Annotated in this window: 240 protein-coding genes, 9 tRNA genes, 1 pseudogene and 1 riboswitch (2 of these 251 only partly in view); of the genes and pseudogenes, 33 read left to right on the top strand and 217 right to left on the bottom strand. The window is 40.8% G+C overall.

All coding sequences use genetic code 11. The annotated features are described in order from the left end of the window. From Q4550_RS08160 to cydD, 3 genes are all read right to left on the bottom strand, one after another. Positions 1 to 6 carry the 5' end (the start) of a hypothetical protein gene (locus Q4550_RS08160; protein WP_303531591.1) on the bottom strand. The gene continues 297 nt to the left of window position 1, outside the view, so the window shows 6 of its 303 coding nt (coding positions 1–6); its start codon is at positions 4 to 6; the stop codon falls past the left edge of the window. A 160-nt stretch (positions 7 to 166) separates the two neighbouring features. Beyond that, positions 167 to 1,876 carry a thiol reductant ABC exporter subunit CydC gene (gene cydC / locus Q4550_RS08155; RefSeq protein WP_303531589.1) on the bottom strand — a complete coding sequence of 570 codons (1,710 nt, stop codon included), beginning with the start codon at positions 1,874 to 1,876 and terminating at the stop codon, positions 167 to 169. After that, a complete protein-coding gene (cydD, locus tag Q4550_RS08150) occupies positions 1,873 to 3,606 on the bottom strand; it encodes a thiol reductant ABC exporter subunit CydD (RefSeq protein ID WP_308809526.1) in 1,734 nt (577 codons plus the stop codon). The genes cydC and cydD overlap by 4 nt, the downstream gene beginning before the upstream one ends. A 258-nt stretch (positions 3,607 to 3,864) precedes the next feature. Here cydD and Q4550_RS08145 point away from each other — a divergent pair, with 258 nt between their 5' ends. Continuing rightward, a complete protein-coding gene (locus tag Q4550_RS08145) occupies positions 3,865 to 6,108 on the top strand; it encodes a hypothetical protein (protein ID WP_303531586.1) in 2,244 nt (747 codons plus the stop codon). A 46-nt stretch (positions 6,109 to 6,154) separates the two neighbouring features. On the opposite strand, the gene msrA is transcribed toward Q4550_RS08145, so the two are convergent. The 4 genes from msrA to Q4550_RS08125 form a co-directional block, all read right to left on the bottom strand. Beyond that, positions 6,155 to 6,808: a peptide-methionine (S)-S-oxide reductase MsrA gene (msrA, locus tag Q4550_RS08140; protein ID WP_303531583.1), complete on the bottom strand. Its 654-nt coding sequence runs from the start codon at positions 6,806 to 6,808 to the stop codon at positions 6,155 to 6,157. Between the two features lie 96 nt (positions 6,809 to 6,904). Further along, positions 6,905 to 7,018, bottom strand: a riboswitch (SAM riboswitch). 87 nt (positions 7,019 to 7,105) lie between these two features. Next, positions 7,106 to 8,509, bottom strand: coding sequence for a Na+/H+ antiporter NhaC family protein (locus Q4550_RS08135; RefSeq protein WP_303531581.1), 1,404 nt, complete (start codon positions 8,507 to 8,509; stop codon positions 7,106 to 7,108). A 195-nt stretch (positions 8,510 to 8,704) separates the two neighbouring features. Then, on the bottom strand, positions 8,705 to 9,748 hold the full coding sequence (gene fni, locus Q4550_RS08130) for a type 2 isopentenyl-diphosphate Delta-isomerase (RefSeq protein WP_226613046.1): 1,044 nt from the start codon (positions 9,746 to 9,748) through the stop codon (positions 8,705 to 8,707). Further along, entirely contained in the window at positions 9,729 to 10,247 is a 519-nt protein-coding gene (locus Q4550_RS08125; RefSeq protein ID WP_303531574.1) for a glycosyl-4,4'-diaponeurosporenoate acyltransferase CrtO family protein, read from the bottom strand. Before Q4550_RS08125 ends, fni begins: the two co-directional genes overlap by 20 nt. Before the next feature lie 178 nt (positions 10,248 to 10,425). Between Q4550_RS08125 and Q4550_RS08120 the strand changes: the two genes are divergently transcribed. The 4 genes from Q4550_RS08120 to Q4550_RS08105 are packed head-to-tail and all read left to right on the top strand — an operon-like array spanning position 10,426 to position 15,342. Then, positions 10,426 to 11,931, top strand: coding sequence for a phytoene desaturase family protein (locus tag Q4550_RS08120; protein WP_303531573.1), 1,506 nt, complete (start codon positions 10,426 to 10,428; stop codon positions 11,929 to 11,931). 17 nt (positions 11,932 to 11,948) lie between these two features. Then, entirely contained in the window at positions 11,949 to 12,761 is an 813-nt protein-coding gene (locus Q4550_RS08115) for a carotenoid biosynthesis protein (RefSeq protein ID WP_303531571.1), read from the top strand. Further along, positions 12,761 to 13,882, top strand: a complete 1,122-nt coding sequence (locus tag Q4550_RS08110; protein WP_303531569.1) for a glycosyltransferase family 2 protein — start codon at positions 12,761 to 12,763, stop codon at positions 13,880 to 13,882. The genes Q4550_RS08115 and Q4550_RS08110 overlap by 1 nt, the downstream gene beginning before the upstream one ends. After that, complete coding sequence (locus tag Q4550_RS08105; protein WP_303531568.1) at positions 13,879 to 15,342, top strand: phytoene desaturase family protein; 1,464 nt, start codon at positions 13,879 to 13,881, stop codon at positions 15,340 to 15,342. Before Q4550_RS08110 ends, Q4550_RS08105 begins: the two co-directional genes overlap by 4 nt. A 146-nt stretch (positions 15,343 to 15,488) precedes the next feature. Here Q4550_RS08105 and Q4550_RS08100 read toward each other — a convergent pair whose 3' ends face one another. The 7 genes from Q4550_RS08100 to Q4550_RS08070 all read right to left on the bottom strand — a co-directional run bounded on the left by Q4550_RS08100 (position 15,489) and on the right by Q4550_RS08070 (position 22,789). After that, a complete protein-coding gene (locus Q4550_RS08100) occupies positions 15,489 to 16,238 on the bottom strand; it encodes an AAA family ATPase (protein ID WP_303531566.1) in 750 nt (249 codons plus the stop codon). Positions 16,239 to 16,583: 345 nt separating this feature from the next. Further along, complete coding sequence (locus Q4550_RS08095; protein WP_303531563.1) at positions 16,584 to 17,516, bottom strand: alpha/beta hydrolase; 933 nt, start codon at positions 17,514 to 17,516, stop codon at positions 16,584 to 16,586. 74 nt (positions 17,517 to 17,590) lie between these two features. Then, on the bottom strand, positions 17,591 to 18,148 hold the full coding sequence (locus Q4550_RS08090; RefSeq protein ID WP_283152139.1) for a GNAT family N-acetyltransferase: 558 nt from the start codon (positions 18,146 to 18,148) through the stop codon (positions 17,591 to 17,593). A 242-nt stretch (positions 18,149 to 18,390) separates the two neighbouring features. After that, positions 18,391 to 19,227, bottom strand: coding sequence for a phytoene/squalene synthase family protein (locus tag Q4550_RS08085; RefSeq protein WP_303531560.1), 837 nt, complete (start codon positions 19,225 to 19,227; stop codon positions 18,391 to 18,393). Positions 19,228 to 19,234: 7 nt separating this feature from the next. Continuing rightward, positions 19,235 to 20,671 (bottom strand): phytoene desaturase family protein, encoded by a 1,437-nt coding sequence (locus Q4550_RS08080; RefSeq protein ID WP_303531558.1) that lies wholly within the window; start codon positions 20,669 to 20,671, stop codon positions 19,235 to 19,237. Next, positions 20,668 to 22,170, bottom strand: coding sequence for a phytoene desaturase family protein (locus Q4550_RS08075; protein ID WP_303531556.1), 1,503 nt, complete (start codon positions 22,168 to 22,170; stop codon positions 20,668 to 20,670). The genes Q4550_RS08080 and Q4550_RS08075 overlap by 4 nt, the downstream gene beginning before the upstream one ends. Positions 22,171 to 22,288: 118 nt before the next feature. Next, positions 22,289 to 22,789, bottom strand: coding sequence for a metallophosphoesterase family protein (locus tag Q4550_RS08070; protein WP_303531553.1), 501 nt, complete (start codon positions 22,787 to 22,789; stop codon positions 22,289 to 22,291). Positions 22,790 to 22,833: 44 nt separating this feature from the next. On the opposite strand from Q4550_RS08070, the gene Q4550_RS08065 reads away from it, so the two are divergent. Beyond that, entirely contained in the window at positions 22,834 to 23,328 is a 495-nt protein-coding gene (locus Q4550_RS08065; RefSeq protein ID WP_303531550.1) for a L,D-transpeptidase family protein, read from the top strand. 64 nt (positions 23,329 to 23,392) lie between these two features. Here the strand turns inward: Q4550_RS08065 and Q4550_RS08060 are convergent, their stop codons facing one another. The 7 genes from Q4550_RS08060 to Q4550_RS08030 form a co-directional block, all read right to left on the bottom strand. Continuing rightward, positions 23,393 to 24,181 carry a serine hydrolase gene (locus Q4550_RS08060; protein WP_303531547.1) on the bottom strand — a complete coding sequence of 263 codons (789 nt, stop codon included), beginning with the start codon at positions 24,179 to 24,181 and terminating at the stop codon, positions 23,393 to 23,395. Then, complete coding sequence (locus Q4550_RS08055; RefSeq protein ID WP_303531546.1) at positions 24,181 to 25,089, bottom strand: C40 family peptidase; 909 nt, start codon at positions 25,087 to 25,089, stop codon at positions 24,181 to 24,183. The genes Q4550_RS08060 and Q4550_RS08055 overlap by 1 nt, the downstream gene beginning before the upstream one ends. After that, positions 25,076 to 26,176, bottom strand: a complete 1,101-nt coding sequence (locus tag Q4550_RS08050; protein ID WP_303531544.1) for a dipeptide epimerase — start codon at positions 26,174 to 26,176, stop codon at positions 25,076 to 25,078. Before Q4550_RS08050 ends, Q4550_RS08055 begins: the two co-directional genes overlap by 14 nt. 195 nt (positions 26,177 to 26,371) lie before the next feature. Then, a complete protein-coding gene (locus Q4550_RS08045; RefSeq protein WP_303531543.1) occupies positions 26,372 to 28,003 on the bottom strand; it encodes a peptide ABC transporter substrate-binding protein in 1,632 nt (543 codons plus the stop codon). Positions 28,004 to 28,054: 51 nt separating this feature from the next. Beyond that, positions 28,055 to 28,999, bottom strand: coding sequence for an ABC transporter permease (locus Q4550_RS08040; RefSeq protein ID WP_303531542.1), 945 nt, complete (start codon positions 28,997 to 28,999; stop codon positions 28,055 to 28,057). A 1-nt stretch (position 29,000) separates the two neighbouring features. After that, positions 29,001 to 29,930 carry an ABC transporter permease gene (locus tag Q4550_RS08035; protein WP_303531541.1) on the bottom strand — a complete coding sequence of 310 codons (930 nt, stop codon included), beginning with the start codon at positions 29,928 to 29,930 and terminating at the stop codon, positions 29,001 to 29,003. Between the two features lie 15 nt (positions 29,931 to 29,945). Then, entirely contained in the window at positions 29,946 to 30,767 is an 822-nt protein-coding gene (locus tag Q4550_RS08030) for a M55 family metallopeptidase (RefSeq protein ID WP_194221594.1), read from the bottom strand. A 511-nt stretch (positions 30,768 to 31,278) separates the two neighbouring features. On the opposite strand from Q4550_RS08030, the gene arr reads away from it, so the two are divergent. Further along, on the top strand, positions 31,279 to 31,695 hold the full coding sequence (gene arr / locus Q4550_RS08025; protein WP_303531540.1) for an NAD(+)--rifampin ADP-ribosyltransferase: 417 nt from the start codon (positions 31,279 to 31,281) through the stop codon (positions 31,693 to 31,695). Positions 31,696 to 31,854: 159 nt separating this feature from the next. Here the strand turns inward: arr and Q4550_RS08020 are convergent, their stop codons facing one another. From Q4550_RS08020 to Q4550_RS08005, 4 genes are all read right to left on the bottom strand, one after another. Beyond that, the gene (locus tag Q4550_RS08020) at positions 31,855 to 32,172 is read right to left on the bottom strand and encodes a hypothetical protein (protein WP_303531539.1); all 318 of its coding nucleotides are present in this window, start codon (positions 32,170 to 32,172) and stop codon (positions 31,855 to 31,857) included. A gap of 169 nt (positions 32,173 to 32,341) precedes the next feature. Continuing rightward, entirely contained in the window at positions 32,342 to 32,551 is a 210-nt protein-coding gene (locus Q4550_RS08015; protein ID WP_303531538.1) for a hypothetical protein, read from the bottom strand. A gap of 433 nt (positions 32,552 to 32,984) precedes the next feature. Next, positions 32,985 to 34,871, bottom strand: coding sequence for an ABC-F family ATP-binding cassette domain-containing protein (locus Q4550_RS08010; RefSeq protein WP_303531536.1), 1,887 nt, complete (start codon positions 34,869 to 34,871; stop codon positions 32,985 to 32,987). A gap of 337 nt (positions 34,872 to 35,208) precedes the next feature. Next, the gene (locus Q4550_RS08005) at positions 35,209 to 35,640 is read right to left on the bottom strand and encodes a DUF2203 domain-containing protein (protein ID WP_303531535.1); all 432 of its coding nucleotides are present in this window, start codon (positions 35,638 to 35,640) and stop codon (positions 35,209 to 35,211) included. 166 nt (positions 35,641 to 35,806) lie between these two features. Here Q4550_RS08005 and Q4550_RS08000 point away from each other — a divergent pair, with 166 nt between their 5' ends. Further along, a complete protein-coding gene (locus Q4550_RS08000) occupies positions 35,807 to 36,127 on the top strand; it encodes a 2Fe-2S iron-sulfur cluster-binding protein (protein ID WP_194221583.1) in 321 nt (106 codons plus the stop codon). Between the two features lie 36 nt (positions 36,128 to 36,163). Here Q4550_RS08000 and Q4550_RS07995 read toward each other — a convergent pair whose 3' ends face one another. Beyond that, complete coding sequence (locus tag Q4550_RS07995; protein WP_303531533.1) at positions 36,164 to 36,829, bottom strand: GntR family transcriptional regulator; 666 nt, start codon at positions 36,827 to 36,829, stop codon at positions 36,164 to 36,166. A gap of 155 nt (positions 36,830 to 36,984) precedes the next feature. On the opposite strand from Q4550_RS07995, the gene Q4550_RS07990 reads away from it, so the two are divergent. Beyond that, positions 36,985 to 37,818 carry a YitT family protein gene (locus Q4550_RS07990; RefSeq protein ID WP_303531530.1) on the top strand — a complete coding sequence of 278 codons (834 nt, stop codon included), beginning with the start codon at positions 36,985 to 36,987 and terminating at the stop codon, positions 37,816 to 37,818. A gap of 40 nt (positions 37,819 to 37,858) precedes the next feature. Here Q4550_RS07990 and Q4550_RS07985 read toward each other — a convergent pair whose 3' ends face one another. After that, the gene (locus tag Q4550_RS07985; protein ID WP_303531527.1) at positions 37,859 to 38,341 is read right to left on the bottom strand and encodes a dihydrofolate reductase; all 483 of its coding nucleotides are present in this window, start codon (positions 38,339 to 38,341) and stop codon (positions 37,859 to 37,861) included. Then, positions 38,338 to 39,132 (bottom strand): thymidylate synthase, encoded by a 795-nt coding sequence (locus Q4550_RS07980; RefSeq protein ID WP_194221579.1) that lies wholly within the window; start codon positions 39,130 to 39,132, stop codon positions 38,338 to 38,340. The genes Q4550_RS07985 and Q4550_RS07980 overlap by 4 nt, the downstream gene beginning before the upstream one ends. A 150-nt stretch (positions 39,133 to 39,282) precedes the next feature. Between Q4550_RS07980 and Q4550_RS07975 the strand changes: the two genes are divergently transcribed. Next, entirely contained in the window at positions 39,283 to 39,726 is a 444-nt protein-coding gene (locus tag Q4550_RS07975) for an Hsp20/alpha crystallin family protein (protein ID WP_194221578.1), read from the top strand. Positions 39,727 to 39,760: 34 nt separating this feature from the next. Here Q4550_RS07975 and trxB read toward each other — a convergent pair whose 3' ends face one another. Further along, entirely contained in the window at positions 39,761 to 40,702 is a 942-nt protein-coding gene (gene trxB / locus Q4550_RS07970; RefSeq protein ID WP_303531523.1) for a thioredoxin-disulfide reductase, read from the bottom strand. Between the two features lie 192 nt (positions 40,703 to 40,894). Between trxB and Q4550_RS07965 the strand changes: the two genes are divergently transcribed. Beyond that, complete coding sequence (locus Q4550_RS07965) at positions 40,895 to 41,131, top strand: YuzB family protein (RefSeq protein WP_226613011.1); 237 nt, start codon at positions 40,895 to 40,897, stop codon at positions 41,129 to 41,131. A gap of 192 nt (positions 41,132 to 41,323) precedes the next feature. Here the strand turns inward: Q4550_RS07965 and Q4550_RS07960 are convergent, their stop codons facing one another. The 18 genes from Q4550_RS07960 to Q4550_RS07875 all read right to left on the bottom strand — a co-directional run bounded on the left by Q4550_RS07960 (position 41,324) and on the right by Q4550_RS07875 (position 48,641). After that, positions 41,324 to 41,551, bottom strand: coding sequence for a hypothetical protein (locus Q4550_RS07960; protein ID WP_303531522.1), 228 nt, complete (start codon positions 41,549 to 41,551; stop codon positions 41,324 to 41,326). Positions 41,552 to 41,604: 53 nt separating this feature from the next. Next, entirely contained in the window at positions 41,605 to 42,246 is a 642-nt protein-coding gene (locus Q4550_RS07955; RefSeq protein WP_303531520.1) for a YpjP family protein, read from the bottom strand. A 278-nt stretch (positions 42,247 to 42,524) separates the two neighbouring features. Beyond that, a complete protein-coding gene (locus Q4550_RS07950; protein ID WP_194221573.1) occupies positions 42,525 to 42,851 on the bottom strand; it encodes a transporter in 327 nt (108 codons plus the stop codon). 126 nt (positions 42,852 to 42,977) lie between these two features. Continuing rightward, positions 42,978 to 43,052, bottom strand: a tRNA-Glu gene (locus Q4550_RS07945). Positions 43,053 to 43,059: 7 nt separating this feature from the next. Beyond that, positions 43,060 to 43,133 (bottom strand) — tRNA-Gly (locus Q4550_RS07940). A gap of 5 nt (positions 43,134 to 43,138) precedes the next feature. Then, positions 43,139 to 43,231: transfer RNA gene (locus tag Q4550_RS07935), tRNA-Ser, on the bottom strand. A gap of 19 nt (positions 43,232 to 43,250) precedes the next feature. Continuing rightward, positions 43,251 to 43,326 (bottom strand) — tRNA-Ala (locus Q4550_RS07930). A gap of 4 nt (positions 43,327 to 43,330) precedes the next feature. Then, positions 43,331 to 43,407: transfer RNA gene (locus tag Q4550_RS07925), tRNA-Arg, on the bottom strand. Between the two features lie 8 nt (positions 43,408 to 43,415). After that, positions 43,416 to 43,500 (bottom strand) — tRNA-Leu (locus tag Q4550_RS07920). A gap of 5 nt (positions 43,501 to 43,505) precedes the next feature. Beyond that, positions 43,506 to 43,581, bottom strand: a tRNA-Thr gene (locus Q4550_RS07915). A 29-nt stretch (positions 43,582 to 43,610) separates the two neighbouring features. Next, a tRNA-Val gene (locus tag Q4550_RS07910) sits at positions 43,611 to 43,686 on the bottom strand. Between the two features lie 194 nt (positions 43,687 to 43,880). Continuing rightward, the gene (locus Q4550_RS07905; RefSeq protein WP_303531516.1) at positions 43,881 to 44,036 is read right to left on the bottom strand and encodes a hypothetical protein; all 156 of its coding nucleotides are present in this window, start codon (positions 44,034 to 44,036) and stop codon (positions 43,881 to 43,883) included. A 129-nt stretch (positions 44,037 to 44,165) separates the two neighbouring features. Then, a complete protein-coding gene (locus tag Q4550_RS07900) occupies positions 44,166 to 44,921 on the bottom strand; it encodes an NRDE family protein (protein ID WP_303531515.1) in 756 nt (251 codons plus the stop codon). 58 nt (positions 44,922 to 44,979) lie between these two features. Next, positions 44,980 to 45,882 (bottom strand): oxygen-dependent tRNA uridine(34) hydroxylase TrhO, encoded by a 903-nt coding sequence (gene trhO / locus Q4550_RS07895; RefSeq protein ID WP_303531513.1) that lies wholly within the window; start codon positions 45,880 to 45,882, stop codon positions 44,980 to 44,982. Positions 45,883 to 45,981: 99 nt separating this feature from the next. Beyond that, positions 45,982 to 46,377, bottom strand: a complete 396-nt coding sequence (kapB, locus tag Q4550_RS07890; RefSeq protein ID WP_303531512.1) for a kinase-associated lipoprotein KapB — start codon at positions 46,375 to 46,377, stop codon at positions 45,982 to 45,984. A 74-nt stretch (positions 46,378 to 46,451) separates the two neighbouring features. Then, complete coding sequence (locus Q4550_RS07885; RefSeq protein ID WP_242057385.1) at positions 46,452 to 47,066, bottom strand: cell wall hydrolase; 615 nt, start codon at positions 47,064 to 47,066, stop codon at positions 46,452 to 46,454. A gap of 141 nt (positions 47,067 to 47,207) precedes the next feature. Continuing rightward, positions 47,208 to 48,359, bottom strand: a complete 1,152-nt coding sequence (locus tag Q4550_RS07880) for an acyl-CoA dehydrogenase family protein (protein WP_303531509.1) — start codon at positions 48,357 to 48,359, stop codon at positions 47,208 to 47,210. Positions 48,360 to 48,398: 39 nt separating this feature from the next. Then, complete coding sequence (locus tag Q4550_RS07875; protein ID WP_194221566.1) at positions 48,399 to 48,641, bottom strand: glutaredoxin domain-containing protein; 243 nt, start codon at positions 48,639 to 48,641, stop codon at positions 48,399 to 48,401. Positions 48,642 to 48,856: 215 nt separating this feature from the next. On the opposite strand from Q4550_RS07875, the gene Q4550_RS07870 reads away from it, so the two are divergent. Further along, the gene (locus tag Q4550_RS07870; protein WP_303531505.1) at positions 48,857 to 49,927 is read left to right on the top strand and encodes a toxic anion resistance protein; all 1,071 of its coding nucleotides are present in this window, start codon (positions 48,857 to 48,859) and stop codon (positions 49,925 to 49,927) included. 17 nt (positions 49,928 to 49,944) lie between these two features. Continuing rightward, positions 49,945 to 50,808: a hypothetical protein gene (locus Q4550_RS07865; protein ID WP_303531502.1), complete on the top strand. Its 864-nt coding sequence runs from the start codon at positions 49,945 to 49,947 to the stop codon at positions 50,806 to 50,808. 35 nt (positions 50,809 to 50,843) lie between these two features. Here the strand turns inward: Q4550_RS07865 and trhO (Q4550_RS07860) are convergent, their stop codons facing one another. The 14 genes from trhO (Q4550_RS07860) to Q4550_RS07795 form a co-directional block, all read right to left on the bottom strand. Further along, positions 50,844 to 51,812, bottom strand: a complete 969-nt coding sequence (gene trhO, locus Q4550_RS07860) for an oxygen-dependent tRNA uridine(34) hydroxylase TrhO (RefSeq protein ID WP_303531500.1) — start codon at positions 51,810 to 51,812, stop codon at positions 50,844 to 50,846. 226 nt (positions 51,813 to 52,038) lie between these two features. Further along, a complete protein-coding gene (locus Q4550_RS07855; RefSeq protein WP_194221562.1) occupies positions 52,039 to 52,479 on the bottom strand; it encodes an OsmC family protein in 441 nt (146 codons plus the stop codon). Positions 52,480 to 52,538: 59 nt separating this feature from the next. Continuing rightward, positions 52,539 to 52,967: a BrxA/BrxB family bacilliredoxin gene (locus Q4550_RS07850; protein ID WP_194221561.1), complete on the bottom strand. Its 429-nt coding sequence runs from the start codon at positions 52,965 to 52,967 to the stop codon at positions 52,539 to 52,541. Positions 52,968 to 52,981: 14 nt separating this feature from the next. Next, positions 52,982 to 54,109 (bottom strand): conserved virulence factor C family protein, encoded by a 1,128-nt coding sequence (locus Q4550_RS07845; protein WP_303531498.1) that lies wholly within the window; start codon positions 54,107 to 54,109, stop codon positions 52,982 to 52,984. A gap of 62 nt (positions 54,110 to 54,171) precedes the next feature. Further along, positions 54,172 to 54,765 carry a lytic transglycosylase domain-containing protein gene (locus tag Q4550_RS07840; protein ID WP_303531496.1) on the bottom strand — a complete coding sequence of 198 codons (594 nt, stop codon included), beginning with the start codon at positions 54,763 to 54,765 and terminating at the stop codon, positions 54,172 to 54,174. 15 nt (positions 54,766 to 54,780) lie between these two features. Beyond that, the gene (gene ytvI / locus Q4550_RS07835) at positions 54,781 to 55,884 is read right to left on the bottom strand and encodes a sporulation integral membrane protein YtvI (RefSeq protein ID WP_303531494.1); all 1,104 of its coding nucleotides are present in this window, start codon (positions 55,882 to 55,884) and stop codon (positions 54,781 to 54,783) included. A 92-nt stretch (positions 55,885 to 55,976) separates the two neighbouring features. Continuing rightward, positions 55,977 to 57,011, bottom strand: coding sequence for an EAL domain-containing protein (locus Q4550_RS07830; RefSeq protein ID WP_303531491.1), 1,035 nt, complete (start codon positions 57,009 to 57,011; stop codon positions 55,977 to 55,979). A 177-nt stretch (positions 57,012 to 57,188) separates the two neighbouring features. After that, positions 57,189 to 58,619 carry a glycogen synthase GlgA gene (gene glgA, locus Q4550_RS07825; RefSeq protein ID WP_303531488.1) on the bottom strand — a complete coding sequence of 477 codons (1,431 nt, stop codon included), beginning with the start codon at positions 58,617 to 58,619 and terminating at the stop codon, positions 57,189 to 57,191. 15 nt (positions 58,620 to 58,634) lie between these two features. Beyond that, on the bottom strand, positions 58,635 to 59,741 hold the full coding sequence (gene glgD, locus Q4550_RS07820) for a glucose-1-phosphate adenylyltransferase subunit GlgD (RefSeq protein ID WP_283152168.1): 1,107 nt from the start codon (positions 59,739 to 59,741) through the stop codon (positions 58,635 to 58,637). Between the two features lie 17 nt (positions 59,742 to 59,758). Continuing rightward, positions 59,759 to 60,898 carry a glucose-1-phosphate adenylyltransferase gene (locus tag Q4550_RS07815; RefSeq protein ID WP_194221554.1) on the bottom strand — a complete coding sequence of 380 codons (1,140 nt, stop codon included), beginning with the start codon at positions 60,896 to 60,898 and terminating at the stop codon, positions 59,759 to 59,761. After that, positions 60,891 to 62,798 (bottom strand): 1,4-alpha-glucan branching protein GlgB, encoded by a 1,908-nt coding sequence (gene glgB / locus Q4550_RS07810; protein WP_303531485.1) that lies wholly within the window; start codon positions 62,796 to 62,798, stop codon positions 60,891 to 60,893. Before glgB ends, Q4550_RS07815 begins: the two co-directional genes overlap by 8 nt. Positions 62,799 to 63,091: 293 nt before the next feature. Further along, positions 63,092 to 64,102, bottom strand: a complete 1,011-nt coding sequence (locus tag Q4550_RS07805; RefSeq protein WP_303531483.1) for a glycoside hydrolase family 15 protein — start codon at positions 64,100 to 64,102, stop codon at positions 63,092 to 63,094. A 98-nt stretch (positions 64,103 to 64,200) separates the two neighbouring features. Beyond that, positions 64,201 to 64,458, bottom strand: a complete 258-nt coding sequence (locus Q4550_RS07800; RefSeq protein WP_303531481.1) for a YhdB family protein — start codon at positions 64,456 to 64,458, stop codon at positions 64,201 to 64,203. 77 nt (positions 64,459 to 64,535) lie between these two features. Further along, positions 64,536 to 65,396 carry a CvfB family protein gene (locus Q4550_RS07795; RefSeq protein ID WP_303531479.1) on the bottom strand — a complete coding sequence of 287 codons (861 nt, stop codon included), beginning with the start codon at positions 65,394 to 65,396 and terminating at the stop codon, positions 64,536 to 64,538. Positions 65,397 to 65,527: 131 nt separating this feature from the next. Here Q4550_RS07795 and Q4550_RS07790 point away from each other — a divergent pair, with 131 nt between their 5' ends. Next, positions 65,528 to 65,797, top strand: coding sequence for a DUF2524 family protein (locus Q4550_RS07790; protein WP_303531477.1), 270 nt, complete (start codon positions 65,528 to 65,530; stop codon positions 65,795 to 65,797). Positions 65,798 to 65,929: 132 nt separating this feature from the next. Here Q4550_RS07790 and Q4550_RS07785 read toward each other — a convergent pair whose 3' ends face one another. Together Q4550_RS07785 and Q4550_RS07780 are read right to left on the bottom strand one after the other, a co-directional pair. Then, positions 65,930 to 66,448 (bottom strand): acyl-CoA thioesterase, encoded by a 519-nt coding sequence (locus tag Q4550_RS07785; protein ID WP_194221549.1) that lies wholly within the window; start codon positions 66,446 to 66,448, stop codon positions 65,930 to 65,932. A 16-nt stretch (positions 66,449 to 66,464) separates the two neighbouring features. Next, complete coding sequence (locus Q4550_RS07780) at positions 66,465 to 68,153, bottom strand: formate--tetrahydrofolate ligase (RefSeq protein WP_303531473.1); 1,689 nt, start codon at positions 68,151 to 68,153, stop codon at positions 66,465 to 66,467. A 285-nt stretch (positions 68,154 to 68,438) separates the two neighbouring features. Here Q4550_RS07780 and cspD point away from each other — a divergent pair, with 285 nt between their 5' ends. Continuing rightward, positions 68,439 to 68,639, top strand: a complete 201-nt coding sequence (gene cspD, locus Q4550_RS07775; RefSeq protein ID WP_194221547.1) for a cold-shock protein CspD — start codon at positions 68,439 to 68,441, stop codon at positions 68,637 to 68,639. 156 nt (positions 68,640 to 68,795) lie between these two features. Next, the gene (locus tag Q4550_RS07770) at positions 68,796 to 69,044 is read left to right on the top strand and encodes a DUF2564 family protein (RefSeq protein ID WP_194221546.1); all 249 of its coding nucleotides are present in this window, start codon (positions 68,796 to 68,798) and stop codon (positions 69,042 to 69,044) included. 25 nt (positions 69,045 to 69,069) lie between these two features. Here the strand turns inward: Q4550_RS07770 and Q4550_RS07765 are convergent, their stop codons facing one another. Further along, complete coding sequence (locus tag Q4550_RS07765; RefSeq protein ID WP_303531469.1) at positions 69,070 to 69,732, bottom strand: DUF771 domain-containing protein; 663 nt, start codon at positions 69,730 to 69,732, stop codon at positions 69,070 to 69,072. A gap of 13 nt (positions 69,733 to 69,745) precedes the next feature. Then, entirely contained in the window at positions 69,746 to 69,922 is a 177-nt protein-coding gene (locus tag Q4550_RS07760; protein WP_194221544.1) for a zinc-finger domain-containing protein, read from the bottom strand. Positions 69,923 to 70,049: 127 nt separating this feature from the next. Here Q4550_RS07760 and Q4550_RS07755 point away from each other — a divergent pair, with 127 nt between their 5' ends. After that, positions 70,050 to 70,439 (top strand): reverse transcriptase-like protein, encoded by a 390-nt coding sequence (locus Q4550_RS07755; RefSeq protein WP_303531467.1) that lies wholly within the window; start codon positions 70,050 to 70,052, stop codon positions 70,437 to 70,439. A gap of 99 nt (positions 70,440 to 70,538) precedes the next feature. On the opposite strand, the gene Q4550_RS07750 is transcribed toward Q4550_RS07755, so the two are convergent. From Q4550_RS07750 to Q4550_RS07700, 11 genes are all read right to left on the bottom strand, one after another. Continuing rightward, on the bottom strand, positions 70,539 to 71,417 hold the full coding sequence (locus Q4550_RS07750; protein ID WP_303531465.1) for a 5'-3' exonuclease: 879 nt from the start codon (positions 71,415 to 71,417) through the stop codon (positions 70,539 to 70,541). Positions 71,418 to 71,531: 114 nt separating this feature from the next. Further along, positions 71,532 to 71,657, bottom strand: a complete 126-nt coding sequence (locus Q4550_RS07745) for a hypothetical protein (RefSeq protein WP_255622402.1) — start codon at positions 71,655 to 71,657, stop codon at positions 71,532 to 71,534. 59 nt (positions 71,658 to 71,716) lie between these two features. Then, positions 71,717 to 71,974, bottom strand: a complete 258-nt coding sequence (locus Q4550_RS07740; RefSeq protein WP_303531463.1) for an IDEAL domain-containing protein — start codon at positions 71,972 to 71,974, stop codon at positions 71,717 to 71,719. 136 nt (positions 71,975 to 72,110) lie between these two features. Next, complete coding sequence (locus Q4550_RS07735) at positions 72,111 to 72,398, bottom strand: YokU family protein (RefSeq protein WP_303531462.1); 288 nt, start codon at positions 72,396 to 72,398, stop codon at positions 72,111 to 72,113. Continuing rightward, positions 72,395 to 73,804: a lysine 2,3-aminomutase gene (gene kamA / locus Q4550_RS07730; RefSeq protein ID WP_303531461.1), complete on the bottom strand. Its 1,410-nt coding sequence runs from the start codon at positions 73,802 to 73,804 to the stop codon at positions 72,395 to 72,397. The genes Q4550_RS07735 and kamA overlap by 4 nt, the downstream gene beginning before the upstream one ends. Before the next feature lie 196 nt (positions 73,805 to 74,000). Continuing rightward, positions 74,001 to 75,386 carry a sigma-54 interaction domain-containing protein gene (locus Q4550_RS07725; RefSeq protein WP_303531460.1) on the bottom strand — a complete coding sequence of 462 codons (1,386 nt, stop codon included), beginning with the start codon at positions 75,384 to 75,386 and terminating at the stop codon, positions 74,001 to 74,003. 42 nt (positions 75,387 to 75,428) lie between these two features. After that, complete coding sequence (gene ablB / locus Q4550_RS07720; protein WP_303531459.1) at positions 75,429 to 76,283, bottom strand: putative beta-lysine N-acetyltransferase; 855 nt, start codon at positions 76,281 to 76,283, stop codon at positions 75,429 to 75,431. A gap of 128 nt (positions 76,284 to 76,411) precedes the next feature. Next, positions 76,412 to 77,662: a peptidase gene (locus Q4550_RS07715; protein ID WP_303531457.1), complete on the bottom strand. Its 1,251-nt coding sequence runs from the start codon at positions 77,660 to 77,662 to the stop codon at positions 76,412 to 76,414. After that, complete coding sequence (locus Q4550_RS07710) at positions 77,659 to 78,321, bottom strand: 3-oxoacid CoA-transferase subunit B (RefSeq protein WP_303531455.1); 663 nt, start codon at positions 78,319 to 78,321, stop codon at positions 77,659 to 77,661. The genes Q4550_RS07715 and Q4550_RS07710 overlap by 4 nt, the downstream gene beginning before the upstream one ends. Then, positions 78,291 to 78,983, bottom strand: a complete 693-nt coding sequence (locus tag Q4550_RS07705) for a CoA transferase subunit A (RefSeq protein WP_303531453.1) — start codon at positions 78,981 to 78,983, stop codon at positions 78,291 to 78,293. Before Q4550_RS07705 ends, Q4550_RS07710 begins: the two co-directional genes overlap by 31 nt. An 18-nt stretch (positions 78,984 to 79,001) precedes the next feature. After that, positions 79,002 to 80,375: an aspartate aminotransferase family protein gene (locus Q4550_RS07700; RefSeq protein ID WP_303531451.1), complete on the bottom strand. Its 1,374-nt coding sequence runs from the start codon at positions 80,373 to 80,375 to the stop codon at positions 79,002 to 79,004. Between the two features lie 132 nt (positions 80,376 to 80,507). Between Q4550_RS07700 and Q4550_RS07695 the strand changes: the two genes are divergently transcribed. After that, positions 80,508 to 81,959: a PucR family transcriptional regulator gene (locus Q4550_RS07695; protein ID WP_303531450.1), complete on the top strand. Its 1,452-nt coding sequence runs from the start codon at positions 80,508 to 80,510 to the stop codon at positions 81,957 to 81,959. 349 nt (positions 81,960 to 82,308) lie between these two features. Beyond that, positions 82,309 to 83,466: an aminotransferase A gene (locus tag Q4550_RS07690; protein WP_303531448.1), complete on the top strand. Its 1,158-nt coding sequence runs from the start codon at positions 82,309 to 82,311 to the stop codon at positions 83,464 to 83,466. Positions 83,467 to 83,506: 40 nt separating this feature from the next. On the opposite strand, the gene Q4550_RS07685 is transcribed toward Q4550_RS07690, so the two are convergent. The 4 genes from Q4550_RS07685 to dat all read right to left on the bottom strand — a co-directional run bounded on the left by Q4550_RS07685 (position 83,507) and on the right by dat (position 90,684). Continuing rightward, positions 83,507 to 84,322: a sulfurtransferase gene (locus Q4550_RS07685; protein WP_303531446.1), complete on the bottom strand. Its 816-nt coding sequence runs from the start codon at positions 84,320 to 84,322 to the stop codon at positions 83,507 to 83,509. A gap of 3 nt (positions 84,323 to 84,325) precedes the next feature. After that, the gene (locus tag Q4550_RS07680; RefSeq protein ID WP_303531445.1) at positions 84,326 to 87,949 is read right to left on the bottom strand and encodes a dynamin family protein; all 3,624 of its coding nucleotides are present in this window, start codon (positions 87,947 to 87,949) and stop codon (positions 84,326 to 84,328) included. 213 nt (positions 87,950 to 88,162) lie between these two features. After that, complete coding sequence (gene cshA, locus Q4550_RS07675; RefSeq protein ID WP_242057383.1) at positions 88,163 to 89,650, bottom strand: degradosome RNA helicase CshA; 1,488 nt, start codon at positions 89,648 to 89,650, stop codon at positions 88,163 to 88,165. 212 nt (positions 89,651 to 89,862) lie between these two features. Continuing rightward, entirely contained in the window at positions 89,863 to 90,684 is an 822-nt protein-coding gene (gene dat, locus Q4550_RS07670; protein ID WP_306558396.1) for a D-amino-acid transaminase, read from the bottom strand. Between the two features lie 196 nt (positions 90,685 to 90,880). Between dat and Q4550_RS07665 the strand changes: the two genes are divergently transcribed. After that, positions 90,881 to 91,432 (top strand): hypothetical protein, encoded by a 552-nt coding sequence (locus tag Q4550_RS07665; protein WP_194221529.1) that lies wholly within the window; start codon positions 90,881 to 90,883, stop codon positions 91,430 to 91,432. Between the two features lie 94 nt (positions 91,433 to 91,526). Here Q4550_RS07665 and Q4550_RS07660 read toward each other — a convergent pair whose 3' ends face one another. Continuing rightward, complete coding sequence (locus Q4550_RS07660) at positions 91,527 to 92,300, bottom strand: SDR family NAD(P)-dependent oxidoreductase (RefSeq protein WP_303531440.1); 774 nt, start codon at positions 92,298 to 92,300, stop codon at positions 91,527 to 91,529. A 190-nt stretch (positions 92,301 to 92,490) separates the two neighbouring features. On the opposite strand from Q4550_RS07660, the gene Q4550_RS07655 reads away from it, so the two are divergent. Next, on the top strand, positions 92,491 to 93,378 hold the full coding sequence (locus tag Q4550_RS07655) for a helix-turn-helix domain-containing protein (RefSeq protein WP_303531438.1): 888 nt from the start codon (positions 92,491 to 92,493) through the stop codon (positions 93,376 to 93,378). Here the strand turns inward: Q4550_RS07655 and Q4550_RS25155 are convergent, their stop codons facing one another. From Q4550_RS25155 to Q4550_RS07635, 5 genes are all read right to left on the bottom strand, one after another. Further along, positions 93,379 to 93,474, bottom strand: a complete 96-nt coding sequence (locus tag Q4550_RS25155; RefSeq protein ID WP_425589651.1) for a putative holin-like toxin — start codon at positions 93,472 to 93,474, stop codon at positions 93,379 to 93,381. Between the two features lie 93 nt (positions 93,475 to 93,567). Further along, positions 93,568 to 93,705: a hypothetical protein gene (locus Q4550_RS07650; RefSeq protein WP_303531436.1), complete on the bottom strand. Its 138-nt coding sequence runs from the start codon at positions 93,703 to 93,705 to the stop codon at positions 93,568 to 93,570. Between the two features lie 138 nt (positions 93,706 to 93,843). After that, on the bottom strand, positions 93,844 to 94,497 hold the full coding sequence (locus Q4550_RS07645) for a uracil-DNA glycosylase family protein (protein ID WP_303531435.1): 654 nt from the start codon (positions 94,495 to 94,497) through the stop codon (positions 93,844 to 93,846). Between the two features lie 16 nt (positions 94,498 to 94,513). Continuing rightward, on the bottom strand, positions 94,514 to 95,341 hold the full coding sequence (locus Q4550_RS07640; RefSeq protein ID WP_303531434.1) for an SGNH/GDSL hydrolase family protein: 828 nt from the start codon (positions 95,339 to 95,341) through the stop codon (positions 94,514 to 94,516). A gap of 68 nt (positions 95,342 to 95,409) precedes the next feature. Next, positions 95,410 to 96,336: an SGNH/GDSL hydrolase family protein gene (locus Q4550_RS07635; protein ID WP_303531431.1), complete on the bottom strand. Its 927-nt coding sequence runs from the start codon at positions 96,334 to 96,336 to the stop codon at positions 95,410 to 95,412. Between the two features lie 193 nt (positions 96,337 to 96,529). On the opposite strand from Q4550_RS07635, the gene Q4550_RS07630 reads away from it, so the two are divergent. Further along, on the top strand, positions 96,530 to 96,820 hold the full coding sequence (locus Q4550_RS07630) for a HesB/YadR/YfhF family protein (protein ID WP_303531430.1): 291 nt from the start codon (positions 96,530 to 96,532) through the stop codon (positions 96,818 to 96,820). A gap of 41 nt (positions 96,821 to 96,861) precedes the next feature. Here the strand turns inward: Q4550_RS07630 and Q4550_RS07625 are convergent, their stop codons facing one another. The 8 genes from Q4550_RS07625 to acnA form a co-directional block, all read right to left on the bottom strand. Continuing rightward, positions 96,862 to 97,170, bottom strand: a complete 309-nt coding sequence (locus Q4550_RS07625) for a hypothetical protein (protein WP_303531429.1) — start codon at positions 97,168 to 97,170, stop codon at positions 96,862 to 96,864. Beyond that, positions 97,170 to 97,610: an acyl-CoA thioesterase gene (locus Q4550_RS07620; protein WP_303531428.1), complete on the bottom strand. Its 441-nt coding sequence runs from the start codon at positions 97,608 to 97,610 to the stop codon at positions 97,170 to 97,172. Before Q4550_RS07620 ends, Q4550_RS07625 begins: the two co-directional genes overlap by 1 nt. A gap of 113 nt (positions 97,611 to 97,723) precedes the next feature. Continuing rightward, positions 97,724 to 97,933 carry a small acid-soluble spore protein Tlp gene (locus tag Q4550_RS07615; RefSeq protein ID WP_303531426.1) on the bottom strand — a complete coding sequence of 70 codons (210 nt, stop codon included), beginning with the start codon at positions 97,931 to 97,933 and terminating at the stop codon, positions 97,724 to 97,726. A gap of 72 nt (positions 97,934 to 98,005) precedes the next feature. Continuing rightward, complete coding sequence (locus Q4550_RS07610) at positions 98,006 to 98,494, bottom strand: polysaccharide deacetylase family protein (RefSeq protein ID WP_194221518.1); 489 nt, start codon at positions 98,492 to 98,494, stop codon at positions 98,006 to 98,008. Positions 98,495 to 98,546: 52 nt separating this feature from the next. After that, positions 98,547 to 99,071 carry a hypothetical protein gene (locus tag Q4550_RS07605; protein WP_303531424.1) on the bottom strand — a complete coding sequence of 175 codons (525 nt, stop codon included), beginning with the start codon at positions 99,069 to 99,071 and terminating at the stop codon, positions 98,547 to 98,549. Between the two features lie 137 nt (positions 99,072 to 99,208). Further along, on the bottom strand, positions 99,209 to 99,352 hold the full coding sequence (gene sspN / locus Q4550_RS07600; protein WP_098443515.1) for a small acid-soluble spore protein N: 144 nt from the start codon (positions 99,350 to 99,352) through the stop codon (positions 99,209 to 99,211). Positions 99,353 to 99,409: 57 nt separating this feature from the next. Then, positions 99,410 to 99,538 (bottom strand): FbpB family small basic protein, encoded by a 129-nt coding sequence (locus Q4550_RS07595; RefSeq protein WP_194221516.1) that lies wholly within the window; start codon positions 99,536 to 99,538, stop codon positions 99,410 to 99,412. Between the two features lie 216 nt (positions 99,539 to 99,754). Continuing rightward, positions 99,755 to 102,466, bottom strand: a complete 2,712-nt coding sequence (acnA, locus tag Q4550_RS07590; protein WP_303531420.1) for an aconitate hydratase AcnA — start codon at positions 102,464 to 102,466, stop codon at positions 99,755 to 99,757. Between the two features lie 190 nt (positions 102,467 to 102,656). Between acnA and sspO the strand changes: the two genes are divergently transcribed. Next, positions 102,657 to 102,806 (top strand): small acid-soluble spore protein O, encoded by a 150-nt coding sequence (gene sspO, locus Q4550_RS07585; protein WP_194221514.1) that lies wholly within the window; start codon positions 102,657 to 102,659, stop codon positions 102,804 to 102,806. A 39-nt stretch (positions 102,807 to 102,845) separates the two neighbouring features. On the opposite strand, the gene Q4550_RS07580 is transcribed toward sspO, so the two are convergent. Next, entirely contained in the window at positions 102,846 to 103,103 is a 258-nt protein-coding gene (locus Q4550_RS07580; protein ID WP_194221513.1) for a hypothetical protein, read from the bottom strand. A 115-nt stretch (positions 103,104 to 103,218) separates the two neighbouring features. On the opposite strand from Q4550_RS07580, the gene Q4550_RS07575 reads away from it, so the two are divergent. Beyond that, on the top strand, positions 103,219 to 103,356 hold the full coding sequence (locus tag Q4550_RS07575; RefSeq protein ID WP_098443510.1) for a small acid-soluble spore protein P: 138 nt from the start codon (positions 103,219 to 103,221) through the stop codon (positions 103,354 to 103,356). Between the two features lie 37 nt (positions 103,357 to 103,393). On the opposite strand, the gene selA is transcribed toward Q4550_RS07575, so the two are convergent. Both selA and Q4550_RS07565 read right to left on the bottom strand, forming a co-directional pair. Further along, the gene (selA, locus tag Q4550_RS07570) at positions 103,394 to 104,794 is read right to left on the bottom strand and encodes an L-seryl-tRNA(Sec) selenium transferase (protein WP_303531416.1); all 1,401 of its coding nucleotides are present in this window, start codon (positions 104,792 to 104,794) and stop codon (positions 103,394 to 103,396) included. Between the two features lie 39 nt (positions 104,795 to 104,833). Beyond that, positions 104,834 to 105,025, bottom strand: a pseudogene (locus tag Q4550_RS07565) (Rdx family protein); the annotation flags it as partial. Positions 105,026 to 105,172: 147 nt separating this feature from the next. Between Q4550_RS07565 and selD the strand changes: the two are divergent. After that, positions 105,173 to 106,222 (top strand): selenide, water dikinase SelD, encoded by a 1,050-nt coding sequence (selD, locus tag Q4550_RS07560; protein WP_303531413.1) that lies wholly within the window; start codon positions 105,173 to 105,175, stop codon positions 106,220 to 106,222. Between the two features lie 34 nt (positions 106,223 to 106,256). On the opposite strand, the gene phnC is transcribed toward selD, so the two are convergent. Genes phnC through selB form a run of 4 tightly spaced genes read right to left on the bottom strand, consistent with a single transcriptional unit; the run spans position 106,257 to position 110,565 of the window. After that, a complete protein-coding gene (gene phnC, locus Q4550_RS07555) occupies positions 106,257 to 107,012 on the bottom strand; it encodes a phosphonate ABC transporter ATP-binding protein (RefSeq protein ID WP_303531412.1) in 756 nt (251 codons plus the stop codon). Then, positions 107,002 to 107,700, bottom strand: coding sequence for a phosphonate ABC transporter, permease protein PhnE (gene phnE, locus Q4550_RS07550; RefSeq protein ID WP_303531409.1), 699 nt, complete (start codon positions 107,698 to 107,700; stop codon positions 107,002 to 107,004). The genes phnC and phnE overlap by 11 nt, the downstream gene beginning before the upstream one ends. 55 nt (positions 107,701 to 107,755) lie before the next feature. Continuing rightward, on the bottom strand, positions 107,756 to 108,661 hold the full coding sequence (gene phnD / locus Q4550_RS07545) for a phosphate/phosphite/phosphonate ABC transporter substrate-binding protein (protein ID WP_303531406.1): 906 nt from the start codon (positions 108,659 to 108,661) through the stop codon (positions 107,756 to 107,758). Between the two features lie 23 nt (positions 108,662 to 108,684). Further along, complete coding sequence (selB, locus tag Q4550_RS07540) at positions 108,685 to 110,565, bottom strand: selenocysteine-specific translation elongation factor (RefSeq protein WP_303531402.1); 1,881 nt, start codon at positions 110,563 to 110,565, stop codon at positions 108,685 to 108,687. Between the two features lie 505 nt (positions 110,566 to 111,070). On the opposite strand from selB, the gene Q4550_RS07535 reads away from it, so the two are divergent. Beyond that, a tRNA-Sec gene (locus tag Q4550_RS07535) sits at positions 111,071 to 111,167 on the top strand. A 4-nt stretch (positions 111,168 to 111,171) separates the two neighbouring features. Here Q4550_RS07535 and Q4550_RS07530 read toward each other — a convergent pair. Then, positions 111,172 to 111,516, bottom strand: coding sequence for a DUF4183 domain-containing protein (locus tag Q4550_RS07530; RefSeq protein WP_303531400.1), 345 nt, complete (start codon positions 111,514 to 111,516; stop codon positions 111,172 to 111,174). A 116-nt stretch (positions 111,517 to 111,632) separates the two neighbouring features. Here Q4550_RS07530 and Q4550_RS07525 point away from each other — a divergent pair, with 116 nt between their 5' ends. Together Q4550_RS07525 and Q4550_RS07520 are read left to right on the top strand one after the other, a co-directional pair. Further along, complete coding sequence (locus Q4550_RS07525; protein ID WP_303531398.1) at positions 111,633 to 112,013, top strand: DUF4183 domain-containing protein; 381 nt, start codon at positions 111,633 to 111,635, stop codon at positions 112,011 to 112,013. A 90-nt stretch (positions 112,014 to 112,103) separates the two neighbouring features. Further along, positions 112,104 to 112,529, top strand: coding sequence for a DUF2621 domain-containing protein (locus Q4550_RS07520; RefSeq protein WP_303531395.1), 426 nt, complete (start codon positions 112,104 to 112,106; stop codon positions 112,527 to 112,529). A gap of 34 nt (positions 112,530 to 112,563) precedes the next feature. Here Q4550_RS07520 and Q4550_RS07515 read toward each other — a convergent pair whose 3' ends face one another. From Q4550_RS07515 to yneA, 10 genes are all read right to left on the bottom strand, one after another. Beyond that, positions 112,564 to 113,052 carry a CcdC family protein gene (locus tag Q4550_RS07515; RefSeq protein WP_303531393.1) on the bottom strand — a complete coding sequence of 163 codons (489 nt, stop codon included), beginning with the start codon at positions 113,050 to 113,052 and terminating at the stop codon, positions 112,564 to 112,566. 110 nt (positions 113,053 to 113,162) lie between these two features. Continuing rightward, complete coding sequence (locus Q4550_RS07510; RefSeq protein ID WP_194221504.1) at positions 113,163 to 113,618, bottom strand: Na(+)/H(+) antiporter subunit B; 456 nt, start codon at positions 113,616 to 113,618, stop codon at positions 113,163 to 113,165. A 20-nt stretch (positions 113,619 to 113,638) separates the two neighbouring features. Continuing rightward, positions 113,639 to 114,349: a cytochrome c biogenesis protein CcdA gene (locus Q4550_RS07505; RefSeq protein WP_303531390.1), complete on the bottom strand. Its 711-nt coding sequence runs from the start codon at positions 114,347 to 114,349 to the stop codon at positions 113,639 to 113,641. Positions 114,350 to 114,454: 105 nt separating this feature from the next. Next, positions 114,455 to 115,339: a M15 family metallopeptidase gene (locus tag Q4550_RS07500; protein WP_303531388.1), complete on the bottom strand. Its 885-nt coding sequence runs from the start codon at positions 115,337 to 115,339 to the stop codon at positions 114,455 to 114,457. A gap of 114 nt (positions 115,340 to 115,453) precedes the next feature. Next, entirely contained in the window at positions 115,454 to 115,681 is a 228-nt protein-coding gene (locus Q4550_RS07495) for a YneF family protein (RefSeq protein WP_098443499.1), read from the bottom strand. Positions 115,682 to 115,773: 92 nt separating this feature from the next. After that, positions 115,774 to 116,217: a sporulation inhibitor of replication protein SirA gene (gene sirA, locus Q4550_RS07490; protein ID WP_303531386.1), complete on the bottom strand. Its 444-nt coding sequence runs from the start codon at positions 116,215 to 116,217 to the stop codon at positions 115,774 to 115,776. A 160-nt stretch (positions 116,218 to 116,377) separates the two neighbouring features. Then, a complete protein-coding gene (locus Q4550_RS07485) occupies positions 116,378 to 116,665 on the bottom strand; it encodes a HesB/YadR/YfhF family protein (protein ID WP_194221500.1) in 288 nt (95 codons plus the stop codon). A gap of 117 nt (positions 116,666 to 116,782) precedes the next feature. Then, complete coding sequence (locus tag Q4550_RS07480) at positions 116,783 to 117,019, bottom strand: DUF896 domain-containing protein (RefSeq protein ID WP_194221499.1); 237 nt, start codon at positions 117,017 to 117,019, stop codon at positions 116,783 to 116,785. Between the two features lie 66 nt (positions 117,020 to 117,085). Continuing rightward, on the bottom strand, positions 117,086 to 117,736 hold the full coding sequence (locus Q4550_RS07475; protein ID WP_303531383.1) for a YneB family resolvase-like protein: 651 nt from the start codon (positions 117,734 to 117,736) through the stop codon (positions 117,086 to 117,088). 3 nt (positions 117,737 to 117,739) lie between these two features. Further along, positions 117,740 to 118,060: a cell division suppressor protein YneA gene (gene yneA / locus Q4550_RS07470; protein WP_303531380.1), complete on the bottom strand. Its 321-nt coding sequence runs from the start codon at positions 118,058 to 118,060 to the stop codon at positions 117,740 to 117,742. Positions 118,061 to 118,211: 151 nt separating this feature from the next. On the opposite strand from yneA, the gene lexA reads away from it, so the two are divergent. Further along, entirely contained in the window at positions 118,212 to 118,835 is a 624-nt protein-coding gene (gene lexA, locus Q4550_RS07465; RefSeq protein ID WP_194222291.1) for a transcriptional repressor LexA, read from the top strand. Between the two features lie 250 nt (positions 118,836 to 119,085). Here the strand turns inward: lexA and Q4550_RS07460 are convergent, their stop codons facing one another. The 5 genes from Q4550_RS07460 to Q4550_RS07440 form a co-directional block, all read right to left on the bottom strand. Then, positions 119,086 to 120,375 (bottom strand): hypothetical protein, encoded by a 1,290-nt coding sequence (locus tag Q4550_RS07460; RefSeq protein WP_303531377.1) that lies wholly within the window; start codon positions 120,373 to 120,375, stop codon positions 119,086 to 119,088. A gap of 284 nt (positions 120,376 to 120,659) precedes the next feature. Further along, positions 120,660 to 121,031 carry an iron chaperone gene (locus Q4550_RS07455; RefSeq protein WP_303531375.1) on the bottom strand — a complete coding sequence of 124 codons (372 nt, stop codon included), beginning with the start codon at positions 121,029 to 121,031 and terminating at the stop codon, positions 120,660 to 120,662. Positions 121,032 to 121,094: 63 nt separating this feature from the next. Next, on the bottom strand, positions 121,095 to 121,730 hold the full coding sequence (locus tag Q4550_RS07450; RefSeq protein WP_303531374.1) for a Type 1 glutamine amidotransferase-like domain-containing protein: 636 nt from the start codon (positions 121,728 to 121,730) through the stop codon (positions 121,095 to 121,097). Between the two features lie 57 nt (positions 121,731 to 121,787). Next, entirely contained in the window at positions 121,788 to 122,342 is a 555-nt protein-coding gene (locus Q4550_RS07445) for a GNAT family N-acetyltransferase (RefSeq protein WP_303531373.1), read from the bottom strand. A 207-nt stretch (positions 122,343 to 122,549) separates the two neighbouring features. Beyond that, positions 122,550 to 123,986, bottom strand: coding sequence for a DUF11 domain-containing protein (locus Q4550_RS07440; protein ID WP_303531371.1), 1,437 nt, complete (start codon positions 123,984 to 123,986; stop codon positions 122,550 to 122,552). Positions 123,987 to 124,585: 599 nt separating this feature from the next. Here Q4550_RS07440 and Q4550_RS07435 point away from each other — a divergent pair. Next, positions 124,586 to 124,894, top strand: a complete 309-nt coding sequence (locus Q4550_RS07435) for a ferritin family protein (protein WP_303531369.1) — start codon at positions 124,586 to 124,588, stop codon at positions 124,892 to 124,894. Between the two features lie 26 nt (positions 124,895 to 124,920). On the opposite strand, the gene Q4550_RS07430 is transcribed toward Q4550_RS07435, so the two are convergent. The 10 genes from Q4550_RS07430 to Q4550_RS07385 all read right to left on the bottom strand — a co-directional run bounded on the left by Q4550_RS07430 (position 124,921) and on the right by Q4550_RS07385 (position 132,382). Beyond that, positions 124,921 to 125,439 (bottom strand): GNAT family N-acetyltransferase, encoded by a 519-nt coding sequence (locus tag Q4550_RS07430; RefSeq protein ID WP_303531368.1) that lies wholly within the window; start codon positions 125,437 to 125,439, stop codon positions 124,921 to 124,923. A 221-nt stretch (positions 125,440 to 125,660) separates the two neighbouring features. Next, the gene (locus tag Q4550_RS07425) at positions 125,661 to 125,924 is read right to left on the bottom strand and encodes a hypothetical protein (RefSeq protein WP_303531366.1); all 264 of its coding nucleotides are present in this window, start codon (positions 125,922 to 125,924) and stop codon (positions 125,661 to 125,663) included. Between the two features lie 156 nt (positions 125,925 to 126,080). Next, positions 126,081 to 126,485, bottom strand: a complete 405-nt coding sequence (locus Q4550_RS07420) for a VOC family protein (RefSeq protein ID WP_303531364.1) — start codon at positions 126,483 to 126,485, stop codon at positions 126,081 to 126,083. A gap of 238 nt (positions 126,486 to 126,723) precedes the next feature. After that, positions 126,724 to 128,535 carry a dihydroorotate dehydrogenase gene (locus tag Q4550_RS07415; protein ID WP_303531362.1) on the bottom strand — a complete coding sequence of 604 codons (1,812 nt, stop codon included), beginning with the start codon at positions 128,533 to 128,535 and terminating at the stop codon, positions 126,724 to 126,726. A 535-nt stretch (positions 128,536 to 129,070) separates the two neighbouring features. Continuing rightward, a complete protein-coding gene (locus Q4550_RS07410) occupies positions 129,071 to 129,316 on the bottom strand; it encodes a DUF4083 domain-containing protein (protein WP_303531360.1) in 246 nt (81 codons plus the stop codon). Positions 129,317 to 129,375: 59 nt separating this feature from the next. After that, positions 129,376 to 129,609 carry a hypothetical protein gene (locus tag Q4550_RS07405; RefSeq protein ID WP_303531359.1) on the bottom strand — a complete coding sequence of 78 codons (234 nt, stop codon included), beginning with the start codon at positions 129,607 to 129,609 and terminating at the stop codon, positions 129,376 to 129,378. Positions 129,610 to 129,803: 194 nt separating this feature from the next. Further along, positions 129,804 to 130,337, bottom strand: coding sequence for a dihydrofolate reductase family protein (locus Q4550_RS07400; RefSeq protein ID WP_194221482.1), 534 nt, complete (start codon positions 130,335 to 130,337; stop codon positions 129,804 to 129,806). 132 nt (positions 130,338 to 130,469) lie between these two features. Further along, positions 130,470 to 130,934, bottom strand: a complete 465-nt coding sequence (locus Q4550_RS07395) for an NUDIX hydrolase (protein ID WP_303531358.1) — start codon at positions 130,932 to 130,934, stop codon at positions 130,470 to 130,472. Between the two features lie 45 nt (positions 130,935 to 130,979). Further along, positions 130,980 to 131,417 (bottom strand): hypothetical protein, encoded by a 438-nt coding sequence (locus tag Q4550_RS07390; protein ID WP_303531357.1) that lies wholly within the window; start codon positions 131,415 to 131,417, stop codon positions 130,980 to 130,982. 206 nt (positions 131,418 to 131,623) lie between these two features. Next, positions 131,624 to 132,382: a C40 family peptidase gene (locus tag Q4550_RS07385; protein WP_303531356.1), complete on the bottom strand. Its 759-nt coding sequence runs from the start codon at positions 132,380 to 132,382 to the stop codon at positions 131,624 to 131,626. Positions 132,383 to 132,705: 323 nt separating this feature from the next. Here Q4550_RS07385 and Q4550_RS07380 point away from each other — a divergent pair, with 323 nt between their 5' ends. Further along, positions 132,706 to 134,376 carry a CoA-disulfide reductase gene (locus tag Q4550_RS07380; protein ID WP_303531355.1) on the top strand — a complete coding sequence of 557 codons (1,671 nt, stop codon included), beginning with the start codon at positions 132,706 to 132,708 and terminating at the stop codon, positions 134,374 to 134,376. A 283-nt stretch (positions 134,377 to 134,659) separates the two neighbouring features. Here the strand turns inward: Q4550_RS07380 and glnA are convergent, their stop codons facing one another. The 6 genes from glnA to Q4550_RS07350 form a co-directional block, all read right to left on the bottom strand. Beyond that, positions 134,660 to 135,997: a type I glutamate--ammonia ligase gene (gene glnA / locus Q4550_RS07375; RefSeq protein WP_194221477.1), complete on the bottom strand. Its 1,338-nt coding sequence runs from the start codon at positions 135,995 to 135,997 to the stop codon at positions 134,660 to 134,662. A gap of 280 nt (positions 135,998 to 136,277) precedes the next feature. Beyond that, positions 136,278 to 137,546 (bottom strand): methionine gamma-lyase family protein, encoded by a 1,269-nt coding sequence (locus tag Q4550_RS07370; protein ID WP_303531351.1) that lies wholly within the window; start codon positions 137,544 to 137,546, stop codon positions 136,278 to 136,280. Between the two features lie 12 nt (positions 137,547 to 137,558). Continuing rightward, positions 137,559 to 138,821, bottom strand: coding sequence for a GTPase HflX (gene hflX, locus Q4550_RS07365; protein WP_242057377.1), 1,263 nt, complete (start codon positions 138,819 to 138,821; stop codon positions 137,559 to 137,561). A 55-nt stretch (positions 138,822 to 138,876) separates the two neighbouring features. Continuing rightward, the gene (gene spoVK / locus Q4550_RS07360) at positions 138,877 to 139,803 is read right to left on the bottom strand and encodes a stage V sporulation protein K (protein ID WP_483298559.1); all 927 of its coding nucleotides are present in this window, start codon (positions 139,801 to 139,803) and stop codon (positions 138,877 to 138,879) included. Positions 139,804 to 139,893: 90 nt separating this feature from the next. Then, positions 139,894 to 140,250 carry a hypothetical protein gene (locus Q4550_RS07355; protein WP_226612892.1) on the bottom strand — a complete coding sequence of 119 codons (357 nt, stop codon included), beginning with the start codon at positions 140,248 to 140,250 and terminating at the stop codon, positions 139,894 to 139,896. Positions 140,251 to 140,265: 15 nt separating this feature from the next. Beyond that, the gene (locus Q4550_RS07350) at positions 140,266 to 140,451 is read right to left on the bottom strand and encodes a cold-shock protein (protein ID WP_048309742.1); all 186 of its coding nucleotides are present in this window, start codon (positions 140,449 to 140,451) and stop codon (positions 140,266 to 140,268) included. A gap of 128 nt (positions 140,452 to 140,579) precedes the next feature. On the opposite strand from Q4550_RS07350, the gene Q4550_RS07345 reads away from it, so the two are divergent. Beyond that, positions 140,580 to 141,560: a tyrosine-type recombinase/integrase gene (locus Q4550_RS07345; RefSeq protein ID WP_303531345.1), complete on the top strand. Its 981-nt coding sequence runs from the start codon at positions 140,580 to 140,582 to the stop codon at positions 141,558 to 141,560. Positions 141,561 to 141,647: 87 nt separating this feature from the next. Here Q4550_RS07345 and hfq read toward each other — a convergent pair whose 3' ends face one another. The 27 genes from hfq to yfmF form a co-directional block, all read right to left on the bottom strand. Then, positions 141,648 to 141,881 (bottom strand): RNA chaperone Hfq, encoded by a 234-nt coding sequence (gene hfq / locus Q4550_RS07340; RefSeq protein WP_048309744.1) that lies wholly within the window; start codon positions 141,879 to 141,881, stop codon positions 141,648 to 141,650. 46 nt (positions 141,882 to 141,927) lie between these two features. Further along, positions 141,928 to 142,863, bottom strand: coding sequence for a tRNA (adenosine(37)-N6)-dimethylallyltransferase MiaA (gene miaA, locus Q4550_RS07335; RefSeq protein WP_303531756.1), 936 nt, complete (start codon positions 142,861 to 142,863; stop codon positions 141,928 to 141,930). 42 nt (positions 142,864 to 142,905) lie between these two features. After that, positions 142,906 to 144,789, bottom strand: coding sequence for a DNA mismatch repair endonuclease MutL (gene mutL, locus Q4550_RS07330; protein WP_303531343.1), 1,884 nt, complete (start codon positions 144,787 to 144,789; stop codon positions 142,906 to 142,908). A gap of 16 nt (positions 144,790 to 144,805) precedes the next feature. Beyond that, positions 144,806 to 147,403 carry a DNA mismatch repair protein MutS gene (mutS, locus tag Q4550_RS07325; protein WP_303531342.1) on the bottom strand — a complete coding sequence of 866 codons (2,598 nt, stop codon included), beginning with the start codon at positions 147,401 to 147,403 and terminating at the stop codon, positions 144,806 to 144,808. Positions 147,404 to 147,740: 337 nt separating this feature from the next. Continuing rightward, positions 147,741 to 148,292: an outer spore coat protein CotE gene (locus tag Q4550_RS07320; protein ID WP_194221469.1), complete on the bottom strand. Its 552-nt coding sequence runs from the start codon at positions 148,290 to 148,292 to the stop codon at positions 147,741 to 147,743. 251 nt (positions 148,293 to 148,543) lie between these two features. Then, on the bottom strand, positions 148,544 to 149,293 hold the full coding sequence (locus Q4550_RS07315; protein ID WP_303531341.1) for a phosphotransferase family protein: 750 nt from the start codon (positions 149,291 to 149,293) through the stop codon (positions 148,544 to 148,546). A 4-nt stretch (positions 149,294 to 149,297) separates the two neighbouring features. Continuing rightward, a complete protein-coding gene (locus Q4550_RS07310) occupies positions 149,298 to 149,831 on the bottom strand; it encodes a DUF6886 family protein (protein WP_303531339.1) in 534 nt (177 codons plus the stop codon). A gap of 245 nt (positions 149,832 to 150,076) precedes the next feature. Further along, complete coding sequence (locus tag Q4550_RS07305) at positions 150,077 to 150,493, bottom strand: YlbF/YmcA family competence regulator (protein WP_194221466.1); 417 nt, start codon at positions 150,491 to 150,493, stop codon at positions 150,077 to 150,079. Then, on the bottom strand, positions 150,493 to 152,025 hold the full coding sequence (gene miaB, locus Q4550_RS07300) for a tRNA (N6-isopentenyl adenosine(37)-C2)-methylthiotransferase MiaB (RefSeq protein WP_303531338.1): 1,533 nt from the start codon (positions 152,023 to 152,025) through the stop codon (positions 150,493 to 150,495). The genes Q4550_RS07305 and miaB overlap by 1 nt, the downstream gene beginning before the upstream one ends. 304 nt (positions 152,026 to 152,329) lie before the next feature. Beyond that, positions 152,330 to 153,505: a glycine C-acetyltransferase gene (locus Q4550_RS07295; RefSeq protein WP_194221464.1), complete on the bottom strand. Its 1,176-nt coding sequence runs from the start codon at positions 153,503 to 153,505 to the stop codon at positions 152,330 to 152,332. A 42-nt stretch (positions 153,506 to 153,547) separates the two neighbouring features. Continuing rightward, positions 153,548 to 154,588 carry an L-threonine 3-dehydrogenase gene (tdh, locus tag Q4550_RS07290; protein ID WP_303531337.1) on the bottom strand — a complete coding sequence of 347 codons (1,041 nt, stop codon included), beginning with the start codon at positions 154,586 to 154,588 and terminating at the stop codon, positions 153,548 to 153,550. 187 nt (positions 154,589 to 154,775) lie between these two features. Next, the gene (locus Q4550_RS07285) at positions 154,776 to 155,642 is read right to left on the bottom strand and encodes a 2-oxoacid:ferredoxin oxidoreductase subunit beta (RefSeq protein ID WP_303531336.1); all 867 of its coding nucleotides are present in this window, start codon (positions 155,640 to 155,642) and stop codon (positions 154,776 to 154,778) included. Continuing rightward, entirely contained in the window at positions 155,629 to 157,380 is a 1,752-nt protein-coding gene (locus Q4550_RS07280) for a 2-oxoacid:acceptor oxidoreductase subunit alpha (RefSeq protein WP_303531334.1), read from the bottom strand. The genes Q4550_RS07285 and Q4550_RS07280 overlap by 14 nt, the downstream gene beginning before the upstream one ends. A gap of 109 nt (positions 157,381 to 157,489) precedes the next feature. Continuing rightward, positions 157,490 to 158,413 carry a dipeptidase gene (locus Q4550_RS07275; protein WP_303531331.1) on the bottom strand — a complete coding sequence of 308 codons (924 nt, stop codon included), beginning with the start codon at positions 158,411 to 158,413 and terminating at the stop codon, positions 157,490 to 157,492. A gap of 87 nt (positions 158,414 to 158,500) precedes the next feature. Continuing rightward, the gene (gene spoVS / locus Q4550_RS07270; RefSeq protein WP_044391806.1) at positions 158,501 to 158,761 is read right to left on the bottom strand and encodes a stage V sporulation protein SpoVS; all 261 of its coding nucleotides are present in this window, start codon (positions 158,759 to 158,761) and stop codon (positions 158,501 to 158,503) included. Between the two features lie 99 nt (positions 158,762 to 158,860). Beyond that, complete coding sequence (locus Q4550_RS07265) at positions 158,861 to 159,655, bottom strand: TIGR00282 family metallophosphoesterase (protein ID WP_226612874.1); 795 nt, start codon at positions 159,653 to 159,655, stop codon at positions 158,861 to 158,863. A 105-nt stretch (positions 159,656 to 159,760) separates the two neighbouring features. Beyond that, positions 159,761 to 161,323, bottom strand: a complete 1,563-nt coding sequence (gene rny, locus Q4550_RS07260) for a ribonuclease Y (RefSeq protein WP_194221458.1) — start codon at positions 161,321 to 161,323, stop codon at positions 159,761 to 159,763. Between the two features lie 380 nt (positions 161,324 to 161,703). Next, positions 161,704 to 162,750 carry a recombinase RecA gene (recA, locus tag Q4550_RS07255; RefSeq protein WP_283152221.1) on the bottom strand — a complete coding sequence of 349 codons (1,047 nt, stop codon included), beginning with the start codon at positions 162,748 to 162,750 and terminating at the stop codon, positions 161,704 to 161,706. A 192-nt stretch (positions 162,751 to 162,942) separates the two neighbouring features. Then, positions 162,943 to 164,511, bottom strand: coding sequence for a DEAD/DEAH box helicase (locus Q4550_RS07250; protein ID WP_194221456.1), 1,569 nt, complete (start codon positions 164,509 to 164,511; stop codon positions 162,943 to 162,945). An 11-nt stretch (positions 164,512 to 164,522) separates the two neighbouring features. Continuing rightward, positions 164,523 to 165,752 carry a competence/damage-inducible protein A gene (locus tag Q4550_RS07245; RefSeq protein ID WP_303531324.1) on the bottom strand — a complete coding sequence of 410 codons (1,230 nt, stop codon included), beginning with the start codon at positions 165,750 to 165,752 and terminating at the stop codon, positions 164,523 to 164,525. A gap of 201 nt (positions 165,753 to 165,953) precedes the next feature. After that, positions 165,954 to 166,532 carry a CDP-diacylglycerol--glycerol-3-phosphate 3-phosphatidyltransferase gene (gene pgsA, locus Q4550_RS07240; protein ID WP_194221455.1) on the bottom strand — a complete coding sequence of 193 codons (579 nt, stop codon included), beginning with the start codon at positions 166,530 to 166,532 and terminating at the stop codon, positions 165,954 to 165,956. 212 nt (positions 166,533 to 166,744) lie between these two features. Further along, positions 166,745 to 167,674, bottom strand: coding sequence for a helix-turn-helix domain-containing protein (locus Q4550_RS07235; protein ID WP_283152223.1), 930 nt, complete (start codon positions 167,672 to 167,674; stop codon positions 166,745 to 166,747). A 17-nt stretch (positions 167,675 to 167,691) separates the two neighbouring features. Continuing rightward, positions 167,692 to 168,474: a YmfK family protein gene (locus Q4550_RS07230; protein WP_194221453.1), complete on the bottom strand. Its 783-nt coding sequence runs from the start codon at positions 168,472 to 168,474 to the stop codon at positions 167,692 to 167,694. Between the two features lie 167 nt (positions 168,475 to 168,641). Further along, positions 168,642 to 168,893, bottom strand: coding sequence for a DUF3243 domain-containing protein (locus Q4550_RS07225; RefSeq protein ID WP_194221452.1), 252 nt, complete (start codon positions 168,891 to 168,893; stop codon positions 168,642 to 168,644). Positions 168,894 to 168,962: 69 nt separating this feature from the next. After that, positions 168,963 to 169,673: an elongation factor P 5-aminopentanone reductase gene (gene ymfI, locus Q4550_RS07220; RefSeq protein WP_303531321.1), complete on the bottom strand. Its 711-nt coding sequence runs from the start codon at positions 169,671 to 169,673 to the stop codon at positions 168,963 to 168,965. Positions 169,674 to 169,756: 83 nt separating this feature from the next. Then, positions 169,757 to 171,043 (bottom strand): EF-P 5-aminopentanol modification-associated protein YfmH, encoded by a 1,287-nt coding sequence (gene yfmH, locus Q4550_RS07215; protein ID WP_194221450.1) that lies wholly within the window; start codon positions 171,041 to 171,043, stop codon positions 169,757 to 169,759. Positions 171,044 to 171,045: 2 nt separating this feature from the next. Beyond that, complete coding sequence (gene yfmF, locus Q4550_RS07210; protein ID WP_303531319.1) at positions 171,046 to 172,323, bottom strand: EF-P 5-aminopentanol modification-associated protein YfmF; 1,278 nt, start codon at positions 172,321 to 172,323, stop codon at positions 171,046 to 171,048. A 202-nt stretch (positions 172,324 to 172,525) separates the two neighbouring features. Here yfmF and Q4550_RS07205 point away from each other — a divergent pair, with 202 nt between their 5' ends. Next, on the top strand, positions 172,526 to 172,747 hold the full coding sequence (locus Q4550_RS07205) for a hypothetical protein (RefSeq protein WP_303531317.1): 222 nt from the start codon (positions 172,526 to 172,528) through the stop codon (positions 172,745 to 172,747). A 275-nt stretch (positions 172,748 to 173,022) separates the two neighbouring features. Here Q4550_RS07205 and Q4550_RS07200 read toward each other — a convergent pair whose 3' ends face one another. The 57 genes from Q4550_RS07200 to Q4550_RS06920 form a co-directional block, all read right to left on the bottom strand. Further along, a complete protein-coding gene (locus Q4550_RS07200) occupies positions 173,023 to 173,985 on the bottom strand; it encodes an ABC transporter permease (RefSeq protein ID WP_194221448.1) in 963 nt (320 codons plus the stop codon). Beyond that, positions 173,985 to 175,043: an ABC transporter permease gene (locus Q4550_RS07195; RefSeq protein ID WP_194221447.1), complete on the bottom strand. Its 1,059-nt coding sequence runs from the start codon at positions 175,041 to 175,043 to the stop codon at positions 173,985 to 173,987. The genes Q4550_RS07200 and Q4550_RS07195 overlap by 1 nt, the downstream gene beginning before the upstream one ends. Then, positions 175,040 to 176,569 (bottom strand): ABC transporter ATP-binding protein, encoded by a 1,530-nt coding sequence (locus tag Q4550_RS07190; protein WP_303531312.1) that lies wholly within the window; start codon positions 176,567 to 176,569, stop codon positions 175,040 to 175,042. Before Q4550_RS07190 ends, Q4550_RS07195 begins: the two co-directional genes overlap by 4 nt. A 137-nt stretch (positions 176,570 to 176,706) precedes the next feature. After that, entirely contained in the window at positions 176,707 to 177,804 is a 1,098-nt protein-coding gene (locus Q4550_RS07185) for a BMP family lipoprotein (RefSeq protein WP_194221445.1), read from the bottom strand. Between the two features lie 332 nt (positions 177,805 to 178,136). Beyond that, complete coding sequence (locus Q4550_RS07180) at positions 178,137 to 180,488, bottom strand: FtsK/SpoIIIE family DNA translocase (RefSeq protein ID WP_303531311.1); 2,352 nt, start codon at positions 180,486 to 180,488, stop codon at positions 178,137 to 178,139. 111 nt (positions 180,489 to 180,599) lie between these two features. Beyond that, positions 180,600 to 180,827: a YlzJ-like family protein gene (locus tag Q4550_RS07175; RefSeq protein ID WP_303531309.1), complete on the bottom strand. Its 228-nt coding sequence runs from the start codon at positions 180,825 to 180,827 to the stop codon at positions 180,600 to 180,602. Continuing rightward, on the bottom strand, positions 180,824 to 181,573 hold the full coding sequence (locus Q4550_RS07170) for a ClpP family protease (protein WP_194221443.1): 750 nt from the start codon (positions 181,571 to 181,573) through the stop codon (positions 180,824 to 180,826). The genes Q4550_RS07175 and Q4550_RS07170 overlap by 4 nt, the downstream gene beginning before the upstream one ends. 156 nt (positions 181,574 to 181,729) lie before the next feature. After that, positions 181,730 to 182,596, bottom strand: coding sequence for a 4-hydroxy-tetrahydrodipicolinate synthase (dapA, locus tag Q4550_RS07165; RefSeq protein ID WP_303531306.1), 867 nt, complete (start codon positions 182,594 to 182,596; stop codon positions 181,730 to 181,732). A gap of 23 nt (positions 182,597 to 182,619) precedes the next feature. Beyond that, entirely contained in the window at positions 182,620 to 183,873 is a 1,254-nt protein-coding gene (dapG, locus tag Q4550_RS07160; protein WP_303531305.1) for an aspartate kinase, read from the bottom strand. Positions 183,874 to 183,892: 19 nt separating this feature from the next. Next, positions 183,893 to 184,939, bottom strand: a complete 1,047-nt coding sequence (asd, locus tag Q4550_RS07155) for an aspartate-semialdehyde dehydrogenase (protein WP_303531304.1) — start codon at positions 184,937 to 184,939, stop codon at positions 183,893 to 183,895. 132 nt (positions 184,940 to 185,071) lie between these two features. Further along, on the bottom strand, positions 185,072 to 185,665 hold the full coding sequence (locus Q4550_RS07150; protein ID WP_303531303.1) for a dipicolinate synthase subunit B: 594 nt from the start codon (positions 185,663 to 185,665) through the stop codon (positions 185,072 to 185,074). Next, positions 185,662 to 186,564: a dipicolinic acid synthetase subunit A gene (gene dpaA, locus Q4550_RS07145; protein ID WP_303531302.1), complete on the bottom strand. Its 903-nt coding sequence runs from the start codon at positions 186,562 to 186,564 to the stop codon at positions 185,662 to 185,664. Before dpaA ends, Q4550_RS07150 begins: the two co-directional genes overlap by 4 nt. A 105-nt stretch (positions 186,565 to 186,669) precedes the next feature. Beyond that, on the bottom strand, positions 186,670 to 186,912 hold the full coding sequence (locus Q4550_RS07140) for a YlmC/YmxH family sporulation protein (protein WP_303531299.1): 243 nt from the start codon (positions 186,910 to 186,912) through the stop codon (positions 186,670 to 186,672). Positions 186,913 to 187,059: 147 nt separating this feature from the next. Beyond that, on the bottom strand, positions 187,060 to 188,301 hold the full coding sequence (locus Q4550_RS07135; protein ID WP_194221436.1) for a M16 family metallopeptidase: 1,242 nt from the start codon (positions 188,299 to 188,301) through the stop codon (positions 187,060 to 187,062). A gap of 83 nt (positions 188,302 to 188,384) precedes the next feature. Further along, positions 188,385 to 189,341 carry a polysaccharide deacetylase family protein gene (locus tag Q4550_RS07130; protein WP_303531298.1) on the bottom strand — a complete coding sequence of 319 codons (957 nt, stop codon included), beginning with the start codon at positions 189,339 to 189,341 and terminating at the stop codon, positions 188,385 to 188,387. A gap of 194 nt (positions 189,342 to 189,535) precedes the next feature. Further along, entirely contained in the window at positions 189,536 to 191,653 is a 2,118-nt protein-coding gene (locus Q4550_RS07125) for a polyribonucleotide nucleotidyltransferase (protein WP_303531297.1), read from the bottom strand. A gap of 139 nt (positions 191,654 to 191,792) precedes the next feature. Next, a complete protein-coding gene (rpsO, locus tag Q4550_RS07120; RefSeq protein ID WP_048309782.1) occupies positions 191,793 to 192,062 on the bottom strand; it encodes a 30S ribosomal protein S15 in 270 nt (89 codons plus the stop codon). A gap of 131 nt (positions 192,063 to 192,193) precedes the next feature. Further along, positions 192,194 to 193,126: a bifunctional riboflavin kinase/FAD synthetase gene (gene ribF / locus Q4550_RS07115; RefSeq protein ID WP_303531295.1), complete on the bottom strand. Its 933-nt coding sequence runs from the start codon at positions 193,124 to 193,126 to the stop codon at positions 192,194 to 192,196. An 18-nt stretch (positions 193,127 to 193,144) separates the two neighbouring features. Further along, positions 193,145 to 194,041, bottom strand: a complete 897-nt coding sequence (gene truB, locus Q4550_RS07110) for a tRNA pseudouridine(55) synthase TruB (protein WP_303531294.1) — start codon at positions 194,039 to 194,041, stop codon at positions 193,145 to 193,147. 65 nt (positions 194,042 to 194,106) lie between these two features. Continuing rightward, positions 194,107 to 194,457, bottom strand: a complete 351-nt coding sequence (gene rbfA / locus Q4550_RS07105) for a 30S ribosome-binding factor RbfA (protein WP_098443391.1) — start codon at positions 194,455 to 194,457, stop codon at positions 194,107 to 194,109. A 20-nt stretch (positions 194,458 to 194,477) separates the two neighbouring features. After that, positions 194,478 to 194,753 (bottom strand): DUF503 domain-containing protein, encoded by a 276-nt coding sequence (locus tag Q4550_RS07100; RefSeq protein WP_226612841.1) that lies wholly within the window; start codon positions 194,751 to 194,753, stop codon positions 194,478 to 194,480. Further along, positions 194,750 to 196,834, bottom strand: coding sequence for a translation initiation factor IF-2 (gene infB / locus Q4550_RS07095; RefSeq protein ID WP_194221430.1), 2,085 nt, complete (start codon positions 196,832 to 196,834; stop codon positions 194,750 to 194,752). The genes Q4550_RS07100 and infB overlap by 4 nt, the downstream gene beginning before the upstream one ends. A gap of 15 nt (positions 196,835 to 196,849) precedes the next feature. Continuing rightward, positions 196,850 to 197,155: a YlxQ family RNA-binding protein gene (locus Q4550_RS07090; protein ID WP_194221429.1), complete on the bottom strand. Its 306-nt coding sequence runs from the start codon at positions 197,153 to 197,155 to the stop codon at positions 196,850 to 196,852. Further along, positions 197,156 to 197,419 (bottom strand): RNase P modulator RnpM, encoded by a 264-nt coding sequence (rnpM, locus tag Q4550_RS07085; RefSeq protein WP_276511843.1) that lies wholly within the window; start codon positions 197,417 to 197,419, stop codon positions 197,156 to 197,158. 24 nt (positions 197,420 to 197,443) lie between these two features. Beyond that, complete coding sequence (gene nusA, locus Q4550_RS07080) at positions 197,444 to 198,553, bottom strand: transcription termination factor NusA (RefSeq protein WP_194221428.1); 1,110 nt, start codon at positions 198,551 to 198,553, stop codon at positions 197,444 to 197,446. Positions 198,554 to 198,572: 19 nt separating this feature from the next. After that, complete coding sequence (rimP, locus tag Q4550_RS07075) at positions 198,573 to 199,043, bottom strand: ribosome maturation factor RimP (protein WP_194221427.1); 471 nt, start codon at positions 199,041 to 199,043, stop codon at positions 198,573 to 198,575. Positions 199,044 to 199,201: 158 nt separating this feature from the next. Continuing rightward, positions 199,202 to 203,491, bottom strand: coding sequence for a PolC-type DNA polymerase III (locus tag Q4550_RS07070; RefSeq protein WP_303531293.1), 4,290 nt, complete (start codon positions 203,489 to 203,491; stop codon positions 199,202 to 199,204). 80 nt (positions 203,492 to 203,571) lie between these two features. Beyond that, a complete protein-coding gene (locus Q4550_RS07065; protein WP_303531292.1) occupies positions 203,572 to 205,191 on the bottom strand; it encodes a proline--tRNA ligase in 1,620 nt (539 codons plus the stop codon). Positions 205,192 to 205,233: 42 nt separating this feature from the next. Further along, positions 205,234 to 206,487 carry an RIP metalloprotease RseP gene (gene rseP / locus Q4550_RS07060; RefSeq protein WP_303531290.1) on the bottom strand — a complete coding sequence of 418 codons (1,254 nt, stop codon included), beginning with the start codon at positions 206,485 to 206,487 and terminating at the stop codon, positions 205,234 to 205,236. A gap of 15 nt (positions 206,488 to 206,502) precedes the next feature. Then, positions 206,503 to 207,651, bottom strand: coding sequence for a 1-deoxy-D-xylulose-5-phosphate reductoisomerase (gene dxr, locus Q4550_RS07055; protein WP_303531288.1), 1,149 nt, complete (start codon positions 207,649 to 207,651; stop codon positions 206,503 to 206,505). A 31-nt stretch (positions 207,652 to 207,682) separates the two neighbouring features. After that, entirely contained in the window at positions 207,683 to 208,489 is an 807-nt protein-coding gene (locus Q4550_RS07050; RefSeq protein WP_194221422.1) for a phosphatidate cytidylyltransferase, read from the bottom strand. Between the two features lie 21 nt (positions 208,490 to 208,510). Further along, on the bottom strand, positions 208,511 to 209,278 hold the full coding sequence (locus Q4550_RS07045; protein ID WP_194221421.1) for an undecaprenyl pyrophosphate synthase: 768 nt from the start codon (positions 209,276 to 209,278) through the stop codon (positions 208,511 to 208,513). Positions 209,279 to 209,369: 91 nt separating this feature from the next. After that, the gene (gene frr / locus Q4550_RS07040; RefSeq protein WP_194221420.1) at positions 209,370 to 209,927 is read right to left on the bottom strand and encodes a ribosome recycling factor; all 558 of its coding nucleotides are present in this window, start codon (positions 209,925 to 209,927) and stop codon (positions 209,370 to 209,372) included. Between the two features lies 1 nt (position 209,928). Continuing rightward, complete coding sequence (pyrH, locus tag Q4550_RS07035) at positions 209,929 to 210,654, bottom strand: UMP kinase (protein WP_194221419.1); 726 nt, start codon at positions 210,652 to 210,654, stop codon at positions 209,929 to 209,931. 73 nt (positions 210,655 to 210,727) lie between these two features. Continuing rightward, positions 210,728 to 211,609, bottom strand: coding sequence for a translation elongation factor Ts (gene tsf, locus Q4550_RS07030; protein ID WP_194221418.1), 882 nt, complete (start codon positions 211,607 to 211,609; stop codon positions 210,728 to 210,730). Between the two features lie 100 nt (positions 211,610 to 211,709). Next, the gene (rpsB, locus tag Q4550_RS07025; protein ID WP_098443375.1) at positions 211,710 to 212,441 is read right to left on the bottom strand and encodes a 30S ribosomal protein S2; all 732 of its coding nucleotides are present in this window, start codon (positions 212,439 to 212,441) and stop codon (positions 211,710 to 211,712) included. A gap of 297 nt (positions 212,442 to 212,738) precedes the next feature. Further along, complete coding sequence (gene codY, locus Q4550_RS07020; protein WP_194221417.1) at positions 212,739 to 213,515, bottom strand: GTP-sensing pleiotropic transcriptional regulator CodY; 777 nt, start codon at positions 213,513 to 213,515, stop codon at positions 212,739 to 212,741. Between the two features lie 21 nt (positions 213,516 to 213,536). Beyond that, positions 213,537 to 214,931 carry an ATP-dependent protease ATPase subunit HslU gene (hslU, locus tag Q4550_RS07015; protein WP_303531286.1) on the bottom strand — a complete coding sequence of 465 codons (1,395 nt, stop codon included), beginning with the start codon at positions 214,929 to 214,931 and terminating at the stop codon, positions 213,537 to 213,539. Positions 214,932 to 214,961: 30 nt separating this feature from the next. Further along, positions 214,962 to 215,501 (bottom strand): ATP-dependent protease subunit HslV, encoded by a 540-nt coding sequence (gene hslV / locus Q4550_RS07010; protein ID WP_303531285.1) that lies wholly within the window; start codon positions 215,499 to 215,501, stop codon positions 214,962 to 214,964. Between the two features lie 17 nt (positions 215,502 to 215,518). Next, positions 215,519 to 216,427 (bottom strand): tyrosine recombinase XerC, encoded by a 909-nt coding sequence (xerC, locus tag Q4550_RS07005; RefSeq protein WP_303531283.1) that lies wholly within the window; start codon positions 216,425 to 216,427, stop codon positions 215,519 to 215,521. A gap of 61 nt (positions 216,428 to 216,488) precedes the next feature. Beyond that, positions 216,489 to 217,793: an FADH(2)-oxidizing methylenetetrahydrofolate--tRNA-(uracil(54)-C(5))-methyltransferase TrmFO gene (trmFO, locus tag Q4550_RS07000; RefSeq protein WP_303531281.1), complete on the bottom strand. Its 1,305-nt coding sequence runs from the start codon at positions 217,791 to 217,793 to the stop codon at positions 216,489 to 216,491. Positions 217,794 to 217,808: 15 nt separating this feature from the next. Then, positions 217,809 to 219,881: a type I DNA topoisomerase gene (gene topA / locus Q4550_RS06995; RefSeq protein ID WP_303531279.1), complete on the bottom strand. Its 2,073-nt coding sequence runs from the start codon at positions 219,879 to 219,881 to the stop codon at positions 217,809 to 217,811. A gap of 71 nt (positions 219,882 to 219,952) precedes the next feature. Continuing rightward, entirely contained in the window at positions 219,953 to 220,849 is an 897-nt protein-coding gene (gene dprA / locus Q4550_RS06990) for a DNA-processing protein DprA (protein WP_303531277.1), read from the bottom strand. Positions 220,850 to 220,934: 85 nt separating this feature from the next. Further along, complete coding sequence (gene sucD, locus Q4550_RS06985) at positions 220,935 to 221,843, bottom strand: succinate--CoA ligase subunit alpha (RefSeq protein ID WP_303531275.1); 909 nt, start codon at positions 221,841 to 221,843, stop codon at positions 220,935 to 220,937. A gap of 16 nt (positions 221,844 to 221,859) precedes the next feature. Then, positions 221,860 to 223,020, bottom strand: coding sequence for an ADP-forming succinate--CoA ligase subunit beta (gene sucC / locus Q4550_RS06980; RefSeq protein WP_194221409.1), 1,161 nt, complete (start codon positions 223,018 to 223,020; stop codon positions 221,860 to 221,862). Between the two features lie 290 nt (positions 223,021 to 223,310). Then, positions 223,311 to 223,487, bottom strand: a complete 177-nt coding sequence (locus Q4550_RS06975) for a hypothetical protein (RefSeq protein WP_303531272.1) — start codon at positions 223,485 to 223,487, stop codon at positions 223,311 to 223,313. A 65-nt stretch (positions 223,488 to 223,552) separates the two neighbouring features. Then, positions 223,553 to 224,332, bottom strand: a complete 780-nt coding sequence (locus Q4550_RS06970) for a ribonuclease HII (protein ID WP_303531271.1) — start codon at positions 224,330 to 224,332, stop codon at positions 223,553 to 223,555. Between the two features lie 51 nt (positions 224,333 to 224,383). Beyond that, positions 224,384 to 225,232, bottom strand: coding sequence for a ribosome biogenesis GTPase YlqF (ylqF, locus tag Q4550_RS06965; protein ID WP_303531270.1), 849 nt, complete (start codon positions 225,230 to 225,232; stop codon positions 224,384 to 224,386). A 50-nt stretch (positions 225,233 to 225,282) separates the two neighbouring features. Continuing rightward, positions 225,283 to 225,846, bottom strand: a complete 564-nt coding sequence (gene lepB / locus Q4550_RS06960) for a signal peptidase I (RefSeq protein WP_303531268.1) — start codon at positions 225,844 to 225,846, stop codon at positions 225,283 to 225,285. Positions 225,847 to 226,018: 172 nt separating this feature from the next. After that, entirely contained in the window at positions 226,019 to 226,363 is a 345-nt protein-coding gene (gene rplS / locus Q4550_RS06955; RefSeq protein ID WP_098443362.1) for a 50S ribosomal protein L19, read from the bottom strand. A 127-nt stretch (positions 226,364 to 226,490) separates the two neighbouring features. Continuing rightward, a complete protein-coding gene (gene trmD, locus Q4550_RS06950; RefSeq protein ID WP_303531754.1) occupies positions 226,491 to 227,222 on the bottom strand; it encodes a tRNA (guanosine(37)-N1)-methyltransferase TrmD in 732 nt (243 codons plus the stop codon). Position 227,223: 1 nt separating this feature from the next. After that, entirely contained in the window at positions 227,224 to 227,739 is a 516-nt protein-coding gene (rimM, locus tag Q4550_RS06945) for a ribosome maturation factor RimM (protein ID WP_194221404.1), read from the bottom strand. Further along, positions 227,736 to 228,152, bottom strand: coding sequence for a YlqD family protein (locus Q4550_RS06940; RefSeq protein WP_303531265.1), 417 nt, complete (start codon positions 228,150 to 228,152; stop codon positions 227,736 to 227,738). Before Q4550_RS06940 ends, rimM begins: the two co-directional genes overlap by 4 nt. A gap of 379 nt (positions 228,153 to 228,531) precedes the next feature. Next, positions 228,532 to 228,759 carry a KH domain-containing protein gene (locus tag Q4550_RS06935; RefSeq protein ID WP_303531264.1) on the bottom strand — a complete coding sequence of 76 codons (228 nt, stop codon included), beginning with the start codon at positions 228,757 to 228,759 and terminating at the stop codon, positions 228,532 to 228,534. Between the two features lie 82 nt (positions 228,760 to 228,841). Next, positions 228,842 to 229,114 (bottom strand): 30S ribosomal protein S16, encoded by a 273-nt coding sequence (gene rpsP, locus Q4550_RS06930; protein ID WP_098443358.1) that lies wholly within the window; start codon positions 229,112 to 229,114, stop codon positions 228,842 to 228,844. 83 nt (positions 229,115 to 229,197) lie between these two features. After that, the gene (gene ffh, locus Q4550_RS06925) at positions 229,198 to 230,547 is read right to left on the bottom strand and encodes a signal recognition particle protein (protein ID WP_194221401.1); all 1,350 of its coding nucleotides are present in this window, start codon (positions 230,545 to 230,547) and stop codon (positions 229,198 to 229,200) included. A gap of 12 nt (positions 230,548 to 230,559) precedes the next feature. Next, positions 230,560 to 230,686, bottom strand: the 3' end of a protein-coding gene (locus Q4550_RS06920) for a putative DNA-binding protein (protein WP_194221400.1). It continues 203 nt past the right edge of the window; the window shows 127 of its 330 coding nt (coding positions 204–330); its start codon lies off the right edge, out of view — the gene reads right to left on this strand; it ends in the stop codon at positions 230,560 to 230,562.

Here is a 230,686-nt window from a genome sequence, read left to right as displayed (position 1 = left end):
TTCCATATAAAGAAGACTTCTCCCTTCTTTTTGTCATAGCATTAGTTCCAAAGACGATTCTCTATTGATCCACAAATCAAAAATGTTCATTAAAAAAGTCAACAAAAAAACTTCCAATCGCTATTTTCTTTTCAGTAAGCGATTGGAAGATGAGACTCCATCAATATTAAAGAAGGACACTTTTCTCTATTTCTCTCATTTGATAGAAATAGCCCTTCATTTTCATCAATTCTTTATACGTACCACTTTCTACGATTTGACCTGAATCCATTACGATAATTTGATCCATTTGTTCAAGATTGTTTAACCGATGACTGACCAATAGAAGTGTATCCTCTTTCGCTTTTTCAAAAAGATGCTTGAGAATTGACCTTTCAGTAAGAAGGTCGACTGAGGAAGTCGGTTCATCTAATAACCAGACTCGTTTACCTTTTAAGAAGGAACGAGCGATAGCGAGGCGCTGTTGCTCGCCACCAGAAAGGTTCGATCCTTTTTCGTGCACGCTATAATCGAGAGAAAAGTGTTCTAGCTGGACAGCTTGAAGACTTTTCATTAACTTTTCATCGGATAATGACTCTCCGGCTAGGAGCAAATTATCACGAATCGTACCTGAAAAGAAATGATTTTGTTGCAGGACGACATTCGTCTCGCTCCAGATATTCTCTTCGGAAAGCGATTGAATGGAACGATCATTCATCTCTAATGTGCCACTTCCCTCAAAGAACTTTAAGAAAAGTTGTAAAAGAGTCGATTTTCCAGAACCACTTGGTCCAACAATAGCCGTTTTTCCTCCTGCTGGAATATGAACCGTTACATTAGTTAATGACTTTCGTATTTCATTTGGATAAGAAAAAGTGACATTTCTTGCCGACAGAGAATAAGCTTTCTCTTTCGGAAGATCCACCTCTTCTTTCTCTTCCACCCATGGCTTCCCTTCTACAGATGACAGTCTTTTCGAAGCTACTATGCTATCTTGCAAATAAGCAGGCATGATAGCCAATGGCACTGCGTTCTCAAAGGACGTTAAAGAGATCAGGACAAGCATGGCAAGAAACACGCCATCTAGTTCTCCCGTTGTAACAAGATATGAACCGACCCCAATAACACTCCAGGTTACAAATAAAGAAACAAATGAATTAACAGCTTGATGAAGCACTTCTTCTTTTCCTTCTTTGCTTTGAGCAATCCCATAGTCGTTGGATTTTGTTCTAAGATCGCTTTTCTTTCCTTCAACCTCACTCATGATTTTCAAATCACGATAACCAGCGAAAAACTCAGCTGAATCAGCAGCAAATTCTCCTCTACTTGAACGAACCTTTCGATCCTTTTTTCGAATACTCCACGCAAAGTAACCCGGAATCACAATCCCTGTAAAAATCACTCCAAGTAACATTAGAAGTGCAATTTCGAAAGAATAGAATAGCGTAAACCAAATCGTAACAAGGAATATGAGAATAAAAACAATAGGTGGATAAAAAACGCGAAGGTAAAAATGCTGCAGTCGATCAATATCTCCTACAATTCTACCTAGCAGATCTCCACTGCGATATCGCTGTGACAACCCTGCCGCTATTGGCTCAAGCTTTTTATAAAATGAGACGCGCATGTTGCTTAAAATGGAAAACGTCGCGCGATGAGAATATATCCTTTCAAAGTAGCGTCCAGCTGCGCGTGCAAGTCCAAAAAATTTCACAACAGCTGTTAAAATCGCTAATGCAAACACAGGTAACGATAAGGCTGCCTTCGAAATTAAATAGCCGCTAGAAGCAAACAAGACAACAGCTGTGATTCCCGCAATAAAACCAAATAATATCGAGAGGAGGATATCCCGTTTCTCTGTCAGCATCTCACGCCATACAAATGCTAGCTCTCTCATAATGTGACCTCCCCCTTCTGCGTATCAACCATATCACGATACAACTCACTTGAAGCATAAAGCGATTCATCGGTTCCTTCCGCGATCAAGTTTCCTTTATCAAGTAGTATAATATGATCGGCATTTCGTATTGTATGGATACGGTGTGCTACAGTAATCATTGTTGCGTTTTTTGATAGCTCTTTGATCGAAGTGTGAAGAACTTTCTCTGTATATAAATCAAGTCCCGTTGTTGGTTCATCAAATAAAATAACCTCTGGTTGTTTTATAAATGCTCGAGCAAGCGCAATTCTCTGCTTCTCTCCTCCGGATATCCCTCTTCCGGACTCACCAATAACCGTCTCATAACCATTTTCAAGAGAAGCAATAAACGAGGAAATACCAGCTTTCTCAGCCGCCGCTTCTATTTGTATTTTATCCGTACTTTTTGATCCAATCGCGATATTTTCAGCGATCGTTCCAGTAAACAAATACGGGTTTTGTGATATAAAGCTTATCTTTGAAAACCAGCTTTCTTCATCTAAACTTGTTAGGGGAATTTCGTCGGCGGTAATAACACCTTCTTGAGGTGGAAGCAATCCACCAAGCAAATTCAAAAGCGTCGATTTTCCAGATCCACTCCGACCAATCACGGCCGTATTGCTATAAGGTTTAATAGTTAGATCAATAGAGGATAATCCAAATCCACTCTCCTGATAGCGATAGGAAACGTTCTTAAACGCTAACAGTGGTGGCCTCTCCTTCGTTTCAAGTAATCGATCTCCCCATTTCATTTCGTCACTTTCACGATGAAGTTCTTCACTTACCTTTTTCATTGCACTCATGCTACCTCTACCAGTATGAAAAGCACTGCCTAGTTCCTTTAGGGAAAGATAGAACTCAGGAGCAAGCATGAGAAGGAAAAAGGCTGTAGCAAAAGACATGCTATTAAACACAATGAGACGAAGACCAATCTCAAGAGCGATAATCCCAATGCTTAACATTGAAATAAGCTCAAGCATAAGGGATGAGACAAACGCAACCTTAAGAACTTCGAGCGTTGCATCTCGATAATTCAAGCTACTTTCTTCCATTATCGAGCGATATTTCTTCGATTGACGAAACAAGTTTAACGTAGTCAAACCCTGAATTGTATCAAGAAAACGACCAGAAAAAACGGTCATTTGCTCTAGCTTCTCCTCGGATTTTTTCTGAGTACGAATGCCGATAATAATATAAAAGAGTGGAATGAATGGAGCCGTCACGATCATTATTAGCCCTGTTTCAATATGCTGAGTTGAAACTGCGATTAGAATAAAAAAAGGAATAACCGCCGTTTTAAACACTTGTGGAATGTATTGACTATAATAGGAATCAATCTCATCCACAGCATCTAGTAAAACGCTCACTTTCTGTCCAGATTTACCCTGGTAAGACGTTAAAAGTGCGTCTCGAGAAAATTTATTCAAAAGCGCTTCTCTTATTCTTTGTTTCACAATAGTGGCCATATTTACGCCTGCTTTTCCCATTAAATAAGATACGCAAGGGCGTAGCGCCATGACAATCAGTAAGCCAATGAGATACGGTGAAATTTCTGAATATGCTAGTCTCTCAATAAATACCCGATTCACTATTTCTACTGTAAGAAAAGCCTGTACAATAATGGATGCGCCAATAATAAGAGCACCTAAAATCATGAACAAGTGTGTGATTTTAAAACCTGAAGCATACGCTTTAAGTTCGTTCTTCACCTAATCCCCCACCTTTAGTTTCACAACAAACATACGTTTGTGAAATATTTCACATTAATTCTTAATTCCTATTGTACGACTTATACAAAGGAGAAGCAAATACTATGCAGCGATCATTTTTTACAATTAAATGAACGAAATCTGTGCTAGAGTCATCGAGCCACTACTTATTCAATTGAGGCATTCTTAGATTTAGCATTCTTCCTCATTTCCTATTTGCTATAATGAAATCAGCAGGATAAGAAATGGAGGATTAGCGTGGAACACGAACCTGAATTTGAAAAAACGCGTAAAAATACACACAAACGAAATAAATTAAAGCATTTATTGATTTCTTTTACTCAACCATTACAATCCTTCTTTAAAACCATGTGGAAAGGAGCTTCTTACGGCGCTCTTTTTATGACAATGCTGCTAATCTTTTCGATTGGGTTTGATTTTCATACTGGACTGGGTCAAATAATGGACATTATTCTTTTCCTATTAATAGCAGTTGTCAGTACACTACTCACCGTTAAGATTGGTACATGGTTCGTAGAGCATTTCAAAAGATTACCCTCTCTTCTCATTGCAAGTATTGGAATCTCGCTTGCTATAACCATTTATACATTAGATCAATTTCGTCAATTAGAGAACATCCTTCCGCTCTCCTATCTTTTAATTGCAGTCGGTATCATCCTTGGCGCCATGTTCGGATACCCTCTTTCTAAAGGGATCAAAAAGCCAATGTCTATGATCATGCTACTGTTTGGTATTTTAGCAACGTCTGCTTTTTCATACTGGTTATTCACACCTGGTTTGATGAATGATCGTCTCTCTATTAATGTAGAGCCGCTCTCACCTGTTAGTGATAACCCTTCAGAATACGGCTCATTTGATGTAACTACTTATACATATGGAAGTGGTAAGGATAAGCAACGTCCTGAATTTGGAGAGCAAGTTGATATTCAAACGATATCAGTTAACGCTTCAAGTATGATTGGAGAATGGTCCAAAGAACGTGAGTGGTTCTGGGGCTTTAAAGACACCAATGTGCCACTAAATGGACGTGTATGGGTGCCCAAAGGACAAGGGTCTTTCCCCCTTGTCCTTATTGTCCATGGAAACCATAAGATGGAGGACTTCTCAGATGAAGGCTACAATTATTTAGGAGAGTTACTCGCTAGTCGTGGCTTTTTAACAGTATCAGTAGATGAGAACTTCTTCAATTCATCATGGTCTGGAGGCCTCGCAGGAGACATTAATGGACGCGCCTGGTTACTGCTTAAACATATTGAAGAAATGGAGAAATTATCGTCTCAAAAAGATAATCCATTATTCAATAAAGTGAATATGGATCAAATTGCTTTAATAGGTCATTCTCGCGGTGGTCAAGCTGCCATTTTAGCAGCAAAATTCAATGACCTTGATCGTTATCCAAATAACGGGAACATGACTTTTGATTTCCATTATAATATTGAATCTGTTATCGCACTTGCACCGACGGATTATCAAACACTTTCAGATCGAAAAATCGAAGTGGATGATGTCAATTATTTATTGCTTCAAGGTTCTTATGATAGTGATTTATCGGAATTCGAAGGCGACCGACAGTATAATGGGATTGATTTAACTGGCAGAAAAGAAGCTATGAAAGCAGCCCTTTATATTGATCGCGCCAATCACGGACAATTTAACACAACGTGGGGAGAAAACGATACGTATTTCCCTTTCACGCTTTTATTAAATAAAGAGCCTCTTCTTAAAGGCACTGAACAACGACAAATAGCCCGCACATATGTTGCTGGATTTCTTGAAGCGACGCTTCATCAAAATGAGTCTTATCAACCGATGTTTGAGGATTATCGCTATGCTCTCGAATGGCTACCTGATACAACATACATAAGTAAATACGAAGATCCTTCGTATCATATCTATAGCACTTTTGAGGAGGACGTTGATGTCACAACAACAACTTCTCCTTATATCACCATAGAGGCTAATAGCTTGCTGCAATGGTATGAAGGAGAGCTTGAATTTCGACGCGATAAAGAAAGAGGTACTCATGGGGTCTTTTTGAAATGGGATCATTCCTATTCAAAGAACGGCACGTACAAATTAAATTTCAAGAAAGCCCTTCAGGATCCATTTGCTTATACAATGAACAGTTCATTAACATTCACAGCAGCAAACCTTTCAAATCCATCTGACCAGCAACCTGTTGATTTCACAATCACGGCTAGTTCAGATAACGGAGCGTCCGCTAGTGTTAAGCTGAGTGACGTCATGCAGTTGCAAGGTGTTCTTCCTATTCTACACACAAAAACAAAATACTTCGAAGAAGGACGTTATGGTGAACCTACTGAACCGGTTCTCCAAACCTTTAATATCCCGATGCAGCAATTCTTAGAAGCAAACGATGCCTTTAATCCGAAGAAGATGAATGCTCTTACATTTGAATTTAATGAATCAGAGAAAGGAAAAGTCTATATTGACCAAATAGGTGTCAATCAAGGTGATTAACTAAAAAAGGCCTTCCCTCATGACGATGAGGGATGGCCTTTTTCTATTATGAAATTTTGCAAGAAGACTGTCCACGCTTTGCAAGATAGCTTTGATGATATTCATCTGCTCGATAGAATGAAGTGATTGGTACAATTTGCGTCACAACTGGTTTTTTGAAGCGTCCGGATCGCTCGAGTTTTTCTTTCGCAATCAATGCTATTTCTGCCTGCTCATTTGAATGGTAAAAAATCGCTGAGCGGTAGCGTGTTCCGACATCTTCTCCTTGTTTATTTAAAGAGGTTGGATTATGATTTTCAAAGAAAACTTCTATAAGTTCTTCATAAGTAATGAGCGAAGGATCATATTCAACTTGGACAGATTCGGCATGGCCTGTTAATTCAGAATAAACATCTTCATAAGTTGGATTAATCGTCTCTCCTCCTGTAAACCCTGCTGAAGTTGAAATAACACCGTTCAATTGTTGAAATAGCGCTTCTACTCCCCAAAAGCACCCTGCTGCAAATGTTGCTTGTTCCACTGTGACCACTCCGTTTCCTTTTCTCTGTATGGTTTTATTTGATCGAGCATATATGTTTTCTAATTCATTTAGTGATAACATATAAAGTTGCTTTTCACCCTTCTTATATATCCCTTGTGAGAGAAGGGTCTTAATAAGCTGTTGTTTTCTTGCTTCGTTATCCATTAGTGTATGCAACATCAGTCTCTCCCTCTACTAAAACATATTTCCAAATGAGGGTGCATAAAAAAACCCTCATCTGCTCGAACAGAAGAGGGTTTGGATAGACCGAGCCTCTTCTCATTTTTCGACTTTCGTCGCAGGAATTAGCACGGTTCCAATTGAACACAAGTTCATAGGTCCGTTGCCGAGGTATCTAAGGGCCAGTCCCTCCACCTCTCTGAATAAGAAGATCCTTTAAACAAAGGATTATTAAGTTAGTCCCAATAATAAATGGTTTTAAAACGGATGTCAATACAAAAGTACTCATAAAAATAATTATATTACAAAAGAGATAACAAAGTAGCCAGCTGCAGCTAATCCCGCCGCTAATAAAGCTGGGCCAAGCTTAAATTTCGCATATGTCATAGGATTCAACTGCAAGATCCTCGCAACTGTATTCGTATTGTCACTTAGCGGAGAAGCAAATGCGCCAAATGTCCCACTCGCAAACACAGCTCCAATGACAACAGGGAGATCTGCTCCTGTAGAATACCCTAATGAAATACCAAGCGGCATTAAAATTCCCCATGTGCCCCATGATGAGCCAATAAAGTATGAAATAAACGCACCAACGAGAAATAAGACTGGTGGTACAAATAAAGTAGGAATCCAATCAAGGTTTGAGGTAACAATAGATGAGAAGCCAAGAGCTTCTGTTGAAGCTGCTAAGCCCCAAACAACAGTAAGCAAGACGATGACCGGCATCATCTCATTACCCCCTTCGATAAAATAAGTAACAAGGTCCTTTAAAGAAAAACGTTGAAATAAATAGAAAACGAACGTTAAAAGTACTGTAGTGAGAAGGGCAAAGACCATCGCGTCGAGCACATCTGCTTCAATAAACGCCTTGATTAAAGAAGTAAACCCCTTCTGATAACCACTCCAATATGTGAGAAGAAGTGTTAGGAGAATAACTCCTCCAAGAGGTATTAATAAATTCATCGGTTTCGTAGGAAGATCCTTCGCCACTGCTGGATGACAATCTTCCCATTGATCATCAAGCTTTTTTTCCACATTACCTGCGTCTGTAGCTGGCGTTTTTCGATGATGGAAAAAACTCAAATAAAAGCCAATCAATAAAATACTAATCGAAAAAAAGTTATAAGGGATACTTTGAAGGAAGTAACGATAGCCATCTCCTTCAATACCTTCCGCCTTAAGTGAAAGCTGCACAACAGATGACATATAGCCGACAAAAGCGGTAGCAATTGGCATTAAGACAATGACTGGTGTTGCTGTCGTTTCTATCACAAATCCAAGCTCCTGAGGAGTGATTTTCACTTTATTTAAAAGAGCTTTCATGATTGGGGCTACCGTTACAATGCGGAAACTAGGAGCACTAAATGTTCCTAGCGTTGACACCCACGTCAGAAATAACGCTCCTTTTTTTGAGTTGATTTTGGATGAGGCAACTTGAACAAATCCTTTTATCCCACCAGTATATTTCATCAATCCGATTAAGCCCGTAAACATATATAGAAAAAGGACGATTTTAACATTATTTTCATCTTTCAAACCAGTCATTATAAATTCATAGAACTGTTGTAAACCAATGATCAATCCAGGTTTGTATATAAATGATGCTGTTAGCAAACCCGCCGTTAATCCTGGGATCACTAGTTTTGTTTTCATCGCAATGATAATGACAACGATAAACGGAAAAATGGATAACCAGGCCATTAGCGTCACCCTCCTTAAGCTCTAGTTTGCTCTCTAGAGAACGACCTATACTACGGGAACCGATAATGTTGATTCCTCATTCATATGAGCAAGTGGAGTTGCTCGAATTCAATGGTGCCATATGGGTTAAATAAGACAAATTGAACATCGTTCCTTAACTTATTCATACAAAAAAGCCAGAGCTCAGTGCTCTGACTATTTCTTTTTTAATGCGCTATTGTATTTTAATCTATTGATCGATGCAGCTCCAATTCCAAACATAGCCGTTCGTAATTCGAACTCAATTCGCTTTAATTGATCTGATAGCGCTTCTTCACTATCATCTACCGCATTTTCAAGTAATGCCCTACCAAATCCAGACACATCCGCACCGAGAGCAATAGCTTTAGCTGCATCTACACCATTTTTTAGTCCGCCACTTGCAACCATCGGGACATCGGGATGCTGTTTCCTTACATCAATAATACAATCAGCTGTCGGATTACCCCAATCTTGAAAAGCTTCGGCAGCTTGTTGTCTTAATGTTTGATGGGAACGAAAACTTTCAACTTGAATCCAGGATGTTCCACCCGCTCCAGCAACATCAATAAAACTGGCACCTGCACTTATAAGACGCTGAGCACTCTTCGCATCGATTCCCATGCCAACCTCTTTAATACCGAGTGGAACAGGGATCGCTTTTGCTACTTCTCGAATTTTATCGATTAAATCTTGGAAATTTGTATCACCCTCAGGTTGGAATACTTCTTGTAATGGATTTAAATGAAGCAGAAGCGCATCAGCTTGAATGAAGTCAATCGCTCTCTTACACTCTTCTACTGTAAAGCCATAATTGAGTTGAACAGCTCCAATATTGGCTAGTATAGGAATGGTTGGTGCATGTTTTCTTACGTCAAATGAATAAGCGGATTTCGATTCTTGAATAGCTGCACGCATTGAGCCTACACCAAGCGCCCAACCATGTGCTTCAGCAGCTTTGGCAAGACGTTTATTAATCTCCCAAGATCGCTCTGTACCGCCCGTCATTGAACTGATCAGAAATGGCGTCTTCAATTTCTTATTAAGAAATTGAGTGGAAATATCGACTTCATTATAATCAATTTCTGGTAGTGGATTATGCTTAAAACGATATTTTTCTAACCCCGTCGTAAGTCCCTGTCCTTCCACGTCTTCCGTTAGACAAATATCAATATGTTCGTTCTTTCTTTTTTCGGTTTGATCAAACCCCAAGTGTTCCAATGGAATTCCCCCTGCGCTGCTCTTTTTTCAACTGTCGATGTAATAATGGTTTTAACCTGAGTCGATTGTACCTTTGTATAAGAATAAATGGAAGATTAACTATTAAAGAATACCCAACCATTACTAAACCAATACTCAAAGGATTCCATAAGAAAAACAAGAATGAAGGTGGTATGAGAAGCCAATGAGTCACCTCTGCACGTCTTGTCTCTAAGATAAATTTCCTTATATAAGAAGAAGTGAGCGTTTTGAGTTCTTTCTTCCGAAATCCTCCTTTAAACACATCTCCCCCATCAGGTAGTATTGTTTTCCACTTCTTTATCTGGATACGATCATACACTTTCAGTTCCCATTTCTTATTTTGTAACATTGATTTTTTAGATTCATAAAAGGAATCTGGCAACCGAAGGCAAATATAAGAGATAGAAACATGAATGATCAGCCAGGCAAAAATATTCACTAAGATTAACCCTACGATCGATAAGTGGATGACCTGCATACACATTCCTCGTTTCAAAATTGTTTAACATATCCAAGATTAGGTAATTATTATGTCAGGAAACCTATTATACACTGTAACAGCGTTATGATTCCTTTACAAAGGTTATACCCACACTATACAATTACAGTGTATAAATGTCGACGCTTGAAGTTAATTCGATGAAGGAGGAGATGGAATGAGCAAAAAAACAATCGTTATTGGTGCTGGACTCGGAGGTCTTTCGGCAGCTATTCGTCTGGCAGCCGATGGACATCAGGTTACCATACTGGAAAAAAATGAGCGCGCTGGCGGCAAATTAAACAAACGTTCCGGCCAGGGGTTTAAATTCGATACCGGTCCTTCCATTCTAACAATGCCGTGGGTCCTTGAGAAGCTATTCAAAAGCGCAAACCGAAATGTAAACGATTATATGACCATTAAACGTATTGAACCTCAATGGAGAACTTTCTTCGAAGATGGCGCCCAGATTGATGTAACAAGTGATATTGCTGTTATGTTATCTGAAGTACATAAGCGCTCAGAAAAAGATTATTCCAACTTCCTCGCCTATTTAGATTATTGCAAAACGATGTTCGATTTAAGCTTAAAAAGCTTTTACAAAAAAAGCTTATCAGGCATTCAAGATTTGCAAAAACTGCATTCATTTAAAGACCTTCTCACAATGAACCCTATGAAATCAATGAATCAGGCAACGGAAAAATATCTTGATGATAAACATCTTCAGCAGCTCTTTAACTTCTTTATTATGTATATTGGCTCATCACCTTATCATTCCCCTGCCATTCTTTCACAACTAGTTTATGTGCAGCTTGGCCTTGGTATTTATTATGTTGAAGGCGGTATGTATAACATAGCAGAAGGAATGCTTAAGCTACTTGATGAGCTAGGTGTGGACGTACAAGTCAATACAGAGGTCGCTGAGATTCTCACCGTAAACAAAAAAGCAGCTGGTGTAAAACTTGCGAATGGGACGATGATGGAGGCAGACTTAATCGTTAGTAATCTTGAAGGCATCCCTGCCCACGAGACGCTTCTTAAAGGAGAACCTGGGGCTGAAAAAGTGAAAGATGAATTGAAAAAATATACTCCTACCGTTTCGGGCCTTGTGTTGTTACTAGGTGTAAATAAGACGTTTGATCACCTTCAACACCACAACTTTTTCTTCTCGAAAGATCCCGAGCTAGAATTCAAACAAATATTTGATGAAGGCGTCCCTGCTGACGACCCAACTGTCTATATTGGTGTCTCATCAAAATCTGACCCAACTCAGGCACCGGCTGGAAAAGAAAATCTCTTTGTCTTAACACATGTTCCTCCTTTAGAGCCTGGTGAGAGCTTTGAGAAACATCGCGGTAGATACCGTGAAATCGTCCTAGATAAATTAGAACGAATGGGTATGACAGGTCTTCGCGAATCAATTGAATTCGAATATCAGTTCATTCCAGATGATATTAAGAGTTTATATGGTTCTAACGGTGGCTCTATCTATGGTGTAGCAACGGATCGTAAAGTGAACGGCGGTTTTAAAATACCATCTAGAAGTTCACTAATTGATAATCTGTACTTTGTAGGTGGTTCAACACATCCAGGTGGTGGCGTACCAATGGTTACACTTTCAGGTCAGTTAACTGCAGATTTAATTGCGGAAGATCAGAAATTGAAAGATGAACAAACTGGCTAAGAAAGGGACTTCGCAACATGATGAAATGGGATAATGTAATCTTTCGACTATTTATTTTTTGGTACTGCTGTGGGTTGATCCTTGTTGGCTTCGACCTACTTCCATCGTTTCTTAACTGGGCAAATGCCTTCTTTCTTATACTCTGTGGAATATTAGGCACCTTTTATTTTGTACGAACGTTTGGGGCTTTGCGGGGGCTTTCAACAGCCTCCTTTATCTTTGCTTTCAGCATGATCGCAGAGGGATTAGGCGTTCATTATGGTTTAATCTTTGGAAAATATGATTATTCCGGTGATTTTGGGTTTAAATTAGCTGACGTTCCAATAGGAATTGGTTTTGCTTGGATTATGGTGATTGCCGTTACTCATGTGCTATCGCTTCAAATGACGGAAAAACTAAATCACGGCATCATAAGATGGATCGTCTACTCCCTTTTAGGCTCCCTTATTGCCGTTTTAATTGACTTAATCATTGATCCCGTCGCCTATTTAGTGAAAGGTTATTGGGGATGGGACGGAAACGGCGTCTATTATAACGTTCCTTTCCAAAATTTCACGGGCTGGTTCTGGGTATCCCTTTTCTTCCACGCCTTACTCTATCCTCTCTATATGAGGAATAAGGTTCCAAATAGGACTTCTTTCATTAAATGGAAGCATCGAATGGCCATGTTATTTGGTATGGTCATGGGGATGTTTATTTTCCTTGCTCTGCTTGATGGACTTTGGCTTGCGGTCTTTGTAACATCGATTCCTACACTGCTTCTGCTAATTACCTATAAGAAAAAAGCGAAGCAAAATGGACGCGCTACAGCGGGAGAGGTGACCGTCTAATGTTGCTCATTTATATTAGCATTCTTACAGCGTTTGTCTTGTGGACGATCATCAATTCACTCTTCATGCCACGTCTATCAAATCGAAGTATTCAGGGGGATGAGAATGGTCGAGTATCCATTCTTATCCCTCTTCGTGATGAAGAACGAAACGTTGAAGAACTCCTTCAAAGTTTAAAAAAACTCACATATCAAAATATCGAATTTCTTCTACTTGACGACCACTCTAGTGATCAAACATTGAATTTACTGTATGAAGGAACTAAATATGATCCGAGATTTACGATTATTCGTGGTAAAGATCTACCTGAAGGTTGGACTGGGAAAGTATATGCTTGTCATCAACTAAGTGAACATGCTAAAGGACAATACCTACTGTTTAATGATGCAGATTTAAGACTGTCGCCAAATGCGGTTCAAGCTGCACTCTTATTAATGAAAAAGCGGGAGGCTTCCATGATAACAGGGTTTCCTGCTTTTCCTGTAAGCTTGTTTCTTGAAAAGCTTCTTGTACCACTTCAGCATTTTGTCGTTCATTTCCATCTTCCATTAGCACCAGCTAATTGGACGAACCTACCCTCCTTCACCGCTGCTCATGGGGCATTTATAATGGTTCATACGGAATCATACAAACAAGTTGGTGGTCATAAAGGGATTCGCGCCACACTCCTTGATGATATTGATTTAGCAAAAACATTTAAGAAAAAAGGACAAAGAGTTATTATTGCCAATATAACAAATGTGGTCACTTGTTATATGTATCAAACGAATCGCGAAGTGTGGAATGGTTTCACCAAAAACCTTTTCCCAGGTCTCGGGCGCTCTCGTTTCCTAATATGGATCCTCTTTATCTTTTATGGCATTTTCTATCTCGGTCCTCTTATTTTACTACTTGCAGGGCTTTATACAGCAATAACAGGTTCACTTATAGTCGCACTCTTTTACCCCTATGTTCTAATCGTGCTTCAAAAAGCATGGATTGATATAAGAACGAATCAAAGAGTCACGTTATCGCTCCTCATGCCACTAAGTGCTGTCGCGTTTATGACTCTGTTGATCCATTCTATGCGCACAGGTTTAAGGCAGAAAGGTTATGTTTGGAAAGGAAGAACGTACTCATGAAAACAATCGCCGTTATTGGGGCAGGACTCGGTGGGCTCTCTGCTTCAATTAAGCTAGCTAGCAAAGGATACAATGTACACGTTTATGACAAAAATGAATACGCAGGTGGGAAAATGATGCCTGTTAACCTGGGGACACATCACTTTGATTTCGGGCCAAACACGATGACAATGCCTGAAATTTTTGATTCTGTATTTGAAGAAACAAACCTTAACCCCAGGGATTATTTCACGTGGATGAAGCTCGACCATCATACAAGAAATATAGACTATGATGGTCAATCTTTTATGATGAGCACAGACGAGTCTTTCATGATAGAGCAACTACAGAAGCTTGATTCATTTGCAGCGAATCATTATCCCGCTTATCTCAAAGAAATTGAACGACTCTATCATTTATCCAAATCATCATTCTTTCCGAGGATGTTTACAAAATGGAATGATTACTTGTCTCCTACATTGTTTCGTGCAGTTATTAAAGTGAGACCGCTTGAGAAAATGAATCACTTTCATGAACGCTATTTTCAGCACCCTCTTTTATTAAAAGCTTTTAATCGCTATTCTACATATATTGGTTCCTCCCCCTTTCTCTCGCCAGCTACTTTTGCGATGATTGGATATCTTGAGATGGTGCAGGGAATTTATTATGTTAAGGGGGGAAACACCAAACTTGCTGAAAGTCTAGAATCCGCTGCAAAACAGCTAGGTGTTACTTTTCACTTAAATACTGAAGTGAATCAAATACATGTTGAAAATAAAAAAGCGAAGCAAATTGAAACGGCTTCTGATCGTTTAGACGTAGATAAAGTTATTATTAATGGAGACTTATTGAAAGCCTATCCAGCATTAGTTGATGAGAAAGAGCGGCCATCCATGCCTAACATAAAAATTGAGAGATCATCTCCTTCCATCTCTGCTTTTGTCATCATGGCTGGATTATCAACAAGACTTCCTGATCTCGTACATCATCAAGTATACTTTGCTCAAAATTACAGTCATGAGTTTGAAACGCTATTTAAGGGAGAATGGCCTGACGATCCGACGATCTATATTTCAAATTCTTCAGCAACAGATCCTTCTGTTTCTCCTGATGGAGATAATCTCTTTATTCTAGTAAATGCGCCTCCTCTGTCCGAAAATAACCAAATTTCCTTAGAGAAATATAAAGAGAAAATATATGATAAGTTGGAGAAGCATGGATTACCTATAAGAAAGCACCTTGTCACGGAGAAGGTCATCGGACCTGAAGAAATTAAAGAACGTTTCTACGCTTTCAGAGGGGCACTCTATGGCATTTCTTCGAATTCTTTAAAAAATAGTTTTCTTAGACCTTCCAATCAATCAAAGGATATCTCGAATATCTACTTTGCTGGCGGAAGCACCCATCCTGGTGGTGGTTCTCCAATGGTCGTCATTAGCGGGAAAAATGTAGCGGATCGAATCATTAGCGAAGATCACTAGTGTACAAGTACAAAATGATTCGGTAAGGAACGCCATTCATATTAGACAATCTAAACAAGTTTAAAGTGCCCTCCAAACGCAAGCTTCATTTGGAGGGCACTTTTCAATTTAATTTATCAATTATTTCGTCTAAACACCATCAACCCTTAATTCTTCAACAAATGATGCAAAAGGCGATCTTTATCTTCAAAAAATTGTTTCATCGTCACATAATGATCAGTTCCTTCTAACGTTACGTCACTCATGCTATCGGCATTTAGCTGTAGGATTCTTGCCTCAGGGTATGCCATTAAAATTGGTGAGTGTGTCGATATAATTAGTTGAGAACCTTCTTGAACAAGCTCATGTATTCTCGTTAACATCGATAGCTGCCTAATCGGTGAGAGCGCCGCTTCGGGTTCATCTAAAATGTACAACCCTCTTCCTTGAAATCGGTACATAAATGTAGCAAAAAAAGACTCTCCGTGCGATTGTTGATGAAGTGATTTCCCTCCAAAAGAATCAATAATTTTCGGACCAAATCCCTCTTGATCTAATGCTTCAATATTCGTAGCTAAATTGTAATATGTCTCGGCTCGAAAGAAAAAAGAATCATCTGGTCTATGAATTCCTCTTGTTAATTTCAAATACTGATGCAAATTTGAGTGAGAATCATAGCTAGAAAAATTGAAATTCTTCGTGCCACCTTCAGGATTCATACCTAGTGTCCCAGCTATCCCTTCTAGCAGCGTTGATTTCCCCATCCCATTCTCACCAACAACATACGTAACATTTGGGTGAAAGATAAGTTCATCCTGTAGACTTTGTACAGCGGGTAGAGAGAACGGAAATTCATTGTCTTCCGTTTTTTCTAAACGGACACTTCTAATATACTGTGTCTCTTTCGTTAATTTCACTTGCTTCCTCCCTTATGTCATATCACTTAGGAAAACCTTCCTGAACATCTAAGAAAAGGTTGGAATAATCTTCTATTGAATGGGGGTTGACCCCACTACATCGATCAAGACTATGACGGTGGTTGATCTTTATGCTTTTCAAAGCAAGTAAAGCAGTATAGCTGACCATTCCAACTAACTCCATCGAGAAAACCATTCAAGCAATAAACTAGTTTCTTACAGTTTGTACACTCACCAACTCGTTCTCTCATACGATCACCCTTCCAAAGGATTAAACTATTGTGATCAAAAGAATGCGGCCTTAAAAATAGACGAATGTAGGCTCATTATTTCTAAGGTTTTTCTCTAATCCCTTTTATTAATAAACTGCAAAGCCCGGTGAAGCCATTCATTAAACTCCTCCGGGTATTCATGATCTAGTCCTTGAATGATCTTCAGTTCATGTGCAACCTCTTGAGCTTCCAACAACTCTGATAAGGCTTTAGACCCCTCAAGACAATCATCATCTTCATCACCACAAATGATATAAGCCTTTATATTTGAATTCTTTAAAGAAGCGATAGCATCTCGCCATTCATCAATATTAGGAATCCATGGTGCCACGAAAATAAATCCATCCACACATATACGCTGCTCGAGAATCGCTCTAAGTGCTACGTGACATCCAGCTGAAAAACCTCCAATAATCAAGTTATCTCTAGAGGAAAGGGTATTCACATGGTCCTCTATTTCTTGTACCCCTAAAGCAACGTCTTCCCATTCATAAGCATCTGAAAACTGGATTTGAGATGATTGAGGAAAGGCGAGTTTATACTTTTTCGTTGCTGCTCGGTTCCAAGCTACAGCAGTCATTTCAGCATTCTCTTGATCTCCATGAATAACCATAAGAACGGGACGTTCTTGTTCATCCTCGTTATTTAAAACCGTTAACGCTGGTTTTGCTTGTTCCATCGCCTTTTCTTCTCTTTGTTTACAAAGCTGAACCAATTCTTGAAATTCATCAAACTCACGGAGGGAATCCAAGTCTTCATCCGCTTGTAAATACTCATACGCATACCAGTATCCCTGTTCCATAATGGCTTCCCTCATGATCGCAAGGGCTTCCTCTTTTAGGTCAGATGCAGCTGCAAGAGCATATTGAAAATTGAAGAGCTGCGCTTGATTGCCTTCCACATTCTTCGCATGCTCTTTCATAAATTGATAAGCTTTTAAACTACCACTTTCTTCATAGATTGTAATCGTTTCATTCAATAAACGTGTATAAGATCGGTTTTTCATAAGTTCCCCCAAATGATTAATAGTAAGCTACCTCTATCATGCCATATGTCTTTCGAAAACAAAACGCCTTACAATTAAGACCGAAGTTGCTCCCATTCACTTCGAAGCATCCCCATTTTGATGGCATCGTAGTAAACACCTTCTACTATCCTTGCATCTCTTATTCTGGCTTCTTCTTTCATTCCAATCTTACTTGCCACCTTGATCATACGTTCATTACCAGACCAGGTAGACATGCCAAGTCGATGAAGCTTTGTTGATCGAAATAGAAAATGGATCCATTCTCTATAAGCTTCAGAACCGTATCCTCCATTCCAGTAAGATGGATCATAAATAACAATTCCGGTTTCAAGCCAGTTAGTGAACTTATCAACCCAGTATGATCCCACTGTACCTATCACTTTATTATCTGCTTCAATGACTAACGTGTCTGGAACTCCGAGGCTAATTTTACGCTGTTGCTCCCACTCTTTCTTGTACTCTACTTTGGATATCTTTTTCTCAATGATGTATGGCCCGTTCCATTTTTTTGCTTCTTGATTCTCCTCTTCATATTTCCAATAGTATAAAGTACTAATATCCTCCCATGTCGCCTCTCTTAATGTTACTTTCTTCTTCTCAATATAAATCAACAGGCTTTCCTACCTTTCTTGATGGATAAGCTCCTTCTAGAATAGCTTTCTTGATTTCTTGCATCACCCTTTTTGAAATAAGTAAGAGATCATGGCCCCTAATGATGCATAAAACATTTAATACCTCCTAATCATTTCAAATTCTCTCAAATGTTACAACTACTTTTCGCTTAGATTCCTTAATCTTAAAGACACTAAGGATATAACAAAAAAGCTCTCCTCCAATTGGAAGAGAGTTTTTGTCAATTTCCGGCAATCGCCGATAAAAGCGCTTCTTTTTCTTTTTCCGATACAAATGCTCGCTGGTGGAAGACATTATACTCTTTTTTACGAATGGATTGCAAAATGGCTTTGTAAAAAACCGCTGAGCTTTTCACTGGGAGACGAGCATCTAGAGGATAATGATGCATTGCTGAGAAAGCTGTTTCGTAATGCATTTCAGCTCGAACAGCAAGCTTTTCCCAAACTTTGATAAATGCCTCATTCATTCTTCGACTTCTTAAATCTTCAACCCGATAACCTAATGATTCCATCTCAGCAATTGGCAAATAAATTCGATCTCGGTCTAGATCTTCCGAGATATCTCTTAAGATGTTCGTGATTTGCATGCCAAGACCTAACGCTATTGCACTCTCTCGAAGTTTGTCTACCTTCTTTGGAGCAAGAATTGGAAGAAGCATAAGGCCAACGGTGCTTGCCACATGATAAGAATAATGTTCAAGTTCCTCAAGCGTATAATACTTCGTTTTATATAAATCCATTTCTTGCCCGGCAATCATGTCGTGAAAAGCTTTCGTATCCATGGAGAAATTACGAAAAACATCTTCAAGAGCTAGCCACATAGGATCAGTTTTTGGTATTTCACCTTTTAGAAAAGAGGCAAATTCAGAACGAAAGACCTTTAATTCTGCTTCAGGATCTGTGCCTTCATCAATGATGTCATCAACCTGCCTGCAAAAACCATAAACCGCCCACACTGCTTTCTTCTTTGAAGAAGGCAATAAAGAAAACGCTTTGTAAAACGTTTTGGAATGATGTTTAATAATAGCTTCGCAGTGAGCATAGGCTTGTTCGAGCATCTTTCGTTCACACCCTTTCAATTTCTTTTACAAGAAGATCCGCTCCTTGCATTACGATAGGGATGCCACCTCCAGGATGGATCGAAGCTCCCACCGCATAAAGGTTTTCAAATTTAAAAGGTTTCACTTGTGGTCTAAACGCGCCTGACTGCGTAAGTGTTGGGGCGATACCGAAGCTTCCCCCTTTATATAAGCCTTCCACCTCTGCATCAGCAGGTGTGCGAATTTCTAACCACTCTATCGATTCTTTTAAACCTGGAAAACCTCTTGTTTCAAGAAGGTCGATCATTTTTGATGCAATGTTTTCCTTTTCACCCCATTCGACTGCTTCACCAGAAGGTACAGGGATCAGCACGTATAGCACGCCTTTACCAGGAGGGGCTAGTGTTTCATCAATAAGTGAAGGATGAAACGTGTAAATAGCCGGTTGGTCTGTCAATTTACCACCTTGAAAAACGTCCTTCATATGGGATGTAAAGTCATCTGTCATAAAAAATTGATGAACATCAGCATTCTCATAGACACGATCAAGCCCCATATAGAGGAGTAGACACCCTGAGGAAGCTTTGTATTTCTTCCTAGGAACTTTCTCTTTTTTTATCAGATTCTTGATCATAGGGAAATCTCCATTATACACTACTTTATCATAATAATGTTCTCCACTTGTAGTACGAATTCCTCTACACGTCTTCCCATCAATAAGTAGTTCTTCCACATTAGATTCTAAATGAATCGTTACGTTTTGAAGACGAAGATGTTTTTCTAATACAGTAATTAAGCTGGCATAACCACCTTTTAAATACCAGATGCCATGTTCATATTCGCTAAAAGGAACTAAAGAATAAAGTGCTGGGGAAGCAGATGGATTCCCTCCAATATAAAGCGTTTGTAGGGCAAAGGCGTCTTGTAAACGTTCATCTTTAAAATAATTAGAAACTTGAGATTGAACAGACTGGTAAGCTTTAAGCTCGAGTAAAAGCTTCATATTATTTGGAGTAAAGAAACCTTTTCTATCAATAAAAGACTGTTCGAGAAAAGCCGCCTTTCCTTTCTTAAATCGAACTCGCATATCTTCAAGATAAGAAAGAAAATGCTGCTCTTCTCCAGGAAACATTCTTGTGATCTCTTCCAACTGCTTCTCGATATCACTTGTTTTCGTAAACGTAGAACCGTCTGGATAAATCATGCGATATAGTGGATCACATCTTACCATCTCAACTTCCTCACGAGGAACTCCCGCTTTATCCAAAAACTCATAGATCATCTCTGGAAGAAGTACGATCGTAGGGCCCTTGTCGATCTTGAATCCATCTCGTTCAACAAAAGAAAGTCTACCGCCAAGCTTAGGCGCTTTTTCATGCAGCTCAACGTTATAACCTTTTTGTGAGAGGAGTAGCGCGGAAAGCATGCCACCTATGCCTCCACCTACTATACCGATCGTCATTTCGCACTCTCCAAAAGCGCTGCTTGTTCATGAAGCATTCTGCTCGTGATTCGTGCAGATTCCATAATTGTTGGAAGTCCACTCCCCGGGTGAGTCCCTCCACCAACAAGCCAGCAATGATTTAATTCTTTAAATTGATTAGGTGGACGGAAGTACATCATTTGAGGAAGATTATGAGCTAGATTAAATGTGGCTCCTTTATAAACATTTAAATCCATCTCCCAATCTGTTGGTGTGTACATTTCCTCAACTTCGATATGCTTTTCAATATCCTTAAATTCCGTTCTTTGTTCTAGCTGATCAAGAACTAATCTTCTAAATTCATCCTTACGTTCTTCCCAATCAACTAAACTAAAGTTATTCGGTACTGGAGCAAGGATATAAATGGAAGATTTACCTTCTGGAGCAAGAGTATCGTCAGTAACGGAAGCATTTTGTACATAAATGGAAGGGTCTTCTGATAGAATTTTCTTCTTAGTAAGCTCTTCTACGTTCTTTTTATAATCAGAGGAGAAGATAATAGAGTGATGCGGTAAGTCGTACTTTTTATCTACACCCAGGTATAGCATAAAGGCTGAGCAAGAATATTTTTTCTGTTCCATTTTTTCAGGTGTATATTTTTTTACAGAACCAGATGGAATGAGATGATTTACAGCATGTGCGAAGTCAGCATTTATAATGACTTCATCGGCATAATCCGTCGTACCATCTTCAAGTTCCACACCTTTCACTGTCTTTCCATCAAGTAAGAGTTGCTTCACGCCTTTATTCATATGAACTTCGCCGCCATCTTCCTTTATAACCCTGGCCATAGCTTCTGGAATTTGATTCAGTCCGCCAATCGGATGAAAAATGCCATAAGCATGTTCCATATAAGATAGAATCGTAAAAGCACCTGGACACTCCCACGGTGACATTCCAAGGTATTTTGCCTGGAAAGTAAAGGATAGTCTTAAACGCTCATCATCGAAATAATGGGAAAGTCGCTTGTAAACACTATCTGTTACCGTCAATTTAGGTAAAGCCTTCACAAACCGCCATCTACCATAATCTAGAAGTGAATCATGCTTATTTTGAAGAATAGGCATTAGCGCTTCAAATTTTTCTTTCTCTTCTTTCATAAAACGTCTATACCCTTCACCGTCTCCTGGAAATGTCTCTTCAATTCTTCTAACCATTTCATCTTGGTCACGCGTTGGATAAAAGGAAACATCATCGAATTTCAATTCGTACATTGGATCGATTTCAATTAAGTCGATATAGTCGTGAACATTACGTCCAGATTCCTCGAACATTTCTTCGAGAATATGCGGCATATTAAGGAAGGTTGGGCCCCTGTCAAAGCGGTAGCCACTTCGCTGAAATCCAGAAGTTCGCCCCCCCACATAGGATTGTTTCTCATAAACTGTAACCGAATGTCCTTTACTCGCTAGAAGCATAGCAGCTGTAAGCCCTCCCGGACCTGCACCGATTACGATGACTCGTTTTGTTGTTGGCATCATTTTTCCCCTTCCATCCGCATATGAAACTTCGCACATATATTATACAAACATTATACATACTAACGCTATTTTGTTCAACAATTTATGCACAAAACCATCTAATTAACGTATTGCCCTATTTTTCATTAAAGAAAACATGTTCAATGTGGAGAGGTTTATTTCGTTCAACAGTAAGTTTTCCAAAAGAATATCGAGCTTGTCTCCGCTTATCAGTTGGTGAGCCAGGGTTAAAAATCACCTTCCCATCATATTCTTTATGAAGAGGAATATGGGAGTGACCAAAGAGAATTAATTCGACATCATCATCTTGAAATTGAGCAACGGCTCTTTGTTCTGTTGTTTTTCCTTTACCGTGTCCATGCGTAACGCCGATTCGATGAGATTCTAATTCCAGTATGAGTTTTTCATTAAACTTATTAATAAAAAAAGCTTCGTCGACGTTTCCATAAACTCCTTTAATAGGTGCAAACGACTTTAATTCTTCGTAAACAGCTTGTGTTTGCCAATCACCTACATGAATAATGAGATCTGCATGGTACAGCTCGTTTTTAAGTGCTTTGGGAAGCTCTTTTGCCATCCGTGGCATATGTGTATCTGAAACGATAATGACGTTCATTAGTTTACATTCCTTTCATTTAATAGCGCTTAGGGGGGCTACTTTTGCAGCATATTGTAAAACCAGGTGAAACATTATCATCTATTAGTGGGGATTACCGTGTTCCAGTCACTGAGATCATAAGGGCAAATTCCATACAAAATCCTAACCTTATCTATCCAGGCCAGCTTATCCAAATCCCTGGATACCCTGACCCTGCAACACTTCCATATACCATTTATGTATCTCTTACACAACGAACGCTTACACTTCAAAAGAATGGATCTACTGTAAAGGTATACCCTGTTGGTGTGGGACGTATGCTCCACGATACGCCAACTGGAAATTTTATCATCATCAACAAAGCTCCAAACCCCGGCGGACCATTCGGTACGATGTGGATGAGCATTTCTAAAATACATTATGGTATACACGGGACAAACGACCCTTCCTCTATTGGGAAATATGTATCGAGAGGATGTATACGAATGTATAACCGAGATGTCGAAGAACTTGCAAATACTATTCCAATCGGAACGGCCGTTTTGATTGCTCCTTAATTTAAATTTTTGCAAAACAAAAAACGCCGTCCAAAACGGCGTTTTTGTCATTTCAATTATCGCTTCAGCCTTCTTTATAAAAGTCATAAAGTAACCGACCTGCATTCGCAATAGCATCTCTTCCGTACCGGTTTTCAAGCAATCCAGCTGTTAAAAAAGCATAGATAACCGGACCTCTTGGTGTAAATAATATACCTGCGTCATGCTCCACTCCTGCAAGTTCACCAGTTTTATGAGCAAGCATATTTTTCTTTATAGTAGAAATCTTACTTGTAAACTTATCCTTAAATTGCTGCTGAAGCAACACCTCTATCGCCCATTTCATAGATGATTTCGATAAAAGGTGTTGTTCAACTAGTTGCTTTAATAGGAAATAAGTATCTTTTCCGCTCATCATATTGTCTTTTCCAGCTTTGACGGCTTCTTTGTCCATCATTTTCCTCATTAGCTTTGAATGAAAGGCCCCCGCTCCTTTCATAGTATGATTAATATTCGCTATACCGACTAAATCAATTAACTGATTTGTAGCTGTATTATCAGAAGAGATAATCATCAGATGAATCAGATCAGTCAGCCTCCATTCAAGCTCTTTACCTAGATGGTAGATCACACCAGCGCCTTCAACTCGATTGTCATCTTCAATCTCTACTACTTGATCTAATGTGAGCGCACCTCTATCCACTTGTCTTAAAGCTTCCAGCATTATAGCAATTTTAATAATACTAGCTGATGATACAGGTTGATCTTCATGGTGAATTAATTCTCCATCAGGCGTTGATACATACACAGATTGGTTTCCTTCAAGACCCTGGAAACATGCTATAATTTTCTCCTTTACTTGTTCAAACTGCATTAATTCGTCTCCCAATAGCGGCAAACGCCACAAAGTTCTTCCTCATAGAGCGTACCTTTAAGTGGGGTAATTTCTATAAAGCGTCCAGTGCTAGGAGAATGAATCATTTTTCCTTCACCGTAATAAATGCCTACATGATGCACAGAGCCCTTTCCGTGCTCATAAGCAAAAAAGAGAAGATCACCTCTTTGCCAGTCACCTTCATCTACTAGCGTTCCACCCTTTAACTGATCATGAGCATCTCGCGGAATCGAACAGCCAATAGCTCTAGCCATATTGTAACTAAATCCAGAGCAGTCATATCCATAAGATGACATACCTCCCCATAAATAGAGGAGACCAATAAATTGTTCAGCTTCTTGAACAAGATCTAAGCCTGTTCCAAATGGGCCATTTGTTGGGCGAAGCGTAACGTCTTCTTTGTTCAAAATCATCTCTCCATGTGGAGTCCAGACAAGGTAAGTTCGTTCACGCTCTTCTAAAACAGGGAGGATCGTTTGATAACTTAATCGCATTTCACTTTTTCCATTATGAATTGTAAATTGAACACCATGCTTATTTGTAGCTACAACTTCATTATATACTCCTGGTACGTTCTCAGAAAGTTGGATCGTCGGAATCCATCCAGGATAGCCTCTTTCATCTTTTGAAGAGGGTTGTGAAGGGACGAGTACATAAGACCAATTTCCTCGCTGATCTAAAACTAAGACCTCTTCCCCGTACAAAACTTGGGATTGAACGTGGTTATTATCGCACAGTTCCAATCTATTCGAATAAGACAATGGTTCCAACCATTCTGTTAATTTCACTGGATTGGTTAGAGCATTATGATCAATTGTCCTTGCCTTCTCCGGAGTTGTCCATAACGTTGCTACGGCTACCGCAATTGTTTTTTTAGTCCATTCCAACTGTAATCCCACCCTTTTCTACATTGTGAATTCCTAAACCATCATCTTCAGTAAACGTCATCATATTTTTAGTATATTGAACCCCGCCATTCACAAGATCGTAATCAAGCATCAGTGGCGCATCGAAATCAAACCTCGTTATATTTCGTTGGCTAGCGGCAAGGTGTGCGGCGGCAGTTATACCGACTCGTGATTCTATCATACTTCCTACCATACACTCCATTCCAGCACTCTCCGCTAACGCGTTAATCTTTAATGCCTGATGGATACCGCCAGACTTCATTAATTTTATATTAATCAGGTCACTTGCTCGTGTGATAATCACTTTTAGGGCGTCTTCAGGTGAAAACACGCTTTCATCTGCCATAATTGGGGTGTAGACAGCATCAGTCACTTTTCTTAGACCTTCAATATCTTTCGCATGAACGGGCTGTTCAACTAATTCGATGTTAAGACCTTCATCTTCCATTTTTCGAATGGCATAAATCGCTTCCTTAGCTGTCCACCCTTGATTGGCATCAAGACGAATAACGGCATCGTTTTGAACGCGCTTTCTAATTTCTTTGATTCGACTTAAGTCGTTTTGAATGGTGTCTTTACCTACCTTTACTTTCAAAATTGAAAACCCATCTTTTATGTATTGAACAGCGTCATTAGCCATCTCTACCGGTTCATTTACACTAACGGTGTAGTCTGTTTCCAAGGCACTCCGATACCCTCCAAGAAATTGATAGAGTGGGAGTTGACTTCGCTTAGCCACTAGATCATAAATAGCCATATCAACTGCTGCCTTTGCGCTAGTATTTCCAATCATCGATTTCTGTAGAGTGTACATGACGGATTCATATTCCGTTAAATCCATTCCAAGCAATTTCGGCTTTACGACATGTTGAATGGCCGAATCAATACTAGCAAGACTTTCACCAGTAATGACGACTGTTGGAGGTGCTTCTCCATAACCGACGTATTCCCCAGCTGTTATTTTAACAATGATCGCTTCGGCATTTGTCACTGTACGAAGCGCCGTTTTAAAAGGTTTCTTTAACGGAACGGATACAGAAAACGTTTCAATATTAGTAATCTTCATAGATATCTCCTTTAAAATATTCATAGTTTCATCAAATGTAATGCCTAGCTGTTACGAGATAGATAGTCTGAAGTGTGTGGCGCATAGCTCAAGCTAATTCTATCAATGATGCGTGTAAAACTATAGCCCTTTTGCCAACATCGTTTAACGACAGAAAAAAAGAGCCTGGTTTTCGTATCACCAGGCTCAACTGTATTACTGCATATCTGCCCATTTCAATTCCATATAGCCAACAGGATGACGTACAATTCCCGTCACATCTTCGTTCTGAAGATAAACCTGATTGTAGAAATGAATCGGGAAGATTGGCATCTCTTCGAACAAGAGTGCTTCAGCATCATGCATGTATTCAAATCGTTTAGCTTCATCTGTTTCTTCTTTCGCCTGTGCAATTAAGGAATCGTATTCTTCATTACTCCAGCCAGTACGATTCATAGAGTGCCCAGACTGGAAACTTTCAAGGAAGTTGATTGGATCAGCATAATCTGCAAGGAACGAACTTCTTGAGAACTGTAAGTTTAATTGCTTTTGTTCATCAGAGAATACGTTCCATTCCTGGTTTGCAAGGTCCACATCAACACCAAGAACTTCTTTATACATTTGTTGAAGAGTTTCAGCAATCTTTTTGTGATCATCACTCGTGTTATACGTTAATGTTACGGCAGGAAGCTCATCATAACCTTCCTCTTCCATACCTTTTTCGAGTAGCTCTTTCGCTTGATCAGCATCAGTGGTTACAAGATCACCGCCAACCTCTCTGAAGTCGCCGCCTGCTGCATCTTCAAATCCATAAGCCACAAAGCCATTTGCTGGCTTCTCTTCATTTTTAGTAACAAATTCGACGATTTTCTGCTGATCAACGGCCATCGCAAATGCTTTTCTAATATTTTCATTTTGGAACGGCTCCATTTCAAGATTAAAGCGATAGAAGTAAGTTCCTGACTGATCTTCAACCTGAGCTTGTCCATCATTGAAAAGCTCTTCACTTAAGTCAGCCGGTACATCAGAAGTATGAAGTTCACCAGTTTTGTACATTTGATATTCTGTATTCGTGTCATCAACCATAGCCCAATCTACTTTATCGAGCTTTACATTTGCAGCATCCCAATAATTTTCATTTTTACTAAATTCGAATTTCGAATCATGTTCCCATTTCGTTAGTTTGAAAGGACCATTACTTACATACGTATCAGCTTCTGTATGCCATTCAGGATTTTCTTCTACTGTTGCTTTATGGACAGGAAAGAAAGCAGGGTTTGAAATAACGCTAGGGAAATAGGCTACTGGACTTTCAAGAGTTACCTCAAGTGTTGTTTCGTCCACAGCTTTTACCATCACATCGTCTTCTGATCCTTCTCCAGTGTTAAATGCCTCTGCGCCTTCAATAAAATAAGCAAGAAAAGCTGCTGGTGAAGCTGTATCAGGATTCGCTAGACGCTTCCAAGCATATTCAAAATCTTCCGCTTTAACAGGCTCCCCGTTAGACCACTTGGCATCTTCACGAAGGTGGAAAGTATACGTTTTGCCATCTTCTGATAGATCCCACTCTTTAGCAGCAGCAGGCTGTGGCTGATCTTCCTTATCGAGACGCGTCATACCTTCCATTAAATTGTTTAAAGCATTCCACGAAACGCTATCAAAACCAATTGGTGGATCAAACGATGTTGGTTCACTTCCATTGTTTAACTTCAGTACTTTCGCTCCATCCTCTTGCTTTGCATCATCATTTCCTGAATTTGATTCTGATGAACCATTTTCCGTAGTTGTACAACCAACGATGCTAATAAGTAGCACTAGAGAAAGCAGCATTGTAATGATCTTCTTCAAAAAAATTCCCCCTTAGTATTTATATCAGTGAAAACTCATCGAGATGAGGATTTACTTACGTAGTTTAGGATCAAGTGCATCTTGCAAACCGTCACCGAGAACATTAAAAGCAAACATCGTTAATGAAATAAAGAATGCCGGAAAGAACAGTCTCCACCAGTGCCCGGATAAAATTACCGATAATCCATCATTTGCCATTACTCCCCAACTCGCTACGGGTGCTTGTACACCTAGACCTAAGAAACTTAAGAAGGCTTCGGCAAAGATAGCTGTAGGAACGGTTAATGTCATTTGAACGATGATCGGCCCCATCGTATTAGGAAGGAGATTCTTTCGAATAACGCGACTTGCGCTTGCTCCAAACGTACGAGATGCGAGAACATGCTCTGCGTTCTTTAACTGTAGAACCTGTCCACGAACAATCCGCGCCATTCCGACCCACCCTGTAACAGTTAACGCAATAATAATCGTAAAGAGCCCAGGACCCATGACGACCATTAAAAGAATAACCATTAGGAGATATGGCAGACCGTACAAAATTTCAATGATTCTCATCATGAAATTATCCGTTTTTCCTCCTTTATATCCTGAAAACCCTCCATAAGCTACTCCAACAATAAAATCGATAATCGCTGCCATAAAACCAACAAACAATGAAATTCTTGCTCCATTCCACGTTCGTGTAAACATATCTCGACCAAGGTTATCTGTTCCAAACCAGTGCTCGGATGAAGGAGGCAAGTTCCCCTCGGTCAACACCTGATGATCATAAGAATATGGTGTTAGCAACGGACCAAATATGGCCATTAAGACAAGCAGTACTAACATGATAAGACCAGCCATGGACAACTTGTTCCCAGACAACCTCATCCATGCATCTTTCCAATAAGAAATACTTGGCTTCGCAATCATCTCAGCATTATTAGAGGAATCTTGTAACGGAAGAAAGAGGTCCTCTGATAGCTCTTGTTTGGTTTCTTTTCGCTCCGGTATCATGCTATTCCCCCCTCTTATGCAGCTTAATTCTAGGATCTAGTATCCCGTAAGCAATATCTACAATAAAGAGCATCATAATGAGGAAGGCACTATAAAAGACTGTTGTTCCCATAATGACAGGATAATCACGATCATTTATACCGTTAATAAAATATTTACCCATGCCTGGAATGGCAAAGATTTTTTCGATAACAAAACTCCCAGTTAATACTCCTGCAACAAGTGTTCCAAGAATAGTAATAACCGGCAGCAATGCATTTCTCATAGCATGCTTTATAACGATTTGGAATGTTGTCATTCCTTTTGCCCGAGCAGTCATGATGTAATCTTGATTGAGAACTTCGATCATGCTTGATCTAGTAAGGCGCGCTATGATGGCCATTGGCCCTGTTGCAAGCGCAATAGAAGGTAGGATCATATGCATTGGCGAGGCCCAAGTAGCCACGGGGAAAACTTCCCAGTTCACAGCTAGCTGTTGAATAAGTAAAGTCGCCATAATAAAGTTCGGTACTGAAATGCCGATGACCGCAAAAGTCATCGCTATGTAATCAATTGCACCATTGTGACGAAGGGCAGCCATAATGCCTAGAATAATACCTGAAATAATCGCAATCACAAGCGACGTAATTCCAAGTTCCGCCGAGACTGGAAACCCTCTACCAATCATTTCATTAACCGACGTAGATGATTGTTTAATAGACGGTCCAAAATCAAGTGTTGCCAGTGATTTAATGTAAATGGCATATTGAATAAAAACTGGTTCATCCAAATGATAGTGCGCTTCAAGGTTTTGCTGCACCGCTTCACTGGTGTTTCTTTCCTGGTTAAATGGTGACCCTGGTACCGCATGCATTAAGAAGAACGTAATGGTTACGATAATCCACAATGTAATCACCATGGCGAAGAGACGATTGATAATATATTTCGCCACAGGCATCCCTACTTTCTAGCTAAATGTTGTTCTTGATGCTAATTCAGTCATCACAAGCATAGCTTGATAGACTTCAAGCATATTTTTCGCTTGATATTTAACTGTCGTTTCTTTTTCAATCTCAACACCAGGCATAAGGCTCGCCCACTCGGCATGTCCATGATTCGCAAATTCAATGCGAAATACAGGCTCGCGAGGAGGAACTAAAGGTTCGACATGGTGTCTATTAAGCATTGCCTTTTCTGTTTGCTGACGTAACACTTGCCCTGTTTTTTGTGGCGATAACAAAAGAGCGGAAGATCGAGAAATCGTTTCTTTTACAACAGCTGTTGTTATGTTTGGAATAAGCTCTTCGGCTTCTAGTGCAGCTCTGTCATCCCCTGCAACGAACAAAATCGGAACACCAAAGTATCCCGCAACGTATGCATTCATCCCTAGCTCTCCTACAACTTGATCATTTATGTAGAAATTTCTCACATTGTGGAACATGGAATGAGACATTACGCCCGGCATACCGGCGCGTGCATGATAACCGATCATCCCCATACCTTCATATGTACTGTCTAACCCCTGAACCATGGAAAAAGGCTTCACATCTCCTGAAATGAGCCTTGCTTCGGGATGAAGCTTCTCAATAAGTAAGTTGTTCATTTTTGAGTGACTATCATTCACCGTCACAGCTGAGCATCCACTTCCAAAGGCGGCTTCGATTACGTTATTGGCTTCCTGTGTCATCATTTCCTGACCACGTTTATAATTATGTTTATTCGAATCCACAAACGTGTCATCTACGAGGCCGGTTACGCCTTCCATATCTACCGATAAATAAAACTTCACAAATGTTCTCCTTTCTCTCCAGATTCGTAACTTTCTGAATAATTATACCACTATTTACTTCATTTCTCAAAATATTCTAAGGATATCGTGAAGTTTTATTTCATTCTGCAAATGCTCCTTCAAAGTTCGTAAAGTTTGCAAAATAGTTGATCCTGTAAACACATTTACTATATATAAAAGAACAACACTAGTATATTGATAACCGGTTACGTAAGATGTAGAAAACATGAAATCGCATAGCGTTTCAAAGGACAAAACATATATGAAATCATACATAAATAGAGCTTGGAGGCAATATGCCATTCCAAGCTCTATTTATGTATGATTTCATTAAAGCTCCAACAACCATTGACGGTGATTGCTAATTACAACGCAAATTATAGTTACTTGTCGTTCAACTACATTTCCCTACTTATATTATATCGCTAATTTCCAGTTAATTATAGACTATTGTTTTTATGCTTGCTGCTCTATACTGTTTTATACAAATCAAAAAGAGAGGTGTATTAAAATGAATGACAAAAAAGATGTCTTAGATCATGGACCCTTCTTTCATGGTACGAAAGCAGAACTAAAAATTGGAGATCTATTAGTACCGCAACACTTATCTAATTACCAAAACAAAAAAGCGAACCATATTTATTTCACTGCTACATTAAATGCCGCTAAATGGGGGGCTGAATTAGCAATATCTACATCAAAAGAAAGAATATACATTGTAGAGCCGTTAGGTGAATTTGAAAATGATCCAAACGTAACTGACAAAAAGTTTCCTGGAAACCCTACACGTTCTTATAGATCGAAATCGCCCTTGAAAATAGTAGCTGAATTAAGTTCATGGGAAAGACATTCCGATGAAGAAATAAATCATATGCTTGCATCTATAAAAAGGTTATATGAACAAGGGAAATTTGTCATATATGATTAATCTTCAAAATCTCTCAAATCATAAATTGAAAGAAAAACTAGGTATCTCCATACTAGCGATGTCTGGTTTTGAATAAAAAGTTCTATCGTGGATCAACTATAACAATATCTTGCAGCTTCTCTTATTACAGATAAGATCCGAGTTTCTGGAATGCAGATATTATGAATAACTATCTTCCTTCTTGCTGTAAATTTCATAAGCAAAATATCCAAATAACATACCTATCCCAGGTCCCCAAGTAATTGCAGATAGAAAGGAAAAGTGGCTAAATATGCTAAGAAATATAGCAACAGCCAAGCCAATCATCATTCCGAATGGTATTAAGCTATCTAATATATTTTGAGCACTTCTTGATTTTTTCTTACCAAGAGTTCCTTTCCTAGACTTATGTTTCATTCTTAGAATTACAAATACTCCAATCCCACCCACTATTGCAACTGGCAGAACAATACGCACAATTTCCAAAGATAAACCCATATTATAAACCCTCCTTTCTTGCGCTATTAAGTTGATTAATTTTCAACATAAATTATTCGGTTAAACTGTCTAAATTTCTATTACTAATTATTTCAAATAAATCTGCATAACTCAGTCTTTTCTTCAAAAAACAAAAGTTCACCTTATTAAAGATAAGTTAAAGAAGACTTTAAAGAATAGCAGCAAAGAGTCTTTGATATCCAAAAGGCAAAACTATCGCTACGAAAGTCCCTATAGAAATTGATATTGCCATAATAAGCCTATATTTTCGTTTTGATATCTCATTTCTATTTAAGGCTATATTTAAAGCCTTAATTATCGAATGAACAGTTATGTATATGATAACTGCCGAAAAGAAACTCATCACAAAAACTTCCATGATTCTCCTCCTTTCTAATTATCGATCAGAAGAAAATTACCAATAACTTCCTTGCTGTTTTTATCATATTACCCTGGACACATACGTTCACAAAAAAATGTTTCAATTTAAGCTGTTATCTCGAATTCAAGTCTTCAAGAATCACTGCCCTTAAATTGAATACCTTCTTTAATCCAACTTCAATATTAACATAAATAACCAGTTAATAACCCCTTCCAATTCACTTCCAAATCCACACTCGTAACAGGTATGCTCTTTTGCTTGCAGGTTTTTCAACCTGTGAATTGAAAAGTGAATTAGACATCGAGAACATAAAAAACGTTAGCAGACCAAAAAGCCACACCTGAAATTCAGGAGTGGCTTTAGGTTTGATTACATCATTTTTTGGTGTGTGAATCTCTCAAAACTCGTTATTACATAGCGGGGTTTTCAACTATTCCATTTTCTCTGAGAGCTCAGACCAACGTTCAATTTTTTCTTCTAATTCCAACGTTAGAGCTTGTTCTTCTTTATAAAGCTCATCTACTTTTGCAAAATCGCTTCCTGATTCTGCTATTTCAACTTTAACGTCTTCAATGCGCTGTTCAATTTTCTCAATAGTGTCCTGAATTGTTTCCCATTCTTTCTTTTCTTTGTAAGAGAGTTTCACTTGCTTTGGTTTCTCGATTGCATCTTCTGTTTTTGGAGTGGATTGCTTTTTCTCCATAGCTTCAAGCTCTTTTTCTTTTTTCAATACATCAAGATAATCGGAGTAGGAACCATAATAGTGGTCAATCTTTCCGTTACCATCGAAAACGAAAAGCTGTTCTGCCATCTTATCAAGGAAATAACGATCGTGGGAAACGGTAATAACAGCTCCAGGGAATTCGGCAAGATAATCTTCTAACACAGCAAGTGTCTGAACGTCTAAATCATTCGTAGGCTCATCTAGGAAAAGAACGTTAGGCTCTTCCATTAAGATACGTAGCAAATATAACCTTCTTTTCTCTCCACCAGATAATCGGGATATGTATGTCCATTGCATATCAGGTGAAAATAGAAATCGCTCAAGCATTTGAGAAGCTGAAACAGTTCCGCCCTTACGGAGGCGAACCTCCTCTCCACCTTCACGAATGTATTCAATTACTCTAAGCGATTCATCTAACCCCTCATTTTGTTGAGTGTAGAAACCTGGTTTAACCGTTACACCAATATCAACATGACCTGAATCAGGAGCGATACGACCAGCAAGCATATTAAGTAGCGTGGTTTTGCCAGAACCATTTGGTCCAATGATGCCAATTCGGTCTTGTGGGAGAACAAGATAGTTAAACTGGTCTGTTAACGTTCGACCATTGATCACTTTTGATATCTCCGTAGCTTCAATTACTTTCTTACCTAGACGACTCGCCCCTAATGCCATATCGACATTTCCTTCTGTCGTTCGTCCTGGTTCCTCTTTCATTTTCTCGATTCTTTGCTTACGTGCTTTTTGTTTTGTAGTTCTAGCTTTCGCTCCCTTTTTTAACCACTCTAGCTCACTTTTTAGTAATTTATTGTGTTTATCTTCTTCTTTCGCCTCACGTTCTTCACGCATCGCCTTCTGTTCAAGAAATGTAGCGTAATTCCCTTCATATTCAAACAAACGTCCTTTATCCAGTTCAAAAATGCGGTTTGTTACACGATTAAGAAAATACCGGTCATGCGTAACAAGCAAAAGAGTTCCAGAATAATTGGCCAAGTATTGTTCTAACCATTCAACAGTTGCATTATCGATATGGTTAGTGGGCTCATCGAGAATCAATAAGTCTGCTGGATTTATAAATGCTTTCGCTAGCGCAACACGTTTTTGTTGACCACCTGATAATTCATTCACCATTGCGTCAAACTGAGTAAGCCCAAGCTTTGTTAAAATCGTTTTAGCTTGGGTACTAAAATCCCACGCTTGAAGACGATCCATTTCTTCCTGTGCCTGAATGAGCTTCTCTTGTGTCGCTTCTTTCTCAGGAAAGTTCATTACGTTCTGTAGCGCTTCTTCATATTTTCTTACCGTATTAAATAACGGCACATCACTATCAAATACTGTCTCCAGGATAGTTTTTTCCTCAACAAAAACCGGGTCCTGAGGCAAGTACTCTACATGGAACTGATTCGCATGGTGCAGTGCACCACTATCCATCGACTCGATGCCCGCAAGAATTTTAAGCAAAGAGGATTTCCCCGTGCCATTTACTCCAATTAAACCGATTCTCTGCTTTTCTTCGAGTGAAAAAGATATCCCATCAAATAGTGTTTTCTCTCCATATGATTTGGTGATTAATTCAGCCTGCAATAAGCTCATGATACTCATCCTTTTCTCTCTTTAGTCTGCTTCCTATTTTAACTGTTTTAGAGAAAGAAGGGAACTAATCTACTAATAAGATAAAGAAAAGAAGCTCCGCTAAGAGCTCCTTTTAATTAAGCATTCTTTTTTTGTTGCTTATTTTTCTTATGCTTTTTATTGTTATTTTGTTCAGCTGCTAGCTCGCTTGCAAATTCGGTATCATGCTTATGTGTTTGTTTTGGGTTTTTCATGAACTCACCTCCCTACTCTTTAAGGTGAGCTATTCTTAAAATTATATACTAGTACGGTAATTGAAATTTATTTTATTTTTTTTAAAAAAAAGAGCTGATCTACATCAGCCCTTTTCTTCCTCTTTCATAATGTTCTCAATCGGTTCTCGTTTATTAAACCCACCTAGATCTGAATGATAAAAGGACACTTCCTCTTCTCCGTCTTTCCAGCACAGTAACACTTCTTTTCCATTGATTATTGCAGGAAAATCAATTAATCCTTCATCTACATTCTTGATTTCTACTCCAAGAGTCATGATATTGTTAATGAACGTTTGTGCTTCTAACTCCATAAATTCCATCCGCGCCTCTTTTTTAAAAAGGATATCTTCGTCAACTTTTGTTTTATGACGATAAAGAAGCGTTTTTTTATGCTGTTCAATCTGATCGTAATGTTCGCTAAATTGAATTTTCAGGCGCTTAAGTCCGGCAAGCTCTCTCCTTAACACTGGCAACAAACGATTCGCTTCTTCTAAAGTAAAATACTTTTTTTCCATGTTTCTCCTCCTGGTTCGTCTTTACTACTTCTTCTTTACCCTTACCCACATTCTTTAACCATTATTCGACGAATTTTTACAATCGGAACAATGCTCTTCAAAGAGACTTAAAATTCGGATATGATAGAGGATGTAAGGGGAACCATTTCATAAAGGAGGAATTTCTTTGGCTAAAGTTACTGTACCAGATCACGGAACGTTTGAAGTGGAAGAAGGAACTAAGTTAGCACTTGCTCTTGAAGATAACGGGGTACATGTTCTTCACCGCTGCGGTGGGAACGCAAAATGCACAACCTGCCGTGTTGAAGTAATGGATGGAGAATTTGGAGAACTAACTGAAATTGAAGAGGAAGCGTTTAAGAAAAAAGGTGTGGAAGAAAAACTCCGCCTCTCCTGTCAGGTTCGTGTTAACGGCAACTGCGAAGTGAAGCCTGCGATGACTGTTGAAAGCTCTGGCCTTGATGCTGGACCTAGACCTGCTGAATAAGCAAAAGCAAAGACGAGCTTACCTAGCTCGTCTTTATTAAAATAGTGTTGTCAGCGACTGATAATTTAGCTTATCTTCCTGAAGCTTTGCTAAACTATTCTCAAGATGGTTTGTAATAACGTTATGAAGACTCTCCTCATCGTTCGCCTCTAGTAGTTGAATCACTTTATTATGTTCGACAATATCATTCTCATCATTACTTCTAAAAACATCATACAGCACCATATAAATGGTAATTTGATTTAAAATTTGCTCCATAAAATCAATCAAATAGCGATTTCCACTCGCTTTAGCCATCACAAGGTGAAACGCCTTATTTTGTTCATGATATAAAAGAATGTTCCCTTCTATAAACGCCTTCCCCATCTCCTCAGTCTGTTGCTTTAACCGCTCGATATCAGAAGCTTCCATTTTTGCGTAACCTTCACGAATCGCCATATCCTCTAATACTTTTCTCAATTCAAAAGCCTGAATCATTTCATCAATCGTCGGTTGAACGATAAAAGCTCCTTTATTCGGAACGACAGTCACAAGACCCTCTGCTTCCAGTTTCGTAATAGCACTTCGAATCGGCGTCCTACTAGCATTCACTTTAGCAGCAATAGCATTTTCAAACAGCTGATTTCCAGGAGCGATTTGTCTCGTTAATATCGCATTTTTTATTAGTTGATACACTTTTTGTTCAACTGTTTCTTTACGCATGTCTTAAGACCCGCCCATACTCTATTTTTCCATTATTTTAACATAAAAAAAAGGAAGTCACATTTCATTCGAACAATATTGTTGAACAATCTTGTCCAGTTTCAACCACTATGATATATTATCCTACGTATTGAGGAACAGAACGGAGTGATGACATGAACAATACTGGTAAAGAAATAACGTTAATTATTGTCGGATCGTTATTCTTTGCGCTTGGTGTGAACTGGTTTGCGATTCCAAACGAACTAGGTGAAGGCGGCGTAACTGGCATATCAATGACGCTTTATTATATTCTTGATTGGTCACCAGGGATTACAAACTTTGTTATGAACGCTGTGCTTTTAGCCATTGGATATAAGGTACTGAATAAACGAGTAACCTGGTATACGATGCTTGCGATCTTCTTTAGCTCTTTATTTATACAATTAACTGAAGGAATGGGTCAGCCGCTTGATATTATGCTCGGAACCGTCTTTGCAGGTGTTTTCATCGGGATTGGTCTCGGTCTCGTTCTCCGCTCAGGTGGTACTACTGGTGGATCTACAATTGTTGCCCGTATGCTTAACCAAAGCTTTGGGTGGAGCGTAAGCACATCGATGTTTGTTTTTGATATTCTCGTTGTACTCGGGTCTTCCGTCGTCATCGGAATCGAAAATACGATGTATACCGGAATTTCCATCTATATTAGCACAAAAATATTGGACTATTTAATTGACGGATTTGATACGCGTAAAGCCGTAACGATTATTTCTCAAAGTACTGTTGCCATTGCAGAAAAAGTAAGTGAAGAAATGGACCGAGGCGTAACGGTTATTAATGCTCGCGGGCATTATTCCAATGAATCAAAAGACATCTTATACGTTGTCATTAATAAACAGGAGCTTTTCCTTCTAAAGAAAATGATTCAAAAAGTCGATGACAAAGCTTTTGTCGTTGTGCATGACGTGAGAGATGTTTTTGGAGAAGGATTTACTTTTCCTAAAACATAAAAGCAAAAAATCCCCCGGTGAAGAACACCAGGGGATTTTTTTAGTTGCGATCGTAAACGACAAAATCGAAAGCGTGTTTGTTTCTCTCATCACTTGAATGTTTTTCGCGCGAAGTTTCTTTCCAATCATCTTGAGAGAAATCGGGAAAATAAGTATCTCCATCAAACGATTCATGAATCTCAGTAATGTACAGGCGATCAGCATGCGGAAGCAGCTGACGATAGATTTCAGCGCCACCTATAACGAACCAATCTTTTTCCTCACGCTTTGAAAGTTCCAGAAACTCCTCAACAGAATGCAGTACAGTAACCTTTTCATATTCCAGGTTTTTTCTAGTAATTAGATAATTTTCACGGCCGGGTAACGCTTTTCCAATTGATTCGAATGTTTTTCTTCCCATAACGATCGATTTTCCAGTCGTCATGCGTTTAAAATAAGCGAGATCAGCTGGCAAATGCCAAGGCAGATCATTGTCTTTCCCAATTAACTGCTTTTCATCCATTGCTAGAAGAAATGATATCATACCGACACCTCTCCTTTAATATGTGGATGAGGATTGTAATCCGTTAACTCAAAATCATCAAATGAGAAATCAAAAATTGATTTCACGTCTGGATTAATTTTCATTTTTGGAAGGTCTCTAGGTTCACGAGTGAGCTGAAGGTTGACCTGCTCAATATGATTGTTATAAATATGTGCATCACCTAGCGTATGAATAAATTCACCTGGCTCTAAATCACACACCTGCGCCATCATCATTGTGAGAAGCGCGTAGGAAGCGATATTGAAAGGCACCCCAAGGAACACGTCAGCAGAACGTTGATAAAGCTGACAAGAAAGCTTCCCATCAGCAACGTAAAACTGGAAAAGACAGTGACATGGAGGTAAAGCCATGTCATCAACTTCTGATGGGTTCCATGCTGTTACAATCATTCTTCTTGAATTCGGATTTGTTTTAATTTGCTCAACTACTTTTGCAATTTGATCAACGGTTGATCCGTCCGCGCCCGTCCACGAGCGCCATTGATGACCATAAACTGGACCAAGCTCACCATCTTCATCAGCCCATTCATTCCAGATGCGCACACCATTATCCTGAAGATACTTTACATTGGTATCTCCATTTAAAAACCAAAGAAGCTCATGAATAATTGATCTTAAGTGAAGTTTTTTGGTAGTTAAAGCTGGAAAACCCTCTTGTAAATCAAACCTCATTTGATGTCCAAAAACACTGACCGTCCCCGTTCCTGTTCGATCAGATTTCTTTGTTCCGTTATGTAAAATTTCTTCGCATAGCTGCAAGTAAGTCTTCATTGTACTCCTCCTTCAATTCTCTAATGATCATTGTAACATGAAGAAAGATGAGAAGTAACTTGCGAATTGTATGTAAAATACAGCCAAAAAGCACATTTTCCTTGGGCAAACATACTGTATATCAGAAATGTTGGAAAGGATGAAATAACCATGGCGAAAGGCGATAAATTACCTAAACTGTTTCAAGACCCTGCTATTCAAAATTGGATGAACACCTTTGATGATTTCTTTAAAGAGCCCTTTGCGAATCTGCTACCAGCTCAGTCGTTTCGGGTTGATCTTTATGAAACAGAGGATGCATTTATTGTTGAAGCAGAGTTACCCGGTATCACGAAGGAGCAAATTAAAGTGGAACCACTTGGAGATGGTCTCCGAATCTCCATTGAATCGAAAGAATTTCATGAGTCACGAAACGATAAACAAAAATATTACAAACAAGAACGATCCTATTCAAGTACTAGTCGCACCATTAAGCTTCCCTTTCACTTTTCCATGAAAAATGTGAAAGGGAAATACGAAAACGGTGTTCTTGAAATTAAGATACCTAAATCCGATCGCATACGTACCGATTCGAATTATATTAACATCGACTAAAAAAGCGCAAGGCCAAGGCCTGCGCTTTTTCTTCTTACATACTCCAGTCTATAAAGGCGTTTCCTTCGAGGAAACGCTCACAATCCATAGCCGCCATACACCCTGTACCTGCTGCTGTGATCGCTTGACGGTAAGTAAAATCCTGTACATCTCCACAAGCAAACACGCCAGGGACGTTCGTTTTTGTCGTTCCTGGTTCTACTTGAACGTAACCTTTATCATCCATATTAATTTTACCCTCGAGAAAATCAGTGTTTGGACGATGGCCAATTGCAACAAATATGCCGTCTGTCTTAACGAACTCCTCTTCTCCCGTATCACTATTCTTTACTTTAATCCCGCTTACTTTATTGTTTTCTGCCACAACCTCTAGCGGGGAAGCATTCAGCTTCCAGCTTATTTTTTCATTGGAACGAGCACGCTCTTGCATTATTTTTGATGCGCGAAGTTCTTTCCTCCTATGAAGAACAGTAACTTCTGAAGCGAATTTCGTTAAGAAAGTCGCTTCTTCCATAGCCGAGTCTCCTCCACCAATCACAACGATTTTTTTACCACGGAAGAAAAAGCCGTCACACGTTGCACATGTACTCACGCCTCGACCCATGTTCTCTGATTCTCCTGGTATACCTAGAAGCTTTGCTGAAGCACCAGTCGAAATCAAAACAGACTCCGCCATAATATCCCCGAGTGTATCTGTTTTTAATTTAAATGGACGCTCACTAAAATCAATATCCTTCACCCATCCACGCTCAATTGTAGCGCCAAACCTAAGCGCCTGCTTCTTCATATTTTCCATCAATTCTGGACCGAGAACGCCATCTGGAAAACCGGGAAAGTTCTCAACATCTGTTGTTAACGTAAGCTGACCACCAGGTTCCGGTCCCTCAATGACGAGCGGCTCCATATTAGCCCTCGCAAGATAAATGGCTGCTGTTAAACCCGCTGGTCCTGTTCCTACAATAACTGCTTTATGCATAATGACCCTCCTCTATCGACTTCATTATGTTATTTTTCCTAATTATATAGAAATAAACCCTTCTCTTACAAATTATATGGTTATCCATCAATTTGTTTCTTGATCTTATGCAAATGGTTGTTCATTTTCACACCTTCTTGATAGAATAGAAACAGTCTTGTAATAGTAAGGAAAACCCGAGGTGAATAAAAGATGAATCCAATAGTTGAATTCTGCATGAGTAATCTTTCGAGCGGTTCACATAAAGCAATGGAAAAACTAGAAAAAGATACAGATCTTGATGTGCTCGAATATTCTTGTCTTGGTCACTGCACACTTTGTAGCCAGGATATTTACTGTCTCGTTAACGGCGAGCGCGTTACTGCCGAAACGCCCGATGAGCTAGTTGATAACGTCTACCAGTTTATCGAAGAAAATCCGATGTTTTAAACGAATATGGACATACTATTAAGTGAATCCAATTAGAGGAGGAGCTTACATGAAAAATCGAAACGCGTATGATCCGAAAGCCGGTGTGCAAGGTGAAAAAGAAGGCGAAGACGCTCTTCTTATAAATAAGAAAAGAGGCCCGCAAAATGCGCGCCCTAAAAAAAAGTAAAAGCCGCTTAATGCGGCTTTTTATTATGCAATGCGAAACCGAAAAGTAAACCAGAAGTCTTCATTGAGGGAGATGCCGGTAGCAATAATATGCTGCTCTCCTTCATCATCAAGCGTAATCCAGCTATGATGCTCATCTTTATAAACTGGGTAGAAATGACCTTCCTTAAATAATTTACGATTCAATACATTCTCTGAGCCGGTTAAAGGCTCTTCTTCGAAAACATCTCTAATACATTGTACAAGTTCCATCTATGTTGTGATCCTCCCTTAATCTCCAACCAAAAACACCCCGCGCACCTCTCTTACGAGAGCCACTTAGGCGGAGTGTTTTTATCCCAATAAATCTTACCTACTTCATAATGTTCTTCAAAATCATCATTCGCTGCATGGTAATGAAAATTAAACCAATAGCCATCTTGTGGGGGGTGATCTCTTCTCACATGGAAACGCAATAAGTCTTCCCCGCTCTGTTCATTATACACATGAAGAATGCGTTCTCCGTATCCACCAGAAGGGTTGTCCGTCAAACGAAGTGACCTTAACGTATCCTCATCCAGATTTTCCACTGAGGTAGCGATCGCTTCTGTCATTTTAGGTACAATTGCATCTCGATACTCGTTACCGACTCGAGTTGAGATCGTTTCACCGAATTTTGTTAGCCCGAGTTGCTCAGATTGATTGCTTGCATAGCTTACAAAATGCGTCAGTAGTTCAGAAGAAGAAGCGTCCTGAGCTATGATGGGCCAATCATACTGATCAACAACAGGCTCTATCGCCTTATCAGGCTCGTCCCTCGACTCAATAAGAAGATGGTTTTCTTCTTGATAATTCTCTGATGCCTCTGTTTTGTCATCTGCTAGATATCCAGTAGGAATCACAGTTCCAAGCGTAACAACAGCAACAAATGCTACAAATAACTTTCTCATCCAAAGAGGGAATTTCATTATGTGCACCTGACTTTCGAAGATCAATAGTTAGTATTATTCTCGCATGATCTTCTCAAAAAAGCCAGATGTTTAGACGATTTTTCATTAATTTTCATTTGGCTAAGTTAAAGAAGCTTTTCATTTAAAAGGCCCTTTTATAAAAATTGTTGCTTTCGAAACAATTGTTGAATTAAACTCTAAACTTCCTTGATTGAAGCGAAAATTCACCTACTATAGCAACAACGTCTACGAAAAGAGCCTTTAAAAAAGAGCGCTTCATGTAAGCGCCCTATCTATTAACAAGTAAACATATCAATTCTTCTGAGACTTATGCCTGTATATACCCACCTTCTACCGGTCCAGCGAAACCCCGAAACAGAAGTACGCCCTACATATACTGGCCAAAACCAAAATGAATTGCCGCCCCTCATCCAAATATAAGTAAACCGATACATACACCTTCTAATTGATCCTGGATCTACAGCAAATGTTCCAGCTTGTGCTGACTGCGGTCTAGGAGGCGGTGATGCTGGTGGGCTCGAAGTTGGAGCTACCGGTTGCTGACGATAGGCATCTGTGTTGTCATAATGATAAGCAATATGCTCATGTTCTTCATAATACATTCGGTCCATCCCCTCTCTTATACAGTCACTGTATGCTGTATTCTGATAAGACGTACCGAATTGAAAACAACAAAAAAAGCACCTCTTTGAGTATGCTTGAGCCAATAAAATTTATGAAAATTTAGTTGGTGACCCGTACGGGAATCGAACCCGTGATACCGCCGTGAAAGGGCGGTGTCTTAACCGCTTGACCAACGGGCCAACAAAATGGAGCGGGTGATGGGGATCGAACCCACGACATCAGCTTGGAAGGCTGAGGTTTTACCACTAAACTACACCCGCAAAGATGGAGGAGGAAGAGGGATTCGAACCCCCGCGGGCGACTAAGCCCCTGTCGGTTTTCAAGACCGATCCCTTCAGCCAGACTTGGGTATTCCTCCAAAAACATGAATATATATATGGTGGAGCCTAGCGGGATCGAACCGCTGACCTCCTGCGTGCAAGGCAGGCGCTCTCCCAGCTGAGCTAAGGCCCCAAGATGGTGCGCCCGAGAGAAGTCGAATCCCTAACCTTCTGATCCGTAGTCAGACGCTCTATCCAATTGAGCTACGGGCGCATATTCTATGGTGCGGGTGAAGGGACTTGAACCCCCACGTCGTAAGACACTAGATCCTAAGTCTAGCGCGTCTGCCAATTCCGCCACACCCGCATGTGTGGTGCCGGCCAGAGGACTTGAACCCCCAACCTACTGATTACAAGTCAGTTGCTCTACCAATTGAGCTAGGCCGGCATAATTTAATGAAACTCATCAAAAATAAATGGTGGAGGATGACGGGCTCGAACCGCCGACCCTCTGCTTGTAAGGCAGATGCTCTCCCAGCTGAGCTAATCCTCCGTTAAACAGCGACTTCATTATTATACAATATCATCTTTTGTCTCGTCAACACTTTTTTTAATGTGTTTTTTCAAGGACAAGACTTATCTTATCACCGACTCGAAAAAAACACAACCCTTTTTCACAAAAAAATAATCCCCATAGTTAAGCACTCCATTTTTCACATAGAAAAAGCAGGGAGCGCTCTCCCCTGCTTATACTGGCGTTTGAATAAGTGGTTTTTTCTTTTTATTTTGGCGGAGTATTGGTCTTTTTTTAGTCACCATTTCAGAATCATATTTTCGGTACTCTTTCATGTCGCTTGATTCCCGCAAAAGCTGATCTTCAACATAGTGACGCTTTCTTTTCAAAAAAACCCCTCCTCATAAGTAATAACTCTCATTACCCTATTTTTCTGTTGTTAAACCCGAATCTTTTTTCACCATCGATCTATTGGCAAAAGTTACAGGTAACACATAATTTATTCACTTGGAGCGCAATTATGCTTCTTCAAGATTAAATTGGTAGTAATTTTCGTGATCTTCTCCTGACCTCTCAACAAAAGTAACTTCTCCATTTTGTGAAACCATAATAACAGTTTGCGCCCTCGTTCCGTAATGATCCGACTTAATAAAAACAGGTGAAAGCATCCTTTCCCATTCGATCGGCACGCCTGTCTGTGGTAATAGATAATCAGGTGCAGGCTCAGCGTGAGAAAGCATTTCAAAAAGACGATTCTGATCGAGGTTCTTTTCTGCACTTAAATAGTGTTTCAATTCTTCTTTAAGCTGCTCAACCTTTGGCCAGCTCGTATTCAGTAAGTGATTACTAACAGCGTGAACACCGTTCTCTAGTTTTGAAATTTGATCCTGCCGATTTGAATAATAATAAAGGCTCTTAAAATCTCCTATGATTAAATTAAATCCATTGTACTGATCTTTCTTTTGTCGAACCATTTCTAAGTATGATAATGGGGATTGATGATCACGTAAGTAATCGGCCGTTAGATCACCCCTTGATAGACTTTTAGGCTGCTCATTCGCTTCTCGATAGTTCGTAAGGGCTGCAATTCTTCCGTTTGTTGTAACCCCTAGCCATGTTCCCATAGCCTTTAAATCACGCCCCGCAAGTAGTTCTGGTACATCTCTCCAATAGTTCGCAGGTTTTGTTGGACGCTCGTAGAATTCATCTCGGTTGGCTACGAGTATAAATGGGTATGTAGGATGAACATTTTGAGCTACAGCAATTAAGCACATCTTAACGCGCCTCCTCTCTTGTTTCAATGTAAGAAAAAACGCAGCGTTAGCCGCTGCGTTACGATTGGATCATACGAACTTCTTCTTCACATGCAGAAGAACAATAATGGTTATACTCCTCTTTGCAAGAATCACAGACGATATGAAGCTTGTCACACTGTACATTAGCACAATTGATATAAGTATCTGCTGGATCCTCACAATGGTAGCATTTCCCTACAACTGTATCTTCATCGGTACGGTTTACATTAACAGCAAGACGATCATCAAATACAAAGCACTTGCCATCAAAATATTTCCCTTGTACCTCCGGGTCTTTACCATACGTTACAATTCCTCCATGAAGCTGTGAAACGTCGGAAAAACCTTTTTTCATTAAGTAACCAGAAAATTTCTCACAGCGAATTCCACCTGTACAATAAGTTAATACTTTCTTATCTTTTTGGTCCGAAAGATTTTGTTCAATCCAGTCCGGAAGATCTCGAAAAGCCTTTATATCAGGACGAATTGCATTGCGAAAATGACCAATATCGTACTCATAGTCATTTCGTGCATCGATAACAATTACATCATCATCTTCTAATGCTTCCATAAATTCCTTTGGCTCAAGATAATTCCCGGTTATTTCTTTCGGGTTTACATCTTCCTCAAGCTTTAGTGAAACGATTTCTTCGCGCGGACGTACGTGCATCTTTTTAAAAGCATGACCTTCTGTTTCATCAATTTTGAAAACCATATCACGAAAGCGTTCATCTGCTTTTAGTACGTCCATGTAGCGCTCAGTATCCTCAACGGTTCCTGAAACCGTGCCATTAATACCCTCTTTGCCTACAAGGACTCGACCTTTTAAATTGAGTGATTGACAATACTTAAGATGCTTTCGAGCAAAATAATCCGGATCTTCTATTTCTACATATTGATAATATAACAGCACTTGATATGCTGAAGCTTCTGATTGCAAATCAAAAACCACCCTTTACGTCTTCTTCAATCAAGCTCTAAACCAAGAGCCTAAATCAATACTATATCTTACCGGATTCGAAGTCTGATGTAAAGAAGATTACCTTGATGGGAAGTAGTCGTCTTTAAGCTTTTCGATTTCGATAAGAGATGCTTCGGCCCATCTTCCGCCTTCGTGCTTGAGCTCTGCGGATTGTGTTTCAAGTGCTTCCTTCAGTGAATCGTTATAATTAGGAACATTTCCTTCGTAATGGTTAATGGCTGACATTGGAACGAGCGCTTTCTCGAATTGGGCTAACGCTTTTCGCTGGTGAAAAAGAGGAACATCGAGCTGTTTGGGATTGTGAAGGTCTCCCTGAGTTGGATGCTTGATGACTGCAAGAACCTTAATCACAGCTTTGGGGGACTTCATATCAACGACTTCTCCAATATATCTCCCCGTTTTATAACCTGCCGTTACTATTTCTCCTGGCTGAAACGTTTTTTTCTCTGACATAGTCGCTTCACTCCTTCATCTAACTGTGTGTACACGTCGATGATATCATAAAATCCTCCTTTATCAGGAGGATTTTATCTTGTGAAGACATGTTTTCCAATCTCTTTGATTATATGTCTTGTACGAATCCAATCGTCTGTTGCAATATCAGGATTGTAATAAAACAAAGCTCCTGAGCTTGGGTCTCTACCACTAAGGGCCGCATAGACAGCCTTATATGATTCTGCTCCTGGCTTTTGATCATATTGACCGTCAGATACTGCAGTATAAGCACCACTTTCAAAAATCACTTCTTTAATGCTATTTGGAAATCTTGCAGAAAGTGTTCGATTGACTGTTACAGCAGCTACTGCTACTTTCCCTTCAAACGATTCACCTCTTGCTTCTCCATTAACCAGCTTGGCCAACATTTCAATTTCTTCTACAGAATAGTTCGATACAGTAAATTGATCCTTTGTTACTTTCTTAACATCATTCATATTTTTTACAGGAAGGTTAAGCAGTAAGGCCACCTCCTGTTTGGTTTCAGGTTCAGATAAAGTTTCATTTAACACAACTTCTTCATTGATCTCATTCTCAATCTTAGGCTTTACTTTCATCAATGATACGGCCGCTACCTGATGAGTTTGTGCAGAAAACAGAGCAAAAAAGAGGCTCATCATCATCATAGCAATGATCGTTTTGTTCATATATCTCATCCTTTCAGTAGCTTTTTGCCACGCCATAAAGGATAGAGGAAGGACAGATCCCTTTCAATAGGGAGTCACAGGGATGTCTTCCACATATGAGAACAAAAAGAAACTCCTTCCAAAAGGGAAGGAGTAAGATAATTAGTCTTGAAATTGCTTCATTGCAAGAACTTGTAGCGATAATTCATCACTCGGAGGATTGTGAAGCCCCGCTCTCACGTCTCGATAAAGTCGTTCCAGATGATTCTTCTTCATTAAGCTTCGTGCTCCTACAATACGCATTGAAAGATCAACAACTTCCAGTGCAGCATTCATTGCTTGCGTTTTGGCAGCGAAAAGCTGTCCCTGCATGTTCATCCGATCTTCTGGGTAACGATCCCACTGCTCTGCAACCGAATATAGAAAATGACGTGCTGCCATTAATGAAAGTCCAATTCTTCCAAATTTATCTTGAATGTGCGGTACATCTTTCAGTGGCACATCAAGTGTGTTCGGTTGGTAAGAAGACACAAATTGAACTGCCTCTTCCCGTGCTGCCTCTGCTATCCCCATGTATACAGCGGGAATATGGAGCAACCAGGCCGGAGGTAATGAAGCTGTTTTTCGATTTTTATCATAAGTTTCAAGGAGCGCATTAGAAGGAACAAATACGTCAGTCAATACAAGGTCATCACTACGGGTACCTCTCATGCCTAGCACATCCCAAGTCCCTTCAAGTTCTACACCTTCTTCACTCATAGACACTAAGAAATCTGTAGGGACGCCTTCGCACGTTGCTTTGACAATCACTTGATTAAGGTGAGGACTTAATGTTGTAAATGTTTTTCGACCAGTTATTTTATATCCTCCCTCGACCGCAGTCGCGATCGTTGCAGGCATACCACCTCGAGTTGGATCACCTGTCTCCTCTTCTGTTTGAGCTCGATTTATGAGCGTACCATCCACAACATGACGACAAAGCCTTTCATAGGTTGAAGCATTCCACGGCCTTCGATCGCTTAAATCTTTTAGTACTCCCAGATGCCAGCCGAGTGATAGCGCACCAGACCCTTCTCCTTTACCAAGCTCTTCCTGAACAAGAACAAGCTCATAGAGAGAAAGACCACCACCTCCAAATTCTTCTGGGATTGTAAGTGAAGTAAAGCCTGATTCTTTCATACTTGCTATAATGGAATCAGGAATATACGCTTCCTGATCAATATGTTTGGCGCTCTCTTTAAGTTCTGCTCGATGTTTATTAGCTAATTCGAGCAGCTTATAATCACGCTCATTTCGAACAAATTTATCAATCATTCTAAGACACCCTCTTTCATCAAAGTCATTAATCTATCATCAAGATGATGAAATATTCAGAAGTTCATCAATACGCTCCTGTTCAAATCCAATAATGACTTCGCCGTCGATGACAATCGTTGGGGTAGACATAGAACCATGATCATGAATCAATTCATTGCGCGCAGCAACGTTTTCTTTTATGTTTAGTAGCTCATATTTTACTTCATGCATTTGAAAATAATTTTTCACAAATTCACATGGTGGACATGCCGGTTGTGTATATAATTTGACTTTTTTCATTTTGTTCACTTCCTATCACTAATTTACAAGTAATTCCGTTTAAAACATACCACCCTACTTTGCATCTTTCAACTATTTCATTTAGGTGAGTTTGCTCGATTCACTCAAAGGGAATTGTTTTGCTGAAGGTGTTTTGAAACTTTTCACGAAATCTATTCGTATAGAATGATAGAAGAATAATTTAACGAATTCATTCAATTGAAGGAGTGACATATATGAGTAATCAACCTGAGAAAATTAACTCACAACGTGAAAAGGCTGAAGAGATCATTCAAAGCTTTTATCATGAAGACGATACAGATAAGATTCTCCAGACATTATCAGGACTTGGTGAAGATGCCCAGCGCAACGCTGGGGAATCCCTTGAAGCATTGAAGCGTCCTGTAAAGGGAATGATTGACCAACCGAATAACGACTTACCTGATAACTTACACAAACTCAGAGAGCATGTCTCAGACTTAGAGCCCTCTTATTTGCAAAAGAGTAAATTCAATAAACTTCTAAATCGAGTAATGGGGCGAAACGAAGTCGAGCAATATGCGAAGAAATACAAAACGGTCGAATCCCAAGTAGAAGTTATTGTTGAATCACTTTTAACTGGTAAAGATAAGCTACAAGAAGATAATGTCATGTTAAAAGAACTAAAGGATGTAGCAAAAGACCGCATTGTCGGACTGGAAGATCAGATGGAGCTAGGTCAGACGCTTATGACGATGCTTGACGAGGAAGCCGCTAAAGATGAATGGAAAGAGAACCCTCTTCCCCTACAAAAAGCTCAACAAAAAGTCGTTAGCCGAGTGAAAAATATGTCACAGGCTGTCATGGTCTTAAGACAATCCATGGCATCGGTTGATTTGATCATGGAAAACAACGAAAAGCTAGAAGAAGCTATTTTTAATGCAGTGACTATGACCAAAAACATCATTACCGTAACAGCATCCATCCAGCTAGCTCTCGGAAACCAACAAAAAGTGATTTCAGCTGTACAAAATGTGAATCAGGCAACCGAATCGATGCTTCTGAAAAATGCTGAGATGCTGAAACAAAATACAGAAGAAACGGTTAAAACACTTGAAAAGCCAGCAATTGCGATTGAATCCTTCCGCAAAGCTTATCAAGATGTGTTTGAAGCGATTGATTTAACAGAAAAATCAAACGTACGTATTATCGATAGTGGGAAGAAGTTTATAACCGAAATGGATCAATTAAATAAAGAAATGAAATCCAAATTAGATAGCTCAACAGAGAGGCAAAAACAGCTCTCTGAGGCAGCCGATCGACTTTGACGATAGGAGGTAATGGCATGGGGCTTTTCCATTCTTCTGAACCCCAGTGGCTTGAAAAGCTTTTACCACCGCAATTTAAAACGGTGGAAGCATCACTTCTTCAGGATGCTAGCACCACAAGCTTCCTTTCATATGCTGAACAATTGTTAGATGAATTTATAGATAAACTCGATCCTTCGGAGAATAAGCCACAAAAATGGAAGCGTACTGAGAGAGGTTTTACGATTTATTTAAAAATCAGACGAAATCTCATCCTTTTCTCCGGGTATGATAGTCAAAAAAACAGATCGTCAACACCTAAGAAGTTTTTTATCCAATGGGAACGACAAATCATTGAGAAAAAAGACGCAGGTAAATGCAAACAAGGTACGATTCTCATAAATGATCGAGGTCGAATCATCAAACGCAGTATAAAACGATCGCCATTTTTCATAGGAATTTTTCAACGAATGAAGCTTTTAGATTTAGCGTTACTAGGATCAATTGCTTCCCAATCAAAAACAGAAGCAATTGATCCCATCTTGAAGGAACAGATTAATCAGCTTGAACGAATTTCGACACATTCGTTAATCAACGGGGTAATCCATTCTAGAACAGTTAGACTCATTCAATTATTCAAGCAAATCTCACCCGAACTTGAACCGCTTGACCTTGAAGAACGTCATGTTGTGAAGAGAATGCTTTCAACTGAACTGCCAGATTTACTTACAGGATATATCGCACTTTCACAAGAAAACAAAGAATTACGCCATCGCGATTTGTTTCAAGCTCTTTGTCAGATGGAGTTAGCGCTTCATGAATACATGGAAAAAATTGAAAAGCACCGTCTTTCAAAAGTAGATCACCTTCTTAAAGTAAACAAAATAAGATATGACAAATAAAAGCTAGCTGTCAAATGGACAGCTAGCTTTTTCAATTATACTTCTTGCCCGATATGCTCCTGCATGAGTTTTTGCAAACGCTCATCGACTTCTTCTTGAGTTAATCCGTGCTCTGCTACGTAACGATTACGTGGCGATGTGCGACACTCATGTGAACAGCCTCGTAAATATTTATGCTCGTTCTCCTCAGATGTAATAATTTGCTTATTACATTCAGGCCTTGCACAATTAACATAGCGTTCACAAGGTTCACCCGTAAAGTAATCTTTACCGACAACAGTGTGGTCTTTTTGATTAATCGGAACAGTTATTCGGCCATCAAACACATAGCACTGTCCATCCCATAGTTCACCTTGCGTCTCTTCATCCTGACCGTAAGTAACAATTCCACCATCCAGCTGGTTAACATCTTCAAAACCTTGTTTAACCATCCAGCCAGTGAACTTTTCACAGCGAATCCCGCCTGTGCAGTAGGTTAGGATTTTCTTATCTTTTTGGTCTGCAAGGTTTTCTTGAACCCACTCAGGAAGATCTCGGAAATTCTTAATATCTGGTCGAATAGCACCACGGAAATGACCTACATCATACTCGTAATCATTTCGGGTATCAAGAATAATCACATCATCCTGCTGCATCGCTTCGCGCCACTCTGCTGGCTTCAAGTGCTTTCCGCCAACTTCATTCGGATTATGATCATCATCAAGTCGAAGTGTCACTAGCTCTGATCTAAAGCGAACGTGCATTTTTTTAAATGGATGTTCAGTCGCTTCATCAATTTTAAAGAACAAATCAGCAAAGCGCTCATCCGCATGCATCATATCCATATATTGCTGCGTTTCTTCTACTGTTCCAGAAAGAGTGCCATTAATGCCCTCTTCCGCGATTAGAATTCTTCCCTTCAGGTTGTGCTCCTTACAGAAGGCAAGGTGCTCTTCTACATATTCTTCCGGTTGATCAATTTGGACATATTTATAAAACAATAATACGCGATAGTCTTTATTCATACTTCTATCTCCTTTATTTCACTGTTACCTTGTGGCCAGTCACTCTTCCGTTCCAAAATATTATTATAATAAAATTCTCAAGAAATGCAAAGAGTGTGCTTTCCATTTTCACATAAGTTCCGTTAGCTCATTCAATAGATTGACCGTTTTCTCTTAAGATGAGCATGCCTAAAACAGACGACATTGTTAGCATACTACAGTAAAAAGTTTATGACAGTGAAAAACCTCACACTTTTTTAATAGCTGGTTCTACAACTACATTAACATTTCCTTTAATCGCTCTTGTAATCATACATCCCTCTTCTGCACGATGAGCAATGGAATGAATACGCTCTGTCATTTCTTCATCCGGCTCTTCCGCAAGATAGATGACTGGGTAATGGTGAATTGACTCTACGTGCAGCTTTCCGTTACCACTTACTTTTAGCTTAGAGGAAATCTTAACATCTTCGAAAGGAATGTGATTACGCTCCAAATAAAGGCCAATGGTCATGAAATAACAAGCGGCTGATGAACTTAACAGCAACTCATCAGGATTTGTTCCTTTCTCTCCGCCGCCCATCGACGTAGGGATCGATACTTCTGTCGTTAGGTTTTCAGTCTGAATCTTACCTTCGCCAGAAAGTCCCCCCTTCCAGCTTCCTTGTAGTTCAAATATGTGATCCATTCTCAATTCCCTCCCATTAAGTAGAGACAAAACTCCACTCGAGTGAGTGGAGTTTGTCATTAACAATATTGTTCAAAAGCTCCTGTCAAATTCGCAACGATTTCTTCCACTTCATGGTCTTCGATTTCTTCTCTTGGAATGAAATGAAGCACCTGGCCGTCTTTTAAGAGAGCGATAGAAGGAGATGACGGCTCATACCCTTCCAAATATTCACGCATTTTACCTGTTGCTTCACGATCTTGTCCTGCAAAAACCGTCACAAGATGCTCAGGTTTTTTGTCATGTTCAATCGCTTCGCGAGCAGCTGGTCGAGCAAGACCAGCTGCACATCCGCAAACAGAATTAATGAAAACAAGTGATGTTCCCTTTTTTTCTGTAATAAAGCTGGATACTTCTTCCTCAGTCGTTAACTCTTCAAAACCTGCTGATGTTAACTCATCTCGCATTGGCTGTGCCATCTGGCGCATATATTCTTCGTATGGATTCATATCCTATACCTCCGTTAATTCGATTTTCTTGCTTGAGTCATTTGATGCCAGACAGAGCCTTTAGCTTCTTCTCCACCTTTTATCCGTTCTAAAGCCATACCAGCCTGCATCTTCACTTCAAATTCTGGATCGTCCATTGCTTGCTCAAGTGCTGGAATCGCCGTTTCATCGCCAACTTCATATAGAAACATAGCGGCCCTCCAACGAACAAGCTTATTTCGATCTTGCAACGATTCTATCATTTCAGGAATGGCTTCAACATGACCTAAATCTGACATGCAGTCGCCGGCTGTCCGCCTAACCGTAACAGATTTATCACGCAAAGCTTTATAAAGAAGCGGAAGAACTTCCTTTGATTCAATCATACCAAGGTAAACAACCGCCAGGCGGCGTACAGAGGCTTTTTCATCGTGTAGCGCCTTCTCCAGCACCGGCAAATCAGTCATTTCTGGATCCATGCGATCAAGTGCTGCGTATCTTACTTTCCAATCTGAGTCATCTAGCATTTCTATTGTAACGATCTTTTTCTCTTGCTTTGGTAAAGAAGCATTTTGATCTGAGAATGCTGCAGTAACAAGAGCCGAAAGACGCTCTTCACTATACGTCGCCGCTATTTCTTCGGTAACTTCTTGTCCAACTTCTTCAGGTGATCCGTACCGTGGACTTTGTTCTTTCCATTCACGTTCCATCACCATGTTTTCAGAAGCTGAAGAGGCTTTCATAGCAGCTTCCATAAATCGCTCAGGCAAACCAAAACGATGCTCAGTCTCACCTTCTACAAGCTTCACCTGCATTGGAATACCGCGAAACATTTGAATAAACACATTCACTTCTCCAAAGTCTTCTATCGACGACTGATTTGTCGCGACGGATTCTTCATTAATCTCTCCGAATGCCTCACGAGCTTTTGGAAGGATCTCTTCCCATGAATATTTGGCATTCCGTTCTAGCGCGATAAAATCCATCACATGATAAAGACCTTTCACACCGGGAACGGCCATTAATTTTTGAATATAAACTGGAGCATTAGATATGTCAGTATCAGGCTTATACTGCCTTGTGTCTCCAGCTTCTAACTCTTCACTTAAGTTAATTTTCATCGAATTTGGACTTGGTGTCGGTTCGATTGAAACAATCTTCATGCAATCGCCCCCTTCTAATCGTGATTTTATCATATGTAACAGCGCTGTACCATTACATTGAATTAAGGATCTAACTTCACTACAGAAACATTTTCTCTGTATTCTTTATAAAATGAAAGCACCTCATCCACATACTCATCACTCTGATTATAAGCGAATAAGGCACTCTTCAGTCTACCCTCACTTGCACCATTAGCAGATAAGTAGCTAGCGGCAGTAAAAGCAGCATCCGTCAGATTATATGGATCTGCCTTACCGTCACCATTCCCGTCTTTCCCATACCCACCATACTTTTGAATAAGATCTAAATTTGTAATATCAACTAGATCATCCTTATCCAGTTCTCCAAGACGACTACCACCATAGCTCCACCCAATCCAGGTTAATGGCATAAACTGGTAATGTCCTATGGCACCCTTAGGACTTTCTAATGTTGACATCGTCGAGAATTTTGTTTCAACGCGATGTACCGCTGCTAAAAGCTCCCATTGAACGTCATATTCTTCAGCAGCTTCTCTGTAAAGGTCGATATATTCCTCTGGAACTTCAGATTTTTTCAGCGGTTGGGAAAAAGAATCTGGTGTTTTCTGAAGAAATATACCTATTAACACACTAATAAAGATTGTTATGATAATTAAGCTTCCTAATCGCTTCACTTCCGTTCTTCCTTCCTACCGTCTTTCCTCTGGATCTATGAATTCTTCACTAGGAAGATGGATCCATTTACTTAAATATCCGTGATCATATAACGCTTTAATGAGAATGAGCAAAATCGGTGATAATACGACTCCCGCAATTCCAAAAAGTGAAAGAGAAATAATCATAAATGAAAGAATTGTAAACGCTGATACACCTAGTGAATCTCCCGTAATTTTCGGCTCCATGATTTGTCTCACTAGCATAACCACCCCAAGTAGAATCAATAAGGATACTGCGAGAGAAGTTTGCCCAACCGCAAATAGATAGATTGCCCATGGTATGAAGATCGCCGAAACGCCAAGAAGCGGAAGAAGATCGAAAAAAGCAGATAAAAGCGCGAGTGTGAATGCATTATCCACTCTTAATATCCATAACCCGCATAGAACGAGTACAAATGTGATCGTAATAAGCTTTAGCTGCGCTTTTAAATACGCTCCGATTCCGCTTAACACGTTTTCCTTCAGGAAAAAATAAGCCGTCTTAAATGTATTTGGTGTTCGCTTCGCCGCAATTCGCTTCCACATTTCAATCTCAATACTTAAGAAATACGCGAGAACAATTCCAATAATGAAATTAATCACAAGCGTTGGAATGGACGTCACAAAAGCAAACACGCTATTTAATAAAGTCGTCAACATAATGGATGCTTTCTCAACGAGCGTTAGTGAAAAATCTTGCGCCTTCTCTAGTACATCTGGAGGTAAGGCGTTTAACTGGAGCTGCCCCCAATGCACATAGTTCATAATTTGATCCTGGAATTTCGCAACGTATCCAGGAATAAGGCTGATTAAGTTTTGCAATTGAAGAACAAAAATCGCGCCTGCTAGAAAGACTACGCTCACCACGATTAATACGAAAACAAGCGTGGAAATAGTAGTTGCAGCTGTTTTGCCTATTCCCTTCCGATTTAGAAACCGAGCGAAAGGTTCGATAACTAGAAAAATAATGTACCCTACGATAATCGGTGCCGCAATTTCAAATAAGAAACTCGAGACAAGCATAATTAAAAAAACCGTTAAAACGATAAGTCCAATATCAAAAGCTGTTCGCGCATAACGCCGATAAAAAGTTAGCATCCTGTCACCTCAATTTAGTAATCTTTCGTAAGCATATCGGTTTTGAGAAGAAATTTCCATAAGAAAAAGAAGGGAAACCCCTTCTTTTAATATTAAACTTGTATTGAATTAATTGGTCGTTCAGCAGGACGCCCAAAATAATAGCCTTGTCCAAGCGGTATTCCCATTTGCCTACAAAAATCAGCTTCTTCTTTACGTTCAATTCCTTCCGCGAGTAACGTAATCCCCTCTTCCTTTGATAGATAAATCATTTCGCTCAGTTTCTCTTGTTTTTCAGAATCTTGATCGCAATGAGAAATAACACTGCGGTCAATCTTCGCATAGTCGGGCTTCAACTGAAGGAGCATTTCTTTCGTAGCGTATCCAGTGCCTACATCATCTAGCGCCATTTTCATTCCTTCTTGCTGATATGTGCGAAAGATTTGTTTTAAATGATCTACTTCGTCAATCTTCTCAGTTTCTACTACTTCAAATACTAAATCTCTTGGATCAAGATTGTACGCTTCAACAGCTCGGAAAGTTGTTCGTAAGCAATGAGCTGGATCATAAATCGAAGAAGGGAGAAAATTAATGAAGCGTTTAACGCCTTTTGAAAGATGCGACGCACTAATTTTAATAGAAGCAATTCGTGCAGCGCTGTCAAGAAAGGCTTGAAGACCAGATTGTCTAGCCATATCAAATAATTCATTTGGATAAAAAGGATAGCGCTCATTAGTCGGCCGCATCAAGAATTCATACCCTGTAATATCATTATTATCAAGTGTGATAATGGGCTGCATATGGCTAGTAAAGAGAGAATTCCTCATAACCTCTATAAAATCTGGATGTTTGAGCCTTGAATAAAATTGAGGAAACGAAAGAACTGAGCTCCTCTTTATTTCATCCACTGTTCCCGTTCCACAAAAAAACATTTGTTTTGCCGCATCATTAAAATGAGAACTGATGCGATGACAAATTTCAAGCAGGGATTCCGAATTTTCATAGGAGACTGTAAGAGAATTTAAAGATTCACTTTGGAATATCAATTCATTTAAACTTTGTCGAAGCTGCGGCACAGCTGTAACGATTTCTAAATAACCAGAAGAAGGGATATCTGGTATCACGTTGCATTTTGAGCATGTAAACATAAGGCTCTTTCTCCTATCTAAGTCATAATCTGTCTATGTAATAGCTAGTAATAACCATCGTGAATTTACACGTTTTGCCTCGTTCAAATGACTCATCAATTAAGCCAGGTCACTTTCTGAATCAAAAATGAAGCAGAGGAATAATTCCCCTGCTTCTCTTATCGGAATATATGAGCATTACTTTAATAGATTATTGTACAAATTCATGTATTTCGCTGATGAAGCTTCCCATGAGTAATTAAGACGCATCGCTCGTACGACTAATTTTCTCCAAGTGATTTCATTATGATGATAAAGATCTAGAGCAAGATTAATTGTATCTAGCATTTCGTGAGCATTGTAGTTCGCAAAACTAAATCCATGTCCTTCACCGGTGAATTGGTTATAAGGTAGTACGGTATCTTTTAACCCGCCTGTTTCTCGAACGATCGGTAGACTACCGTATCTTAGAGCGATCAGCTGACTGATTCCGCATGGCTCAAATTGAGAAGGCATTAGGAATAAATCAGAGGCAGCATAAAGCTGTCTAGCAAACCCGTCATCGAAATAGATATTCGCGCTGAACCTGCCTGGGTAACGAGCTTCAGCCTCTCGTAGCATATGCTCGTAGTGCTCATCACCTGTTCCAAGAACGACAACCTGAACCTTTTCCTCCATAATTTGAGGAAGAACTCTAAAGAAAAGATCGATTCCTTTTTGTTCTACGAGTCTTGTGATAAGAGCCAGGACAGGTATTCCTTCTCCTACTTGTAAACCCAGCTTTTTCTGAAGATCTGTTTTGTTTTTATCTTTAAGTAAGTGTGTTGCGTGATAGGAATAACGAAGTGCTGCATCTTTAGCAGGATCATAAAGGTCTGTATCAATTCCATTAATAATCCCAACAAATTTATCTTCTCTTTTTCTCATAACGCCATCCAAGTATTCACCAAAGTAAGGTTGCTTAATTTCTTCCGCATAGGCAGGACTTACCGTTGTAATATAATCGGCATAAAGCAGTCCGCCTTTCATGAAGCTGACGTTCCCATGAAATTCCACACCTTCATTATTGAAGTGGAGTTCACTTAAGTCGAGCAAATCATGAAGGATTGTTTTTGGAAACACTCCCTGGTAACGAAGGTTATGGATGGTATATACCACTTTCATCCCTTCATAATAAGGATGATTTCGGTAATGAGCTTTTTTCAAAACAGGAATCATCCCTGTTTGCCAATCATGACAATGAAGAATGTCCGGTTGCTCTTCTAAATACGGAATGGCTTCTAATACAGCCTTACAGAAGAATGAAAAGCGTTCTCCATCATCAAAATAACCATAGCTACCGCTACGCTTAAAATAATACTCATTGTCAATGAAATAATAGGTAATTCCATCAAGCTTAAGCATTTCAATTCCGCAATACTTATCGCGCCAACCTACAGAAACTGTGATTGCTTCTTTCAGTTCAAGCTGACTTTTGTACGTTTCATTCATATCTTGATATTTAGGTAAAATTACGGATACATTCGCTCCCTGCTTTTGAAGGGCCTTTGGAAGGGCGCCTATAACATCGCCCAACCCCCCTGTTTTGATAAAGGGATGACCTTCAGAAGCGGCAAATAATACATTCATTTCAACTTCCTCCTACTAGATGACGGTGGATTTAGCAATAACTCTCGGCTGATCTTCAGAAGTCACTGTCTCATTAGGCGAAACGGAAACGTCTTTATCAAGAATCACATTCTCGATAACGGCTCCTTCACCAATTTCACACTTTTGCATGATAATGCTATTTCGAATCACAGCCCCTTTTCCAACGCGGATACCTCTAAATAAAATACTATTTTCGACTGTCCCTGATATCGTACAACCGTTTGCGATTAATGAGTTCGATACGGTGGAGCTTTCAAGGTATTTAGCCGGTGATTCGTGTTTTACCTTCGTATAAATCGGGCCCGTATTATAAAATAGTTCCTGCGTCACGTTTGGATCAAGCATCTCCATGCTATAGCGATAGTAGCTTTCAACACTATCAATAAATGTTACATATCCACCGAAATGGTGCGCATGCACATGATAGCGATCCAGACTTGCGGCAATTGCTTCATTTATTGATTGATGCTTACCTGATTCAATACTATCTTCCACGAGGGAAATGAGAAGAGAAGATTTCATCAGAAAAGTGTTTAAATAAACGTTATCTCCTGGAAGAGGCTCAACCCCAAGGTTTAAGCGATCAACGCGCTCATCATCGTTTGTATAAAGCACATTGTAATGACTTCCGCTCGTATAAGGATCATCACACGGCTTGTAGACAACAGTGATATCGGCGTTCTGAGATTCATGTTCTTCAATAATCTGATCGAAATCAACATTCCAAACGAGCTGACCATTTGTTACGAGAACGTAATGGGAAAGGCTTCTTTTGAAAAAGGAAAGGTTTTCATGAAAAGAGTGAATATCTCCCGTGCTTCTGCGCTCTTCATCTGCTGGAGGCTGAAAGAAAAGACCTCCTTGATGACGATCTAGATCCCACTCGCGTCCGGATCCTAAATGGTCAAATAAAGAACGGTATTTTTCACGAGTGAATACGGCAACTGTATTCACTCCTGCGTTTGTTAAATTCGATAATGAGAAATCAATGAGTCGATACCGCCCTGCAAATGGAACAGAGGCAAAGCTCCGATGATTGGTTAACTCACTCAGCGTGTTTTTTTCATCTACGAGGTTAATAACTCCTACTACTTTTTTCATCGTTTCATCCCCCTACTCTATTTTGGTACCGATACAATTTCGCCATCTGCAATTAACGAGATCGAACCATCGCTTGATCCGAGTGTCATGCCATCTTCTACTACCGTTCCACTTTCTACGATAGCGTTCTCAATCGTTACATTCGCGCCAATTTTCACATTTGGCATTATAATCGAATTTTTAATTGTGCTTCCAAGGCCAACATGAACACCATAGAACAATACGGAACGATACACTTCTCCATATACAACACATCCTTCATTGACAAGAGAACGCGTTACCTTTGCTTGAGGTGCGATATATTGAGGTGGTTGGTTCGGGTTAACCGAATAAATTTTCCAAGCAGGATCATTTAGAATTAAGCTTGGATCATCATCAAGTAAGTCCATATTGGCTTCCCATAAACTTTGTAACGTACCAACGTCTTTCCAATAACCGTTGAACGAATATGCGAAAACGTTCTTTTCATCTTCAATCATAGCCGGAATGATATCTTTACCAAAGTCATTTGATGAATCTGACTTTTGCTCATCTTCGGTTAAATATTTCTCAAGCGCTTTCCAGTTGAAAATGTAAATCCCCATAGAGGCAAGGTTAGTTTTCGGTTCAGCAGGCTTTTCTTGAAACTCGACAATACGATCTTCATCATCAGTGTTCATTATTCCGAAGCGACTTGCTTCATGCCATGGTACTTCAAGCACAGCAATTGTGGCATCTGCATTGCGCTGTTCATGGTAATCCAACATTTCAGAGTAGTCCATTTTATAGATGTGATCACCTGAAATAACTAGAACATACTCAGGATCATATTGTTTAATGTAGTACATGTTCTGGTAAATCGCATTCGCTGTGCCGCGATACCATTCGCCACCTTTTTGACCCATATATGGTGGTAGAACAGATACACCTCCATTTTTTCGATCAAGGTCCCAAGAACTCCCGATTCCAATATACGAATTCAATATGTAAGGCTGATATTGCGTCAGAACCCCTACCGTATCAATTCCTGAATTACTACAGTTACTGAGGGTGAAATCAATAATACGATATTTCCCTCCGAACGGGACTGCTGGCTTAGCAAGACGAGTTGTTAACTTTCCAAGTCTTGTCCCTTGACCTCCTGCAAGTAGCATAGCGACACAACGCTTTTTAGACATAGCGATTTCTCCTTTCAAGGTTGCTTTTATTTTTTTTGCCGAGAATAACAATTCCAAGTGGTGGCACTTTAAGCATTAGACTACAAGGCTGATTGTGATACGGTTTTTTATCGCTTTGTAAGATTTCTGCGTTAAGTTGACCTGAACCACCATACTTTTCTTGATCGCTATTAAACATTTCGATATAAGTACCGGAAGATGGAACACCAATGCGATAATCATAGTAAACATTAGGAGAAAAATTAATGATGGCGATATCACAATCGCCCTTCGCTTTTCCTTTTCTCATAAACGTTAGCACGGACTGTGAGTTATCGTTCGCATCAATCCATTCAAATCCTTCTGATTCATGATCAATTCGCCACATGGCCCTTGAATCCAGGTAAAAGTGGTTCAAATCTTTTACATAGGCATTCACCTTACTATGCATGTCATAGTCCAAAACCATCCAGTCTAGTTCAGATAAATCTTTCCATTCATCGTACTGACCAAATTCTCCACCCATAAAAAGCAGTTTCTTTCCTGGATGAGCCATCATGTACCCATAAAGTGTACGAAGATTGGCAAATTTCTGCCAATAATCGCCTGGCATTTTATTTAACAATGACTTCTTCCCATGTACGACCTCATCATGAGAAAGAGGTAGAAGATAATTCTCTGAAAAAGCGTAAAAAAACGAAAAAGTTAATAAATTGTGATGATGCTTTCGATCATCCATATGGAGCTCCATATACTTCAGGACGTCATTCATCCATCCCATGTTCCATTTATAATTGAATCCGAGCCCACCTTCATGGATCGGAGCACTTACAAGCGGGTAGTCGGTTGATTCTTCTGCCATCATCAGCACATTCGGGTATTGTTCAAATACCGTACGATTTAGTTTCTGAATGAATTCCTTGGCTGCAGAGTTCTCGCCTTCAACGCCACCACTTTCATGGTCATGATGATAAAGTAACATCTGTGATACAGCATCCACTCTTAAACCATCTATATGGTAGTAGTCAAACCAGAACAACGCATTTGAAATAAGAAAACTGACAACTTCTGGTTTACTATAATCAAAATTATACGTTCCCCAATTATGTCGCTCAGCACGAGCAGGATCTGATGGCTCAAAAACAGGACCTCCATCAAATTGACCTAGTCCATGCGCATCTTTGCAAAAATGAGCAGGTACCCAATCAAGCAGTACACCGATGTCTTCTTGGTGACATCGATCAATAAATGCTTTTAAATCATCCGGTTGTCCAAACCGGCTTGTTACAGAAAAATAGCCGGTAATCTGATATCCCCAAGATCGATCAAAAGGATGCTCCATAACGGGCATTAGTTCAATGTGCGTGTAACCGAGTTCCTTTACGTAAGGAATGAGCTCCTCCATAAGATCCCGATAAGAATAATAGGAGCCGTCCTCTTTTCTACGCCAGGACCCTGGATGAACTTCATAAATCGACAGCGGGCTATAATAAGGAGCCGTTTTCTTTCTTTTGTTCATCCATTTTGCATCTTGCCAATCATACTCATCGACTTTTTTAACAATAGATGCTGTTTTCGGTTTTAACTCTGAATAAAATGCATACGGATCAGATTTCATTAGAATCTCGCCTGCACCTGTTTCGACAGCATACTTGTAGAGCTCGTCTTCTGATAGATCTTCTACAAATAACGACCAGAGACCGGACTCTTCGATTTTCTCCATTCGATGCGATGTGGGATCCCATTGATTAAAATTCCCTGTTACAGATACGGCTGCAGCGTGAGGAGCCCAGACTGTAAACCTGACTCCAAATCGTCCGTCTTCTTCCCTTAAATGGGCGCCCATTGAACGATAAGCCTGAAATAAATTTCCCTGATGAAATAAATACCGATCGTAATCTGTCGGCATCGATACAGTCATTGCGGCACCTCGCTCTCATTGATAAATATAGGGATTCCACCATAGTTATCCTCTACATCCTAAAGATTCGACATGTAATATGGTCATTCCTTCAAAAAAAATATTTGTCGAAAAATACATGCTTTTTTCGACAAATAACGGAATAATATTTCACAAAAAAGGCTTTTTTGTATAATAGCCTATAAAAAAAGGTTGCGGATAAACCGCAACCTTTTGAATGGAAAAGTTAATAAACGTTTCAATTGAATGAGCCACAATATAAACTAACATAGCTTTTCGAAAAAACTTTTTAGTTATGATACATTCTCTTGCATTTCGTTCATTCGAACCTGTAGCTGGTATGCCATCGAAATAGACCATGCAAGTGGAGTGTTTTTATTTGGAATATTAGTACCACCAATATAAAGTTCTGGAATTTTACCACTTTCAGGTGTAATGCTCATAGTTTTCGTCCAATATTCATTCATTTTATCTAGTTCACCTAGCTGCTCATAACATAAACCGAGCCAAGGAAATCCGAAGCACCACTCTGCTTCACTACCTTCATTGTAATAAACATCGTTTTCATAACGAATAACTCCGCGTTTTCGCTCGAGTTGTCCCGTGATACGATCTACAATTTGAATGGCTTGTTCTCTTGTTACAACATTTAAAGGATAAATTAAGGATAATAGCGCTAAATCAGCTTCTTTCGTTTCACTCTCACAAGGTAGAAGGTCATTTAGGACTTCCTGACCCTTTTCAATCATATAAGAGGGAACATTAACGAGCGTCTTTACTGCTTGTAATCCCGCAACACATGCTCCAACACTTGATGCATGAACTTCTACATTTTCTTCCCACATGCCGTTATCTGGACTTTTCCAGTATTCTAGACATTCTAAGTAGTCGACAAGCTTCTGAACGATGCGATGATCAACTTTGTCCCTTAGCATCGGCTTTCCGTTTTGAATTCCTTGTCCTATACCAAACAGCAATATTCCTACTGCATCATTTTGTGCATGACCCCATTCAACAGGAATTTCTTCAAGATCTCTTGTGTATCTGGCATGAATGTATTCATGTAAGTATTGTGGTTTCTGCTCCGTATGAATATCGATTTTCCATTCATACTTTCTCAATAATGTGAGAAGCGCATGATAAGCTTTTTCATATCGTGAACACTTTGAATTTAAATATGGCATAACCGCATAGCATACATCTCTGATCCAAACGTAGTCGTAATCATCGGATGTACTTGCAACATAAGCTCCATTAGGTAATCGCATGCTTTCAAGTACACTGTGCAGCTGCTGTTGATTCATATTTCTCACCTGCTCCTTATTTTTTACTACAATTATACCCTATTCGACAATTTTAAACCTTTTTAAGCCACAAAAAAACTGACCCGGGTAGTTTAGGGTCAGTCAAAAGTCTGATTTATTGCTGTCATATCGCTCATATCAGGTTCCATTCGATACACATAGTCTATATAGGTAAGAAGTGTGTCTCGTGCTTCTTTCACCTTCAAAAATTCAGTTTCACGTATAAACGCATGAACAAAATGCTCAATTCGCTTCGAAAGAATATCGTCTTCTGTCTTCATCATCAGAATACTTAATTCAATGCAAGCACAATGATGTGTGTAATATAGAGCTTTGTCATAGTCAGTAATGTCCAATGACATGCCCCCTTTCTAGGAGCTTACGTATAGTATCCGCTCGTAAGCGCCCATTACACGAAGAAAAAGATGTCATATTACGTTCTAAGGAACGTTACTCCGTCTTTTTGTTCAATTTTCTTTTCTTTAATAAGTTTCCCCATAGCTCGCTTAAAAGCAGCTTTACTGATGTTAAACTCACTCTTTATGGCTTCTGGATTACTTTTGTCTGTAAATGGCATCTGATTGTCACGCTCTTGCATATAAGCAACTAAACGTTCAGAATCCTCAAGTCTTGCTTCTTTCACAAGTGGTCTTGTGGATACATTTACACGTCCATCTTCTCTTACAAACGTGATCCTCACTGTAAGACGCTGGCCAAGTCTCACTTGATCCTTCATCTCATCCTTATGAAGATAAGCAAGGTATCCTTCATTGGTTAAAATTGAAACACCGTCTTCAAGGAAGCGAAAAACCAGGCCTTCTACTTCATCATTTTTACATTCTGCCGGTGCTGATTTAGAAAGCTCCTGTATTTCTTCAAATTTACTTAAATCTGCAAACAGGCGCTGCTTTTTATCGAGCTTTAATCCGCAATACAATTCATCACCAATTGCTGGCCAAGTTGCCCAATCATAAGGTAGATCATCTTTTGATAACAGCATGTCCTTTTGAATACCAATATCAACAAAAACACCAAGGCTTCTTTTCACTTCTACGACCTTTAGAATCGAGAATGAATCAACTGTAACAGATGGTATTGTTTCAGTTGCTGAAAGTCTCCCCTGATGATCATGGTACAAAAATACCTCAACTTCATCATTTTCTTCATAGTTATTTTTAGCTTCTTTTTTATGAAGCATAACGTCTTCGAATCCATTTGTTAGAAAATATCCGTATTCTTGTATACGTGCGACACGTAGCGTCGCCATTTCTCCTGCATATAATTCACTTGCCAACTTGATTCACGCCTTTCTTTTTGCTTGTCTTAGTATATCACTTCCACACCCGGAATTTCCCCTTGTTTCTCATAAAAGTGTCTTTCCTGTCAATACTAATCGTGACCAATTACGAAAAGGAGATGTGCACATTGTCCACATACCGAAAACTAGAAGAAATGTTAAAAAACGCTCACGAGCTTGTTGAATTTGCCGACGAACAGCTTCAGCTTGCTACCAAACAGCAATCAGCCATTACTGATAATAGCTATACTGAAACACAGCAATTACTTGAGCAAATGTCCGGAGAATTAGATAAAATGATTCACAGCGCAAATCCTGAACAGCGTGACGCCCTTAATCGAGCGCAACAGCAAATTCAGGATCGGCAAAACAATTTTATTCTCGGGTTTGAAACATGAGATCTGCATATTTGCAGATCTTTTTTAGCTATGTTTAACGTAGTTCATTTTTAGCTCATTCATGCTCTTTGATAACCAGTCGATTGAGACAATAATCGATAATCAACAATTTAAGCTAACGTAGCTTATTTGTTAAGAAAATGAACCAAATTCACTGGCTAATGTTTGCGAGTGTTTTCTCCTCGCTTTTCTTGCTTTCATACGCTCTAATCCACCATCATTCACAAATCTCTCTTCTTCTGTCTCAGGCATTGCTTCAGGCACTCTTGCAGGTATACTCTCTTCATCTAGAGCAACGAAAGTTAAGAAGGACGTGGCGCACACTTTCTTTCTTCCTGTTAACACATTTTCTGCAAATATTTTCACAAACACTTCCATTGAAGTATTGTGTGTCCAACTTACATAGGCCTCTAAGCTGACTACTTCACCTTCACGAATAGGACTAAGGAAATCAATTGAGTCAGCTGATGCAGTAACTACTGCTGATCTAGCGTGCTTAGATGCAGCTATGGCAGCAATATCATCTATGTATGACATTAGCTTTCCACCAAACAAGGTTCCATGAGTATTTGTGTCAGAAGGTAGTACGAAGCTTGATTTGGTCGTTCTTGAATCACGTATTAATTTTTTTGTTAAAGCTGTATTCGACATCATATATCCACTCTTTCTAGAAAAGCCCAATTGCTGTTCCGTCTTCAGAAACATCCATGTTAAGGGCCGCTGGTTTTTTAGGTAATCCAGGCATCGTCATTACGTTCCCGGTTAATGCTACGATAAATCCGGCTCCAATGGAAGGACGGAATTCGCGAATGGTTATCGTAAAGCCAGAAGGTCTTCCGAGTAACGAAGGGTCATCCGAAAGAGAATATTGTGTTTTCGCCATACAAACAGGAAGTTGCCCCCAACCATTTTCTTCGAATTCTTTCATTTGTTTCTTAGCTTTAGAGGACAATTCTATCCCCGAAGCACCGTAAATTTCTTTAGCGATCGTTTCGATTTTCTCTGTAATTGAACAATCAAGGTCATATAGAGGCTTAAACTGATTTTCAGTTCGTTCCATTTCGTTTAATAACGTTTCTGCGAGCTCTACGCCGCCTTCTCCTCCTCGGGCCCATACATCTGTTAGCGCTACAGGGATACCATTTTCTTTACACCATTCTAAGAGAGTATTCACTTCTAAGTCCGTGTCTGTTAGAAACCGATTAATGGCGACAACATATGGTACACCAAATTTTTTAATTGAAGAGACATGCTGTGCCAGATTTGATAGCCCAGCTTCTAGCGCACCAACATCTTCTTTTTTTAGGTTATCTTTTGGTACTCCGCCATGCATTTTAAGAGCTCGAATGGTTGCTACAATTACGGTTGCTGCAGGATCAATATTGCCAGCTCTAGTTTTAATATCGAAAAACTTTTCAGCTCCGAGATCAGCCCCAAATCCTGCTTCAGTAATCACATAGTCAGAAAGCTTTTGCGCCATTTTGGTTGCTGCCACGCTGTTACATCCATGAGCAATATTAGCAAAAGGGCCACCGTGGATCAGGGCTGGAGTATTCTCCAACGTTTGAACAAGGTTCGGATTCATCGCATCTTTTAAAAGAAGTGTAATCGCTCCCTCTACACCTAAATCCCCAACAGTAATCGGTTCTTTTGACATGCTATACCCTACTACAATTGAAGAAAGACGCTTCTTTAAATCAGTTAGGTCTGAAGCAAGACATAGAATCGCCATGATTTCAGATGCTACTGTAATATCAAACCCATCTTCACGAGGTACACCTTGTGTAGGGCCTCCTAGACCTACAATGACATTACGTAATGCTCGGTCATTTAAATCCACAACGCGCTTCCAAGTGACGCGCCTTGTATCAAAACCAATTTCATTTCCTTGATGAATATGGTTATCGATAAGGGCAGATAAAGCATTATGTGCAGAAGTTATTGCATGTAAATCTCCAGTAAAATGGAGGTTAATATCTTCCATCGGCATCACTTGCGAATAACCACCTCCTGCTGCACCTCCTTTAATCCCCATACTTGGACCAAGTGAAGGTTCCCTCATAGCAACAATGGCTTTTTCACCGATTCGATTTAGTGCCTGCGCTAAACCAACTGTTACAGTGCTTTTCCCTTCCCCTGCAGGAGTAGGATTGATCGCTGTTACAAGTACGACTTTTCCAGAGGGCTTTTCATTTAAACGCTTCATCGCATTTAATGAAATCTTTGCTTTATAATGACCATAAGGTTCCCATTCATCTTCATATAATCCTAGCTGCTCGGCAATTGAAGTGATGCGAGTCATCTTAGATTCCTGTGCAATATCAATATCACTTTTGAATTTTACTTCCGGCTTCATAGAACCCCTCCATATGTAAGAATGCATCTTTCCAATTTCCATCTTACCCAACTTTATTCTTCCCGTTAAGGATTATGTTCTAATCAGTTGATAGTCTTGACATTTTTCTAATGAGACGTTATATTGTAGTTAACCATTTATCACATAGGATATTTGATTGAGACTTTGATTTCGATTTTTCGTGCACTAATCTCGTACACATCGAATATCTCTTATTCAACATCCAGTGAATGGTTGAATTTTAAAGTGCACAAAGATTGTGCTAAGCTTTTAGGAGGAACAAACATGCAAAACGGTAAAGTAAAATGGTTTAATGCAGAAAAAGGATTCGGTTTCATCGAAATCGACGGAGCTGACGATGTATTCGTACACTTCTCAGCAATCAATGATGAAGGTTTCAAAACACTTGAAGAAGGCCAAGACGTTTCTTTCGAAATCGTTGAAGGAAATCGCGGACCTCAAGCTGCTAACGTAAACAAACTCTAAAAATATAACTTTCAAAAGGAACTGATGAAATCATCAGTTCCTTTTTTTTACGTCATTTTCCGATGATCTAGAACTCTGGAGCTTGATAAACCCTATGGTTTAAAAAGCATCCTCATGGTCATACTATTCTTGAATGAAACGTAAAGGTGGGATAGTATGTCAGAACCATATTCTGATTTGCAACAAATTGAAATGTCCATTAAATCAGCTCAGCATCTCGTCGGCCAGGCAACGAAAAGCATGAATGGTAACCAGTTACAAGCGGCACAAGATGCGATTAATCAAGCGAAAGAACAGTTCCAACAAGCGCTCTCACATAAATCGGGAACGAATGAACAGTTCTATGAATTTTCTAGTGAATTAATCGAAAAATGTGAAACGCAGTTAAGAGAAGCAAACGAATAAGAGAAGCAGCACTGCGCTGCTTCTCTTATTCGTTATCAACTTCAATGGAACTACTAATTTCTGTACCCTTAAGCGCTTGTTTGGCTAATCGATGCGCCTCTTTATTCTCTTCGCGAGAAATATGCTTGTACACCGGTTGAAGTCTAAGATCACGTAGCGTATCTTCAATGCGATCCATCCATCTCGTTAAAAGTGGTTCATACACGGCCCATTCTCCTCCAAGCTGGTTAATCACCACCTGGGAATCACCTTTAATGAGGATCTCTGTATCCTCAACATCGATTGATTTTATTTCTTGAAGACCTAACCATAACGATGCATATTCGGCCTCATTATTATTTTCAAGAAAATCCATCGCTTTATTTATTCGTATGCGTTTTCTCTGCCTACCCTCATAATAATAAATAACCGCTCCGCATCCAGCCTTCTTTGTTTCTTTATCAAAACTACCGTCGAAAATAACCTCAATTGAAGCTGGTCGTTCTTGTTTTTTGGTCATGTATGTTTCCAATTCCTTAACAGACCATTTCGTTCCCCTATTATCAAGAAAGTAAAGGTCGATGGATCGACCCGTTTTAGCAATATCACGTGCCAAAAGAAGCGCTTCATTAAATGGCACTTCGTCTGACGTCATCCAGGAGGAAAGGCCTCTTGGCGTTTTGTATTTCCATTTCACAATAACATCCATGTCTATGCCCTCCCTATGTCAAATGTTTACCTAATTGCTTCAATTCTTCTCCAACTGTACATTCAGTAATACAAAACCTTTGGGCATGACATTTACCGTAATCATGTTGATTGACTCTTTTGAGCAAGCAATCCTGACAATATGTATCTAGGATTAACCCTACTTCCATCATGACTTCTTTCTTTTTCATACTTTTCACTCCTAAACACAGTCCCTTCTTAACAGTTTTCTCCTTTTACCTTAAATGTATGTCTTCTCTCTACGAACATGATTATGATAAAATACAACAAGACCAGCCCACAGGGGAGGAAAGGCACATGATTGAAGTGTATGTAGATGGAGCAAGCGCAGGTAACCCTGGTCCCTCTGGAGCAGGTGTTTTCATTAAAGCAGAAGGAAGTGTCATTCGATCTTCTCTCCCGCTTGGCACGCTCACAAACCATGAAGCAGAATTCGAAGCGTTAATTCACGCTCTTACGCTTTGTATAGATAAACAGTTCCGGACAATCTCCGTTCGCACAGATTCACAGCTAGTCAGTAGTGCAGTCGACGGCAGATATGTTAAAAACAAAGGTTATCAACCCTACTTAATTCGATGCTTGGCGTTAGTTGATCAATTCGACCTTTGTTTCATTAAATGGATTCCAAGCTCAAAAAATAAAATGGCTGACGAGCTAGCGCGAAAAGCGATTCAGCAAAACAAATGATAAAAACGTCCTTATCTTCTATCAATTCCTAATTAAAACGAGCGCCTTTTCAATCCAAGGCGCTTTTTTTATTTAAGATATGTTAACCAACCATTATTTCTACATGCGGATTCTCAATCCGAGATGATCAAGCTCATCCTTAAACCGATCTAAATCCATATCTAACGTGCAATTAGCAAATGAATAATCATCAAGCTCAGGAATCGCGCGCTCAATTGTCACAAGTTCAAGACTTAATTTCGCGAGCTCCTCTCCATCTATAAGCTTTTTACGATAGCGATTAAATTTACTGTCTAGTTCCCTAATGTTCTCATATATCCCTTGAACGGAACCATATTGCTGAATAAGCGGTAACGCAGCCTTGTCCCCTACCCCAGCAACACCTGGAATGTTATCACTCTTATCTCCTAGTAATGCTTTCACATCAATCCACTGATCGGGTGTAATTCCATACTCTGTTTTAAAATGCTCTTCTGTGTATACCTTATCGCCTTCTTTGCGAATCGCAATAATTTGTGAAACAGAAGGATTTAGAAGCTGAAGAAGATCACGATCATTACTATAAATGTAACAATCACCTCGCCCTTCTTTTGTCCACCTATCGGAGAGTGTTCCCATTACATCATCTGCTTCAAATCCTTCTACACTCATCTGCGGGATTCCTGTTGCCTTAAACAAATTCACCGCCGTTTCATACTGCTGAATAAGCGGACCAGGTAAATCTTCCCTCGTTCCTTTATAATCTTCATAGAGCGCTTTACGTTTTACTTCATTCCGTTTCACATCCCATGTAACAACAAAATGCGTTGGTTCATACTCCTTTACAAGAGAAATGATTTTTTGTAGCTTCACCCTTAAAGCATTCGTAAATAACCCTTCAGGCGTTTGCGAAAGCTGGTCTTCAGACTTTCCATAAGCTGTCGCAAAATAACCTCTGCTTAATAAATTAAATCCATCAATTAATACTAATCGGCCCATATATTTGATCTTCCTTTCACCCTATAATCCATTTTCTTTTCTTATGGTAACATAAACGAAATAACAAAATGATCACAATAAAAGAAGGAGCCTTCTTAATGAAGGCTCCTTCTTTTATTCTTGCGGATTTTTCAGCTTTTCGGCTTCCATTTCTGCATAGGATGGCATCGCTTTTGCTTTTTGTTGTTTTGCATTATTATTACGTTGTGCATTGGGGTTTCCTTTTTTCTGTCTGCCCATCGTGACACTCCTTTAGAAGTACTTCCTCTCTAGTTTGTGCCAGATTGACGTTATTCTATTCAGTCGAATTGAAGCTCCTGTTTGTAAGAACGAAGAAACGCTACATACTGCTTGGATGCTTCTTGAAATGCTTTTTTGTCTCCTCTGTCGAGAGCTTGATCAATGGATTGTTGGTAACGTTTTTCCTGGAAAATAAACACGGCTTCATCAAGGATCAATTGGGCGTACAATTCCAACTCAAACGTTTCCTGTTCCTGTTTCTTTTTCATAGCACGTTGTTTCATATTGTCTTTATACGACTTATGATGATTGTTCATGCTAGCTCTCCCCCCTCTGAAGCTCTTTTTTCTATTATACGAGGGAATCGTCAAAATATCAATATTTTTCAGAATATTCCGATATAACTTTTTTTACGTGTTTTCTTTTCCAATGAAAATGCTATTAACTCAATGATTAAAGCGGGTAACGATCAAGATCAAAATAATTTTTCTTTAAGAGTCTTTCTTGACTCATCAATTCTTTATACGAAAAGGAGGAGGGGAGTTTTGACGTATCGATTAGCATCAATTGCTCCTCCACGTCTCCAACTAATTCATCTGTTTGATAGCACATCCCGCAATAACCGCATTGAACCGAGGGCAAATCACTAATTTCGACCGCTCTCGACCCATCAGGTAATTCCCAGTAACCTTTATCAAGCGTCTCAAAAGCTCCCTCCTGTTCACACCATTTACAGATCATACGGTTTCCTCTCCTTTATCAGTACCTTTGTATTTCTCCTGCTCTGCGTTAAATTTCTTTTCCTTCATAACATCTCTTTTATCGCGCTTATCTTTTAGCGTGCTATGTGTTGCGTCCTTTTCGTACTGAGATCTTCGACTAAACCGCTGAATACCTTCTGGAACAAGATTAAACCGCTCATCTGTCATTAAGGAATGAATGCCGATAGCAGGTTTTTTCTCCATCTCATAAACCTGGTTAAAGTACGTATCAGCAGTACCAGGCGTATAATTTTCCGGTTCAGGGTACGAAGTAATAACCCCTTCAAAGTTTCGTAAAATAACTTTATCTGCACTTTGGGAAATCATGTAATTTGGCTGAAGTGCTATTTTTCCACCGCCACCAGGGGCATCAACTACAAATGTTGGTACGGCATATCCTGACGTATGTCCCCTTAATCCTTCAATGATTTCCAACCCTTTTGAAACCGGTGCACGAAAATGCCCAATCCCCTCAGATAAATCACACTGATAAATGTAATATGGCCTCACCCTAATTTTCACAAGGTCATGCATCAGCTTCTTCATGATCGGTACGCTATCATTGATCCCGGCAAGAATAACCGCTTGATTTCCAACAGGGACGCCCGCATCTGCCAGCATTTCACATGCCTTCTTCGATTCTTCTGTAATTTCAATACTTGTATTAAAATGCGTGTTCAGCCAGACAGGATGGTATTTCTTTAAAATGTTACATAAATCCTCTGTAATTCGCTGAGGAAACACCACTGGAGCTCTCGTTCCGATTCGAATAATTTCAACATGTGGAATCGCTCGTAAGTTCTTGAGCACATATTCTAGAATCTTATCATTGATAAGTAGCCCATCTCCTCCAGAAATAAGGACATCTCTCACTTCAGGGGTTCTTGAAATATAGCTAATGGCTTCATCAAGCTGTTTTTTTGGAACCCCCATTCCGATTTGCCCTGAAAAGCGCCTCCTAGTACAATACCTGCAGTACATCGAACACTGATTTGTAACTAGAAAAAGAACGCGATCAGGATATCTATGCGTTAATCCAGGTACTGGGGAATCCTCATCTTCATGAAGAGGATCTTCAAGATCATATTTCGTTTTGTACATCTCTTGCGAAATAGGCACTGATTGCATGCGCACTGGACAGCGCGGATCATCCGGATTCATTAAGGAAGCATAGTATGGCGTAATGTTAAGTGGAATGGTTTTCGTTGCGATCTTCACACCTTCTTCCTCGTCAGGTGTTAAGTTCACTACTTTCTTCAAGTCATCAAGCGTTCGAATCGTATTAGTAAGCTGCCAAATCCAATCATTCCATTGGTCTTCCGTAACATCCTTCCAAAGTTCAATATCCTTCCAATTCCGAGTTGGCTTATACAGTTGCATCAGCACAATACATTCCCCCTTCAGATAATCTACTCCTATACTATGCAAGTAGCGTGCCAGCTCCATTGATTCTTCAAAAAAGCCTACTTTTTAGTTTATCGTGGGATCAAGACGCTTATAGGATAAGTCTATTACGGTTACAACTTAGATCCCTACTCGTCCACTCCCTTCCTTTATTTCCACAATAAAAAGCCAGCTGTGCTCAATATTCAGCACTCTGGCTTAGTGGGTGTTTAGAAAGTTTATATTGTAATGTTTGTCTGGGGATGCCTAACTGCTCTGCAGCTTTTTTCACATTCCCCTGGCTGATATTCATGGCTTGTTTTATTAAATTATATTCCGTTTTTAATAAAACGTCGCGGAGTGGTGCCGTTACATGAGATTGATTTTCTGGAAGAAGCACCTCAAAATCGTCGACGGTTAATGTATTACCTTCTGCGAAATTCATGGCCGATTGAATCACATGCTCAAGCTCCCGAACATTTCCATGCCAGTGACGCGAAGAGAGCAGCGTTGCCGACTTCTGATCGACTCCTCTTATGTTTTTATGAAATTTATCGTTGTATTTCTTAATAAAATGAGCAATGAGATTAGAAATATCCTCTTTTCGTTCTCGAAGAGGTGGTAATCTAAGATAAATTACATTCAAACGGTAAAACAAATCAACACGAAGCCTCTTTGCCTCAAGAGCAGATTCCGGTTCTTCATTCATTGCAGCTATGATTCGGACATCCACTTTTCTCGTCTTTCCTGCTCCAACTCGGCGGATGACACCATCCTCTAAAACCCGAAGCAACTTTGCTTGTACATCAATGGGCATCGAATTAATCTCATCAAGAAAAAGAGTACCGCCATTAGCTAATTCGAATAATCCCTCACGCTCCTCAGCACCTGTAAAGCTTCCTTTGGATGTACCAAAAAGAATCGACTCAAGAATCGATGCAGGTAAGGCGGCGCAATTTTGTGCAATAAATGGTCCCACCCGCTTAGAAGCATTATGAATCGCTTGAACAATGAGTTCTTTTCCAGTGCCAGTCTCACCATAGACAAGAACTGGAGAATGAAGAACGGCAGCTTTTTGAGCTCGGTCCTTTACCTTTATAAAAACGGGATCATTCGTTAGAATGTGCTCAAATGTATAGATAGTGCCGTTGTCGAACTCCTTGACCGTCTTTCGATTTATTTTAGATTGTAATTCCATAACCTTATCAGACAATATTTTGATACGCGAAAGATCTCGAGCAATTTCCACGGCTCCTTCTAAGTGCCCATTCACAACGATAGGTAGTGTGGTATTTATCGTCGAGATCAGATGCCCCTTCATATTTCTGTAAGTTTGGTCTTTATTAAAAATTGGCTTTCTTGTCGTTAACACATGAGATAGTGTGCTCGTCTCTTTGGAGAGTGATGGAAATGCTTCTAGGTAGTGCGTCCCTAATACATCATCTACTTGCAATCCGTCGTGCTTGGCAGCAATTTCATTATAATAGATCGTCATACCTCTATTATCAACGACATGAATCCCTTCATCAATACTTTCAAGGATCGCTTCAAACATTCCATCCGTAAGTGGGATCGTTTCTCTCATAGACCTCCTCCTTTATGCCGGATTTTCATCTATCTGTGCTGATTATTCGGCACTTCTTAGAAGCGTTTTGCTCCATAGATTCATATTTTCCCAATCTTTATAGATCTTCACATTGTTTACAAGACGTCCACCATATTCATAGTGAAGCTGATGAAAAACAGCATTCATTCCAAAAGAAAGGCTCCTCGCGATCGAGTAAGCATAGTATACCTCTTGCTTTAACAATTCCGTTTCTAAAGCAAGAATTAGTTGACGCATTGTTCCACCTTTCCTATATTCAGGAAGGGTTGCACAATCCGTCATCTCGGCATTTCTATACGTACGATTCACTTCAGCTGAGGCGGCACTTTTGATTATTCCTTGATCTTCCATTACATAAAAAATCGTGTCACTCTTCATAGCTTTCTTAATGTAACTAGGATCATCCATTGGGGTTGGGTAGACCGAAAACACAGTTTGATATAATTTCGCTAGTGCTTCAGCATCACTTTCAATACCAATTCGCATAGGAGGGGTTCCTTTGAGAGAAGTAAGAGGCTTGTTTTGTACAGCCATTAATAACTTGTCTTCATCTACCCAAGACTCACTATTTCGACGCCAATTCGCTCGATACTTCGTCATGAGATGAGCATCACTACCAGAAAAATAGAAACGAATCTTTCCTTCGTAGGTATAGCCAATTGAAAGAAAGGAGGAAACATCTTCACTCTTCACTTTTACAATGCACTTTGAATATTCGCTCGTAAACACTTCTTGAATATGAGCGATAACTGCTTGAACGCTTCCATCATAAACATCAATACGAATGCGTTCATTAAATGTATCAAACGTACAGGTAAAGATATAATCGCTTCCTTTATAAAAATGCTCAACCGCTTCAATTCGCTTATCTCCCATTAACCTCCCCCTCATTACATGTCTTAAATCAGTAGTTCTTCTTTCTTTTGTAAACTCCTTCCTAAAGGTAAGCTATGTTAAAAAAACAAAGTGAAAGAACCACATGAAAAAGAACGGCATAGCCGCTCCTACTTATACTGGCCACACCATTCTAGTATGATGTGCACAAAAAGTTCTGCCGCAAGCATCATTTGATCAATTTCAATGTATTCATTTGCAAAATGCGCTACCGCTGTCTCTCCTGGACCGAAAATAATCGATGGCGTATTCCCTTCTTCTTGTAGCAATCCCCCATCTGTCCCCCAAGGTGAAGCTTCGATAACGAGAGCTTTCCCTGTGACTTCTTCGTAATGACGGCGAATTACGCCCACTAGCGGATGATCTTCATCAACTTCTCCAGGCAGCCATCTTGCTCCAAACCACTCGATCTCAACTGGATGATCCTTTAGCCAATCATCTTCAATAGCTTCCAGGGCTCTGCGCATGTCAAGCTTTGCGTCATCAAGCTCTTCTCCAGGAATCACACCCATTCTTCCCTCTAAAACTACTTGATCTGGAACAGACGATGGCCAATCTCCACCTGAAATTTTCCCTATATTAATCGGAACAGGGATCGGAATGTTTTCATATAAAGAGTCTGTAATTCGATTATTGCGCTGTTCCTCTAATAATTGGATGGCTTTAATTACCGAAACGCTTTTCTCGAGAGCAGATACTCCTTCATAACGCGTACCACCGTGTGCACCGCGCCCTGATACGGTGATACGAAACCACATTGATCCCTGCTGCTTAGGGAACACTTTCATCTTCGTCGGCTCTGGAATAAGAGCGGCATCAGCACGGTAACCTCGTTCAATTGCCGCAAGTGTACCTGTTCCCCCACTTTCTTCTTCCACTACGCTTTCAAAGATCAGATCGCCATTTAGAGGAAGCTCCAAATCTTTAAGGCATTTTAAGGCAAGAAGCATCGCCGTATTTCCGCCTTTCATATCGGTTGCCCCTCTACCGTACAGCCTGCCGTTCTTTACTTCCCCACTATAAGGTTCTAACTCCCAGTCACTTCTATTTCCAGGGGGGACAACGTCAATATGACCGTTCAATATGAGTGAACGACCACCTCCCTTACCTTTCCACACACCTACAACATTAGGGCTTTGTGTAAAATCTGTTCGATTCGCACAAAATGCACGATGATTAAGGGTTTCGTCTCCAGGAGTAAACCGATCTATTTTCATTCCGAGTTGATGAAGTTCTGACTGAACAAGGTCTTGCACATTTGCCTCGTTTCCTTGCACGCTATCACAACGAACAAAGCGTTGAAGCATTTCTACCCCATAGTCCCGATGATGCATCATCCATTTGTATATTTCTTCTTTCATGAGGTCCGCCTCCCCACATGATCAACATTTACATCCGCTTCAGTAGCGCCTATTACATCGTCAACAGAATAACCAGGCATCACTTCGAGAAGAAAAATCTCTCCCTGATCAATTCGCATAACAGCTCTCTCTGTAATAATCATGTGTGCACCTTCTTTTACCGTCAAAGGGAGAGAACATTCTTTGACAATTTTGGGCAGCCCATCTTTTGTTGTATGACTCATTAATACAATCACCTTTTTAGCTTTTTGAGCGAGATCAATAGCCCCGCCCATGCCAGGCACTCGTTTTCCAGGTACGATCCAATTTGCGATATCTCCTCTTCCACTCACTTCAAGTGCGCCAAGAATCGTTAAATCGAGATGTCCCCTCCTAACCATTCCAAACGCTTCTGCACTATCAAAAAATGAAGCACCCGATTGAATGGTAACAGGATATCCCCCGGCGTTAGATAGATTTCCATCTTCCTTACCTTGCTCAGGACTCCCCCCCATTCCTAAGATGCCATTTTCCGTATGCAACATCACATCGAGGGAATTTGGAATAAAGTCAGCTACAAGCGTAGGAATACCGATCCCAAGATTAACCATCATGCCGTACGTAACTTCACGAGCAGCACGTTGTGCTATTAACTTTCTCGCTTCAGCTCCCATACCCATTTCCAATCAACTCCCTTGCTTTCAATGACGTGATCAACGAAAACACCTTGAGTGATAATTTCCTCTGGATCTAGCTCACCTGTTTGTACGATTTCAACAGATTCAGCGATAGTAACATCACCTGCTTGGGCGACAAGTGGGTTAGTGTTCCGTGCACTCTGATCGTAGATTAGGTTTCCATATGGATCAGCACGTTTGCAGGCAATAATAGATAAATCTGCCGTAAGAGCAGGTTCAATCATATATTCTTTACCGTGAACGATTGTCTTTTCCTTTCCGTGTTCAATAGATGTTCCAAGCCCTACGTCTACTAAAATACCACCAAGCCCCATCCCCCCAGCGCGAATCTTTTCTGCCAGCGTTCCTTGCGGGTAGAATTGAACGGAAAGTTCTCCGTTATGCATTTGTTTTCCTGCTTCAGGATTTGAGCCAATATGAGATGCAATAAGTGTTGAAACTCTTTTTTCAGTGACGAGCTTTCCAGGTCCGATCCACGGGAAGCCAGCATCGTTACAAATGAGCGTTATATTCTTAATACCAGAATCAAGAATCCATTGAATAAGTGTAGGAGGTGAACCTACTCCACCAAATCCACCACACATTATCGTCATGTTATCTCTTAATAGATCGAGCTCTGACAATGCGCATCTTTTACTTCTCACGGATTTCTCATCCTTTCATCAGCTTATCGATCGTCTACTATAGATGCCTTCTATTGTAAGCTCTTTCTCCAATTCAGCTAATGCTTGATTCAGCTTATTCAGAAGGAGATGAACCTCATTTTCTTGAATGATTAGAGGTGGTGCCACAATGACTGAATCACCCGCTATCCCATTCAATCCCCCAGCAGCCGTGTAAACGAGTAAACCGGAATCATAGCATTTTCTGATAAAACGATTTGTCACTTCGTTCTGTAGCAAGAACGGCTCTTTCGTCAGTTGATCCTGAACAAATTCAATCGCTGTTAATAACCCTTTACCTCTTACATCACCAATAAAAGGATAAATCGATTGAAGCTCTTTTAATCCATTTAAGAGAAGATCTCCTTTTTCTTCGGCGTTTTTCACAAGATTATTTTCTTCTATATAGTCAAGAACAGCGAGACATATAGCAGATGAGAGTGGGTTGGCACTAAACGTATGACCGCTTAGCACAACTTTGGATCCGCGTTCAATTTCCAATATAATCCGATCAGATACAAGGGTAGCTGCCATCGGTGTATAACCTGCGCTCATACCTTTTCCGAGTGCTAAAATATCTGGTGCGACACCCCAATGTTCCATTGCATACATTTTCCCTGTTCTACCGACCCCTGTCATAACTTCATCTGCAATAAACAAAATATCATAGCGCTCACATACGGCTTTCATTTCTTTAAAATAGGAATCAGGTGGTACAACCGCACCCCCAGCTGCACCAATGATAGGTTCACAAACAAACGCTGCAATCGTTTCTGCCCCAAGTCTTTGAATCGTTTTTTCAAATTCTAGCGCATAGTGCTTTGAACAATTCGGACAGTGCTCATTGTAGGAACATCTGTAACAATAAGGAGGAGAGAGTTCTGGATAATGTTCTAACATCGCGCTAAAGCGATTCCGACGTATGACATGACCGGACATTGAAAGGGCACCCATCGTAATCCCGTGATAGCTCATCCACCTCGATATGATTCTGTTCTTCGTTGGCCGACCCAGTTCCTGCCAATACTGAACGGCTATTTTCAAAGCGGTTTCTAATGCTTCTGATCCGCTGTTCACAAAAAACACCCAGTCCAGATCACCTGGAGCATTGCGACATAGTCTTTCAGCAAGAAGCTCTGCAGACGAGCTCGTAAACTGAGAGCGATAAACAAACGATACTTGATCGACTTGCTTTACCATCGCTTCCTTAATTTCAGGAACGGCGTGGCCGATATTTGCCGTCACAGCACCTGAACAACCATCAATAAACGCATGACCATCCTCATCATATAAATAGATCCCTTTTCCATGAGAAATAAAGGCATAATCCATTCCTAATAAAGGTTTTATTAAGTGGGTTCTTTTACTTATCACCTAATCGACACCTCACTTTTTTGTCTATATGTATAGCCTATGTTGAAATGAACCAAAATTCTATCCCACATCATCTACAAAAAATTCTGACTTTGTTGTACGCTTTGGATAAGAAGAGACGGAGGGACGCCTATGGGACTATCAGTTCGAGAAGCCTTACAGCTACCTGAGATGAGTGGAATTAAATTAATTGCTGGAAAAAAAGGAATTGACCGAGATATTAAATGGTTAACAATCGTGGAAGTAATGGAAGATATGACACGGCTTCATGAAGGGGAGTTTTTAATAACGACGGCATACGGATGGCACGAGAAATCCGATTCTTATACGAAACTCATTGAAGCCCTTTCGAACAGACAGCTATCTGCCCTTGCCATTCATACTGGATTTTATCTAGACGTGGTTCCGATTGCGATCATCGAAGCAGCCAACCGAACCGGATTACCGCTTCTTGAAATTCCGAGAACGATGAATTTCTCAATGGTTACAAGAAGCATTTTGGAACAGCTCGTTAATAAACAACTTTCCATTCTTACGCAGGCTCAGCGTATTCAGGACGACTTAACGTCACTTGTTATTAAAAATGCTGGCTTTTCAGCTATCACTGATGCACTATCGAAACTACTAAACTGCACTGTTTCAATTTATCATGCGGATAATGCTCTTTTAGCAGAGACTTATCTCACGAATCAAAATGATTCTACCGATGAATTCTATCCGATCAAAACCGAAGGAAAAGCAATTGGAACAATTCATATCAAGAAACCAACACCACTCACTGCACTCGATCACCTTGCTTTAAAACATGCGGCTAATATTTTTGCGATTGAATTTCTAAAACTACGTATCATTGAAGATACTAGATCTCAGATCGAAGCTGATTTTCTTGATATTTTATTCTCCCAATCCTACGAAGACGAGAAATTGATATTAAAAAAGAGCAAAGAAATGGGCTATGATCTAACCGGTTCGAATACAATCGCAGTTCTTTCATCATCTAACCTTACAAAACTCGAGGAAGACTGTCAGCAGCAATTAATCGAAACAAGAACGAAAGGTATAATAAAGAGGAAGATGGATCATATTGTTGCGCTTCTCTTAGGTGACACGATTCCCTTCAAGGATGGAATGAGCTCTTCTATCATTGGATTCAGCATGACCAAAATAGGCATACGCCACCTTGAACTAGCCCTTAAAGAAGCTACGGTTGCACATCAATTTGCTAAATATCGAAACGAACATCGTCTATCCTTCGCTGACCTGGGTGCTTATCAGTTATTCATTCGATTAAAAGAAAATGGCGAAGATCTTTCACCCTATTATTCACCTCTTCTATCACCAATAGTTGACTATGATCGAAAGCACCAGGCTCAGCTAATGAAGACACTTGAATCTTTTCTAGAAAACAACCTTGTCATTAACCGTACAGCTGACAAATTATTTATTCATAGGCATACACTAAACTATCGAATCAAACAATTAGAAAAGCTCACCGGTATTGATATATACGCATATGATCAGCGCATGCAGCTTCAATTTGCTCTACTTGCCTATCGGACCGATTGCATTCTTCCAGCTATTTAAAAAACAGCTTCCCTATTAAAATAGGGAAGCTGTTTTTTATTGAGGTGATAGCGAAGACCCATTCAGAAGAAAATTATCTGAATATTGGTTATCCACAGAATTTTGTGGGTAACCCACCTGCGGCACCTATACCCCCATGTATTTAAAATATACCAGGGGCGGGTATACGAAATCATCTGTTGATAAGTGTCAGAAAGCCTATATTATCAATAGTTACCAAAGTTATCAACACTGGAATTTTCAGAGGTTTCATGCGTTTATAAACAGAACATCTTCATTTCGACGATAATATAGAAATTATGCTACAATGATGTTTATGAGAAGAAGAGACGGAAAGGAAGACAGACCTATGGAGCATTTATTAAACCCTCGCGTGAAGGAAATTGAGATTTCTGGGATTCGAACTTTTTTTAATATGGTAGCTGATTATGAGAACATGATTTCATTAACAATTGGCCAACCTGATTTTGAGACACCAGCTCATATTAAGGAAGCAGCTCAAGCCGCTATTAGTGAAAACAAAACAACGTATACTCATAATGCCGGCATCCTAGAACTCCGAAAGGCAGCAGCTCATTTTCTACAATCAAAATACAATCTTAACTACCAAGCTGAATCGGAGATCATTACCACTTCAGGAGCAAGTCAGGCAATTGACGTGACACTTCGAACACTTCTCACTGAAGGTGACGAAGTGATTTTGCCAGGTCCTGTGTATCCAGGTTATGAGCCAATCATTACATTATGTGGAGCAACTCCAGTACACGTCGATACAACTAAAAACGGATTCAAAATGACGCGCGACCTAATTGAAGTTGCCCTAACAGAGCGAACAAAATGCATTATTCTGCCTTCCCCATCTAACCCTACAGGTGTTGCGATGTCTTATGATGAATTAGCCGATCTTGCTGATTTACTTAAAGCTAAAAACATTTTTGTTTTATCTGATGAAATTTATTCAGAGCTTAACTTTTCAGGTGATCATTCTTCGATCGCTCAATTTGATGGCATGCGTGATAAAACGATCGTAATCAATGGACTATCTAAATCTCACGCTATGACAGGATGGCGCATCGGCTTTCTCTTCGCCCCGGTAGAACTATGCCAGCATATCTTGAAAGTTCATCAGTATAATGTCTCCTGTGCTTCATCAGTATCTCAGTACGCCGCTCTAGAAGCGTTACAGAATGGATTGCAAGACTCGATTGAGATGCGAGTTGCTTACAAAGAACGAATGAATTATGTTTATGATCGATTAGTTGGTATGGGGTTATCTCCAATCAAGCCTGACGGTGCTTTCTATATCTTGCCTTCCATTCAGGAGTTCGGCTTATCTTCATTTGACTTTGCAATGAAACTTGCAAAAGAAGGTAATTTAGCAGTTGTACCAGGAAGCGCCTTTTCATCACTTGGCGAAGGCTATGTAAGAATTTCATTCGCTTATAAACTTGATGTACTAAAAGAAGGTATGGATCGCTTAGAAAAGTTCATCCACACCCTTAGATAGAATGAATAAACGCCAGCCCTCGTAAGGGCTGGCGTTTCGTTTATTTTGTTTCAATTCGATTTTCTTCATAAGATATCCAGTCACTATAACTTCCAGGATAAAGCTTTGCATGAACCCCTGCCTCTTGTAAAGCAAGCAGGTTAACACAAGCAGTCACACCAGAACCACAGTAAACAATGGGTTCATGACCATGCTCTTTCTCCCCTACTCTCTCTTCAGGGTCTTTCCATGTTTTATTTTCATTAAGGTTATTCTTCCAAAAGTAATTGATAGCGCCTGGAATATGACCTGCTTTAGGATCAATAGGTTCTACCTCTCCAGAATAGCGCTCGCTTGCTCTCGAATCAATAATCGTGCGCCCTTCTATCTGCGCCTGCTTCACATCATTCATAGAAACAATCATCGATTTATCAAGACTAATAGGATACGATGAAGGAGTTACTTGACGAACTTTCGTCTCAAGTTTATGCCCCTCCCCTCTCCAAGCTTGGAGACCCCCATCAAGAACAGCACGCGCTTTATGTCCAGCAAATCCGAGTAGAAACCATAATCTTGCTGCCATAGCACCATACTCATGGTCGTATAGAATCACTTTCGAATCCTGCTCAATCCCTAGCCTTTCAACGAGCGTCTGGAGCTGTTCTTGATCAGGTAAAGGGTGTCTTCCACCATGCTCTCCAACTTCACCAGATAAATCTTTTTCGAGATCAGCATACTGCGCTCCTGGAATGTGGCCTTTTAAATAGGAATCATAACCGTTTTCTGGATTGCCAAGTTCAAATTGACAGTCCACAATCACTAATTGCTCATCATACAAATGATCTGATAGCCATTCAATTGAAACAAGATTCTTCATTTCCTATTCTCCCTCCGACAGTAGCTTTGTTTGAATTTCGAAAGCATTATTTCGCTTTGTTTCAAGGAAATCTTTTGAAATATCGCTTGTTAGCATCGTTGTTCTGGCCTTGACATATGATGTAACTTCTTGCATCATTTCGTCTTTTACCTCTCCAATTAATTGATCAAAGAAATTCGTAGCCGTCTCTTCAATCACTTTATGTTCTGTTTTCAAATAGTTATTAACAGGTAGTTGAAACTCACTTTTCAACTCATCATGAAGCTTATCTCTTCCACTCTGTTCGAAAAATTGCTTCGAAGATTTAAAGGAGCTACGAGAGTGCTTTAATACATGGTCAACTGCTATCCATGCGGTAAGAGACTCATCAAACTCCGGGGTTTCCATGTCCCGATCAGGTAGACTGCTGTAATGAAAATCAGATAGCATTTCTCGAATAAGCTTTTGTATTTCTTTCTCACTCTTTTGAATTTCTCGCTTCATAAATCGATCGATTCGAAGAGAAGCTGCCCTTAGCTCCTGTAATAAATCTTGTTCAATATCCTCAACCAGCGTTTCTGAAGCACGTTGCAGTCCTTCACGCCCTTGAATAGTCGATGGGTTAAAGGCTTCCTTAAAGAAATCATTAAATCGATAAAAAAGACGCTGAGGAATATAATGAACAAGTTCTGTTAATTCTTGTTTGATCAGCTTTTCAGATGCATTGTTGGAATAGTGATTAATCTTCCTATTTACTTCGTCACTCTGATTGCGAAGCTCTGTGATCTGCTGTTCTTTTTCACTCGCGTTTAATTCAAAGTTCTCGATCCAGCGCTCGATTTCGCTCATCACACTTGTTAATTCAGTTAAGCTGGACTCCACTGCCATTTTTGAAAGATCCTTGCGAATAAAATGATAGAAACGTGATTCAAACCGCTTAAGACCGCCTTTTTGTCTTAATTTTTCTGGTAACGCAGCAAGAAACTTAGCCTCTTTTTCACTTACTTTCTCTTCAGAAGCAAGCATTCCTGCAAGACTTGAGACAGGATAAAGTGCAGGATAACGAATACCGTACTGCTGTAACTGATTTGTGACATGATCAAGTACGATTTCGAGCTCTCCTTCGTTTGCAGCAAGATCAGATGCATTAAGGAGAAAGAACATTTTATCCATCTCAAACACGTCTTTCACTCGTCCAAGCTGAATGAGGAACTCTCGATCTGCTTTTGAAAATGCATGATTGTAATAGGTGACGTAAAGAATAGCATCGGCTGCTTTCATATATTGAAACGCTACACCCGTATGTCGTGCGTTAATGGAATCAGCTCCTGGAGTGTCTACAAGCGTTATTCCCTCTCGTGTTAAAGTACAATCATAATATAGCGAGATAGAAGCAACAAAGGCCGCTTTTGATTCATTTACGACCATATCTTCATAGTCATCCAGTGTGACTTCACGTTCCTTACCGAGGTATGCTAACTCAGCTTCACCTTCAAGTACAGCTCTTAAGAAAAGAGCATGAGGTTTCGTTGCAGAAGACTCTCGCTTAAACAATTTCCCCTGTGAAATGATTTGCAGACAATCCCTTAATGAAAAAGCTTGCTCACCAAAATAAGAAAGGGAATGATTCAAATCCTCCAAAAGTTCTTCTTCCGATTTATAATAAATCATCGCCGTTTTATGAGCATGGTCTTTTGTTACCGGGCAAATACGATTAAGCGTAGCCGTTGTTGGATTTGGAGAAGAAGGCAGTATTTTTTCGCCAATGAGCGCATTGGCAAAAGAGGATTTCCCAGCGCTAAAGGCACCAAACAATGCGACCGTAAATGACTTTTCTGATAATTTATTTGCACGCTTGATCAAGTTTTGTCTCGTATAGTCAAAACCAGGAAGATCCTCTAATTCATCTGCCATTCTTTGAAGGGCCATACTAGTCGCTTCGGGATCAGGAAGAGAAGTTTGATTTTCTGGTGAAACAACCTCTTCAGGCTCCTGTTGCTTACGCTGTTGCCCACTATCGCTTTTGGTCGACTCTACGACAGTAACATCCTCCGTTTGCGTGTACCTTTTCTTAAATTCGTCTAACGCACGTCGAGCCTCTTCATCACGGCTCCCCTCCAAAATAGACCAAAGCTCTTCAATATTCTCACTAGCAGCTTCCAGCTCTGATAAGAATGTTTCCGCATCCTCTTCTCCAACTTGAGATTTGAATGACTGCTTAAGCTCCTCAGCCTGCCTATCGTGGTCGAAATTGACTTGATCAACAAGCTTGTCCTTTCTTTGTTCTGCTTGCTGCTTGACCTGTGTCTTCAAGCGATAAGCGATATTCTCAGTATAATGAAGAACTGCTTCTCCTGTTGTACCGTTTCCTTTGTTAGCTTCTTCTTGTATCACTGAAAAATCAACTTCATATGGTTGATCAATGAGAGAAGATGATACGTCTTTTAATTCAGCTGTCGAAACTAGCTGTTGTAATAGCTGCTGATAATGCCACTCTAGTTGTGACTTTACCTGTTCTTTTAAACCCGCAATGAAAGTTTCGTACCTCGCCGTTCGTTCTTGCTGAGTTTTCTTATCACGAAATACAAATCCTACTTTAAAGTCAGGTTGAAGAGATTCAAGATACGCTCGTCCTGCTTCTCTCACTTCATACGGCATTAAAATTGCACTTTTTTGGATAGCCGCCGCTTCAGTCTGAAATTCCTGATCAATTAAATCAACGCGTTCCTTTGAAAATGCAAGCTTGTTTTTCATCTGCTCATAAGCTTCTTCTACTTCGTCGTTATGAGGATCTACGTGATTCAGATCATCCAATAGCTCTCTTGCTGCATTAAAAATCCGCTTCACTTTGGCTTCATCTGTTTTTCTTGAAAGTCCGTCAATGTATGTTTTCAACTGATGAAACTGATTATGGGGGTGATCGTAATCGTGTAATGAGATAAAGAAAAAGGATTCAAGAGACATCCCCCACGTTTCAAAAGGCTCGACCACTGACTTCTGAAATGAAGAGAATGATATTTCAGATTCATGATGCTTATCAATTTGGTTCACAATTAAGATGATTTTTTTATTTTGACGATAAAGTTCCCGGATGAATTGATAGTTCACTTCAGATTGAACATGATTGTAATCCATCACATAGAAAACTACATCAGCTAAATACATCGAAGATTCCGTCGAAAGCCTATGCGCTTCATCTGTCGAATCAATACCAGGAGTATCAATGAAAATAACGTCTTCTTCTAAAGAAGATGGAGCAGACAATTCAACGCGCTCGACCTCTTCTCCGTTCAAGCAATACCCTTTTACTTGATCAATATCATACGGCGCTTTAAAAATCATTTTCTTTCCATTTAAGAAATGAACGGAAGCGCCTGGTTCACCTGAACGGATACGAACCGTATTAGCACTCGCCGGTATGGGACTTGACGGTAAAAGGTTAGATTGAAATAACGCATTTATTAATGAAGATTTCCCTGCAGAAAAATGGCCCGAGAAAAGGAAGTGCTGTTCACCACTCAACAACTTGTCGATTAGTTGTTTGATTTTCGATGCTTCCGAAGCCTCTAACTCTTCTTCAATTAGTGCAAGACGTTCAAACAGCACGTCCTCTTTTAATTTTGTGTGTGACTGGTGATCATGCTTCATAGTATCCCGCTGCCTTTCCGTAAATAGTGTCCCTCTTAGAATAACGCTTTCAGTAGATTTTTCCCAGCAATATAAAAAATAAACTCTAGGATGAACACGGTAAAACCATCAAGAAAAGAATATATGGCTAATATCAAAAGCCCAGCTTCCAAGGGTCAGTAGCAAAAATCAACATAAAAAAAGCCGGGATTTCTCCCGACTTCTACATATATCTTATTTATTTCCTTTGTCGTTGAACTTACGACGCTTGTTAGCGCCACCGCTGTTGCGGTCTCCGCGATATCCGCCACCGCTTCCACCTTTACGGCCTCCGCGATCATTACTGCGGTTACGGTTGCGGTTTCCACCGCCACTGCCGCCACGGCCATGAGCCTTTTTAGCACGAAGTGGTGCAATTTCAGTAATTTTAACCGGAGTTGTATCCGGCTCTTTTGTTAGCAACTTAAGAGCTGCAGAAAGAAGCGTTACTGAATCGTGATCATCAAGAAGTTGTTCAGCTGATGAACGGTATACTGAGTGATCCTGCTCTTCAATTGTACTTTGAAGCTGTTGAATCGCCATTTGCTGCTGGCCTTCCATTGCTTCAGCAAAGCTTGGGATCGTACGTTTTTGCATAGACTTCTTCGTAATTTTCTCAATTACTTTAAGGTGATCGTACTCACGTGGAGTAATAAACGTCGAAGCAAGACCTGACTTACCTGCACGGCCAGTACGACCGATTCTGTGAACGTAGCTTTCAGGATCTTGAGGAATGTCAAAGTTATAAACGTGTGTAACACCACTGATGTCTAGACCACGTGCAGCAACGTCTGTCGCTACCATGATATCGATTGTGCTGTCTTTAAACTGTTTAATAACCTGATCACGTTTACCCTGTGGAAGGTCACCGTGAATTCCTTCAGCCATATATCCACGTTTCTTAAGACCTTCAGATACTTCATCAACGCGTTTCTTAGTTCTTGCAAACACAATTGCAAGCTCAGGAGACTGAGTATCAAGAAGGCGACAAAGAATATCGAATTTCTTAGAATCACGAACTTCATAGTAATGCTGTTCAATTGATGGAACAGTCATTTCTTTTGATTTCGTTCTAACTGTTTCAGGGTTGCTCATGAATTTCTCTGCAAGAATCGCGATACGTTTCGGCATTGTAGCAGAGAACAGAAGCGTTTGACGCTTATCTGGAACACCTTTAAGAATTTTCTCGATATCTTCAATGAAGCCCATGTTAAGCATTTCATCTGCTTCATCAAGGACAACAAAAGATACTTCTTGAAGACGGATTGTTTTACGTTCCATATGGTCGATAAGACGCCCTGGAGTCGCAACAACTAGTTGAGGTCTCTTTTTAAGTGCTTTGATTTGGTGAACGATGCTTTGTCCACCATATATAGGAAGGGCACGCACGCCTTTTGCTTGACCAATACGGTTCAATTCTTCTGCAACCTGTACAGCAAGCTCACGTGTTGGCGCAAGAATGATTCCCTGTACATGAGATAGAGAAGTGTCGATCTTTTCAATCATTGGGATACCAAAAGCAGCCGTTTTACCAGTACCAGTTTGAGCCTGACCGATAACGTCTTTGCCTTCAAGCGCTAGAGGAATCGTACCTGCTTGAATTGGTGTTGTTTCTTCGAATCCCATTTGATTAACTGCTTCTAGCAGCGTATTACTTAAACCTAGATCTTGAAATTTTTTCAACTTTTAAAAACTCCTTTTTACTTTTAAAATGCATTAAATGCTATAGACGGGAGAAAAATCTCCTGATAGTGTTCAAAAAAAGCATTTCCCTAATGTTGGAAAACGCTCGGAACAAGCAACTCTTCTTTCACATATAGCCAAAGATAACAGTACCATTAATATGCGCAAATTTCAACTGCGCACACTAAAAATATTTTAACAACACCTTCTTGTTATGACAGACGACTAACAAACTTAGCATGAAGGGATGAGGTTATCTCACCTTCTTTTCCGTTCCCAATCTGCCGGCCATCCACCTCAACAATTGGTCTTGCTTCTTGGGTTGTACTAGAAATAAAAACTTCATCACTTTCAAGCAGCTCCTGCTTTGTAAACGCTTCTTCCTTTATTTGAATACCTAGTTCAGAAGCAACCGAAAGGATAACTCGTCTCGTAATCCCTTCTAAAATAAAGTTGTTTGCTGGATGAGTATAAAGGATGTTATTTTTCACTATAAACACATTCGTAGAACTTCCTTCAGTTACCAAGTCGCCACGATGAAAAATTGCTTCGTCAACGTTCTGCTCCGTTGCAGATTGTTTAGCCAATACATTCCCAAGTAAATTCAAGCTTTTAATATCACATCTTAACCATCTAATATCTTCCATAAAGATCGCTTTCCCTGGTGCGCGTGATGGTTCTTTCTCATATTCTTTCGTATAAGCGACAAGCACAGGGTCTGATTTTGCCGGGAAAGGATGATTTCGTGGAGCTACACCTCGTGTTACTTGCATGTAGACGTGCCCGCTATGTAGCCGATTAGCAGCCGCAAGCTGCTCGATTTTTTCCTGGATTTCTTTTTGAGTAAACGGTAAAGAAATCTTGATCTCGCTCGCGCTTCGTTCTAAACGTTCCAGGTGAGCTTCCAACTCAAAAAAGCTTCCGTTATAAATACGGATTACTTCGTAAACACCATCTCCAAATTGATAACCACGATCTTCAATATCAATGGTTGCCTGCTCTCTTGTAATCAAATCCTGATTAAATAATATCAATACGCTCACTCCTACCTTCTATTTTCTCCTTCTCTACCTTAACATATTTTAAGTACTGACTATGAACACATTTGTCTGAATAGTTTTACTTATTACATTTTATGCCAAATAGTAGTTTAGTAGTTTACAAAACCTTCCTAATAAACTAAAATTTGTACTCGTAAGATGATTTTTCTAAAAATTAGGAGGGTTTTGAATGAAAAGATTTTTACCTCTCGTGATGCTGCTATTTGTATTTGTAGCTGCTTGTAGTAACAATGGTGCTTCCAATGAGAACGATTCTAACGCTACTACTAATTCCGAAAGCTCAGAAGAAACAAGCAGTGCAAATGAATCAGATGTAAAAAGTGATCTGCTCGATTTTCAATTGAACTTAATTCAAACTGTAAACAAAAGCGATTCACCAATTTATGAATTTGAAGCAGCTAAAGTCGCTGAAGAAAAGCCTTCTGATGAAGAGCTTGCAACGATGAAGTCTGATGCAGAATCAGCTGCAAAGACCGTTGCTGAAGATGTGCGTGCAATCGAAATTCCTGCTGAACTTGAAACGTACAAGAGTGATATTGAAGCTGCTTTAGAAGAGTTAGCAAAATCATATGAAACAAGAGCAGCGAATCTTTCAGATGACCCGGAAGCAACGTATGAAGAATCAGACGCTCAATTCGCTTCTTTCGAAGAAAAAATGGCTACTGTCTACGAAGATGCTGGACTGACAGCTCCTAGTTTCTCAGCTGACTTAGTCGATTAATCGGAAAAACCGTTACGTATTGTAACGGTTTTTTTATTAGCTAAGTGCGAGAAGCCTTCAAAACATAACCATTATTCACGAACAATACTTTTAATTAGAATCCATAAACTGTCATCCCACCGTCTACGAACAACGTTTGTCCTGTTATGTAGTTTGCAGCTTCAGAGGATAAGAAAACAGCTGCCCCGACGAGATCTTTTAGTTCACCTACTCTGTTCATTGGCGTTCGATCAAGGATCTCCTTAAGATATTGTTTGTCTTCTAATAATTTTTCCGTAAGCGGCGTCTTAAAATACCACGGTCCAATCGCATTTACGGAAATGCTATCCTCTGCCCATTCAAGCGCAAGGTTTTTGGTCATTTGAATCATTCCTGCTTTCGTAGCTGCATAGACGACCCCTGTCCTTAGAGCCATGTGACCGCCTACTGAAGAGATATTAATCATTTTCCCTCCACCATTTTCTTTCATCACTTCAGCACACTGTTGCGACATAAAAAAAGCGCCTTGCAAGTTCGTTTGAAAGATTTGCACCCATTCTTGTTCAGTCACTTCACTTGCTCTCGAACGAATGTTCATCCCAGCATTGTTGATCAGTACATCCATTTTCCCTGCTTCGTTTTTGATTTGTCGGACCGCTTGTTCGATTTCATTATATTGTGTTATATCAGCTTGAATTGGGTATGCCTTTCTTCCGACATCACGAATAAGGCCTGCCGTTTCTTTGAGATCAGCTTCTGTTCGAGCAATAATGGCAACGTCCGCTCCTGCTTCGGCCGCTCCGATAGCTAGTGCTCTCCCTATCCCCTTCCCTGCTCCAGTAACAACGACAACTTGATTCGATAAATGAAATGATGGTAAGTAAGTCAATCATTTTCCTCCTTTAATAAATACCCATTTGACGAAGAATTACATTAAAGAGGTTTCTCTAAAAAAAAGAAAACTCCTGCAAGTTATATGTTCACATAATAAAATTATAGTAATCCTTCACGGCATTTAGAAAAATATGTATAGGAAACAAACATCCATGATACAATTGGATAAAAAAGGGGGATTGCAGGTGCGTCAGGATACACTCGGATATGCGATGCGTGAACTTCGATTGTACCTTGGACTCTCACAGGCCGATTTATCGGAAGGCATCTGTACACAGGCATTAATTAGTCAAATTGAAAATAATGATGTCTCACCATCTGCAGAATTACTGTACCAACTTGCTTCCAGACTCGGTGTTGATATTAATTACTTTTTTCATATGAAGGAAACCCCTCGACTTGATTACGTTAATGAAGTCATCCGACAAGTCAGAAGGCACATTAAGCGACGCGAATATAGTGAAGTAGCTGATATTCTTGAAGCAGAAGAATCGAACCCCCTTTTTCGAACAATCAAAAACCAGCAGTTTTATCTCTGGCATAAAGCTATTTGTACGTATTATCTTGAACATAATGCCTCTACTGCCCTTCTACTTCTCCATGAAGCCCTTCATCTTACTACGACAACGTCTAAAAATTTCTCGGAACGTGAAATCGAAATTCTAATTAGTATGGCCATTTTGCATAGTGAGGAAAAAGAGTGGGAATGTGCTCTGCCGTTATTTCATAAAGCTCTTTGTCACGTTCGCTTTTTCCCCATTATTAAGGATGAAACGATCGAAATTCGCCTTTATTATAATTACTCAAAAGCGCTATCCACCTGCAGAAACTATGAGAAAGCTCTCTCGATTGCTAGGGAAGGATTTCTGCTTTGCAGGGAGAAGCAGCGCCTCTATCTTTTTGGCGAACTTAGTTACCAGTGCGGTAAGCTCCATTATTTGCTTGGGAATCAAGAGCTGGCAATTGAATATCTGAACACAGCATCTACGATCTTTGAACTTGACCAAAATAATAACTTTAAAACTCATGTTGAGAATTATGCTAAAAAAATAGGTATTGTTCACGAAGCCTAACTATTTATGCTTTGTTTTCTCAATTAAGATGACAATAAAATTGAAGAGAGACACGAAGAACAGGCCAGCCGTGATAAACAATGTGAGTTCTTCCATTGTACGTCCTCCTTTCAAAGAGGTTAAGGGCTATTCATTCGACAAATGATAACTTGGAAAGATACCAACACACTTCAGACCCCTTTTCTTTAATTAATGACAATAAGGTAAATCTTCATCTTGCACCACATAAGCAGAGGCCTGTACCATTAGTGATGAATCATTTGGTGCGATCGCGTACCCACTCACTACAACGAGAGACAGAAGAAGTAAAGCTGCCCATTTCTTCACTTTGTCACCCCTCCCTTCATTACATTTATATTACAACGCATCCAATATTTATGCATTTGCTATATGTGCTTCTCTACTAAATGCCAAAAGCCCCGTTCTTAAGAGAACGGGGCTTTTGGGTGAATCAAATAAACATTCTTATATTTTATGACGATTGAATTCATTTAATACATTGCTAATCGCATCCTGGTAACGTTCGCGACTCCAAGAATTATAAGAAGGATGAGGAACATCCATTATGACCGTCCATTTTTCACTTGAAACATTAGCTAGCTGAAAGAACTTTTGAGCAAATCGTCCACAAGGAATGATCGTCAGTTCTCGATTAGAAATCGCCTTCAGTCGATTTCTAAACTTTTCTAATATAAGCTGCTGCACAGCTAGTAACTCATTATCTTTATAAGGAGTCTTTTGATTAGATGTGCGGATTTTACTTAAGTGTTCAAGTAATTCACTGTTAGCATTTCGATCACTCTCAGCATATGGTTTCGATTGCATCGGAATATTACATACGTTAAGTAATCCCACAACGTCAAGCGATGGTCTTTCCATACTTTCTTCCTGATGTTTCTTCAGCAAGAGACCGAGAGGATGTGAATACTCCGGACCAAATAGCTTTTTCGACATTGTAGCTCCTGAAGGTCCTGCGACCGGCACACCATTTTCCACTTCAGAAACATGAGGAGACTCTAGTATGAAGATGAGCTTTGATTTTGGCGTCATCACTTCCGAGACCTCATACTGTTTAGCGAGGGCTACGTATTGCTTTTCAAACTTTTCAACCGTATCCATAAATGGTTCCCTACCTTTATTGATTAAATGCCACATTGTTTTCTTCTAAATAAGAGACAATCCGATCCCCCATTAAATGATACCCATCTTCATTTGGATGAAAGGCATCTTCATATAGAAGGTTCTCATCACTCTCAAGGAAGAGATCGGCAACTGGAACAAATGTAACTTCAGGATAATTTGAAACAGTTAATTGACTACCATTATTCCAATCGTCTACGATTTCATTCATTTCTGGAATATCCCCAAAAGCTTTTGAGAACGGATTGAATAAACCTGTAAAATAAATTGGTGCATCACCATTTAAACTTCTAAGCTTGTCTAATATCGTCGTCAAATTTTCTAAATAAATCTTTTCTTGAAGAGAAAAATATTGTTGATCAAGATTCATGAAATGATTTTTAACAACCCCAAATAAATCATTTCCACCGATCGTTAAGAAAATATAATCCGCTTTTTTGACACCGTTTTGGACTTCATTCTCTTCCAACCTTTTTATGAGATCTTTCGTTTCACTACCAGTTATCGCATAGTTATCTAGTGTAACCTTTGCATTCTGTTCATTTTCAAAATAAGAATCACTTACGTAACCGATATATCCCTTTTTTTCTTGGTCACCGACGCCTTTTGTTAAGGAATCACCAAGACCAACAATCCGCACATTATCTGGTACTTTCTGAGGAATGGGTTCTTCATCTTGAAAGGTTTCCTTTATTTCATCACTCACAGGGAGTGAATCCGTTAGCTCTGGATCATCCTTAAAATAGACATAAGTTAAGGCGCCCGCTACCACAAATACTAGAAGCATTAACGAAATGAGGATTAGTTTCATAAATCGATTCATTGTCATTTTCCTTTACTCTAACGATTGTACCTATTATTCTATCAAACGGAAGTTCACTCGTATATGAACTATTCAAATGGGATTTCTTCTAATAACTCATCCTGCTTCAACCGATATTGAATCTGCCTCGCCATCAGTTCGTATCCTTGATCATTTGGATGAAAGCCATCATCAAAAAACAAGTTCTCATCTACAGAATTAAACAATTCATACACGGGTACAAAGGTTGTGTCATCATCTTTAAGAACCGTATCTTCACTTGCCCCATTCCACCTTTGCACAATTTGATCAATTTCCGTTACCGATTGAAAATTCTCTAATAGAGGATTATAAAGACCAATAAATAAAATCGGCGCGTCGGAATTAATACTTCTAATTCGTTGCATAATGGCACTTAGACGTTCTACATAGTTTGTTTGTTCTTGTTGAAAAACATCCATTTGTAAATCTAGAAAATGTTCTTTCACAACTTTCATTAGATCATTTCCACCAATACTCATGACGATCACATCTGCTTCTGAAAGGGAATCCTGCACATCGTCTTCGTTTAACATCTTATATAATTTTGGCGTCTGCCTTCCATGAACAGCGTAGTTTTCAACAAGTACAGACGTATCTGTTTCATTCTTTATATTTGCAGCAAGTCGACCAATGTACCCTTGCCCTGTCGAGTCACCGCTACCCTTCGTCAATGAGTCGCCCAATCCCACCATTCTTATATCGGGATCTTCAGGCTGTTCTACTTCTTCAGGTTTTGATGAATCTGACTTTTCTTTAGAGACTTCAGGTACTATATCCGTTTTCTCTCGATCATTTTTATTCGCGATTGATGAGATGACCGTTTCATTCGGAGCTTCATTCATAACCATCATGGATGCTGCTTGCTTTATTTCATTCAAACGCTGACTACGGTGTTCCATAATTGGCTTAACACTGAGTAAAATACCCGCAGCAAGAATGAGGAATAAAAACAGCCATATTCTCTGTTTTTTCATTCCAAAAACCTCCTCATTACACTTCCTTTTATACCCTTATTCTATGCTGATGTAACGTGAATTACGAGATGGTTTACATATTTAAGTGGGTTTATTGCCATTATTTCGCTTTATAACCTTTTTCTTTTTGCAAGTTGGCGCTACTTCTTTATAATAGTACGAGAAGACTCGTACGGCAAAGGAGGAAATACACTTGAAAATGACAATTACAAAACCCGCTTTGAACTGGTTTAAACGAGAAATGGATCTTGAAAAAGGTGACAACCTCCGCTTTTTTGTACGTGTAGGTGGATGCAGCACTGTTCAAGATGGCTTTTCCCTTGGTATGACTGTGGAAGAACCAACGGAACCTGCTCTTACAGTTGAAGAAGAAGGCATTACCTTTTTTGTAGAACAAAAAGATATCTGGTTCTTTGAGGATCAAGATTTCGCCGTGAAATTCAGCCGAAAAAAAGAGGAAATAGAATTTGTGCACGGAAATTGATTGAGAAAAACGCGAAAGCGAGAAGCTTTCGCGTTTTTATTTCACTTTTTTGTTAATCTAAATCGGTGAATGTGCGCTACAAGACCCTCTGCTTCAAGAATACGGATCTGTTCATCCCCTAACAGGTCGAAGTGCGGAAATTCTTCACGGTCGTGCATCCATTCTCTTTTTAAACCATACTGTTCTCCCCATCGGGCAAGCTTTTCTTTATTACGACACCCTGCTTTCGTCACAGAGTGATACTGTGGAAAGCGAGGATCATACCAAAAATGAGTCAATAAAGCGACCTCTCCGTTCGAAACGGCTGCTTTCCATTCTGCTAGCTCTCGCTTGGACAGACCAAAAGCCATTATTCGGCTCCAGTAGAAACAGATTGTTTCTTCGCTTGTTCATACGCCTGATGCCATTCCGGAAATTTCCTCCGTATTGAGACAGGTCGGAACGTATCTCGCTTTACACACGTATGCATCGATTCGCCCGTAACGCAAATCTCGCCCTCTCCGTTTATGACTTCATAGCCGTAATTCACACGAAGCCCATCATAATGCTCGACCCAAGTTCTTACATTCACTTTATCCCCATACCTTACAGGTCGTTTGTAGCTTGCTTTAATATCTACAACGGGAGAAAGAATCCCCTCTTTTTCCATATCAGCATAACGAAATCCTAAATCATTAATTAGCGACGTTCGTCCGAGCTCAAACCATATCAGATAGTTAGCATGATATACGACTCCCATTTGATCTGTTTCAGCATACCGAACATCAATAGACGTAGTTGCTATGTACATAATCTTTCCTCTCCTAACTTCAACGTGGTGTCTATGTTATTTTACCATAATCCACCCTTGAAGCATGAATGAGAAGAACTGAGTGACTTATTGTCACTCAGTTCTTTAAATCGCTATTGCTTTGTTTCGTCTTGCACTTCATTTTCCAGCGCCTGAATACTATGTTTTCGGCGCTGATTTTTATCTTGAATAGCTTTTTTCTGCAAATCGCTATCCGTCAATTCTAACGACGCTTCAGAATCATGAATATTCTCTTTCGTATCCTGAATTATTTTAGATAATTTCTCTGCATTATCGCTGCGATCGTCTCGTTTAGATACCATCATAAGCCCTCCCGAATTAAGTAGGTACGAGCTTATTATGACTAATCATCTTAATAGGTATTCCTATTTCAATTAAGATTGAAGGCTTTTGGGAAGCGCCCCTTCTAGCTTGCCTTCATAGTACAACATATCCTTACGCACTTCTGCACTGCATCCATTGGAAAGCAAAATATTCTCAGCCGCAGTAAATACCTGTTTCAACATTCTGATCCCCATTCGATAGTCCACGACAACATTGCTCTGAATTCGGTCCTCATAGGAAGACAGCTCGACGAGAAGCCGATACGTACATTCTAATAATTGTATCGGAACATCGTTTGGTGAATGGTTGCCTCCCTCATCTAAAAACGATTGAAATTCACGGTCGTCTTCATCACACATCAGAAAGAAAGTACCTGGTACGTCATGTAATTCGTGGTCAATATCAGAAATCGTAAGACTCATAACAGCAAGCCTGGCAGCGAAACCACCTATAATGGATGCAGTCCCACACCCATAAGGTGGTCCAGATTCCTCAAGCATGCGGTATATATCACTGCCTAACCTATCTTTTTTATCCACTACTATCACCCCTCTTATATGCCCATACCCTTTCTTCCTTTACTAAAATCTTCTAAATGGCTTCTTCAAAAATAATCGGACTCATATAGTTGACACTCTTTCTAGAGATCTCTATCAAATTCTGCCAGTATTCTTTCACACTTTCCTGATGATCTCCTTGATCAAAACTAATTTGGAGCCATGATAATTCCTCAAGAAGCCTTACAGAAGAACCAACCCAGATCTTTCTACCTTCTATTTGAATGACAAAAGGCTCATCAAATCGAAAAGGAAGATAAATTCCAGATTGATTTGGGTGAAGAATCAGATGTTGAAAAATCGTCCCTTTAAAAAGACGCGCGTAAATAAGAAGAACGCGATCGTTTTTAGCAGCCGCTTTTTTTAATTTTTGAAGGGTTTGTACTTCTCCTAACTCAAGGCTCGCAATTGTGCGACTCCAATTTAATTCTTCTCGATATGGCACAAGATAGCCCATTTGCTGCATTTTGATTTCAAGCTCTTTTACAAGAAGCTCTTTATTTGGTTCTTCTTCAGCCCCCATCACTGAAATGGGTTCAATCCTTGCTGTAATTGTCATAATGTTCCCCCCGAAAACGTTTGTCTCCTAATCTTTCGTCATCTCTCCACACTTTTGGACAACTTTACAAGAAATGAAAAGAAGTTGTTAAAATTGAAATAAACCAGAAAGAGTTTTCCTTTCTGGTCGTCATCAGCCTATTTCCCTTTTGGAGGGGCGTAGTCAGGTTCAGCGTTGCCTTTAGTTTGCATTTGCTTTCCTTTGTTCCCTTCAGCTTCTGGATTGACAGAAGCGAGGTGATTTGGCTTAAAAGATTTTGGGAATTTCTTTGGGTTACTCATTTGTATCTCCTCCTTTAGGTAATAGGCTGTGCAACTAAAAGAGAAATATCTATACCCTTACAAATTTTTTGCGTGCTTTTGCTCAAATTTGTCTTCAATACGTTCAATCGCTTGTTTATCATTCATTAATTCAAGCTTATTTTGCATAACAAGTTCTTTAAAAGAAACTTTTTTAGATTTCCTCATGTTAGTCTCCTTTCCTCTTCAACAGTATTTAAAACCATTATTCCCGATTAATCAAAACTTATTACAAAAATCCGATTTTTTCGTTTATTTTATTGAGTTCTGCCCATGAACGTTGCTATTTTCACCTCATTTACGCAATGTCGTCATCATTCTAGCTATGATGTCAACAAATTAAACCACAATAAAAAAGGATGGCAAGAGCCATCCTTTTCTAAATTAATTTGCAATTTTGTCGCGAAGCACCATTTGAAGAATACCGCCGTGGCGATAGTAGTCAATTTCAACTTCACTATCGAAACGAGCAAGTACTTTAAATGTTTGGGTTTCGCCATCTGGAGATGTTGCCGTTACGTTAACTTCATCACGTGGTTTCACGTTTTCTGTGATTTCAACAGCAAACGTTTCTTTACCAGTAAGGTTATACGTATCTGCAGTCTCACCATCTCTAAATTGAAGTGGAAGCACACCCATCAACACAAGGTTACTACGGTGAATTCTCTCGTAGCTTTCTGCAATTACCGTTTTAATTCCTAGAAGGTTTGTTCCTTTGGCAGCCCAGTCACGTGAGCTTCCCATGCCGTAGTCTTTACCAGCAAGAACCACTAGACCTGTTCCTTCTTCTTTGTATTTCATTGCTGCATCATAAATTGGCATAACTTCATCCGTGTTCCAGAATGTTGTCCAGCCGCCTTCAGTGCCTGGAGCTACTTCGTTACGAATACGAATGTTACCAAACGTACCGCGCATCATAACTTCGTGGTTACCACGACGTGATCCGTAAGAGTTAAAGTCAATTGGACGAACGCCGTTATTTTGTAGATATTGCCCTGCAGGCATATCTTTAGCAATCGCACCAGCTGGTGAAATGTGGTCCGTAGTAACGGAATCGCCAAACTTCGCGATCGCTCTCAGGTCCTTAAGCTCGTGAATGTCTTCAGGATCTTTAGAAAGATTCTCGAAGAATGGAGGGTTCTGAATATAAGTAGACTCATCGTCCCAGTTATAAAGATCTCCTTCACTAGTGCTTAGTTCGTTCCAGCGTTTGTTTTCGTCGAATACAGTTTTGTACTGACGCTTAAACATTTCTGGTGTTACTGTTTCAGCAACGGCTTGCTTGATTTCTTCTGCTGATGGCCATAGATCTTTCAAGAATATATCGTTGCCGTCTTTGTCTTTACCGAATGAATCTGAATGAAGATCAAAGTCTACTGTTCCAGCAAGAGCATAAGCAACGACAAGCGGTGGTGAAGCAAGATAGTTTGCTTTTACTAGTGGGTGGATACGTCCTTCAAAGTTACGGTTACCTGAAAGTACAGAAGTTACCGTAAGATCGCTCTTCGCAATCGCATCTTCAATCTCTTCTTTAAGTGGACCTGAGTTACCGATACAAGTCGTACAGCCATAACCAACCAGGTGGAAACCAAGGTCTCTAAGGTAAGGCATAAGTCCAGACTTATCAAGATAGTCTGTTACAACTTTTGATCCTGGAGCAAGGCTAGTTTTCACGTATTCAGGAACTTGTAGTCCTTTTTCAACAGCTTTCTTCGCAAGAAGAGCCGCACCAAGCATAACGGAAGGGTTTGAAGTATTTGTACAGCTTGTAATCGCTGCGATCGCAACTGCACCTGTTTTCATCGTTACTTCTTTTCCATCGTTAAATTTAACAACAGCTTCCTTGTCGAATTCTTTCTTATCCATACCTAGACCCTGGTTACCTTGAGGGGCAACGACTGCTTTATTGAACTCTTTTTTCATATCGGAAAGAAGAATTAAATCTTGTGGACGCTTAGGACCAGCAAGACTTGGCTCTACCGTTCCAAGATCAAGTTCAACAACGCTTGAGAATTCAGGATCTTCTGATTCTGGCGTGTAGAACAATCCGTTAGCAATTGAGTATTCACGCACAAGGTTAATATGCTCTTCAGAGCGACCAGTTAGGCGCATGTATTCAAGCGCTTCTTCATCAACTGGGAAAAAGCTACATGTAGAACCTTGTTCTGGTGCCATATTGGAAATTGTTGCACGGTCAGCAAGCGGCATGCCTGATAGACCCGGTCCGAAGAACTCAACAAATTTCCCAACAACTTTTTTCTCACGAAGAAGCTGAGTCACTTTTAGCGCAAGATCCGTTGCTGTTGTTCCGCTCGGAAGTTCTCCAGTAAGCTTCACACCGATTACTTCAGGAACCGGGAAGTAAGAAGGCTGACCAAGCATTCCAGCTTCAGCTTCAATACCACCTACACCCCATCCAAGTACACCAAGACCGTTGATCATGGTTGTATGGGAGTCAGTGCCGAATAATGTATCTGGATAGGCAACATTCTCGCCATCAACAGTATTTTCTTGAACAACGTTCGCAACGTACTCAAGGTTTACCTGGTGAACGATACCAGTTGCTGGTGGAACGGCACGATAGTTATCAAATGCATCTTGAGCCCATTTAAGGAACTTATAACGCTCAAGGTTACGTTCAAATTCTTTATTCATATTAAATTCAAGTGCATCTTCAGATGCGTATTTATCAACCTGTACCGAGTGGTCAATAACAAGATCAACTGGGATTTCAGGGTTGATTTTGTCAGGGTCGCCGCCGATATCAGCCATTGCTTTACGAAGTGACGCAAGGTCAACAACAGCAGGTACGCCTGTAAAATCTTGAAGAATGACACGTGAAGGTTTAAATGGTACGTCAATATCTTTGTTTTGCTCGCTAGTTCCCCATTTAGCGAGGTTTTCAATATGCTCTTCTTTAATGACTTTACCGTCATACTGACGTAATACGGATTCGAGCAAAATTTTGATCGTATAAGGGAGCTTGCTTACCTTAGCGATGCCTGCTTCTTCTAGCGCCTGAAGACGATAGAAGGAATATGATTTACCATTGGCATCAAATGTTGCTTTGGAATTATAAAGTTCGTGATTTGCCATATGTAGTTCCCTCCTCCAAATTGCATAACAAAGCGGATGTCGAAAAAACGTTTTCAACTTCCCTTTATCCAGTTTAGTAAATTTCTAAACATAAGTAAATAACAAGATTGTTATTGCTATTGATAAGTCTAACTTATCACTACATATTTTCTCCCTTATAGGAAAAATTAGATGAAGGGAGGTGATGAATATGGGTAAGCGAAAAGCAAACGGTGTGCGTCCAGGAATGAATGATGCCGATGCTCAAGGGAACGGCGCAGGCTATGACAATGAATATGCAAACGAGCATATGACACAAGAGCAGCGTCAATATAATAAAAAGACAAAGAAACGCCAATAGGCTTGAAACCCGTCATCAGGTGATGACGGGTTTTCATTATTATTCTTGATTCATTTCTGCTTCAATCGATTGCAAATCCTGCTGAAATTGAAGTAATTGCGCACGCTGATGTTCTGTTGCACTCATTAATGCACTCTCAATCTGCTCTTTCGCTTCACCCACTTCTTGTTGCAAATGCTTCAGGTCTTTACCGTATCCACTACTACTCACCACAATTTCTTTCTTGGCATCAACAGCTTGTTCGTAACCTTGTTGCGCTGCTTGGAAACTCTGTTGTTTGTCTTTATTGTAAGGCATTTAACCAACCTCCTTTTCTTAAGCTTTCATCATAGTGTAACCAGGACAAAGCGTCCTATTCGACAAGAATAAGCACTATCATTTTGACCATACTAAAGCGTAAGGAGGGATTCATATGACTGAGAGCAATACGTTCAAAGACATTCGAAAAAACGCTCCTAAAGGGCATACTGGCCAACCAGAGCCAATGAAAGGCTCCCATAAAGTAAAAAACAGAAACCACACTAGACAAAAGAATGGTGAAGGGTTTTAAATTTCAATTAGAAAAGACGGCCGAAGTGGCCGTCTTTTTATTTTGGTATTTGAATCAAGCATTGCAAAATGTCGTCTTCTTCCTCGATGGTTACCGTCCTTAGGTCAATCAGTATTTTTCCATCTTGAATTCTTGTAATGATTGGTGTGTTACTAAGACGAAGAAATTCTTCTAGTTCATTTACGCTGTATTGATCGGTTTGGAGGGCGATGACATAAGTAGGTAGCTCGACTGAAGGCATTGTACCTCCCCCAACTTGTGAAGTTCCCTCCACTACCTCAATACGATAATGAGACGCTTTTCTTTCAAGTCTTTGCTGAAAGAGTTCTGAGCGCTCTCGAATCTCTTCCGCACTTTTTGTAATGTCTCTTATAGCTGGTATGTTAGCAGCCTCTTCATACATGTGTTGCTGTAACGTTGCCTCAAGCGCAGCAAGCGTGAACTTATCGACGCGCAATACTCGAGCGAGCTGATGCTTCTTCAACCGATTGATCAGATCTTTTCTCCCAGCAATCATTCCTGCCTGTGGTCCACCCAGAAGTTTATCCCCGCTAAAGGAAACGAGGTCAGCACCCGAAGCAAGCGTTTCTTGCACCGTAGGCTCTTCGCCAATCCCATAGTCTCGATAATCAAAAAGCGCCCCACTCCCTAAATCCTCATAAAAAACCACCTGGTTTTTCGTCGCTATGGAGGCTAGCTCTTCTCGTGCTACTTCAGCTGTAAACCCGACGATTGAAAAATTGCTGCGATGTACTTTCATCAGCATAGCCGTTTCTTCGTTGATCGCTGCTTCATAATCAAACGAATGTGTTTTATTTGTCGTCCCTACTTCTTTAAGCTTAGCACCACTTTCCTCCATAATTGATGAAACGCGAAAAGATCCGCCAATTTCAACAAGCTCCCCTCGAGAAACGACCACTTCCTTTTCTTTCGCAAGAGCACTTAATATAAGAAAGACTGCAGCTGCATTGTTATTCACAACCATAGCAGCCTCTGCACCTGTTGCTTTACAAATAGCATCTTCGACGATTGTGTGACGGGATCCGCGCTTTCCTTTCTGCAGATTATATTCAAGTGTCGAATAACTTTTAGCTACGTGAATCAAATGATCAATAGCCAAGTCACTTAAACGCGCTCTGCCAAGATTTGTATGAAGAACGACACCAGTCGCGTTGATCACCGGCTTTAAGTTAAACTCTTTGGAAGATCCAATTTTCGCCATCACGCTCTGCATGATTTCATATTGAAACGCTTCTCTCCCCTCCGAGTCTCCCGTATATGTATCTCTCAACAAAGAGTCCCGCAAGTCATTCACTTCTTGTTGAATCAGGTGTTTTAATACATTGTGAGGTAACTCGCTTCCAACACTTTCATTAAGTAATGCTTCTTGGATTTGATGAATCGGCGGAAGTTCTTTCAATAATTTCAAAACTCTCATCTCCTATAGCGACACGAAAGGCACCCCGGGGGTGCCCATCTAGAACGTTGTATTTTCTATATCTATAATAAATGCTTCGACATCAGGATAGTGACCAGTTTCTTTCTTCGAATGCATTCGCTTGTCATTCACCGTAACTTCAAACACGCCTCCTGAACCAGGGATTAGCTCAAGTGAACCAATTTCGTGTCTGAAATGATTAAATAATTGTTCCGCGAAACTCGCGGCTTTAGGTGCATAGTTTCACTGCATGCAGAATTCGATTGTGACATTATACTTCATTAAAACTGCCTCCTCTTAATTAATTTTAAGTTGTTCATACTATATCATTTCAAATATGCGATGAAAAGATTTATACTCTTGGAAGGAGGTGGTCATATGTCGAGCCAAGAAAAAATCCGTTTAACGTCTCTTTCGACAAAAGGTGGTTGAGGATGCAAAATCGGTCCCGAGGACCTGACGCAAGTTTTGCGTCAATTACCTAACAAGAAAAAAGATCCAAATTTACTTGTCGGTGTGGAAACTTCCGACGATGCAGGCGTATACCGCCTAACTGATGAACTCGCCATGATTCAAACGGTAGACTTCTTTACACCTATCGTTGATGATCCATATATGTTTGGACAAATTGCCGCAGCCAATTCACTCAGTGATGTGTACGCAATGGGCGGAGTACCTAAGACCGTTCTTAACATTGTAGGGTTCCCTATTAAGAATTTAGATCCTTCTATACTTGCAGAAATCTTAAAAGGTGCTGCAGATAAAGTAGATGAATCTGGCGCCGTCACTGCTGGGGGACATTCCATTGATGATCAGGAGCCGAAATTCGGATTATCCGTAACCGGACTTGTCCATCCAGATGAAATTCTAATGAATGTCGGCGCTAAGCCTGGCGACGTTATCGTGCTAACAAAGCCAATTGGTGTGGGAATTCAAACGACTGCAATCAAGCCCGAAAAGCTTACTGCCCAACAGCTTCAGCACGTATCTGAAACGATGGCTGAGCTAAACAAAACAGCAGCAGAACAGCTATCGGGATTATCTCCAAATGCTGTTACGGATGTGACTGGATTTGGTTTACTTGGACACGCTTATGAAATGGCAACTGGTAGCAACGTTAGTATTCAGATTGATTACAACAACGTACCTATATTACCTGGTACGGTCGAGTTAGCGGAGCAAGGCTATATTCCGGGTGGATCAAAAGCCAATCACCGCTGGATAGCTGAATCTGTCAAATACGAAAACCTAACAGAGCTTGAGCAATTCATTTTATGTGATGCGGTAACTTCTGGCGGCCTATTAATTAGCCTGCCTGAGCATGAAGCAAATGAATATGTATCACGTATGAATGGTAAAGGGAAATCAGCTCACATTGTCGGTCATGTAAATGAAAAAGATTCATTTGCGATCACCGCAAGCAAATAAAAAAAGGAAGTTGGGGAGTCCCCAACTTCCTTTTTTACATTTCATACAGCATATCTTCTAACTCCTCAGTGAGCGCTTCAGGTTGATCATCGAAAACAACCCGACCTTCTTTTAAAGCTACAATTCTAGTCGCGTACCTTTTGGCTAGCTTCACATCATGTACATTAATAATCGTTAGCAAGTTGCGTTCTTGATGCAACCGTTGAATAAGCTGAAAAATCCGATTGGCGGTACCAGGATCAAGACTTGCTACAGGCTCATCTCCAAGAAAAACATCGGGAGTTTGAACAAGAGCACGCGCAATCCCTACTCGCTGCCTCTGCCCCCCACTCAGTAAATCCACGCGCTTATTTAGATGAGGAAGCAATTCAACCTGATCAATAACGTCCACCGCTAACTTCTTTTCTTCCTCATTAAACAATCCTGCCAGGTTACGAAAAGTTGAACGAGAACCAAATAATCCGGTATATACGTTTTGCAGAACCGTTAAACGCGGGATGAGCTGATGATGCTGAAAGATCATTCCCATGGTCTTCCTTTTACTTCTAAGTCCCTCTCGATCCAGTTGACGGAACGTACTACCGTTGTATCGAATATCACCCTCAGTTAAAGCCTGGAGGCCATTTAATGTCCTTATGAGTGTCGACTTACCAGAGCCAGTTTTTCCAAGAATACAGACAAACTCACCTTTCTGAAAAGTGAGCGTCACGTCGTCTAGTGCAAAGGTATCAGCATTTCGATAACGCACTGAACCGTTTTCTACCGATAATAACGCTTCTTCACATAACATACTGTCTCACCCTGCTTCCGAGAAAATCGACGACGATGACAATCACCATAATCAACATGACATCAACCGCAACTGTTGAGTATTGAAATGTTTTAAAATGAACAAACAGCTGTTGTCCAATTCCCCCGCCACCGACGAGCCCGAGCATAAGTGACGTTCGGATAGCGACTTCGAAGCGATAGAAGTAATGTGATAAAACGTTTGGCCAGATTTGAGGGAAAACGGAAAAAAGAGCACCTGTAAGTGGACGAGCCCCTACCGCTTTCATCGCTTCCTGAGGGCCTTTATCAGCCGCTTCAATTAACTCTGCAATTAATTTAGAAAGCACGCTTGCATTATGTACAATAATGGCAATTGTTGCAGCAAAAGGCCCAGGCCCTACAACTGTAAGGAACATCAAGCCTAGTACAATTTCTGGAATAGATCGCACAAAACTTAACACAATTCGAACTGCTCCATAGAAGGGCCCAGCCGTGTTTTTTGCTGCCAATAAGCTAACAGGTAGTGCAATAAGCAAACCAGCAAAGCTTCCTAGAAACGCCATGCCTAGCGTCACTAGACTTGCTTTTAGCATGGTCGGAAGCACCGAAGTATTTAGCGGAAACCAATTGGAAAGAAAGTCCAACATGTTGCTAAATTGACTGAATTTCCTTACGTCGAATTCCGTAACCCCAATGCTCCACACCATTAATAGGATAACCCCTATGAAGAGGATAAGATGCTTCCATTTAAACCAGGCCATTTTACTCGTCTAATAACCCTTGTTTGTCAGCAGCGCTTCTAATACTCTCATAATCGTCATTGCTAGCCTTCGTAAATCCGGACGCACCAAATGCATTTAAAATCGTTTCATCTTCAATCGATAAAAATGCGTTCTGAAGCTTATCAATCGTCTCATCATCCGTACCTTTTGAAACAGCCCACGGATATTGGAATAGCTTTTCTGACTCCCAAATGACTTTTAATTGATCTCCATCAATTTTTCCTGACTCAAGAAGCTGATTGTAAATAGCACTATCAATCGCACCAGCGTCAACCTGTTTGTTTTGAACAGACAAAGCCGTTGCATCATGTGAACCGGTGTACGCTACCGAAGCAAAGTCGTTCTTGTCTTGATCCTCAAAAACTCCTCTGTCTTGAAGCTCGATTGATGGAATGAGGGATCCTGAAGTAGAATTCGGATCACCAAACGCAAAGCTTCTTGCTTCACTATCTTCAAGGTAGTCTTCTAACGTATCCCACTCGTTCTCAGCATTTGTGATGATATAAGAATGATAGAACGGCTCACCGTCAATTAGCTGTGTAACAATAGCTTTTGCACCACTCTTCTCATGAGCAATCACGTAAGTAAGCGGGCCAAAATAGGCCATATCGATTTGATCATAATTCATCGCTTCTACAACACCGTTATAATCAGGAAACGTTGTGATTTCAACTTCTTGATCTAACTTCTCGGAAAGTTCAACTTGAAGTTTCGTCATCGCTTCTTCAATCTCACCTTCCGTTTGAACAGGAATAACCCCAATTGTAAAAGCCTTATCTTCTGACTCACTGTTTTTCTCTTCTGAAGCATTTTCGCTATTATTTGAGCTACATGCGGCAAGTATTCCTAGCATAAGCACCAGAGTAAACATCATAAATCTCTTCATTTTTTCCACTCCTCAGCATCGATCTATTTCTCTAATCTCCAATATCTTTCTTGGTCTTTTCTTATTGTATAGCTCTCTTCATCAAGTCGCTCAAGAATCGGCACTAGATATTTACGGCTAACATTCAGAATGTCTTTAGCCTGTTGTAGAGTGAAGGATTTATCAGTGCCTTCCTTTAAATCTCGCACAATGCGACTCCAATTTTCTTTGTGAACATATAAGTCATCTGTTAATTTCACCGCGATTTCCTCTTCTAATAAGAAATTCTTCAATTCAGCGTGATGGGAATCTGGAATTTGTTGATCCTCGATCAAGCGATCGATCGGCGAAACATTCACACCCTGTTCAAGTAACTTCTTTAACACCTGGGTCATACGTGTTTTCCAGGCATCAGGCATCATGGGTTCAAAACCAGTCATTGATAGAAATGGCCCTGTTTGCATCATACCTTCCTTCAGCTCTGTTTGAAGGGCAACTTCAATTACTTTTTTAGGGTAAGTTTTTTTCAAATCTTGAACGACCTCCGCTTTGCGTGGTCCTTTCCGCATCGGAAAGTGATTATGATAGCCCTGTACAAAGTTGTGAATAGCTTCAACGATCCGTGTTAAAACGTCGTTAGATGTAACGCCATTTTGGACACCTACAATTTCCGGATCGTCAATAAGCTGTTGAAAGGATTTTTCATTTAAACCAATTTGTTGCACCACTTGTTCCTTTGATAATAGGTGCTCTTGTTCAAGAATCTGAACAAGCTGTTCGACTGGCGTTCCTTTCACCATCTGCTCAAACTTCGCAATTGTCTCTGAGCCAAATTTGTATTTTTCTCCCGCTACATTTAAGATGCTTCCTCCACCAATCGTCTCAACCGGGGAAGGGCGTCTAAGGATGACGCGGTCTCCTTTCTTTGCTGTCACGGGATCATGTAACCGAAGCTGACAAAATAGATCTTCTCGGTCTCCAGGCTCAAGAATGTTCCGATCAAAATACACAATCGTTCCACGTACTTCAGCGGTTCCGATATGAACCGTTACTTCTGATCGCTGTTTCAAATCATAGGACATCGTGAGTGCTTTGGTGAATGAAAGGTCGATAGTAGTTGAAACGGCATAGTGATTAGAATTAACAATCACCTGTCCTCTCGTCAATTCTTGCTTATTAGGTCCTGCTAGATTAACTGCTACCCTCTGGCCAGCAAAAGCCCTCTCCACTTTCTGACTGTGTGTCTGGACTTGTCTTACTCTAGCAGCTACACGGTCTGGCAACAGTGTAACGAGTTCTCCTTCTTGAATTTCCCCATCAAAGATCGTGCCTCTCGCAATTGTCCCGTGACCTTGTAGCGTGAAAATCTGATCAATCGGTAACCTTAGCGCTCCTCCTTTATTTCTCGAAGGAACATCCTTAAGAAAGATACGAATACTTTCTTTCAACTCCTCAATACCTCGCCCACTCTTGCCATCGACGAAATGAAGTGGTGATCCTTCAAATCCGGTGCCCTTTATGTATTCAAGAATATCTTCCTTAACAAGATGAAGCATTTCATCGTCTACCATGTCTGTTTTAGTAATCGCAATAATCGATCGTTCAATCCCCAGCAACGATAAAATCTCCAAATGCTCCCTCGTCTGAGGCATAACCCCTTCATCCGCAGCTACAACTGGAACAACAAGATCTATCCCTGCAACTCCCGCGATCATTTGACGTATGAATCGTTCATGACCCGGAACATCAATAATTGATACCTTCATGGCATCCGATAAATGAAAAGGAGCAAAACCTGGTTCTATTGAAATGTTTCGTTCTTTCTCCTCTTTCAAACGATCTGTATCGATCCCTGTTAACGCTGCTGTCAACGTTGTCTTTCCATGGTCAATGTGTCCAGCTAGACCAATTGTATAATAGTTCACTTTCACACCCGCCAATCAACTGTCATCATTTATTAACCTTAATAAATGTTGTAACAGGATGCAAATTTAAACCATTGCTTTCTTAAAATCACCGCTACATTCTCCATTCACTAATGTATATATATTCACCCATGTATAGTTAAAGAGTTATGCACAGCTATCCACAGATAAAACTGTTACACCGACTTTTCACTACTGTACCATTCAAGCATCTGTTATAGTTCGTTATAGAAAACTGTTCCATTTGAACATTTTGTCGAAAGCACGAATAACGGAAAAAGATACGCTTTTTGTCGATTCATCTGATTTCGCACTATTGATCTATACTTCCGAGATTATTTAGACCTATTTCGACAAATACCATTGATGGAAATCTACAAAAACACCTTTAAGTAAAACTTTACTGAGTGTTTTACTTAAAGTTTTCTTAAAATAATCTTATTGAGCACATGTGTTGAATAAATCATTTTTTTACGTTACTATATTAACGTAATACTAATGATATGGGGCTGGTTGTACGTCTGGTGAGTGCCACGGTCTTCAAAACCGCCTGGGAGGCGCGTGCCGTCTTCGGTGGGTTCGATTCCCACACAGTCCCGCCATTTTTTATACTTTGATCATTTGCAAGATAACGGCCGCTCCTTCAATTGGCGCATCTTCGGTCAAAAGTATTAAGATCCCCTCATCTACTTTATAATTCATTTCAGGTTGCAGTACCGCATTTATAAATAAATTCATGAAGGAAACGTCTTTACACGATAAAATTTGATGATTACCATACCCCTTTACGGCGTCTTTGTCTGTAAAGTTTTTTTGATATCCATTTGCAATAGCAATGTATTCGTAAACTCGCACTTTCGCCGGAAGCTTCGCTCTGAATGGTTTCGAATTTATAGTAGGTAGCATAATTTTAGGATTGTTATAGCGATCGCTTCTCCTCTTATTTATCACTAGAACCCCTCCTCTCTTTACACAACGCACAATTTTTTAATAATGAATAAAACAAATGTTTGTCCCCTTACATAATATTGTTAAGAGCATATTATACAACGACAGGAGGTGAACGAATGGCCTTACAAATCATGAAAATTATAGCTAACGTGACGACTACTGTTGCGACAACTCCTGATACCCAACGTTTTTTCTACAACACAACTAGCTTGATTACTGGCGCAACCACCCTAACAATCGATGCGGCAGATTTCTTTGATGATACAGGAGCAGCGGTAACAACTTTGCCTTCACTAAATACAGACAATAGCTACTTTAACGTATATGTAAATGGTGTCTTACAAATGCAGGACCTCTCAACTTATACACCAGGAGCTACAGGTGTCGGAGAGTTAGCATTCGATGTTCCTACTGCTACATCCCTATTATTAAACACCCCTATCGTCGTCGAATTAGTCAACTTCACACCTTCATCATCCTCTACGATTGAAACGTAACTCCCCTACCCTCTTGATTAAAAAGCGCTTTCGGCGTATAATGTGACCGTATTCATACAGTTTATATTATGATGCCATGAGGTGAGCGCGTTGGCAGGATGGTTTCAATGGTTTATCGTTGGATGGACAGTGATCTTAATTTCACTAATTGCAATTGGTGGATTTTTTATGTTTCGGAAGTTTCTAAAGCGCCTTCCAAAAGAAGATGGCAAATCAACTCTTGACTGGCAAGAGCACTACATTGAACAAACGAAGCATATGTGGAGCAATGATCAAAAAAAGTTATTAGACGAACTAGTCGCACCTGTGCCTGAATTGTTTCGAGATATTGCTAAGTATAAGATTGCTGGAACAATTGGCGAGCTTGCGTTAAAAGAACAAGCAAAAGATATGTCTCAAGACTTAATAATTAGAGGGTATATTATCGCTACTCCGAAACGAGATCACAAATGGCTCGTGAAAAAATTAAATGAAAAGCGAATTGATATGAGCCCCTATCATCATTTGCTTCAATAAAAAAACTCGTTTAGCAGATGCTAAACGAGTTTTTTTAAAGTAATGTTTGATGAAGTCGACCACTGTGTCCTCGGCTTCGTTCCGTTTTCTTAAATTGATAATACATCGAAATTCTCCATGGAACGATCATACCAAATGCTAATACGAAGAAAAGCGAGCTTGTTTGAAGCACAGGGATTGACTCCCCAATAATTAGTTTAAAAACGATTCTTACTAGAAGTAAGCCGATCAAGATAAACGCAAAAGCTTTTGAACGTGTCAAATAAATTTGATTATCTTTAATCTCAAACTTAGACGTCCGAATCAATAACAACGAAAAAGCCGCTCCAACTGATAGCGCTTCAATCGCTTCGTACCACGGAACCCTTGCATCCGGAACAACGAACATCAAAAAACCAGTTGCCATAAAAAAGGGCGGAAGTATTATTTTCCTTATCGTTGCAGGTTTCTTTGAAGCTTTTAACCTGATTACTACCATCGCAAGAGCCATCATAGCTCCAACAACTGTACTTAAAATCAGCATATACTCATCCCTCACCTATACCGTACTACCCATCATTTCCATTGTATGTGGAAGAGACAAAAAATACAAGCGCATGAAAAAAAGAACGGTGCGCAACCGTTCTTTTCACATTAACCATTTACTTTAGAAAGTTCTTCTTCGCCTTCATCTGCCGCGATGCTTAAAATAATCGTCATCGTAACACCGACAACCGTAAAATAAACACCTAGATCAAATAACATTGCTGTCGCGAGGTGAGAATGACCGAGAATCGGAAGCTCAAAGTACGCGTCTGTCTGACTCAAGAACGGTTGTCCAAAAAGAAAGGAACCGACACCAGTGAGAACAGCAATCAGAAGACCGATCGGAATAAAGTTCTTAAAATCAATGCGGATGACCTTATTCATGGTTTTAAAGCCATAAGAGATATAAAGAAGCACCAGAGCGCCCGCCGTCATAAGTCCTCCGATGAAACCTCCACCAGGTGCATTATGACCAGCGAAGAATAAGTATATTGAAAATCCTAGAATAATAAAGACGATAATCGTAGTCGTCGTTTTAAGTATAAGGTCATTTGTCCCCTTCACACTTCTACACCCTTTCTTTATTAAAATCCTTGAAATCCACCAAACAGGTTATTTACAAGGAACGATGTAAACATTGTCATAAAGTTAAAGTAAAGCAAGATTCCCATTACAATCATTAAGTACCCGCCAGCCTTCATGATGAACCGGCTATTTTTCTTAATCCAGTGCATTCGTCCGATAAAAAAGGACAGAATGAAAAATGGAACAGAAAAACCAAGCGTATAAGCTACCATATACATGAAGCCAGCTCCAGGATTTGAAACACCCATCGCAATAACCGCAGCTAAAATCGGCCCTGTACAAGGTGTCCAACCTGCCGCAAAACCCATCCCAATTAAAATCGATCCAACAAAGCCAGATGGGCGATTTCGAATTTTTAACCTGCGATCTTTCATTAGAAAGTTCGGCGTCCAAAAACCTACTACTACAAGTCCAAATACCACAATCAAAATGGCGCCAACTTGACGAAGAAGCTCTTTGTACTGAATAAATAAATTTCCAACGAGCGATGTTGACATCCCTAATACGAGGAAAATAATTGAAAACCCTATTAAAAAGAAGATCGTATGAAGAATTGCCCTTTTCTGCATCATCCCTCGTTCTTCTTTCAGGTCGTCAACGGATACCCCAGTGATATAAGAAATAAACGCTGGATAAAGCGGTAGCACACACGGTGAGATGAACGATAAAAAGCCGGCTCCGAACGCTAAAAACAAGTTCAAATCTGCCATTAAATTACTCCCTGTCTAATGCATGATCTTATCATGTGCATGTCGTTACCATTTCAACCTCTATTGTAAACGATTTATCTTATTCAAACTATGAACATTCCATAACTATTTTTCTTCAGAGAAAAATTCTTCAAGCGTAACGCCCGCTTCATGAACATCAGAAGCCGCTTCCTTGCCCACATAGCGAACGTGCCATGGCTCATACTGATAGCCAGTGATATCTTCTTTTCCTTTTAAGTAACGAACAACAAAGCCATATTCATGCGCATGCTCTGCTACCCACTTACCTTCTGGCGTATTGCCAAATTCTTCGGTAAGAGAGCTCCCTAGAGAAGGCGTGCTAATATCCATCGTTAATCCCGTCTGATGTTCACTCTGCCCCGCCTGAGCACTAACCTGGTTTGCCACTTCTTCTCCACGCTGTTCAGCATTATAAGCAAAAATAGCTTCCTGTCGCTCATAGGAGCGGTAGCCAGAGACAGCTTTTAATTCAAATCCATCTTTCTTTGCACCGGCAAACATTTTTTCAAGCGCTGTAGCCGCTTCCTTGACCATTAGCCTTTTAGGGTCATCTTTTGGTGCGTACGAAGAAACATCCGGTTCCACAAGATTTTGGGGCACAAAGTCAGAAGGTAGATTTCGCTCTTTGTTTGCCACAACATAAATACTGTCTGGATTCGTTACAGTTAAATTCTCTCCATTTTTCTCAACGGTTTCAGCCATCGTTGGATACGCTTCTGATTTATCCTTCTTGGCCTCATCGCTTTGATCGCTTTCTTGCTCTTCTTTCTTGCTGCTATCATTTTGCTTGTTATTGTTTTGGTTTCCATCATTATTTTCTGAACTATTCGAGGAGCCGTTATTCGTCTGTCCATCATTCTGCGACTGATTCTCTGTCTGGTTAGACGTTTGCTCTCCATCTCCTGCCTGGCATCCGGCTAAAAGCGCGAACGAAAGGCCAGTTGCTACTACTAAGTTTTTCATTGTCATGTGAACACTTCCTGATTTTTTATAGTCTAATCTATCATACCATCACACCAATTAGACCCGTCAACCAAAATTACTCCATACAAAAAGCACTCTGTTACCAGAGTGCTCAATAAGCTATTTATCGTTGTTTGTCATTTGACTATTCATAGCCTTCATCATCTGATTAATCTTCTTCTGAGAAGGTTTTTGCCCCATTTGCATCATCATTACACGAAGCATATTTTCATTAATAGGGGGATTCTTCTTTAAATAGTCCATCATATATTTGCGGGCAATAAAAAAGCCAAGTGCTACTCCAGCAATCAACGCTAGCACGCCCACAAGCGTGTACATCCACCACATTCTAGATTTCCTCCTTATTCTTTCTCTTCCAATAGTGTACTACAACCCTTAATGATTATACAATAACGTCTATTAAAATAGTAGGAGTTTATTCAAACTAGTTTCTGTTGTTTAATTGGGTTAAGCCACCCGTATCGACCGGATTGGAAGTCAATCGCAAAGAACGAAGGAGTTAATTTTCGTATCACTTCAAAAAAGACTGTTTCAGCCTCGTTTGATCCGCTAGCATATATATTTATCTTCTCGCTTCTAACAAATAAAGATGCATCGCTTTTAGATTGTTTAATACACAATCGATGCCCTTCATTTTTAAATTCATACGTGCGAAAGCCACCCAATTCATTGACTAAACAGGTATTTAGTTCTTCTTCTTCCACAGGCTCTGTAATAAAGGCTACCTGTTTTTCTAGAAGCTCTTTCTGATCAGCCTGAATAGCCCGCTTCCTTTCGAGGAAAAGTTGATACAACAGATGCTCCTTACCAGCATATTGTTCTGCAATCTGCTGCTTAACGAAATACATTTCGTAATGCCTCATATAACTCCCCCCTACCCAAGAATCGACTCATATAAAAGAAAGTATAAATGAGTTCTCATAAAATGATTGTCTATACATGGAGGCTAGGCTTCACTAGTTTTGTCGAAATTAAAAAGACCTGTACTATAACATATATGTTATAGTACAGGTCTTTAGAATGCTATGCCATACTCGGCAGGTCACAAAGAACACCGCCGGATCTCTCATCATAATCAAGCTTCATTCGATCAACAAACCATTGATCGTCCGGTCGAACGAAGTACGTAACTCCTCCAATTTCTTGCTTATAATCATCATATGAAGGCTTATCAGACATGACCCCAAGAGAAAAACCTCCGCTGTCTCCACTCCCTGCGTAGCGTACGAATAACCTTAAGCAATCACCGTTACCAAGTTCCATCTCATTTTTGTAAAACTCAGCTGCAGAATCAGTTACAACAAACATCATATCCGCCCTCTCCGTTTTGTATTAGTACATCTTGTTATAGTACAGTATAACGAATATTCGAAAAATTGCAACCATAAAAATAGCCTAATTTTGCTTTTCGCAAAATTAGGCTATTTTCTACTGAAGAAAGCGACGGTTTTTCTTGCTTTCCTTAAGCTTTTCAGGTGTTACATCTGTACCTTCTTCATCTACAACTTTTATAGAATGAAGTTGGTTTTTGAAAGAAGAACGGAAATTTGCTAAATATTCCTTACGTAGCTTTTTCTGTTCTTTTTTCTCATCTTCTGTTAATGATGATTCTTTTGCTTTACGAGATAGCTCGTTAATTCTTTGGAGTTTATCTTCAAAAGGCATGTAAAATAGCTCCTTTACTGAAACTTGTATCTCACATGCTAACGCATGTTTTGAACATAGACAAGTTTAGTGCTTCTCGTTCTGCTCGTCAACATATTCCTGATAACGTCTATGTACCGTTGCTTTCGAAGCGTGATGTCCAAATCCTTTTAGCGTTGCAGCTATCTCATTAAACGTAAGACCACGGTTTCGTAGATTAACAATTTCTTCGATTGGAACTTCCACCCGCTCACGCCCACCTTGATTTTGCTGGCTGAGGTTTCGCTGCGGTCGATAGCCTTCTTTAACCGCCTTGTCCATTCCACGTTTAATTTTCAGATTATGAAGCTTGCGCTGAAATTCTTCAACGATACTAACGATCTCAAGAACCATCGAATCAGATTCCGACAATTGAAGTTCTCCGTTTTGATTCACTGTATAAATCGTCCCTCCATATTTATGGACGGCATGTAGAAGAGCGATCTTTGCATTCCCTCTCCCAAGTCTCGTTTCATCTTGAATGAGCAATGCCTCAACATGCCCCTCTTTCAATAAGTCAAGCACCTCGAGTATGCCATCGCGATCAATGTCATACCCGCTGTGCTTTTCTTCAATCAAGCGCTGTATAATAAAACCTGACTGTGATGCAAATCGTTGTAGTTCTTCTTTTTGCCTGGCAAGAGAAGACTCCTGTGCTTCTTTCTTTGTGCTTACCCGACAATAAATAACGGCGTTCATACTTTATTCTTTACCCCCAAGTGCGGTAGCGTTCGCTTCAACAGGGATGATGAGAGTATCTCCTGCTGTAATTCGGTTTGCATCAATGCTATTCACTTCTTCAACCCAGCTGACGAACTTCCGATCAGACAACTCATGTGCAGTACGGAATTCTTCCGCAATTTCTAAAACAGTATCTCCCTGCTCCAATTGTACCGTTGTGTAACGATCATACTCCTCAGCTGCAGCTGTTCGCAAAGATAAAAACACAATAATTAACACAGCTACAAAAGATATAATGACAAGAAAATCAACTCCAGACAAGCCCCCAGCTTGCTTTCTCATCCCAATCACCCCATATGCGAATATTTGTTCTGTTTTTAGTATATCAGAACCTCTGTTCGTGTCAACTAATTTCTTCGAACTTATGTTTGTATGCGAACAAAAATTCTGGTATACTACTAACAAATAGATAGATTGGAACGAGGTGCCAGATATTATGAAACTATCAAAGCGTCAGCAGGACATTCTGGACTTTATTAAAGTCGAAGTTAAGCAAAAGGGTTATCCACCCTCTGTAAGAGAAATTGGCGAAGCTGTTGGACTCGCTTCAAGCTCCACTGTCCATGGCCACCTGGCAAGACTCGAGAAAAAAGGGTATATCAGACGAGACCCAACAAAACCAAGAGCTATCGAAGTGCTTGGTCTTGATGAAACAATCGATATTCCTCGTCAACACACTGTAAACGTTCCCGTCATTGGTAAAGTAACTGCTGGTCAACCGATCACTGCCATTGAAAATGTAGAAGAATACTTCCCGCTTCCAGAGCAGTTTGCACAGGATGAAGAGCATACTTTTATTCTTGTGATTGAAGGGGATAGTATGATCGAAGCTGGTATTTATAACGGTGATATGGTCATTGTGAAGCAACAACCAACTGCAAATAACGGTGATATTGTTGTCGCGATGACAGATGAAGCTGAAGCAACTGTTAAACGATTCTTTAAAGAAAGCAACTACTTCCGACTTCAACCGGAAAACTCATCGATGGAACCGATCATTCTTGATTCCGTTTCTATTCTCGGTAAAGTAATTGGGGTCTTTCGCTCCATTCACTAGAAGCGCTGCGTGCGCTTCTTTTTTTATGTTATATAAGCTTTCTGGGCTATATCAATACGAGCTTCTTCTCTTCTTTTATTTATTAATCCCTCCGTCTGGGTAAATGATCGCAGTTTGAAGAGCATAGGGGTGTAGCTTTACATTACAACCAACCTCACCGACCTACTTTTAACTCTTACAGGCTATACAAAACCGCCCTTCATTTAAATGAAGAGCGGTTTTGTATACTTCTAACATTATTCTTAAACGGTTACTTTTCAGCAGCCTCTGAAGCCGCTATAACTAATTCAACTGTTTGATCTACTGTCGCCTGACGGAACTTTTGGAACTCATCAGTGATATAAACGGAAGGATCTTCAGGATAGTACTCCTGAGCGGCTACGTGAAGGTGTCCACCCGGAATATCATAAGCTCCTATCCCAATTCGCACACGATTGGATCGGTACTGACTTTCATTCGATAAGTAGCTTCCGCCTCCTCCTTTACGAGCTTTTGATCCTTCAGTCGGACCCCCTTCATGGCATTCATACGGTTTATCACGATATTCTGGTGCGAGCCATTCGCATACTTCATCGCCTCTTTCCACCGGCCATGGTCCAGTATTGGCTGCAATCATTTCCTTGTAAGGAAGCGTTGTTTCAATAAATTCCGGCAGTTTTTCAGGCATCGGCCAATTGCTCACTGTCGGAATAACTTCTGAGCGATCTTCAAGAGTGTTTCCAACCCCTGTGCGCCATCTCCCGGCAAACCCTTCGATGGTCATAGCTTTTGGACCCCCTTGACTGATTGTCATCATGAGATCCACCTGCTCTTTACTATTAACCAGGTAAGGTCCAAATGTATCTTCAACGATTCCTTCATCAAAATCATCCCATCGTACCGGAAAATTCGCTGCTTGAATAAAAGCTGGACCTTCTTCCGTCAAAACGACTTTCCCATCCATCTGAAGCGCTGCAGCGCCAGAAGGGTTTGATCTCCTAAATTCCTGTTCTAAACGGTATGGATCAAATCCGCTTACTAAAACGCGCTTAACTTTCTCCCCTTTTGGAAAATCAATAGAAGTAATTCCCCTTGACGTGTACTCTAGTTTCTTCATCAGTTCTTCTTGCTTTTTCTCCGTTACTGTATATGATGGTTCCCATTGCCTGAGGGCAGCAGTCATATGTAATCGAGTCCAATATAGCGGGCGATCATCATAACGATCTAGTTCCCCTAAATCATTTCCTTCTCCCTGAGCTCGAGCAACAGCCGTATCCCACAGCTTCTCACCATGCTTTTCGATCACTTTCTCTGCTTTTTTTACACTTTTCGCTTTGCACAAATCTTCTTTAAATTCATCTGCAAAAACTGTAAACTCCGCCTTATCCATAATTTGCTGTGGGATAGGGGCGCCGTCTTCCATTCGCTGCTCCTCTGGTGTTAGCGCCGCATCAGTGTTAAAGCAATCACCTTTGGCACTTCCAGTTAACGGTGAGAAACCGAAAGTTAACATCCCTACAAGAAAAAGCGCAATCCCATATTTCCATTCCCTAGATTTCATATTTCTGTTTTCCTCCCCTTCTAGTTGAACTATCTTCTATTGTAGAGATGGGAGGTTGCATTTTTCAAACTATTACAAGTATTCTGATCAAAAATGAATCATTCGAAGTGGATCATGTATGGATAACATACTTATATTATAGAAAACCGTGACGTTTTCTCTGCATCTTTCGACATATAGATAAGCTTAGCTATCATTTAATGAACTTCATTTAGTTTAAATGTAATCTCATATAGCGGCGATCAATCGGTTGATCCGAATAAAAGCCTGTCCCGCCTATTTATTCACTTGCGCCAGAAAGTTGAACAGTCTGCCTTATCATGAATATTGAATTCGATCATTTTTTTAAGTAATGAAAAATCAACTGAACTACCCCACGGAATACGCATTAGTTGTTTAGTGTGGTCATAGCCAGCAAGTTTCATTTCTTCAGAAAAATGAACAATTCCATTCTTTTCAGGGGCAACAGCCAAATGATGTTTTGCTACGCTAAAGGCAATAATAAATGTTCCGTGATCTGTAAACATTGGCTGATTCCAGGCAATTTTCGGCACCAGGTTTGGAAATTCATTTTGTACCCAGGTCAAAACTTGTTCCGTTCGCTCTCGGTGCTGCAGGTTCTCTATCTTTGCTAAATATTCTTCAAATACATCCATTTTTAGTCCTCCTATAAAACAAGCAAATGTAGTGATGTACCATATCTTACTGAGATAGTACCATTACAACTCGCTATTCATCACTACTATATCACCTATCATTTGTAGTTTACCCTCTTCAAAAATAATTCCATCGCCGTCATTCGCTGCATAAACAGTTGTTCCTGTTCTCTTAACATACTCCCAAACTTTACTTTTATAATCTGAACTCCAGCGATTGTAGTGAGGTAAAAACTCGAAACCGACAAGACCCAAAGTTTGGTACAACGCCTCGCTAGTTGTTTCTGTAAACATCTGAAATAGCTTTGTAGATCTACCGAGTTGAACCGCTCCTCCGCTCACCCCAACAAGAATTCCTCCGCGATTATAGAAATCTAAAAGAACGTGAATCATATGCCGATGTTTAAGAGCCTTACTAAATTCCAGCGGATTACCTGCTGAGAGATGAATTATATCTGAACTCAATAATCCCTCTATTTTCGTAGGTTCAAATTCACTGTATAAATCGAAAAACATGATATTCTCGATTCCATAGTTTCGATAATAATTCACTTTAGTACCGAAATAATTCTTTTCTTCATCCTCCGTTGAAGGTATGTAGCTAATCTTTTTGTTTCCCCCACTAAACAATAATTCATCTAATCTTCGGTTGCCGGGTGTTTCATTTACTTGATCGCTATAAAAGTATAACTTTCCCATTAATACACCTCATTCATACCCCTATACGATAAAGTATTTTGAAATTCTGTTCGTTTATTAACTCTCACGATATTCATTCCATTCTTTCGAGAGAAGACTGTACAGAATAGTGTCATGAAAGTGATCGTACAAATATTCAGCGTCTTTTATGATTCCATCTGGTTTAAAACCAAGACGTCTAGGGATTCCCTGACTTTTTTCATTCTCTATCCCGCACTGTATTTCAATTCGATTCAAATTGTATTCTTCAAATGCCTGAACAATTAGTTCATTAACGGCAGCTGTCATAATCCCCTTACCCTGGAACTTATCAGATAGCCAATAGCCAATACTCGTTTTCTTGTTAGACCAATCGATGCCATGGAATCCAACCATGCCTGCTAATCTTCCATTGTGCACAATACCTGCTTGAAATCCATCATGTGAAGAAAACTGCTTTAGCCACATTTCAATCACTGGCAAATAATCCTCTTCTTCTTTCATATTGTCTACCCAGGGCAGCCATTCCCTTAAATAATCTCTCGAATGGTCAACCAATGCAAATAGCTCTTGCGCATCTTCGTTTTGAAGTAACTTTAAGGAGACCTCTTCATTCACTTTTAACCTAAACATACGATACCCCACCTTTTTTTCATAAATATATGGAAATCTAACCACTTCCAATTATTTCAAAATATTTAGAAAAATGCCATCTTTTATTTATTCTATTTCTAAAAAATATTTCTATCTAGCAATCAGTTAGTTTACAGTCACTGATAGGGGTAGTAAATCTCTATAACATAAAAAAAGGATGCTGAGCATAAATACAGCATCCTTTCACTAACAGCAACACCCACCGTCATCCCCGCAACACCGCTGACAAGCTGTTGTAATCACTGAATTACTAGTCGCAACTTTACCACAGCTATACGTAAGAGTTGCTTCATTAATAATAAAACACTTGCTACCAACACGTATTTTATAGCTGATCACACGTGAATCTCCTGCTGGAATTGGATCTAAAGAGAAGCCCACCGCCGGGTCTAGTCCCGGTTGGGTAACGCCGTCTATCTTCACCGTATCTGGAATAAACTCTGAACCATCAGAAAGTAGATCCTCAAAAAAAGCATTGTCAGCTTCTACTACGCCATCGTTTGTTATTGTAACGGTGTATGTTAAAACGTCTCCAGCGTACGAGATTGTTTTACTCACTTCTTTATCCAATTCTAGGTCTGCTTCCCCAAAGTCAATCTGGACGCCTAGCGCATTAGGCATATAAAGATCACCTGTGGAACTAAATCGAAATAACGCAGATGCTTGATTATTTGGTAAGTAGTTGGTCGCATCAACATTGCTAATGTCCCATCCCTGTCTTCCCGCCAATATGTTTGTCCCAGGAGTACCAGGGTTTTGATTTCGATCACCGTAAGAGCCAGTCGTATCTAAATTTCCTGAATCATCTGTTATTTGTGAACCAAAGAAGTTTCCTGCCGGGTTACGAGGCCCTGACAAATTCGTTAGCGATAAGGCGTCTTCACCGAATTCCGCCTGGTCCCCACTAATATTCGCGTCACCTTCTTGTGCACTCAAGAGCACTCTTGCATCTACGTCACCACTCGGAGGAGTTAAAAAACCCGTTATCGGGACGTCAATCGGGTTACCGTTACTTACTTGTCCATCTGCTCCAACATAAAGATTCATATTACGGTTATTTAATGCTGTGTTTTCATAAACAACTGCTAACGTCCACCCCGCATGGTTAACAAAACCTGTTGAATCAACAATTGCTGGCACGCTTCCAGCACTGAACGTTCCTGCTCCAGCAGATTGCACTAGCGTTGTAACATCTGCTGATCGCATATAAAAACCGTTAAATTCATTTGCTGTGATAGGATCAGGTGTAATCGGGGTGTCACTTACGAGCGGAGTAGAAAATAAAATGTCATCATCTATTAATGCCGACAGGTCTTCATCATTACTTATATATAATCCTCCCCAAATCAATTCAGCATAGAGCACCGTACTTCCCACAGGTAGAACGAGAACAGCTTGAGATTCATTTTCCGTGTAGTCTGTCGTTGTACCAGCTGATCCTATGATCGCTGGTGGAGGAAAGGCATCGACAGTTGAAGCACTATCAAGCGTAATGAAGGCACCAATTGTACCATCTGTTCCTGCCGTATTTGGTGTATTACTAATTCCACTAAGCCCAAGGGTATTTCCTGTAAATGTAATTGCTCCACAATTATTAACTGAAAATCGATTTATAAAAGCCATAATCAGTTATCCTTTCTAACAATATAGTAGGCTCGAAACATGATAAATTAAATTTTTCATCTACTTCAAGTTACCCTTTGTTTAATATTTCCTTATATATTGTATGCATTGCGTTAGGACAGGGTGTACATATTCGACTAGTTTGAAAATACATTGTTCAATTACCTTTTTCTACGATAACGCCAAGTTCCGGAACAGTTACATTAAGTTATTGCAAACTATCAGAGACATTTTGCTTTTCTGGAATTTGATAGAAGATCTTCCTTGTGAATTTTGTCTTATTTCTCTTTCTTAACTTCAATTGATCATACAATAATATATGAAGATCATGAACAAGATGAAACGGGTTACTTTTATGAAAAAATCAAAAAACCTTTAAACTCGATCATACGAATTCAAAGGGGTTTTAATAATATATAATAATTTTAGTTTATGGCTTTGTTAAAGCTGTCACTAAAAATGCCATTTGAACCTATTTCAAAATATTAATGAGTCATCTAATTCAAACAAGCGGCTGTTTCTACTAAACTTTTTATGGTGTAACGAGACAAATAACTACTTAGTACATTGAGTTATATGAAGATGACGAGGTGGATGGAATGGTACAGAAGGAAGTTCAAGACCTGTTAAACAGGTTGATTCTAATCGAACACATTTCTACAACGTTGTACCTAGCAATGTCAGCGTATATGGATCAAAAAAATATCACTAATTCCTACCGTCAGGCCTATAACTATATTAAAAAAATCGACCCGCAAACAACAGTTATTGTACAGGAATTCTTACGAGAACAAATTGATGAAGAAGCACAAACGCTTACGATCGTAGAGAGGTTAAAGTTAGCAGATGATAATACATCCGCTCTTCTCTTATTTAATCAAGAGCTTGCACAAAGGCAAGCTGGATAATAATAAAGTCCCGCTGATCATAATAATCAACGGGCTTCCTTTTTCCATATGTAATGAAGCAACGATACAAACTTGCCGTTCAATAAGACTTCATCTTGATCCGTATAAGCATATGTAAAACCATTTTTCGCAAGTACTTTCTGTGAGGCGACATTATCTTGAGTTGTTCTAGCTACTATGCATTGAATGACTTCGAGATTGGTTGTCTTTTCTAATAAAAGCTTGAGCGCTCTAGTTGCTATTCCATTGCCGGTATAACCTTCACCAATTCTATAACCAAGCTCGGCGCAATTGTTGATGGAACTGAAGTCTAAATTAATTCTTCCTAAGATCGTACCATTTTCATCTTTTATAAGATAAAAGGTCGATAAACAGAGAGATTGTTCAGTTACTAATTGTACGAGCTTGTCGTTAAACGTCTCAAATTTATAATAATCTTCTCCACGATCTGGGACCATCTTATTGAAATAAACTCTGTTTGCGACTTCAAAGTGAAACAATGATTCCGCATCACTTTCTTGAAGTTTATGTATTTTAACTTCCATCATGTTCTCCCCCACGCTAAATCATTCATAGTAGAACTTTACCTATCGTGAATCAATCCATGTAACAATCAAAATCCCTACAAGGACTTAAGCAGTTTAATGTCTTCAGGCCTATTGAAGAGTGAGTGACGGTAGATATAAACAAGCATCGATAGCATCATCGCCGCTAACAACGCAATCCGAACAACCATCGTTTACACAATTTCAGTCAAAACAACAGATTAAGTGTTGTTTTCGGTTTTCAAGGTGTACTTAGTGAAATAAGCACCGAGTAAGAGAAAAACCATCATCGCAACCCAGTTAATCATTCCCATGAAATCAAACCAGGAAGCTAAAAGGTTCACGATTGCAATGAGAAAGAGAAACACTGGCGTTAAAGCACTCTTTATACCGGTCAACCCAGCCGCTTTTCTTTTCCGTAAAACAATAAATGTAGCTACAATTAAGGCTGTAACCGTGATAATTGTTAAGATAACAGGTGTCATTTGTCCCCTCCTCCTTTTTAACGTGGTGACGCTTTACGTAATTTTGGTGTGAGCAGTTTCAATATAATAAATCCTTTTTATCCTTACCGTTGATTTTAACATATTATTCCACACTCAATTCCAACTACAAGTATAAATGTTACGTATCTATTAAGTTTAAATCCCTTCTGTATTCATTAGTACAACTCTCCAGCCATCAGGATCTTCAATCGTTATCCCTTTCTCTTTCCAATACACATTTTCAGGTTCTACTTCCCTATGCCCCATTTGATTAAGTCTTTTTGCTACGCTCTTCAGCTCTTCTCCATTTGGAATATAGAAAACGATCAAGTTATCAGCAGTAGGAGCAGGGCAAGGGCTACCTTCTTCATGTGACGTGAACTCTAGCTGATAAGATAGATGAGGTAAACCATATACCACTCCCGTATATCCTGCGTGTCCAGTAAATTCAGCCACTCGCTGCAAGCCTAATCCATGTTCATAAAACTGAATAACCTTATCAAATTGATCGGTCGGCCTAGCTATTCGAACTTGCACTGCGTTAAAATCTTGAAATTTCATCGTCGTTCCCTCCAATTACCATATATAAGCAGGTTACTTCAACAATCTAATTGTTACATACGTATATTTTAAGCTTTCTCCAGCATCATTGCGCTAGAACAATGAATGAACTTCTCTACGACTTTAGGATGATATGAGGAAATAACTCATATAAAAAAGCTGAAGCCCCATAAAGTGAACTTCAGCTTCTAATTAAAATAGGAACCCATTAAACAATTGAAGATTCAGCACTAATTCTTCAAGATGAATACTTCCCCATCAAATAACGTTTTGAAAAATATAATCCTCCAAAAAATAGCGCAAGAGCGATGTAAGCTGGAAGCAAGTGAATAAACGTCGTGTAGCCAATCATAATGTGTACATAAATTCCTGCTACAAACGCAGGCAACCCTCCTATAAGAAACATCCACCATAGCCATGTATTCCCCGATTGGAAGCCCCAGAGAGCAGACATTAGCACTAACAATCCAACGCTAATCATCGCTCCTCCGAATCCAGCACGGTCATGGGCGATAACTGAGATCAATCGATCATTGAAGGACTGAATGAGATCCGCTGGCATGCAGATGTATTGTAAGTCCGTTGGGACAAAAACCCCTGTCACACCAATTCCGGCAATAATCACTCCACCAAGAACAAATGAAAATCCAAGCATAACAAAACAAAATTGCCCAATAACGCCTTTACGCCATGCCTGGTCATTCCGACGGTTTCGTGATTTTGGCGTTCTCTTTATACCTTTCGTTTTCACGTATCCTCTAAAGTAAAAGGGTAATAACACAATCCAAAACAGCAAGTGTAACCAGTCGAAGTACCCATAGCCAATGAAAAGCAAGATGCCTAGAAAACCGATAATTGCGGCAATATCAATCGCCTGCTTTGCCCACAGCAAACCGTACTTAACTCCGTTATAAGACAGCGTCATATAAACAATGCCACCAGAAATCATCGTTCCAGCTAACGTCATTCGGTCATGTGCCATAAACCATAAGAGTCGTTCATTAAAGAGCAACAGCTCCTGACGAGTTAGCTGCATAAACCTTTCATCATATGGTAAAACGATCGAAGTGAGACTTAACATTAAAGCAATCATGCCACCGATCATGATAAATAATCCAAACAAAAAGTAGTCTTTCCATCCACGACTTTCTTCTTCAAATGCGCTATCGTTCATCGCTTCATAAATTCTCTTAGGCAACCCTGGCCCAGCTTCGACATATTCACCAGATAGGAACAACAAATCAGCACCGTTATTCACTAGCTGTAGAGCATCTTCTGGCTCTTTCACTCCACCCACGGTCACCAATCGTAATGAAGGAAATTCTTTTTGACAATAGGCTAACGCTTCCTTATGTATCGCAAGGTTTGCTAACGTATCTAAACCTTGCACTTCATCAATCACAACACCCGTTATGTATGGAGAAATAGAATCCAAGTCAGCTTTTTCAATTTGATTACCTGGTACTCGAACATAAATGCTTTTCCATTCTCGAGTGGACCTCAGCACATCCATATTCGTAAAATCGATTTCATTATAATGGATTTCATAAACACCATTATAAGGTTTTAAAGCTCTAGCGATCTCAATCAGCTCAACGCTTGTACCGCTTAACTGGAACATAGCGGGCTGAACCAACTTGGCTTGATCTAACCGTTGAAGCGTCTTTGCAAGGCCCGCTCTCTCTCCCTGTTCAGAAAAAGCAATACTTCCATTTTGTAGCCTCGTTGGTTTCGTGTATTCTTCAGATGGCTCTTTCGTAATCGGACCAATTTCAATACAGCCAAACCCCAAATGGCTAAATCCTTTTAAACCAGAAAGTCTAGGATCAATTTTGCCTGATAGACCCACACACCCTGGAAAAGTAATGTCTTCGATCTTAACCATCAGCTCACCCGCTACCTCTTCTCTTCCTAAAAAATGAATGAGATGCTGTCCACCTGGAAGTGAAGCGATACGATTCATGGACTGATGAATAAACTCTCTTGAAGCTTCGGGACTCCATTTTGATAGAAAAGGTTTAAACATGACATGGTAGGACCAGTCCGGCATATAATCACCCTTCTAGTTTACATAATTTAATTATAGTTTACTATGTTATGAAATAAGCTCTGTTCTGAGACGCAGGCGTTTCCATTAGTTTATATTTTTTTATAATAAATCAGTCATTAACAGAATGAAAAGTATAACCGCTGTAACAATGTATGTATTGGCTATTTTTTTAATTTGTTCTTCTTCTCTTATTTTTTCGATTCCAAACAGTAGAAACATGACAAACAAAAATGAGATAAAGACTTGACTAGAAATCGCGTTAGGCAAAATAAAAACATGATTGAAAGCCATTCCTATTGCTACGATTGCCAATAACAAATTAACTTTTCTTAACAGAGTCATAGAAATCACGCCTTCCTAATGAATCGTTCTTTAACTAAATAGCGGGACTGTTATTTCTTGTTTATTTTAAGGAACTAGGAATTTCTCATTCCTTTTCGATCACCGTTGTACAGAAATAGAAAAAAGACTGCGCGCATACACGCCACAATCAGATTTACTCAAGCTTCCACTTCTTCATACGGACATATTTTAACTATTTTTCTTCTAGCAACTCGATAATCTTATCGAGCTTCTCTTCAACATTTTTCGTTCGCTTATGATTAACTTTTGAATTAATCAGCAGCCGTCTTATAAATAATACGAAAGATCCTACAGTGATGCCCAACAATATGATTGTCATCAAATAGATCAACAAGGAAGGTCCATTATCCAAACTACCACTACTCCATTCTTTGATATTCTTAGATGAGATACAATGTGCTTCTACCTTATCTTCCAATTCTAATCTTTATCCTACTTACTTACCCAATATTTAAAGCTAGGCTCTCATCAACTTCTTCAAGAGGAAGAGCTTTCACGCTCATTTAGGTACTTTTGATAAGCTTCTTTTACTTTATCTCTTTCTGGGGTAATCTTAGAAACTCTGTGATGGATGTCATGGAGGAGATACAGTCCACGGAAAAGGCAACCAGCAACGATGCCAAACGCTACAATTCCACCTACTAGTGGCCCAGTCATCATCAAAATGAACCCTAAAATAGAGGCTAAAAAGATCGATAATAGTAAATACAAAAAAACCCTCCAATAACTTTTTTCTAATCACTTTCATAATCCCATTCATCTACTATTAAACAATACCATATTTTTACCAATAAACTGCGTCCTTCAAGCATTTTCTTATCAAAATCGCATAAAAAAAAGCGGTTCATCAATATGCCCAAACCATTTTGGACAATTTGATTGAACGGCTTTTTCAATATCTTACATTATCCTTTTTTCACTAAGTAATGAAGCTGTGCAAACTGACCATACTGGCGCACATCGGTTAACTCCAGGTCATGCTTGATCTCACTGTGTTGAAATAGTGGAATTCCTTTTCCAATTAACGCTGGTGCAAGCGAGATAATGAATTCATCAATCAAATTCTTCTCAAGAAATTCATGAACCAATACACTGCCACCGATCAGCCATACTGTCTCTCCACCCTGCTCATTTAATCTACTCAATAATGAAGAAGGGTCTTCCGATGTAAATGTAACATCGTCTGTGTTTTCTCGTGATTGAGTCGTATACACATAGGAAGCTTTTCCCTCATACGGGTTAACCCCGTTCTCTTGTTCCATTATCCAGTCATATGTACGTCGCCCCATGATGAGTGTGTCAACATCTTTCATGAACTCCCCATAACCCGCGTCACCTTCTGGATCAACTTTAAAAAGCCAGTCGAGTGAGTCATCTTCTGTTGCAACGTAGCCGTCAACGCTAGTTGCGATGTATACGGATACTTTCCGCTTTGGCATTGAATTCCCTCCTATAAACTCGTTGAAATGATTTGTTGGAAGATCACTATATCAAATAATGAAAAGGCGGCGAATCTCTCTTACTATCTCACATTTAACCTCTAATATGTTGCCTTACTTGAATCATTTCTATTACCCAATGATAGGCTGCTCCTTACCACTTACAAGATCATTAATCATAAGTCTGTGCTCACTGAAGAGGTTTTCCGGAAGATCAGCTAGTGAAAAGAATGCTGTCTCCAACGACTCGTCACTTCCTCGTAGCTTACCTTCAAAATCATGACAGCGGAAAAGAATTTGAACCGGTGACACCTGATCGCCATTACCAAACGTTTTTTCTTTATCGGGGCCAGAATAGATCCCGAACAGCGACATGCCTTTCAACACAAGTCCCGCCTCTTCAAATACTTCTCGTCTTGTCGTTTCCTGAACCGATTCATTCAAATCCATAAACCCACCTGGCAGTCCCCATGACTTGCTATCAGTGCGAAGCTGTAACAGCAATCGATTCTCATCATCAAAAACCATCGCCCCCGCTACGACCATAATGACTTTCTCATGACCTACCATAGAACGTAGGTGCTTTATGTAGTCCATAACTAACCTCCATAGTTGTTTATGATTATTCTACTGATCTTTTAACTAATATGGAAAATAGTTATTCAAGTTTAGAATAAAAATGAGAACTAGAATTCCAAAACATATGAAAGGGATCGTCCAATTTACTTTTATGTATTTCATGAAAAAGCGATCCAATAAGAAAAACGAAACAGCGATAGCCATGGTCCCAAGGCCAAAGAGTGCTCCAGCCCCGATATGAAAGAACGCTGATCCATACACCTCTCGTATTCTAGTTCGATCCGATAGAATCGAGGCTAAGACGTCACTTAACAAAGAAGCCCAAATGCCATAAATGTAGATAGCTAAAAATATTTCAAAGAACAGATGGTTCACACCATGGAAATATGACATTTCCGGATAAAATAGCATTGACGTAAGAAGGGACACTAACACAATATAAGCAACGCTTAACGCTAACTTTCTTTGAAAGATGTTTTGTAGTGCGTGATGTTTTGACATGATTGAATCTCACTTTCATTACACAAGATATCTTTTCTCAATATCTATGATATCCATACAGATGACGATTGTAAATAAATGAGAAGATTTCATACATCACTCAATGAACTGCGAAAAAAAGATGCTAATCATCTTATGAAATGATTAGCATCCCTCTTGAAGTAGCCACGCGATTATTTATAAATCACGCTGGCCTTATATGATGGTTATTTGAATGACTTAACGCCTAAATAATGGTCTTGCCAAAAATCGTAGCTAAGATCAGTGACTTCCACACCGCCGCTACCTGCGTGGATGATTTGGTTGTCGCCGATATAGATTCCGCTATGTGAAGCTCCTTCTACATCATAAGTGCCTTCAAAAAAGACAACATCCCCGATCGCTGGAGACTCTACTTCTGTCCCGTCATATTTCCACATATCACGTTCCGTTCTTGATAAGTCGACTCCAGCTTCGTTAAACACATACTGGATGAACCCACTGCTGTCAAACCCGTCTGGAGTTGTGCCGCCCCATACATATGGTGTTCCAATTAAGCTTTCCGCAATGGAAACCACTTCGGATTCGGAAACGGACTCAGTAGGAACGTCATCTGACGTTTCAGTCGCTTCGGATTCACTTGAGGATAGTGCACCCATAACCTCAGGTCCAGCTATCCCGTCTACAGTAAGTCCCTCGTCTTCTTGAAATTCTTCAACGGCATCTTCTGTAATCTGACCATAAATACCATCCAAGTTATATGAATAATAACCGAGAGATTCCAGTTCTGTTTGTAGTGCCGTAACAGCCTCGCCACGGTCCCCGATCAGAACATTGATTGATGAATTAGCTGAATCGCTTTGCTTCACGTCATTTGAATCGACCTTAGCAAATGCCCCTTCACTTAAGACCGAAGAAAAGATCATCGCGGCCACCAAAGTAGATGAAGCAATATATTTTCGTGCGGTTAATCTAGATTTGTTCATGTAAATTCCTCCTACCGATTCTAGCTGAAGTTTAGCAACTTGATAGATAAATAAAAATTAAAGATATGTAACTACTAGCAACCTATATGCCGTGTGATTGTCACACTTCTTCGAGCCGATTCACCTAGTCTAACAGAAAAGTTCGATCATAAGGTTTCACTCCGATTAAGCCTGAATGATAACTTTTACAAAAAGCATTTCTAGTGTTACTAGATGTGACATCATTCAATTAAATGTGAGAACCATCACATTCTTCCCTGCAATAATGAAATATAATAAAAGAGACAAATACCCCTATAGGTAATTAAAAAGGAGACGATCATATGAGTAAGAAAATTGTAATTGTTGGTGGCGTAGCTGGTGGCTCAACAGCGGCAGCTCGTTTGAGGAGATTAGATGAAACCGCAGAAATTGTTATGTTTGATAAAGGTGAGTATATTTCTTACGCCAACTGTGGGCTCCCTTACTATATAGGTGGAACGATTGAAGACCGCAAGAAACTACTCGTCCAAACACCAGAAGGTATGACAGCAAGGTATAACTTTGATATTCGTACATTGAGCGAAGTTACACGAATTGATCGTGCAAAAAAATCCATCTTTGTGCACGATTTAAAATCCGGTCAAACTTACGAGGAAACGTATGATCAACTAATTCTTTCACCAGGAGCACGTCCGATTGTGCCACCGATCCCTGGTCTTAATGAAGCAAAGGCACTCTTTACTCTTCGAAATATTCCTAATACCGATCGGATCAAATCATATGTTGATGAAGAGAAACCATCACAAGCTGTTGTTATAGGCGGTGGCTTTATCGGGGTTGAAATGGCTGAAAACTTGAGCGACCTTGGCATGAACGTCACACTAATTGAAATGGCAAATCAAATCATGCCGCCGCTCGATTATGAAATGGCCGCGATCGTTCACAAGCACCTTAGAGATAAAGGGATTAACTTGATTTTAAATGACGGAGTAAAGGCGTTTGAAGGGAATGGAACGAAAGTACTCACCCAAAACGGAAAAGAGATTGATACGGACCTGATCATTTTGTCAATCGGTGTCCGACCTGAAAATGAACTCGCTGTCCATGCCGGTTTATCTGTAGGTACGCGAGGCGGAATTCAAGTAGACGAATACCTCCAAACGAGTGATCCTTCCATTTATGCGATTGGTGATGCCATTGAAGTAAAATGTTATATTAATAAGCAACCAAACATGATTCCTTTAGCATGGCCAGCAAACAGACAGGGACGCCTCGTTGCTGATAACATTTACGGCAAAAATACACCTTATAAAGGGACACTCGGGACTTCCATTGCCAAAGTATTTGACTATACCGTTGCAACGACTGGTAATAATGAGAAAACCTTAAAAAGCCTTGGGATTGCTTATGAAGTTGTACACGTTCACCCAGGTTCACACGCCGGATATTATCCAAACGCCTCCCCTATTGCCTTGAAGCTTATTTTTGATAAAGAAACCGGAAAGATCTTCGGTGCTCAAGCAGTCGGTAAGGATGGCGTAGATAAGCGAATCGATGTCATCGCCACCGCGATTAAAGGAGGCCTAACCGTTCTCGATCTCCCTGACTTAGAACTCGCCTACGCCCCTCCTTACTCTTCAGCGAAAGATCCGGTAAATATGGCGGGATATGTAGCAAGTAACATCTTCGAAGGCATGATTGAAACCGTTCAGTGGCATGAGATTGATGCAATCGTGGCAAATGGGTGTACGCTTATTGATGTGCGAAATCCATCAGAATTCAAGAATGGGTTTATTAAAGGAGCTATTAATCTTCCAGTGGATGAATTACGGAGTAAGATTCATGAACTGCCGCAGGTTGAAAAGATTTATGTTCATTGTCAGGTTGGACTACGAGGGTATATTGCGACACGTATTCTAATGGAGAATGGGTTTGAGGTGGTTAATCTTGATGGGGGGTATCGGACTTATGAGCTAGTTAGAGGAGAGATTGCATCAAGAATAGTAATTTAGTTCATTTCTTGAGATTAAAACAAGCAAACTTCTATTGCATCTGTCATCAATAGTACTGTTCTTATGATACAGACTACTCATACACTCTTCTAATATAAATATGATCATTATAAAAAGCGGCATTTCCTATTCAATTTTGATGGGGTATGCAGCTTTAAATATATTTCAATTACAATTCATTTCTTATATTCTAGTATGAATTACGAAAACCTTCGCAGTTATTCTGAAAAAATCAAAAATAAAACCCCTCAACACAACCGTGTCGAGGGGTCATTCTTATATCTTAGTAAGTCGTCATATACTGTTCGCGTTCCCAAGGGTGTACTTGCGTACGGAACATATCCCATTCGATCTCTTTTGCTTCGATGAAGTGCTCGGCTGCGTGCTCGCCTAGTGCTTTCATCATCACTTCGTCTTTCTTAAGAAGTTCAAGCGCATCGTGTAGTGTTGCTGGAAGGTCTGTGATGCCTTCTTCAACGCGTTCTTGCTTATCCATCACGTAGATGTTGCGCTCTGTTGGAGCTGGTGGCGTCATTTTGTTCTTGATGCCGTCAAGTCCAGCTGCAAGTAGTGCTGCCATTGCAAGGTACGGGTTCGCAGATGGATCTACGCTACGTACTTCGATACGTGTGCTGATTCCGCGGGAAGCAGGAACACGGATAAGCGGGCTACGGTTACGAAGAGACCATGCTACGTAGCAAGGAGCTTCGTATCCAGGAACAAGACGCTTGTAAGAGTTGATCGTCGGGTTCGTGATTGCTGTGAACGCTTCAGCGTGCTTCATAGTTCCAGCGATGAATTGACGTGCTGTTTCGCTTAAGCCAAGCTCATCTTTCGGCTCGTAGAATGCATTTACTCCGTCTTTGAAGAGGGACATGTTGGCATGCATACCCGATCCGTTAACACCGAATAGTGGCTTCGGCATGAACGTTGCGTGTAGGCCGTGCTGACGAGCGATCGTTTTAACCGCTAGCTTGAACGTCTGGATGTTGTCACACGTTGTTAGTGCATCAGCATATTTAAAGTCGATTTCGTGCTGTCCAGGAGCTACTTCATGGTGAGATGCTTCAATTTCAAAGCCCATGTCTTCAAGCTCAAGAACGATATCACGACGGCAGTTTTCACCAAGGTCTGTTGGCGCTAGGTCGAAGTATCCGCCTTTGTCGTTTAGTTCAAGCGTTGGTTCACCGTTTTCGTCCATTTTGAATAGGAAGAATTCTGGCTCTGGTCCAATGTTGAAGTCTGAGAAACCAAGCTCTTCCATTTCTTTTAGAACGCGTTTTAGAACTGAACGAGGATCCCCTTCGAATGGCGTACCATCCGGGCTGTAGATGTCACAAATAAGACGAGCTACCCTTCCTTTTTCAGATGACCATGGGAAGACTACCCATGAATCTAGATCCGGGTAAAGATACATATCAGACTCTTCAATACGTACAAAGCCTTCGATTGAAGAACCGTCAAACATCATTTTATTATCAAGAGCTTTCTCAAGCTGATCAACCGGAATTTCAACGTTCTTAATAATTCCTAGTAGGTCAGTAAACTGCAAGCGAATGAACTTAACGTTCTCGTCCTGCGCCATTTTCTTAATATCGTCTGCTGTAAATTTGTTCGACATGTAAAATGAATCCTCCTTAAGAAATAAAAAGATTTTAGTGAATCCGCTAGAATACCTGTACGAGTTTATGTGTGCTTTCCTTATGCTCGACTCGTCAAATGAGTACATTTCGAAGCAATTCAAAAATTCAGAATCGCATTAACATTCGAAATTGCCACTCCCTTCTTCACTTACACTCATCATACACGAACATTCACGTTATCGTGTTAAAGTGCGTGAGGTAATCTCACATGCTTTTTAGAACAAAAAAAGGCAGGGAATAAATCCCTACCTAAATAACCTATGAGACAGTAATCAAACCTTTATTCAATAAATCATCTACGGCACGAAGCACGCTAATTTTCACATGTTCAAAGGTGAGCCCACCTTGAACGTACGCAACGTACGGAGCTCTGAGTGGTCCGTCAGCTGACAATTCAAGACTAGCCCCTTGAATAAACGTACCCGCTGCCATAATCACGTCATCCTCATACCCTGGCATATAAGCGGGTTCCGGACGAACGTGCGCATTCACCGGAGAAGCCGCCTGAATCGCCTGACAAAATGCGATCATTCGCTCTCTATCATCAAACTGAACCGATTGAATGAGGTCCGTTCGCTTGCTGTTCCAGTGTGGCGTTGTATTAAATCCAGCTTCTTCAAGTAGGGCTGAGCTATACACAGCGCCTTTTACCGCTTGCCCAACCGTGTGCGGAGCAAGGAATATCCCCTGGTACATTTCTTGTAGAGAATAAAGCGAAGCGCCAACTTCTCGTCCGATCCCAGGGGACGTTAAGCGATAGCCGCAAAGCTCTATCAAGTCTTCTCTCCCTACAAGGTAACCACCAGTTTTGACGATACCTGCGCCAGGGTTTTTAATTAATGATCCTGCAATGAGATCTGCCCCAATGTGACAAGGCTCCTGCTCTTCCACGAACTCGCCGTAGCAGTTATCAACGAAAACGATAACGTCTTCCTTGATTGATTTTACGAAAGCAATCATCTCTTCGATTTCAGAGATCGTAAACGATGGTCGGTTCGCATAGCCTTTCGAGCGCTGAATGCCAATCATTTTTGTTTGGGCTGTGATCGCGTTTCGAACAGCATCATAATCCACTGCTTCATCCAATAATGGAATCGCTTGATAGCCAATGTGAAAGTCTTTCAATGAACCATTACCTTCTCCACGTGTGCCAACGATTTCTTCTAACGTATCGTACGGTGCACCTGTTATATAGAGAAGATCATCGTTTGGACGCAGTACGCCAAATAAGGCAGTTGAAATCGCATGCGTACCAGAGACGATTTGCGGGCGAACGAGCCCCGCTTCTCCTCCGAAAACATCGGCATAAAGCTTTTCAAGCGTATCTCTGCCATCATCGTCATAGCCGTAGCCTGTAGATGGAGTAAAATGAAAGTCGCTAATGCGATTTTTGTGAAAGGCCTCGAGAACGCGGTACTGGTTCGCTTCAACGCGCTCATCGATTTCTTTTAATGCTGGCTGGATTTTCTCTTCCGCTTTCTGCGATAGCGATTTTAGTTCTTCTTGATGTGTAAAATTCATAAACATAGTCTTCTACTCCTAATCGTTGTTCCACTCGTTAATGATACGTTCGTATAAATGCGCTGGGGCATATCCCTTACATCTGTAATGATCCTTCTCTTCATCCCACTCTCGTTCGATTAAAACGGTGTTTCGCTGCAAGTAAGCTAGTTTGTCACCTTGATCGGCGTTAATCGAAATCGAGAAGTATTCCATTTGCTTTAAGACTTCGCTCTGCAAACGGTCGTTCAATCGCTTCAAATCAGCTTGCTTTAGAGCTGAGATGAGAATTTGCTCATTGACGCTGCTTTGAACAGACGGATCGGCGCGATCAATTTTATTAAATACGGTGAGCACTGGAATGTGAGATGCTTTCAAATCCTTTAATAGCTTTAACACGATTTCTTCATGACGCTCCCTGTCAGGATGCGAGGCATCAATGACGTGAAGAATCAAATCCGCTTCTGTTGCTTCTTCAAGCGTTGATTTAAACGAAGCGACAAGCGTTGTCGGAAGATCCTGTATAAATCCTACCGTGTCTGTTAGAAGGACGTTGTAGCCATTCGGAAGCTTCAGCTGCCTCGTCATCGGATCAAGCGTTGCGAAAAGCTTGTCCTCTTCATATGAATCGGCATTTGTTAGGCGATTGAAAATGGTCGATTTCCCTGCGTTCGTATATCCAACTAGCGCCACTTGTAACGTTTCATTGCGCTTTCGTCGCGCACGGTATTGATCACGGTGCTTAACCGTATTGTCAAGCTGACGCTTCAGATCCGTGATGCGGTTACGGATGTAACGACGATCTGTCTCAAGCTTCGTTTCACCTGGACCTCTTGTCCCGATACCGCCTCCAAGCCTTGATAAGGACGTTCCCTGTCCTGCAAGGCGCGGCAGCATATATTGAAGCTGAGCGAGCTCAACCTGAAGCATACCTTCTCGTGATCTCGCTCGCTGTGCGAAAATATCTAAGATGAGCTGTGTTCGATCAATCACACGTGCGTCTAACGCTTCTGATAAATTCCGAAGCTGACTTGGTGAGAGCTCACTATTGAAAATAACGATTGTTGCTTCTTTTTCTTCAATTAAGGAAGCTAGCTCCTCGACTTTCCCTTTCCCTATAAAGGTCGCCGAATGTATGCGCTCCCGCTTTTGTGAGAGCGTGCCTTCCACGACACCGCCTGCGGTTTTAGTTAGTGCCGCCAGTTCATCCATCGTATATGCAAACTGTTCATCTGTTTGGTTTTGAAGCTGAATCCCGATTAGAATCGCTGGTTCAGCTGCTTCAATTCTTTCTTTATTCAAATGTACGTTCCCTGCCTTTATCAATCAGTCTGTTCTCATCATACCAGATGCGCATTTAATCTTCTATAGGGATGTCTTCTGGTAAAAGAAGCTCAAGTGCCGATCGATCAATGACGTCTGCTTGTAGCAAACGAACCGCCTGTTTTCGAATCGCTTTTTCAATGATATTTCGAACAAACCGACCGTTGCTAAACGCATTTGTTTCCCGCTCACGCTTTTTGATAAAGCTCTGCTTTAATTTCCACTCTGTCTCTCTTGAGAACCGATACTGTCTTTCTGCCGCCATCTTCTTTGCGATCTCAAGAAGTTGTTCATTTGAATAATCTGGAAAATCAATCACAAGTGGAAAACGAGACGGAAGCCCTGGGTTTAGCGAAAGGAAGTGCTCCATTTCATCTGAATAGCCAGCAAGAATGAGGATAAAATCTTTATGATGATCTTCCATTGCCTTCACAAGCGTATCAATGGCTTCTTTTCCAAAGTCCTTTTCGCCCCCACGGGCAAGCGAATACGCTTCATCAATAAAAAGAATGCCGCCTTTTGCTTTCTTGACAAGCTCTCTCGTTTTTTGAGCGGTATGGCCAATATATTCTCCGACAAGATCCGCTCGCTCGACTTCGATCAGGTGCCCCTTTGAAAGAACGTTCATCTCAAGGAAAAGCGTTCCTAACAGGCGGGCAACCGTTGTTTTCCCAGTCCCCGGGTTTCCTTTGAACATCATGTGAAGGGCCTGCGTATTTTGTTTTAACCCGTTTTCCTCTCTACACTTGTTTACATAGAGCCACGCATAGACTTCTTTTAACAAATACTTCATTTCCTTTAACCCGATTAACTGTTCCATCTCCTGTTGAATCCGTTCAAGCGGCATATGCTTTTTCGTTGCTTCACTAAGCGCGGCATCCGCCGTATCCTGAAGAACTTCCGTTTGACGGAGGACGATATTAATTTGACCTTTACGCTGCGTTACGGATTGCTGCACGATGCTCACCTCGCTTTAATCTCACACGATAGTATACGCACTGAGCCCAAATCCGTGACAAACGCCCAAAAGAAAAACACTCTTTTCGAGTGTTTAACTAATCCCGATCCGTTCAACAAAGGATTCAGGAATATTAATTTTCGGTTCGCCCTTCTTCGCGTCATAGGATCTATAGTGTGTAAGGACTTCACCGTTCTCCACGACATCGATTTCAAGCACGTGGCGATCTGAGCGTTCGAGCATCTTCATGAATATATCGCCTTCACTTAGCGTATATAAAACAAAACGACTTCGTAAATAAGTGATTTCCTTCTTCTGCACTTCCGGAAGATCAGTAAAGACTTCATAAAAGCGCTGCATGGAAGCAACGTGTTTTCCTTTTCCTGCCGCTTTCGTCACACTAACAATCTGCTCTGCTTTATCCATGATTTTCTCGACAATTTTATTCATCTGTTGCCTCCATTATCATTTGATTTCTGGGAGGTTTCGTACTTCACTCATCATTTCAGCGCCACATAACGGACATGCTGGTGTATCAGAGAACGAGTAATCAGCTCGCATCCAGCCAGCACAATCTCCACCCGAACAAGACCAGACGTCTGTATCTACTTCTGGAATAGGCTCTTGCTGCTGTTTTGAAAAAAAGGCCATGTCTAACCGCTCCTTTTCGATTTGGTTATCAATAGTATTTCCAATAATCCCAAAAACATGTAACCCTTTGTAAAACAGAATGTTCAAAGATTTTGTTATAATGGAACAAAATGAGAGGTGATTATCGAATGGAGCTTTTCAACCAGCCACTTCCAGACTTCTTGGAAGAGTATCTTCAGTCACTCGAACGGAAGGGACGCAAGGCGTCTACGCTAAAGCGCTATCGCTATGACCTTGTCGATTTCACCATCTGGTATCGCACCATCCATCGCAAGGTAGATTTCGAAAACTTTCGCAATCTGACGACGGAACAGCTACAGGAATACATTCGCTACCTGCATCTGGAACGCCACTATTCCGAACGAACGTTAAAAAGAATCATGACTGTATTGAATCAAGTATATCGCTATTATATGTCATTAAATCGAACTAAGACCAATCCTATGAAAGAAGTCGTCCTGCCAACAAATGGTGACGCAGGCTATATCGAGACCGACTTTCTTCAGGAGGAAGAATCACAAAAGCTCCTTGATACGATTGTATCTCTCACTGATTTAACGGACAATCAGCTTAGAGCACGTGAATTTCTGATCGACCGAAACTTAATCATCGCACGCCTCTTTCTAAACTATGGCCTCACGCTTCAAGAGCTATGCGCGCTATCGATGAAAGACATCTCTTTTGAGCAAAATGAACTCGGTGTCACTTCCGCTTCAGGAAAAAGAACGGTCCACCTTACTCCGGAGCATAAGAAAATTTTATTCGATTACTATCACACGATTCCAGCGCCTGTGAGACCGAGGCTTCATAGCGATGATCCGCTCTTCGTCTCATTTGACTTTCAGCGACAAACGTACCGCTGGAGTTATGAAGTCGACCGTCCTAAACGGTTAACGGAAATCGCCGTTCAGAAAATGATTCGCCTTGAAGTACAGAGAGCCGGACTTCGAAAAGGCGTATCCGCACAGCATATGCGACGAACGTGCGTCATTAAAGCTATTGAAAATGATCTTTCAGTTGATCAGCTTCGCATGCAGTTTGGGTTAAAGGCAGATCTAACACTGAAGCGGTACTTCGATTATATCGAGAAAAAGCAAATCTCATCTTAACGAAAGGCTCTGTTAGCTCAATTAACAGAGCCTTTAAATATGAAAAAGTCCCCCATCCTGCATCAATCAGAACGAGGGCCTTTGTGTTTACTTGTCAGATTCAAAATTTATTTCAACTGATCGCTGTGGAGCGAAAGTAGAAATCGCATGTTTGTAAATCAATTGTTGCTTGCCATCGGACTCAAGGATAATCGTAAAATTATCAAATCCTTTGATCGTCCCTTTCAGCTGGAATCCGTTAAGCAGGTACACCGTTACAAAAACGTTGTCTTTTCTTAATTGGTTTAGAAATTGATCCTGGATGTTAATTTGCTGCTTCATTGTCAGTCCTCCTCTTTTTCTCTAAAGGCATTCCCTAACTACATTTCTAGCTATCTGCTAACTTTCCTGCAACAACTTTCAAGATTTCTTGAATTTTTTCTTCGCGGTGTTCTGTCATATCGTACCAGTCCATCGCCATTTGGTGACGAAACCACGTTAGTTGACGCTTCGCATACCTTCTTGAATTCTGTTTTAACTCCATGATCGCATCTTCTAACGAAACGCGATCTTCCAAATAACGATAGATTTCTTTGTAACCAATCGCCTGCACAGATTGACAGTTCCGTACACCTTCATCATAGAGACTTTGCGCTTCTTCAAGCAGCCCTGCTTCTACCATCAGATCGACACGTTGATTAATGCGTTCATATAGGACATCCCGATCCATCGTAAGACCCACATTCACAAGATTGTAAGGAGACTGTTCTGGTAACGCATCTTTAGAAGCAGAGACTGGTTCACCCGTCACGTGATAGACTTCTAATGCTCGAACCACTCTTCTCACATTGTTTGGATGAATCGTTTCATAGCTAACAGGATCAACGTCTTTTAAGCGCTCATGAAATGCGATAGGTCCTTCTTTATCAGCCATCTGTTCAAGCTGCTCGCGATACTCAGAGTCTTCTTTAGCTTCGGAAAAAGCATACTGATGAGTAACGGATTTCACGTAAAGGCCTGTACCACCAGCGATAATCGGCACCTTCCCCCGACGATTAATATCCGTCACAAGCTCCGTTGCAAGCTTCTGAAATTCCGCTGCCGAAAAGCTTTCTGTAGGCTGCTTGATATCAATGAGATAATGAGGGATGCCCTCCATTTCATCTTCTGTTACTTTCGCCGTTCCGATATCCATACCGCGGTAAATTTGCATCGAGTCGCCGCTAATGATTTCACCGTCGAGCACTTTCGCAAGCTCAATGCTCGTCTTTGTTTTCCCTACGGCTGTCGGACCGAGAACGGTCACTAGTTTTTCTTTATTCATGATTCTCACGCACTTTCCTGCATACTTTTCTCATTGTGCTCGTTACATTACTCTCTTAAACATCTTCTCCATCTCATACGTGGAGTAATGAATGATAATCGGACGACCGTGTGGACACGTGTACGGATCAATGGACTGCCTAAGCGTTTCAAGAAGCGTGAACACTTCATCATCACGTAAATGACGGTTCGCTTTAATGGATTTCTTACACGACATCATAATCGCCGCTTCCTCACGCAGCTTCTTCACGTCGATCCGACGATTATCAACGACCTCCTGAATCAATTCTTCAATCGTATTTTGTTCAGCTCCTTTGGGGAACCAAACGGGATGAGCGCTGACCATATAGCTATTCGGTCCAAATGATTCTAAGAAAACGCCAACCTTCGCAAGGTCATCAATTCGACTATCAATAATCGCCGACTCGGATGTGTTGTATTCTAGTGTAATCGGAACGAGAAGCTCCTGTACAACCGGATCAATCTCGCCGACTTTCTCACGATAAAATTCATACTTTATTCGCTCCTGTGCCGCATGCTGATCAATAATATACAGCCCATTCTCATTCTGAGCAAGGATATATGTTCCGTGCATTTGACCAATCGGATAAAGCGGAGGAATACGTGAATCACTGTTCGTTTCCTTCACGTAGTCCATCGCCATCTCTAGCTCGTCCCGCTTTTCTGGTTCTCTAGAATGTGTTGAAGCGTCACTTGGTCTCGGCTCATAATGCTCTGCTTGGATCTCTTCCTTCACGCTAAAAGGTTGAGGAAATGATTCGGTCTGTTCATCCGAATGCTCCACTTTTCTTTCAGGAGTCCATTCACGTCTAATCGGCACTTCCTCAGGCTCTTTATTACGAACCTCATGTTGAAAATGAAATGCTGGCTGCTCAGTCTCGGGCTCCTTTTGCTTCGGTGGAGTTTGCTCCGGGATGAGTTCAATCTTCTTGAAGATGCCTTTAATCGCATTTTCAATCGCGAGTGCGAGATCCTGTTCCTTACTAATGCGCGCTTCCAATTTAGATGGATGGACGTTCACATCAATAAGCGTAGGATTCATTTTAATATGAAGAACGACAATCGGATAACGACCGATCGGAAGAAGCGTATGGTATCCCTGCTGAATCCCTTTTGTAATCGTAAAGTTCTTGATGTAGCGCCCGTTGATGACAAGCGAGATATACTGCCTTGACGCACGTGTTAACTCTGGCTTCGCTGCATAGCCACTGACAGAAAAATCAATTGTTTCTGCCTGTAGTGGAAGCATTTTGCGTGCTGTATTATACCCATATATCGCTGCGATTACTTGAAGCAGATCACCATTTCCTGTCGTGGACAGAAGCTTCTTCCCGTTATGAAAGAAGCGAAACGCAATATCCGGATGAGCCATTGCCTGACGGTTAATCACGTCAGCCACATTCGCAAGCTCCGTATGAACGGTTTTCATGTGTTTTAAGCGAGCTGGTGTATTGTAGAATAAGCCCGTGATGGTCATTTCCGTTCCTTTTCGACTATCCGTTGCTTTAAATTCCGCTACTTTACCCGCTTCAATTTTGACATACGTTCCAGCCGCTTCTCCTGTTGAGGTTTTTAACTCTAAGTGAGACACCGCTGCAATACTCGGAAGAGCTTCCCCGCGGAAGCCGAGCGTTTCAATCTGAAACAAGTCCCGTTCATTTTTGATTTTACTCGTCGCATGACGGAAGAAAGCGAGCTTGCAATCTTCCTCATCCATTCCACTTCCGTTATCAACGATGCGAATTTTGGAAAGACCGCCCTCTTCAATTTCAATTGTGATTTCACTGCTTTCTGCATCAATTGCATTCTCCACTAGTTCCTTCACAACAGAGGCCGGTCTTTCCACCACTTCACCGGCAGCTATTTTGTTTGAAAGCTGATCATCAAGCTGTACGATCTTTCCCATCTTCCTCACCCTTTCTCTACGACTTTAACTGCTTCTTTAATTCATATAGTGTATTGATCGCGTCCATCGGCGTCATTTCCATAATATCCACAGACTTCAAGCGATCTAGAATCGCTTTCTCACCGGACGATCGTGCTGGCTTCTTCTTTTCCTCTGCTTGATCAAAGAAAGCAAGCTGCGCATCATCTTCTTTGACTTCGACCGTTTCTTTTTTCTCTACAGGGATTTTTGGAGCGCCAGGCTCTGCCTCAAACTCAGCTAATATCGCTTCTGCACGCTGAATGAGCGCATCAGGTAAATTGGCAAGCTGCGCCACGTGAATACCGTAACTTTTATCAGCGGATCCATCATGAACGCGATGAAGGAAAACAACTCTCCCCTTCTCTTCAACCGCTTTAACGTGAACATTTTTTACGCGATCAAGGTCTTCTTCAAGCGTTGTTAGCTCATGATAGTGCGTTGAGAACAGTGTCTTTGCTCTTACTTCACTATGCACATATTCAATAATTGACTGCGCAAGCGCCATGCCGTCATACGTTGACGTTCCGCGACCAATCTCATCAAGTAATATCAAGCTATCTTGCGTAGCACGCGTAATGGCGTAGTTCGCTTCAAGCATTTCCACCATAAACGTACTTTGACCAGCTGCAAGGTCATCTGCTGCACCGATTCGCGTAAAGATTTGATCAAATACAGGGAGCACAGCGGATTCCGCTGGTACGAAGCAACCGATCTGCCCAAGGATCGAAATCAAGGCGAGCTGGCGCATGTACGTACTTTTACCACTCATGTTAGGACCTGTAATTAAGAGGATTTCACGATCGCGATCCATCATCACGTCGTTTGCCACATACTCTCGGCCTTTTAACATTTTCTCAACGACTGGGTGACGTCCACCTTCAACAGCCACTTTACGTTCTTTGGAGAAGACTGGCTTAGTGAAGCGATTTTCTTCACTTACAACCGCGAACGATTGAAGCACGTCGAGCTCACTAATTTTCCTCGCAAGCTGCTGAAGCTCAGGAATGTAAGTCTTCACTTCTTCACGCAAGTTCGCAAACAAGCTATATTCGAGATCAACAATCTTTTCTTCCGCTTCCAAAATGAGCGTTTCCTTCTCTTTTAGTTCAGGGGTAATAAAACGCTCCGCATTAGACAGCGTCTGTTTCCGCTCATAACGACCTTCTGGAAGGTTCGGAAGGTTTGATCTTGTTACTTCGATATAATAACCAAAGACTTTGTTGTAGCCAATTTTAAGAGATTTAATCCCCGTACGCTCTCGCTCCTGCATTTGGAGGGCCGCAATCCAGTCTTTGCCGTTCCGACTCGCATCGCGGTATTTATCAAGATCCGCATGATAGCCGTCTCGAATCATTTGACCTTCTTTCACAGAAAGAGGCGGGTTATCTTCAATCGCCGCCTGTAGAAGCTGAACGAGATCATCACATGGGAGGATTTCCTCCGCAAGCTCATTCGCATATGGGTTATCAAGAGATCCCACTGCCTGCTTGATTTCTGGAATTTTCTCTAGCGATTTTCGCAACTGTACGAGATCACGAGCGTTTAGGTTTCCAAACGCCACTTTCCCTGCAAGTCGCTCAAGGTCATAGACGCCCTGAAGCTGTTCACGAATCGTCTCACGTTCAAAGAACTGCTTCATTAACGTCTCGACAAGCTCCTGTCGCTTCTCAATTTCTCGCTGCTGTAAGAGCGGGCGCTCAACCCACTGCTTTAGTAATCGTCCGCCCATTGCTGTTACTGAACTATCAAGGAACCAGACGAGAGAGCCTGTCCGCTTTTTATCTCGAATCGTCTCCACTAGCTCGAGGTTTCGTTTAGAATTCACATCAAGTTTCATATATTGGGAAACGTGATAGTGACGAAGCGGCTGAAGATGATCCATTGAGCGCTTTTGTGTACGAATCAAATATTGAAGAAGTCGGCCAAACACCTGAAGAAGCTTCGGCTGATCGATATGGTCACTTAACTTCTGCAGCGATTCTGGAATCGTCACATCATCTTCAATCGATACGGTAACGGTCATTCGCTCTTGAATCGCTGTAGAAAGTGCCTCACTATCACTCGCAAGAATGACTTCGCGCGGGGCCAGATTCGAGAGCTCACCGATTACTTCATGATGATCGCCAGCTAAAATTGTTGCCATCGATTCACCTGTCGTTAAATCATTCGCCGCAAGCGCATAAGTCTCATCATCAAATACGGAGATGGCCACAATGTAGTTATTTTCCTTTTCTTTAATTAAATGGTCCGACATCACCGTACCTGGCGTAATAAGCTGAACGACTTCTCTTCGAACGACGCCTTTCGCCTGTTTCGGATCTTCTGTTTGTTCACAAATCGCAATCTTATAACCTTTTGTCACTAGCTGTGATATATAGTTTTCAGCAGCATGATAAGGCACACCACACATCGGAATGCGGTCTTCTCCCCCACCATCTCTGCTCGTTAATGTAATCTCCAATTCCTTCGAAGCGCGCATCGCATCCTCGAAGAACATCTCATAAAAGTCGCCTAAACGAAAAAATAAAAAGGCATCCTGGTACTCTGCCTTAATCCGTAAATATTGTTCCATCATCGGGGTATATCGAGCCATGTTTCTTCTCCACCAATCTTAAATCTATTCAAATAACAGTATAGCATATCAGAAAAGCGGAGTGTGCCTGTTTAAATCCGTAGGGCGTTGGAATCCCTGAGAATGAGACATTTTATGTCTCAATCGAAGGGGTGAAACGACCGAAGGATTTGGCACACGCAGCTAGACAAGAAAAGCGGAGTGTGCCTGTTTAAATCCGTAGGACGTTGGAATCCCTGAGAATGAGACGTTTTGTGTTTCAATCGAAGGGGTGAAACGACAAATTGGCGGTTAGACTCTATAAGCTCTTAATGACAAAATAAAAACCAGGAAGAAGGATTGCTTCTCCCTGGACGCACTATTCCTCTAGATCACCAATTAAAAAGTTCGGATCCAAATCTTCAAACTCTTCATCGTCTACATCATAATCCCAATCGTCATCATCGTCTCCGCAGCCATCCGGATTAACGTATACGCAAATTTTCGTTTCGCCAATCACTTCTACAAGAAACTCTCTTTCCACTTGAACAATGACCTTATGACCGCTCGGTGCAATAGTAGCTTCGAGACAGTTAGGCTCCTGTATCGCTTTTGCAACCACTTCTTCAGCAACACAGTCTTTGTCTTTGTAGCGAAGAGGAATTTCTTCATGATATTTGACTGTTTCTGTTACGACTTCTGTTTTCGTATTATGGCTGTAAGAGTACCAGATATTAATGTCATAAGAACCTTCCACCTGTACAACGTCACCACGCTTCTTCGCAGTGAATTGATTGTTAATAATCCAGCAACCCAGAATACTAGAAGGCTTATGGTTTGGTGTTACTGTGTTTGTATCCTGTGTGAATTTACGCCCTTTTCCGCAAACAGCTTTGGCGAATATCTCTCTGTAATTATATTCCTCTGACATCGATCATACCTCCTCTTCCAATCTTCATTCTCATCCTATGCAAGACAAACGACCAGTGTTCCTCTTTTTTTACTTCAACACGAAATAACATGACCAACACCATAAAATAAATGTTTTCTTATATATAAAGGCTGTTCCACTATCAGTCTATGTCTCGAATGTCCAATGCTTTACAACCTTTTCGTATTTTTCTTAAAAAAGTATGGTATGTGAAAAATATATAAAGAAATAAGTTAAGCCTAGGAGGCGTTTTATCCTCTCAGGCTTAACTTATCTACAATCTCTAATAGACGTTCACTGTCTTCTGATAATACTCCTTCTGATAACCGTGCCCCCGCAATAATCGGAGCCCACTCCATGATTTCCCCTTTTGATAAGCCGCTTTTTATGCAATAGAGCTGTAAATACAGTTCCGCTAATTCGCTTGAAAATTGCGTATACAATAGATACGTTCTGTAAACATCTGCTCGGCTATCCCCAGCGCTAGCATCCACCCAATCAATAATCGTTACTTGATCGTCCATAATCAGATTAAATAGATGAAAATCACCGTGACAAAGCTGCTTCTTAACTGGCATTTCACTCAATTTGAGGAATAACGCTGTTTTTTGAGATTGACTTAATCGATCCGCTGCACCTATTTGGCGTGTTAGCTTTTCGGTCATCGGTTCAAATGAGTCGGCGCTGATCCGATGAATGCTTTGTTGAATGTCAATGGACATCTCCATATAGTGCTGTGCTAGATTCCTATTTTCTAAAAGTAGCTCACCTAACGTGCGACCGCTGATTTTTTCCATCATGATTGCCTGTCTACCATCTATTTTCGTTACCTCAATGACTTTCGGTACCGGAAGTCCTTTTGATAAAGCGTAACGTTGCTTCTCAGCTTCATAGAAAGAGGTTCCTTCTGGAAGGTCTTCACGAAACACTTTCACAATTTTCTCTTGAACGATGTAAATTTTCGCTGTATTTCCAGCAGCGATTGGATGACCAAGCTCCATGTCGCTACTCCTCTCTTTTTGAATTTCTCGAACGAGCAAATCTCATCCGGCACATGGACCACTGAAGTGTGGATTGTTGAATCTCATCAAAGATATCCCACAGGTGATCAACAAACGTTACTTCTACCTGACGACGGAATAGCTCCTGAATGGGGTGATCTATCTCAATCTTATTCAGTGGAACTTGGGTGGTTTCGCTTACATAATAGCCAGCATTCTCGTCTTGGAGCTTAAAATGCATCGCATCGAACTCATACAAATAGAGTTTAGTTCGAGTCATCGTTTCAAACCAGCTATTTTCAAGGACGATCACATGCTGACAACTCGAAGATAGATATGTTTGCTTATCTGCATCTGAAGTATTTGGCCCGACGTGAAAGCAAACGCGCGGACAATTCCGTGGTGTTAAAAAGTTAGGTAAACAAATTTCGTTAACGGCCCAAACGAGTCCTATTGATTGGTCAAGATCTTTACGCGTAGGAATCCTTGGGTGAAATTTTTGAATATCGTCTTCTTCACTTACATGAAAAATACGCACACCATTGCCTCCTCTAGGATTCAGCTATTCAGGCTATAACGCCATTACCCTTTCGCTATTAAAATACATAGAAACTCTTCCGTTTGAATAAATAGCTTATGTAGTCTCTTTGTTCACTTTAACATAATTATCCAATATAATAAGTGACTATTTCAAAAAACAGTTTGCATCCAATAAAAAAAGCCTTCCAATAAACCATTGGAAGGCTTTCGTATTCATATTAAATGATGAACATATGGAAGCTATTACTTACAACCAGGTCCCTGCTGACTTGAGCCAGTAGTTCCTTCAAGTACGTTTCCACCAGTTGATTCGATAATTTCATCTGTTACCGTGTTAGAAATCGTATTTGCTACAAGTTGAAGAAGATCATTCACATCCGACTGCGAGCGCTTGAATTCCTGTACGACAGGAATTTCATCAAGCTGCTGCATGAGTTTGTCAATACGCTCATCCTTCTCCTTCAATGCTTCATGCTTGCTGTAGTGCTGAAGATTAACCGCTTCTTTTTGCTCTAGTTTAATACGAGCAATCAGACTTTGAACCTTTTTATTTTCGTTAATCTTTTCTTCTGCACGTTTGAAGAAATCAACTTCTTCTGTTTCAGATACGAGCTTCGCAAGATCTTTTGCTTTTGCAATTACTTCCATTCTTGATATCATTATGCATTCACCTCAGCCGTTTTTTCGATGTATTCTCCATCAAGTGACCACGTTTTTGCTTTTGTGATTTTCACCTGAACAATTTGACCAACTAACGATTTAGGACCTCTAAAGTTTACTACTTTGTTCTTACTCGTATAGCCAGAAAGAACGTCTGCATTTTTCTTACTTTCCCCTTCAACTAGCACTTCTACGATCTGTCCTTCAAAAACAGCGTTGTTTTTGGCAGCCATTTCATTCACAAGGGCATTCAAGCGCTGAAGGCGTTCTTTCTTCACTTCCATTGGGACGTTATCTTTCATTTTAGCAGCTGGTGTACCATCACGCTGGGAGTAAATGAACGTATACGCACTGTCATACTCTACTTCCTTCACAAGCTCCATCGTTTCTTCGAATTGCTCATCCGTTTCATTAGGGAACCCTACGATGATATCTGTTGTAAAGGTTGCGTTAGGCATAACCTTTTTAATTTTACTAACTAGTTCTAAATACGTTTCACGTGTGTAGCGACGGTTCATTAATTTCAGAACTTCATTGCTTCCACTTTGCACAGGAAGGTGAATATGATCAACTAAGTTACCACCCTGACCGAGCACTTCCACAAGACGATCATCAAAGTCACGTGGATGGCTCGTCGTGAAGCGAACTCTTGGAATATCAATCTTATGAATCTCGTTCATAAGATCACCAAGTCCATACTCAATGTCTTCTAAATCTTTCCCGTAGGCGTTTACATTCTGTCCGAGAAGCGTCACTTCTTTATAGCCTTTAGCAGCTAAATGGCGTACTTCTTGAATAATATCTTCAGGGCGCCGGCTTCTTTCTTTCCCTCGTGTATAAGGAACAATGCAATATGTACAGAATTTATCACAGCCGTACATGATATTAACCCATGCTTTGATTTCACCTTTTCTCGTTCTAGGAAGGTTCTCAATAATGTCGCCTTCTTTAGACCATACTTCCATTACCATTTCTTTACCGAAGACAGCTTGCTCCATCAGTTCTGGAAGACGGTGAATGTTATGTGTTCCAAAGATTAAATCAACAAATTGATGCTTCTGCATAATACGGTTTACGACAGATTCTTCCTGTGACATACACCCGCATACGCCAATGATTAAATCGGGATTTTCCATTTTTAACGGTTTTAGATGACCGAGCTCACCAAATACTTTGTTTTCCGCATTTTCACGAATCGCACACGTATTTAGGAGAACAACATCCGCCTCTGTGACTTCCGTTGTAGCTTCAAATCCCATTTCTTCAAAAATTCCTGCCATTACTTCTGTATCGTGTTCATTCATTTGACATCCGTACGTACGAATCAAAAACTTTTTATCTTTCCCAAGGTTTTTAATATTCTCTGGAATTTCAAAATCATAATGAACGTTTACATTTTCTTTCCCTCTGCGCTTAGCATCTTTTAAGTTAGGTGCCTGGTACGTTGTCTGGAAATATTTCGCGAAATCTTCCGTTGTTTTCTCTGTTTTCTTTACATGGATTTGCGAATCCAGACGCTGTTGTTCATTCATGTCGTTCGACTCCTTTCTAATTAAAAAGGATGACCCTGCTATGAAAAAGAGCATAACGCTCCTAAACTTAGAAAAAACCTCGCTAATAGAAATCAATTCTATAAAAGCTTCGTTTTATACGTTATCCTTTATTGTCAATTAAGAAATGTGTAACTAATGGACATTCCTTTATTATAAGGGGTTCAGAGTATTTAATCAATAAAACCTGGAAAAAGGAGAAAGCCCAGGATAGATGAACTAACGCAGATGTGGGTACAAAATTATCCTAAAAAAAGAGAGGGATCGCTCCCCCTCCACCTTTCATTTATAAAATTCCAAGCTCTTTTCCAGACTTTTCAAATGCATCCAGTGCTTCTTGAAGATCTTCTTTGGAATGTTGAGCCGTTACGATCGTACGAACGCGGCCTTTTCCTTTAGCAACGGTAGGGAACGCGATGCCCTGCGCAAAAACGCCGTTCTCAAATAGTTTATCAGAGAATTTATGTGTGAGCGCTTCGTCACCTATGATGACAGGTGTTACTGGTGTCTCACTAATGCCTGTGTCAAAACCAAGTTCTTTCAAACCGGCTTTAAAGAATTTCGTGTTATCCCAAAGCTTCTCGATTAACTCCGGCTCTTCCACAAGAACGTCGATTGCTGCTGAGCAAGCAGCTGTTACAGCTGGAGGATGAGAAGTACTAAACAAGAATGGACGACCTTTATGGATCAGGTAATCGCGAAGTGTTTTTGTACTTGCAATGTAACCACCTAGAACGCCAATTGCTTTACTAAGCGTACCAACTTGGATGTGAACGCGTCCGTTTAAGCCGAAGTGGTCAACCGTACCGCGACCGTTCTCACCAAGTACACCACTCGCGTGAGCGTCATCAACCATCACAAGCGCATCATACTTTTCACAAAGCTCGACAATTTCAGTTAGCGGTGCAATGTTTCCGTCCATTGAGAAAACACCATCCGTCACAACAAGACGCGTACGATAATCTTGTGTTTCTTTCAGTGCGTTCTCAAGGTCTTCCATGTCCGTATGCTTGTAAATACGACGTCCCGCTTTTGTTAAGCGAATGCCGTCAATGATCGAAGCGTGGTTTAGTTCATCAGAAATCACGACGTCTTCTTTCGATAGGATCGCTGAAAGGACTGCTTGATTCGTTGCAAAACCTGATTGAAGAACGAGCGCCGCTTCTGTGTGCTTGAACTCAGCAAGCTTTTCTTCAAACTGTTCGTGCATTGAAAGCGTTCCTGCAATCGTTCGAACAGAACCTGTTCCTGCACCGTATTTTTCAACGGCTTCAATCGCTGCTTGTTTCATTTTCGGATGGTCCGTCAGTCCGAGATAGTTGTTTGATGACAGCTGAATGACGTTTTTTCCTTTAATCGTAACGCGTGACCCTTGAGCGGATTCAAGCGGAATTAAATTACGAAACACGCCTTCCTCTTGCATTTGATCAAGCTCTTCTTGGAGATATTCAAAACCTTTCATTGATCGGCCTCCTCATTATTATGTAATGGCTCAATTTGAGCCTTATGGATGTAATACTACCTTACCACATTTACCCTCGATCATTAATTCGAAGCCTTTTTCAAAGTCTTCAAGCGGGAAGTGATGTGTAATCATTGGCTCTACATCTACCTGACCTGACTGCAATAATCCAGAAACCTGGCGCCATGTTTCAAACATTTTTCTTCCCGTAATTCCTTGAACGGTAATCCCTTTGAAAACAATGTCATTTGTCACATCAATTTCAACTGGTCGCACCGGTAAACTTAGAATAGAAACGCGGCCACCGTTTGTCACCATTTTGAAGCCCTGGTTCATTGCAATCGGATGTCCTGACATCTCGCATACAACGTCAACGCCATGGCCATGTGTTAGCTCCTTCACAACTTGAAGAGGATCTTCATTTCGTGAATTAATGACGGTTGTTGCACCCATTTCTTTCGCAAGATCAAGGCGATAGTCATTTAAATCAAGTGCAATGACCTGTGATGCTCCAGCTGCTTTCGCTACACCTACAGCCATTATTCCGATTGGCCCACAGCCAATGATCGCTACGGTCTTTCCTGCTACATCTCCAGCGAGTACAGTATGTACTGCGTTCCCCATTGGCTCTTGAACAGAAGCGACATCGAATGAAAGAGACTCAGGATTTTTCCATATGTTTTGTGATGGAAGAGCCACATATTCCGCAAAACAGCCGTCCGTATCAACACCAATGATTTTCGTATTTTCGCAAATATGAAACTTCCCTGTTAAACATTGTGGACATTGATTGCAGACAATATGAGTTTCAGCTGAAACATGATCTCCAACCTCAAGGTTAGTTACGTTCTTACCTTTTTCTACAACCACTCCAGCAAATTCATGACCAAAAACATATGGAGGGTTTACGCGGCTCTGAGACCATTCATCCCACGTATAAATATGTACATCTGTTCCGCAAATCGATGTTGCTTTTACTTGAATTAATACTTCATTATCATTAATTTGTGGAATATCAACGGTTTGTAGCTGAGCACCCTTTGCACGTTCATGCTTTACAATCGCCTTCATTTTTCCTTCCACAGCGTACACCTCACTTTTCCGAAACATTCTCTAATCACTGTTATCACAACTATACTATCATTTATTATTTATCACGTAAAGGTGAACTGTCCTCCACACGCGGACAGTTATAGTTTTATTTATGGAATGGGATGACGACAAAATCCCCATAAAAAAACCCTTCTACACAGAAGGGTTCATGTTCGTATTACATAAATTCAGCCATTAATTCCGAGAACTTCTCCTTTGGAAGCGTTAGCTCCTGCTTGGATAAGGCATCTGCACTATATCCTCTTACGGACTCTTGATAAGAAGGACGATTAGGGTTGTGATAAATAAGACCTTTTACCAATCCGTCGTGCTCCATTAATGTTTGCATCGCCAACATTCGATTTTTCGGATCATATCCTTCGATATCACTCAAGCTAATGAGGTTTTGTTTAAACCAGTCATACGTATTAACTTTGTTAAACGTAACGCACGGGCTAAACACGTTAATTAAAGAGAAGCCTTTATGTTGAATTCCTTGCTCAATGATCGCTACAAGGTCCTTTAAATCTGTTGAAAAGCTTTGGGCCACAAAGCCACAGCCGCTTGAGAGCGCAAGTTCCATTATTGATAAAGAAGACTCAATGGAACCTGTAGGCGTACTTTTTGTTTTAAAGCCTTCTGCACTCGTTGGAGAGGTCTGTCCTTTTGTTAGACCATAAATTTGATTGTCCATCACGATATAGGTAATATCAATATTTCGTCGCATCGCATGAATGGTATGCCCCATACCGATTGCGAAGCCGTCCCCATCTCCGCCTGACGCAATAACCGTTAATTCTCGGTTTGCCATCTTCACGCCCTGTGCAATAGGAAGTGACCTGCCATGTATCCCATGAAAGCCATACGCGTTAATATACCCGCTTATACGACCAGAGCAACCAATGCCGGAAATTACAGCAAGATCATCTGGTTCAAGACCTACATTTGCTGCCGCGCGCTGAATGGCCGCTTGAACCGAGAAATCTCCACAGCCAGGACACCAGTTAGGTTTTACCTGATTCCGAAAATCTTTAAATGTGGCCATTCGCTAACATCTCCTTGCATTGTTGGTGGATGTCTCCAGGTAGAAATGGATTTCCATCGTATTTCAATAGACTTTCAATTTTCTCCCCATAACCTACATTCATTTTTACGAGACTTGCAAGCTGACCAGTCGCATTGTGTTCAATGACAATCACTTTCTTCGCAGCCTGTAACATTGGCTGAAGCTCATCTACAGGGAAAGGATGGACAAGTCGGATTTGCGCGTGGTTTACTTTTAATCCATCTGCTTCAAGTCTTGGCATTACTTCTTCAATACTTCCTCTTGTCGAATTAAAACCAACCAGAAGGACATCTGGCTCTTCATGCTGCTCCACTTTAAAAACAGGCTGTGGGAATGATAAATTGCTGATTTTACGAAGCCTCTTCTCCATTTGATCTTTTCGATTCTGCGGAACCTCAGATGGCTTTCCTGTCTCATCATGTTCTACTCCTGTGACATGAAAAATGCCATTTTTCGTGCCAGGAATCACGCGATTGGATATCCCATCATCAGTAACTTCAAAGCGTTTAAAATATGATTTATCTTCTCGCTCAGCGATTGCGTCATCACTTAACTTCCCTCGACGAATCTTGATTTTATTGTAATCGAGCGGTTCAACACTTTGTTTTCCTAATGATAATTGAAGATCAGATAGTAGAATGACCGGACACTGATATTCCTCAGCCAAATTGAATGCTTCAATCGCATCATAAAATGCTTCTTCCACGGTACTTGGCGCAATCACTATCTTAGGAATCTCTCCATGTGTGCCGTAAATCATCGCCAGTAAATCAGACTGTTCTTGTTTAGTAGGAAGTCCCGTACTCGGTCCCCCTCGCTGCGTATCAACGATCACAAGAGGCGTTTCAGTAATACCAGATAAGCCTATAGCCTCCATCATAAGGGATAAACCAGGTCCTGCAGATGCGGTTAACGTTCGAACGCCTGCGTAATTTGAACCAATCGCCATCGTTGCAGCCGCAATTTCATCTTCCGTCTGCACGACCGTCCCACCAAACTCTGGCAGCTTCTTAATTAAGTACTCCATGATTTCTGATGCTGGCGTAATTGGGTATGCAGCCATTAACCTTGCCCCTCCCGCCAGGGCACCAAGCGCGATCGCATCATTTCCAATCATGAACATACGATGCTTTCCATCCGCTTTCTTTAACGAAAGCGTTTGAACACGATTACCCGCGGATTCATTGTAAGCATCAGCGCCACGCTGAATCGCCTCCATGTTATTGTTCACAACTTTTTCGCCTTTACGGCCAAATATCTCTTCGACGACAGCTTGATACGTCGCAGTATCAATTCCTAACGCCGCGCTTGTTGCGCCAATTGCCACCATATTCTTCATCAGTGATGTTCCTAGTTCAGTTGCGATTTCAGTAAAGGGAATGATCACGAGCGTCGCCTGACAATTCTCAGGCTTCACTGGCTTGAATTTGGCATCACCGATAATAATTCCTTTACTATGAAGCTCATGAGCATTTACATCAATTGTTTCCTGATCAAACGCAATAAGCATGTCAAGGTCATCTGAGACCGCTCGAACTTCTTTCGTACTAACACGGATCTTATTATTCGTATGCCCGCCTTTGATACGGGACGAGAAATGCCGGTAACCATACAAGTAGTAGCCAAGTCGATTTAATGCAATCGCAAATATTTCTCCTGTACTATCTATTCCTTCACCCTGCTGTCCTCCAACTTTCCACGAAAGTTGTTCGATCATAACGTCCCACCCTTTCTAATCTAGTACCTGAAACCGCTTGCTTATATTACTAGTTCGAAATAGGATGATAATTCCCTGCTCACGAAGCTCACAATTACTAAATTCTTACTTACTCAGGTAGTCTAGCCATAAAGTTTTCACCTAAAAAGCCATTTACTTGGTCATCATTGTAATAGCGATGTAGTTCCTCAATAAGTCGAGGATAGTCGCTGTAGCATGTTAAACCTTTCGGAACTTGATCAATTCCATCAAAATCAGAGCCAAGTCCAATATTCTCCGCGCCACCGAGGCTACAGATGTGTTCAATATGATGGATAATATCCGAAACACTTGCATTCCGATCATTTCGTAGAAACTTAGGCACAAACGTCACGCCGATCAAGGAATTCTGTTCAATTAGCGCCGATAACTGTTGATTATCCAAGTTTCTTGGATGGGTGCAAATGGCTTTGGCATTCGAGTGAGAGGCGATGACGTAGCGTCCTTGCTCTAACACATCCCAAAATGCTCGGACTGAAAGATGCGAAACATCCGTCCAAACCCGATGCTGGTTATGTAAATCGACAACGCTTCTTCCAAAATCAGTTAGTCCTGCGCCCCTTGATTCAAGAATACCGTCTGCTGTTGCATTCCCATAATTCCACGTTAATCCAACCGATCGTACACCAAGTCGAATGAGCGTTTTAAGCCTTGTTGCTTCACTCCCTATTGCATCTACGCCTTCTAGCGTGAGCATCGCTCCTATTTTCCCATCAGGAAGCTGCTCTGCCTCTTTTTTGGAATAAACCGCAACAACATCCTCATATGGCTTGATAACCTTCTCATGGAAAATCTCAACCATTTCAAGAGCACAATCAAATTTAGCGGAAGCTGGCACGCTTTCTGGAACATAGATCGCAAAGAGCTGTAGCTTTGCTCCTGCCCTTCTCATTTGCTCAAGGTTTGTATGGAGTCCTTCCCCATTTTCAAAGGAAAGCGATGGATTTAACCACATTTTACATAATACGTCACAGTGTGCATCTACTATATTCATCAAGATCCCCCTTCATTCTTCTGCGTTTCAAATTAAAGTATAAAAAACCTGTTTGTAAAAACAAACAGGTTTTTCTGACGGAATGATTTAGCGAGGCTCTACAATGAGCTTAATTGCGGTACGCTCTTCACCATCAATTAAAATATCGGTGAAAGCAGGGATACAAATGAGGTCAACGCCACTAGGTGCTACAAACCCTCTTGCGATGGCTACTGCTTTAACAGCCTGATTTAATGCACCTGCTCCAATCGCTTGAATCTCGGCATTACCGCGTTCCCGAAGGACGCCCGCAAGTGCACCAGCTACAGAATTAGGATTGGATTTTGCTGAAACTTTTAATATATCCATTATAGCCCCTCCTTAATTTGATCATCCATTACCACTCTAGACTATATTCCTTGTAAGAAGCTTGTATTCCTGCTGTTTCCGTCATCTTTTCAAAACGTTTTAATCATAGAATGGATGGTCGTCATTGATCGCAATCCGTTGAATCTTTGTTGCCTTACCAGTTTTTGGATCTAGTGTTAAAAAGACCCCACTAAGTTGTTCCCGACCTTTTGTTACTTCAAACCTTACAGGCATTGTCGTAAGGAACTTCTTAATTACCGCTTCACGCTCCATACCAAGAATACCATCGTAAGGACCTGTCATTCCTGCATCTGTCATATAAGCCGTTCCACCTGGCAAGATGCGCTCATCAGCTGTTTGAACATGAGTATGTGTTCCAACGACTGCCGTCACTCTGCCATCAAGATACCAGCCCATCGCCTGTTTTTCACTCGTTGTTTCTGCATGAAAATCAACAAAAATGACCGGTGTTCTCTCTCTCATCTCTTCAATCAGTTCATCCGCTTTACGGAACGGATCATCCATCGCAGGAAGAAATGTTCTTCCCTGCAAGTTAATGACACCTACTTCAACACCATTAATGTTCACAATCGTTGAACCGTTTCCTGGCGTTCCTTCTGGGAAGTTAGCAGGTCTGACGAGTTTAGGAGCACGATCGATAAATTCAAAAATTTCACGGTTGTCCCATGTATGATTACCCATCGTAATGACTTGTGCGCCTGACTCAAGAAAGCCACGGTAGATCTTCTCTGTAATGCCGCGACCACTTGCCGCATTCTCGCCATTCACAATCGTAAAAGTAGGTTTGTATTTTTTCTTTAAGCGAGGTAAATAAGTAGAAATCATATTGCGTCCTGGAGAGCCAACAACGTCTCCAATAAAAAGTATATTCATTATAATGCTCCAATCTCTTAGTTCATTCTTTATCAGTTTATCAAAAGAAAGTATGATTCGTAAGTTTTAGGTGAAATTAAATAAAGCGATGCACGCGGCATCGCTTTATTTTGCATACTCAACTGCCCTTGTTTCACGGATGACCGTGACCTTAATGTGCCCAGGGTAGTCCAGTTCATTTTCAATTTTCTTCGTAATTTCTCGTGCGAGACGATATGATGAAACGTCATCAACAAGATCAGGCTTAACCATGATCCTGATTTCTCGGCCAGCTTGAATCGCGAATGATTTCTCAACGCCTTCAAACGACTCTGAAATTTCCTCAAGTTTCTCAAGACGGCGAATATACGTCTCAAGTGTTTCACGACGCGCTCCCGGACGTGCAGCTGACAATGCATCGGCTGCTGCCACAAGCGTTGAAATTACTGATGTTGCTTCCGTATCACCATGGTGAGATGCGATTGCATTTATAACAACCGGATGCTCTTTATACTTCGTCGCAAGCTCAACGCCAATTTCAACGTGGCTACCTTCGACTTCGTGGTCAATCGCTTTACCAAGATCATGAAGGAGACCAGCGCGACGTGCTAACTGTACGTCTTCTCCAAGCTCTGCGGCCATAAGACCCGTTAGATAAGCAACTTCCATGGAATGCTTCAAGACATTCTGTCCATAACTTGTACGGAATTTCAAACGGCCCAGGATCTTAATAAGATCCGGGTGGAGTCCGTGAACTCCAATTTCAAATGTGGATTGTTCTCCAACTTCGCGAATGTATTCATCCACTTCCCTGCGTGATTTCTCAACCATTTCTTCAATTCGTGCAGGGTGAATTCTTCCATCCTGTACGAGCTTATCCAGGGCATTACGAGCAATTTCTCTTCGTATCGGATCAAAACCTGACAGAATAACTGCCTCAGGTGTATCATCGATAATCAAGTCAATCCCCGTTAACGTTTCAAGAGTTCGAATGTTTCGGCCTTCACGACCGATGATTCGACCTTTCATCTCATCATTAGGCAGGTTTACAACGGAAACCGTTGTTTCTGCAACATGATCCGCTGCACAGCGCTGAATCGCAAGCGAAAGTACTTCTCTCGCTTTCTTATCAGCTTCTTCTTTCGCATAGTTCTCGCGCTCTTTCACCATCTGCGCCAGCTCATGCTCAAGCTCCTGCTCACTTTCACGGAAGATGATTTGCTTCGCTTCTTCCCTTGTTAAACCGGAAATTCGCTGAAGCTCGTGTTGTTGCTCTTGAAGCAACTCCTCCACTTTGCCTTCCATCTCTTCAATTTGCCGTTGTTTTTTGGTGAGAGAGTCCTCTCTTCTTTCGAGGGAATCCTCTTTTTTGTCAAGAGTCTCACTTTTGCGATCAAGGACCTCTTCTTTTTGTACCAAACGATTCTCTTGTTTTTGTAACTCATTTCTGCGTTCACGAATTTCACGCTCAGCTTCAACACGAAGATTATGATTCTCGTCCTTCGCTTCAAGCATAGCTTCCTTCTTCAAAGCTTCAGCGTCGTTTTTACCTTCTTTGATAATCCGTTGCGCTTCCATTTCTGCACTGGAGATTTTCGCTTCAGCAATCGTTTTGCGAACAAGAAATCCAACAACTGCTCCGACGACTGCAGAGACCAGCATAGTGGAGATGATGATCACTATATCCATCGAACTCACCTCCTCCTGCTATCAACTTGTTGGTTTGCTGTCATGTTAATTCTTAGTACCACTTGCAAAATTTCAATCCAGCACATTTCATCTGTTAAGAATAAAGTATAATTCTACTAGAAAATTATAATTATACAATTAATATTGTATCTTTCAGAGTAAAGGTTGTCAAGAGAGCACATCAGGGCAAAATCCCTTCAAATTACTCATTATTGCTCTTTTTTTCGCCTTGAACTCTTAGTGAAAATGCCTTGATTGAGGGGGCATTCACTGCCTGATCATGGAAAATCAGCTTTCTATGTCAGTACAACGTTTCGTATCGAAAGACTATGTAAGTAGATAAAAAGCCGGCCATTATGACCGACTTTCTATCAAGCGTCTTATTCTTCTTCAGGTAGAAGCGTGTCTTTACCTGCAGCTGATTCATCTATCTGCTTATCTGCATCTAGATTGTGATGAGCGCGAATACGCCCTTCAATTTCAGCTTCCATTGCTGGGTTTTCTTTCAAGAATTGCTTTGCATTTTCACGGCCCTGCCCAAGACGTTCGCCTTCGAATGAGAACCATGCGCCGCTCTTCTGAACGATTTCAAGGTTTGAACCAATATCAAGGATCTCACCTTGCTTGGAAATCCCTTCTCCGTACATAATGTCAACTTCTGCCTGTTTAAACGGCGGAGCGACCTTGTTCTTTACAACTTTAATACGCGTTTTGTTACCGACCATATCGTTACCCTGCTTCAGCGTTTCAGCACGACGAACTTCTAAACGAACAGATGAATAGAACTTCAGCGCACGTCCGCCTGGAGTTGTTTCTGGGTTCCCGAACATAACCCCAACTTTTTCACGAATCTGGTTAATAAAGACCGCGGTAGTTTTGGATTTATTAATCGCACCTGAAAGCTTACGAAGCGCTTGAGACATTAGACGCGCCTGCAAACCAACGTGCGCATCTCCCATTTCACCTTCGATTTCTGCCTTTGGTACAAGAGCAGCTACGGAGTCAACTACAACCATATCAACTGCACCGCTTCGTACGAGCGCTTCCGCAATTTCTAGGGCTTGTTCTCCTGTATCAGGTTGAGAAAGTAGTAGCTCATCGATGTTAACACCAAGCTTTTCTGCATAAACCGGATCCAGAGCGTGCTCAGCATCAATAAAAGCAGCCTGGCCACCGTTACGCTGTACTTCTGCGATAGCGTGAAGGGCAACTGTTGTTTTACCAGAAGATTCCGGGCCGTATACTTCGATAACACGACCTCTTGGATAACCACCCACACCAAGAGCAATATCAAGAGCCAGTGAACCAGTTGATACTGTAGAGACTCTTTGCTCAGCTTGTTCGCCGAGTTTCATGATTGAACCTTTACCGAATTGTTTTTCTATTTGTCTAAGTGCCATATCTAAGGCAGCTTTACGATCACTCACGAATGAATTCCTCCTCGTTATTAAACTATCACTATCATATCTCTTTTTAGGTGATTTGCCAATAGAAAACCGAACATTTATTCGTCTTTTTTTATTTTCTACCCTATTGACTTTTCACGTCCCGATTATTATAACTTGATAAAAAAAGAAAGAAGAACGATCAGCCCCTGTAGTGAAGCTGATCGTTCTATTTTATACTCTGCTTTTTTGTGGTTTAGCTGGTTCAAGGTGGATTGATTTACCATCAATACCGCCAGCTCGAAGCGCTTCATAGACGAATGGTGCAACGTCTTCGTGCACTTCAAAGAACGAGAATTTCTCAAAAATATCAATGCGGCCAACAGACTCTGTATCAACGCCAGCCATCACAGAAAGCTCACTTAAAAGTTTCTTTGGATGTAGATCAATATTACGACCTACATTTAAGAAGAAACGAACCATTCCATTCTGACCGCCTGTTTCACCAAAGTTATATTCGGAAGGGGTCGTGTTCTGTTTCTGCTGAATGGCGTTCTCAAGGAAAGCTTGAACAAGATCTTCTGCGTTATATTTAGCTAAAAGAAGCTCCGTTGTTTCACGAGCAGTCGAATCAGACTTTTGCTTCTTCAATTGCTTTTCAACAGATTTTACAATGTTATCAAGATCAACCGTTTCATCCTGAAGCGGCTCAGCAGATAGGTTCAATTTGATTTTTGATTCAATGGATTGAAGGAAACGCATGTCTTTAGGCGTTACGAGCGTTAACGCAATTCCTTTGTTCCCAGCGCGACCTGTACGTCCAATACGGTGAACATAGCGTTCTGGGTCCTCAGGTATATCATAGTTGATCACGTGACTAACGTGAGCAACGTCAATTCCACGAGCTGCGATATCTGTTGCAACAAGGAAATTCACTTGAGATTTTCTAAAGAGATTCATTACCTTCGAACGCTGCTGTTGCGTTAAATCGCCGTGAAGTTCTTCTGCTCGATAGCCACGCTTTTTCAATGACTCTGTTACTTGAGCTGCCCCTTTTTTTGTCTTGGTAAAAATAATGCCGAGGCGAATGTCTTCACTTTCGATGACGCGACAAAGCGTATCGAATTTATCACTTTCAAATGTTCTGTAATAAACCTGCTCTACCGTATCCGCTGTTATATCTCCTTTAGAAACGGAAATCGTCAGTGGATTCTTCAAATATTTGCTGGAGAGCTTACGGATTGGCGCAGGAATTGTAGCTGAGAATAAGAGCGACTGGCGATTAGCCGGCAGCTGCTTGAAAATAAGTTCAATGTCATCAATAAAGCCCATATCAAGCATTTCATCTGCTTCATCTAAAATAGCTGTATGAACGTTATCTGTGCGAAGTGTTTTACGTTTCAAGTGATCGAGCATGCGTCCTGGTGTTCCTACAACTATGTTAACGCCTCTCTTTAATGCACGGATTTGATGATAGATTGGCTCCCCACCGTAAACGGCAAGAACATTTAACCCTTTGTATTTAGAAAGCTTCTGAAGCTCAGTCGCAACCTGCATAGCAAGCTCACGTGTTGGTGTGAGAATGATGGCTTCAGGTCCTCCGATTTTTTTCACTTTTTCAATAACAGGAATACCAAAAGCAGCTGTTTTTCCTGTACCGGTCTGTGCCTGACCGATCATATCTCTACCTTCTAAAATTGGTTCAAGTGCTTTCTCCTGAATCGGGGTCGCTTCTTTGAAACCAAGTTCGAGCACAGCTTTTCTAACTTCATTTGACAATGCAAAGTCTTCAAAATTCTTCATACGTACGTTATTCACCTTTCTAACTTCAATAATGTATTCAATCCATGATTCACAGTGCGTTTACGGATGGCGTGACGGTTCCCTGCAAGATTGAGGGCGACCACTTTCTCACCAGATGGTGCTGCAACACCAATAAACACTGTTCCAGGTTCTTTCCCTTCACTAGGATCTGGACCTGCAACACCCGTGAAACTGATGCCGACATCGGTTTTGTATCTCTTTTTTACGCTTCTAGCGAGTTCAATTGCACATTGTTCGCTTACGGCACCGTATGCTTCTAGTGTCTCATTTGATACGCCGATCTCGCGCTTTACTTCGTTAGAGTAACACACAACCCCACCATAGAAAAGTGATGACGCTCCAGGGAGATCCGTTATTTCCTGACTAAACATACCGCCTGTAAGGCTTTCTGCTGTTGATATAGACCAATCACGGTCGCTAAGAAGTGAGAAGACTTCTTTTGCGAGTGTTGTCTCTCCATAGCCATATAAATAGGAGCCTACACGTGCATCGATTAATTTTTCTGTTTCATCAATTAACTTATCCGCTTCTTGTTTAGTGTCGGCTTTAGCTGTTAATCGAAGCGTAACTTCCCATTCCCCAGCTAGCGGGGCAATCGTCGGGTTCGTTTGCTGATCAATCAAATCTTCTAGCTCTGTTTCAAGCCTTGACTCTCCAATACCAAAGAATCGAAGCACGCGGGATACAATCGTATCACCTTGCTTCAACTGACCAAGTAAATAGGGTTCAGCATAGTTCGTGAACATTGGATAGAGCTCTTTAGGTGGTCCTGGAAAAAGCATATATGTGTGGTTGTTAGCCGTAACAGCCATACCCGGGGCCATACCATTGTCGTTACGAAGCACTGTAGCTCCGTCTAACACGAGCGCTTGCTTGCGATTATTCTCTGACATGGGAGCGCCCGTTTTTTTATAGTAATCCTGGATATTTTCCATTGCTTCTTCGTTATAGACTAATTTTTTATTTAAAGTACTAGCAATCGTCTCTTTCGTTAGATCATCTTTAGTAGGTCCAAGGCCACCTGTGAAAATCAACAAATCAGAGCGAGACTCTGCAACTTCAATAACTTGTTTTAATCGTTCACTGTTATCACCGACGGCTGTATGGTAAAAAACATTAATACCAAGATCAGCCAAACGAGTTGAGATGAATTTTGCATTTGTGTTGGCGATTTGTCCAAGTAGTAACTCTGAACCGATTCCAATAATTTCTGCATTCATTTTGTAACCATCCCTTCTATCCGAAGCAAGGTGTTTCCTTGTTTCCATAGCTCATAATTTCTCTACCCCCATTATACATTGGTTTACCTTTAACGTATAAGGAAGCGCCTTGAAAACAATGGGGAAATTACCTATTCGATCGCTTATTCGCTTATTAAAGAGGTTTCAAAAGGGAACAGATTAATCTGTTCCCCGAGGGTGTTAACGTGATTTAAGTAGTACCTGACGATTTTTAGAAAAGTAATCCCATCCAGAATAAACTGTAATAATAAGTGCTGCCCATAGCGAAATCGTTGCAAAAGGAAAGCCAATCGCTTCGAATGGCACATTTTCAATTAACAAAGCAATGATCGCAATTATTTGGATCCATGTTTTTAACTTACCGAGGTTGCTTGCCGCTAGTACTTCTCCTTCTGAAGAAGCAACTAGCCTAAGCCCTGTGACCGCAAATTCACGACTAAGAATAACCACAACAATCCACGCTGGCGCAGCACCGAGCTCAACAAGCGAGACAAAGGCTGACGTAACGAGCAGTTTATCAGCCAGAGGATCAAGAAATTTCCCAAGATTCGTGACAAGGTTATGCTTTCTAGCTATGTAGCCGTCAATCCAATCGGTTACCGAGGCGAAAATAAAGATCGCTGTAGCAACTAAATGGGAATTTAACAAGACAGCTCCCGCTATTTCTGTTTCACCAAGCGGTAAGGGCGCTAGAAGAAAAATTAGAAATACAGGAATTAAAAAAATGCGCGATACTGTAATTTTATTAGGCAAATTCAAGTGTGTTCCTCCTAAATGTCATTTAACCTATCAGATCATGTGATAAGGGGTAGCCACTTTCTTCAACAGTTTTCATTAGCTGTAAGATGCGTACCAATTCCCCTCACTAAATCGTATTCTATTCTAACACTGTTTCTTTCATGCAGAAAGGAAAACTTCACCATTACCAATCGTAAGAAAAGGAGTCATCTAATCAAGATGACTCCTTTAACTTACTCGGCTTTTTTGAAATTGAACGTCACATTTTGAACAACAGGTTCTTTCGGAATCTTAATCTTTTCCCCGTTTACAAACACAGCGACATTTGGCGAACTCCCTAAACGAAGTGTTGCTGAAGCTTCACTTGATAAGTCTTCCGTCACGTCTTTCCCTTTGGCAAGACTTTCGTATACGTACTTCTTATCACTAGCGCCAGTTAGAGCGACCCAACTACTGCCTGATGCTTCTAACTTCACTTCAAACTTCTCTGCATTCGTAATCTCATACGTAGAACGATCAGCGCTGCTGTCTACCTTCTTAATTTCCATTTCAGGGGCAGGCTCTTCTTCAGGTTCTTCAGCAGGCTCTTCTTTTTCCTTTTCTTCATCTTCTTTCGTTTCCTCTTCAGGTTTCTCAGAAGATGCATCGTTTCCAGAGTCGCTCACTTCATCTGAATCTGGTGCACTGCCGCTGTTCTCATCGCTAGAAATTTGTTCCTCCGCCTGGTTCGTTGTAGCATTCTGGTTTGTCGTTTGATCACCGCTTTGGACAACATACCAGATCAATGCTGCCACGCCTACTATCAACAAAATGACAAGTATAGACGGAAATACGGAAGACCATTTGGAAGAAGCTGATGAAGATTTGCTTGGCTGAGATGGCCTTCTCATTTTCCTTGGTGGTAAACTCTCCGGCACATCTGCACTTGCTTTAGGGATCTCTGAAGCATATTCCTCAAGAAATTCCTCTCCGTTAAAGCCAACTGCTTCCGCATAGTTTTTAATAAATGCACGCGTATAAAAATTACCTGGAAGCAGTTCGTAATTTCCTTCTTCAATCGCATGAAGATAGCGTTTCTGAATCTTTGTAATGGACTGAATTTCCTCGATTGATAATCCCTTATCGTTTCGAGCCTCTTTCAGACGTTGACCTAGCTCTGTCAATGAAAAACACCTACCAATTAGTTAAAGTCTAAGCTTGAAAATCCAGAAGATTGATTTTCAATTACCTGATATGTAATTTCTTGTTCCGGATCGTCTCGCAATTCAATTATATAATCAAAATCGTTCATCGTATACTCTGTTTCTTGAACAAATATATCAGGATGCTCGACAACCTTTGTTGCTGGTAGCCTCATAATATCACGAAGCACCTGCCAGTGCCGTTCAGACGCTCGTCTCGCAGATACAATCCCATCAATTAAAAAAATATGATCACTGTTTAATTCATCGTCAGCGACTTGCGTTCGAACCGTTTGTTTCAACATCGTTGAAGATAAAAACACCCAACGCTTGTTCGCACAAACACTTGAAGCAACGATGGACTCAGTTTTGCCAACACGCGGCATCCCTCTTATTCCAACAAGCTTATGACCATCTTGTTTAAAAATTTCCGCTAGAAAATCAACAAGTAGTCCAAGCTCGTCTCGAATAAAACGAAACGTTTTCTTGTCATCCGCATCACGCTGTATGTACCTACCATGCCGAACAGCTAGACGATCTCGCAATTTCGGTTCTCGCATCTTTGTTACAGTAATATTGTCCATTGTATTTAGAATAGATTCCAAACGCTCAATTTGCTGTATTTCATCAACCAGAAGAAGCAAGCCTCTTCGCATATCATCGACACCATTAATCGTAATAATGTTAATGCCGAGCATTCCTAATAAGGACGCCACGTCTCCAAGAAGACCCGGTCTGTTTTTATGAATTTCATATTCAAGATACCATTCCTTCTTCTCCATATGCCAACTCCTTTAGCCACAAATTTCCTATGTTCCTTTAATCATAAATGATTTTCATAAAGGTTAAAAGAGATGAATCGGGATTTTATTTACTTTTCTTACATCATTTGTTCCATTTCATAGAAAAAGAAGGGTGTATAGACACCCTCCTTCTGTAAAAAAATCATTTATCTTTCGTTTTGAACGAGCTTAACCATCATATTTGCGATCGCATGCTGTTCTTCTTCGCTAGCTACATGCCATAAGTCAGCAAGAAGCTGTTCTTGATCATTTTTAGCTTTTACTCCATCAGCAAGGTATCCGCCGATCTGGTAAGCAACATCTGAGACAACTTCATGAGAAAGTCCTTGCTGTTCGCCCTGATTTAAGCGATCGTGCAAGAACCCTTTCCACGATTCAAAATTATCTAGTACAGACATCTATATCCCTCCTTTATCAAGTCATCATCTATATGTTGTCTCGAAGGAAAGGACATTATGCATCGTTTTCTACAGCCAGGCACCATCAACTGAAATAATTTGTCCGCTTATGTAAGAAGCTTGATCGGAATCTAAAAAAGTAATAAGCGATGCCACTTCCTCAGGCTGTCCAGGTCGCCCCATTGGAATGTCATCGACTAATAATTGTTCGTCCTCTCCTGTCAAACGCGCATTCATTTCAGTTGTAATATAGCCAGGTGCCACAGCATTCACTCGAATTCCGCTCGGCCCTAACTCTTTCGCAAGACCCTTTACAAACGCATTTAGTCCGCCTTTAACTGAGGAATAGACAACTTCACATGATGCGCCTGTTAATCCAAACACAGAAGAAACAACAATAATTGAACCGCTTTTCTTTCGAACCATTTCATTGATAAAGTGCTTTGCAAGCTTAATGGACGAGGTTAATTGCAGCTGAATCATCGCTTCAATTTCTGTATCCGACATATCGGTCAATAAGCCAAAAAAACTGTTGCCAGCGTTTAGAATAAGGGTGTCGACACCCTGTACTTTCTCTGTTAAGTGACGCGCTCCATCCTTACTAGCTAAATCCGCCTGTACTGGAAATAGATTCGCCTCCGGATAAGCTGCCTTTATTTCAAGAATCGAACGTTCATTTTTGTGATAATGAGCGTATACGCGCTCACCTTTTTGAATATATGCAGCAGCAATGGCCTTACCAATCCCGCCGCTCGCCCCGGTTATTAAAACATCTTTCACTAAGTATCTCCCTTTCTTTAAACTCATCTCATCACTAATTTTCAATTTAAAGATCAGTGAAAAAGCACCCAGTTGGGTGCTTTCTAGGATTTTGGAACGACCTGACATACTGTAAATGATTCTTCAGCAAAGTGCCCCTTAACCGCCTCTTCAATGTCTTTCGCTGTAATAGACTCAAGCATTGGAACAACTTCAAATAAATCCATATCATTAAAGCGATAGCGTGTGAACTGATTCGCAATAAACTCTGGAGAATTTAATGCTCGTAAGAAACTACCGATCTTTTTCTTACGAATTCGCTCGAGCTGATCCGTATCAACTGACTCATTCTTAAACGATTGAATCATTGAAAACAAACGATCAGCTAGCTCATCTGGTGAGCTTGTATTGCTTCCTAAGATGGAGAAACCGAACTTCTCTTCTTCTGTAAAATCATACGAAAAGCTCTGATCAATAAGTCCTTCATTATAAAGCTTCTCGTAATTCTCCGAGCTCTGTCCGAACATTAAATCAAGCGCAAGATTAATGGAAAGCTCGTGCTTCAGAAGATCCTCCCCCTGACGCCCTGGATTTGGTTCTTTAAATCCAACGAGGCACTTCGCCACTTGTACAGACATCGGAAGAACTTTCTTCTTCTCTGCCACCTTTTGAGGTTCCTCATCAAAAAATCGTTCAATCGGTGGCTGATCTTTGTAAGATTTCGCCGCCTGATTTTTCTCTACAAAGGACATGATTTCATTCGGTTCGACGGCACCAACAACGAATAGCACCATATTTGATGGATGATAGAACGTTTCATAGCACGTATATAAAGATTCCTTCGTGATTTTGGCGATGGATTCGATTGTCCCAGCAATATCAATTTTAACAGGATGATGATGGAACATATTTTCAATCACACCAAAATACGCGCGCCAGTCGGAATTGTCATTATACATTTCAATTTCCTGACCGATAATCCCCTTTTCCTTTTCAACACTTTGGTCACTAAAGTACGGATCTTGAACAAAATTAACAAGTGTTTCAAGGTTTTGCATCACGTTCTGTGTTGTTGAAAACAAGTAGGCCGTGCGTGTAAACGACGTAAAGGCATTTGATGAAGCACCTTGTTTACTAAAATCTTGAAACACATCACGATCTTCCTTCTCAAACATTTTGTGCTCAAGGAAGTGAGCAATGCCATCGGGAACTTGAACATTCTCCGAACCGTTTAATGGTACGAAATGATTATCAACCGAACCATATTTTGTCGTAAACGTTGCATAAGTTTTGTTAAAACCTTTTTTCGGAAGGACATAAACATCAAGTCCGTTGTCCATCGTTTGGTGGTAAAGAGTCTCTTGTAGTTGGTTAAATGGAATAGTTTTCATGATTAAGCCTCCTCGCCTTTTAAGAAATAAACGGTATCAAGCTTAACCTTATCCGCAACTGCTAAAATGTCCTCTTTGGTTACAGCTTCGACTCCGTCGAGCCACTCCTCAATGGTGCGTAGCTTTTGAGAAACGACACCATGGTAAAGAAGTTCCACCATGCCCTTCGCATCATCGACGGTTTCAAGCAGCTGATTACGAATCATTGTTTTCGTTTGCTTCATTTCTTCTTCATTAAATTCGCCATTTCTCATCGCTGTAAGCTGTTCTTTAATGATATCAACCGTTTTCTTATAGTTTTTAAATTCAATTCCTGACATCACGATAATTAAACCTTTGTGGCTTTCATAACGTGAAGCTGCATAATAAGCGAGACTTTCCTTCTCGCGCACGTTTCGGAACAGCTTAGAATGCGAGAAACCTCCAAACATGCCGTTAAACACTTGAAGAGCAAAATATTCATCGTCAGCATACCCAACGCCTGAACGAAAGCCCATGTGAAGCTTTCCTTGCTTAATTTCCTGTGTTTCTAAAATTTCTTTCTCTTCTACATCAAGTGACGCTTTTTGTGTCGCCTCAGAGCCACGATCAGTCCGTTCTTTAAAAGGAAATAGTTCCTTAACGACCTCTTCAGCATGAACTCCCTCTAAATTGCCAACTAAATAAAGATCAATCTCATCTTCAGCACAAACTTTTTGGTAGAAATCATAAAGGGATTTAGCTGTTACACGATCGACTTCTTCTTTCTCCCCATATACATGAAGTCCAAACGCTTCGTTTGGAAACATTTCTTGCGTAAGTCTCATATTAGCAAAACGCATCTTATCATCATAAATAGACTGAATGCGCTGTTTCATCGTACGCTTCTCTTTATCCACAATAGAAGAATCAAAACTAGTTCCATCCGTTTTTGGATTCATGATTACTTCTGAAAGGAGAGAAAGAGCTTTTTTGAACAAAGGTTCATCTTCCGAAAGGAACTTCTCATTCGCAAAATCCATCCTGAACGTCATAATATGAAAATCGCCCTTCTTAGCAAGATCCACACCAAGCGTTGCACCATAAAGCTTCTCAAGCTCAGTCCTCACTGCTTTAGACGAAGGATAATTCTCCGTCCCGCTTTGCAACACATGAGGCAAAAGAGCCCTCTCCGTTACCGTTTCTTCAGTCAAACGCGCCTTAAATTGAACCACTACCGTTGTTGTTTTATATTTATCCGTTTGTATCCTATGTAGCGTCAAACCGCCGCACGAGGTTTTCTCATGAGGGATAATAGCCATTGACCTCACTCCTTTTTAAAATCCATTAACTACCATCAGAGGAAACTGAAACTTACCCCCTTTATACCATAGTATGTGTAATAGTGTAAGCAATTAGTACTTTTAAAAGAAAAGCGGAAGTGAGCGGTTAGACACGCCAGGCACTGGAGCCCTATAACTCGAACACGGTCTTTGTGTTCGAGTTATAGGGCGAAGTGACCAAGTGTCTGCTCACTGCAGCTGGACACGAAAAGCGAAGCGGGCCCGATTAAATCCGCAGGATGTTGGAGCCCATGAGATTGAGACGCTCTTTGTCTCATTCGATTGGGTGAAACAGCCGGAGGATTTGGCCTGCGCAGCTAGACACGAAAAGCGAAGACGAGCGTTTAGAAACGGAGATATTGGAGCTCTTGAACTAGAACACGCTTTTTGTGTTCTGGTGTAAGAGCGAAATATCGCAGTTTCTGCGAGTCGCAGCTAGACACGAAAAGCGGAAGCCTCCGTTTAGACCCGGCAGGCACTGGAGCCTTTCAAAATGAACACGGTCTTTGTGTTCAGGTTGAAAGGTGAAGTGACCGAGGGTCTGGAGGCTGCAGCTAGACACGAAAAGCGAAGACGAACGTTTAAAAACAAAGATTAATATCCCAGAACCACCTCCCCCCAAAAAAACCTACCCATACGAAAAAGCTCTCCGTTTTCACGAAGAGCTTTCCCTGACCGTTATCGCTTTCCTTTCTCATACGGTTCGCCAATCGCTTTTGGCGCATCCGCTCGTCCAACTAGACCTGCAAGGGCAAGAATAGTTAAAACATAAGGAGAGATTAGAAGATAAACTTCTGGAATTTCTTTCAAACCAGGAATCTGCTGCCCAGTAATACTGAGCGACTGAGCAAGACCGAAGAAAAGGGCTGCTCCCATTGCGCCAAGCGGATGCCACTTCCCAAAGATCATAGCAGCAAGTGCCATAAAACCTTGTCCAGAAATGGTTGCGTGGCTAAAGTTACCGGCAATCGATGTCGCATAAACTGCACCACCAAGACCAGCAAACCCACCACTTAGCATAACCGCTACATAGCGCATTTTTGTCACGTTGATTCCCATCGTATCAGCGGCCATCGGGTGCTCCCCAACAGAGCGAAGACGAAGCCCAAACGGCGTTTTATAGAGAACCCACCATACGACGAATGCTAGCACGATCGCAATGTATGACGTATAATACGCACTTGAGAAAAACAATGGTCCAATAAACGGAATGTCACTTAAGAAAGGCACATCCGTTTTATAAATACGTTCCTGAATAATTGGCGTTTGACCAGCGTCAAAGATTTTCTTCACAAGGAAGATTGCAAGACCAGCAGCTAGGAAGTTAAGGGCAACGCCACTTACAACCTGATCAGCTTTAAGCGAAATACTTGCAACAGCATGAAGCAAGGAGAACAGCATTCCAACGATAATCGCTACAACAAGTGAAAACCAAGGTGAAGCTGCCCCCATTCCCCACTGTTCGCCTAGAATTGTAAATAACGCACCCGTGAAAGCCCCCATTAGCATTAAGCCTTCTAGTCCAATGTTAACGACACCTGACCGTTCACTGAATACTCCACCAAGAGCAGTGAAAATCAGGGGAGCTGCTGAAAAAATAGCGGCAGGAATAATGAGCTGAAGAATCTGCATGAAATCCATTAAATTTTCCCCCTTTTGCTCACCCTGTTGCTGATCCAGTGAATCAAGTAACTGGATGCGACAAAGAAAATAATCATCGCAATCACGATTTCTACTAACTGTGTTGGTACTTGTGCCACAGATTGCATGTTGAGAGCTCCAATTTTCAGTCCGCCAAATAACGCAGAAGCAAGAACAACACCTAGTGCACCATTTGCACCAAGAAGCGCAACTGCGATTCCGTCAAATCCAACTCCTGTAAAGTCAGCCATAACGGTCATATAGCCGTATGTGCCAAGCCCTTCCATTGCCCCAGCTGCTCCTGCAAAAGCCCCGGAGATAACCATAGAAAGGACAATGTTGCGTTGAACATTAATTCCTGCATATTCTGAAGCATATTTATTAAAACCAACAGAGCGAAGTTCGTACCCTGTCGTCGTTTTCCAAAGAAGGAACCACATAATAATTGCTCCGATAATCGCCACTACAAAACCATAATGAAGACGTGAAAAATCCGTAATCGATTCTAGAAACGGAGATTGCAACGAAGCCGATGCATTAATTTGATCCGTTCGCTCGCCAGGAGCAAGTAAATACGTACGAATAATCGCGTTCACAACATGAAGGGCTACATAGTTCATCATGATCGTCGTAATAACTTCATGTACATGATATTTAGCTTTCAAGAAACCAGGTACAAATGCCCAGAGAGCTCCGGCAAGACCTGCCGCTAAAATAGCGAGTGGAATGTGAACAATAGGACTTAGTCCTTCAAACTGTAAACCAATATAAACCGATGCAAGCCACCCAACTAATAGTTGGCCTTCTACTCCGATATTAAACAGCCCTGTACGGAAAGCAAACGCAACCGCTAGACCAGACAAAATAAGCGGCGTCATTTGCCGAACGGTTTCACCCATTACATACGTATTGGAGAATATCCCGTTAAACAATGCGGCGTAAGCAACAATCGGGTTGTATCCACTAACAAGCATAATAATACCGCCAACGAGTAATCCTAGTGCTACTGAAAGCAACGGCACTGTAATGCCAGACCACTTCCCTTTTAATAACTTCATGAAGTCTCACCAGCCTTTTTGCTCTTTGCACCAGCCATCAAAAGTCCAAGCTCTTGCTCAGTAGTTTCTTCTGGCTTGACGATCGCCACTATTTTCCCTTCATAAATAACCGCAATACGGTCACTCACATTCATAATTTCTTCAAGTTCGAAGGAAATAAGAAGAACTGCTTTACCATTGTCACGTTCTTCTACTAATTTAGAGTGAATAAATTCAATCGCACCTACATCAAGTCCACGTGTAGGCTGTGCCGCAATCAATAGATTGGGACTTCGATCGATTTCACGTGCGATAATGGCCTTCTGCTGGTTCCCACCAGAAAGCGCACGAGCAGGCGTCATCTCACTTGGGGTTCGCACATCATACTCTTTAATCAATGATTTGGCCTTATCCATAATGGTTGAAAAATTTAAAATGCCATTTCTAGAGAAGGGTCTTTTATAATAGGTCTGAAGAACCATATTTTCGCCAATCGAAAAATCTAACACAAGCCCATGCTTATGCCTATCCTGTGGAATATGAGCAATACCGCTTTCCGTTACACGACGCGGTTTCCAATTTGTTATGTTTTTTCCGCTAAGCTTGATACTTCCAGATTTTGATTTACGTAATCCTGTGATCGACTCAATTAATTCTGATTGTCCATTACCATCTACTCCTGCAATTCCGACAATTTCCCCTGCACGGACAGTTAAGTTCATACCGTTTACAACTGGTACTTTACGTGCATCTTCCACTACAAGGTTACTGATCTCAAGTGTTGCATTAGAAGGCTCTGAAGGCTTTTTCTGAATTGAAAAGTTTACTTCACGTCCGACCATCATAGAAGCTAATTCATCCTGATTCGTATTCGCAACATCAACAGTACCGATCCCGACACCTCGACGAATAACAGTACAACGATCACTTACTTCCATAATTTCTTTCAGTTTGTGTGTAATCAGAATGATTGATTTCCCTTCAGAAATCAGCTTTTTCATAATTGTGATAAGTTCTTTAATCTCCTGAGGAGTTAACACTGCAGTAGGCTCGTCAAAAATTAAGATGTCTGCTCCACGGTATAGCGTTTTTAGAATTTCCACACGCTGCTGCATACCTACGGATATTTCTTCAATCTTCGCATTTGGATCGACTGCAAGGCCATATTGCTTTGAAATAGCTTCTACATCTTTAGCAGCCTGCTTAAGGTTAACCTGACCTTTAGCAGTTGGCTCATTCCCAAGAATAATGTTCTCCGTTACGGTGAATTTTTCAACAAGCATAAAGTGCTGGTGAACCATTCCAATTCCGAGTTCATTCGCTACATTTGGATCTGTAATATTAACTTTCTTACCGCGAACGTGTATTTCGCCTTTTTCAGGCTGATAAAGCCCAAATAAAACATTCATCAAGGTTGATTTCCCTGCACCATTTTCACCAAGAAGGGCATGGATTTCCCCTTTTTTTAGCTGCAACGTTATATTGTCATTTGCCACAATCCCAGGAAATTCTTTACGGATATTTCTCATTTCAATGACGTATTCCATGTAGATGCCACTCCCTTATCCAAAGCATGAAACAAAGGCTAGTCTATGAAAATACTAGCCTTCGTCCCATATTTGGCTATAATGTAGGTGAGATTTCTAGAAATCCATCACGCTCAGAAAACGTAATGGACGATCTCTTATAGAGAGCTTTCGAATTCTTTGTACTCATCGTCAGTACTTGGAACTTCCAATTCGCCGCTCTGAATTTTCTCTTTATACTCTTCTACTTTTTGTAGTGCTTCTTCAGATACATTTTCTTGTGATTCAGCAATACCTACGCCATCTTCTTCAAGACCAAACTCTGTAACTTTTCCTCCTGGGAAGTCGCCATCCATTGTTTGCTTGGAAACTTCAATAACTGCTGTATCCACACGCTTCACCATAGAAGTTAGCGTTACGTTCTCAGGCATTCCTTCTTCATGCTGATCACGGTCAACACCGATAACCCAAACTTTTTCACCGTTTTTCGCACGGTTCTTCGCTTCAGTGAATACGCCATTTCCTGTTCCGCCAGCTGCATGATAAATGATATCCGCACCTTTATCATAAAGAGTACCTGCAATAGCCTGTCCTACTTCTGCTGCGTTGAAATCATCCGCATATTGTGTGAAGATTTCAGCATCAGGATTAACGGATTTTACTCCTGCTTTAAAGCCGCTCTCAAACTTCTTGATTAATTCAGAATCAACTCCACCGATAAAACCAACTTTATCAGTTTCAGATTGCATTCCAGCGATAACTCCTACTAAGAATGAACCCTGGTGCTCTTTGAAAGTAATACTTGCTACGTTCTCCATCGGCTCGCCATCTTCCGTTACAGCTACACTATCAACAAGAGCAAGCTGAGAATCTGGCTTTTGTGTTGCAATTGTTTGAATATCTTGTTGCATAAGGAATCCGATTCCGAAGATCAAATTATAATCTTCACGAATTAAGCCTGAGAGGTTTGGTTGGTAGTCACTTGCTGCAGTTGACTGAACATATTTAAAACCTTTGTCTTTCTCAAGTCCATTATCTTTTCCAAACTGCTGAAGACCTTCCCAAGCAGATTGGTTAAATGATTTATCATCCACACCGCCTGTATCAGTTACCATCGCAACTTTAAAGTCGCTGCTTTCGCCTTCACTGCTTCCGCCGCCAGAACTTTCATTGTTCGTATCTCCCGTTCCACAAGCTGACAAAAGCGTACCTGCAGCTAATACAGCTGACAACATAAATCCGTACTTCTTCTTCATCTTAATCCCCCTAATGTTTTTTAAACGCCGCCCGCTCTCTCTTCTCTCTATCGAGCTATGCTTTGTTTGGTCGCGTTTTCATTGCCCATTAAAAAATAATATGGATGAGAAACGGCTCTGAAACACGCATGAAATATTTTTGAAAAAATAGTCATATTTCGACAATAACTATACCATTTTCAAGGAGATAAAGGAATAGTTTTTTGAAAAAAAGCCCGATTACCAATATTTAAAATGATAGAATTTCTAACACAACCGACCATTTCTTTTCATTTTCCTCATTCCTATTTAACGTCGTCGGATAAAAATACGTAAAAAAAGAAGCACAACCCTTAACTGGATTGTGCTTCTTCCCCTTTACTAACGAGAACTTCACGAGGTTTACTGCCCTCATAAGGTCCTACGACACCTCGAGCTTCCATAGCATCTATTAATCTTGCTGCTCGGGTGTAACCTATTCGAAATCGTCGTTGTAGCATCGATACCGAAGCTGTTTGCATCTCGGTTATCAATTGAACAGCGTCATCATATAAATCATCATCTACTTCCGGCTGAGCTTCCTCAGGCTTATCTGTTGGTATCATTTCTTCCTGATACTGGGCTTTTTGCTGGGCAATGACAAAGTCAACGAGTTCTTCTACTTCCTCATCCGATAAGAAGGCACCTTGAACTCGCTTTGGTTTATTCGCCCCTACAGGAAGGAATAGCATATCCCCTTTACCTAACAATTTCTCTGCTCCACCCATATCAAGAATTGTTCTTGAGTCTGTCATGGACGAAACGCTAAAGGCAATACGTGATGGAATATTGGCTTTAATCACCCCAGTGATAACGTCAACTGACGGGCGCTGTGTCGCAATGATCAAATGTATTCCCGCTGCTCGGGCCATCTGTGCGAGCCTTGTAATCGCATCCTCTACATCGCTTGACGCTACCATCATTAAATCAGCTAGCTCATCCACAATAACAACAATATACGGTAGTGAAGGCTGCTTCGCCTCTGACGTTTCATTATGACGCTTTATATGATTGTTATACCCTTCGATATTCCGCGTACCAGTATGAGAGAATAGCTCATAACGACGCTCCATTTCACTCACAACCTTTTTCAAAGCCTGTGAAGCTTTCTTCGGATCCGTTACGACTGGTGCTAGAAGATGTGGTATGCCATTGTATACGTTAAGTTCAACCATCTTAGGATCAATCATCATCATTTTAACTTCATGAGGCTTGGCCTTCATCATAATGCTTGCAATAATACCGTTGATACACACACTTTTTCCGCTTCCTGTTGCTCCTGCAACAAGTAGATGGGGCATCTTAGATAAATCGGAAACAACTGCTTCACCAGAAATATCTCTTCCGAAACCAATAGATACTTTCGATTCGTGCGATTGGTATTCTTTTGATTCCAATACTTCCCTCAATGTAACCATCGCGACTTCAGAATTCGGTACTTCGATCCCTATCGCAGATTTACCTGGGATCGGCGCTTCAATACGTAGGTCCCGTGCAGCAAGAGCTAGTGCCAGGTCATCTGTTAAGTTTACAATTTTACTTACTTTCACACCTGTATCAGGATATACCTCATATTTCGTTACCGCTGGACCAAGATGAACCTTCATTACTTTGGCTTTTACCCCAAAGCTCTCAAACGTCTTTTCTAATTTACGAGCGTTTGCGGAAATTTGCTGACGTTCATTATCCTGTGACACCTTCTTAGGAGGCTGCAGTAAAGATAAAGATGGAAGACGATAATCTTTGTTTTCTAGCTCGCCAACCGTTAGCGACTGAATTGGGGTTCCATCTGCTGCTTCCTTAACAGGTTCACCACCTTTACTTTCTTCTGTCTCCTTCTCCACAGGCGCTTCTGACTGTGTTGGATAAGCACTTTCAGTAAAGGTTCGAATCTCTGGCTCAAATGGCGCCTCTTCTTCTGATTCATCCTTACTTGTTTGGGAGACGTCATATGTTTCCTCAGGCTCCATTGATGCTTCTTGTTCTCTTAATGCAGCCCGCTGTTCTCTCTTTTCTCTTCTTGAATTTTTACTTTCTGATAGAAGTGATTTCGCTTCATCATATGTGTTTAAGACAAAACCTTTAACCCAGGCAAGGGCTTTACCTAGTACATCACTAAACGATTTACCCGTAATCAATACAAAAGATAGTAAAATCAATAGAAAGGCCATTAGCTGCGTTCCTGTTGCATCAAAAAGTCTGTAGCAAAAGGCGAAGAGAAGCGCACCGATCATGCCCCCGCCAAGCGGGCTAGTTTCTGATGGGTCGCTAACGTCCATTCGGAAGAGTTCATATGTATTAGCAATAACCGATGGACTATCCCATTGGCCCTGACGAGAAAGTGTCTCAAATAAGCCAACGTGACTCAATAACAGAAATGAAATGCCAAGTAAATAAAATCCTGCTAATCTTCTTGTCCAAAAGGCAGGGAGCTTCCTCTTTACAATTAAATAACCTGCGAATATCACAAGGCCTGCGATAATTAATCCATACCATTCACCTGCAAAAAAGCGAAACATATGATAAATCGCTCGTCCAACTACTCCCATTTTCAAAACACCTAGAACGGTAAAAGCCAGAACTGTTAAACCGATAAATTCAACTTTGACTTGGGATTGCCAGGCGGCCTGTTTCTTTGTTGTCTTTTTTCTTTTTCGTTTTGCCATTATCTCACCTCTATACAAGCCATAGCTGGTGAAAAAAGCAGCCATTTCAGGCTGCTTTTTGTTCACCAATCTATTCCTAGTATACCACATCTTCCCGTGGTCCTATAGGCTCTATTTCAGTGGAGAAGTGGATAGCGCTAACATTTGACCAGGCTGTGTTGAATCATTGAGATAGTCCATAGGATCTGTGCTAAGTACCTGCACTACCCTACACTCTGTCAGTGACGTTCGCTCGACTAGAAGCTGAACTCCGTTCCATTCGATGATCTTCTGCTGTTCATACACACTCTGATCAGGAGGGAATACTGCTTCATTTGGTAGGATGGTATAAAGAATCATTGGACAAGATCTCCTTCCTGCTCTCCCTTATATTCTTCCATTAATTCATTTAGCTTCTTCATTGCTGGACCAACAGCCCCAACTTCATCGATCAAACCATAGCTCACAGCATCTTCACCCACTACGTTTGTTCCGATATCTCTCGTTAAATTTCCCCTTGAAAACATAAGCTCTTTGAATTTATCTTCTGTAATATTCGAGTGCCTTGTCACAAAGCTAACAACTCGCTCCTGCATTTTATCGAGATATTCAAACGTTTGCGGCACGCCGATAACAAGACCTGTTAGTCGAACAGGATGAATCGTCATTGTTGCCGTTTCTGCGACAAACGAATAATTTGCAGCAACCGCTATTGGCACTCCAATTGAATGTCCACCACCAAGGACAATCGAAACAGAAGGTTTCGAAAGGGAAGCAATCATTTCAGAAATAGCAAGTCCTGCTTCTACGTCTCCCCCTACTGTATTAAGAAGGATCAGCACACCTTCAATCTTAGGGTTTTGTTCGATTGCCACAATTTGTGGGATAAGATGCTCGTACTTTGTTGTTTTATTTTGTGGTGGTAGCTGCACATGTCCTTCAATTTGTCCGATAATTGTTAAACAATGAATATTAGATTGATCCATCGTTGGCACATTCGTTTGGCCAAGCTGCTGAATTTTATCAACTAGCGAAGATTTTGATTGGTCGTCTTTTTTAGGTTCAGGATCCTGACCTGGGTTTTCATTGCGATATTCACTGTTCATACTGGTACCCCTTCCTTACTCTGGTACTAGTAGTATGAACGAGAGGCGATTTTACCATTCATGAGATAATATGAAAAAAACGAACTTAAAAGTGCTTACACTTTTAGAAAATATCCATGCAAATAAAAAACGGATGCATAAGCATCCGTTCTAACGTTATTTATTAAGCGCAGCGGCTAGTGATGAGCGCTCCTCTGCTGTTAGAGGAATCATCGGTAGACGTACACTTCCCACATCCATACCCTTTAGCTGAAGAGCTGTTTTAACTGGAGATGGGCTTGGTGCTTTAAAGAGTTCATTCATAATTGGCAGGATTTTTTGATGAATCGCTGCCGCTTCTTTTACTTCCCCAGATTGATAAGCAGAGATCATCTGTTGCATTTCATTTCCAAGAACGTGTGACGCAACAGAAATGACGCCATCCCCGCCGATAGAAAGAATCGGTAAAGTTAAGCCGTCATCTCCACTATAAACAGAGAAAGACTCTTCTGTGCGCGTAATAATATCTGTAATTTGGTCAAGATCTCCACTTGCTTCTTTAACAGAAACAATGTTGTTGATCTTAGAAAGCTCAACAATTGTGTCAGCTGTCATATTCACGACAGAACGACCAGGAATGTTATATATCATTACTGGAAGCTTTGTTGACTCTGCGATCGCTTTGAAATGCTCATAAAGACCTTTTTGACCAGGCTTGCTGTAATAAGGGGCTACGATCATAATCGCATCCACGCCGGCAGCTTCTGCCTTTTTTGTTAACTCGATCGATGCGTGTGTGTTATTACTGCCTGTTCCTGCAATAATTGGCACGCGCCCATCAGCGATTTTAACAGAATGCTTAAAGAGCGCCACTTTTTCTTCTGAAGAAAGCGTTGGCGATTCGCCAGTTGTTCCCGCTACAACAAGACCTTCTGTTCCATTATTAATTAAATAGTTGATCAATTGCTCTGTCTTCGCAAAATCCACGTACCCTTTGCGATCGAAAGGGGTGACCATTGCGGTTAGTACTTTGCCAAAATTCATTTCTTTCACTCCTTGCCTATCACTTAAAGCTGATCCATCATCTGTTCCACTTCTTGCCCCGGCTCGAGATGAAGATGGAATGTTTCGTGCAGCGCATTAACAGCGGCTGAAAGATCAGTCTGTCTCACAAGAACCCAAATCGTTGTATGAGAATCAGCTGATTGTAAAATATCAATGTTTTCTCGCGCAAGTGATTCCACAATCTTTGCTGTTACGCCAGGAACACCACTCATACCAGCTCCAACCGCAGATACTTTCGCACAATTCTCGATGACTTCAGGCTCGTAGCCCATTTCATTTAGCGTTGCAACGGCTCTGTCGGTCATTTCCTCCATAACCGTATAAACAACACCTGTTAAGCTAATGTTGATGAAATCAACGCTAATCCCCTCACGCGCCATAGCTTTAAAAACGCGTGACTGAAGATCATATTGTCCTTCTTTCGCATACACTTTAATTTGGGTTACGCCGTTTACATGAGCTATACCCGTAATTAAACGATCTATCACCTGTTCACCAGTCGTTTTTCCTGTAGCAGACGTGACGAGCGTACCAGTCGAAGAAGAATAAGTTGACCGAATTCGGAGCGGTATCTTCGCCTGCATGGCAATTTCAACGGCACGAGGGTGAATAACCTTCGCCCCTTGGTAAGCCATATTACAAACTTCGTTATATGTCACGATGGAAAGAGGACGTGCGTTCTCAACAATTCTTGGATCAGCTGTCATAATACCTTCTACATCAGTAAAGATATCTACCCATTCAGCTGAAAGTGCAGCACCAAGTGCAGCTGCTGACGTATCGCTTCCACCTCGACCAAGAGTCGTTACATCGCCGTCTTTTGTGACGCCCTGGAAGCCTGTCACAACGACAACATCCATCATTTTCAGCTCTTCTAGTAGTCGCTCCGACTTCATTTCAAGAATTCTTGCTTTGCTATGCTCAGCCGTTGTCATGAAACCTGCCTGACCTCCGGTGTAAGCTGTGGCTCTCAACCCTTCGCTTAAGAGGAGATTTGAGAATATGACAGAAGAAATACTCTCACCACAAGATACAAGAAGATCATATTCTCTTGAAGTGACCTTCCGTTCTCGATCGCCAATGAGGCCAAGGAGAGTGTCAGTCGCGTATGGATCACCTTTACGACCCATTGCTGAAACGACGACGACAACTTTATATCCATCGCTCACTGCATCTTTAATATGGTTTACAGCTCTCAGTCTGCCGTCTTCACTTTTCAATGAAGTACCGCCAAACTTCTGCACGATGACTTTCATTTAGAACACCTTCTTATGTCTATTTCAATATATTTAGGGCTGCAAGGCTTTCAGCAATTTGAACAGAATTCCACGCTGCCCCCTTCAGTAGATTATCAGAGACAATCCACATATGGAAGCCATTTTTTTGATTTAGATCTTTTCGAATACGACCAACAAAAACGTCCGATTTCCCAACAGCATCAACAGGCATCGGATAAACCTGGTTTGCAGGGTCATCTTTAAGCGTTACACCAGGTGCGTTACTCAATAGTTCTTTCATATCTTCTACTGTTACATCATCCTGACCAATTTCAACATAGACTGATTCAGCATGACCTGTTTCAATTGGTAGTCGCACACAAGTAGCTGCAACATGAAGCTCTGCATCATGCATGATTTTCTTCGTTTCATTTATCATTTTCATTTCTTCATAAGTAAATCCGTTGTCTTCAAATACATCGATTTGTGGGATGGCATTGAAAGCGATCGGATAGTGCTGTTTATCACCTTTAACAGGCAAAATTTGTGGCTCGTAGTCCTCACCATTTAGCACCGCTTTAGACTGCTCTTTCATTTCAGTAACCGCATTTGCGCCTGCACCTGAAACAGCTTGATAAGTAGAAACAATAATTTTAGTAAGGCCATATGTTTGTTTCAGCGGCTCAAGAGCTGCGACCATTTGAATGGTTGAGCAGTTTGGGTTTGCAATAATCCCTTTATGATCATTCAAATCCCCTTCATTCACTTCTGGTACAACAAGAGGTACTTCTGGATCCATACGGAATGCACTTGTGTTATCTACAACAATCGCTCCGTGTTTAACTGCTTCTGGAGCAAGGGCTTTTGATACACTGCCACCAGCGCTAAATAACGCAAGCTGAACTCCTTCAAATGCTTCAGGAGTGGCTTCTTTTACCGTTACTTCCTGACCCTTAAACATTACTTTTTTACCAGCAGAACGTGATGATGAAAGGAGCGTTAAGGTCGATATCGGAAAATCTCGTTCCTCTAGTGTTTTGATCATTTGTTGTCCGACTGCGCCTGTTGCTCCAACTACTGCTACATGATATTTTTTCCCGCTCATGACTTATTCTCCTCCCATATTCCATTCAAAATCCATCACAACAGAAGGAGAAACCGAGGTTTCTCCCCATTCCTGGTGATTTTATTCTCTATTCTATCATAAACCTATCTTAAAGAAAGATAAATCAATTGGCTAATCCAAATACCTTTCGATCAAAACCGGCTGAAGCTGTCTGCCAAGAAGTGCTTTTTCAACTGTTTCCCTTAAAGATGGCATCCGTGCAACGAGTGAATTTGGTTTTTTAACTGGATCATCCTGACCAAATGGAATGAAATAAATATTCTTCGTCGACATTAATCTTAAGATATTTGTACCATTTAATCCTAGCCCATCGTTAGTAGAAATGCCTAACACAACTGGTTTTTCATTACGTAAAGTTGCTTTTGCCCCCATCAATACAGGAGACTCAGTCATCGCATTCGCAAATTTACTAATAGAATTCCCTGTTATTGGAGCGATAACCATACAATCAAGTGGCGTTTTGGGACCAAATGGCTCAGCCTTTACAATCGAATTAACTGCTTCATTACCTGTTATATCCTCAATACGAGCGATCCAATTTTCTCCATCGCCAAACCGAGTATTCGTATTCATGACTGTATGGGAAACAAATGGCGTCACCTTTGCACCTAGTTGAACAAGTTCTTCTATTTGTGGAACGACCGCATCATACGTACAGTGAGAACCAGTTAACCCAAAACCAATGTGCATACCTTTCAAACTCATGGAGTGTTCTCCTTTCCATTCTGAGACCTCTCAATTAACAGCTGTGTTAGAACATTAGCGATGATTTTTCCGGCCGTTTTTGGAGCCACAATACCAGGCAGGCCTGGCGCAAGAAGAGCTTTAATTCCTCTTTTTTCTGCGTATCGAAAATCAGTACCTCCTGGCTTAGAAGCAAGGTCAATCACGAGCGTGTGAGACGGCATTTTGGCAATAACTTGTGATGTGACGATTTGTGCTGGGATTGTATTAATACATACATCCAAATGGGATACCTGGTTCACGAGATCAGATAAATGAAACGGTTTTAATCCCATCTCCGAAATTCTCGCGATATGCTCTGGTTTTCTAGCCCCAACACTAACATTTGCCCCTAATGCATTAAATGTTCTGGCAACTGACATCCCCACTCGACCGAGACCTAGAACCGCAATATTTGATTGATGAATGGTAATATCCGTATGCTGAATAACCATCATAACAGTACCTTCAACAGTCGGAATAGAATTATAAATGGCCACATCATCTCGTTCGAATAAGCGAACTAACGTTCTAGATGCTTCAGCCACCATCTCATTTAGACAGCTGTTACTGATTCCGCTATATACCGTACAATGGGCTGGCGTTTGTTTAAGTTGATCTGCTGTTAACACTACTTTTTCATTTGAGAAGATCGTTTCAACTTCTCCTTCGATCGTTGTTCCACTGACTGGAAGGACAATTGCATCAAGGGTCGTTAGCTTCACTTCATCCAATGTGCATTTCGTTGCACCTGTAAAGCCATGATCAAGCTGATCGAATCCGATTAAATATAAATCGGCATTCAATTCGGTTAACTTTCGAATAATTTCAAGCTGGCGGGCATCACCGCCAATAACAGCGATATGTTGATTCGTTAGCATCGTTCCTCCCCTTTCCTTTTCCACGTCTTACTACGGGGATTATTGTAATTTCTCAACATTCTATGTGGTGTATGCCCGCTTGGTGAATCAAGAAGTGTACCAGTTTTAAGCCTTTTGATGATTTTGCAAAATGATCATATCTCTTCCAATCGTTTCTATGTGCTCCCATGGAATCGTAATTTCTTGTTCTTTGCGTTTTAACCCCATCCAGGATGATTTCGGAATGATCAATTCTTTTAATAACCCTGTTTTTTCATCAAACAATAGATCAGTTTGCCCAAGTACACCAAGCTTCCGCCCTTTTTCTATATCAATAAGCTCCTTACCGCTAAGCTGACTTAATCTCATCGTATGCCCCCTTTAAACAAATTGATGAAAGTCCTATCGAAAATCACTATCTAATAATACGTTCACGTTATATACCATAGTCTATGAGTAGTTTATTAAAGGAAGACATGAAAAAAACCCGCCTTATGATTCGACGGGTTAGCGTCCTTAGGATTTCATACCACCTGGTAATTGACCGTTTGGACTAATAAGCGAACATGAAAATTCATCAGTAAACATCGAATGGATCATACCGTTTACATTCTCATGATTAACGCTCTCAATATTCGTAATAATATCATCGAGTGAACGATGTTGGTTTAATAGTAACTCATTCTTACCGTTTCGGCTCATACGGCTGTTTGTACTTTCAAGACTGAGCATCAAGTTACCTTTTAGCTGCTCTTTGCAATTCTTCAACTCTTTCGTTGTAATGCCATCACGCTTAAATTCCGTTAAAGTCTTCTGGATAGTCTCATATAAGCGATCCAGCTGGTTCTGAGCGGTACCTGCATAGATCGTTAATAACCCACTATCCTGATAAGCAGAATGATAAGAAAAGACTGAGTAAGCAAGTCCTTGATCTTCACGAACATCCTGGAAAAGACGACTACTCATGCTTCCACCAAGCACATTGTTCATCACAATGAGACTATAAATATCATCTGTACCAAACGGAAGTCCAGCGTACCCAAGACATAAATGGGCTTGCTCCGTTTCCTTCTGGCGAGCGATTTGTCCTGAATGGAATTTCGGAGCGAGTACTTCAGGTTTTCCAGCAGGAGTTTCCCAGTGTTCAAATGCACTCTCTACTTTGTGCATGAACGATTCATCAATATTTCCTGCAATCGACACCACAATATTATCCGGTGTGTAATGAGTTTGCATGTAATCACGAAGCGTGTCACCTGAGAATCCTTTTAACGTCTCTTCTGTTCCAAGGATCGGCATCGCAAGCTCATGATCACCATAACTTGCCTGACTCAGCATGTCATGTACAATATCATCTGGGGTATCTTCATACATTTTGATTTCTTCGTGTACAACATTCTTTTCTTTCGCAAGCTCTCCAGCTTCAAATGTTGAATGGAAAAACATATCAGTTAATACATCAAGAGCATAATCTGCGTGCTCATCAAGAACTTTTGCATAATAACACGTGTACTCTTTTGATGTAAACGCATTAACTTGACCGCCAATGCTATCAAAGGATTCCGCAATATCTTTTGCACTGCGCTTATCCGTTCCTTTAAAAAACATATGTTCAAGGAAATGTGAAACACCATTTAATTCTTTCGGTTCAAAACGAGAACCAGTTCCAATCCAAATTCCGATAGCAACTGAACGGACTGTTGGAATATTTTCTAGTACTACTCTGACACCATTTTTACAAGTTACTTTATTTATCAAACCTGTTCCTCCTGTATCGAGCCATTATGTTTCGTCATACTCCAAAAACACTATATCATTAATGAAGAAAGGACACAATTTTATCATCTTTTCTCAAGTCGTTTAGAATCTAACACTTGTGAAACTGTCCCAAGCTGGTAACCTCTCTTTTCTACGCCGCGAATTAACGCTTCAAGACTTTGTTCTGTCGGTTCTGTTGGATGCATGAGTATCAGAGCACCCGCGTGTACATTTTGGAGCACCCTCTCTGTCAGTACTTGTGGTGCAGGTTTTTTCCAGTCCACAGTATCAACAGACCAGAGCACTGTTTGCATCCCAAGCTGATCAGCAATTTGAACGGCGTTATTCGCGTAGCTTCCGCTTGGTGGTGCGAAAACGACAGGTTGTTTATCTATTGTTGCTTCAATAACTTGATTTGTATCTTCAAGCTCTTTACGGATAGCAGCGTCGCTTAGCTGTTTCAAATCAGGATGAGAATAGGCGTGATTTCCGATTTCATGTCCTTCTTCATCAAGCATACGAACGATATCAGGGTTTTTCTTTGCCCATGAGCCATCAAGAAAAAAAGTACCATGAACGCTATGTTTCTTAAGCTGTTGCAACATATCAGGTAAATATTCCTCTCCCCAAGCGACGTTTATCATAAAGGCGACCATCGGCTTCTTAGGATTACCCTTATAGACTGCAGTAGGCTCAAGATCATCCAACTGAACATCAGGCTTCACTTCTTTTTTTACGATTAGATTCTCATCAAACGCCTTCCCCTTCATTTTTTCATAGGAAGCTTCTGCATCAATTATCAGACCATTATAGCCTGGGATTCCTTTCCAAACACGATCGATTACAGCATTAATTGGAGGTATATCCATGCTTTCCTTCGCATCAGCAATCTCGTCATATAGTGGACTTCCATTCACGTTCAAGGTAGCTTGTTCTTTCAAATCACTTAAATACATTGATGTGTAGGGGTTCTGAAGTGAACCTGCTGCTACGCCTAAGATCATAATAAACACAATAAATTGGATCCAGGATTTCTTCATTCATCTGCCCCCTTTTGTAAAAAAGGTATGTTTAATGGGCAAGCTCTAGAACTTACGTAAAACAAATCGTTGCCAAAAAACAAAGGTTTTCATTAGGTGAAATCAACGCCGGTCACATTTATCAAAATGAAAGGAGACAGTATAAACCAACAAAAATCAGCAAAAAAAAATGAATTCGGCCTCAGCCGAATTCATTAGCTCTTTTGACTTTGTTCTTCACGTTCACGCTGTTCTTTCAAAATCTCTTTACGAGAAAGGTTAACGCGTCCTTGCTTATCGATTTCTTTCACTTTAACCATGATTTCATCACCGATTGAAACAACGTCTTCTACTTTGTTTGTACGTTCTTCAGCTAGTTCAGAAATGTGAACCAGACCTTCTTTCCCAGCAAATAGCTCAACGAATGCTCCAAATTTCTCAACTCGTTTCACTTTACCAAGATAAGTTGTGCCAACTTCCACTTCTCTAACAAGATCTTCGATCATTTTCTTCGCTTTTGCGTTCATTTCTTGCTCAGTAGAAGAAATAAAGACCGAACCATCCTGCTCAATATCAATTTTTACGCCAGTTTCTTCAATGATCTTATTGATGATTTTACCGCTTGGTCCAATAACGTCGCGGATTTTATCTGGTTTAATTGACATTGTAAGAATCTTAGGTGCGTATGCAGAAAGCTCAGTACGAGGCTCGTTGATCGCACTCATCATGTTTTCAAGAATGGCGAGACGACCGTTTTTCGCCTGCTCAAGAGCCTGACGAAGGATGTCTTCGTTAATTCCAGAAATTTTAATATCCATTTGAAGAGCTGTTACGCCTTGCTTTGTTCCAGCAACTTTAAAGTCCATGTCACCAAGAGCATCTTCCATGCCTTGAATATCTGTAAGAACTGTTACATCCTCGCCATCACTTACAAGTCCCATTGCAATACCTGCAACTGGTGCTTTGATCGGCACACCTGCATCCATCATCGCTAGCGTACTAGCACAAATACTTGCTTGTGAAGTAGAGCCATTTGATTCAAGAACTTCAGATACAAGACGAATCGTATATGGGAAATCCTTCTCAGTTGGAATAACCTTCTCAAGTGCACGCTCACCAAGGGCACCGTGACCAATCTCACGACGACCAGGTCCACGCATTGGTCCAGTTTCGCCGACGCTGTATTTCGGGAAGTTATAGTGATGCATGAATCGCTTAGATTCTTCTGTACCAAGACCATCGAGAATCTGAACGTCTCCTAGTGCACCAAGAGTACAAATGCTAAGTGCCTGGGTTTGTCCACGAGTAAACAATCCAGATCCGTGTGTTCTTGGTAGAATTCCTACTTCAGAATCAAGTGGACGAATCTCATCAACGCCACGACCATCAGGTCTTACTTTATCTTTTAGAATTAAACGACGAACTTCTTGCTTAACAAAGCTATTTAGAATTGATTTCACTTCATCGGCACTATACTCTTCGTTTTCTTCATATGCTTCAGTTGCACGCGTCATTACAGCATCAATTGCTTCCTGCCTAGCATGCTTCTCAATCACTTTTACAGCTTCTTTAATGTCAGATAAGTACTGCTCACTAAGAGCTGCTTCAAGCGTTTTATCTGCAGTCTTAAGAACAACTTCGCGCTTTTCTTTTCCAGTAGCTTCAATGATCTCTTCCTGGAATGAAATTAGTCGCTTAATTTCTTGGTGACCAAAAAGAATACCCTCAAGCATGATTTCTTCAGGAACTTCTTCAGCTCCAGCTTCAACCATGTTAATTGCATCTTTCGTACCTGCAACTGTTAGGTGAATATCACTCTGTTCAAGCTGCTCAACGTTAGGGTTTGCAATAAACTCCCCATCAACGCGTCCAACGATAACGCCAGCAATTGGACCATCAAATGGAAGGTCACTAATACCAAGCGCTAGAGATGAACCGAACATTGCTGCCATCTCAGAAGAGCAGTTTTGATCAACGCTCATCACTGTACTGACAACTTGAACTTCATTACGGAAACCATCAGGGAATAATGGACGGATCGGGCGATCAATTAAACGACTCGCAAGAATCGCTTTTTCACTCGGACGTCCTTCGCGCTTGATGAATCCTCCAGGAATTTTACCTACTGCATATAATCGTTCTTCATAATTAACCGTTAGTGGGAAAAACGGAAGGTCTTTCGGCTCTTTAGAACCAGTAACCGTTGCTAGTACGGCTGTATCGCCGTAACGGATCAATGCTGCACCGCTCGCCTGTTTAGCCAGTTGACCAATTTCAACTGACAACTCGCGACCAGCCCAATCGATTGAAAACACTTGCTTATCTTGTGCCATTAATGTGAGAACTCCTCTCATCCAATAAAATCATTTCTTTTATTATACCCTAACCTTTTTGCTTCTAAAAAGAAAGGAAGAAATCTATGTATTTTTAACCTAATAAAAAAGCGGGAAAACATCCCGCTTTTCTGAATCATTATCGACGTAGACCAAGTTCTTTGATAAGTTCGCGGTAACGAGTAACGTCTTTGTTACGAAGATACGTTAAAAGATTACGGCGTTTACCAACCATCTTAAGAAGACCGCGACGAGAGTGGTGGTCTTTCTTGTGGAAACGTAGATGATCGTTCAAATTGTTGATTTCCTCAGTAAGGACAGCGATTTGAACCTCTGGAGAACCAGTATCATTCTCGTGAGTTTTGAACTTAGTGATAAGTTCTTGCTTACGTTCTTGTGTGATTGCCATCCGTTTCACCTCCTTAATTTCTAATCCCCTGATACCGCGCAAACGTCGGTGACTCGATAGCCCAGTATAGGTTGTGTACTTGTCGTACAGATATTAGATTACAGGTTTTTGTTCTAAAATGCAAGGGAAATCTATTTCAGTATTTCTCTTGCATTTTTCGCATCCTGACCTATTTGGGCAATTAAGTCATCAACAGAAGAGAATTTAACCTCTCCACGAATCTTTTGATGGAATTCAACCTCTACAGACGATCCATACAAATTGCCACTGTAATCAAATACGTGAACTTCCAGTGACGGCTGATCAGGTTTTTCGTCATAGAAGGTTGGTTTATATCCAACATTGCATACACCACTCATCCAGCTACCTTCCGTTTTCATACGCACTGCATAAACACCTGTAGCTGGCACGAGATACTCGTCTTTAAGATCGACGTTGGCCGTTGGGAAGCCAATTGTGCGGCCGCGCTGATCTCCTTGAACAACAGTGCCCTTCACCGTGTAGTTCCGACCTAGAACGGCTTTCACGTCCTGGACAGCCCCTTCACGAATATATGAACGAATTAAAGTAGAGCTTACTTTCTCGTCATGTTGAGATACTTTATCAATCACCGTTTGACTAAACTGGTTTCGGGCATGAAATGGAAGGGAGTCCATCGTTCCTCTTCCTTTACTTCCATATGTAAAATCAAACCCTGCTACAACGTGAACAACTGATAAGGCAATAATATAATCATCAACAAATTGCTGAGGTGTTAATCCTGCAATCGTAGTATCAAATTTCACGATATAAAGAACGTCAATTCCAAGCTGCTCAATAAGCTCAATTTTATCATCAAGTGGTGTAATGGCTTCTGTTTGAGGTGTAGACTTCCCCAAAACGACTGATGGATGGGGATAAAACGTCATAACTGCTGACTCTACGCCTTTATCATCAGCAATTTCTTTCGCAGTCGAAATCACTTTCTGATGGCCTCGATGAATGCCATCAAAATATCCAAGCGCCATGACGGCAGGATGTTCAGATTTTAACTGATGAGGATGCGATAAATAAATTGTTTTCAACGGTTTCACCTTCTAACTTCATCTCGAAAACACTTTTTCAGGCTTCATTAAGCCCGGCTTCTCAGGATGTTTTTGATAGATTGCAATTGCTTCTCCGTCCCTATTGTACATAACAAGTCTATTCTCTGTCATCTCTTCCAACTGAGGAAGCACAGCGCCATTTTGAAGCTTCTCTTCTAGCGCAGAATCAACAGTATAGGATGGCATAGCAGAAAGAGCGTATTCCATAGGAAAAAGAGATAGCGTTTCCTCTTCTATCATCTGTTTTATCTGATCAAATGTCAAACATTCTTCTAGTTTAAATGGGCCGGACGCTGTCCGAATCAGAGACGACATGTGAGCTGGAAAACCTAGCTTTTCTCCAATATCAACCGCAAGTGTTCGAATATATGTCCCCTTACTGCACGTGGCACGTACAGGGATAGAGATCGCTCCTTCTTCAAGCGTAACCTCTCCAATTAACTCTAGGTTATGGATCGTTACCTTTCTAGATGGACGATCCACCACTTCTCCTTTAAAAGCATACTCATAAAGACGTTTACCGTTAATTTTGACAGCAGAATACATTGGGGGAACTTGCTCGATCTCACCTCGAAACGCAGCAAGTGCTTCTTCTATATCGTTAGTTGAAGGCAGTTTGTCTACTTTCTTTTCTTCCACTTTCTCTCCAGACGCATCTTCCGTCGTCGTTGAAAACCCTAGTGTAATCACTGCTTCATACGTTTTAGAAAAATCCGTCATATACTGGGCTACTTTAGTTGCTCTGCCGATACATAGTGGTAAAACGCCTGTTACATCTGGATCCAAAGTTCCTGTGTGACCAACTTTTTTTGTCATTAATAGCTTTCTAGTAACTGCTACACAATCATGAGACGTCATTCCGGCTGGTTTCTTGAGTGGTAATATGCCGTTCATTGTTTTCCTCCTTTCAATATGATGACATAGAGAAAGGATAGACATTCCTGCCTATCCCTTCGTTTCTACTCATCCGCTTGATTTAAATCTGCAAGAAGTCGTTCAATTTTGTTACCATAATCGATCGATTCATCAAATTCAAAATAGATTTCCGGTGTTTTGCGAAGACGAATGCGTTTCCCTATTTCAGAACGAATAAATCCAGTTGCTTTCGCAAGACCATTCAGGGTAGCTTCTTTCTTCTCTTCATCACCAAGGACAGTAATAAATACCGTTGCTTGCTGTAGATCATTCGTAACTTCAACAGCTGTTACTGTAACGAAACCTACGCGCGGGTCTTTAATCTTCCTGCTGATTATATCACCAAGTTCTTTCTTCATCTGTTCACCAACACGATTTGCGCGAACATTACTCATCGTTACACCTCGTTTCTTTCCTAAAGCCACTCATAAGTTGCTCGAGTGAGTTCGATATCAGGACGTGAATCAATCAATGAGACGGCACGCTGGAGCTCACGCTCGCATGCCGTTTTGCTTGAAGCCGTTGTAACAATACCAATAACGGTATGTTGCCATAAATCCTGGCTGTCAAGCTCAGAAACAGAGAGATTATAATGCTTCAGACGGCTAATAACCGACTGAAGCACAGATCTTTTTTCCTTCAAGGATTGCGCATCATAAATGATGCATTCACATTCTACATATCCAATCACTTAGGCTTTACTTCAACCATAATATACGCTTCAATGATGTCGCCTTCTTTAACGTCATTGAATTTTGCAAGCGTAATACCACATTCGTACCCTTTAGCCACTTCTTTCGCATCGTCTTTGAAGCGTTTCAATGTATCCACTTCACCTTCGAATACGACAATTCCGTCACGGATGACACGAACGCCAGAATTACGAGTGATTTTACCTTCTGTTACGTAAGATCCTGCAATTGTACCTACTTTAGAAACTTTAAATGTTTCACGTACTTCAGCTTGACCAATCACTTTTTCTTCATAAACTGGATCAAGCATTCCTTTCATTGCAGATTCAATCTCTTCAATCGCTGTATAGATCACGCGATGCAAGCGAATTTCTACTTGCTCAGAATCAGCTACTTTCTTCGCATTTGAATCTGGACGTACGTTAAATCCGATAATGATCGCATTAGAAGCAGATGCAAGGATAATATCTGACTCTGTGATTGCACCAACAGCTGTGTGAATAATGTTAATCTTAACACCTTCTACTTCAATCTTCTGAAGTGAGCCAGCAAGTGCTTCAACAGATCCCTGTACGTCAGCTTTCACGATAATGTTGATATCTTTCACATCGCCCTGCTGAATCTTTTCGAATAAATCATCCAAATTCATTTTAGAAGATTCTTTACGCTGAGCTTCAATTTGCTGCTGATTACGTGCTTCACCAACTTGACGTGCTGTCTTCTCGTCTTCAAATGCTACAAAGCGATCTCCAGCATTTGGTACGTCACTTAAACCAGTCACTTCTACAGGAGTAGAAGGTGCAGCTGTTTCAACACGCTTACCAAGATCGTTGACCATAGCACGAACACGACCAAATGTGTTACCGACTACAACTGGGTCACCGACTTTAAGCGTACCTTCTTGAACAAGAAGTGTTGCGACTGGGCCGCGTCCTTTATCTAGCTGTGCTTCAATTACTGTACCTGTAGCAAGCTTATTAGGGTTTGCTTTAAACTCTTCTACTTCTGAAATCAAGAGAATTGTTTCGAGAAGATTATCAATTCCTTCACGCTTAATGGCAGAAAGGTTAACGAAAATTGTATCGCCACCCCATGCTTCAGAAACAAGTTCATACTCTGTTAGTTCCTGCATCACGCGATCAGGGTTTGCTCCTTCTTTATCCATCTTATTAACAGCAACGATAATTGGCACTTCCGCTGCCTTCGCATGGTTAATAGCTTCAACCGTTTGTGGCATAACGCCATCGTCTGCTGCAACTACTAGAACCGTGATATCCGTTACTTTTGCACCACGTGCACGCATTGTTGTAAATGCCGCGTGTCCAGGAGTATCAAGGAACGTAATTTTTTTGTTATTTTCTTCGATCTGGTAAGCACCGATGTGCTGCGTAATACCACCAGCTTCACCCTGTGTTACTTTTGTATCACGGATTCCGTCTAGTAGCGTTGTTTTACCATGGTCAACGTGCCCCATAATTGTAACGACTGCAGGACGTTCAACAAGCTTTCCGTCCTCATCTTCACTTGTGTAATTATCAAGATCCGTTACTTCAAATAGCTCTTCTTCTTCTACTTTTACGCCATAATCATCACAGATAAGTTCCATTGTATCTTTATCTAGTTCCTGATTAATGGTTGCCATAACACCAAGACCCATTAACTTCTTAATCAATTCAGAAGCATCTTTACCTAGCTTTTCAGCAAGCTGTCCAACTGTTAATGAACCAATGAAGGTTACTTTAGAAGGCAATCTTCTTGGAGCAGCTGTGTTTTTAGGTGGCTGTCCTTTACCACGGCGGTTTGGACGACGTCCACCGCGACGGTTATTTGGTGCGCTTTTACTATTCTTTTGATTTGCATTTGCTTTTGGGTTGTTTCGATTGTTTTTATTTTCCATACTGTTTTTGTCGCTTCCCTTTTTGGATTGTTTCGAATCGTTATTAAGCTTATCAATGGCCTGATCATCAATCACAGACATATGATTGTTTACCGTAATATTCATGCTTTTTAACTTTTCGATAACATCCTTACTAGTAGTATTATGTTCTTTTGCATATTCATGAATTCGCATCTTACTCATACGATCACCCCCGAGTTATTGATCGAGCATTGCGTGTAGCTTCTTCGCAAACCCTGCATCAGTAACGGCTATCGTGACTCGTTGAACTTTGCCAATTGCATGTCCAAGCTCATAGCGCCCTGTTACAAAACATACTGGGACTTTATAAGTAGTTGCTTTATCCGTTATTTTCTTTCTTGTGTTATCAGATGCGTCGCTCGCAACTAATACGAGTCTTGCGCTCTTGCGCTGAATTTCCTTCACCACAAGTTCTTCTCCAGACACGACTTTGCCAGCGCGCTGAGCGAGTCCTAACAGTGACTCCCAATTCTTATTCTTCATTTAATTTGACCGCGATTCTGCGAGGTCAGCATAAATATCTTCCGTCACTTCTGCTTTTAGATGAGCCGCTAAAGAATTTCGCTTCTTAGCAAGTACGAAACACTCTTCTTTGTTGCAAAGGTATGCGCCCCGTCCATTCTTTTTACCCGTTTGGTCGATCGATATAACCCCTTCAGGCGAACGAACGATTCGAACGAGCTCTTTTTTAGGCTTCATTTCTTGACAGGCGACACATTTCCGCATCGGAATTTTACGTTTTTGCACGATGGACACCTCTCCTGATCTTGCTTAATCTAGCTCAGAATCTTCCGCGTCATTCTCTTCGAATAGAGGAGCTTCATCAGCACTATAGATGCCAAGCTCTTCCGCTTCAGATTGACTCTTAATATCAATTTTCCACCCAGTCAGCTTCGCAGCAAGGCGTGCGTTTTGACCACGCTTCCCGATTGCAAGTGAAAGCTGATAGTCAGGTACGATAACCTGAGTCATTTTATTTTCTTCGTCTACATTTACTTTAAGTACTTTTGAAGGACTTAGTGCATTTGCTACGTATGCAACTATGTCTTCAGACCAGCTTACGATGTCAATTTTCTCACCTTTAAGCTCATTAACAATCGCTTGTACACGCTGACCACGCTGTCCTACACATGAGCCAACCGGATCAACTTCAGGATCTTCTGCGTGAACCGCAATCTTAGAACGATCCCCAGCTTCTCGCGAAATGGACTTTACTTCAACCGTTCCATCGAATATTTCAGGTACTTCAAGTTCAAATAAACGCTTAAGAAGACCAGGATGAGTTCTCGAAACCATCACCTGTGGCCCTTTGGTTGTTTTTTCAACTTTTGTCACATATACCTTGATCCGATCATGGGAATGATACGTTTCGTTCGGCATTTGTTCACCGGCAGGGAGAAGTGCTTCGATACGACCGAGGTCAACATAAATAAAACGATGATCCTGACGCTGAACAATTCCTGTCATGATATCGTCTTCGCGTTCAATAAATTCGCTAAATATGATCCCACGTTCTGCTTCACGCACACGCTGAGTAACAACTTGCTTCGCTGTTTGAGCTGCGATACGACCGAAATTACGAGGCGTTACTTCAATTTCTACGATATCTTCTAATTCATATTGGCGATCAATGTCTTTCGCATCTTCAAGTGAGATCTCAAGACGAGCATCTTCCACTTCTTCTACGACATCTTTTCGAGCGAATACTCGGATCGAACCTGTATCCTGATTAAAGTCAACTCTAACGTTTTGCGCCTGATGGAAGTTTCGCTTATATGCTGAGATAAGCGCTGCTTCAATCGCCTCAACGATAATATCCTTGCTGATGCCCTTTTCTTTTTCAAGAATATTTAGCGCATCTAATAACTCACTACTCTTCATTTTTCATTCTCCCCTTTAATTAAAAAACAACCGCAAGCCTAGCGCTTGCTACTTTTTCATAAGGTAATTCTACCTTTTTAATTCTTGTTTTCACTCGCTGATCAATAACAACCACTTCTCCATCGAAGTCCGAAAGTACACCTTCAAAGCTCTTTTCGCCATTAAATGGTTCATAGGTTGTGACATAGACTTGCTTGCCAACTGCCTTCTCGAAGTCCGTACGTTTTTTGAGCGGACGTTCTGCACCAGGTGAAGAAACTTCAAGGAAGTATGGTTGTGTAATCGGATCATGTTTATCAAGCTGTTCACTTAGCTTTTCGCTAATTATCCCGCACTCCTCAATATCAACGCCTCGAGGAGAATCGATATAGACACGGAGAAACCAATTCTTGCCTTCTTGTGTGAATTCTATATCTACAAGTTCCAAGTTCATTTCATCTACTATTGGTTTTACTAGTTCTTCAGTAACCGTAATCACATTTTCGTTCATTGGTTGTCCTCCTTTCTGATCCTGTACAGCAGGGTCCCAATCGAAAACGAAAGAGTGGGATAGCCCCACTCTTCCGTCGCGTGTGTATTCACTAGTATTTCCACAATTACTATACCATACTCATATAACCAATTCAACAGAGAAGCGAAGGCGCCTCATTAGAATAAGCTGAGTTGATTAGCATCTGGAAGTCCTTCAAGACATCCATGATCATCCAAGTACTCAAGTACAGTCTTTGAAATCTTGCTTCGCTGCTGTAAATCCTCTTTTGATAAAAATTCACCGGCTTCTTTGGAGTTTTCAATATTGATCGCTGCGTTCGTCCCTACTCCCGGAAGAGAGTTAAATGGAGGAATGAGCGAATCTCCATCGACTACGAATTCAGCCGCTTTTGATCTATAAAGATCTACTTTCTGCATCCGGAGGCCACGTTCTGACATTTCAAGCGCAATCTCCATCACGGTTAATAGGTTTTTCTCTTTCGGTGAAGCATCAAGTCCCTTTTCATTGATTTCTTCGATTTTTGCGCGAATCGCGTTGGATCCTTTGGCCATCGTATCAATGTCAAAGTCATCGGCTCTTACGGTAAAGTATGCTGCATAGAAAAGAATTGGATGGTGAACTTTGAAGTAAGCGATCCGAACAGCCATTAACACATATGCTGCTGCGTGAGCTTTCGGGAACATATACTTGATCTTCAAGCACGAATCAATGTACCAGTCTGGCACATCATGTTTCTTCATTTCAGCTACCCACTCTTCTTGCAATCCTTTCCCTTTTCGCACAAACTCCATAATTTTAAATGCAAGGGACGGGTCAAGGCCTTTGTAGATCAAATAAACCATAATGTCATCACGACAACCAATTACTTCACTAAGGTTACAAGTACCAGCTTGAATCAATTCCTGTGCATTACCTAACCACACATCAGTACCGTGGGAAAGACCTGAAATCTGAACGAGCTCAGAAAATGTACTAGGTTTCGTATCTTCTAGCATTTGACGAACGAATCGTGTTCCGAATTCTGGGATTCCGTAAGTTCCTGTTTTACACATAATTTGATCCTGTGTCACTCCAAGTGATTCCGTTCCACTAAAGAGCTTCATCACTTCAGCGTCGTCTGTTGGGATGGTTTTCGGATCAATTCCACTTAAATCTTGAAGCATACGAATAACCGTAGGATCATCGTGCCCAAGTATATCAAGCTTCAATAGATTATCGTGGATCGAATGGAAATCAAAATGGGTGGTTTTCCATGCGGATGTTTTATCATCTGCTGGGAACTGAATAGGTGAAAAATCGTAAATGTCCATATAATCAGGTACTACGATAATACCACCCGGGTGCTGCCCAGAAGTACGTTTTACTCCTGTGCACCCCGAAACGAGACGATCAATTTCAGCCCCTCGATAGTGAAGGTCATGGTCTCCCATATACCCTTTTACATAACCGTACGCCGTCTTCTCAGCGACTGTACCGATTGTTCCTGCTCGGAATACATTGTCTTCTCCAAACAGTTCCTTCGTATAATTATGGGCTCGGGGCTGATATTCCCCTGAGAAGTTCAAATCAATATCGGGTACTTTATCACCTTTAAACCCAAGAAACGTCTCAAACGGTATATCATGTCCGTCTTTTGTAAGAGGTACATCGCAATCTTCGCATGATTTGTCTGGAAGATCGAACCCTGATCCTACAGAACCGTCATCAAAGAACTGTGACTTCTTACAAGATGGACAAACATAATGAGGTGGTAATGGGTTCACTTCAGTAATTTCAGTCATAGTGGCAACAAATGAAGACCCTACAGACCCACGTGAACCAACGAGATAGCCGTCGTTTAGTGACTTCTTAACTAGCTTATGAGAAATCAAGTAGATAACGGCGAATCCATGGCCAATAATACTTTTTAGTTCTTTTTCAAGTCTCTCTTCCACTATTGTTGGCAGTTCATCACCATAAATGCTTCGAGCCATGTTATAGCTCATCTCACGCATTTCTTCATCGGCACCTTCAATTCGAGGTGTGAATAGATCATCTTTGATCGGTTTAATATCATCGATCATGTCGGCTACTTGCTGTGGTTTTTGTACGACAATTTCCTTCGCTTTATCTGCCCCAAGAAAATGGAAGCAATCAAGCATTTCGTTCGTCGTTCTAAAATGAACCTGAGGTAACGTTTGGCGATTTAATGGGTTACCCGCCTGTGCTTTAATAAGAATTTTACGATAAATATGATCCTCTGGCTCGAGATAATGAACATTACCAGTAGCAACGACTGGCTTATTTAGCTTCTCACCAAGCTTTACAATCTTACCAATAATTTCACGCAACGCCATTTCATCTTGAACAAGTTCTTTCTCGATTAAATGCATGTAATTTTGTGGCGGCTGCACTTCCAGATAGTCATAAAATTTCGCGATGTCCTCCACTTCTTCAGGTGACTTTTGCATCATCCCTTCAAAAACTTCACCCTTGTCACAGCCTGAACCAATCAGCAGACCTTCGCGGTATTTCTCAAGCTTAGAACGAGGAATACGTGCAGTTCGGTAGAAGTAATCAATGTGAGAAAGGGAAACGAGCTTGAACAAGTTTTTTAAACCTACGTCATTTTGCGCCAATATGATCGTGTGCGATGGACGCGTACGTTGGAAACCAGTTTGCCCCATATTATCATTCAGCATATTATGGTTTGTAATTTCACGCTCAAGTGCATCTTTCACCAATTTCCACAATAAATACCCTGTTGCTTCCGCATCATAAATCGCTCTATGGTGCTGAGTAAGGTCGATATCAAACTTTTTACAAAGCGTATTTAAGCGATGGTTTCGCATTTCCGGATATAGAAAACGAGCAAGCTCAAGAGTATCAATTACTGGATTTGTTGCTTCTCCTAACCCAATATTACGTAACCCTACATTCAAGAAGCCCATATCAAAGCTAGCATTGTGAGCAACTAGAATATCATCTCCCATGAATTCGTGGAAGTCTTTTAAGACGTCTTCAATTTCAGGGGCGTTCATAACCATATCGTCTGTGATCCCCGTTAGTTCAATGGTTGTTGAGGATAAAGGATGATGCGGATTAGCAAATCGCTCAAACTTATCAACGATTTCTCCATCTTTCAATTTCACTGCTGCTAACTCGATAATTTTATTATAAACAGCCGAAAGTCCGGTTGTTTCCACGTCAAAAACAATATAAGTGCCCGTTTCAAGGTCACGATTAGCTTCATTGTAGGCCATCGGTACCCCATCATCGACAAGGTCTGCTTCTAAACCATAGATGACTTTTATATCGTTCTTTTGTCCTGCTGCATACGCATCGGGAAATGACTGTACAACATTATGATCCGTAATGGCGATAGCAGGATGTCCCCATTTGGCTGCTTGTGAAATCAGTTCACCTGTTGAGCTGACGGAGTCCATTTGACTCATTTGCGTGTGAGCATGTAGCTCAATACGCTTTTCATCCTCAGGCGCTTCATCTACACGTAGCTCTGGCTTAATCTCTGTCAAATCATTACCGATCATGACAAGGTCGCGCACAAATGTGTCGTTCTGAATCCCGCCGCGTACTTTCACCCATATTCCTTTTCTTACTGCTTCTAGAATTGGAACATCTTCTTTATCACGGGAGAACATCTTTACAAGGATTGAATCCGTGTAATCCGTTATTTTAAACGTTAATAGCGTTCGTCCACTTCTAAGCTCTTTCGTTTCAGCATGGAAGACATAACCTTGAACAGCAATGCGTCGTTCTTCGTCCTGAATAGTTTCGATTGGTACTGGATCTTCTTTGATCTTGTAACCAATGACAAGAGAATCTGGAACGTTTTTACTTGAAGATTTATCTGCCTTTTCTTTTTCAATCAAGGCTTCCATCATCTTAGATTGATCTTCTTGTTGTTTTTGTTCAACAAATTTTTGATAATCCTGTTCAGAAGCCTTAACTTCTACTTCAAGCACGTACTTCGGAAATCCAGCGTGCGTATAACACTCTGACAAAGGACCAGATAGCTTTCGTCTTGCGATTGCAGCTTCCGTTTCATTACGAACCGTTACAATAAGCTTATTTCCACTTATTTTAGGCGTTTGACTTTTCAATACAGCTGTTAGGGATGCGGAATGCTCTTTCATCAGTTCAGCGACATTGTCCCAGTACGCCATTGCTAATTCTTCATTTCCTCCACTATCTGTGGAGATTCCGTAAGTCACTGTAGCGATGTGCTTTAATCCATCTTGCAGACGACTGCGAAATAGTTCATATACATGAAACGGAAGAACGTCTGGAAAATGAAAGTCAAAATGCCATTTTCTCGTTTCTTTGTATACAGTTAATTTCGAAATGTACCCATCTCTAAAATAATCAACGAATTTATCAGGAATCGATATTTGTTGAAGGAGCAGTTGGAGACGTTCTTTTCTTATGTTTAAATCCTGGTCCATTCAATTGTTCCTCCTTCTTAAAAATGCGTAAAGGCAACGAAAAAAAAGGTGGAAGGTACCACTGGCACCTATCCACAATTTTAGTTCATTTGTGTTAAAAGCTGCTGGATTGTCTCGTTCAAGTTATCAACTGATACTTCAATTGACTCTCCAGTATCTCTTCGCTTCACTTCCACGATCTCATCGTTTGCTTTCTTACCAACGATTACGCGTAATGGAAGACCAACGAGATCCGCATCTTTAAACTTCACACCTGCACGCTCTTTTCGATCATCATATAGAACATCGTAACGCTCATTCTGTAGAGATTCATATAGACGATCTGATAGAGCTGTCTGATCAGCATCTTTCACGTTGATTGTAATCAAGTGAACATGAAATGGCGTTACAGCAAGAGGCCATTTCAGCCCATTGTCATCTGCATTTTGCTCAGCGATCGCTGCAAGCGTTCGTGAAACGCCGATCCCATAACAACCCATCATAATAGGCTTAGCTTTCCCACCTTCATCAAGATAAGATGCGCCCATTGTTTCACTATATTTAGTTCCTAGCTTAAACACCTGGCCAATTTCAATGCCTTCCGCAAAAACAATCGTTCCATTGCCATCTGGAGAAGGATCTCCTTCTTGAATAAAACGAAGGTCTTCATAACTTGTAACGGAAAGATCTCGATCTGGATTAACATTCTGATAAGCATGTTTACCACTAATTGATCCGTTGACGAGGGCTTTAACTGCATTGTCTGCAATAACCTTGCCGTTAAATTCTTTCACATCAACTTCTTCATTCAAGACTTCTACCATATCCGTTGCGAATAGGTGCTTAACCTTGATGTCATTTAATTCATGATCCCCTCTTACAAGAACAAGAACGGTCTCATCTTCTACCTTTATAAGAGAAGTGCGTATCTGGCGTTCTAACGAAGCCTCGCCCTCCCCTTTAGTTAAAGGTGCCTCTGGCTCGTCCGATTTCTGATACGCTACATGAACTTCTGCCATTTCAATATTCGCCGCGTAATCTGAAGAATCACTATATGCGATCGTATCTTCCCCAACGCTAGATAATGCCATAAATTCTTCTGTATCTTTACCACCCATTGCACCCGAATCAGCCACAACAGGACGGAAATTCAAGCCCAGGGTACTAAAGATTCGACTATAAGCACTATGCATATCATTGTAGGCTTCATCAAGCTGTTCTTCAGAAGAATGGAAAGAGTAGGCATCTTTCATAATAAACTCTCTTCCTCGAAGCAAACCAAAGCGTGGACGACGCTCATCACGATACTTTGTTTGAATTTGATAAAGAGTCACCGGCAGTTGCTTGTACGATTTCAACTCATCACGAACAAGACTTGTAATTAACTCTTCATGAGTAGCACCGAGAGCAAAAGGTCTACCGTGGCGATCCTTTAGTCTCATTAGCTCAGGACCGTAAACGTCCCATCGCCCCGTTTCCTGCCATAGCTCAGCAGGTTGAATCGCTGGCATCAATAATTCCTGTGCACCAGTTTCATCAAGCTCTTTTCGAATGACTTCTTCAATTTTTATTAGTACTTTCTTTCCTAATGGTAGGTATGAATAAATACCTGAAGCATTTTGACGTATAAAACCCGCTCTGACAAGGAGCTGATGACTTTTAATTTCGGCATCAGCTGGATTATCTCGAAGGGTTGGATTAAAATATTTAGATTGTTTCATCTACTGCACCTCATTTCATTCTTAAAACGGGTCCCGTGGCTCCTATAGGAAGAAGCGTTGGATATCATTCCATGTCACTACTAGCATGAGTAACATGAGAAACGAAAAGCCAATAAAGTGAACTAAGCTTTCCTTTTGCGGATCAATTGGCTTGCCACGTAACGCTTCCACACCGATGAATAGTAGTCTTCCTCCATCAAGCGCAGGAAGTGGCAATAAGTTAAAAATACCAAGGTTAATACTTAAGAAACCAGCCCATCTCATGAGAACATAGAGCCCTCCAGACGCAGCTTCTTCTGTGTAACTATAAATTCCTACTGGTCCTGAGAAAGCATCGATGGAAAGCTGCCCCGTTACAAGCTGGCCAAGTCCTACGAATATGGCCTTTCCGAATTCATACGTTGATGTAAAACCAAAAACGATAGAGTCTAAGAAATCCACTTGATATTCTGGGGATACCCCAATACGACCAACAGATTGATTTTCAGAAAGCTCTTGTTTTTCTGGAGTAATGGATAAAGAGACCGATTCACCTTCGCGATCTACTTTAAATCCTAGTTGATTATTTGCGTTATCCTGAATAATAGACGTCATCTTATTCCAGCCTGTTATTTCAGTCCCATTAATCTCAGTTATAACATCACCATTCATCATACCGGCTTGCTCAGCAGGACTACCTTCAACGACTTCCTTAACCTGGCTCGTTGGCGTCCCTTGTAATAAGCCTAGCGTGATAAAAATAACGATCGCAAGTAAGAAGTTCATTACTGGTCCAGCAAAAATAGCCAGGAAACGGTCCCAAAGCGACTTTGAACCGAATTGACGATCAAACGGCGCGATCTGAAACTCAGATCCATCCATCACATAATGAGATGTTTCATCAATTGAGAATACCGTAGCTGGTTCATCTTCGTCTTCGTATCCTTTAATATAAAGCCCACGCTCTAGGTCGGCTTCTTCAACCGTTACTTCTTTTAAATTAGGGTAAGCTGATTTTTGATTGATAACAATCTTTTCAACTTTATTTTGATCATTAAACAGAAGCCCAACACGCTGTCCAGGTTTCAATTCAATCATTTCAGGATCCTCGCCGGCCATTCGAACAAATCCACCGAGCGGCAGAAGTCTGATCGTATAAACCGTCTCACCTTTCTTGATTGTGAAAATTTTCGGTCCGAAGCCTATGGCGAATTCTCGGCACAAGATTCCTGCACGTTTTGCCAGGAGCAAGTGACCCAATTCATGGAAAAAGACAAGTGCTCCGAATATGATAATGATCGAAATCACAGTATTCATATCCACTTACCACCTTTATTTAATTAATGACTGAACTCGTAATCTTGTTTCAGAATCTACAGCAAGAATATCTTCAAGCGATGCATTTTGAACGATATTGTGGTTTTCCATCGCCTGTTCTACGAGCTCTTCGATCGTTAAGAAATCGATCTTTCCCTCCAGAAATGCTGCAACGGCCGTTTCGTTTGCCGCATTCATGACGGCTGGGAGTGAACCACCGGCGCGGCCAGCTTCATAAGCTAACTTTAATGCGCGGAAGCGGTCGTAATCAACCTTCTCAAAATGTAATTTACCAACTTCCCATAAGTTTAACCGTTTTGCATTTCTGATTTCAAGTCGATCAGGATAGCTAAGTGCATACTGAATTGGAATTCGCATATCCGGAGTACCTAGATGGGCCATGACACTACCGTCTATGTACTCTACCATCGAGTGAATAATACTTTCTTTATGAAGCAATACATCAATCTGATCATAAGGTGTACCAAACAGCCAGTGCGCTTCAATCACTTCAAGGCCTTTATTCATCATTGTAGCTGAATCAATGGTAATTTTAGCACCCATTGACCAGTTCGGATGATTTAAGGCATCATTCACACTAACTCCTACAAGTTCTTCACGTGTTTTATCACGGAAGCTTCCACCTGATGCTGTAAGAATGAGGCGCTCCATTTGATCTTGTTTTTCACCATTCAAGCATTGAAACAATGCTGAATGTTCGCTATCTACTGGCAGAAGGGCAGATCCATGTCGTTTGGCTGCCTCTGTTACGAGATGCCCAGCAGTTACAAGCGTTTCTTTATTTGCAATAGCAATCGTTTTTCCCTGTTCAATCGCTGAAAGGGTCGGAGAAAGTCCGATACTGCCGAGAATAGCATTTACAAGAACGGTTGAATCGTGATGACAGGCTACTTCTAGCAATCCTTCATCTCCATAGACAATCTTTGTCTTTCTTGAAATTGTTCTTCTGAGTGAGTCAGCATCTTCTTTCTTTTGAACAGATAATAGCTTTGGCTTAAATTCCTCTGCTATTTCCACCGCTTTTTGAACATTTTTCCCTACTGAAACAGCTACAAGGGAAAACATGTCAGGGTGCATTCTCACAATGTCGAGAGTCTGAATACCGATTGAACCAGATGCTCCCAATAAGCTTATTTTCTTCAAACGACCCGTTCCTCCAATCTACTCTGTTTCATCAAACCAGGTTAAGTAAATGCAGAAGAGGGAGAACGAATATTAGACTATCAAATCGATCAAGTATCCCTCCGTGCCCTGGCAAGATACTGCCTGAATCCTTCACTCCGTAATGACGCTTGAATGCTGATTCAACAAGGTCACCTATCTGTCCAAAAACAGAAGTTAGAACGGAGACGATCAAAACAACTATCATGGAATCATACACCGGATAAATCAATTGAAAAACAACGCCAACAAGAACTGCCATTACAACGCCGCCAACTGCACCTTCAACCGTTTTGTTTGGAGATATATGCGGCCATAGCTTTTTCCTTCCGAGCGATCGTCCTACAAAATATGCACCAGAGTCAGACGCCCATATAAGAAAAATAATGAAAAATAAATGAATCATACCATCTAAATTATTTTCTCCCAGGTACCGTGTCGCTGTAAAATAATAGAAACCTAGACCGACATATAATGAAGCCATCATAATAAATGAACTTTCATCAAAACTATACTTATTCTTCGTAAGGACAGTCATAGCAAGCAAAATAAGCAAACCGAAGAACAAGAGGTCAATCTTGGTGAATACAGACGACGTCAATGACGCAATCCAGTCGTCAGGCATAACAAGAATCCACGTTCCGACGATAGCAAGTAATCCAGGAAGTGAAACCAATGTGATTTTCTTCATTAGTAACAGTTCGACCATTCCAACAGTGGCAACAAGCGCCATCAAAATGATAAATGGCCAGTCTCCTACAATAATCATTCCTAACAAAAGGGCGCCAAAAATCACACCCGTAATAACACGTTGTTTCATTACGTTAATGTCCTCCTACACTTACACCCCGCCGTAACGTCTTCCTCTTCGCTGGTATTCCTGTACGGCCTCAATAAAATGGTGCTCTGTAAAATCAGGCCAAAGAACTTCCGTAAACCAAAGTTCCGTATAAGCTAACTGCCAGAGCATAAAGTTACTTAAGCGAATTTCTCCGCTTGTCCTTATTAATAAATCCGGGTCCGGGTACTGGCTACTGAGTAAATACGAAGAAATCTTCTCTTCCGTAATCTCTTCTTCCGTCAGTATCCCCTTTCTTACATCACTTAATAACCGCTGCATCGCTGTTTTCATTTCATGACGGCTACCATAGTTAAGCGCGAAGTTAAGAATGAGTCCGGTATTGTCCTTCGTCTCTTTCACTGCCTTGCTTATGGCTTTGAACGTATGGGGGGGCAGCTGTTCTCGTTCTCCCATAATTCTAACTTGAACGTTCTGCTCGATCAATTCTGGCAGGTGGCTAAGTAGAAATTGCTCAGGGAGCTTCATTAAAAAGTCTACTTCTTCCTTTGGTCGTTTCCAATTCTCGGTCGAAAAGGCATACAGGGTTAAATATTGAACACCCAGGTCATTCGCCTTTCTTACGATTTTTTTTACAACCTTAACGCCTTCACGGTGGCCAGCCACACGCGGGAGACCTCGCTTCTTCGCCCAGCGTCCATTGCCATCCATAATGATCGCAATATGTCCTGGGATATTTGCAGATGTGTTAATTTCTAAATGTTCCTCATCTTCATTCTTTCTCATCCAGTTCGAGAACTTCCCAAGCATTGCAAATCCTCCATTGTGTCACTTACTTAACAAAAAAACCCCCTGTGGGAAAAGAGGGTCCTTTTATTATCTTATTTTACATGTTATTGAATTAGACTTCCATGATTTCTTTTTCTTTATCAGTCGCAACACTGTCAGCTTCAGCTACATACTTGTCAGTAAGCTTTTGCACATCGTCATTGCCGCGGCGAAGCTCGTCTTCTGTAATATCGCCATCTTTTTCTTGTTTCTTTAACTCATCATTTGCATCTCGGCGAATGTTGCGAAGCACAACTTTGCCTTCTTCAGCATACTTCTTAACGAGTTTCACAAGATCTTTACGACGCTCTTCTGTTAGAGCTGGAATCGTTAGACGAATAACATTCCCATCATTAGAAGGTGTTAGGCCAAGATCTGATTTAAGAATTGCTTTTTCGATCTCGCCAATTGAAGTTTTATCATAAGGTTGGATTAGTAGCATACGTGCTTCCGGAACAGAAATACCAGCAAGCTGGTTAACTGGTGTTGGAGCACCGTAGTAGTCAACTTGAATTTTATCAAGTAGAGAAGCGTTTGCTCTTCCAGCTCTTAGTGTTGCTAGCTCACGCTTTAAGCTTGAGATTCCATTCTGCATACGTTCTTCAGCGTTTTTCAAGATTTCTTTCGTCATCTTAATTTCTCCCCTTTACAACTGTTCCAATTTCTTCGCCGCAAATGGCGCGCTTAATGTTTCCTTCTTCCATAATGGAAAAGACAACAAGTGGAATGTCATTATCCATACAAAGTGAAGAAGCTGTGGAGTCCATTACAGCTAAGCCTTCCTTAAGTACATCAAGGTAAGATAGGGTGTCATACTTCTTCGCAGTAGCGTCAACTGTAGGATCGGCTGTGTAAACCCCGTCTACGTTGTTCTTCGCCATTAAAATAACATCTGCTTCAATTTCTGCCGCACGCAATGCAGCAGTCGTATCTGTTGAGAAGTATGGATTACCAGTACCAGCCGCAAAAATGACAACGCGTTTTTTCTCAAGGTGTCGAATCGCTTTACGACGAATATATGGCTCAGCTACCTGCCTCATTTCAATTGAAGTTTGAACACGCGTCTCAACTCCAATATTCTCAAGGCTATCCTGCATTGCTAGTGAATTCATCACTGTTGCAAGCATCCCCATATAATCAGCAGTAGCACGGTCCATTCCCATCTCACTGCCTACTTTACCACGCCAGATGTTTCCTCCGCCAACGACGACAGCCACTTCCACACCCATTTCGTGAATTTCCTTCACTTGAGATGCGATTGACTGTACGATTGTCGGTGAAATCCCTTGACCTTCTCCACCCGACAAAGCTTCTCCGCTTAATTTTAACACAACGCGTTCATACTTGGCTCCGCTCATTTTAACCCTCCAGCATGTTTATCAGTATTTGTTCTTGAAAAATAGGGAACACAACGTGTTCCCTATCATTGTTTTACTTCTTCACTTGAGACATAACTTCTTCAGCGAAGTTATCTTCACGTTTCTCCATGCCTTCGCCAACTTCGTAGCGGATGAAGCCTTTTACAGTAGCGCCTTTAGATTCAACGTACTTACCAACTTTTTGATCAGTGTCTTTAACAAACGGCTGATCAACTAGAGAAATTTCTTCGAAGAATTTGTTGATACGGCCTTCTACCATTTTCTCAACAATTTTCTCTGGCTTACCTTCGTTAAGAGCCTGTTGCTTCAATACTTCGCGCTCACGTTCAACTTCTTCAGCTGGAACAGCATCACGAGATACGAAACGAGGGTTAACTGCTGCAGTGTGCATAGCAACGTCTTTCGCAACTTCTTCGTCAGTTGTGCCTTCAAGAAGTGTTAGAACACCAATGCGTCCACCCATGTGTAGGTATGCGCCGAATGCGTCAGCGTCAGTTTTCTCAATGATTTGGAAACGACGAAGAGAAATCTTCTCGCCGATTTTAGCGATTTTGTCGTTTAAGAATTCAGTAACGGTTTGTCCGTTTTCCATTTTGCTTTCAAGAGCTGCGTCCACAGACTCAGGATTCGTTTTAAGGAGGTGATGCGAAATATCATTGATTAGTGAAATGAAGCTTTCGTTCTTTGAAACGAAGTCAGTTTCAGAGTTGATTTCAGCAATTACTGCTTTGTTTCCTTCAACAGCGATCGTCGCAAGACCTTCAGCTGCTACGCGGTCAGCTTTCTTAGCTGCTTTAGAGATACCTTTCTCACGAAGCCAGTCGATTGCTTTGTCCATGTCACCGTCGTTTTCTGTTAGAGCTTTTTTGCAATCCATCATACCTGCACCAGTTTGTGCACGCAATTCTTTTACCATTTGAGCTGTTACTGCCATTAGTAATTCCTCCTTGAATTATGATATGTAATCATACCCTTTTGGGTTAAAAAAAGGTGATAAAGGGGTTAGAGTTCCCCTTTATCACCCCTTTGTGTTCTTATACAGATGTTTCTTCAGTTTCTACCGCTTCAACTTCTGCTTCTTCTTCTACTTTGCTAACTTCGATAACAGCGTCAGCCATTTTAGCAGTAAGAAGTTTCACAGCGCGGATTGCATCGTCGTTACCAGGGATAATATAGTCGATCTCATCTGGATCACAGTTTGTATCCACGATCGCAACGATTGGGATATTAAGCTTACGAGCCTCAGCAATAGCAATACGCTCTTTACGAGGATCGATTACGAACATTGCGTCTGGAACGCCGTTCATATCTTTAATACCACCAAGGAATCTTTCAAGGCGATCCATTTCTTTTTTAAGAAGCATAACTTCTTTCTTAGGTAGTACTTCAAAAGTACCGTCTTCTTGCATCTTCTCAAGGCTCTTCAGGCGGTTAATACGCTTTTGAATAGTTTCAAAGTTCGTAAGCGTTCCACCCAACCAGCGTTGGTTGATGTAGTATTGACCAGCACGGATCGCTTCATCCTTAACGGAATCTTGCGCTTGCTTTTTTGTACCTACGAAAAGAACTTTACCACCGTCCTGAGCGATGTCACGAACGAAGTTATAAGCTTCTTCGACTTTCTTCACTGTTTTTTGAAGATCGATAATATAGATACCGTTTCTTTCAGTGAAGATATAAGGTTTCATTTTCGGGTTCCAACGACGAGTCTGATGACCGAAGTGTACCCCAGCTTCAAGAAGCTGTTTCATAGAGATTACTGCCATGATTGTGTTCCTCCTAATGGTTTTTTTATCCTCCGCTTGCATCTATTTCGGAAAAAACTGCGTCTGCAGCACCACTTTCCAAATCAACAAGCGTGTGTGATTAACACCGTTGATTAATATATCATATCAAGTGACAAGTCGCAAGTTTAAATCTTAAATTCCATGAATGCCTATACAAACTCACTTTCATAGTAGACGTAAACGGTTCGAATTCATCTCCATCGTTTGCAAAAGGATTGTTGAAATCAGCAACATTCTATTAAAAAAGCTCCGAGAGTTCTCGGAGCTTTAGTTGAATTACTGTGTCTTTAGTTTTGAAAGCTCTACAAGGAATTTATCGTTAAGAACTTTAATGTAAGTTCCTTTCATTCCTAGAGAACGAGACTCAATAACACCAGCACTCTCAAGCTTACGAAGAGCGTTTACGATAACAGAGCGAGTGATGCCTACGCGGTCAGCAATTTTACTTGCAACAAGAAGTCCTTCATTGCCTTCAAGTTCTTCAAAGATGTGCTCGATTGCTTCAAGCTCACTATAAGAAAGAGAAGAAATCGCCATTTGTACAACCGCTTTGTTTCTTGCTTCTTCTTCAATTTCTTCCGCTTTTTCATGAAGAATTTCCATTCCTACTACTGTTGCGCCATATTCAGCTAATAGAAGATCATCATCTGAGAATGAATCGCTTAGACGTGAAAGGATGAGCGTACCAAGACGGCTTCCACCACCAACGATCGGTACAATTGTTGTAAGACCTTTTTCGAAGAGGTCGCGGTTTTCTACCGGGAAAGCTGTGTACTCGCTTGTGATATCAAGGTTTGAAGAAGTTTCTGCAATGTTGAACAGGTTTTGTGTATATTCTTCAGGGAACTGACGCTCAGAAAACATTTTCTTCATGCGTTCGTTTTCGATTTCTTGATTAATTGCGATTCCAAGCAGCTTACCTCTGCGGCTTACGACATATACGTTCGCCATAATGACGTCACGTAGTGTTTCGGCCATGTCTGTAAAGTTAACTGGCCCCTCAGATTTTTGTAGCATTCCATTAATTTTTCTTGTTTTTTCAAGTAAATTCATAGTTTTGTCCTCCTGCATGTATTATAGGATGTATTGGCTGAGGTCACGGTTCTTCGCAATAGAAGCTAACTTTTCCTCAACATACTCTGGTGTAATCGTGATGCTGTCTAGATTAATGTCCGGTGCTTCAAATGAAAGATCTTCAAGAAGCTTTTCTAAAATTGTGTGCAGTCTTCTTGCGCCAATGTTGTCAGTGTCCTGATTCACTTCGGTTGCAATCGTAGCAATTTTAAGAATAGCATCGTCAGAAAATTCAACTTTAATACCTTCTGTTTCTAATAATGCTGTGTATTGCTTCACAAGAGCATTATCAGGCTCTGTTAATATACGTCTAAAATCGTCTACGGTTAAACTTGATAACTCAACGCGGATTGGGAACCTGCCTTGCAGTTCAGGGATTAGATCAGATGGTTTCGACATGTGAAACGCCCCCGCGGCCATAAACAAAATATGGTCTGTTTTCACTGGACCGTACTTCGTTGTTACCGTTGAACCTTCTACGATTGGCAAAATGTCTCTTTGAACGCCCTCTCTGGATACATCAGCTGACTGCTGACTTTTCCCCGCGACCTTGTCAATTTCATCAATGAAGATGATACCCGATTGTTCCGTCTTTGAAACTGCATCCTGTGCGACTTCATCCATATCCACAAGTTTTGCTGCTTCATCCTGCGTTAAGACCTTTCGTGCTTCTGACACGGGAAGCTTACGTTTTTTCTTCTTTTTAGGCATGATATTTCCGAGCATATCCTGCATGTTCATACCCATTTGTTCCATGCCAGCTCCCTGGAACATGTCCATCATGGAATTGTTTTGTTCTTCCACTTCAACAGTGATCATCCGATCTTCGAGTTCACCTAGCGCAAGCTGTTGTGCTATTTGCTTTCGTCTTGAAGCAATCGACTGATCTTCTGAACTCGCCTGGGTATTTGTTTCTTCTTGCCCCTGATTACCAAATAACATTTCAAGCGGATTCTTGTATTGTGTCTGCTTCTTATTAGACGGTACGAGCAGTTCCACAATGCGTTTATTCGCATTCTCTTCCGCTCTGCCCTTCACCTGTTCCATTCGATCTTCTTTGACAAGTCTGATTGATGTTTCAACGAGATCGCGAACCATTGATTCCACGTCTCGGCCAACATAACCCACTTCAGTAAATTTCGTTGCTTCTACTTTAATAAAAGGAGCATTGACAAGACGAGCCAGTCGTCTCGCAATTTCTGTTTTACCAACACCTGTTGGCCCAATCATTAAAATATTTTTCGGATTCACTTCATCCCTCAGTTTATCGCTTAAAAGACCCCGACGGTAACGATTTCTCAATGCCACAGCAACAGCCTTTTTCGCGTCATTCTGACCAACAATATACTGATCAAGCTTTTCAACAATTTGTCTCGGTGTTAATGGATTAGACATACGATCTCCTCCAAAGATACAGTTTATATACTAAATGGTTTCTACGATAATTTGATCATTTGTGTACACGCAAATTTCTGATGCAATTTCCATAGAGGCCCGCGCAATTTCTTCAGCGGTTTTGTTATCACTGTATCGCTTAAGAGCTCTACCAGCTGAAAGTGCGTAGTTAGAACCTGAACCAATGGAAAGAATGCCATCATCAGGTTCGATTACTTCACCAGTACCTGAGATAAGCAGAAGCTCATCCTGATTCATAACGATTAACATGGCTTCAAGCTTTCTTAGTACGCGGTCACTGCGCCACTCTTTTGCGAGTTCAACAGCAGCACGCTGAAGGTTACCGCCGAATTCTTCCAGTTTGCTTTCGAATTTCTCAAAAAGAGTGAATGCATCCGCAACTGATCCTGCAAATCCAGCAATCACCTTCCCATGAAATAACCTTCTTACTTTCTTAGCCGTATGTTTCATGACTACGGCATTGCCAAATGTCACCTGGCCATCACCGGCCATTGCGCACTCCCCATTATGCTGTACTGCAAATATCGTCGTTGAATGAAAGTCTCCCATAAGTTCCTCCTCCCGAGCTATTTAGCTCTTGGGTGATGGTTCATGTATATATTTCGCAATCGATCTCCCGTCACATGGGTATAGATCTGAGTAGATGATAAATCGGAATGCCCTAAAAGCTCCTGAACAGATCGTAAGTCTGCCCCTTCATTCAGTAAATGTGTTGCGAATGTGTGTCTCATCACATGGGGACTTATATGTACATGCAGTGAAGCGTCTTTCACTATCTTATCTAAAATTGTTCGTACGCCTCTTGCTGTCACGCGACTACCTCTAAAGTTTAAAAACAGGGCTTTTGTCGGCTCTTTTCCGGACGAAGCGAGTTTTACTCGTCCATCCTCTAAATACTCTTTTATTGCATCTATAGCGAAACTACCAATTGGTACATATCTTTCCTTACGTCCCTTACCGATTACAAAAATAGTACCAATCGCGAAATCAATGTCTTCTAAATTAAGCGCAACGCATTCACTAACGCGAATACCACACCCGTACAATACTTCGAGCAAAGCTCTGTCTCTTTGACCAAGCGGCTTCGACGTATCGGGCGTATCAAACAATACATTGAGCTCTTTTTCATACAAAAATTGCGGAAGGCGCTTCTCTTGCTTCGGTAGTGAGCTCATTGTAAAAGGATTAACCTCAACGATGTTTTCACGTAAAAGGAATCGATATAAGCTTCGTAACGTTGAAATTTTTCTCGCTGCTGTTTTTCTTGCGTAACCTCGCTCGTGAAGCTCAGTCAAATAAATTCTGACATCTGCATAAGAAACAGCAGCAAAGACATCGATAGTCTGCTGCTTCATAAAAGACTTGAAATGTTCAATGTCCTGTAAGTAACCTGAGATCGTATGTGGTGAACAATTCTTCTCAATCTGAAGATACTCAGAAAATGATTGAATATGAGCTTGTTGGTTGTTATTCATCGTTATCACCTCAAAAGGCTTCTAAATCGTATCACAATTTAGAAGCCTTAGCAATAGGAATTTACAATCTTTTTACAAAATTCTGAATTGTTTCTAACGCTCGATTAGCGATCGTTTCATTACGCTCTTTCTTGCCTTTAATTCGCGTCTCAAGCGGTGGGAACAAACCAAAGTTAGCATTCATCGGTTGGAAGTTATCCGGATTAGCCGTCGTAATATAATTCGCTAAACTACCAAGCGCAGTTTCTTCAGGGAACACTAGCGGCTCTTCATCCTTCATTAGTCGAGCAGCGTTAAATCCAGCAATTAGTCCAGATGCTGCTGATTCTACGTACCCTTCCACACCTGTCATTTGACCTGCAAAGAATAGATTCTCGCGATCTTTGTATTGGTAAGTAGCTTTCAATAGGTTCGGTGAGTTAATAAACGTATTCCGGTGCATCACGCCATAACGTACGATGTCCGCGTTCTCAAGTCCAGGAATTAAGCGAATCACTTCTTTTTGTGGTCCCCATTTAAGGTGCGTTTGGAAACCAACAATGTTATACAGTGTACCAGAAGCATTATCCTGCCTAAGTTGAACGACAGCGTAAGGACGCTTTCCTGTTCTAGGATCTTCAAGACCTACAGGTTTAAGAGGACCAAACGTCATCGTCTTCTGCCCGCGCTGGGCCATTACTTCAATTGGCATGCATCCTTCGAAGAAAATTTCCTTCTCAAATTCTTTAAGCGGAACCGTTTCAGCTGAAATAAGTGCTTCATAGAACGTGTTAAATTCCTCTTCCGTCATTGGGCAGTTTAAATAAGCTGCCTCTCCCTTATCATAGCGTGACTTCTTATAAACTTTCTCCATATCAATACTTTCCGTTTCGATAATAGGAGCAGCAGCGTCATAGAAGTATAGGTACTCTTCTCCACTTAAAGCCTTTAACTGATCGGAAAGATCCTTAGAAGTTAGCGGACCTGTTGCAATAATTGTTGGGCCGTCAGGGATTTTAGTACATTCCTCTGAAAAGACCGTTACGTTTGGATGGTTTTTAACATTCTCCGTTACCTTCGCAGCGAATTCATGACGATCCACAGCCAGTGCACCACCAGCCGGAACGGCACACTCGTCAGCAGACTTAATGATAACTGAATCCATTCGACGCATTTCTTCCTTTAAAACGCCGACTGCATTTGTTAATGTATTCGCTCTTAGTGAGTTACTACATACTAGCTCAGCAAATTTATCGGTATGGTGAGCAGGCGTTTGCTTCTTAGGACGCATCTCATAGAGATGAACGTCCACTCCTTGCTTTGCAAGTTGCCACGCTGCTTCACTTCCAGCAAGTCCGGCACCGATTACCGTCACATGTTTACTCATTGCCATAACCCCTTACTAGTTTTCTTCTTCAACGAAATCGCAGTTTACGCATTTGATTTCTTTCTTTTTCTTCGTTTTCTTCTCGACAAGTAAATCACCGCATTTAGGACATGGTCTTTTGATTGGTTTATCCCATGAAAGAAAATCACATTCCGGAAAACGATCACAACCATAGAAAAGACGGTTCTTTTTACTTTTTCGCTCTACAACATTACCTTCTTTACACTTCGGACAGGTAACACCAACTTCTTTAAGGATTGGTTTTGTATTACGGCAATCAGGAAAGTTTGAGCAAGCCATGAATTTCCCATAGCGTCCCATTTTGATGACCATAGGTGAACCACACTTCTCGCAATCTTCTCCAGCGGGTTCATCTTTAATCTCGACTTCCTTCATTTCTTCCTCGGCTACCTTCAGCCGCTTTTCGAAGTTTTGATAAAATTCATTGATGACAGAAATCCATTCTGCATCGCCATCCTCAATTTTGTCAAGATCATTTTCTAATCCCGCAGTGAATTCAATGTTGATGATATCCTGGAAGAACTCCAAAATCAGCTCTAATACAATTTCACCGAGCTCAGTTGGCACAAATTTCTTATCTTCTAACGCCACATACCCTCGACGTTGAATCGTATCAAGCGTAGGAGCGTAAGTAGAAGGGCGCCCTATACCGAGCTCTTCCATTGTTTTAACGAGGCGAGCTTCTGAATATCTCGGCGGCGGCTGTGTGAAGTGCTGAGATGGATCAATTTCTGATGTAGAAACATCCATGCCTTCTTCAAGGTCAGGAAGCATTTTATCTTCTTCCTTTTTATTGTCGTCGTTTCCTTCAACGTACACCTTCATAAACCCTTTAAATTTCACTTTAGAACCAGTCGCACGGAAGATCGTTCCGTTGTTCTCAAGATCTACACTCATCGTGTCCATAATAGCCGGTGCCATCTGACTGGCTACAAAACGCTCCCAGATGAGCTTGTATAAACGAAGCTGATCGCGCTTTAAGTAAGCCTTCATCTCGGAAGGATCACGCATAACAGATGTCGGTCGAACCGCTTCGTGAGCATCTTGTGATTTACCTGACTGCTTCTTAGCAGGCTTTTTACCCGATAAGTATGTGTCTCCATATTTACCTTGAATGTATTCCTTCGCTTCATCCTTCGCTGTTTCAGAGATGCGTGTTGAGTCAGTTCTCATGTACGTAATTAAACCGACTGTACCTTGTTTACCAATCGCAATCCCCTCGTAAAGCTGCTGAGCAAGCATCATTGTTTTCTTCGCTCGGAAGTTTAACTTTCTTGCTGCTTCTTGTTGAAGAGAAGATGTTGTAAATGAGAGGGCTGGGTTTCGCTTACGTTCTTTCTTTTGAACGGATTTGATCTCAAACTGATCCCCTTCAATGCGCTTTAACACGTTGTCGACGTCTTCACGTGATTGAAGATCTGTTTTCTTTCCATCTACTCCGTAAAAACCAGCTTCGAATTGCTCTCCATCTTTTTCGAAAGAAGCTTTGATTTTCCAATATTCTTCTGCCTGGAAATTCTGAATCTCTTTCTCTCTTTCAATAATAAGGCGAACTGCAACGGATTGAACTCGTCCAGCACTTAGGCCTTTCTTCACTTTTTTCCATAATAATGGACTGATGTTATACCCAACAAGTCGGTCAAGTACTCGACGCGCTTGCTGTGCATCCACTAAATCCATGTTAATTGGTCTCGGCTGCTTGAAAGCATCCTTTACCGCATCTTTTGTAATTTCGTTAAATACGACCCTGCATTCCGTTTGCTCATCAATCTTCAAACTGTGAGCTAGATGCCACGCAATCGCTTCCCCTTCGCGATCGGGGTCAGCTGCGAGATAGACTTTCTTCGCTTTTTTGGCTGCATCTTTAATTTCCTTAAGGACAGGGCCTTTCCCGCGTATTGTTATATATTTAGGAGCATAGTTGTTTTCCACATCAACGCCCATCTGACTTCTTGGCAGGTCAATGACATGACCTAATGAGGCTTTCACCTGATATTTCTTTCCTAAATATTTTTCAATTGTTTTTGCTTTAGCGGGAGATTCAACAATAACTAGATAATCTGCCACAATACGTTTCCTCCCCCCATTGAGGTAAATTTTAAAATCTTCCTTATTATTAAATAGTCAAAACTCGTTTGTCAAATAGTGCTAGTTTCATTTTCATGAAAATTCGGTAATTCATTAAGTATATCTTTTGCTTCTAATACTAGCTTAGCCCCCTGCTGAATAAGTCGATTTGTTCCTTCAAAGTACGAGTCAGTCATCCTGCCTGGTAAGCAAAAAACTTCTCGTCCCTGATCCATCGCTTGATCAGCAGTAATCAACGAACCACTTCGTTTTCTTGCTTCTACAATAAACGTTCCAAGCGATAATCCGCTAATAATTCGATTCCGCTCAGGAAACTGATGTTTTTCTGGTCCCCTATCTGGTGGATATTCTGAAAGAAGAAGACCGTTTTTTGCAATAATTGAAGCAAGTAGCTGATTTTCTTTAGGGTAAATATGCTTAAACCCGCTTCCAAGGACGGCAATCGTGCCTGCATCGTGATCAAGTGCGATCCGGTGTGCAAGAGTATCAACACCGAGAGCAAGACCACTTACGATCGTCCAACCTTTCGTTACGATTGGCGTTAAAATAAGTTTCATCATCGCTTCTGCATCACGCGAATGATTTCTTGACCCGACGACACTAAGAGCTCGTTGTTGATTAAGAAGCGCGGTGTTACCGATACAATATATAACCCACGGTGCATCATAAATATGCGAAAGCCTTTCAGGGTATGCTTCGTCAAATCTCGTAATAGCCCGAATTTCCCCTGCTTTAATATGAGAAATCCTCCATGGTTTCTTCATATGAAGATCTTCATATAATAAGCTCGCATGCTCTCCTGGTATGTGAAATTGTCTTAACTGAGTAGCAGACATATCATATATGCTTTGAAGCGTTGGGTCAAATGTAAGAAATGAACGCAGCACTTTCCAGTCAGTTCCTCGGCACTGATGTAACTGAATTAACCGGCTTCTAAACGTTCTCAACCATGCCTCTCCCCTATCAGCATTAAAATGTATTATTTTCTCGTTATGTATAAGAGAAATAGCTCCCGAACGGGAGCTATTACCATTAAGCCTTATGTGTTGTGCACTTCTGTAGTAATCCTTTATCTTCAAGAACAGAGATGAGCGTTTCGCCCATTACAGCAGGTGTAGGTGCGACTTTAATTCCGCACGACTCCATTGTCTTGATCTTCTCGTCAGCTGTCCCTTTACCGCCAGAAATAATTGCACCCGCATGACCCATGCGCTTTCCTGGAGGTGCCGTTTGGCCACCGATAAATCCAACGACAGGCTTTGTCATGTTTGCTTTCACCCATTCTGCCGCTTCTTCTTCTGCCGTACCACCGATTTCGCCGATCATAATGACGGCGTACGTATCTTCATCTTCGTTGAAAGCTTGCAAGACATCGATAAAGTTCGTTCCGTTAACAGGATCTCCGCCGATTCCAACAGCAGTGGATTGACCGATTCCTGATTCAGAAAGCTGATGAACAGCTTCATACGTTAATGTACCAGAACGAGAAACCACTCCTACGTGACCTTTTTTGTGAATGTAGCCAGGCATAATACCAATTTTACATTCATCAGGAGTTATCACACCAGGACAGTTCGGTCCTACAAGACGTGTTTTCTTTCCTTCCATATAACGCTTTACCTTCACCATATCGATGACAGGAATACCTTCCGTAATACAAATCGCAAGGTCCATTTCAGCGTCTACCGCTTCCATGATCGCATCTGCTGCAAAAGCAGGCGGAACATAGATGACCGAAGCATTAGCGCCAGTTTTTTGAACAGCTTGCTCAACTGTATCAAATACGGGAACGCCTTCCACTTCAGTACCGCCCTTACCTGGCGTTACACCACCAACAATTTTCGTACCATACTCAAGCATTTGCTGTGTATGAAATAAACCAACTGATCCTGTAATTCCTTGAACGATGACTTTTGTATCTTGATTAATGTATACGCTCATTCCTAGTCCCGCCTTTCTACTTCACTAATGAAACGATTTTTTCCGCGCCGTCAGCCATAGACTCAGCAGCGGTAATATTTAATCCAGAATCTTTCAGGATTTGCTTTCCAAGATCAACATTTGTGCCTTCAAGACGAACAACAAGCGGAATTTCAAGGCCTACTTGCTTCGTAGCTTCTACAACACCTTCAGCAATAACGTCACACTTCATGATCCCACCAAAAATGTTTACATAAATACCTTTAACATTTTTGTCTGATAAGATAATTTTGAAGGCTTCCGTTACTTTCTCAGCTGTTGCGCCGCCCCCAACGTCAAGGAAGTTAGCGGGATCGCCGCCGTAATGCTTGATAATATCCATCGTAGACATAGCAAGCCCTGCACCGTTAACCATGCAGCCGATATTACCATCAAGGGCAATGTAGCTAAGTTCATATTTTGATGCTTCGATTTCCTTTGAATCCTCTTCATCAAGATCACGAAGTTCAAGGATATCTTTATGGCGATAAAGCGCATTTGGATCAAAGTTTAATTTAGCATCAAGAGCCATTACGTTCCCATCCCCAGTTGTTACAAGAGGATTGATTTCCGCAATTGAAGCATCTTTTTCTACAAAAACTTTGTATAGGCCAAGCATAAACTTCACTGCTTTATTGATTTGTTCTTTCGGGATATTAATATTAAATGCTAGTCTTCTAGCCTGGTAACCCTGAAGACCTACAGCTGGATCGATCACTTCTTTGAAGATTTTCTCTGGGCTGTGTTCAGCCACTTCTTCAATTTCAGTTCCGCCTTCTTCAGATGCCATCATGACCACTCGTGACGTTACACGGTCAAGTACTAGACCAACGTAATATTCCTGTTTAATATCGCAACCTTCTTCAATAAGTAAGCGCTTTACTTCCTTGCCTTCTGGTCCCGTTTGATGAGTAACAAGTGTTTTTCCGAGGATCTCCTCAGCGTATGTACGAACTTCCTCAAGGTTCTTGGCAATTTTAACACCGCCAGCTTTTCCTCGACCACCTGCGTGGATTTGTGCTTTTACTACGTAAACTTTGCTGTCTAATTGTTTTGCAACGTCCACAGCTTCTTTCGCGGAGTATGCGACTTGTCCATTAGGGACTGATACCCCGTAGCTTCTTAGGACTTCTTTTCCTTGATATTCATGGATATTCATTCTCTCATCCTCCTATCCTAGTCAATCAAATCTTTGACGACGTTTTCATTGTATAGAAAATTCACACCGATTGTCTACCCTTTTGCATAAAGTCTCTGTTGTTTCTTGCAAATATTGTTCCAATTTATCCAGTAAAGAAGCTGTATAGCGATTCTTTCGCTCTTTTTCCGATGTGAACATTGCCATTTTTCACAAAATTTGTTGCATGAATCTCAACGCCATACGAAACTTTCAACTTTTTATTGAGGAAACAAGATTGATGACTAAAATTACAAAAAAAAGAAGAGGGACTATCTCCCCTCTTCTCGTTCGTCTCTTCCTGCTTTTTTTGGTGAGTTCTCTTGCTCTCTTTTTTTATGATCCGTAATGGTTAATTCTCTTGCAGCCGCAGGTGTGTAAACACCAAATTCTTCTCCGGCTTCTTCATAAAACGAGTCGTTTTTGTCTGGACGTCCTGGATCTTTCACAAATGATTGCTCCTTCACACTAGAATAGGTATAGTATCAACTGTTTCAGCCGATTCATACACAATTTAATGCAAGCCTAAGCGATCTCTTACAGGAGCAAATGATTTCCGATGTGCATCCGTGACACCATATTGATCAAGAGCAGCGAGATGTTCTTTCGTTCCATACCCCACATGTCGCTCAAATCCATATTGTGGATAAGTTTCTGCTAATTTTACCATCATGCGGTCACGTGTTACCTTCGCAACGATTGAGGCTGCTGCAATACTAACACTTCTCGAATCACCTTTAATGAGCGATTCCTGATCGATTTGTAGTGGGATGTGCATGGCATCCACTAGTAAGAAATCAGCTTGGACGTTCAATCCCTCAACGGCTTGTTGCATTGCTTTTTTGGTTGCTTGATAAATATTTAATTCATCAATTTCGCTTGAACTAACAACACCAATTCCAATTGAAATAGCATCCTTATGTATCTGATCAAATAAGTCATTGAGTTTCGCACGAGAAAGTTTTTTTGAATCCTGTAGCCCAAGTATAGGTAGATCAGGGTTTAATATGACCGCTGAAGCAACCACAGGGCCTGCTAAAGGGCCTCTTCCTACCTCATCGACTCCTGCTATAGCAAAACGACCTTGTTCTCTGTAATGAGCTTCTAAGGCGCTCATCTCTTCATGCATTTGAAGTATTTTCAATTTTTCTTGCTCTTTCTTTCCTTCTCTAGCAATTAAGCTCATCACACCTTTGCGTGTATCCTGTTTCCATTCTTCCCAATCATCGTTTGTATATTGCCCTCGCTCCAACATCTGGGTAATTTCTTTAATTGACTTTAGTTTTTCACTCATTTAATCTCCTCTTTCTCTTCAGTTCATTTAAAAAAGGTAAGGCTCATGGCCTTACCTTTCTGGCGTTTCAAGTGTCACATCGCCTAATTTACCACTTCGAAGCTCACGTAGCACGGTCTCAGCTGTTTTATCGTAATCAATCCAGCCGCCACTCATTAAAAAGCCACGTTTTTTCCCTATTTCATCAAACAACTCTACAACATCTTCAGGGATATCCTCAAGATGGTAGCGATCCTTCAGTCGGTTAGGATAATATTCACTCATGAATTTGAGTACATACACCGAAATATCCTGAAAATCCAGGATTTCATCTTTTATCGCTCCGGTAGCAGCTAGTTTATATCCGGTTATCTGGTCTTCAAACTTAGGCCATAAAATACCTGGCGTGTCGAGAAGGTCCATTTCATCGCCTACTTTGATCCACTGCTGCTTTTTCGTAATACCTGGTCGATCTCCTGTTTTAGCAATTTTCTTCCCCGCTAAACGGTTGATCAAGGTAGATTTCCCAACGTTAGGAATTCCTAAAATTAATGCCCGAACCGCGCGCGGCTTCATGCCCTTCTCGATCATCCGGTCAATCTTATCACTCATCAGCTCTCTAGCTGCTGCAGGAATACTTTTCACGCCTTTACCGGTTTGCGAATCAATTGGCAATGCTTTATGTCCTTGCGATTGAAAATAGTGTTTCCATTCAGTTGTTTTCTGATCATCCGCCATATCTGCTTTATTGAGCAAAATTAGTCTTGGCTTTGAAGAAACTATTTCATCAATCATCGGATTCCTTGAAGCAAGCGGGATGCGTGCATCCACTAGTTCAATTACAACATCAATCATTTTAAGCTTCTCGGTAATCTCCCGGCGTGCTTTTGCCATATGTCCGGGAAACCATTGAATCGTCATGCCATCTCCACCTATTCTCAAATCATGAGGTATCGAAAAATTCTAGATCCTCACTCCATTACTTGTATATCATTTAAGGGCCAAAAAATAACGTTTGCTTCTCCGACAACTTTTTCAACAGGAACGAAGCCAATGGAACGACTATCTTTACTATGTTGTCGATTGTCCCCCATCACAAACAATTGTCCTTCTGGAACTGTAGCTTCACCAGTTACACCAGTTAAATCGAAATCGTACGTTAAGTTCCCTTCTAGCAAATCATCTTTATATGGTTCTAGATAGGGCTCCTTAACCGCTTCACCATTTACGTAAAGCATATCGCCTTTGTATTCCACCTTATCTCCAGGAAGGCCAATCACTCGTTTAATATAATCTTTACCTTCAGGTGCCTCAAATACAATGATATCGAAACGTTCAGCATCACCAATATTATAGCTGATTTTGTTCACGATCATCCGATCACGATCCTGTAATGTCGGCATCATGCTTTCGCCATCAACAACGATGGGAGCAAAAATAAAATAGCGAACGGCTCCTGCTAGTATAAAAGCAATGATGAGCGCACGTATCCACTCCCAGGAATCTTTCTTCTCTGCTGATCTGGTGCTTTTCATGCTCGTTCCTCCTAATGAAAGGGTCTTTTTTACCTATTTCTTTCCCCTCTAGCCTTTCCTACAAACCTTTATAACCCGCTTTATTTTATCATAGAAAGTTACTTATTTCACATGAGTTTTTTTCAATAGAAAAAAGGAGCCTGACAATGCAAGCTCCCTTTCGCGTCTAACTTTATCGAATTTCTTTAATACGAGCGGCTTTACCACGAAGTGCACGCAAGTAGTATAGCTTAGCACGGCGAACTTTACCGCGACGAGCAACTTCAAGCTTAGCAACTTTTGGTGAATGTACAGGGAATGTACGCTCAACACCTACTCCGTAAGAAATCTTACGAACAGTAAATGTTTCACTGATTCCACCACCACGTCGTTTAATCACAACACCTTCGAATAACTGGATACGCTCACGAGTACCTTCGACAACTTTAACGTGAACTTTCACAGTATCTCCTGGTCGGAAATTAGGAAGATCCGACTTAAGTTGGTCTTTTGTGATATCCTGGATTAACTTGTGCATCAAGTAACCCTCCTTCCACACAGATGCTCATATAAATCATCTTGCATTACAGCGGAACATCGTAATAACGTGACTAATGCCACAACTGTTATCATAGCATAGCACTTTTTAGATTACAAGAATGAATTCACTCTTTTTCTCGCTTAATATCTTGAAGAAATTTCTCTTCTTCCTTCGTCAAGTTTTTCTCTCTAAGAAGATCCGGTCTTCTATTCCACGTGCGCCTTAACGATTCCTTAAGACGCCACTTACGAATAGCCTCATGATTTCCTGATAGAAGCACATCAGGCACGTTTAACCCAGCATAGTCAGCAGGGCGTGTGTAGTGAGGGTGCTCTAGTAAACCACTACTAAACGAATCCATAGGGGCTGATGTATCATTACCTAGGACTCCAGGGAGAAGTCTTGTAACACTGTCAATAACGACCATGCTCCCAAGCTCTCCTCCTGTTAAGACGAAGTCACCAATGGAGATCTCATCCGTTACTAGATTTTCCCGAATCCGCTCATCATACCCTTCATAATGACCGCAAATGAAAATAAGATGATCTTCCTTCGCAAGCTCTTCCGCTTTCTTTTGTGTAAATCTTTCTCCTTGAGGACACATCAGAATGACGCGCGGATGCTTTCCTGCTGAAAGATCGGCGACAGCATCAAAAACCGGTTGAGGCGTCAACACCATTCCAGCTCCCCCACCGTATGGATAATCATCAACGTTTTTATGCTTATTCGAACTATAGTCACGAAAATTAGTCACATTATAAGTCACAGCCCCATTATCCTGAGCACGCTTTAAAATCGAATGGTTAAATACACCTGAGAACATTTCAGGAAACAGCGAAAGCACATCAATCTTCATGCTAATCACGAAGTCCTTCCATTAAATGAACGGTAATTTTCCCTTCACTTAAATCGACCTGTTTCACCACTTGTTCGATGTATGGTAACAAAAGATCCTTACCCCCGCCAGCAGTTTGAACAACCCAAACATCATTTGCTCCTGGTGAAAGAATTTCTTTTACCTTACCAAGATACTCGCCATCTTCAGTATGAACTTCAAGCCCGATAATATCACGGTAGTAGAATTCTTCTTTTGATAGCTTTCCTCCTTGATCTTCCTTTACTTTCAGAATACCTTCTTTCATGTGCTGTACTTCGTTTATATTGTGAAACCCTTCAAATGTAAGCAAATCAAACTGCTTATGCTTTCTATGTGATGAAACGGTTAAAGTTACAGGCTCATCATCCTTAAACAAGTACAGCTTGTTGCCTATTGCATAACGCTCCTCTGGAAAATCAGTTCTAGAAATAACGCGTACTTCACCTCGCACGCCATGTGTATTCACGATCTTTCCTACATTAAGCCATTCTGTCATATCATAATATCCTTTCCTTTTGAGTCAGGGAAGATGCTTTGCACAACCCCATCTTTTACGACTATTTTACCTTTTTGCTCTCTTCCATGCCACTCGTCGCCAATTTGAACTTCCTGAATGGATTGAATTTCACCGTCGTGAATTTCAGACCCTAAAGTCAACTGATCAAGTTGATCCATTTTGAAATCAAGGAATGACATTCGTTCAGATCTTGTCCGAATTTCTTTATCAAATTGATCAGCTATCCACTTTTGATCAGAAGGGCGTTTTTTTTGCAGGCGCTTCATTTCAAATTGAAGTTGATCACATTCCCGCAGAAGAGAGGCATGTTCTTTTTGCCATTTGTCTAGATAGGAAGCCCGGCTTTCTTCAGTTAAAATTTGTTTCACATCATACGTTACAATGATTTTCATTCCGCTGCCCTCCATATGTAAATAGGACCTGATTTTCACACAATAAATAGAAGCAATAGAAAAACCTGGCTTCTGGCCAAGTCTTTTAAAAAGGGAAAGTTTTCGTATTTGATATTAAATCCACTTTCTCATAAGGCTATGTTAATAAATGTGGTTGATTTTTGGCTAAGACGAGTGAAACAGATGTTTCATTCGATTGAGCCAATAAACGAGATATCATCACAATAAGATAACATAGCTTATCATAAAAAAAGAGCCCTTACGATCAATGAGAAGTTTTATAAACGTTAAATATGGATTATGAATCTGGTGAAAGGCACGTGAATTGAAAGTTTCATTCGAGTGAGCTAAAACAAAAAAAGAGGAGTTTCATCTCCCCCTAAAGTATCTCCAACTGTACACGTTTATTGGACTGAACAGCAGCGGCGTTCATCACCGTACGGATTGATCTAGCGACCTTTCCCTGCTTCCCAATCACCTTTCCTGTGTCCTCTGCATGAACGTGAAGCTTGTATATATCCAAACTGCTTGTCTCATCTTTTTCAACACGAACTTCATCAGGATAATCGACAAGAGCTTTTACAATTGTTTCAACCAGTGCTTCCATTATAATCTACCACCTTTTTAAAAATGATGGACCTAGATACACCAAAGGAGGCTTTCAAGAAAGCCTCCTCTAAGGTGTTAAATTACTTTGTGTTTTTTGCGTTGTGAAGCTTCTCCATAAGACCTGCAGTGGAGAATAAGTTACGTACTGTATCAGAAGGCTTAGCGCCTTTAAGCATCCAATCAAGAGCTTTCTCTTCGTTGATTTTCACTTCAACTGGATTAGCAACCGGATTGTAAGTACCAATTTCCTCGATGAAGCGTCCGTCACGTGGTGCACGTGAATCAGCAACAACTACGCGATAGTAAGGAGCTCTTTTAGCACCCATACGCTTTAAACGAATTTTAACTGCCATGTGTTTCACCTCCAAAAATATTCACATAAATAAATATAATATCATAAATTTATACTCTTGTAAAGAGAAAATTTACTTCATTTTTATTGCATGAATGGGAAATTCATGCCCTTACCTTTTTTCTTACCGCCTTTAGACATGTTGGTCATCTGTTTCATCATCTTCTTCATCTCATCAAATTGCTTCAAGAGACGATTGACATCTTGCACAGATGTTCCACTACCGACGGCAATTCTTTTTTTGCGACTCGCATTGATGAGATCAGGCTCTTCTTTCTCGCGTGTTGTCATGGATTGAATAATGGCTTCAACTCGGCCAATTTGCTTCTCATCAACACTGACATTTTTCATGGCTTTCTTATTCATTCCAGGAATCATGTCCATCAATTCATCAAGCGGTCCCATGCTTCGAACCTGACCAAGCTGATCAAGGAAATCATCGAACGTAAAGCTCATCGTTCGCATCTTTTTCTCAAGTTCTTTTGCTTTGTCTTCATCTACTGAAGTCTGGGCTTTTTCAATGAGCGTTAAAACGTCTCCCATTCCGAGAATTCGCGATGCCATTCTCTCAGGATGAAACGGTTCAAGTGCATCGAGCTTCTCACCCATACCAGCAAACTTGATCGGTTTATCTGTTACAGACTTGATCGAAAGTGCAGCACCACCGCGCGTGTCACCATCAAGCTTTGTTAGAATGACACCCGTTATATCAAGCGCATCATTAAAGCTTTCGGCTACATTCACAGCGTCCTGTCCTGTCATCGAATCAACGACAAGAAAAACTTCGTCAGGCGTAACAGCTTCTTTAACATCTTTTAGCTCTTGCATTAGATTTTCATCAATATGCAAGCGACCGGCTGTGTCAATAATGACATAGTCAAGATGCTCTTCTTTTGCTTTTTCGATTGCTTTAGTTGCAATCTCAACCGGACTAACCTGATCGCCCATCGAGAACACCGGCATACTAAGTTGTTTACCAAGCGTTTCAAGCTGGTTAATCGCAGCAGGACGATATATATCCGCCGCTACTAATAGTGGTTTGCGGTTGTGATTTTTACGTAAATGGTTTGCAAGCTTCCCGACAGTAGTCGTCTTACCTGCACCCTGTAGTCCGGCCATCATAATAACAGTCGGCGGGCGACTTGAAACAGCAATTTTGCTCTGTTCGCCACCCATTAGCGCTGTCAGCTCTTCATTAACGACTTTAATGACCTGCTGCCCTGGCGTCAGGCTTTTCATAACTTCCTGTCCGACGGCGCGCTCTTTGACCTTATTGATAAACTGTTTTACGACTTTAAAGTTAACATCGGCTTCAAGCAAGGCTAGCCTTACTTCACGCATCATTTCTTTGACGTCAGCTTCTGTTACTTTCCCTTTACCGCGTATTTTCTGCAGGGTGTCTTGCAGTCGGTCGGCTAACCCTTCAAATGCCATGTTCGCCGCCTCCTAATCCAGTTTTTCAAGCGATGTAATCAACGGCAGCGCCTTCGAGTGTTCATTCTCACTCGCGATCGCTTCTCTAAGCTTTTCTAACAGCTCTTGCCTTTTGATATAACGCTCGAATAGCAACAGT

It is taken from the genome of Anaerobacillus sp. 1_MG-2023 (assembly GCF_030547345.1).
GTDB lineage: Bacteria > Bacillota > Bacilli > Bacillales > Guptibacillaceae > Guptibacillus > Guptibacillus hwajinpoensis_B.
This window is presented reverse-complemented; position numbering and strand designations above follow the sequence as displayed.

What these genes read in the sequence shown, in the direction of transcription:
- cydC (WP_303531589.1), bottom strand. Translation starts at nt 1,876, where the DNA reads ATGAGAGAGCTAGCATTTGTATGGCGTGAGATGCTGACAGAGAAACGG.
- msrA (WP_303531583.1), bottom strand. Translation starts at nt 6,808, where the DNA reads ATGTTGCATACACTAATGGATAACGAAGCAAGAAAACAACAGCTTATT.
- Q4550_RS08135 (WP_303531581.1), bottom strand. Translation starts at nt 8,509, where the DNA reads ATGGCCTGGTTATCCATTTTTCCGTTTATCGTTGTCATTATCATTGCG.
- Q4550_RS08125 (WP_303531574.1), bottom strand. Translation starts at nt 10,247, where the DNA reads ATGCAGGTCATCCACTTATCGATCGTAGGGTTAATCTTAGTGAATATT.
- Q4550_RS08120 (WP_303531573.1), top strand. Translation starts at nt 10,426, where the DNA reads ATGAGCAAAAAAACAATCGTTATTGGTGCTGGACTCGGAGGTCTTTCG.
- Q4550_RS08115 (WP_303531571.1), top strand. Translation starts at nt 11,949, where the DNA reads ATGATGAAATGGGATAATGTAATCTTTCGACTATTTATTTTTTGGTAC.
- Q4550_RS08110 (WP_303531569.1), top strand. Translation starts at nt 12,761, where the DNA reads ATGTTGCTCATTTATATTAGCATTCTTACAGCGTTTGTCTTGTGGACG.
- Q4550_RS08105 (WP_303531568.1), top strand. Translation starts at nt 13,879, where the DNA reads ATGAAAACAATCGCCGTTATTGGGGCAGGACTCGGTGGGCTCTCTGCT.
- Q4550_RS08095 (WP_303531563.1), bottom strand. Translation starts at nt 17,516, where the DNA reads ATGAAAAACCGATCTTATACACGTTTATTGAATGAAACGATTACAATC.
- Q4550_RS08085 (WP_303531560.1), bottom strand. Translation starts at nt 19,227, where the DNA reads ATGCTCGAACAAGCCTATGCTCACTGCGAAGCTATTATTAAACATCAT.
- Q4550_RS08080 (WP_303531558.1), bottom strand. Translation starts at nt 20,671, where the DNA reads ATGACGATCGGTATAGTAGGTGGAGGCATAGGTGGCATGCTTTCCGCG.
- Q4550_RS08075 (WP_303531556.1), bottom strand. Translation starts at nt 22,170, where the DNA reads ATGCCAACAACAAAACGAGTCATCGTAATCGGTGCAGGTCCGGGAGGG.
- Q4550_RS08070 (WP_303531553.1), bottom strand. Translation starts at nt 22,789, where the DNA reads ATGAACGTCATTATCGTTTCAGATACACATATGCCACGGATGGCAAAA.
- Q4550_RS08060 (WP_303531547.1), bottom strand. Translation starts at nt 24,181, where the DNA reads ATGCAGTTTGAACAAGTAAAGGAGAAAATTATAGCATGTTTCCAGGGT.
- Q4550_RS08050 (WP_303531544.1), bottom strand. Translation starts at nt 26,176, where the DNA reads ATGAAGATTACTAATATTGAAACGTTTTCTGTATCCGTTCCGTTAAAG.
- Q4550_RS08040 (WP_303531542.1), bottom strand. Translation starts at nt 28,999, where the DNA reads ATGATACCGGAGCGAAAAGAAACCAAACAAGAGCTATCAGAGGACCTC.
- arr (WP_303531540.1), top strand. Translation starts at nt 31,279, where the DNA reads ATGAATGACAAAAAAGATGTCTTAGATCATGGACCCTTCTTTCATGGT.
- Q4550_RS08020 (WP_303531539.1), bottom strand. Translation starts at nt 32,172, where the DNA reads ATGGGTTTATCTTTGGAAATTGTGCGTATTGTTCTGCCAGTTGCAATA.
- Q4550_RS08015 (WP_303531538.1), bottom strand. Translation starts at nt 32,551, where the DNA reads ATGGAAGTTTTTGTGATGAGTTTCTTTTCGGCAGTTATCATATACATA.
- Q4550_RS08010 (WP_303531536.1), bottom strand. Translation starts at nt 34,871, where the DNA reads ATGAGCTTATTGCAGGCTGAATTAATCACCAAATCATATGGAGAGAAA.
- Q4550_RS08005 (WP_303531535.1), bottom strand. Translation starts at nt 35,640, where the DNA reads ATGGAAAAAAAGTATTTTACTTTAGAAGAAGCGAATCGTTTGTTGCCA.
- Q4550_RS07995 (WP_303531533.1), bottom strand. Translation starts at nt 36,829, where the DNA reads ATGCGTAAAGAAACAGTTGAACAAAAAGTGTATCAACTAATAAAAAAT.
- Q4550_RS07990 (WP_303531530.1), top strand. Translation starts at nt 36,985, where the DNA reads ATGAACAATACTGGTAAAGAAATAACGTTAATTATTGTCGGATCGTTA.
- Q4550_RS07985 (WP_303531527.1), bottom strand. Translation starts at nt 38,341, where the DNA reads ATGATATCATTTCTTCTAGCAATGGATGAAAAGCAGTTAATTGGGAAA.
- Q4550_RS07980 (WP_194221579.1), bottom strand. Translation starts at nt 39,132, where the DNA reads ATGAAGACTTACTTGCAGCTATGCGAAGAAATTTTACATAACGGAACA.
- Q4550_RS07975 (WP_194221578.1), top strand. Translation starts at nt 39,283, where the DNA reads ATGGCGAAAGGCGATAAATTACCTAAACTGTTTCAAGACCCTGCTATT.
- trxB (WP_303531523.1), bottom strand. Translation starts at nt 40,702, where the DNA reads ATGCATAAAGCAGTTATTGTAGGAACAGGACCAGCGGGTTTAACAGCA.
- Q4550_RS07965 (WP_226613011.1), top strand. Translation starts at nt 40,895, where the DNA reads ATGAATCCAATAGTTGAATTCTGCATGAGTAATCTTTCGAGCGGTTCA.
- Q4550_RS07960 (WP_303531522.1), bottom strand. Translation starts at nt 41,551, where the DNA reads ATGGAACTTGTACAATGTATTAGAGATGTTTTCGAAGAAGAGCCTTTA.
- Q4550_RS07955 (WP_303531520.1), bottom strand. Translation starts at nt 42,246, where the DNA reads ATGAAATTCCCTCTTTGGATGAGAAAGTTATTTGTAGCATTTGTTGCT.
- Q4550_RS07950 (WP_194221573.1), bottom strand. Translation starts at nt 42,851, where the DNA reads ATGTATTATGAAGAACATGAGCATATTGCTTATCATTATGACAACACA.
- Q4550_RS07900 (WP_303531515.1), bottom strand. Translation starts at nt 44,921, where the DNA reads ATGTGCTTAATTGCTGTAGCTCAAAATGTTCATCCTACATACCCATTT.
- kapB (WP_303531512.1), bottom strand. Translation starts at nt 46,377, where the DNA reads ATGTCAGAGAAAAAAACGTTTCAGCCAGGAGAAATAGTAACGGCAGGT.
- Q4550_RS07885 (WP_242057385.1), bottom strand. Translation starts at nt 47,066, where the DNA reads ATGAACAAAACGATCATTGCTATGATGATGATGAGCCTCTTTTTTGCT.
- Q4550_RS07880 (WP_303531509.1), bottom strand. Translation starts at nt 48,359, where the DNA reads ATGATTGATAAATTTGTTCGAAATGAGCGTGATTATAAGCTGCTCGAA.
- Q4550_RS07875 (WP_194221566.1), bottom strand. Translation starts at nt 48,641, where the DNA reads ATGAAAAAAGTCAAATTATATACACAACCGGCATGTCCACCATGTGAA.
- Q4550_RS07870 (WP_303531505.1), top strand. Translation starts at nt 48,857, where the DNA reads ATGAGTAATCAACCTGAGAAAATTAACTCACAACGTGAAAAGGCTGAA.
- Q4550_RS07865 (WP_303531502.1), top strand. Translation starts at nt 49,945, where the DNA reads ATGGGGCTTTTCCATTCTTCTGAACCCCAGTGGCTTGAAAAGCTTTTA.
- trhO (WP_303531500.1), bottom strand. Translation starts at nt 51,812, where the DNA reads ATGAATAAAGACTATCGCGTATTATTGTTTTATAAATATGTCCAAATT.
- Q4550_RS07855 (WP_194221562.1), bottom strand. Translation starts at nt 52,479, where the DNA reads ATGGATCACATATTTGAACTACAAGGAAGCTGGAAGGGGGGACTTTCT.
- Q4550_RS07850 (WP_194221561.1), bottom strand. Translation starts at nt 52,967, where the DNA reads ATGAATCCATACGAAGAATATATGCGCCAGATGGCACAGCCAATGCGA.
- Q4550_RS07845 (WP_303531498.1), bottom strand. Translation starts at nt 54,109, where the DNA reads ATGAAGATTGTTTCAATCGAACCGACACCAAGTCCAAATTCGATGAAA.
- ytvI (WP_303531494.1), bottom strand. Translation starts at nt 55,884, where the DNA reads ATGCTAACTTTTTATCGGCGTTATGCGCGAACAGCTTTTGATATTGGA.
- Q4550_RS07830 (WP_303531491.1), bottom strand. Translation starts at nt 57,011, where the DNA reads ATGTTTACATGCTCAAAATGCAACGTGATACCAGATATCCCTTCTTCT.
- glgA (WP_303531488.1), bottom strand. Translation starts at nt 58,619, where the DNA reads ATGAATGTATTATTTGCCGCTTCTGAAGGTCATCCCTTTATCAAAACA.
- glgD (WP_283152168.1), bottom strand. Translation starts at nt 59,741, where the DNA reads ATGAAAAAAGTAGTAGGAGTTATTAACCTCGTAGATGAAAAAAACACG.
- Q4550_RS07815 (WP_194221554.1), bottom strand. Translation starts at nt 60,898, where the DNA reads ATGTCTAAAAAGCGTTGTGTCGCTATGCTACTTGCAGGAGGTCAAGGG.
- glgB (WP_303531485.1), bottom strand. Translation starts at nt 62,798, where the DNA reads ATGACTGTATCGATGCCGACAGATTACGATCGGTATTTATTTCATCAG.
- Q4550_RS07805 (WP_303531483.1), bottom strand. Translation starts at nt 64,102, where the DNA reads ATGAATCAACAGCAGCTGCACAGTGTACTTGAAAGCATGCGATTACCT.
- Q4550_RS07785 (WP_194221549.1), bottom strand. Translation starts at nt 66,448, where the DNA reads ATGTCGAATACAGCTTTAACAAAAAAATTAATACGTGATTCAAGAACG.
- Q4550_RS07780 (WP_303531473.1), bottom strand. Translation starts at nt 68,153, where the DNA reads ATGAAGCCGGAAGTAAAATTCAAAAGTGATATTGATATTGCACAGGAA.
- cspD (WP_194221547.1), top strand. Translation starts at nt 68,439, where the DNA reads ATGCAAAACGGTAAAGTAAAATGGTTTAATGCAGAAAAAGGATTCGGT.
- Q4550_RS07770 (WP_194221546.1), top strand. Translation starts at nt 68,796, where the DNA reads ATGTCAGAACCATATTCTGATTTGCAACAAATTGAAATGTCCATTAAA.
- Q4550_RS07765 (WP_303531469.1), bottom strand. Translation starts at nt 69,732, where the DNA reads ATGGATGTTATTGTGAAATGGAAATACAAAACGCCAAGAGGCCTTTCC.
- Q4550_RS07760 (WP_194221544.1), bottom strand. Translation starts at nt 69,922, where the DNA reads ATGAAAAAGAAAGAAGTCATGATGGAAGTAGGGTTAATCCTAGATACA.
- Q4550_RS07755 (WP_303531467.1), top strand. Translation starts at nt 70,050, where the DNA reads ATGATTGAAGTGTATGTAGATGGAGCAAGCGCAGGTAACCCTGGTCCC.
- Q4550_RS07750 (WP_303531465.1), bottom strand. Translation starts at nt 71,417, where the DNA reads ATGGGCCGATTAGTATTAATTGATGGATTTAATTTATTAAGCAGAGGT.
- Q4550_RS07745 (WP_255622402.1), bottom strand. Translation starts at nt 71,657, where the DNA reads ATGGGCAGACAGAAAAAAGGAAACCCCAATGCACAACGTAATAATAAT.
- Q4550_RS07740 (WP_303531463.1), bottom strand. Translation starts at nt 71,974, where the DNA reads ATGAACAATCATCATAAGTCGTATAAAGACAATATGAAACAACGTGCT.
- Q4550_RS07735 (WP_303531462.1), bottom strand. Translation starts at nt 72,398, where the DNA reads ATGATCTGTAAATGGTGTGAACAGGAGGGAGCTTTTGAGACGCTTGAT.
- Q4550_RS07725 (WP_303531460.1), bottom strand. Translation starts at nt 75,386, where the DNA reads ATGAGAGAAACGATCCCACTTACGGATGGAATGTTTGAAGCGATCCTT.
- ablB (WP_303531459.1), bottom strand. Translation starts at nt 76,283, where the DNA reads ATGGGAGATAAGCGAATTGAAGCGGTTGAGCATTTTTATAAAGGAAGC.
- Q4550_RS07715 (WP_303531457.1), bottom strand. Translation starts at nt 77,662, where the DNA reads ATGAAAGAAGAAATATACAAATGGATGATGCATCATCGGGACTATGGG.
- Q4550_RS07710 (WP_303531455.1), bottom strand. Translation starts at nt 78,321, where the DNA reads ATGGGTATGGGAGCTGAAGCGAGAAAGTTAATAGCACAACGTGCTGCT.
- Q4550_RS07695 (WP_303531450.1), top strand. Translation starts at nt 80,508, where the DNA reads ATGGGACTATCAGTTCGAGAAGCCTTACAGCTACCTGAGATGAGTGGA.
- Q4550_RS07690 (WP_303531448.1), top strand. Translation starts at nt 82,309, where the DNA reads ATGGAGCATTTATTAAACCCTCGCGTGAAGGAAATTGAGATTTCTGGG.
- Q4550_RS07685 (WP_303531446.1), bottom strand. Translation starts at nt 84,322, where the DNA reads ATGAAGAATCTTGTTTCAATTGAATGGCTATCAGATCATTTGTATGAT.
- Q4550_RS07680 (WP_303531445.1), bottom strand. Translation starts at nt 87,949, where the DNA reads ATGAAGCATGATCACCAGTCACACACAAAATTAAAAGAGGACGTGCTG.
- Q4550_RS07665 (WP_194221529.1), top strand. Translation starts at nt 90,881, where the DNA reads ATGAAAAGATTTTTACCTCTCGTGATGCTGCTATTTGTATTTGTAGCT.
- Q4550_RS25155 (WP_425589651.1), bottom strand. Translation starts at nt 93,474, where the DNA reads ATGGAAGAACTCACATTGTTTATCACGGCTGGCCTGTTCTTCGTGTCT.
- Q4550_RS07645 (WP_303531435.1), bottom strand. Translation starts at nt 94,497, where the DNA reads ATGGATACGGTTGAAAAGTTTGAAAAGCAATACGTAGCCCTCGCTAAA.
- Q4550_RS07640 (WP_303531434.1), bottom strand. Translation starts at nt 95,341, where the DNA reads ATGAATCGATTTATGAAACTAATCCTCATTTCGTTAATGCTTCTAGTA.
- Q4550_RS07635 (WP_303531431.1), bottom strand. Translation starts at nt 96,336, where the DNA reads ATGAAAAAACAGAGAATATGGCTGTTTTTATTCCTCATTCTTGCTGCG.
- Q4550_RS07625 (WP_303531429.1), bottom strand. Translation starts at nt 97,170, where the DNA reads ATGGCTTTTGGTCTGTCCAAGCGAGAGCTAGCAGAATGGAAAGCAGCC.
- Q4550_RS07620 (WP_303531428.1), bottom strand. Translation starts at nt 97,610, where the DNA reads ATGTACATAGCAACTACGTCTATTGATGTTCGGTATGCTGAAACAGAT.
- Q4550_RS07615 (WP_303531426.1), bottom strand. Translation starts at nt 97,933, where the DNA reads ATGGTATCTAAACGAGACGATCGCAGCGATAATGCAGAGAAATTATCT.
- Q4550_RS07605 (WP_303531424.1), bottom strand. Translation starts at nt 99,071, where the DNA reads ATGACAATTACAGCAAGGATTGAACCCATTTCAGTGATGGGGGCTGAA.
- sspN (WP_098443515.1), bottom strand. Translation starts at nt 99,352, where the DNA reads ATGAGTAACCCAAAGAAATTCCCAAAATCTTTTAAGCCAAATCACCTC.
- Q4550_RS07595 (WP_194221516.1), bottom strand. Translation starts at nt 99,538, where the DNA reads ATGAGGAAATCTAAAAAAGTTTCTTTTAAAGAACTTGTTATGCAAAAT.
- acnA (WP_303531420.1), bottom strand. Translation starts at nt 102,466, where the DNA reads ATGGCAAATCACGAACTTTATAATTCCAAAGCAACATTTGATGCCAAT.
- sspO (WP_194221514.1), top strand. Translation starts at nt 102,657, where the DNA reads ATGGGTAAGCGAAAAGCAAACGGTGTGCGTCCAGGAATGAATGATGCC.
- Q4550_RS07580 (WP_194221513.1), bottom strand. Translation starts at nt 103,103, where the DNA reads ATGCCTTACAATAAAGACAAACAACAGAGTTTCCAAGCAGCGCAACAA.
- Q4550_RS07575 (WP_098443510.1), top strand. Translation starts at nt 103,219, where the DNA reads ATGACTGAGAGCAATACGTTCAAAGACATTCGAAAAAACGCTCCTAAA.
- selA (WP_303531416.1), bottom strand. Translation starts at nt 104,794, where the DNA reads ATGAGAGTTTTGAAATTATTGAAAGAACTTCCGCCGATTCATCAAATC.
- phnC (WP_303531412.1), bottom strand. Translation starts at nt 107,012, where the DNA reads ATGTTATGTGAAGAAGCGTTATTATCGGTAGAAAACGGTTCAGTGCGT.
- phnE (WP_303531409.1), bottom strand. Translation starts at nt 107,700, where the DNA reads ATGGTGTGGAGCATTGGGGTTACGGAATTCGACGTAAGGAAATTCAGT.
- phnD (WP_303531406.1), bottom strand. Translation starts at nt 108,661, where the DNA reads ATGAAGAGATTTATGATGTTTACTCTGGTGCTTATGCTAGGAATACTT.
- Q4550_RS07525 (WP_303531398.1), top strand. Translation starts at nt 111,633, where the DNA reads ATGGCCTTACAAATCATGAAAATTATAGCTAACGTGACGACTACTGTT.
- Q4550_RS07515 (WP_303531393.1), bottom strand. Translation starts at nt 113,052, where the DNA reads ATGCTGATTTTAAGTACAGTTGTTGGAGCTATGATGGCTCTTGCGATG.
- Q4550_RS07505 (WP_303531390.1), bottom strand. Translation starts at nt 114,349, where the DNA reads ATGGCAGATTTGAACTTGTTTTTAGCGTTCGGAGCCGGCTTTTTATCG.
- Q4550_RS07500 (WP_303531388.1), bottom strand. Translation starts at nt 115,339, where the DNA reads ATGACAATGAAAAACTTAGTAGTAGCAACTGGCCTTTCGTTCGCGCTT.
- Q4550_RS07495 (WP_098443499.1), bottom strand. Translation starts at nt 115,681, where the DNA reads ATGTGGTGGATGTACACGCTTGTGGGCGTGCTAGCGTTGATTGCTGGA.
- sirA (WP_303531386.1), bottom strand. Translation starts at nt 116,217, where the DNA reads ATGAGGCATTACGAAATGTATTTCGTTAAGCAGCAGATTGCAGAACAA.
- Q4550_RS07485 (WP_194221500.1), bottom strand. Translation starts at nt 116,665, where the DNA reads ATGATGTTTGTTGTAACTGATTCTGCAGCTGAGTTTTACAAAAATGAG.
- Q4550_RS07480 (WP_194221499.1), bottom strand. Translation starts at nt 117,019, where the DNA reads ATGCCTTTTGAAGATAAACTCCAAAGAATTAACGAGCTATCTCGTAAA.
- Q4550_RS07475 (WP_303531383.1), bottom strand. Translation starts at nt 117,736, where the DNA reads ATGAACGCCGTTATTTATTGTCGGGTAAGCACAAAGAAAGAAGCACAG.
- yneA (WP_303531380.1), bottom strand. Translation starts at nt 118,060, where the DNA reads ATGAGAAAGCAAGCTGGGGGCTTGTCTGGAGTTGATTTTCTTGTCATT.
- Q4550_RS07460 (WP_303531377.1), bottom strand. Translation starts at nt 120,375, where the DNA reads ATGAAATCTAGGGAATGGAAATATGGGATTGCGCTTTTTCTTGTAGGG.
- Q4550_RS07455 (WP_303531375.1), bottom strand. Translation starts at nt 121,031, where the DNA reads ATGGATGTATTTGAAGAATATTTAGCAAAGATAGAGAACCTGCAGCAC.
- Q4550_RS07450 (WP_303531374.1), bottom strand. Translation starts at nt 121,730, where the DNA reads ATGGGAAAGTTATACTTTTATAGCGATCAAGTAAATGAAACACCCGGC.
- Q4550_RS07445 (WP_303531373.1), bottom strand. Translation starts at nt 122,342, where the DNA reads ATGTTTAGGTTAAAAGTGAATGAAGAGGTCTCCTTAAAGTTACTTCAA.
- Q4550_RS07440 (WP_303531371.1), bottom strand. Translation starts at nt 123,986, where the DNA reads ATGGCTTTTATAAATCGATTTTCAGTTAATAATTGTGGAGCAATTACA.
- Q4550_RS07435 (WP_303531369.1), top strand. Translation starts at nt 124,586, where the DNA reads ATGGTACAGAAGGAAGTTCAAGACCTGTTAAACAGGTTGATTCTAATC.
- Q4550_RS07430 (WP_303531368.1), bottom strand. Translation starts at nt 125,439, where the DNA reads ATGGAAGTTAAAATACATAAACTTCAAGAAAGTGATGCGGAATCATTG.
- Q4550_RS07425 (WP_303531366.1), bottom strand. Translation starts at nt 125,924, where the DNA reads ATGACACCTGTTATCTTAACAATTATCACGGTTACAGCCTTAATTGTA.
- Q4550_RS07420 (WP_303531364.1), bottom strand. Translation starts at nt 126,485, where the DNA reads ATGAAATTTCAAGATTTTAACGCAGTGCAAGTTCGAATAGCTAGGCCG.
- Q4550_RS07415 (WP_303531362.1), bottom strand. Translation starts at nt 128,535, where the DNA reads ATGCCGGACTGGTCCTACCATGTCATGTTTAAACCTTTTCTATCAAAA.
- Q4550_RS07400 (WP_194221482.1), bottom strand. Translation starts at nt 130,337, where the DNA reads ATGCCAAAGCGGAAAGTATCCGTATACATCGCAACTAGCGTTGACGGC.
- Q4550_RS07395 (WP_303531358.1), bottom strand. Translation starts at nt 130,934, where the DNA reads ATGGACTACATAAAGCACCTACGTTCTATGGTAGGTCATGAGAAAGTC.
- Q4550_RS07390 (WP_303531357.1), bottom strand. Translation starts at nt 131,417, where the DNA reads ATGTCAAAACATCACGCACTACAAAACATCTTTCAAAGAAAGTTAGCG.
- Q4550_RS07385 (WP_303531356.1), bottom strand. Translation starts at nt 132,382, where the DNA reads ATGAACAAATCTAGATTAACCGCACGAAAATATATTGCTTCATCTACT.
- Q4550_RS07380 (WP_303531355.1), top strand. Translation starts at nt 132,706, where the DNA reads ATGAGTAAGAAAATTGTAATTGTTGGTGGCGTAGCTGGTGGCTCAACA.
- glnA (WP_194221477.1), bottom strand. Translation starts at nt 135,997, where the DNA reads ATGTCGAACAAATTTACAGCAGACGATATTAAGAAAATGGCGCAGGAC.
- Q4550_RS07370 (WP_303531351.1), bottom strand. Translation starts at nt 137,546, where the DNA reads ATGTTTATGAATTTTACACATCAAGAAGAACTAAAATCGCTATCGCAG.
- Q4550_RS07355 (WP_226612892.1), bottom strand. Translation starts at nt 140,250, where the DNA reads ATGAATAAAATTGTCGAGAAAATCATGGATAAAGCAGAGCAGATTGTT.
- Q4550_RS07350 (WP_048309742.1), bottom strand. Translation starts at nt 140,451, where the DNA reads ATGGCCTTTTTTTCAAAACAGCAGCAAGAGCCTATTCCAGAAGTAGAT.
- Q4550_RS07345 (WP_303531345.1), top strand. Translation starts at nt 140,580, where the DNA reads ATGGAGCTTTTCAACCAGCCACTTCCAGACTTCTTGGAAGAGTATCTT.
- hfq (WP_048309744.1), bottom strand. Translation starts at nt 141,881, where the DNA reads ATGAAGCAGCAAATTAACATCCAGGATCAATTTCTAAACCAATTAAGA.
- miaA (WP_303531756.1), bottom strand. Translation starts at nt 142,863, where the DNA reads ATGAATAAAGAAAAACTAGTGACCGTTCTCGGTCCGACAGCCGTAGGG.
- mutL (WP_303531343.1), bottom strand. Translation starts at nt 144,789, where the DNA reads ATGGGAAAGATCGTACAGCTTGATGATCAGCTTTCAAACAAAATAGCT.
- mutS (WP_303531342.1), bottom strand. Translation starts at nt 147,403, where the DNA reads ATGGCTCGATATACCCCGATGATGGAACAATATTTACGGATTAAGGCA.
- Q4550_RS07320 (WP_194221469.1), bottom strand. Translation starts at nt 148,292, where the DNA reads ATGTCAGAGGAATATAATTACAGAGAGATATTCGCCAAAGCTGTTTGC.
- Q4550_RS07315 (WP_303531341.1), bottom strand. Translation starts at nt 149,293, where the DNA reads ATGGAGCTTGGTCATCCAATCGCTGCTGGAAATACAGCGAAAATTTAC.
- Q4550_RS07305 (WP_194221466.1), bottom strand. Translation starts at nt 150,493, where the DNA reads ATGATATCAAGAATGGAAGTAATTGCAAAAGCAAAAGATCTTGCGAAG.
- miaB (WP_303531338.1), bottom strand. Translation starts at nt 152,025, where the DNA reads ATGAATGAACAACAGCGTCTGGATTCGCAAATCCATGTAAAGAAAACA.
- Q4550_RS07295 (WP_194221464.1), bottom strand. Translation starts at nt 153,505, where the DNA reads ATGAAAGGTTTTGAATATCTCCAAGAAGAGCTTGATCAAATGCAAGAG.
- Q4550_RS07285 (WP_303531336.1), bottom strand. Translation starts at nt 155,642, where the DNA reads ATGGCCACATTTAAAGATTTTCGGAATCAGGTAAAACCTAACTGGTGT.
- Q4550_RS07280 (WP_303531334.1), bottom strand. Translation starts at nt 157,380, where the DNA reads ATGATCGAACAACTTTCGTGGAAAGTTGGAGGACAGCAGGGTGAAGGA.
- Q4550_RS07275 (WP_303531331.1), bottom strand. Translation starts at nt 158,413, where the DNA reads ATGAATATAGTAGATGCACACTGTGACGTATTATGTAAAATGTGGTTA.
- spoVS (WP_044391806.1), bottom strand. Translation starts at nt 158,761, where the DNA reads ATGGATATATTAAAAGTTTCAGCAAAATCCAATCCTAATTCTGTAGCT.
- Q4550_RS07265 (WP_226612874.1), bottom strand. Translation starts at nt 159,655, where the DNA reads ATGAATATACTTTTTATTGGAGACGTTGTTGGCTCTCCAGGACGCAAT.
- rny (WP_194221458.1), bottom strand. Translation starts at nt 161,323, where the DNA reads ATGGATATAGTGATCATCATCTCCACTATGCTGGTCTCTGCAGTCGTC.
- Q4550_RS07250 (WP_194221456.1), bottom strand. Translation starts at nt 164,511, where the DNA reads ATGAAGAATTTTGAAGACTTTGCATTGTCAAATGAAGTTAGAAAAGCT.
- Q4550_RS07245 (WP_303531324.1), bottom strand. Translation starts at nt 165,752, where the DNA reads ATGAATGCAGAAATTATTGGAATCGGTTCAGAGTTACTACTTGGACAA.
- Q4550_RS07230 (WP_194221453.1), bottom strand. Translation starts at nt 168,474, where the DNA reads ATGGAGAAGAAGGAATGGTATCTTGAATATGAAATTCATAAAAACAGA.
- Q4550_RS07225 (WP_194221452.1), bottom strand. Translation starts at nt 168,893, where the DNA reads ATGTCTGTACTAGATAATTTTGAATCGTGGAAAGGGTTCTTGCACGAT.
- yfmH (WP_194221450.1), bottom strand. Translation starts at nt 171,043, where the DNA reads ATGAAAACTATTCCATTTAACCAACTACAAGAGACTCTTTACCACCAA.
- yfmF (WP_303531319.1), bottom strand. Translation starts at nt 172,323, where the DNA reads ATGGCTATTATCCCTCATGAGAAAACCTCGTGCGGCGGTTTGACGCTA.
- Q4550_RS07200 (WP_194221448.1), bottom strand. Translation starts at nt 173,985, where the DNA reads ATGGATTTCATGCAGATTCTTCAGCTCATTATTCCTGCCGCTATTTTT.
- Q4550_RS07195 (WP_194221447.1), bottom strand. Translation starts at nt 175,043, where the DNA reads ATGAAGTTATTAAAAGGGAAGTGGTCTGGCATTACAGTGCCGTTGCTT.
- Q4550_RS07190 (WP_303531312.1), bottom strand. Translation starts at nt 176,569, where the DNA reads ATGGAATACGTCATTGAAATGAGAAATATCCGTAAAGAATTTCCTGGG.
- Q4550_RS07185 (WP_194221445.1), bottom strand. Translation starts at nt 177,804, where the DNA reads ATGAAGAAGAAGTACGGATTTATGTTGTCAGCTGTATTAGCTGCAGGT.
- Q4550_RS07180 (WP_303531311.1), bottom strand. Translation starts at nt 180,488, where the DNA reads ATGGCAAAACGAAAAAGAAAAAAGACAACAAAGAAACAGGCCGCCTGG.
- Q4550_RS07175 (WP_303531309.1), bottom strand. Translation starts at nt 180,827, where the DNA reads ATGATTCTTTATACCATCCTACCAAATGAAGCAGTATTCCCTCCTGAT.
- Q4550_RS07170 (WP_194221443.1), bottom strand. Translation starts at nt 181,573, where the DNA reads ATGAACAGTGAATATCGCAATGAAAACCCAGGTCAGGATCCTGAACCT.
- dapA (WP_303531306.1), bottom strand. Translation starts at nt 182,596, where the DNA reads ATGAATTTTGGCAAAGTACTAACCGCAATGGTCACCCCTTTCGATCGC.
- dapG (WP_303531305.1), bottom strand. Translation starts at nt 183,873, where the DNA reads ATGAAAGTCATCGTGCAGAAGTTTGGCGGTACTTCATTGAAAAGTGAA.
- asd (WP_303531304.1), bottom strand. Translation starts at nt 184,939, where the DNA reads ATGAGCGGGAAAAAATATCATGTAGCAGTAGTTGGAGCAACAGGCGCA.
- Q4550_RS07150 (WP_303531303.1), bottom strand. Translation starts at nt 185,665, where the DNA reads ATGAGTTTGAAAGGTATGCACATTGGTTTTGGGTTAACTGGTTCTCAC.
- dpaA (WP_303531302.1), bottom strand. Translation starts at nt 186,564, where the DNA reads ATGCTAACGAATCAACATATCGCTGTTATTGGCGGTGATGCCCGCCAG.
- Q4550_RS07140 (WP_303531299.1), bottom strand. Translation starts at nt 186,912, where the DNA reads ATGAGATTAAGTCAGCTTAGCGGTAAGGAGCTTATTGATATAGAAAAA.
- Q4550_RS07130 (WP_303531298.1), bottom strand. Translation starts at nt 189,341, where the DNA reads ATGAAGAAATCCTGGATCCAATTTATTGTGTTTATTATGATCTTAGGC.
- Q4550_RS07125 (WP_303531297.1), bottom strand. Translation starts at nt 191,653, where the DNA reads ATGGCACAAGATAAGCAAGTGTTTTCAATCGATTGGGCTGGTCGCGAG.
- rpsO (WP_048309782.1), bottom strand. Translation starts at nt 192,062, where the DNA reads ATGGCAATCACACAAGAACGTAAGCAAGAACTTATCACTAAGTTCAAA.
- truB (WP_303531294.1), bottom strand. Translation starts at nt 194,041, where the DNA reads ATGAACGGCATATTACCACTCAAGAAACCAGCCGGAATGACGTCTCAT.
- rbfA (WP_098443391.1), bottom strand. Translation starts at nt 194,457, where the DNA reads ATGAGTAATGTTCGCGCAAATCGTGTTGGTGAACAGATGAAGAAAGAA.
- infB (WP_194221430.1), bottom strand. Translation starts at nt 196,834, where the DNA reads ATGAGTAAGATGCGAATTCATGAATATGCAAAAGAACATAATACTACT.
- Q4550_RS07090 (WP_194221429.1), bottom strand. Translation starts at nt 197,155, where the DNA reads ATGAAGAATAAGAATTGGGAGTCACTGTTAGGACTCGCTCAGCGCGCT.
- nusA (WP_194221428.1), bottom strand. Translation starts at nt 198,553, where the DNA reads ATGAAGAGTAGTGAGTTATTAGATGCGCTAAATATTCTTGAAAAAGAA.
- rimP (WP_194221427.1), bottom strand. Translation starts at nt 199,043, where the DNA reads ATGAACGAAAATGTGATTACGGTTACTGAAGAACTAGTAAAACCAATA.
- Q4550_RS07070 (WP_303531293.1), bottom strand. Translation starts at nt 203,491, where the DNA reads ATGGACCAGGATTTAAACATAAGAAAAGAACGTCTCCAACTGCTCCTT.
- Q4550_RS07065 (WP_303531292.1), bottom strand. Translation starts at nt 205,191, where the DNA reads ATGAAACAATCTAAATATTTTAATCCAACCCTTCGAGATAATCCAGCT.
- rseP (WP_303531290.1), bottom strand. Translation starts at nt 206,487, where the DNA reads ATGAATACTGTGATTTCGATCATTATCATATTCGGAGCACTTGTCTTT.
- Q4550_RS07050 (WP_194221422.1), bottom strand. Translation starts at nt 208,489, where the DNA reads ATGAAACAACGTGTTATTACGGGTGTGATTTTTGGCGCCCTTTTGTTA.
- Q4550_RS07045 (WP_194221421.1), bottom strand. Translation starts at nt 209,278, where the DNA reads ATGCTTGGGAAGTTCTCGAACTGGATGAGAAAGAATGAAGATGAGGAA.
- frr (WP_194221420.1), bottom strand. Translation starts at nt 209,927, where the DNA reads ATGACGAAAGAAATCTTGAAAAACGCTGAAGAACGTATGCAGAATGGA.
- pyrH (WP_194221419.1), bottom strand. Translation starts at nt 210,654, where the DNA reads ATGAGCGGAGCCAAGTATGAACGCGTTGTGTTAAAATTAAGCGGAGAA.
- tsf (WP_194221418.1), bottom strand. Translation starts at nt 211,609, where the DNA reads ATGGCAGTAACAGCTCAAATGGTAAAAGAATTGCGTGCACAAACTGGT.
- rpsB (WP_098443375.1), bottom strand. Translation starts at nt 212,441, where the DNA reads ATGGCAGTAATCTCTATGAAACAGCTTCTTGAAGCTGGGGTACACTTC.
- codY (WP_194221417.1), bottom strand. Translation starts at nt 213,515, where the DNA reads ATGAATTTACTTGAAAAAACAAGAAAAATTAATGGAATGCTACAAAAA.
- hslU (WP_303531286.1), bottom strand. Translation starts at nt 214,931, where the DNA reads ATGTCTAATCCATTAACACCGAGACAAATTGTTGAAAAGCTTGATCAG.
- hslV (WP_303531285.1), bottom strand. Translation starts at nt 215,501, where the DNA reads ATGGGAGACTTTCATTCAACGACGATATTTGCAGTACAGCATAATGGG.
- xerC (WP_303531283.1), bottom strand. Translation starts at nt 216,427, where the DNA reads ATGAATAACAACCAACAAGCTCATATTCAATCATTTTCTGAGTATCTT.
- trmFO (WP_303531281.1), bottom strand. Translation starts at nt 217,793, where the DNA reads ATGAGTAAACATGTGACGGTAATCGGTGCCGGACTTGCTGGAAGTGAA.
- sucD (WP_303531275.1), bottom strand. Translation starts at nt 221,843, where the DNA reads ATGAGCGTATACATTAATCAAGATACAAAAGTCATCGTTCAAGGAATT.
- sucC (WP_194221409.1), bottom strand. Translation starts at nt 223,020, where the DNA reads ATGAATATCCATGAATATCAAGGAAAAGAAGTCCTAAGAAGCTACGGG.
- Q4550_RS06970 (WP_303531271.1), bottom strand. Translation starts at nt 224,332, where the DNA reads ATGAGTGAAAAACTAAAGTCAATTAAAGAAATTACCCAGATGTTGGAG.
- ylqF (WP_303531270.1), bottom strand. Translation starts at nt 225,232, where the DNA reads ATGACGATTCAATGGTTTCCCGGACATATGGCAAAAGCACGCCGGGAG.
- lepB (WP_303531268.1), bottom strand. Translation starts at nt 225,846, where the DNA reads ATGAAAAGCACCAGATCAGCAGAGAAGAAAGATTCCTGGGAGTGGATA.
- rplS (WP_098443362.1), bottom strand. Translation starts at nt 226,363, where the DNA reads ATGCACAAGTTAATCCAGGATATCACAAAAGACCAACTTAAGTCGGAT.
- trmD (WP_303531754.1), bottom strand. Translation starts at nt 227,222, where the DNA reads ATGAAGATTGATGTGCTTTCGCTGTTTCCTGAAATGTTCTCAGGTGTA.
- rimM (WP_194221404.1), bottom strand. Translation starts at nt 227,739, where the DNA reads ATGACAGAATGGCTTAATGTAGGAAAGATCGTGAATACACATGGCGTG.
- Q4550_RS06940 (WP_303531265.1), bottom strand. Translation starts at nt 228,152, where the DNA reads ATGAAAATCATTGTAACGTATGATGTGAAACAAATTTTAACTGAAGAA.
- Q4550_RS06935 (WP_303531264.1), bottom strand. Translation starts at nt 228,759, where the DNA reads ATGGAAGCACTGGTTGAAACAATTGTAAAAGCTCTTGTCGATTATCCT.
- rpsP (WP_098443358.1), bottom strand. Translation starts at nt 229,114, where the DNA reads ATGGCAGTTAAAATTCGTTTAAAGCGTATGGGTGCTAAAAGAGCTCCT.
- ffh (WP_194221401.1), bottom strand. Translation starts at nt 230,547, where the DNA reads ATGGCATTTGAAGGGTTAGCCGACCGACTGCAAGACACCCTGCAGAAA.